This is a genomic window from Burkholderia sp. F1, from assembly GCF_050813845.1.
GTDB classification, from domain to species: Bacteria; Pseudomonadota; Gammaproteobacteria; order Burkholderiales; family Burkholderiaceae; genus Burkholderia; species Burkholderia ubonensis.
On record NZ_CP172421.1, the window covers coordinates 1,901,307 to 2,126,892 of the forward strand.

Consider the following 225,586-nt stretch of genomic DNA (forward strand, 5'->3'; position numbering starts at 1 on the left):
CGGATAGCGGGCCTGGATGCGCCGCGCGGTGTCGAGCGCGCCGGCGCCGAGCACCACGATCGCGGGCGGGGTCGTCATCCTTGCCATTTTTCCCCCGGCACGACGAGCAGCGAAAAATACGGCGACGCCATCGGATCGACGGCGTCGAGCGGCACGATGCGCTGGTTCGCCATCGTCGCGCGCTCGACGTACAGCGCGCGCTTCGCGAGGCCGAGTTCGTCGAGCACGCGCCGCACCTTGTCGAAGTTGCGGCCGAGCTTCATGATCACCGCCGCGTCGGCCTGCGCGAGCCGCGTGCGCAGCTCGTCCTCCGGCAGCACGCCGGACAGCACCGACAGGCTCTGGTTGCGATACACGAGCGGCTGGCCGAGCACGGCCGTGCCGCCGAGCATCGAGCACACGCCGGGCACGACCTCGGTGTCGTAGCGCGGCGCGAGGCGGTCGTGCAGGTACATGTACGAGCCGTAGAAGAACGGATCGCCTTCGCAGATCACCGCGACGTCGCGGCCCGCGTCGAGATGCGCGGCAACGACGTCGGCGGCCGTGTCGTAGAAATCGGCGATCACGGTTTCGTAGCAGAGCGGCGGCGGCAGCGCTTCGGTCGTCACCGGGTAGACGAGCGGCAGCTGCATCTGCGCGTCGCGCAGATGCGCTTCGACGATGCCGAACGCATTGCCTTTCTTGCCCTTCGCGACGAAATACGCGACCACCGGCGCGGCCTGCAGCAGGCGCACCGCCTTCAGCGTCATCAGTTCGGGGTCGCCCGGGCCGACGCCGAGGCCGAACAGGCGTCCGCGCGCGGCCGTCATTCGACCTCCGTCGCGAGCGCGTTGACTGCGGCGGCCGCCATCGCGCTGCCGCCGCGCCTGCCGAGCAGCGCGACGTACGGCACGCAGCGGCTGTCGGCGGCGAGCAGCGCCTTCGATTCGGCCGCGCCGATGAAGCCGACCGGGAAGCCGAGAATCAGCGCGGGACGCGGCGCGCCCGCGTCGAGCATGTCGAGCAGATGGAACAGCGCGGTCGGCGCGTTGCCGATCACGACGACGCTGCCCGCGAGGTGCGGGCGCCACAGTTCGAGCGCCGCGGCCGAGCGCGTATTGCCGAGCTGCCGCGCGAGGTCGGGAACGCCGGGCTCGCCGAGCGTGCAGAGCACGCGATTGCCGGCCGGCAGCCGTGCGCGCGTGATGCCTTCCGCGACCATCTTCGCGTCGCAGAGGATCGGCGCGCCGGCAGCCAGCGCCGCGCGGCCCGCCGCGCCCGCGCCGGGGGAGAAGCGCAGATCGTCGACGACGTCGACCATCCCGCACGCGTGGATCACGCGCACCGCGAGTTTCTCGAGGTCGGCCGGGATGCGCGACAAGTCGGCCTCGGCGCGGATCGTCGCGAACGACTGGCGGTAGATTTCCTGCCCGTCGCGTATGTAGTCAAGCATCGGTGGTGTCCTGGCTTTGCCGCGGGTTGCCCAGTCGGGCCGCGGCTTGGTCGATCGTCAAGTGGCGCGCGAGCGGGGCGCCGAGGCCCGCTGCGTCGTCGCGCCGGTAAAGGTCGTAGCGCGCCGGCGCGACCGCGACGAGCGTGTGCGCCGCCGGGTGCGGCAGCGCGCAGTGGCGCTCGCAGCCGGTCAGGTGCGCGTCGAGCGCATGGCCGACGCGCGCGGCGAGCGCGAGCGCGTCGTGCTTCGTGTCGGCGCGGGCTTTCGCGCAGCCGGCGCTGCCCGCGCAGGCGACGAGCTGCGCGAGCGGATGCGTCGGCTCGCACACGAGGCCGAGCGCGGCGAGCGCGTCGCGCAGCGCGGGCGCGTCGGCGGCGGCGACGCCGTGGACGAACACGCCTTGCCACGGCGTCATCGACAGCGTGCCGTCGCCGTGGGTGTCCGCGAGCGCGGCCAGCTGGTCGAGGCGCTCGGCGTCGAGACGGCCGAGCGCGAATTGCGCGCCGAAACTGCAGCGCGCGGCGTCGCGCAACGCTCGCGCGCCGAAGCGCAGCGCGGGCGCGGACGGCGTGCGCCGCCATGCGGCGAGCGCGGGATCGGCGGCAAGCGGGAACGGCAGATAAGCCTGCGCGCGTTCGAGCAGCGCGCGTTCGCCGTGCGTCGCGAGCAGCGCGCGCATGCGCGTCGCGTCGGCCGGCGCGAGATCGAGGAACGCGAGCATCAGTGCGCGCACGAGCGCAACGGCGTCGCCGGGCGCGACGTCGGCGCACGCAGGTGCATCGTCGGGGGCGACGGGCGGACAGCCGGCCAGCCCGGCCGCGACGCGCACGGCGCCGTCGCCGCGCCGCCACGCGGACAGCCAGATGTCGTGCGGATGATCGAGCGCCGCGACGGCCTCGCCGCCGTCGAGCTGGATCGAGAATTTCGGCGACAGCTCGAACCGGCGCGGCTCGCGCGCGAGCATGCCGAAGATCGGCGCGGCGAGCGCCGCGCTGTCGATGAGCGCGGCGGGGTCGCGTCCCGCGAGCGGGCTCAGCATCAGATTGCGGACGTCGTCGCTGGCGGCCAGCGCGGCGGCGTCGCCGTCGGCGTCGACGAGCGGGCCGAGGCCGGCGCCGAGCAGCGCGGCGGTCAGCGCGGCCGCTTCGCCGTCGCGGATGCCGCGCAATTGCAGGTTCGCGCGATTGGTCGCCTCGATCACGCCCGAGCCGTGCGCGCGGGCGACGGCGGCGATCGCGCGTGCCTGCCGCGCGTCGACGCGGCCGCCCGGCAGCTTGATCCGGCACAGGCCGCCGTCGGCGGCCGCGACGACGCGCACGAGCCCCGGGCAGGCCGATGGGCGCACGACGGGTAAAGCAGACGGAACGGGGACGGAATTCAACGGGGCACCGAGGCAGTGTCGCGCCGCGGCCAACGCATCGGTACACCCCGCCCGATGCCGGCTGGCACGCACGCACTTTCAAGCCGGCAGGTCTCCTGGCTGACAGGTCGACGCCCGCTCCAGGCCTTCCCGGACAAGCCAGTGGCGCGAGATGGAGGCGGGCTCGCTGCTTACAGTTGCGGGGGCAGCCACAGCGGCGCGGCATGCGCCCTGTGTTCCCTCTTCGGCCCCGAGGGGCACCGGCGAACGAACGCTGTATTATGCCTTTTTTCGCAACGCAGACATACGCACGGCGGCCCGCGGGCCGCCTGCCGCAACATGACGGAATCGAACGATGGGGAAGGGTGCATGACGGCGTGGCTGACGGTGGTGGGCATCGGCGACGACGGTTACACGGGGCTCGGGCGCGCCGCGCGCCGCGCGCTGCTCGACGCGACGCTCGTGGTCGGCGCGCCACGGCACCTCGACATGCTGCCCGCGCGGCTCGCGGCCGCGCGCGAGGCATGGCCGTCGCCGTTCGACCTCGCGGGCGTGCTCGCGCGCCGCGGGTCGCCCGTCTGCGTGCTCGCGAGCGGCGACCCGATGCTGTTCGGCGTCGGCGCGACGCTCGCCCGTCAGCTTGCGCCCGGCGAATGGCGCGTGCTGCCCGCGCCGTCGTCGCTGTCGCTGGCCGCGGCCCGTCTCGGCTGGGCGTTGCAGGACGTCGGCGCGGTGTCGCTGGTCGGCCGGCCGCTCGCGACGCTCGCCCGCCATCTGCTGCCGGGGCGGCGCCTGTTCGTGCTGAGCGCGGACGGCCGCACGCCCGCCGTCGTCGCGGCCGAGCTGAGCGCGCGCGGCTTCGGGCCGACCCGCATCAGCGTGTTCGAACATCTCGGCGGCCCGCTCGAGCGGCGCATCGACGCGCTCGCGCACGACTGGGCGGTCGACGAGACCGCGGCGCTGAATCTCGTCGCGCTCGACTGCCGCGCGGCGCCCGACGCACCGCGCCGCGCGCTGACACCCGGCCTGCCGGACGACGCGTACGGCCACGACGGGCAACTGACCAAGCGCGACATGCGCGCGCTGACGCTCGCGCGGCTCGCGCCCGCGCCGGACGAACTGCTGTGGGACGTCGGCGCAGGCTGCGGGTCGATCGGCATCGAATGGATGCGCGCGCACCCGTCGTGCCAGGCGATCGCGATCGAATCGCACGTGGAGCGGCAGCGCTTCATCGAACACAATCGCGACGCGCTCGGCGTGCCGGGCCTGCAACTCGTCGCGGGGCGCGCGCCCGATGCGCTCGCGGGGCTCGCCGCGCCCGACGCCATCTTCATCGGCGGCGGCGCGACCGTGCCGGGCGTGCTCGACGCCTGCTGGTCGGCGCTGAAGCCGGGCGGCCGGCTCGTCGCGAACGCGGTGACGCTGCAGGGCGAGATCGCGCTGGCCGCCTGGCGCGACGCGCACGGCGGCACGCTCACGCGCGTGGCGCTCGCGCACGCGGAGCCGCTCGGCCGCTTCGACACCTGGCGGCAGCCGTTGCCCGTCACGCTGTACGACGTGTGCAAGCCGGCGCAGACCCGCGCGACGACGGCGGCGTGATGCGCGACGAAACCCCCGAACAAGCCGCGCCGCTGCGCTTTGGCTACACGACCGGCAGCTGCGCGACCGCGACGTCGCTGGCCGCCGCGCGGCTGCTGCTGACCGGCGACGCGGGCGACGCGGTCGAGATCGTGCTGCCGAAGGGGCAGCGCGTCGTGATGCGCCTCGAATTCTGTCGGCTAATTAATGACGGGAACGAGGGGAGCGACGGGACCGACGGCGCGGAGGCAGGCACGATCAAGGACGCCGGCGACGATCCGGACGTCACGCACGGCGCGCTGGTGTTCGCGCGCGTCGCGCTCGCGGCGGCGCCCGGCGTGCGCTTCCATGCGGGGCCGGGCGTCGGCACCGTCACGCGCGCGGGGCTCACGCTGCCGGTCGGCGAGCCGGCGATCAATCCCGTGCCGCGCCAGATGATGACGACGCACCTGAACGCACTCGCGGCCGAACACGGCCATGCGGGCGGCTTCGACGTGACGATCGGCGTCGAGGGCGGCGAGGCGCTGGCGCTGAAGACGATGAACCCGCGCCTCGGCATCGTCGGCGGGCTGTCGATCCTCGGCACGACCGGGATCGTGCGGCCGTTCTCGTGCTCCGCGTACATCGCGTCGATCCATCAGGGCATCGACGTCGCGCGCGCGAACGGCGTCGCGCACATTGCAGCGTGCACCGGCAACGCGAGCGAGGACGCGATGCGCGCGCACTACCATCTGCCGGACATGGCGCTGATCGAGATGGGTGATTTCGCGGGCGCGGTGCTGAAGCATCTGCGGCGTGCGCCGGTCGCGCGGCTGTCGATGTGCGGCGGCTTCGGCAAGCTCAGCAAGCTGGCGGCCGGCCATCTCGACCTGCACAGCCGCCATTCGAGCATCGACCTGCCGCTGCTCGCGCAATGGGCCGCGCAAGCGGGCGCGAGCGACGCGCTGCAGGCCGCGATGCGCGCCGCGAACACGAGCCAGGAAGCGTTGAAGCTCGCGCAGGCGGACGGCGTGCCGCTCGGCGATATCGTCTGCGCGCACGCGCTCGCCGTCGCGCGCGACATCGTGCCCGGGTCGGTCGCGGTCGAGATGTTCGCGATCGACCGGCAGGGCCGTTTCGTCGGGTGCGCGCGATGAGCCCGCGCATCCTGCTGCTCGGCGGCACCGGCGACGCGTTGAAGATCGCGCGCGCGCTCGGCCCGCGCCACGTGTACAGTCTCGCGGGGCTCGGCAAGGTGCCCGGTGATCTCGCGTGCGAGGTGCGCGTCGGCGGCTTCGGCGGCGCCGCGGGGCTGGCCGCGTACCTGCGCGAAGCCGGCATCGGCCTCGTGATCGACGCGACCCATCCCTATGCCGCGCGGATCAGCGCGAACGCGGCCGCCGCCGCGCGCGACGCGGGCGTGCCGGTCTGGGCGCTGCGCCGTGCGCCGTGGCAGCCGCAGCCGGGCGACGACTGGCGGATGGTCGACGACTGGGCCGGCATCGAGGCCGCGCTGGCGCCGTTTCGCCGGCCGCTGTTCACGCTCGGCCGCGAGCCGCTCGCGCATCTCGACGAGATTCCCGTGCACCAGTTCTGGCTCGTGCGCTGCCTCGAATCGCATCCGGGCAACGCGCGCGCGCAGATCGTCGCCGCGCGCGGGCCGTTTACGCTCGACGGCGAGCGCGCGCTGTTCGCGCTCGCGGGCATCGACGTCGTCGTCAGCAAGAACAGCGGCGGCGCGGCGACCGAGGCGAAGCTCGACGTCGCGCGCGAACGCCGGCTGCCGGTCGTGATGCTGCGCCGGCCGCCGCTGCCCGACGCCGACCGCGCCTTCGACTCGGCGGCCGCGCTGCTCGACGCGCTCGATCCGGCCGCGCGCGCGTGACGCCGGATGGCGGGTCGTCCCCATGAACTGACGGAGTGTTATCGATGACGGTGTATTTCATCGGCGCGGGTCCCGGCGACCCGGAGCTGATCACGGTGAAGGGCCAGCGCCTTGTGCGTACGTGCCCGGTGATCCTGTATGCGGGGTCGCTCGTGCCCGCGGCGGTGCTCGACGGGCATCGCGCGGAGCAGGTCGTCAACACGGCGGAGCTCGACCTCGATGCGATCGTCGCGCTGCTCGCCGACGCTCACGCGAAAGGGCAGGACGTCGCGCGCGTGCACTCGGGCGACCCGTCGCTGTACGGCGCGATCGGCGAGCAGATCCGCCGATTGAAGGCGCTCGGGATTCCGTATGAAATCGTGCCGGGCGTGACGGCCGCCGCCGCGTGCGCGGCGACGCTCGGCTGCGAGCTGACGCTGCCGGGCATCGCGCAGACGGTGATCCTCACGCGCTTCGCGGGCAAGACGACGATGCCCGAAGGCGAGTCGCTCGGCTCGCTGGCCGCGCATCGCGCGACGCTCGCGGTCCATCTCGGCGTGCGGCATCTCGCGCGCATCGTCGACGAGGTGCTGCCGCATTACGGGCCGGATTGCCCGGTTGCGGTGATCTACCGCGCGAGCTGGCCGGACGAGGAACGCGTGACGGGCACGCTCGCGGATATCGTCGCGAAGGTGCAGGGCACGCGCATCGAACGCACGGCGCTGATTCTCATCGGCCGCGTGCTCGATGCGCAAGGGTTCGCCGATTCGACGCTGTACGCGAGCGCGGACTGACGCCGCTTTCCGTTGCTACCCGCCGCTGATCGGCCGCGGCCGGCTCGCGCCGGCCGCCGCTCCCGTGCCTGCGCTCACGCGCGCGCGACGCGCGGCGCAACGTGCGGCGCGAAGCCGGCCGCCAGCGCGCACAGCACGACGCACAGGCATGCCATCGCGACCCACGCGGGCGTCAGGTCCGCGAGATGCTGGCGCACGATGCCGGCCGCGAACGGGAACAGCCCCGCGATCAGGTAGCCGATGCCCTGCACGAAACCGGTCAGCGACGCCGCGTCGGCCGGCGTCGCCGCATGGTCGACCGTGACGATCAGCGACAGCGGGAACAGCGCGCCGATGCCCGCGCCCATCAGCAGCGCGACGGGCAGCGCGAGCCCCTCCGGCGCCGCGAGCATCAGCACGAGCCCGACGAACAGCGCCGCGATCGCCGCGATCAGCGCCGGCCGGCGATCGGGCATGCGGTCGATCGTTGCGGACACCGTCAGCCCGGCCACGACTTCCGCGAGCGTCACGCCGCCGAGCAGGCCGCCCGCCGCGGCCGGCGACCAGCCGAGCCGCATGTAGAACGGCGGCAGCCACGCGAGCACGAGCGTGTACGCGCCGGTCGCGATCCCGAAGAACAGCGCGAGCCGCCACGCGCGCGGGGAGCGCGACGGCCGCGCGAGCACCGGCGACGCGGTGGCGATCGGCGCGCCGTCGCGGCTCGCGAACGGCCACACGGCCGCCGCGACGACGGCCGGCAGCGTCCAGCACGCGAGCGCCGCGAGCCAGCCCCAGCGCGCGGCGGCAAGCGGCGCCGCGACGCTTGCGAGCACCGCGCCGCCCATGATCGACGTCGAGTAGACGCCCATCACGCCGCCGATGCGCGTCGCAAAGTTGGCCTTCACGAAGCCGGGCAGCAGCGCCTGCACCATCGCGATGCCGACGCCCGCGCAGCACGCGCTCGCAAGCAGCAGCCACGCATGCTGCGCGCCGACGCGCGCCGCGCACGCGAGGCCGATCAGCACGATGCCGATCCCGACGCCGCCCGCGATCCCGGGCGAGCGCTGCAGACGGCGCGCACACAGCGCGCCGAGGCCCATCAGCACGATCGGGATCGTCGTCAGCAGGCTGGCGGTGCTGTCGTCGATGCCGGTCGCGCGCTGGATCATGTCGAGCAGCGGGCCGACCGCGGCGAGCGCCGGGCGCAGGTTCAGCCCGACCAGGACGATGGCGGCAAGCCGCCATCCGGGGGAAGTGAAGCGATTCATCATGTGGCCCTCGGTGACGTGCGCGGCGTCGAGGCGGACGCCGCGCGTTTTCATGTAAATTATCTTGACGTCAAGATAAATGCTGATTTATCTCGACGTCAAGATAACTTGTTTGCCCAGGAGGGTTAATGGATCGAGCCGCGCACGCGGTCGCGCAATGGCGCGACGAACGCCCGGATCTCGACGCGTCGTCGATGCTCGTGATGGGAAGGCTGCAGGAAGCGGCGCTCGCGATCGGGCGCGATCGTCTCAATCCGCTGTTTGCGCGCTACGGGATGCAGCCGGGCGAATTCGACGTGCTTGCGACGCTGCGCCGCGGCGGCGCGCCGTTCGCGCTGACGCCGACGGCGCTGTACGACGCGCTGATGATGTCGTCGGGCGGGATGACTGCGCGCATCGACCGGCTGCAGAAGGCGGGCTGGGTCGAGCGCCGCCCGAATCCGGCCGACGGGCGCGGCACGCTCGTCGCGCTGACGGAGGCCGGCCGCGCGCTGATCGACGAGGCCGTCGTTGCGCACGTCGAGAACCAGCGCGCGATACTGGACGCGCTGTCGGGTCCGGAGCAGGCACAGCTCGCGCGGCTGCTCGGCAAGCTGCTGGCGGGATTGGGTGGCGCGGGCGGCGAGGCCGGCTAGCCGCGCTGCGCGGCCGGATGTCGATCGGCCGCATCGGCCCGCCGCGCGATGCGGCGGGCTGTCCTGTTGCCGGCGCGACGGATGCGCGACCGGCCGCGCGGATCAGGTGCGCGCCGGGATGTTGAGCCCGCGCGCCACGGCCGGGCGGGCCACGAACGCGTCGAGTGCGCGCGCGACGTGGCGGAATTCGCTGAAGCCGACCAGGTCGCCCGCTTCATAGAAGCCGATCAGGTTGCGCACCCACGGGAAGATCGCGATGTCGGCGATCGTGTAGGCGTCGCCCATCACCCACTTGCGCTCGGCCAGGTGCGCGTCGAGCACGCCGAGCAGCCGCTTCGACTCGGCGACGTAGCGGTCGCGCGGACGCTTGTCCTCGTAGTCGCGGCCGGCGAATTTGTGGAAGAAGCCGACCTGGCCGAACATCGGGCCGATGCCGCCCATCTGGAACATCACCCACTGGATCGTCTCGTAGCGGCCCGCGAGATCCTTCGGGATCAGCTGGCCCGTCTTGTCGGCGAGATAGATCAGGATCGCGCCGGATTCGAACAGCGGCAGCGGCTGGCCGTCCGGGCCGTTCGGATCGATGATCGCCGGAATCTTGTTGTTCGGGTTCAGCGACAGGAACGCGGGCGAGAGCTGGTCGTCCGTGTCGAAGCGCACGAGATGCGGCTCGTACGGCAGGCCGGTTTCCTCGAGCATGATCGACACCTTGACGCCGTTCGGCGTCGGCAGCGAGTAGAGCTGGAGGCGTTCGGGATGCTGGGCCGGCCACTTTTGCGTGATCGGGAAGGCGGACAAATCGGACATGGAGGGGTTCGCTCGTCGGGGTGGGTCATCCGCGGTCCGCCGTGGCGCCTGTCCGCGAATCCGGAACGGGCGGTTGCGCCGGCGGGCAGGGCGGCCGCGCCAAAGCGCCCACTGTAGCCGATCTGATCAATCGGTGCAGTCGGTGCTCCGGCCGGCTTGCGGAAAGCTTGCCGCTGGTTCGGGGCGACGAGCCAGGCGTCCCCGGCTAGGCGCCCCGCTCAAAAACTATGCCGCAACCCGATCATCGCTGCCGTCGTCCCGACACCCGGCGCGACCGGCTGCCCGTACACAAGCATCTGGTTCATCGTGCCGCGGTTGTTCACATGGCCGACCTGCGCATAGACCATCGTGCGCTTCGACAGGCTGTAGTCGGCCGCGAGCACGACCGACGTCGATTTGTTCGCCGAGCGATTGCGGTCTTTCAGGTAGTACACGGCCGACGTGACCTGCAACGCGGGCGTGAAGCGATAGCCGACGCCCGCCGACATCATGTCGAAATTCGCCTGGTCCGAGTGCGCGGGATTCTTGCCGTTCGCGTACGACGCGGAGACCGAGAAATCGTGAATCGTGTATTTCGCGCCGACATACACGAACCGGTTGTTGTTCACGCCGGTCGGCGTCGAGCCGGGCGCCGGGTTCGCGTCGTGGCCGTTGTAGTAAACCGCCGCGGCATTCAATCCGTCGTTCGAATACCTGAGCACGACCGATTCGCGCGTGCCGCCCTGGATCTGCCCGGCGACGCCGCCCGGCGCATATTCGAGCGCGACCGACACGCCGCCGAACGTCGGCGACTGGTAGACGAGCGCGTTGCTGTCGTACAGCGCGCCGATCGCGCCGTTGGTGCTCGTGCCGGGCCAGCCCGCCGCGGTGTTGATGCCGAGCCACGCGGTCAGGATGCTGCCGAAGAACTGCGCGTTGCGCACGTCGGTGTCGGCCATCGCGTAGATCATCGGCACGATCTGGCGGCCCGCCGTGACGCTGCCGAACGGCCCCGACACGCCGACCGACGCGACCTGGTTGAAGATCGCGACCGCGCCCGGCGTGTCGCTCAGCTGGAACCTGCCGGTGCCGCTGTCGAACGAGCCCTGCAGCTTGAAGTTGACCTTGTAGCCGCCACCAATGTCCTCGCTGCCCTTGATCCCCCAGAAGCTCGAATAGATCCCGCCGTCCTTCATCCGGACCACCTTGCCGGTGTTCGGCGCGCTCGGGCTGAACGACGCGGCCGACGTGCTCTGGTACAGCATGCCCGTGTCGATCACGCCGTACAGCGTGACGGAGGATTGCGCGTGCGCGGGCGCCGAACAGGCGGCAAGCGCGGCGAGCGCGGCCAGTTTCGTCTTCATTCAAGTCTCCGTGATCGTATTGTTCCCGGACGGGATCGAGCCTGCCCGGTGATGCACAGAGGCTACGCAACGACGCGCGGCCGCTCCCCCCCACGCGCGGGGGGCAGGGTTGCGGAGAATCGACGGGAGGAGGGTGTGCTGCTGCGGCGCGCTACGGCGCGTTTTCAAGCAGGCCGAGCACGAGCGCGCGGCGCACCGCGTGCTTGCGCGAACTGGCGTCGAGCTTGCCGAACAGGTTCTTCAGGTGCCATTTCACGGTTTCCTCGCCGACGGCGAGCGCAACCGCGACTTCCTTGTTCGACAGGTTGCGCGCGAGCAGCTCGAGGATCGCGCGCTCCTTCGGCGTGAGCACGACGCTCGGCACCGCGCGCGGCCCGGCCGCGCTGCGCGGCGCGGGCGGCACGACGCGCGGCTGCGGCAGCGCATGGCGGGCCTGGCCCGCCGGGCCCGCGCCCGCGGCCTCCTCGTCGCCGACCCGGCGCGCCCAGTCCGCGACGGCCGGATGCGCGTCGGCGAGCGTGCGCGTGAGGCCGAACACGTCCGCGAGGTTCATCGCCTCGACGAGCAGCGCGCGGCCGCCTTGGCCCGACTGCTCGAGCGCGAACGCATTGAGCGCCATGATCTCGATGCGCGCGCGGCCGACGTTCATTTCGCGGGCGAGCGCGGCCGCCTCGTCGAGCGCGGCGCATGCGTCCTCCCAGCGGCGCGCGGCCAGCGCCGCGCCCGCATGCGCGCTCGCCTGCAGCAGCACGACGGGGCGCCGCCACAGCGGCCCGTGGGTCGGGAACTCGGCCGCGGCGATCGCATCGATCCGCTCGACCAGCGCGTGGCAGGTCGCCTCGCGATAGCGCGCGGCGTGGAGCCGCACCTGCTCGGCGAGGCTCGCGACCGACAGGCGCGGCAGCCGGCGCGCGACGCCCATCGCGTCCAGCGCTTCCAGCAGGTCGATCGCGCGATGCTCGAGGCCGCGCAGCATCGCGATGCGCGCCGCGGTGCAGTAGCCGAGCAGCACCGTGTCGGGGATGCCGGCGTGCTCGAGCACGTCGAGCCGGTTCGCGAGCAGCGCGGCCGCCTGGTCGACGCGATCCGCTTCGTACGCGAGCGCCGCGCACAGCGCCGCGAACATGCAGGTCAGCGGATGACGGCGGCCGAGATCGGCTTCCGCGCGCGCCAGGGCAGGCGACAGCACGTCGTCCGCGAGTTGCACCTGCCCCTCCGACAGATAGCTGAGACCCGTGATCAGCTCGCCCCAGCGCGCGACGTAGCCGAACCCGGCCGCCTCCTGGCCGCGCCCGCCGCGCGGCGCGGCCTGCTGGAAGCGGCGCGCCTGCGCCGGCTCGCCGAGAATGATCGCGCGCGCCGACAGCCGGTTCGCGTGCATCTGCGCGAGCCAGGTCGCGGGCGGCGGCGCGAAGTCGGCCCACGGTTCGAACAGCTCGACGAACCGGTCGATCTCGTCCGCGTAATACGCGGCCGCGCTCAGGATCAGCGCGCATTCGTAACGCATCGCGGGCGGCGTGTCGGGCGCGGCGAGGATGCCCGCGATCTGGCGGCGCGCCTCGACGTGCCGCTCGCCGAGCGCGAGCGCCCACGCGACCGCGATCCGCAGCGCCGGCCGCTGGTCGAGCTCCGCGTCGGGCAGGCGCGCGAGCCAGTCGAGCACGTCGTCGATGCGGCCTTCCTTGATCGCGTCCTCCAGGCAGCGCTGCGCGAGCGCATAGGCGAGCTCGAGCTGGCCGGCCGCATACGCGTGGCGGGCCGCTTCATCCGTCATCCCGTGCGCGTCGAGCCAGCCGGCCGCGCGCGCGTGCAGCACGCTGCGCGCGGCGTCGGGGCCGGCCGCGAGGCGATCGCGCAGCGCGTCGCGCACGAGCGGATGCAGCCGGCACCAGTCGGAATCGTCCGATGCGATGAAGAGCGGCGTGTCGCGCGCCAGGCGGGCGAGGCGCGCGGACGCGCCGGCGTCGTCGAGCAGCGCGTCGCACAGCGACGGGTGCAGCCGGTCGACGACGCTCGCCTGCGTGAGGAACGCGGTGTCGTCGACGGACAGGTTCGCGAGCAGCACTTCGACGAGCCGGTCGCGGGTGCCGCCCGCTCGCGCGGCGAGCGCATCGACGGTCTGGCGGGGATCGGCCGCGCGCGCCATCGCGGCCATCGCGAGCTGCAGCCCGAGCGGCCAGCCGTCGACGCGCTCGAACAGGCGCGCGCACGCATCGGCATCGACGCGCTGCGCGAAGCGAGCGCCGACAAGCGCGATCGTCTCGTCGAGCGTGAAGCGCAGCCAGTCGGGGCCGACCAGCAGGCATTGGCCGCCGGCGAGCAGGTCGGCCGCCGCGTGGTCGAGCCCGCGCCGCGCGGCGACGATGACGCGCAGGTTCGGCGGCGCGTTGTGCAGCACGTAGGTCAGCGCGTCGAGGCCGGCGGCGGGCAGCCGCTCCGCGTCGTCGACGATCAGCAGCGCGTCGATCGACAGTTGCGCGACTTCAGCGAGCCACGCGGTCATCCCTTCCAGCGCGCGCGCCGCATCGGGCGCGCCGCGTGCGATCAGGCGGCCGAAGCCGGGCCTTGCGCAGCCGGTCCGCACGGCCTGCACGAGCCCCTGCAGCAGCCGCGGCGCGTCGTCGCGCTCGTCGGCCGACAGCCAGATGACCGCGCGGCCGAGCGCCAGGCATTCGCGGCGCCATTGTGCGAGCAGCGACGTCTTGCCGTAGCCGGCCGGCGCCTGCACCAGCGTGATCGGACGTTCGTCGAAGCCCGGCGCGGCGCGGCTCAGCCGCGCGCGGGCGAGCAGTTGCGCCGGCACGCGCGGCGCGGTGGTCTTCAGCACCAGCTCGGTGGGGGCGGTGTCGGCGCGATCGGGTGGGTGGGCCATCGGGGAGCAGGTCGGAATCCCGGCGGTGCCTTGCAGGCCAGCGTCCGGTATGGAACGTGGGGAAGGATCGGCCGAACTCCCCGCAGGCGTCAATCCCCGTCACGAGTGGGGCCGCAACGATCCCGCGCCGATAGCATGGGTTCCGGTGAATCACGAATGCGACGAGGAGAGCGCCCATGACGACTGCATCGACCGGCACGCCCGCCAGCGCGTCGCTCGCCGGATAAGCGGAGCCGCGCGATGTATCGCCATCTGCTCGTGACGGTCGACGGCGCGCCCGGCGGCATCGACGCGGTCGGCCATGCGCTGGAGCTGGCGCGGGCCGTGAGCGCGCGGGTCACGTTCGTGCTGTCCGGCGCGGCGCCGGACGCGTATTTACCCGGAGCGCGGATGCCGGAGCACGGTGCGAAAGTGGAAGCGGCCGCGCGGGCGCAGGGCGTGTCGTATGCGATCGCGCCCGCCGGCGGCACGCCGCTGCCGGACCTGGCCCGCGTGCTCGGCTGCGACCTGATCTGCGTCGCGGCGCTGCCGCACGGCGCGCCCGCCGGCGCAGGCGCGCAGCGGCGGCGCCTGTTCGCGGCAAGCGGCGTGCCGGTGCTCGTGTGCGCGGCTTCGCACTCGCCGGCCGCGGCGCGCGTGATCGCCCGCTGTCTCGACGCGCATCGCGCGGTGGCCGCGCTGCTGCATGCGTTGCTGCGGGATGCGGCGCACGTGGGCGAACCGGGGCCGGATGCCGTCGCGTGCCGCCGCGTGCTCGCGGATCTCGCCGGCCTGCAGGCGCAGCGTTTCGGCGCGGGTGCGGAAGCGCGGCTGTTCGCGACGCTGCGCGAGCGCACGGAGAGCGTCGAAGCCGAGCTGGACGAACTCGACCGCCAGCATCGCCGCGATGCGCAAGCGCTCGACGCGCTGGCCCGGATGGCCGGCGATGCGCAGCCAGGCGCCGCGTTCGACGCGGCGCTCGCCTGCTACGCACGCGGCGTGTTCGAGCAGATGGGGCGCAAGGAAGGCGTGATTTTCCCGGCGGCGCGGCGCTACCTGAGTGACGCCGACTGGGCCGAACTGGACGAGGGCCCGGCGGAGCGCGCAGCCGCGACACCGGGCGCGGACGAACCCGAGGACGCGCAGCGCGCGTCCGACTGACCTACCACGGAGAAACACATGGCACATGCAGTGCGATTCCATCAGACCGGCGGCCCGGACGTGCTGCGCTGGGAGACCGTCGAGGTCGGCGACCCGGGGCCCGGCGAAGTGCGCGTGAAGCACGCGGCGGTCGGCCTGAACTTCGCGGACACCTATTTCCGCAGCGGGCTTTATCCGGTGCCGCTGCCGTCCGGCATCGGCGTGGAGGCGGCGGGCGTGGTCGAGGCGGTCGGCGACGGCGTGACGCATGTCGCGGTCGGCGATCGCGTGACCTATACGGGCTTCATCAATACGCTGGGCGCGTACAGCACCGAGCGCCTCGTGCCGGCCGCGCCGCTCATCAGGCTGCCCGACGCGATCGCCTGCGACACCGCGGCCGCGATGACGATGCGCGGCCTCACGTCCGCGTACCTGCTGCGCCGCATCCATGCGTTCAACGCGGGCGACAGCATTCTCCTGCACGCGGCGGCCGGCGGCGTGGGCCTGATCGTGTCCCAGTGGGCGAAGCTGCTGGGGCTGACCGTGATCGGCGCGGTGTCGAGCGAAGCGAAGGCGGAAGTCGCACGGGCGCACGGCTGCGATCACGTGATCCTCTACCGGCAGGAAGACATCGCCGGCCGCGTGCGCGAGCTGACGGACGGCAAGGGCGTCGACGCCGTGTTCGACAGCGTCGGCAAGGACACCTTCGACGCGTCGCTGGATTCGCTGAAGCGCCGCGGCCTGATGGTGTGCGTGGGCACCGCGTCGGGCCCGATCCCGCCGTTCAATCCGCAACTGCTCGCGATGAAGGGATCGCTGTACCTGACGCGCCCCGCGCTCGCCGACTACATCGCCGACCCGGCCGAGAAGGCGGCGCTGGCGGGCGAGCTGTTCGACCACGTCGCCGCGGGCCGCATCCGGATCGAGATCAACCAGCGCTACGCGCTCGAGGACGCGGTGCGCGCGCATCGCGACCTCGAAGCGGGCAAGACCACGGGTTCGTCGGTATTCGACGTCTGAGGAGCCGGCCATGCGAGTCGAACCACTCACTTGCGCGATCGGTGCGGAACTGTCCGGCGTGAGCCTCGCCCACGCCGTGCACGACGACGGCCTGTTCGCCGAGATCCGCGCACTGCTGCTGAAGCACCGCGTGCTGTTCCTGCGCGACCAGGACATCACGCGCGCCGAGCACGTCGCGTTCGCGCGGCGCTTCGGCGAGCTCGAGGACCATCCGGTCGCGGGCAGCGATCCCGGGCATCCGGGCCTCGTGCGGATCTACAAGTCGCCCGACCAGCCGAACGACCGCTACGAGAACGCATGGCACAGCGATGCGAGCTGGCGCGTGTCGCCGCCGCTCGGCTGCGTGCTGCGCTGCGTCGAGTGCCCGCCGGTCGGCGGCGACACGATGTGGGCGAACATGGTGCTCGCGTACGAGAACCTGCCGGGGCACGTGAAGCGGCAGATCGACGGCTTGCGCGCGCGCCACGGTATCGAGGCGAGCTTCGGCGCGGCGATGCCGATCGACAAGCGGCTCGCGCTGAAGGCGCAGTATCCGGACGCCGAGCATCCGGTCGTGCGCACGCATCCGGAGACGGGCGAGAAGATCCTGTACGTGAACGCGTTCACGACGCACTTCACGAACTTCCACACGCCGGAGCGCGTGCGCTTCGGGCAGGACGCGAACCCCGGCGCGGGGCAGTTGCTGCACTACCTGATCAGCCAGGCCTGCATCCCCGAATACCAGGTGCGCTGGCGCTGGACGAAAGACAGCGTCGCGATCTGGGACAACCGCAGCACCCAGCATTACGCGGTGATGGATTACCCGCCGTGCGTGCGCAAGATGGAGCGCGCGGGGATCGTCGGCGACGTGCCGTTCTGAGCACGGCATCGCGACGCATTCGACACGACACACGACACACGCTGCGCGCCGCAACGACGGCGCGACGCAGATAACGATTCAATCTGGAGGACGACATGCAATTTCTCGACGATTCGCTGCACCCGGAGAACCAGGACAAGGTGGTCATCACGGTCGCGCCGTACGGCCCCGAATGGATGCCCGAGGATTTCCCGGAAGACATCCCGGTGACGATGGACGAGCACGTGCAGAAGGCGATCGACTGCTACGACGCGGGCGCGACGGTGCTGCACCTGCACGTGCGCGAGCCGGACGGCAAGGGCAGCAAGCGGCTGTCGAAATTCAACGAGCTGCTCGGCCGGTTGCGCGACGCGGTGCCGGACATGATCCTGCAGGTCGGCGGCTCGATCTCGTTCGCGCCGGAAGGCGAAGGCGCCGACGCGAAATGGCTGTCCGACGACACGCGCCATATGCTCGCCGAGCTGAGCCCGAAGCCCGACCAGGTGACGGTTGCGATCAACACCGTGCAGATGAACATCACCGAGCTGATGGATCGCCGGGACATCGCCGGCACGTCGCTGAACGAAGCCGCGTACTGGGAAGCGTATCGCGAGATGACCGTGCCGGCCGGGCCCGGCTGGGCCGACGAGCACTTGCGCCGGCTGCAGGCGGCCGGCATCCAGCCGCACTTCCAGCTCACCGGCATGCATGCGCTGGAAACGCTCGAACGGATGATCCGCCGCGGCGTGTACCGCGGCCCGCTGAACGTCACGTGGGTCGGCATCGGCGGCGGCTTCGACGGCCCGAACCCGTACAACTTCATGGAATTCGTGCGGCGCTGCCCGGACGGCGCGTGCATCACGCTCGAATCGCTGATGAAGAACGTGCTGCCGATCAACACGATCGCGATGGCGATGGGCCTGCATCCGCGCTGCGGGATCGAGGACACGATCATCGACCAGAAGGGCAACCGGATGACGTCGGTGCAGCAGGTCGAGCAGTGCGTGCGGATCGCGCGCGAGCTGGGGCGTGAAGTCGCGACCGGCAAGGAGGCGAAGGCGATCTACAGGGTCGGCGTGCAGTACGACGGCATCGACGAGACGCTCGCGCAGCTCGGGATGGCGCCGAACCGCCGGCCGGGCCAGGTGAACGTGCCGCTGCGCGCGGCCTGACGCCGCCGGCCGATCGCAGATCGCAAATTGCTGTAGCGCGGCACCCGCCCTTGCGCGCGGCGCAAGGCGGACTCCGGGAAACGGAGCGGGGCCGCGCAAACCGTGCCGTGGCGCGACAGCGCGCGGCACCGGAGGAGACACGCATGCTGATTCATCACGTCGAGCCGTCGATGCAGGACCTGGCCGCGGCCCGCCGCCGCACGCCCGCGTTCGCGTGGCTCGTGTTCGGGCTGACCGTCGGCCTGTTGCTGTCCGACTACATGTCGCGGCAGGTGCTCAATGCGGTGTTTCCGCTGCTGAAACACGCGTGGGGCCTGTCCGACACGCAGCTCGGCTCGCTGAGCGGCATCGTCGCGCTGCTGGTCGGCGTGCTGACGTTCCCGCTGTCGGTGCTCGCCGACCGCTTCGGACGCGTGCGCAGCATCGTGCTGATGGCCGCGCTGTGGAGCGTCGCGACGCTCGGCTGCGCGCTGTCGACCAATTACGCGGAAATGCTCGCGGCGCGCGGGCTCGTCGGGCTCGGCGAGGCCGCGTACGGCAGCGTCGGCGTCGCGCTGATCCTGAGCATCTTTCCCGCGCACCTGCGCGCGACGCTGACCGGCGCGTTCATGGCCGGCGGCGCGTTCGGCTCGGTGTTCGGGATGGCGCTCGGCGGCCTGGTCGGCGCGCATCTCGGCTGGCGCTGGTCGTTCGGCGTGATGGCCGCGCTCGGGCTCGTGCTGCTCGCCGCGTACCGCTGCGTCGTCACCGAACGGCGGCTCGCGGCGTGCCGGCCGGAACCATGCCGGCGCGATGGCGGTGCGCCGCGCGGGATGCGCGGCAGCCTGCGCATGCTGATGACGGGGCTGTTTGCGTCGCGCTCGGTGATCTGCGCGTATGTCGGCAGCGGGCTGCACCTGTTCGTGCCGGGCGCGATGTTCGCGTGGCTGCCGAGCTATCTGAACCGCTACTACGCGATGGCGCCCGACCGGGCCGCCGTGCTCGCGGCGGGTTTCGTGCTGCTCGCCGGCATCGGGATGGTCGGCTGCGGGATCGTCACCGACCGGCTCGGCAAGGCCGACGGCGCGCGCAAATGGCTGACCGCGATCGCCTATTGCCTGCTGACCTGCGGCAGCCTCGCGGTCGCGTTCCGGCTGCCGCCCGGGCCGCTGCAGCTCGCGCTGATCGGCGTCGGGATGCTGGTCGGCGCGGGGGCGTCCGGCGCGTCGGGTGCGATGGTCGCGAACCTCACGCCCGCCGCGATCCACGCGTCGGCGTTCGCGACGCTCACGCTCGCGAACAACCTGCTCGGCATGGCGCCCGGGCCGCTGCTGACCGGCTGGGCCGCCGATCACGTCGGGCTCGGCGCGGCGCTGCAATGGATTCCCGTCGTGCCGCTCGCGGCCGCGGCGACGTTCGCGATCGGACGCGCGAGTTATGCGGCCGATCTCGCGCATCTCGAACGCGGGCAGCGCGTGCCTGCTCATTCCTGAACCTTTGTGGAGACTGCATGACCCTGGCGAACCCGCCCACCATCCTGATCGTGCCCGGCTTGCGCGATCACGTCGAAGACCACTGGCAGACGCATCTCGAACGGCGCCTGCCGAATGCGTGCTCGGTCGCGCCGCTCGAACGGGACAAGCTGAGCCGCGCCGCGCGCGTCGCGGCGCTCGACGCGGCGCTGGCGGCGATCGACGGCCCCGCGATCCTCGTCGCGCACAGCGCGGGCGTGATGATCGCCGTGCACTGGGCGCGGCAGGCGACGCGCCCGATCCTGGGCGCGGTGCTCGCGACGCCGGCGGATCTCGATACGCCAATGCCCGCGCCATACCCGTCGATTGAAGCCGTCCGGGACAACGGCTGGCTGCCGGCTCCGCGTGAACGCCTCCCGTTTCCGAGCATCGTCGCGGCCAGCCGCAACGATCCGCTCGCGCGCTTCGAGCGCGTCGAGGCGCTGGCCGCAGGGTGGGGCAGCCGGCTCGTCGACCTCGGGGAGGTCGGGCATTTGAATCCGGCATCGGGGTATGGCGAGTGGCCCGGCGCCCTAGCGCTGATCGCCGAAGTGCAGGCGCTCGGCACGGATTGAGCGCAGGCTGGCCGCGCGTGTCGCGATACATGCGTCGCCGGCCGGTATTCGCAAGCTGTCTTCGCAGTGGGCAGACCACCTCATCGGCGCTGCCCCGACACACCGCCCACCATCCGTGTCGTCGGTTGCGACGCCCATCGCCTGTCCCGCCCCCGCCGAGCATCCCGGCGTCTGACCTAGGCGCGCTCCCATCGCCATGCCGGTTTCCGCGTCGCGCGCGCCACGCCGAACCGGTTCCACGGCGTCATTTCAAGATATGCGACGTCGTAACACTACCGGTCGCCGATCGCCAGAATCGCGCCAACCCCGTCCTGCACGCAAATTGACACATGGCGGAAGGGTTTTTGTTAGGGAAACTCCCGCCCCGTTCGCCGTGCTTTTTTGTTGACCGACATCGTATAACAAAGTCATGATTTCCTGAAAGAAAGGTCCCATCCACCCGACCGCAAGAGAGAGGAGACATGAACTCATCCAGGATCGCGCGCCGCGTCCGCCGCATCGCGTTGGCGCTGGGCTTCACGCTGTCGGCCACGGCCGCCGTCGCCGCGCCGGTATCGATCAACGTCGTCGACGTCGCGGGCAACCTGCAGCTCACGCAGAAGGCGATCGAGGCGTTCAGGGAGAAGAACCCGAACCTCGTCGCGAACGTCACGTTCACGAACGCGCCGGCGCCGCAGCTGCCGGGCAAGCTCAAGGCGATGCAGGCGGCCGGCCGCTCCGACATCGACCTCGTGCTGACCGGCACCGACGCGCTCGCGGCCGGCATCGAGCAGAACCTGTGGCTGAAGCTCCTGCCCGACAACGCGGGCGCGCTCCCCGGCGTGCTCGACAAGTACGCGCCGGGCCCGCGCAAGATGCAGGATCTCGCACAAGGGTTCGGCCTGGAAGTCACGTACATGCCGGCCGGGCCGCTGCTCGAATACAACCCGGCCAAGGTCGGCGACCCGCCGAAGACGCCCGCGCAGCTGCTCGCGTGGTGCAAGGCGCATCCGAACAAGCTGATCTACGCGCGTCCGGCGAACTCGGGCCCGGGCCGCACGTTCCTGATGGGGCTGCCGTACGTGCTCGGCGACAAGAACCCGCAGGACCCGATCAACGGCTGGGACAAGACCTGGGCGTTCCTTAAAGCATTGAACGACTGCATCCCGTACTACCCGGGCGGCACGTCGGCCGTGATGAAGGAGCTCGGCGAGGGCACGCGCGACATGACGGTGACCGTCACCGGCTGGGACCTGAACCCACGCGCGCTCGGCATCGTGCCGGCCGACTTCAAGGTCCAGGCGTTCGACAACATGACGTGGGTCAACGACGCGCACTACATGGTGATTCCGAAGGGCGTGCCGAAAGAGAAGCTCGACGTGCTGTTCAAGCTGATGAACTACCTGCTCGAACCCGCGCAGCAGGCGATGACCTACGACGACGGCTACTTCTATCCGGGCCCGTCCGTGCAGGGCGTGACGCTGGAGATGGCGCCCGCGCACAGCCAGGAGGTCGTCAGGAAATTCGGCCGCCCCGAGTACGCGAAGCTGCTGGCCGAGCGTCCGCACGTGCAGCCGCTCGGCGCGCAGGCGATGGTCGCCGCGTTCCAGAAGTGGGACCGCGAGATCGGCTCGCAGAAGTCGAAGTAGCCCGCCGCAATCCCGCATGACCTGGCGGGCGCCGCGGCGCCCGCGCCATCGGAGGCCGTCAGGAAGATCGCGATGAAGCACACTTTCGAACAGCTGCGCCTCGACGCGGTATGCCGCAGCTTCACCAATGCGCAAGGCGCGCAGGTCGCCGCGCTGAGCGGGCTCGACCTCGACATCCGGCGCGGCGAGTTCATCGCGCTGCTTGGCCCGTCCGGCTGCGGCAAGTCGACGGCGCTCAACTGCATCGCGGGCCTGCAGCCGCTCACGAGCGGCGGCATCTGGCTCGACGACGAGCGCATCGACGTGCTGCCGCCCGAGCGCCGCGGCTTCGGCATGGTGTTCCAGAACTACGCGCTGTTCCCGCACATGTCGGTGCTCGACAACGTCGGCTTCGGCCTCAAGATGCGCGGCGTGTCGAGGCAGGAAACCCGCAAGCGCGCGCAGGAGGCGCTCGAGCTCGTGCAGCTCGTCGGCCACGAGGGCAAGCTGCCCGGCCAGCTGTCGGGCGGCCAGCAGCAGCGCGTCGCGATCGCGCGCGCGATCGTGATCGAGCCGCCGCTCGTGCTGATGGACGAGCCGCTGTCGAACCTCGACACCAAGCTGCGCATCGAGATGCGCGCGGAAATCCGCCGCATCCACACGCAGCTCGAACGCGCGACGATCTACGTGACGCACGACCAGGACGAGGCGCTGTCGATGGCCGACCGGATCGTCGTGATGAAGGAGGGCGTCGTCCAGCAGGTCGCGTCGCCGAAGGAGGTCTATACGCGGCCGCACAACCTGCACGTCGCGCGCTTCATGGGCTATCGCAACGTGCTGCCGTTCACGCTCGAAGGGATGGCGGGCGAGCACGTGGCGGTCGCCGCGTCGGGCGTGCGGCTCACCGGCGTGCCGATGGCCGGCTTCGACCGCAAGGACGTCGCGGTCGCGCTGCGCCCCGACGATTTCGCGCGCGCCGGCGCAGCCGACGACAATGCGTTCGACGCGACGGTCGAGACCGTCGAGTACGGCGGCCGCGATTCGCTGATCCGCGCGGTCGCGCCGTTCGGCAAGATCTGGGCGCGCGTGGCCGGCGAATTCGGCGAAGGCGAGCGCCTGCGGCTGCGCATCGCGCCGGAGCGCACGCTCGTTTATGCAGGGGAGACGGCATGAGCACGCTCGCCGCGCCCGGCGCGCCGCGCGACGCGAAAGGCTGGCTCGTCACGCCCGCGCTCGGCTTCATCGTCGCGCTGTTCATCTATCCGTTCGCGTACGGCCTGGTGCTGTCGTTCCAGCCGACGAACGGCGGCGTGCTCGCGAACTACGCGCAGTTCTTCACCGACGCCGCGATGTGGCCGACCGTGATCGTCACGCTGAAGCTCGCGGTGCCGGCGACGCTGATCAACGTCGGCGTGTCGGTGCCGGTCGCGTTCGCGCTGCGCCGCAATTCGCCGTACCAGAAGCTCGTGACGACGCTGCTCGTGATTCCGGTCACGCTCGGCACGGTGCTCGTCGCGGACGGGATGCTCACGTACTTCGGCCCGAACGGCTGGTTCCCGCAGGCGCTGCAGGGGCTGCACCTGTACACGGACGAAGTGCGTCTCACGCACAACTACTGGGGCGTGCTGCTGTCGCTGATCGTGTCGGGCTTTCCGTTCGCGTTCCTGCTGATGCTGTCGTACGTCAGCGGCATCGACCCGACGCTCGCGCGCGCGGCCGCGACACTCGGCGCGAACCCGTGGCAGCAGTTCCGCCAGATCTACCTGCCGCTGCTGGTGCCGGGCCTGACGATGGCCGCGTGCCTGTCGTTCGTGCAGGCGTTCTCGGTGTTCCCGTCGGCGGTGCTGCTCGGCGCGCCGGCCGGGCCGACGCGCGTGATCTCGATCGCCGCGGCCGAGGCCGCGTTCGAGAGCTACGACTATTCGCTCGCGTCGGCGATCGCGATCGTGATGGGCTTCGTGCAGCTGGTGGTGGTCGCGTCGATGCTCGGCGCGCGCCGTTTCTTCTATGCGGGGCCGGTGACGGGAGGCAAGGGCTGATGGCGACCGACAATCATGCCGCGCGGACGTGGCCGTCGCAGTCCGGCCCGCACGACGCGCGACGCGACGACGGCGCGCGGCCCGTCAACACGATGAAACCGGAGAAGGCGCGCCGCAGCGTGGCCGCGCGCGCGTGGCAGGCGCTCGTCTGGGGCGTGATGACGTTTTTCCTGCTGAACGTGATGCTGCTGATCGCGACCGTCGCGGTGAACTCCGTCGCGACGCGCTGGTTCGGCACGCCGCTGCCGCAGGGCTTCACGCTGCACTGGTACGCGAAGGCGTGGGAGGACTTCCAGCTCGCGAGCGTGCTGTGGGTGACGGTCGAAGTGGTCGGCGCGGTCGTGCTGCTGTCGATCGCGCTCGGCGTGCCGGCCGCCTACGCGCTCGCGCGCGCGCAGTTTCCAGCCAAGCGCTTCGCGCTGCTGGTGTTCCTGCTGCCGCTGATGGTGCCGCCCGTCACCTACGGGATTCCGATGGCGACGGTGATGTACAAGGTCGGGCTCGCGGGCACGCTGTCCGGCGTGATCCTCGCGAACCTCGTGCCGGCGCTGCCGTTCGTGATCCTCGTGATGACGCCGTTCATCGAGCAGATCGACCCGAACCTCGAAGCGGCCGCGCGCATCTTCGGCGCGAACACGTGGCGCTATTTCCGCTACGTGCTGCTGCCGCTGCTGGTGCCGGGCATGCTCGCGGCGGGGCTGCTCGTGCTGGTGCGCACGATCGGGATGTTCGAGCTGACCTTCTTCACCGCCGGGCCGAGCACGCAGACGCTCGTCGTCGCGCTGTACTACGCGGTGTTCTCGACCGGCGTGCGCGCGCCGCAGTCGATCGACGCGATGGCGATGATCTACATGGCGATCACGCTCGTGTGGGTCGTGATCGCGCTGCAGTTCGTGAGCCCGACGCAGCTCGTGAGCCGCGTGAAGCAGGAGCGGCAGTAGCGCGCAGCGCGGCCGCGCCGTGCAATTGGTTACAAATGGATACCGCGCGCGGGGCGCGAACGTTGCAGACTACGCGGCGTAACGGCTCGCAGCCTGCGCCTCGCGGGGCGCGGGCGATGCGCGCTTCCTGTTGCTCACCGAATCACGGATCGCCATGAAGTTCCACACGCTGCTGACGCTCGGCGTCTCGACGATGCTCGTCGCCGCCTGCAACCTGTTCCACGCCGGCCCCGGCGCGCGCGACGTCGACGCGGCCGTGCGCCGCGCGCTCGAAGCCGAAAACCACGGCGGCCTCAACGCGCTGCTCGGCCAGCCGCTGCCGGTGTCGGCCGACGTCGTGTCGGTCAAGCCGGACGGCGACTGCAAGAAGCTCGGCGAGCGCACCTACACATGCAACGTCGTGTTCACGTGGCGCGACTCCGACGATGCGCCGTCGCGTGCGGAGCTGACGTTCGTGCAGGGTGCCGACGGCGCATGGCAGACGTCGGGCGTCGATGCCGCGCTCGCGACGGGCGCGGCGAAATCGCTGATCGACCGGATCGGCAAGGCGTGGCCGGGCAGCCCGGCGAGCGCCGCGTCGGCCGCGCACTGACGCGGCGGGCCGGCCGGCGCGTGTTGCCTGGTTAGTGGTGGCTGAAAAGCGCGTCGGCGCCGTGCGCCGGAATCACGCGATTGCCTGACTGGGCGGTGGCGCCGGCTTCGCTGCCGATGCCGGAGGTGGGCGCGACGCGCGCCTCGGCCGCCTGAATGTCGTCCGGATAGTGGTTGCGCGACGGCTTGTAGCCGGCCTGTTCGAGTTGCTGCAATTGCGACACGACTTCGGCGCGCGTGACCGGCTGGCCGGCGGATTGCGCAAACGAAGCGACGGGTGCCGCGAGCGCGGCGGCGACGGCGAGCAGGGAAAGGGCGGATTTCATCATCTGGGCCTCCGAAAACGGGATAGCCGGCAGGGCGAACGTGCCCGCAACCGACAGGCCCATCTTTGACGATCCGCACTTAAGCAAAGATTAACGGCGGTCACCCACGCACATCCCGTCGCGCCCTAGGGAAAACCCTTATTTGAGATATAATGTCGACCTCGAAGAAAGGTCGAATCATGCCTGAACGTTTACAAGCCCTTGAAAGAATTGCATTTTCGCTGGTCTGCATGTCCGCGGTCGTGTGTTCTGCATTCCTCGCCTACGCGCAGCATCCCGAAATCAAGGATGCGCTCCGCCAGGGCGAAGCCCTGATGCGCGAAAGCGCCAAGTACTCGGTGATCTGCTCGCCGAGCAAGGTCGATCCCTGCGCCGAAATGTCCGCGTATTGAACCGGGTCGCGTGATGCCCGCGTGCGGGTCGCCGAACCCGGCGCGCGTTGCATCAGAAGTTTCCTCTCCGGCGCCGTTCCGGGCGCCAGATCCTCCAGTCCCCGATCTCCTGAGCCTGAGCCTGTGTCGTACCGCTCAATCCGCGGTCACGACGTTGCGCGGCGCGCCGTCGACAAACGCGGCGACGTTGTCCACCAGTTGATCCGCGAGCGCCTGCACGGCTTCGTCGCTCGCCCACGCGACATGCGGGGTGAGGATGAACCCCGGATGCGACAGGATCGCCTGGAACGGATGCGCGGCCGGCAGCGGCTCCTCGCTGACCACGTCGAAGCCCGCGCCTGAAATCCGCCCCGACTGCAATGCATCGACGAGCGCCGACTCGTCGACGAGCCCGCCGCGCGCGGTGTTGATCAAGAGCGGCCGGCGCGCCATCCGCGCGAACGCGGCCGCATCGATCAGATGCCGGGTCGCGGGCGTGAGCGGGCAGTGCAGCGACAGGATGTCGCTGTCGCGCAGCAGCGTGTCGAGCGGCGCGTAGCCCGCTTGCGGATCGGCCTGGCCACCGTGCGCGGCGAACCGCACGCGCATGCCGAGCGCATGCGCGATGCCCGCCACCGCGCGCCCGAGCGCGCCGTCGCCGACGATGCCGAGCGTCGAGCCCGCCAGATCCCGGATCGGAAAATCGAAGAAGCAGAACTGGCCGCTGTCGAGCCAGCGGCCCGCGCGCACCGCGTCGCGATACGCGACGAGGCTGCGGCGCAACGCGAAGATCAGCGCGAACGTGTGTTCCGGCACGGTGCGCACCGCGTAGCCGCGGATGTTGCTCACGACGATGCCGTGCGCTGCGCACGCGGCGAGGTCGACGTTGTCGGTGCCGGTTGCGGCGATCGCGACGAGCCGCAGGCGCTTTGCGCCGGCGAGCGCTGCCGCGTCGAGCCGGACCTTGTTGACGATCACGACGTCCGCCTCGCCGATGCGATCTGCCACGTCGGCTGGCGCGGTGCGCTCGAACGCGTGCAGCGCGTGCGGAAACGGCAACGGCTTCAGCACGGTGCGCGGCGACAGCGTCGCGCGATCGAGGAAGACGATGTTCACGGGGGCATGGGGCATGGTCGGGCCTGTCGGTGTCGGTGACATGCGTCCGGAGGAAAGAGAGGACGCGGGAAGCGCACGATTGTGCGCGCCGCGCATCCGCGTGATTTGATCGTTGCGCCAGTGCGCTTTCCCGCGGGGAAAGTCGCGACCGTCCGTCCGTTCAGCACGATGGCGCATTGCGCCCCGCGAGCCTTTCCATTCCGGCAAGCCTGCTTGAGCATCGATCGATTTTCGGGCCGCGCGATCCCGGTCATGATCGCCGTCATCGACAACACGACCTCATCGGAGACAGTCATGACGAGACCGCTGGACGGCATTCGCGTGCTGGAACTCGGGCAGCTGATCGCCGGGCCGTTCGCGGGCCGGATGCTCGCCGAGTTCGGCGCGGACGTGATCAAGGTGGAGCCGCCCGGCACCGGCGACCCGCTGCGCAAATGGCGGATGCTGCACGACGGCACGTCGGTCTGGTGGGCCGCGCAATCGCGCAACAAGACGTCGCTGACGCTCGACCTGCGCACGCCGGAAGGCCAGGACGTGATCCGCCGGCTCGTCGCCGATGCCGACGTGCTGATCGAGAACTTCCGGCCCGGCACGCTCGAAGGCTGGGGGCTCGGCTGGGACGTGCTCTCGGCGATCAATCCCGGGCTGATCATGCTGCGCGTGTCGGGCTATGGACAGACCGGGCCGTATCGCGACCGGCCGGGCTTCGGCGTGATCGCCGAGGCGATGGGCGGCCTGCGGCACCTGACCGGCGAGCCGGGGCGCACGCCGGTGCGCGTCGGCGTGTCGCTCGGCGATTCGCTGTCGGGGCTGCACGGGCTGATCGGCGTGCTGCTCGCGCTGCGGCATCGCGAGCAGCAGGGCGGCAAGGGGCAGGTCGTCGACGTCGCGCTGTATGAGTCCGTGTTCAACATGATGGAAAGCCTGCTGCCCGAATACGCGGTGTTCGGCGCGGTGCGCGAGGCGGCCGGCAGCAGCCTGCCCGGCGTCGCGCCGACCAATGCGTACCGGTGCCGCGACGGCCGCTACGCGCTGATCGCGGGCAACGGCGACAGCATCTTCCGGCGGCTGATGGCGCTGGTCGGGCGGCCCGATCTCGGCAACGATCCCGCGCTCGCGCACAACGACGGCCGCGTCGCGCAGGTCGAGCGCATCGACGCGGCGATCGGTGCATGGACGGCCCTTCAGGACCGCGACGACGTGCTGGCCGCGCTGAACGAAGCGCGGATTCCGGCCGGCCGGATCTACGACGTTGCCGACATCGCGGCCGATCCGCATTACCACGCGCGCGGGATGATCGTCGACGACACGCTGCCGGACGGCACGCCGGTGCGCGTGCCGGGCATCGTGCCGAAGCTCGGCGCGACGCCCGGGCGCATCACGCGCTCGGCGCCCACGCTCGGCGAGGGCACCGACGCGGTGCTCGACTCGCTCGGCATCGATGCGACGACGCGCGACGACTGGCGCGCGCGCGGCGTGATCTGAACTTTCACCGCTTTCACGGACGACATGACGATGACAGGCAAACGGCACGCCAGGCTCTACATCAACGAAGTCGCGACGCGCGACGGTTTCCAGAACGAGACGCGCTTCGTCGACACCGACGACAAGATCGCGCTCGTCGACGCGCTGAGCGCATGCGGCTACGCGAAGATCGAGGTGACGTCGTTCACGTCGCCGAAGGCGATTCCGGCGCTGCGCGACGCGGAGGCGGTGATGCACGGCATCGCGCGCGCGCCGGGCGTCGTCTACACGGCGCTGGTGCCGAACGTGCGCGGCGCCGAGCGCGCGCTGTCGTGCCGCGTCGACGAAGTGAATCTGGTGATGTCGGTCAGCGAGACCCACAACCGGGCCAACCTGCGGATGACGCGCGAGCAGTCGTTCGCGCAGCTGCGCGACGTGATCGACGCGGTACGCGGCGCGGGCGTGGGCGTGGCGATCAACGTGTCGCTGTCGACCGCGATGGGCTGCCCGATGGAAGGCGACGTGCCGGCCGAAGCGGTGCTCGCATGGATGCAGCGCTTCGCGGATCTCGGCGTGCACGGTTTCACGCTGTGCGACACGACCGGCATGGCGTATCCGTCGCAGGTGCGCGAGCTGTGCGAACGCGCGGCCGACCGCTTCGGCGCGTTCGCGCTCACGCTGCATTTCCACAACACGCGCGGGATGGCGCTCGCGAACACGCTCGCGGCGCTCGACGCCGGCATCGTCCGATTCGACGCGTCGCTCGGCGGCCTCGGCGGCTGCCCGTACGCGCCCGGCGCGACCGGCAACGTGTGCACCGAGGAACTCGTGCACATGCTCGAACTCGATGGCTACGAGACGGGCGTCGACCTCGCGGCGACGCTCGCCGCGGCCGCGCGCCTGCCGGCGCTGCTCGGGCATGACGTGCCGAGCCAGATCCTGAAGGCCGGGCGCCGTTCGGACCTGCATCCCGCGCCCGCGTCGACGGCGGACGGCATGCCGGCGCAGCGGGCGTGCGCGTGACGCTTTCGATTTTCATCACAAGGAGAACAACATGGCGCTGATCGATCATCTCGACCACCTCGTGCTGACCTGCGTCGATCCCGACGCGACGAAGATTTTCTATGTCGACGTGCTGCAGATGCGGCTCGAGACCTTCGGCGCGGGACGCATCGCGTTCCGCTTCGGCAACCAGAAGATCAACCTGCACGTGCGCGGCGCGGAGTTCGAGCCGAAGGCGCACCTGCCGGCGCCGGGCGCGCTCGACCTGTGCTTCATCGCGTCGGTGCCGCTCGACGACGTGATCGCGCACCTGACGCGGATGAACTGGCCGATCGTCGAAGGGCCGGTCGAGCGCACCGGCGCGACGCAGAAGATTCGCTCCGTCTATGTGCGCGATCCCGACCTGAACCTGATCGAGATTTCAGAGCTGATCTGACGCGCGCTCGCGCCGTACCTGACGATCGGGCCGTCTCGCGCGCCTGATCCTCTCCGTCGGATCTTCTCCCTGCGATCCGCGCCCGGTCCCGCAGCGACCGGGCTTTCCGCACTTTCGCCGCACGGCCGGTTGACGCACAATCGGTCACGCTGCGCATCGCGCCGCCCTCCCATTCCCGGCAAACACGCAACACGACATGGTGAATCCGCTTCATTTCGACCTGCAGTCGCTGCGGGTCTTCGTGCTGGTCGCGGAGCACGGCAGCCTGACGAAGGCGGCCGAGCACGGCCAGCTCACGCTGTCCGCCGTCAGCAAGCGCATCGCGGAGCTCGAGAGCGTGACCGGCAGCGCGCTGTTCATCCGGCACGCGCGAGGCGTCGAGCTGACGCCCGCCGGCCGCGCGCTGCTCGACCATGCGGCGAAGGTCATCGACCAGGTGAACCGGATGGCGCACGAGATGAGCGATTACGTCGCGGGCGTGCGCGGTCATATCCGCGTGTGGGCGAACACGTCCGCGATCGTCCAGTTCCTGCCGGTCGATCTTGCCGGTTTTCTCACGTCCAATCCGGGCATCAAGGTCAGCCTCGAGGAGAGACTGAGCCACGAGATCGTCGACGCGCTTTCATCGGGCAAGGCCGATCTCGGCGTGTTCGCCGACAACGTGCCGGCGCCGGGCATCGAGCGCCGGCTGTACCGGCGCGACGAACTCGTGCTGCTGGTGCCGCGCGGCCACCGTTTCTCTGAGCGCGGGACGGTTCGTTTTGCCGACACGCTGGACGAGGATTACGTCGGGCTCAGCGACGGCAGCTCGCTGCTCGCGCGGATGACCGACGCGGCGTTCGCGGTCGAGCGGTCGTTGAAGTTGCGGATTCAGGTGTCGAATTTCGACGGGGTCAGCCGGATGATCGAGGCCGGGCTTGGGATCGGTATTCTGCCGCGCGACGCGGTGACGACCGAGCGAGCGGGGTCGCGGCTGTGTGTCGTGAAGCTCGATGACGCGTGGGCGACGCGCACGCTGTGGGTCGGGGTGAAGGCGGGAAGCGTGTTGACGAACGATATTGCGAAGCTGTTTGATTTTATGTCGGCGCGGTGAGAAGGCGGGCGGTGGGGCGGTCGCGCTTGGAACGTCGCCACCATACAACGTGGCACACGAGCCGGGGAGCGGGGCTGTGGCGGGTATTTGCGGGTCCGGCCGGTCGTTGTCGGGAGCGACGATGCCGGCCGGCGAATTCTGTTCGACCGCACCCGGTCATTCACGACACGATGGAAGATTTTACTGGGGAACCCGGGGCAGAGCGTCGGCGTTCGGCAAGAAGCCGACAAGGAAGGTCGACCTGATCGTTCCAACGCCTCGGTAGTGCTCAGCAAACGATTCGCAATTTCTCTGCAAGACGATTTCAAGAAGAGTTGGCTACGCGTTCGATGTGCTTTTCCGTGTGCTCCGGCCCTTACTCGAGTGTGTACCGCGCATTCGCCAATCAGGTTATGGCGAATCCTCAGGCAAGAGCCGGCTCGTCAATTATTAGGGACTTCTAGTCTCCAATTGCGATAAAGGCAAAGCTCCTGTTTTGGAGGTGGTGTTGGTCGTCGCCGGTATTGAGCTGGCAGAAGTTAACGTTGACGAATGGAATTGCAACTCCATCCATATTGCTTTGATTTGTTTGGTCGAAGTTGTTTTGAGAGGCAACGACCCCGGGGAGTTTCGAGAATCCAGGGTTGAAGGCGACTGTGTATTTGCCGTTATCGACACGCTCGACCGTGAAATCTCCGCTGCCATTGAGAACGCCCCCGTTTGCGTCGATGCTGCCCCAGACGATTCGAGTCATTATTTTCTCCAGTATGTGCGTAATGGAAAGTTCGCCATATTGATGGCGAATCGAGTCAATGCGATCGATATATTTGCTGCGTGAAAATACTTCGCCGATCCGCATTGGTGTTTCGATGGTAGGTCTTGATTTTTTGAATGTAAACCGCCAGTCAAGGTGCGTATCGATGTTGTGGTGCAATTTTGTCGATTGATGGGACTTATTTTTATGGTGATTGATCAATAAATTAATACGCCAGAGCCTTTTGTTGAGTATTTCGGATGCCGCATCGAGGCAACTCGGGCGGCTTTTCTATTTTCAATGGGGGTGGGATGCAAGATCACGAAAAGACGATTCTGGAGTTGATCATCATGGGCGGACTGATTGGTATCGCGAAGGTGTTGGTCGGCAGCGAGCAGCTGACGTTCCGGCTCGTTGCCGGCCCGGCATTGTTGGGTTCGGCGGCGTCGTACCGAAGCCGCCGCGACATCTGATGGCATGACGATCGCTGCCCCATCGCCCAGACGCGCGGTCAGCGATTTGGAGGCCGAGAACAGTCGTCTGCGTAAGGAACTGGCCAGCGCGAAACTGGCCATCGAGATCCTTCGAAAGGCAACGGCATACTTCGCGAAGGGGGCGCGATGAAGTATGCGTGGATCGATCAGCATCGCGACCGCTACAGCGCCGGCCGACTTTGCCGGGTTCCGGGTGTGTCGCGCAGCGGCTATTGCCAGTGGCGCGTACCGGAAACTGGCCGCGGCGTTCAAGATGAACGTCTCGATGAGCCGGCGTGCCAACGCGTGGGACAACGCGCCGATGGCGTGCTTCTTCAAGACATTGAAGTTCGAGAGAATCTATCAGACTCACTACGAAAGTACGTGGAAGCGAGGCAGGATCAAATCCGCGAAGAGCCCCAAAAAGGACGCTCGAACGACGCGTACCTCCGCACCGCAGAGCGCCTCCAGATCACATCTGGATTACACCGGATTGATCTCATCCTGACTCCGCCGCGTAGTCAGCGGCCCAAGCACGCGTAACGTAACGGCAACGATCCCGAGCGCGACCGAGATCACTCCAAACATCGCACCAGCACCGTACTGGGCAAGCACCGGCAGCAGAATGAACGGCAGCACCCCGCTGACGATGCGCGACAGCGCATAAGTGCTGCCGATCGCGGTCGAGCGCACGCGGGCGGGGAAGATCTCCGCCTGATAAACGTGGTACGCGTTGCTGAACACGTTCGATGCGCAGGTGGTCAACACGCCGAAGCAGACGATCAGCGCGGTGTTCCCCGAGTACGCGAAACCAAGGCCGAACACCGCGATCGACAGAATCGACCCGATCACCAGCGTGCGGCGCTCGATCCAGTTGAGCAGTGGAATCGACAGCAGCGAGCCGATCGGATAGCCGACGAACGACAGCGCGATGAACAGCGTGCTGTTGGTCACGTCGAAGCCGCGGCTCTTGACCACCGCGCCTGCGAGCGTGCCGAAGCCGTAATAACCGAAGCCCTGGAACAGGTGGAAGATCGCCAGCATCAGGTAGCGCTTGTCATACGGCTGGCGGCGCAGCAGCGCGATGCGCTCGCGCAGCGCGAGCGGCCGCTGCGGCTCCGCGGTCGTCGCGAAGCGCGCCGGCGTGCTTGCGCCGGCGCTGTCGGCGAAGCGGCGCAGCGTCGCATGGGCCTCGTCTGCGCGCCCCTGGGCCAGCAGCCAGCGCGGGCTTTCCGGCAGGCGGCGCTGGACGAACAGCACGTACACGGCGCCGAGGCTGCCGATCGCGAGAATGATGCGCCAGCCGGCCACGCCGCCGACGTGCAGCGGATTGAGCCATACCGCGAGAAAGCCGACGAGCGGCACGGCGACGTACGAAGTCGTGTACGCCCATGCGGCGAGCCGGCCGCGGCGCGCCTTCGGCAGGATTTCCGACAGGAAGCTGTCCGCGACCGGATAGATCGCGCCGACGCCGATGCCGGTCAGGAAGCGGCAGATCACGAGCATGTCGGCGTTGACCGAGAACGCTCCGATCAGCGAGAACGCGCTGTACCAGGTGAGGGTCAGCAGGAAAGCCTTGCGCCGGCCGATGCGGTCGGCCAGGCTGCCGAGGCACATCGCGCCGAAGAACATGCCGATGAACGCCGACGCGAGCAGCAGCTTGAAATCGCCGCTCTGCGGGTTCAGCCCGTATTCGTGCTGCAGCGCGGCGCCGATCGTGCTGACGAGAAAAATCTCGTACATGTCGAAGAACAGCCCGACGCCGATCACCCACACGACGAACCGGTGCAGCGCGCCGACCGGCAGGTCGTCCATGAAATCGCCCAGCGTGACGTCGCGGGCGGCGCCGCGCGCCGCGGCTGCATCGGCGGCACGGGCGGGCGACGCGGGCAGGCCGGCGTCGCCGCCCAGGTCGAGGGATTGGCTGTTCATCGCGTCTCCTGATTATCGATTTGCCGCGGCGCGGGGCCGGGCTGTTCGCGGCCGACGGGGCGGCGGCCGCGCGATCGGAGCACGTGAGCGGGCAGGCCGCCCGGTGCGGCACGCGGCGCCGGGAGGCGCCGGCGTCCGGGATGCGCCGATCGTCCGGCACATAGTGGGCGATTTCGGCGCGCACGAAAATTGAGCAAGCCTCAAGCGTCCTTTCCCGGCGAGAAAGGCTGGCGAGGGCGCCCGTCCCGTAGCCGGAGATGTCGCAGGTGACGATTGCCCGTTCGCGGCCGCGTCGTAGCCGCGCGCGAAATCGCCGTCCGGGCGCTCGATCTTGATCACGCGCGCGCCCATGTCCGCGAGGCGGCAGGTGCACAGCGGCGCCGCGAGCGCCTGCTCGATCGCGACGACGGTGAGGCCGGCGAGTGGCGGCGGGGACAGAGGGTGATCGGGTTGATTCATTCGCATCTCCAGAACAGTGCGGAACTGGGCGCAGTATCGTTCCGCACCGGTTCGGCATACACCGGGAAATTTCAAACGGACCGTTTGCCAAATCCGAATGACGGTCGCACAATCGGCGCAGATCGTTCCGGACACGGCTCATGCGTTACGAATTGACGGATCTCGCGGTTTTCCTGGCCGTCGCGGATGAGGGCAACCTCACGCGCGGCGCCGAGCGCTGCCATCTCGCGCCGTCGTCGGTGAGCCTGCGCATCAAGGGGCTGGAGGAGGCGGTCGGCGCGCCGCTGCTCGAACGGCTGGCGCGCGGCGTCGCGCCGACGCCCGCCGGGCGCATCGTGATGGAGCACGCGCGCCGCTGCCTCGCGCAGCTCGAGCAGATGAACGCGGATCTCGCGCCGTTCGCGCACGGGCTCGTCGGCCACGTGACGTGCTTCGCGAACAACAACGCGATCCATTCGCACCTGCCCGACGATCTCGGCCGCTTCTTCGCGCGCTACCCGAACGTGCGGATCTCGCTCGAGGAGCGCACGAGCCACGACATCGTCGCCGCCGTCGCCGCGGGCCGCGCCGATATCGGCGTGGTGGCGCTCGAAGCCGACCACCCGGATCTCGCGTTCCATCCGTACCGGCAGGACGAGCTCGTCGTCGTCGCACCGCACGACAGCGATCTCGCGAATCGTGCGGAGATTGCGTTCGCCGCGTGTCTCGGGCGGCCGTTCATCAGCCTGCAGACGGGCGCGGCGCTGCATACGTTCCTGATGGGGCATGCGGGTGCGCTCGGCGGGCTGCTGGACGTGCGGGTGCAGGTGTCGAGCTACGCGGCGATCGTGAAGCTCGTCGCGTCGGGCGCGGGGATCGGCATCGTCGCGCGCTCGGCGCTCGCCGACGGCACGCCTGCCAATGTCGTCGTGCTGAAGCTGTCGGAGATGTGGGCGCGCCGCGACCTGCGCGTGTGCGTGCCGCGCGTCGCGAGCACGCCGAATCCGTTTCGGGATCGGCTGCTGGAGACGTTGACGGCGCCGCAACCGGTGGCCGGAGGTGACGAGGCGGGTGACGGCGGCACGTCGAGGTGAGGGGCGCGATGCGCGCCGACCGCATGCGCGGCCGGCGTCGAACCATGCAGCTGAAAGCGCGCGCGCTCAGCCCGACGGCGTGAACGCGACGCCATGAAACACCCGCACCGGATTGCCGCGTTCCAGCGCGAAATGCTGCATGCGGCGCTGCTCGCGCGCGTGCCCGGCCTGCCGGTCGGCCTGCTCCTGCAGGCGCGCGTGGAGCAGCTGCAGCGCCAGCCGCTTGTTCGCGTGCTGGCTGCGTTCGCTTTCGACCCGGACCGACGTGCCGGTCGCGAGATGGGTCGCACGAATCGCCGAGCTGGTCTTGTTGACGTGCTGCCCGCCGGGGCCGCGCGCACGCATCGCTTCGAACTTCACCGCGCCGTCCGGCAACGGCGGCGCGTCGGCGCAGCGGGTGACGCCGACGAACCAGTTCTTGCGCGGATGACGCAGCCGGTAAGGGCTCGCGCAGATCCACTGCAGCGTGCCGGTCCAGCGGTTCGCGAGCGCGGCTGCGTCGGCCCCGTCGAGATCCAGCAGCACGGAGCGCACCGTGCCCGGGCGCTCGCCCGGTTGCACGTCCAGCACCGTCAGCGCGACGCGGCTCGCGTCGGCTTCGACCTGCAGGCGCTGCAGCGCCTTCGCCGCGGCGAGCTGGCACTCCGCCGGGCCGTGTGAGGAAGAAATCTGGAGCAGCATCAGCAACACTCCCCGGACGTCTTGTAGGTCAGCACCGGCGCGAGCCGCGCGAGCTTGCGCAGCAGGCCCGCCGCTTCGAGCGCGTCCACGACGCTGTCGATCGGCTTGTACGCCTGCGGCGCCTCCTCGTACAGCAGCTCGCGATTCTCGCAGACGACCTGGCTGCCGAGCCGCGTGCGGATCAGCTGCCACGGCGCGAAGCGTCGTTCGAGCCGGCCCTTGCAGTCGGCGCGCGACCACTTGCGCCCGGCGCCGTGCGCGAGCGAAGCGAGGGTCGCCGCGTCGTCGCGTGGCAACGGCTCGACGAGATAGCTGTAGTCGCCGCGCGAGCCCGGGATCACGACCGGCCCCGCGTCGGCGGGCGTCGCGCCCTTGCGATGCAGCCAGCCCGGCACGCCGTCGACGATGGCGCGGCTGACCAGGTTGTGGTTGACGTCGAGAATGCGCTGGCCGCTGCTGCGCCACCGCGCGAGCATGCGGCGCGCGATCAGGTCACGATTGGCGACCGCGTAGCGCAGCGCTTCGTCGTGACGCCGCAGGTAGTCCGCGCACTCGGCGCGCGTGTCGTCGAGGCCGTTGTAGCCGTGCGCGGCCATGTGCCGCTCGAGGATCGACTGGCCGAAGCCGCGCGAGCCGCTGTGCACGAGCAGCTGCAGCCGGCCGCGATCGAGGCCGAGCGCCTGCACGGCCTCGGCGTCGTACACGGTGTCGAGCTTCTGCAGTTCCGCGAAGTGATTGCCGCTGCCGATCGTGCCGAGCGACGCGGCGAACGCGTGGCCGGCCAGTCCGGCGTCGGCGATCGACGCTTGCCAGCTGTCGTCGAGACGCGCGTCGATCGAGCCGAGCTGGCCGACGAGCCGCACCGCGCTCGCGCGCCGCGCGTCGAGCGCGGTTTGCCACAGCGCCATCCCGCAGCCGATGTCGCCGCCGATCAGCGCCGGATACAGGCAGCCCGTCGAGAAGAACGCGGCGCCGACCGGATAGCCGCGCCCGGGGTGAAGGTCCGGCATGCCGGCGACGCGCCGCATGCCGGGAAGGGTGGCAGCCAGTTGCAGCTGCCGGATCGCCTCACCTTCGATCCAGGTGTCGGCGGATGCGCACAGCGTGACGCCGTGCGCCAGATATTGCAGGGAATTGCCCATGAAATAGTCCGTTCAATGCAGAAAGGGAACGGCGGGCCATGGCACGGGCAGCGCGCGCAAATGCACTGCCTGACATCGGATGTCGGGAGAACGGCAGACTGAACCGGGTCAGGACGACCCGCCGCATCGCCGGAACGACGATGCAATCGACTGCGATGCGTGAACGATGAAACGAACGGACGCGATGAACCCGAACTACGACCCGCGACGGGAGGAGAGCTGGCGTGACGTCATGTTTTTTTCTCCTTGCGGTGAGTGGGTGATCGGAATGGCGGCGACTCTAGCATGGCGTGAACGGAATTCGCAAGAGGGCGGTGTTGCATGTTGGCACGAATGCGACAGCGGTGGTTCCGGTCGGCCGCATTTCCGTTCCATGCGGCATTGCGCATGCAGGCAGGATTCCTGAGCATTTGCGATGCGGCATCCGGTTCGCCGCAATCGCTTGACAATGTCGAACGCCTTTCGTAGCATCCGCCTGCTTTGCCCCTCAACCCTCATCGAACCGGTGATCCAAGTGCCCGTAGTCATTCGTCAATTCGCCTGATACGCCGACGACTGTCGTCCTGGTCGCGCGCCGTCCTGCCCGTTTCCGTCATTCGCTCACGCGAGCCGGAGACGCATCGCGCAGGTCCGCGTCCGGGAACGCACCGCACACCGCAACGCTTTTCATATCGTTCGTTCACGTCGTCGGCTCTTCCCACCTTGCTGGAGAAAGACCATGACGCTGGATTTCCGCGCCTACGCGCAATCGCTCGACCTCGCCCGTTATCCCCGCACGCCGCATCTCGAAGGCTCGCGGTTGCAGGACGGAGACGAGGGCGACGCCCACATTCCGTATCGCGCCCTCGCGGGCACTCATATCGTCGTCGAGGAGAAACTCGACGGCGCGAACACGGGCATCAGTTTCAGCGCTGCCGGTGAACTGCTGCTGCAGTCGCGCGGCCACTACCTGGCCGGCGGCGGCCGCGAACGCCAGTTCAGCTTCGTGAAGGCGTGGGCGTCCGCGCACGCGGACTGGCTGCTCGAACGGCTTGGCGATCGCTACGTGATGTACGGCGAGACGATGAGCAAGAAGCACGCGGTCTTCTACGACGCGCTGCCGCATCACTTCTTCGAATTCGACGTGCTGGACCGCGTCACCGGCCGGTTCCTGTCGACGCCGGCCCGCCGCGCGTTGCTCGCGGGCGGCCCGGTGCTGTCGGTGCCGGTCCTGTACGAAGGAATCGCGCCGACCAGGCTGGCGGACCTGAAGGCGCTGCTCAAGCCGTCGCTCGCGAAGACGCCGGACTGGCGGCGGGCGTTCGAGCAGACCGTGCACCGTCAGGGCCTCGATCTCGCACGCGCGTGGCGGCAATGCGACAAGTCGGACCTGTCGGAAGGGCTCTACGTGAAGATCGAAGCCGGCGACGCGACGACCGGACGCCTGAAATGGGTCCGCCGCGACTTCGTGCAGGCGATCATCGAATCGGACCGTCATCACTCGGAGCAGCCGTTCATCCCGAACCTGCTGGCGCCCGGCGTGGACCTGTATGCGCCGCAGCCGGCCGTCACGTGGGCGACGCTCGGCGCGCCGGACAACGCGGCCAGCCGCTGATGAATGCCGCGGGGCGCAGGAAAGCAATACGACACATCCGCGCCGCCGCTCGAAAGAGGAACGAATATGAAATACGAACAGTTGCAGGCGCTGGTGCCTGCGCCCGGCCAAGCGCCGGATTATCAAGCGTGCCTGGCGGCCTTTCCGGCGCTCGAGCATGCGAAGACGACGCCGCAGGAGCCGGCGCATCACGGCGAAGGCGACGTCTGGACGCATACGACGATGGTCGTGGACGCGCTGCTCGCGCTGCCGGAATATCAGGCCGCGTCACGTGCCGATCAGGAAATCGTGTTCCTGGCTGCGCTGCTGCACGACATCGCGAAGTACAGCACGACGACGATCGATCCCGAAACCGGCGCGATCGGCCATCCCGGGCATTCGCGCAAGGGCGCGATCGACGCGCGGATCGCGTTGTGGGACGCGGGCGTGCCGTTCGACACCCGCGAGGCGATCTGCCGCCTCATCGGCGTCCACCAGGTGCCGTTCTTCGCGATCCGCGGGGCGCGCCGGGGATCGCCCGAATTCCTCGCGCGCGAGCTGTCGTGGCAGGTGAGCCTTCCGCTGCTGTGCCTGCTCGCGGAGGCCGACATGCGCGGCCGCATCTGCGACGACGCGCCCCGCGTGCTCGACGACATCGAGCTGTTCCGGGAGCTTGCGAGGGAGGAGGGCTGCTACGGCCGGCCGCGCGCGTTTGCCGATGCGCACACGGCGGTCAGCTACTTCCGCGGCGCGGACGTGCATCCGGACTACCCGTTGTTCCAGGCTCCCGGCTCGAAGGTCATCGTCATGTCGGGGCTGCCGGCGTCGGGCAAGAACACGTGGGTCGCGCAACACCACCCGGACCTGCCGGTCGTTTCGTTCGACGATGCGCGCGAGGCGCTCGGATTGCGCCACGGCCAGAACGAGGGGCGCGTCGCGCATCGCGCGATCGACAGCGCGAAGGCGCTGCTGCGCGACGGCAGGCCGTTCGTCTGGAACGCGACGAATCTTTCCGCGCTGATGCGCAAGAAGACGCTGGACCTGCTGTTCGCGTACCACGCGGAAGTCACGCTCGTCTATCTGGAGCAGCCGCGCGCGACGCTGCTGCGCCGCAACGCCCGGCGCGACACGTCGCTGTCGAACCGGACGCTCGAAGGGATGCTGCTGCGCTGGGATCTGCCGTTGCCGACCGAAGCGCACGCGGTGATCTACGGCTGCTGACGCGACGACGGCCACGCGTCGCAAGAGGGCGCCACAGCGCGTTGGTGCGGATGGCGCGAGCCGGGGGCAGGCCGTCTCGCGCGCATCGACTGGCATCAATGACCGCGATAGAGCGCGTTGTGGCTGTCGGGAATCGCGGGGCGGCCGGATTCGGTTGCGGCGCGGGCGTCGCTCCCGAAATCCGTCGTGGCAGGTTCCGGCGCTTCGGTTGCGCTGCTTTGAGCGACCGGCTGCGCGTTGACTCGCCGAAGCGCAGACTGAACATCGTCCGGATAGGGCGTTTGGGCCAGGGTCGGGTGGTATCCGACGGCCGCGAGGCGAGCGAGTTCCGCCTTGACCTCGGCGCGAGACAACGCGTGATCGGCCTGCTGGGCGAACGAGAGGACGGGCGCGGCAAGAGCCAGCGCGGCGACAGTCGAGAAGACGAACGATTTCATGATGGGCACCTGTGCCGGTTGAATCAGGGGCAATGACATCGACGTCGATGTCGCTGCGAGTGATGCCAATATAGGATTCCCGTCGCCGCGGAAAAACCGGCTCTGCGTGAATTGAAATTTGATCTTTATTCAAGAGTCGGGCGCCGCCGGCTACGCGCCAACAACGACAACCCTGTCGGGCATATGAGACCTTCGGCGACTCAAGTTTGTCGAATCCGGTCTTGGACACCCCGGTGCGGCCTACGTAGACTCGGCTCACGTTGTGTCACGCCTGGAGAAATTCATGAGTCTCAAAGACAAGCTGTCCGCCGGCAATGCGTTGGGTTTCGGCGCAGCGCCGCTCGGCAACATGTTCCGCAACATTCCCGACGAGGAAGCCGCGGCCACCATCGAAGCCGCATGGCAGCACGGCATTCGCCTGTTCGACACGGCGCCGTCATACGGCGCAGGTCTTGCCGAGCTGCGCCTCGGCGAAGCGCTGGCCGGCCATTCGCGCGACGACTATGTGATCAGCACGAAAGTCGGCCGGCTCGTCCTCGACGAGCTCGAAGACGCGAAGCTGCGCGATTACGGCGAGAAAAGCGGGATTTTCGAGCATGGCCGGCCCAATCGCCTCGTCAGCGACTACTCGGCCGACGCGACGCTGCGCTCGATCGAAGACAGCCTGAAGCGCCTTCGTACCGACCGACTCGACATCGTCTGGGTGCATGACGTCGCGCAGGACATCTACGGCGACGAATGGCTCGCGCAGTTCGAGATCGCGCGCAAAGGCGCGTTCCGCGTGCTGACGCGGCTGCGCGAGGAAGGGGTGATCAAGGCATGGGGCCTCGGCGTGAATCGCGTCGAGCCGTGCGAACTGACCCTGGATCTCGCCGAGGCGAAGCCGGACGGTTTCCTGCTGGCGGGACGCTACACGCTGCTCGACCACGAGCGCGCGCTGCAACGCCTGATGCCGGCGGCCGCGGCCAACGAAGTCGGGATCGTCGTTGGTGGTCCTTACAGTTCCGGCGTGCTCGCAGGCGGCACGCATTTCGAATATCAGAAGGCCCCGCCCGAGATCCTGGCCAAGGTCGAACGGATCAAGGCGATCGCCGAGCGTCATGGCGTGCCGATCAAGGCGGCCGCGCTGCAATTCGTGCTCGCGCATCCGGCGACCGCGGCAGTCATTCCGGGCGCGAGCCGTCCGGAGCGGATCGCGGAAGACCAGGCGGCGCTGAAGGCGGACATTCCGGCCGACTTCTGGCACGAGATGCGCGAGCAGGGCCTCGTCGCGGCCGATGCGCCGCTGCCGATCGACCGTTAAGCCCGGCGCGATGAAACCGCACCGGCATCCGCAAGCATTGCGATGCCGGTGCCGTCAATCCGCGCTCGCGTCCCCGGTCGACTCGCGCCGGACGAGCCGGATCGGCAACACGTCGCGTGACGGCGGCCCCGGCCGTGGGGCGCCAGAGTAAGTGCGACTGACGCCACAGTTGTGCGGCTGGGCGACGGAGTTGGTGCGACTGGCCTACGTTGTTACGAATGCTCGTCCCGACGACTGTCCTGGTGCCGGTATGACAGCGAATTGGGAGCGTCAGCCTGGGGTCGATGTCCGCACTTCCGTGCATCGGGTTGGCGCCTGAGCAAACCCACCCCGCATCATCGGTCCGGATACGGCCATGAAGAGTCGTTCGCCTCCCCCGGAGGTCGGCCGATCAAACGTCGGTTCCTCTCCAGAATGCGGTCGTTCGATTGGTATCCAACGCAAAGCGAATTCCGTTTTAGGTTGCACGCTGCGCTCGATTACCACCGAAGGTACCTGGGGAGATGTTCGTGACGCTGCGCGGCGAGCCGTACCTCATGTGGCGTGCGGTCGAACGAACCTGGCGCCGAACTCGACATCCTGCTCCACTGCGCGTCAAACCACGTGTGCACGAGCAAGCGGCGCCACGACCTGATACAACCCGCCGTGATTAAAATCGGTCGCTTGTAATATTTCCTTCTTGTCCTAGTATTGAAGCGACACACAGCGGGGCATTGTCATGAAGAATCGGCGCGAAATTCCGGAAGCCAAGAGCGAAAGGACGCGCCGCAAGATTGTCAGCGCGGCCGCAGCGGCTTATCGCGAACGCGGCATCAACGGCGTCGGCGTGCGTGACATCATGCAGCGCGCTGGCCTGACGCAAGGCGGGTTCTATTTCCACTTCTCCGACAAGGACGCGCTGCTCGCAGAAGCCAGTCGCGACGGGTTCGAAGCCACGACCGGGTGGTTCCTCGAGCATGTAAGCGCCGCTGCACCGGAAGAGCGGTTGCAGACGTTCATCGACGCGTACCTCAGCCCCTGGCATCGCGATCATCCCGAAGCGGGCTGCATGATGGCTGCGCTGGCAAGCGAGGTCGCGCGTCGAGACCGGAAGACCCGTCAGGATTTCACCGCGAGCGCGACCCGGATGATTGACCGGATTGCACCCTACCTGCCAGGCCAGAGCGCCAGCGAGCAATTGCAGAAAGCGGGCTTGATGCTCTCCGCGATGTCTGGAGTGCTAATGGTGTCCCGCGTGCTCGTCAACCGGACCAGAAGCGACGCTTTGCTCGCGGCAGCCCGTAAATTTTTCTTCGCGAATTTTTCCCGGGACTGACCCATTCATCTGTAACGGCCTTTACTAGTTAGTAAAAAAATATGACATTCGTCATATTTCAGGTCACGCCATCATGAAATACGTCGCCGTGCAAATGTTATTCGGAGATCGCGCGAAGTTGTTCGGGCTCGTCTTTTCGCTCGCATTCGCGTCGTTTCTGCTGATGAACCAGACCTCAATCTTTGCCGGCATCATGGCGCGCACCGGCAGCCAGATCCTGGATGTCGCCGACGCCCCGGTCTGGGTCATGGACCCGAAGACGCCGTACGCCGACGAGATTGCGCCGATGACCGACAATCAGCTGTTCCGCGTGCGCGGTGTCGACGCCGTCAGCTGGGCGGTGCCCCTGTACAAAGGCTCGGCCCGTGCCAAGGCGGCCGACGGTACGTTCCGGCAGTGCGTGCTGATGGGCGTGGACGACGCGACGCTGACCGGGGCAGTGCGCAAAATCGTGCTCGGCTCGATGGAGGCGCTACGGCAGCCCGACACGATCGTGATCGACAAGGCCGGTTATGGCTTCTTCTTTCCCGGGCAGCCGTTGCAGCTTGGTCGCACGCTCGAGATGAATGACCATCGCGTGATCATCGGCGCGATTTCCGATGCCGGCGCACCCTTTACCACCTTCCCTGTCATCTACGCGCGCTACAGCCTCGCGGTTCAGCTGATCGGGCGCGAGAGCCGATATCTGTCCGTCGTGCTGGCCGCACCGAAGCCGGGCGTCAGCCCCGAGCAGCTCGCCGAGCGCATCAGCCGGGCGACCGGCCTGAGCGCCGCGACACAAGACGGCTTCTTCTGGCAGACAATGCATTACTACCTGAGAAATACCGGCATACCGGTCAACTTCGGCATCACGATCAGCATTGCGCTCATCGTGGGCACGGTCGTCGCCGGCCAGACGTTTTACATTTTCACGATCGAAAATCTGCGCCAATTCGGAGCGCTCAAGGCGATCGGCGTGTCCAACCGGCGCCTGGTCGGGCTGATCGTCCTGCAGGCACTGATTGTGGCGGCCATCGGGTACGGGCTGGGCCTGGGGTTGTGTGCGGCGTTTTTCGAAGTGACCCTGCACCAGACCGCGACGCGCGGAATCATTCTGATGTGGCAGAGCGCAGTGGGCGTCGGTGTGGTCATCTTCGTGGTCGTCATCCTCGCGAGCCTGCTCAGCATCCGCAAGGTGTTGCTGCTCGAGCCTGCCATCGTGTTCCGGGCCTGAATCCATGAGTACGCCAGAATACGCGGTGCGTTGTCGCCAGATCGAGAAGGTGTTTGGAACCGGCGAGACCGCCGTGCGTGCGCTGCGCGGCGTCGACTGGGATGTTCCGCTTGGCGAGATCAGCATGCTGGTCGGACAGAGTGGCTGCGGCAAGACCACGCTGCTGATGGTCCTCACGGGACTACTTGACGCGACTGCCGGCACCGTGGAGATCCTCGGTGAAGCGTTGCATGCGCTGCGCGGGGCGCGGGCAAATTCGTTCAGGCTGCAAAACATCGGCTTCATATTTCAGCAGTACAACCTGCTGCCGGCGTTGACCGCCGCGGAGAACGCCGCGGTGCCGCTCTTCGCTGCAGGGGTGCCGCGCCGTGCCGCCACAGCGCGCGGCCGTGCATTGCTGGAGAAGCTTGGGCTCGGTGCGCGCGCCGACGCGATGCCGGTCGAGCTGTCGGGCGGTCAGTTGCAGCGTGTCGCCATCGCGCGGGCGCTGATCAACGAACCGCGCGTGATCGTGTGCGACGAGCCCACCGCGTCACTCGACGCCGAATCCGGCCACGCCGTCATGGAGCTGCTGCACGGCGTGGCGATCTCCCCCGACCGGGCCGTGGTGATCGTCACCCACGACAACCGCATTTTCGAGTTCGCACACTCGATCACCTATATGGAGGACGGTCGCATCGTGCGCCGCGCTAACGGCAACGGGACCACCGGCGTCCGGCCGCCAGGAATTCCCGACTCGATGCAGTAAAGCCCGTCAGGAGCTCGCCATGTCCCTGCGCATACCCAGCCTGAAAATGATTCTTTCCAGTGTGGCGATCGTGTCGTTCGTCTGCGGCGGCGTTCTGGTGGCAAAGAACATTCAGGGAAAACAGCACACCTCGCCACCGGCCGCGCCCCCGGCAAGCAGCTTCGCGCGCTCGATCGGCGCCGAGGGCCTGGTCGAACCGAAGTCTGAGGACATCGGCGTGGCGCCAGTCGTGCCCGGACAAGTGATCGCGGTACGGGTCAGGGCGCAGCAGCATGTTCGAGCCGGAGACGTGCTATGGGAGCAGGACAGCCGCGAGCTTGCCGCGCAAATCGCGGTGCGCGAGGCAGAGGTGACCAACGCGCGGGCCGCGATGGCGGTCGGCGAAGCGGCACTGGCGGATGCACGCGTCCAGCTGACGTTGATCGAAAGCGTCAGCGACCGCCGCGCGATACGCGAGGAGGACCTGCAGCGCCGCCGAATCGCAGTGGATGCCGCCAAGGCACAGCTTGCGGCAAGCCGCGCCGCGCTGGCGCGCGCCACGGCGGCGCTGGCCGAGACCCACAGCGACCTCACGCGGCGGGTGGTGGTTGCGCCGATCAACGGTCAGATTCTCAAGGTCAACATTCGTCCCGGCGAATACGCGACAGTGCCAGCCCCGTCTCCGCTTGTGGTCATGGGGGACACATCGACCATGCATGTGCGCGTCGACGTGGCCGAAGAGGACGCGCCCCGTTTCGCGCCGGACCGGAGCGCCTATGCGTCGCCGCGTGGCGACGCCACCCGCCGCATCCCGCTGGAATTCGTCCGGCTCGAGCCGCGCCTGATACCGAAACGCAACCTGTCTGGCGATACCGCCGAGCGGATTGACACGCGAGTGCTGCAGGTGATTTACCGCATCGTCGGCACCGAGATCGTCTACGACGGCGAACTGATGGACGTGTATATCGATGCGCCGGCGATGCCGATCCGTCCGACGGGCACCGGCACCTCCACGGCGTCCGCGGGGGACCGCGCCTTTAATTGACCAGGGGAGCGCGCCGTGACTTCGCCAAGGCTAGTAGCCGTTTTCGCGCTGCTTGCGCTCTGTGGTTGCGTCAGCATGCCGAAGAATGAATCCGTTGCTGCCGCGACGTCGCGCTTGCCGTCCGCATGGCGTGCGTCGAACGCCAGCGACGATACTGTCGCCCTCGCGCAGTGGTGGGACAACTTCGCGGACGCGCCACTGCGCGCGCTCCTCGACAAGGCGCTGGTGCACAACTACGATCTGAAAGCCGCCATCGAGCGCACACGAGAGGCGCGCGCGCAAAGCACCATCGCCCGCAGCAACCTGTTTCCCGAACTGGACGTCGGCGCAAACGCGAGCCGACAACGATCGCACCTGCCCCCGCCCGTAGGGATCGCGTCCGATGCGGGTGGTGGCGTGAGTGGAACTTGGGTCGTCGACATCTTTGGCGGTAACCAGCTCGCCGCGCTCGCCGCGACCGCGCAGGCCGAAGCGACGGATGAGGCGCGGCGCGATTTCGAGGTCGCGCTGATGGCGAACGTCGCAACTGCTTATATGCAGTTGCGCGGATTGCAACGCCAGCGCGCAATCCTCGACGAAAACATCTCGGTGCGTGCAGACACACTGCATTTGACGCAAGTGCGCTATCGGGCCGGCCTGGCCACGGACCTCGACGTGGCCCGGGCGCAAACACAGCTTCAGCAGGCCCAGGCCGCAGTGCCCGGGGTGCAGCAGCAGATCGACGATCATCTGGGCACGCTGGCCGTGCTCAGCGGGGACCCGCCGGAATCGATCGAACGCACGCTGCTCGACGCGGGGGCGATCCCGCCGGTGTCGCCCCCGCTGCCGCGCAGCGCGCCGGGCGATGTACTGGAACGACGCCCGGATCTGCGCGGGGCCGCGCGCCGTATCGACGCGGCCGCAGCCAGTCTGGGCTCCGCGAAAGCCGATCTGCTGCCCAAATTCACGCTGTCCTTCGGCGGGTCGATCGATCGCCTTACCTATCGCGGCATGCCGCCGGTAACGGACCACCTGTTCAATCTCGGGCTGGGGATATTTTGGCCGCTTTTCAACGCAGGGCGCATTCACGCGAACATCGCCGCACACGGCGCAGCACTGCGCGAGGCGGAATACGCGTTCGATCAGGCGCTGCTCAATGCGTTGCAGGACGTCGAATCAGCCTACACCGATGTGCGTGCGCAACGGGAGCGCGGTGTGCGCCTGACGCTTGCTGTCGACTCGGCGCGGCGTTCGTCAACGCTCGCGCAGGCCTTGTACGAGGCAGGCGAGGCAGACTTTCTGTCCGTCCTCGACGCCCACACCCAACTGCTCGACACGCAGCGCGACCTGGTTCAGGCCCAGACCGACGCCGCAGTGAGCGCCGTTTCGCTCTATCGCGCGCTCGGTGGTGGCTGGCAAGATCCGCCTGAACAGCCGGCGGGGCTATGAATGCCCGGATGACCGCTCGACACTCAGACGCCGTCATTGAGTTCTAGTTGTGTCGAATGGCCGAAGTGGGTGGCGGATTCAACCGGCCGACCCTGAAAAGAACCGGGAGCAGGTCTTGGCGTAGCTTTCTAATCGAGGTCTTGTCACATAAGGCGAAAAGACCTATGCATCATTGGAGTGGCGTTTGCAGGTACGTCGGTGGGTTGGGTGCTCATGTGACGGGCAAAGTTGCTTTGGCAGTCCGAGCGTACCAGCGCCCCGGATGCGCCTCGGCGAAGCTCACCGATTGGCCGGTTGCTTGTGTCGGAAACCCTTCGATCAACCGCGAAGGCATCCTCTGTCGCCAGTCGGCGAAACATACTTTCGTTCACTCGACTGGCGCAATGCTCATAAGGTTCACTGGCGGTCCGGCAAGCCTTGCGCCGAACTCATGAAATTGACGCTGATTCGCGCCTCCTCGATGGCTGGGTCCTTGGGCACACAGTGCACCCAGTCCTGTTGGGATCGCCCTCCCATCACCACAAGGTCGCCAGCAGAGGGTTTAAAGGCAATGGAACGACCGCCTTTTATCGGCTTGATCAGGAACCGGCGGGTAGTCCCGAGCGTCAAGACGGGTACGATGCAGTCCAGCTTCCGACAGGAGCGATGGTCGCGGTGCCAACCGGTACTGTCCTGCCCGTTGCGATAGAGGTTCATCCATAAGCCGTCGTAAGCCACGCCGTAGTGACTTGAGAGCGCGTGAACGGCTTGTAGGAGGGTTTGCTCCGGCACGTCGCCAATATTTTGATAGACCGCTGTCATGCGTGGCTCGCGAACAACTTTATTGAATATTCGTCGATCGTGCTCGCACCACGGAACATTGTTGCGCAACTGCTCATAGAGCACGGAAGCTCCCGAAATCCAGCCGGGCACGACTTCCACCCAGGAATGAGCGTCGAGAGCGAAACGTCTTGCCGTTCGAAAAGACGCATCGATTGTGAAATGGGCGTTGCTGCTTCCAAACAACTCACTCTGAGCATGCATCGGATTCGGTGTGTGAGAGTATTCATCGTGCAAATCGACCATTCGGTGGATACGAACGGCTGCCATACAGCCCCCGGCGCCTCGGGACGATTTTTCCATGCTGTTGCCCGGTGCGATACGGTGCGCCTGACAGCAAGCGCGCCGCATCGCATCCACACGCGGAGCTTTTAGCCGAAGCTTGCCGCTGGCAGCGATCCTTTCTCGACGAGCGATTGCATCGCATTCTCAAAACCGGACCAGGCGGCTGTCGCTAGAAACCCGCCCACACTGACACGCCGCACGCCGAGTTTCTCGAAGTCTGCGGCTTGCATGTTGGGGCTGACGAGGATTACGTTGACAGGCTTGGGTGCGACCGCCTTCACGATGGCCTCGATATCCTCCGGCTTGGAGGTGCCGGGTGCGTAAAGCACGTCCGCACCCGCCTGCGAATACGCCTTAAGGCGTTTCACAGTGGCATCGATATCGGTATTGCCGAGCAGGAAGCCTTCGGTGCGCCCGACCAGCATGATGGAGGGATCAACGGCATTGATCGCTTCACGTGCGGCCTTGAGTCGCTCGACAGCAACCGGAATGTCGTAGAGCTCATTGCCCTTGCGATCCTCGATGGACAGGGCGGCGATGCCGGTCTCGGCGGCCCTGCGTACATTGCGGCCGACACCGGCGACATCATCCGCGAAGCCCGCCTCGAAGTCGGCGTTGACCGGCAGGCGGGTGGCGGCGACGAGATCGCGCAGATTGGCGATCGTCTCGTCAACACTTGCCGTCAGGTCACCCTTGCCGAGCAAAAGCGACAAACCGTGGCTGGTCGACGCTATGGCCTTGAATCCGGCCCTTTCGAGCGCCTTTGCCTCTCCGGCAGTGGAGGCGTTCGGCAATACGAAGAAACTGTCATGCAGCTCGCGAAAGGCCGCACGCTTGGCGGTAGAGTCGGTCATGTCTTTCTCCCGTGGTTGACTACGGAAGGAAGGCTAAGGCGACTGGCATCGCCCGGCACTCCGTTTCTTGCTCTCCAAAACGAATCAGTGCCGCTGACTGCTGCTGGCCCCGACCCGGCTGGAGTTGACCCTGTAGTTCCGGACACAGCGTCACACTAAGGTTGCTGAATCCATCGAGCGCCGGAACTCGCGAGTCGAGCGGTATTTCAGCGCCCTATGGGGATGCTTCTCGTTGTAATGCTCGAGCGCGCCGGCAACGACTGGGCCAGCAGCATCGACCTGGGCGAGTCAGGATTGTGGTCGTCCCGCTTGGACCGGGTTCCGAACAGGACGTTGCTGGTCATCAGGCCTCTCGCACCGGACCAGCAATCCGCCTCCGCAGCCTTGTGGGACCTTGTCCCGCTATTGGGGCGGCCTTACTGCCATTCACCGGGATGACAGATCACCCAACCCGGATGGTAGCTATCCATGTCCGTATGACCCCAGCACCAGCCGTGCTGGCGAATGGTCTTCATCAACTGTTCGCGTTGTGCGCAGGCGCTCCCCGGAGCATATTGCCCGTCAGGCAATAGTCTCGGTGCCGGGCCGTTCCGGCATTTGTCATCGACCACTTCTTCCTGATGCATCAGTGCCTGGACGGCGGGTGGAATGGTGCGGGCTAACGTGGCCTTGTATTCGATGCAGGCTGGCGCCTTAGTATCGTTGGACTTGCGGGCACATTTGGACTGGAGTTTGTCGATGTTTCTCGATACTTCCGGCGGGTACGTCTCGGCGTGCGCTGTAGCAATACATCCAGCCAGCAACAGGCAGGCGGCGGCAAGTGATCTGATCAAAATCATTTCGCGTAGGACACGGTGCGTTCGGTAGCTCAGGAACTGGCGAATTATGGCATGTGCGCGTTTCAACGACCCGGCCGGCAATGGCGTTGAATTGAACTTCGCATAATGTGAACCATTCCCGGTGAGGCAATAAGCTACCGCGCCGCTCGTCGATTGACCGCTTGGGAGAAGTCTGAAGGGCCGTTCCGGGTCGCCTACGGCCCATCGCGTCCGGCGAATTGCTACCACTTTGGCGCGAGAGTAGGCCAGTCGCACGAACTCTGACGCACCCGCCCGGGCACCTGTGGCGCGACTGCATCCCAGTCGTTGATTTTCAGCGTGCACCGTTGCAATTGCCCTGGCCCCCTACGCATGCTGGGTTCGTGGAAAAATGGCGGCCGCCCGGGCTTGACGGAGCGGCGCGCCGGGCGGGAAGCCCGTCGTGAAGGCAAAGCGCCATTCGAAAAGCGAACGCGGCGGATGGGCCGCGTCGCTCGTCGGGAGGGCTCGGCGGGGGGCGCCGAGCCGCACGTTACCGGATCGCGACCGGGTTGATGTTGACCTGCGTCGAACCGATGTACAGCGGCTGGCCCAGCACGAACAGGAATTCCCATGCCTTGTCGCGCACGAGCGCGCGGCTGTCGATCAGCTCCAGGTTGTAGATGCCGCGCTTCGCGAGCATGTACTGGTTGATCGGGAATTCCTCCCGGGTGCCCGGGTTCGGATAGACCTCGGACGCCCAGGTGTCGCCGCCGAACGCGACGATGCCCTGGTCGGCCAGCCACTTCGCGGCTTCCATGCCGATGCCCGGCTCCACTTCCAGGAACTGCTTGTTGTCCTTGCCGATCAGCTCCAGCCAGCCGGTGTTGAACAGCACCACGTCGCCCTTGCGCAGGGTCACGCCTTCCTGCTTCAGCACGGCCTTGATGTCGGCCACGGTGAACTCGGTGCCGCCCGGGACGATCGGCTTGCCGTAGTACGCGGTCATGTCGAGCACCACGCCGCGCGTGACGATCGGCGGCACCTTCTCGACGCCGAGCTTCTTCACGCCGTCGACGGTGACGAAGTCGGCCGCCTTGTTGCCGTTGTAGTAGACGTTGTCGATGCCGATGTGGCCGATGCCGTTGAGCTGCGTGCCGACGCCGGTCCATGCGTTGACGAGTTCGTCGTTGAACGTGAACTTGTTCGGGCCGAGGCTCTTGCCGGCCTGCTGGCCGACCTGCACGTTGTACAGGCGGAAGCTGCGGTGGCGGAACGCCGGCAGGTTCTTGTCCACCGGCACGGCCAGCGGGTAGGTCTTGCCGGCCTTCACGAGGCCGACGGCCTGCTTGATGACGTCGGGCGTCAGCAGGTTGGCCGCGCCGATCTCGTCGTTCGGGCCGTAGACGGACGGATACCAGTCCGCCGCATGCGCCGCCTGCGACGCGGCGAACGGCAGCAGCGCGGCGAGCGCGAGTTTCGCGAGGGTCTTCTTCATCTTCGTTGGTCTCGTGTTTCGTTCAGGCCGCGGCTTCGGCCAGCGTCGGGTAGTCGGTCAGGCCGCGCGCATCGCCGCCGAACAGCGTGGTGCGGTCGTGCGGCGCGAGCTCGGCGCCGACGCGCAGGCGTTCGGGCAGGTCGGGGTTCGCGACGAACGGGCGGCCGAACGCGATCAGGTCGGCCCAGCCGGCGGCGATCGCTTCGCGAGCGCGTTCCGCGGTGTACTTGCCCGCATAGATCAGCACGCCGGGGTAGGCGGCGCGCAGCTTCTGCTTGAAATCGACCGGCATCAGCGGCGCATCGTCCCAGTCTGCTTCCGCGATATGCAGGTAGCCGACGCCGAGATCGGCGAGCAGCTTCGCGGCGGCGAGATACGTCGTTTCCGGATCGTCGTCGACGCAGCCGTTCAGCGTGGTCAGCGGCGCGAGGCGGATGCCGACGCGCGATGCGTCGCCCGTGCCCTCGATCAGCGCCTGCGCGACTTCGCCGAGGAAGCGCAGCCGGTTCTCGAGCGAGCCGCCGTATTCGTCCGTGCGCGTGTTGGCGTTCGAGTCGATGAACTGGTTGACGAGATAGCCGTTCGCGCCGTGCAGCTCGACGCCGTCGAAGCCGGCGTCGATCGCATTGCGGGCGGCGGCGCGATACTGGTCGACGATTTCGCGGATTTCCTCAACCGACAGCGCGCGCGGCTCGGAGGCCTGCACAAAGCCGGGCGTGCTGCCGTCCTCGCCCGCGATGAACACGTTCACGCCCGTCGCCTGCAGCGGCGACGACGACACCGGCTGCCGGCCGCCGAGCAGGCTCGTGTGGCTCAGCCGGCCGACGTGCCAGAGCTGCGCGAAGATGCGGCCGTCGGCGGCGTGCACGGCGTCGGTCACCTTGCGCCAGCCGGCGACGTGCTCGGGCGTATGAATGCCGGGCGTCCACGCGTAGCCCTTGCCGCGCGGCTCGATGTAGGTGCCTTCGCCGACGATGAGGCCGGCGCTCGCGCGCTGCGCGTAGTACGCGGCCATCAGGTCGTTGGCGACGTCGCCGGGCTGGCTCGCGCGCGAGCGGGTCATCGGCGGCATCACGATGCGGTTCGGCAGCGTCAGCGCGCCGAGTCGCAGCGGTTGAAACAAGGGATCCTGGGTCATGATGGGTGTCCTGTCAGGCCCGCGGCCTGCGGGCCGCGGACGGGTCTGGGAAAGTGCCGGGGCGATCAGTCCCACTTCGGCGCGAGGCCGGCGGGGTCGACTTCGCGGCCGTTGCGCTCGAGCGCGGCGATCTGCGCCATGTCTTCGTCGGTCAGGCGCAGCGTCTGCGCGAGCAGGTTGCTTGCGAGGTTCTCGCGCTTCGTCGACGACGGGATCACCGAGTAGCCGAGCTGCAGCGCCCACGCGAGCGCGACCTGGGCCGGCGTGGCCTGGTGTTTCTGCGCGATCGCGCCGATCACCGCGTTGCCGAGCACCTTGCCGTACGCGAGCGTCATGTACGACGTGACGTGGATGTCTTCGCGCTGCAGGAACTCGACCAGCTTGCGGTTCTGCAGGTACGGGCTCAGCTCGATCTGGTTGGTCGCGATCTCGCCCTTGCCGACGGCGGCGATCGCCTGCTTCGTCAGTTCGATGTTGAAGTTCGAGATGCCGATCTGGCGCGTCAGGCCCTTCGCCTTCGCGTCGGCGAGCGCGGTCATGAATTCCTCGATCGACACGCCGTTGCCGGGCGCCGGCCAGTGGATCAGCGTCAGGTCGACGTAGTCGGTGCGCAGCTTCTCGAGGCTTTCCTGAAGGCTCGGCACCAGCTTGTCCTTCGCATAGTTGTCGACCCAGATCTTCGTCGTCAGGAACAGCGCGTCGCGGCGCACGCCGGAAGTGGCGATCGCTTCGCCCACTTGCGCTTCGTTGCCGTAGATCTGCGCGGTGTCGATCGTGCGGTAGCCGAGCTCGAGGCCGTTGCGGACCGAATCGATGACGACCTGGTCTTGCAGGCGGAACGTGCCGAGGCCGAAAGCGGGAATCTTGCTCATGATGTGCTCCTTGGAGTGAAAGTGGACCGGGTTGATCTGACAGGCATTCTGGCGCCTGGCACTGATGAAATAAACGCCTCTAGAGGACAAAAATATTTGATTTAAAGTCAAATATGGATCATGCGACGGGCGCGTCCGCCGATGCGTGGAACGCCGGCAGGACTTCCGCGGCGATCTCGGCCAGCGTCTCGTCGAGCGGGCGGCGGTTGCGGCGCAAGTGCAGGCCGATGTGCTGCACGCCCGCGTCGCGCATCGCCGCCAGCTCCTCGCTCAGCGCGAGGTGTCCCGCGCGCGCGCCGAAGCGATGGCGCTGCAGCGGCTCGTGCGGATCGTCGGCGAGGTCGAGATGGATGAAGCTCGTGTACGGCTTGTCGCCCGCCACCGCGCGCCACGCGGCGACGCGGTGCCGGTGGTCGGCCGGCGTGCCCGGATACGCGAGGCAGCCGTCCAGGTGCGCGCCGATCCAGGCCGGCGTCTGCTGCGCCAGGCCCGCGACGAACAGTGGAATCGGCGTGCGCGCGGTAGGCAGCACGTCGAGGCCGGGCGGCAGATGCCCGCGCGCGCCGTCGCGCAACAGCGCGATCTGGTCGCGGAAGTTCGCGCCGCGCGCTTCGAAGTCGCGGCCGAACAGCGGGTATTCGACCGGCCGGTCGCCGCTCGCGACGCCGAGCAGCAGGCGGCCGCCGCTCAGCTCCTGGATCGTCGCGGCCGACTTCAGCGTCAGCAGCGGCTCGCGCAGCGGCAGCACGACGGCCGCCGTGCCGAGCAGGATGTCGCGCGTGATGCCGGCCAGGTAGCCGAGATACGAAAACACCTCGAACACCTGCGCGGCGTCGCCGAATGCGGGGTCATACACCGGCACGTCGCGCACCCAGAGCGCGCGAAAGCCGAGCGTGTCCGCGAGCTGCGCGAGGTCCGCGTGGATCTCCAGGTCGGGCACGCCGGGGCGTCGCCCGTCGTGCTGGCGCTTCGCGTCGCCCGCGGGCGACCAGTCGTTGTCGAGCGGCAGCTCGATGCCGATGCTGAAGCCGCCGCGCGCCAGTTTGCCGAGGGGAGTGGACATGGTCGGGAAGATCCGTTTCAGAGCGCGCGCAGGCTGCCCTCGAGCCGATAGAAGTCGAGCGACGGCGCGGTGAAGAACGAGCGCGACGTGCCGGCCGCGAAGTCGTCGATGTGCACGACGGTCGCGCGGTCGGCTTCCTGCCACGAGATCGCGTAGATCTCGCCGGCGACGTGCTGCCACGTATAGGCGACTTCGCCCTTCGCGCCGGTGAAGTCGCCTTCGGTGATTTCGTAGCGCATGTGGACGCCGTCGTCGGCGTACGCATTGATCGCGGTGAGCCCCGCGTAGCGGACTTCGAAGGTCTTGCCGGCAAACGGCGGAAGTTGGGTCGGTGCGTTCATGGTGGTGATCTCCGGTGGGTAGCGAAAGGGTTCAGTGGGCGAGTTCGGCGGATTCGGCGGGCTCGGCGGGCTCGGCGGGCTCGGCGGTGCGCTCGGGCAGGCCGGCGCGCTGGTCGAGGCGGCCGCTCAGCGCCGTGAGCGCGAACGCGCCGAGCGTGACGACCGCGGCGATCCACGGCGTATGGCCGAGGCCGACGTGCGCGACGATCAGGCCGCCGAGCGACGAGCCGCCCGCGACGCCCAGGTTGAAGGCGGCGATGTTGAAGCCCGACGCGACGTCGGTGGCGTCCGGCGCGAAATGGCGCGCCTGCTTGACGACGTAGACCTGCAGGCCCGGCACGTTGCCGAATGCGACCGCGCCCCAGGCGAGCATCGTCAGCACCGCGAGCCACTTGACGTGAACCGTGAAGGTCAGCGCGAGCAGCACGACGGCGAGCAGCAGGAAGATCCGCTTGAGCGCCTTGACGGGGCCGACGCGATCCGCGAGCTTGCCGCCCCACACGTTGCCGAACGCGACCGACACGCCGTAGCCGACGAGCACGAGGCTGACCTGCGACGGCGTGAAGCCGGCGATCTGCTCCAGCAGCGGGGCCATGTACGTGAACGCGATGAGCGAGCCGCCGTAGCCGACCGCCGTCATCGCGAACACGAGCAGGAGGCGCGGCTGCGCCAGCACGCGGAACTGCCTGGCGAGCGGCGCGGGTTCCGTTTGCGGCAGGCCGCGCGGCACGAACGCGACCGCGCCGAGGAACGCGACGAGGCCGAACAGCGCGACGACCAGGAACGTCGCGCGCCAGCCGACGTGCTGGCCGATGAAGGTGCCGAGCGGAATGCCGGCGACGAACGCGACGGTCATCCCGCTGAACATCGTCGCGATCGCGCTCGCGGCCTTGTCTTTCGGCACGAGCGTCGTCGCGATGATCGAGCCGACCGAGAAGAACACGCCGTGCGCGAGGCCCGTGAGGATGCGCGCGACGATCAGCGATTCGTAGCCGGGTGCTTGCCACGCGACGAGGTTGCCGACGGTGAACAGCGCCATCAGCCCGGCGAGCAGCGTCTTGCGCGGCACGCGGCCCGTCAGCGCGGTGAGCAGCGGCGCGCCGATCGCGACGCTGAGTGCATAGAGGCTGACGAGCAGGCCCGCGGAGGGCACGCTGACGCCGAGATCGGCGGCGATCGTCGGGATCAGCCCGACGATCACGAATTCGGTCGTGCCGATGGCGAATGCGCTGATCGTCAGCGCGAGCAAGGCAAGGGGCATGATGGGCGCTCCGGGTTCCAGTAAGGATGGAGCGCAGTGTGCCGAGTTTATTTTTGCGGAAAAACTGGTCGATTCGCCAAATTGTTTTGATTTGAAGTCAAGAATCGAAGTGGGCGGCGCGGGGGCGGATCCCTCGGCGGAATTGTCCCTCCCGGTTCAAAAGAGTTTTCGTGATGCGCCTCTTTCCCGCGTATCGCCGCGCGCCGATACTGGCCGGCCGTCGACAGCTCACCCGCGTCGACGATGGAGCGAAATATGAAGATATTCATTACGGGCGTCACGGGCTATATCGGCGGATCGATCGCCGCGCGACTGGTCGCGGACGGCCATGCGGTCTCGGGCCTCGTGCGCGATGACGACAAGGCGCTGGCGCTGGAGGCGGTCGGCGTCGCGCCGATCATCGGCACGCTGGATGACGCGACGCTGCTGTATTCGACCGCGCGCAGCGTCGATGGCGTCATCAATGCGGCGAGCAGCGATCACGGCGGCGCCGTCGACGCGCTGATCGCCGGGCTGAGCGGCTCGGGCAAGACGTTGCTGCATACGAGCGGAACCAGCGTCATCGCGGACGACGCGCAAGGCGAGCACGGCGCGGGCACGGTATTCGACGAGTCCACGCCGTTCGTGACGCCGCCGGAAAAGGCCGAGCGCCGCGCGATCGACCAGCGGGTACGCTCGGCGGCGAAGCTCGCCGTGCGTTCGGCGGTCATTTGCAACAGCATGATCTATGGCGTCGGGCGCGGGATGCGGCGCGACAGCGCGCAGATTCCGCTGCTGGCCGCCAAGGCGCTGGAATCCGGTGCGGTCCGCGTGATCGGCAAGGGCCTGAACCGCTGGTCGAACGTCCACATCGACGACGTCGTCGAGCTTTACGTGCGCGCGCTGGCGGCCGCGCCGGGCGGCTCGTTCTATTTCGCGGAGAACGGCGAAGCGTCGCTGCACGAGATCGGTACGGCGCTTGCGGAGCGGCTCGGCATGCCGCCCGTCGTGCCGTGGGATATCGCCGACGCGGCCGAAGCGCTCGGCCATTCGCGCGCGCATTTCTCGCTGGCGTCGAACAGCCGCGTCAACGCGGATCGCGCACGGCAGGAGCTGGTGTGGACGCCGCGCCACGCGTCGGTCATCGACTGGATCCGCGACGAGATGCCCGTTCGGGCCTGAGTCCCTTTCGTCTGACGTTGCGCGGCCCGGCGCTCTTGAAACGAAATCAAAAATGATTCGCGCTGGCTCACGCTTATCAAAGCGGTGCCGCGGCTCTATCGTCTGGACTCCGCAAACCCCGCAGAAGATTCCCCATGAAGACCACCCTCGACGAGATGCTCGCGTTCGTGACCATCGCGGATACCGGCTCGCTGACCGGCGCGGCCGACAAGCTCCATCAGCCGACCTCGGTGATGAGCCGGATCCTCCGGCGCCTGGAGGAGAAGCTCGATACGACGCTGATCCGGCGCACGACGCGCCGACTGGAGTTGACCGAGGAGGGCAAGGTCTTTCTCGAGCGCGCACGCGACATCATCGCGTCGGTAGAGCTGGCCGAGGAGCAGATCATCAGCCAGCGGGAGACGCCGGCGGGCCGCCTCAGGATCAACGCGGCGATGCCGTTCATGCAGCATGTGATCGCGCCGCTGATTTCCGGCTTCCGTGAAGCCTACCCCGGGATCGAGGTCGAGCTGCATACGAGCGATGAAATCATCGATCTGCTCGAGCACCGCACCGACGTCGCGATACGGATCGGCGATCTGCGCGACTCGACACTGCACGCCCGAAAGCTCTGCAGCAGCCGGTTGCGCGTTCTCGCGAGCCCAGCCTATCTCGAGAAGGCCGGCGTACCGAAGCGCGTGGCCGATCTGGCCAACCATACGCTGCTGGGTTTCGCGCAGCCGGAGGCGTTGAACAACTGGCCGCTGCGCACCGCGGACGGCGGCGATGCGTACCGGATTCGCCCCGCGCTGCAGGCGTCGAGCGGAGAGACGTTGCTGACCCTCGCGGTCAACGGCGCGGGCATCGTGTGTCTCGCGGACTACATGACGAGCACGCATCGCGACAACGGCAGCCTGGTCGAGCTGCTCGTCGACGACACCATCGAATTTCGTCAGCCGATTCACGCGGTCTACTATCGCAACACGACACTGTCGCTGCGCATTTCCAGCTTTCTCGACTATGTCAGCACGCAGATGAAGCATGGCGGTGATATATGATCGCTTTTTCTGTGTATTGGAAATGCCGCCATGCAAGTGCTGGTCGATGCTGACGCTTGTCCCGTCGTGATCAAGGACATGTTGTTTCGGGCTGCGCGTCGTGCCGAAGTCCAAGTGACCCTGGTCGCGAACCAGTATTTGCGCACGCCGCCATCGCCCTTTATCAAGGCGCTTCAGGTACCGGCGGGCTTCGATGCCGCCGATGCCCGCATCGTCGAGCTGGTCACTGCCGGCGACCTCGTGATTACTGCGGACATACCGCTTGCCGCCGCCGTCCTCGACAAGGGCGCTCATGCGCTTGACCCGCGCGGAAGCTGGTTCAGCCGCGAGAATATCGAGGAACGCCTGTCGACGCGCGCGATGCTGGACCAGCTTCGCAGCACGGGCATCGATACGGGCGGGCCGGCGCCCTATAGCGCGCGGGACAGCAAGGCGTTCGCGGGACAACTCGACCGGTTCCTCGCACGTCGCGGCACGCTGCCCGGCGGAGCCGCGTGATATCCGTCGGGTGCCGAATGATTCGAAGATAAAACGGCGACCGACGTGTTCCTCTATTCGGGCCCTTGACCTTGAGGTTGAGTTCAACCTTAAAGTGCTTGCTGACCGCAGGGAGTCAGCAGGCTTCGGGTGTTGCCTGCCACGGTCGATCATCGAGGAGGGGCAGCGAACATGGACAGGCGGTTTGCACTGGTCGAATTCGGGCCGCACAAGGTCGACGTGCCTGAAGGCGGGTACGACGACCGATTCCGGATGAATCCGAACCTGGACGAGGTGGCGCGGGATCCCGCCGCGGAAAACATCGATCTTTTCCGTCGGATGCCGAAACGTCTGGTGGCTTCGAGGGCGGGCCCGACGTGGGCGCCGAACTTCTACTGCCGTTCCAGCAACATCCAGCTGTTGTTCCTTGCGCCGCTCGAACCACGCCCGCTCCAAAGGAATCGTCCATGACCACGCCGACCCATGATCTCGTCGTATTTGGCGCCACCAGCTTTGTCGGGCAAATCCTGACCCGCTACCTGTCCGAACACCTGTCGGGCGACGGCGAGACGCTGCGCTGGGCCATCGCCGGCCGATCGGAAACGAAGCTCAGGCAGGTCAGGGATTCGCTGGGCGCGGCGGGGCAGTCGTTGCCGATCATCGTCGCCGACGCGGCCGACGAAGCGCAGCTGCAAGCGCTATGTGCACAAACGCGGGTGGTCGTGTCCACCGTCGGACCCTATGCGCTTTACGGGGAGCCGCTGGTCCGGACGTGCGCGGAAAGCGGCACGGACTACTGCGACCTCACCGGCGAGACCCAGTGGATCAAGCGGATGATCGAGAAGTACGAGCCCGCGGCCCGGCAATCGGGGGCGCGCATCGTCCATTGCTGCGGCTTCGATTCGGTTCCGTCGGACATGGGCGTCTTTTTCCTGCAGCAACAGGCAAGGCGGCAGTGGGGCGTGCCGGCCGAGCAGGTGAAGATGCGTGTCAGAACGCTGAAGGGAGGGGCGTCGGGCGGAACGGTGGCGAGCGTGATCAACGTCGTTCGGGAAGCCGCGGCCGATCCTGCGTTGCGCAGGGCGCTGCTCGATCCTTATTCGCTGTGCCCGAAAGGCCATGGATTCACGGTGCGGCAGCACGCCGTCAGATCGGCCGAATTCGATCGCGACTGCGATGGGTGGATCGCCCCGTTCGTGATGGCGGCCGTCAACGAGCGTGTCGTGCATCGCTCCAACGCACTTGCGGGCAACGCCTATGGCAGCCGGTTCACCTATGACGAAGCCGTCATGACAGGCACGGGCCTCAAGGGCCGCCTGGCCGCCCTGACGATGGTGGCCGGCCTGGGCGCGTTCATGGCGGGCGTCGTCGTCAAGCCGGTGCGCAGCCTGATGGAGCGGTTCCTGCTGCCGAAGCCCGGCGAGGGGCCGAGCGTCGAGGCCCAGCTGGCTGGCCGCTACGATTTGCGTTTCTTCGGCCGCACCGGCGACGGGCAGACCTTGCGCGTGAAAGTCACCGGAGATCGCGATCCGGGTTACGGCTCCACGGGCAAGATGCTGGGCCAGGCAGCGATCAGTCTCGCGCTGGATTGCTGCCGGGACGGCGCGAAGACGGCGCGCGGCGGCGGCTTCTGGACGCCCGCCACGATGTTCGACGAGCGCTTTGTCGAGCGTCTGGTTCGTCATGCGGGGCTGCGTTTCGAGCGGATTTGAGCGCGCGTTGCATCCGCAAGGAAGCCGGGCGCGCGGTGGCAATGCGGTTCGTTGCTCGATGCTACGCTTGCCGACGCATCCCATAACCTTTACTGGCAAGCCGGGTCGGTGCACGCGTACTGGCAACGGCCGGTCTGCTGATTTCCGCGGTCGGCTATCTGGCGATGTTGCCGGCACTTGCCGCGCAGTCGCGCTGGGGCTCGCGTTGCCCATGTTGCTGGCAGGCAGCGGCATCGCCCTCACGATACCGACCATCACCGATGCGATGCTTGCCGCGGTATGCAGCGCGCAGTCGGGTATCGCATCGGGATTGATGAATGCCGCCCGCCAGGTCGGCGGCGTGATGGGCGTCGCGTTGTTCGGCTTCTTCGTCCGGCACACCGAGACGACGTCATTTGTTCACGGCATGGAGCAGGCGTTGGTCGTCTCGGTCCTGCTTCTGGCTATCGGCGCCGCAACGGCCTGGCGAAACCTGAACACCGCAACGGCCGTCAATCCGCGATGAACCGCTTTACTGACCGAGCGCGCTCATCAGCCTGACCTGGCTCAACTGCTCGTCGGTCTGCGCCTGCGCGAGCGACTCCTCGGCCGCCAGCAGCGAGCGCTGCACTTCCAGCGTGTCGATGAACGCCGACTCGCCGCTGCGCCATGAGCGGTTGATCTGCGTGTACGCGCCGCGCGTGCTCGATACCGCACGCTCGAGGCTTTCCACCCGGCTCCGGTTCCGCGCGGTCGCCGCGACCGACGTCTCGACGTCGTTCACCGCGGCGAGCACGGTCGCGCGATAGGCGTCGACCGCCAGGTCCGCCTGCGAACGACGCAGCGCGACGACGCTGCGCCGCCGGCCGCCGTCGAACAGCGGCGCGCCCGCGCTGGCGCCCGCCATCCACGCGAGCGACCGGGCGAGCGTCGCGCCCGAGAAGCCGTCGACCGCCGCGCCGATGATGCCGATCAGCCGGAGGTGCGGCTTGAGGTCGGCCTCGGCCACGCCGATCCGCGCATAGGCCGCGACGACGCGTGCCTCGGCGGCGCGCACGTCGGGCCGCCGGCGCAACAGGTTGGCGGGCGTGCCGATGCCGGATGCGGCGGACGTCCACACCGGCGCGGGGGCGGGCGGGTCGAGCCGCGCATAGACGTCCTGCGGCGTCGACGCGGTGATGATCGACAGCCGGTGAATCGCGGTCTGGCGCTGCAGTTGCAGCGCGGGCAGCTCGGCCAGCGTCGTCTCGGTCTGCGCGGCCGCGCGGTCGACGTCGGCGACCGGCACGACGCCCGCATCGAACATCCGGCGCGTCGATTGCTCGGTGCCGCGCTGGCTCAGCGCATTGGCTTCGACCAGCGCGATCCGCTGCTCGAGCCCGCGCACCGTCACATAGGTCCGCACGGTTTCGTCGATCGTCGCGATCCGCACCGCCTGCGCGTCGTTTTGCGCCGACGCGATGTCCGCGTCGGCCGCGGACACGCCCTGGCGGATGCGGCCAAAGATGTCGACTTCCCACGCGAGGCTCGCATTGAGCCCGAACGCGTTGCCGGTCACCGGCGTATTGGTCGGGAACGCTTGCGACGCGGACAGCCGCTGGCGGCCCGCATCCGCGTCCAGGTCGAGCGACGGAAACCACTGCGACGCCGCGCCGATCCGGACCGCGCGCGCCGCGTCGATGCGCGCGACCGCCGCCTTCAGGTCCAGGTTGTTCGCGAGCGCCGTGTCGACCAGCCGGTCGAGAATCGGGTCATGAAAGCCATGCCACCATGCGGCGAGATCGGGAATCGGGCCGCTTGGCGCGAGATCCTCGTTCGCATAGGTCGCGGCAAGCGGCGGCGGCGACACGTTGGCGACCGGCGCGCTCGTGCACGCGGTCAGGATGGCTGCCGCGCAGAGCGCGGCAACGAGACGGATGAACTTCATTGCGACACCTCCTCGGCGACCACCGCGACGCCGCCCTTGCGCATCGCGAGCCGGCGGACCAGCACATAGAACACGGGCGTAAACAACAGGCCGAAGACGGTCACGCCGATCATCCCGAAGAACACGGCCGCGCCGACCGCCTGGCGCATCTCCGCGCCGGCGCCTTCGGAGACGACGAGCGGCAGCACGCCGAGAATGAACGCGAGCGACGTCATCACGATCGGCCGCAGGCGCTGCACGCACGCTTCGACGACGGCCTCGACGAGCGCCTTGCCTTCGGCCTCCAGCTGCCGCGCGACCTCGACGATCAGGATCGCGTTCTTCGCGGCCAGCCCGACCAGCACGATGAAGCCGATCTGCGTGAGGATGTTCACGTCCTGGCCGAGCGCCCTGACGCCGAGCGACGCGGCCAGCAGGCACATCGGCACGATCAGCAGGATCGACGCGGGCAGGCTCCAGCTGCCGTACTGCGCGGCCAGCACCAGGTAGACGAGCAGCACGCACAGCGGGAACACGAGCAGCCCCGTATTGCCGGCGGTGGTCTGCTGGTACGACAGATCGGTCCATTCGAACGCGATGCCGGGCGGCAGCACCTGCTTCGCAAGCGTCTCCATCGTCTTGATCGCGTAGCCGGAGCCGAGGCCCGGTTCCGTGTCGCCGTTGATTTCCGTCGCCGGATACAGGTTGTAGCGCGGCGCGCGGTCGACGCCGAGCGAATCCGCGATGCGCGTCACGCTGCCGATCGGCACCATGTCGCCGTTCGCGTTGCGCACCTTCAGCCGCGCGAGGTCGGCGGCCGTCACCCGGAACGGCAGGTCGGCCTGCGCGGTCACGCGGTAGGTGCGCCCGACGATGTTGAAGTCGTTGATATAGGTCGACCCGAAATACGTCTCGACCGCATCGTTGATCTCCCGGCTCGGCACGCCGAGCATCTCGGCCTTCTCGCGGTCGAGGTCGACGTGTACCTGCGGGCTGGTCGCGGAGTAGGGCGTGTAGACGCCGACCATCCCCGGGGCCTGGTTGGCGGCCGCGACGAGATCCTGCGTCGCTTTCGCGAGCGCGGCGGTGCCGAGCCCACCCCGGTCCTCGAGGCGCATCGCGAAGCCGCCCGTGCTGCCGAGACCCTGCACCGGGGGCGGCATCGCGACGACGATCGATGCTTCGGTGACGACGGAGAGGCGCTTGCGCATCTCGTCCGCGATCTTGTCGATCGTCAGGCCCAGCGCCTTGCGTTCCGGCCAGGGCTTGAACACCGGGAACAGGCCCGCGCTGTTCGCGGAATTCGTGCCGGTCGCGGCGTTGACGCCGGAGAACACCGGCACGCGCGCGACGCCCGGCACGGACAGCGCGATGTCCTCGATCCTGCGGGCGACCGCGCTGGTGCGTTCCAGCGTCGAGCCGTCGGGCATCCGGACCAGCACGACCAGATAGCCGCGATCCTGCGCGGGGATGAAGCCCTTCGGGCTCGACACGAGCAGATAGCCGGTTGCGGCGATCAGCACGACGTACAGCGCGGTCATCGCCGGGATGACCCGGACGATCTTGCGCACCAGCGCCCCATAGGCGCCGGACAGGCGCAGGAACACCCGGTTGAATGCGTTCGCGAAGCGCTGCGCGACGCGCATGACCGGGCCCAGCAGCGCCGCCGCGCGCGATCCCGATGGATGGGCATCGTGTGCATCTCCGTGCGCTTTCAGCATCATCGCGGACAGCGCGGGCGCGAGCGTCACCGACGTGAAGAACGAAATCGCGGTGGACACGGCGATCGTCACGCCGAACTGGCGGAAGAACTGGCCGGAGATGCCGGGAATGAACGACGTCGGCACGAACACCGCGCACAGCACGAGCGTGATCGCGAACAGCGCGCCGCCGACTTCCTTCATCGTCACGAGCGTCGCGTCGCGCGGGCGGGCGCCTGATGCGAGATGCCGCTCGACGTTCTCGACCACGACGATCGCGTTGTCGACGACGATCCCCACCGCGAGCACGAGCCCGAACAGCGTCAGGTTGTTGATCGAGTAGCCGAGCATCGCCATCACCGCGAACGTGCCGACCAGCGACACGGGGATCGACAGGATCGGGATGATCGACGGCCGCCAGCCCTGCAGGAACAGCAGCACGACGAATACGACGAGCACGACCGCCTCGTAGATGGTCTTCACCAGCTCGTGGATGCTGTCGCCGATGAACGCGGTCGGGTTGTAGCCGATGTTGTAGACGATGCCCTTCGGGAAGTCCTTGCTCAGTTCCGCCATCTTCTTCTCGACCGCGTCCATCGTCGCGACCGCGTTCGCGCCGGGTTGCTGCAGCACCTGCAGCGCGATCGTCGGATGGCGCAGCATGTAGCTGTCGGTCGAGTACGCGAGCGCGCCGACTTCGATGCGCGCGACGTCCTTCAGGCGCACGAGGCGCCCGTCCTGCCCCTGCTTGACGACGATGTTGCTGAAATCCTCCGGACGCTTGAGCCGCCCCTCGAAGATCAGGTTCGGCTGGAACGCCTGGTTCGTGATCGGTGCCTGCGCGACCACGCCGCCCGCGAGCTGCGTGTTCTGCGAACGGACCGCGGCGACGAGGTCGCTCGGGCTCAGGTTGAACGACGCGATGCGCTCGGGATCGAGCCAGATGCGCATCGAGTATTCGCGAGCGCCGAGCGGGTTGATGTCGCCGACGCCGTGGATGCGCTTGAGCGCGTCCGCGACGTTGCGGATCGCGTAGTTCGACACGTAGAGCGGGTCGTAGCTCTGGTCCGGCGAATAGATGAAGATCGTGCCGAGCTGCGTCGGCGACGACTTGCGGACCGACACGCCGCTGCGCTGCACCGGCTCGGGCAGGCGCGGCGTCGCGAGCGCGACGCGGTTCTGCACGAGCACCTGCGCCTTGTCGACGTCGGTGCCGGGCTTGAACGTCACGGTAAGGTTCAGGCTGCCGTCGGACGTCGCCTGGCTGTACATGTAGATCATGTCCTCGACGCCGTTGACTTCGAGCTCGATCGGCGTCGACACGGTCTCGGCCACGGTTTCGGCCGACGCGCCCGGGTAGTTGGCCGTGATCACGACGGTCGGCGGCGCGATCTCCGGATACTCTGACACGGCGAGCGAGAAGTAGGCGAGCGCGCCGGCGATGGTCAGCACGATGGACAGCACGATCGCGAGGACCGGCTGCCGGACGGACAGGCTGCCCAGGTTCATTGCAGGTTCTCCCTGACGCCGGTCGCCGCGATCGCCGCGTCGACACGGCGCGCCACCGGCTTGACCTTGTCGCCGGGCCGCACGCGCTCGAAGCCGTCGACGATCACCTTGTCGCCGGCTTTCAGGCCGGACGCGATTTCGCGCAGGTTGCCGAACAGGCGTCCGGGCACGACCGGGCGCACGGACACGACGCCGAGGGCATCGACGAAATACAGCACGCGCCGCGTCGCGTCCGTCGCGACCGCTGCGTCCGGCACCAGCAACGCGGGGTGCGCGACCTTGCTCGACAGGTAGACGCGGCCGAACTGGCCGGGATTCAGGCGCCCGTCCGGATTGGCGACGCGGGCGCGCTGCCGCAGCGTGCCGGTCGAGTTGTCGAGGCGGTTGTCGACGAAATCCATCGTGCCGGTCAGCGACGGCCGCGCGTCGCCCGGCAGCGCGATCGACACCTGCCGCGACGACGCGCTGCCGCTGCCGCCACTTTTCGCGGCCTCGCGCGTATAGCGCAGGTAGCTTTCCTCGTCGACGTCGAAATAGATGTCGATCGGATCCTGCGACACGATCGTCGTCAGCACCGTCGCGTCGCTGTCGCCGCCTTTCACGAGGTTCCCCTCGCTGACGCGCTTGCGGCTGATCCGGCCGGACATCGGCGCGACGATGCGCGTGAACGACAGGTCGAGCTGCGCACGCTCGAGCGCGCCCCGGGCGCTCGTCACTTCGGCCTGCGCGCTTTGCACGGCCTGCCGGCGCTGGTCGTAGAGGCTCTGCGCGATGGTGTCGGTCTTGATCAGCACGCTGGCCCGCTCGAAGTCCTGCCGGCTCAGCTTCAGTTGCGACTGCGCGCGCTCGAGCGCGCCTTGCGCGGCCGTGACCGCGGCCTGGTACGGGCGGGGATCGATGACGAAGAGCAGGTCGCCTTTCCTGACGGACGCGCCGTCCTGAAACGCGACCTTCTCGAGATAGCCGCTCACGCGCGGGCGCACGTCGACGGTGTCGACGGCCTCGAAGCGCCCGGTATAGACGTCGACGTCGTTGACGTCGCGCGCGACGGGCTGGCTGACGACGACGCTTGGCAGCGCCGCCGCCGTCTTGTCGTCCGAATGGCAGCCGGACAGCGCCAGCATCGCGGCCAGCGGGACGGCAAGCAGTGCATTGCGCTTGAATCCTGGGAACCTGTACATGTTGATGCCACGTGTGAGTGTGTCGGCAATCGCCGGATGGTGCGCAGTATCGTTGCCCGTGCGCGGCGGATAAACGGACGCAGCGGCATAAGAACTTGTACTGCGCAGTCACGAATCGCGCCGCGCGGCGGCAAAGTGCGCGCCTGCTTCGAGGAGAGGGGAGCGAAGTGCGAGGACAGGTACGACGAGACGCGGCCCGAACGCCCTTTCAGGCGATTCGGGCTGGTTTTTCAGAAGGGTGGAGCGGATGCCCGACGCGCGAAGCGATCCCGGGCGGCAGGTGCGGCGACGTTCGGGCGCGGGCCGATGGGCCGGCGCCCGACGACGTCATTTGCCCGGGAACTCGACGCCGTTCGCGGTGACCAGGATTTCCCGGAAGATGCCGACCAGCGGCCGCAGGTTGACCTTGTGCCATGCGGCCCACAGGGGCGTGCGGTAGCAGAACCACGGCAGTTCGCGCACCACGACGCCTTCCGGCACTTGCTCGCGAAGACTCTGCTGGATCATCGTCATGCCGAGTCCGGCCGCGACGAGCCCCAGCGCCGCAAGGGGCTCGGTCGCCTCGACGGTAATGTTCGGGGAAAAGCCCGCCTTCGCGCAGGCCGCCACGAACGCGCCGTGACGCGGCGCGCTTTCTTCCTGCGTGACGCCGATCCAGGGTTGCGCTGCGAGGTCGTCCGCCGACAGCGTCCGCTTCCTGGCCAGCGGGTGCTCGTCGGGCATCGCCAGCAGCATCGGATCGTTCAGCACCAGCGCCGATTCCAGCTCCGCGTCGTCGGCGGCAGGGGGCTCGCTCACGAGCGCGATGTCGAGGCTGCGTTCGCGCAAGCCTTCGAGCTGCGCGGTGGAATGATAGTTGTACAGCGCGATGTGCACGGCGGGACGATCCGCGCGCAGCGCCTTCAGCGCGCGGGGCAGCACGCCCGAGTGCATCGACGTTTCCAGGTAGCCGATGCACAAGCCGCCTTCGTCGCCTTTGCCCAGCCGCCGCGCGAGCGATTCCAGCCGGTTCGCGTGCGTCAGGAACGCGCGCGCCTCGCTCAGGAACGTGCGGCCGTCCCGCGTTAGCCGGATGCGTTGCTGGGTGCGTTCGAACAGCGTCAGGCCGAGCTTTTCCTCGAACTGGGCGATCTGGCGGCTGAGCGGCGACTGCGAAATGTGCAGACGTTCCGCGGCGCGGCCGACGTGTTCTTCCTCCGCCACCGCGATGAAGTACTGGAGCTGGCGCATGTCGAGCATATAAGACCTTGTGTGACTCAAGTTTGTCGAATTATGTCTTGGACAGCCATAACTGCGCAACCTAGACTGGGCCCACTTTCCCTAACACATGGAGAAATTCATGAGTCTCAAAGGCAAACTTCCGGCTGGCGCGGTCCTGGGCTTCGGCGCTGCACCGCTCGGCAACATGTTCCGCAACATTCCCGAAGACGAAGCGCTGGCGACGGTTGAAGCAGCGTGGCAACAGGGCGTGCGTTATTTCGACACGGCGCCGTTCTACGGCGCCGGCCTGTCTGAAATGCGCGTCGGCGAAGCGCTGGCCAGCCATCCGCGCGACGCATTCGTGCTCAGCACGAAGGTCGGCCGGGTGATCCTCGACGAAATCGAGGACGTCACGGCGCGCGATCTCGGCGAGAAGGGCGGGCTGTTCGAATTTGGCCGCCCGAACCGCATCGTCAACGACTACTCGGCCGACGCGACGCTGCGCTCGATCGAGGACAGCCTGAAGCGCCTTCGCACCGATCGCCTGGACATCGTCTGGATCCACGACATCGCGCAGGACTTCTACGGCGACGAATGGCTCGCGCAGTTCGAAGTCGCGCGCAAAGGCGCGTTCCGCGTGCTGAGCCGGCTGCGTGAAGAGGGCGTGATCAAGGCGTGGGGCCTCGGCGTCAACCGCGTCGAGCCGTGCGAACTGACCCTCGATCTGTCCGAGGCACAGCCGGACGGTTTCCTGCTGGCGGGCCGCTATTCGCTGCTCGATCACGAGCGTGCGCTGCAGCGCCTGATGCCGGCAGCGGCCGCCCAGGGCGTCGATATCGTCGTCGGCGGTCCGTACAGCTCGGGCGTGCTCGCGGGCGGCGCGCACTTCGAATACCAGAAGGCTTCGCCGGAGATCCTGGCCAAGGTCGAACGGATCAAGGCAATCGCCGCGCGCCACAACGTGAGCGTGAAGGCCGCTGCGCTGCAGTTCTCGCTCGCGCATCCCGCGTCCGTCGCGGTCATTCCGGGCGCGAGCCGTCCGGAGCGGATCGCGGAAGACCAGGCCGCGCTGAAGGAAGTCATTCCGGCCGACTTCTGGCGCGAAATGCGTGAACAAGGTCTCGTCGCGGCCAATGCGCCGCTGCCGGCCGATCGTTGAACCGGGGGTGACGAAATGGCACAGGCATACGCAAGCATCGACATCCCGGCTTCGGCCGACGAGGTCTGGAAGCTGATCGGCGGGTTCGGGGCGCTTCCCGACTGGCTGTCGTACATCCCGAGCAGCGAACTGAGCGAAGGCGGGCGCGTGCGCCGGCTGGCCAATCCGGCCGGCGCGACGATCGTCGAGCGCCTGATCGCGTTCGACGAAGCGGAGCGGAGCTACAGCTACGCGATCCTCGAGGCGCCGTTCCCGGTCGTGAACTATCGCTCCACGCTGCGCGTGCGCGAGAACGGCGGCCCGAACGCGTCGAAAGTCGAATGGTCCGGCACGTTCACGCCGAACGGCTCGACGGACGAGGAAGCCAGCAAGCTGTTTCGCGGCATCTATGAAGACGGCCTGAGCGAACTCGCGAAGCGGTTCTCGGCAACCGTGTAACGATGCGTCGGCCGGGCGGTCGCCCGCCTTCGACGCGCCGCTCGGGCATGGCGCCACGCGTGCCATGCCCGAGCGGCGTTTTTCGTGAGGCAGGCCGGACGCTCGCGGCCGCATACGGCCTGTCGTCCCGGTTTGCATCGAACGGCGGCGATTGCCGGATGCTGCGCGTGATCGCCGGGACGCGGCGTTCCCGCCGGCCACTACGCGGCGACTTGCTGGCTCAGGTTCAACAGCACGACGCCAGCCGCAAGCCGCCCGAAATGAATCGCTTTGTATCCGCTGGCGGCACGGATACATCGCGATACGGGGTGATCTGCAGCGTGCGCTATAACGCAAGGCATGACCTTGATATGGAGCGTCACATGCAACACGCGCAACACGGGCAACACGCCGCCTGGCACAAAGGGTCCTGCCATTGCGGGGCCGTGAAGTTCGAAGTCCGCACCGCCGTCACGCCGGCGGCTCGCTGCAACTGCAGCCTGTGCCGCCGCAAGGGCGCGCTGATGAGCCCGATGTTCGACGGTCACGCGCTCCGGATCCTGGCAGGCCGGGACGCGCTGACGGTCTATCAGTTCAACACGCGCGTCGCGAAACACTACTTCTGCAAGCACTGCGGCATCTATCCGTTCCATCAGACGCGCAAGGACCCCGCGTGCTGGCGCGTCAACCTCGGCTGCCTCGACGGCGTCGATGCGTACGCGCTCGACGCCACCGTCTCCGACGGCGCCAGCCTGTCCGTGGTGGAGGACGCATGAAGCGCTGGCTGACGATCCTCCTGTTCGCCGCGGGCGGATTCGCGACCGAACTCGTTCATCCGCTGCAGTGCTCGCTGCTGACGGAAAGCCGGCTGCGGGCCGGCAGGAAAACGGACCGGCACGGCGACCAGCGACGGTGAGCGCCGGGACGCAACCGGCATCGTCGACATCGTTGCGCAACAGCCGGCCGCGGCATGCGCCGCGCGCCGCCCATCCCGATTGCTTCCGATAAGATCGCACGCGATATATAATGCGGACACTCGCGCGCGATCTTTGCCAAGGAGGCAGCTCATGAAACCGACCCAAGCAGCGCCCAAGCTGTCCGACTTCCTGTGCTTCGCCGTCTATTCGGCGAACCTGGCCTTCGGCAAGGCCTACAAGCCCATTCTCGAGGAGCTTGGCCTCACGTACACGCAATACATCACGATCATTGCGCTGTGGGAGGAGGACAACCAGACGGTCGGCAGCCTCGGCGAAAAGCTGTTCCTCGAATCCAATACGCTCACGCCGATCCTGAAGAAGCTCGAAGCGATGGGCTACCTGCAGCGTCAGCGCGATCCCGCCGACGAGCGCCAGGTGCTCGTCAGCCTGACGAAGGGCGGCCGGCGCCTGCGCGAGAAGGGGCTGGGCATGGATCTCGTCGAGGCGACCGGGCTGAAGCCCGACGAGTTCGCCAAGATGCAGAAGGCGATCGTGACGCTGCGCAATAACCTGATCCGCTCGACCGAGGAGCAGGAACAGGCGTGACGACGGGCGGGTAGACGGAAGCCGGAAATGCTTCCGTTTTATTTCAAAATATAAAGCGCATGCGATTTGATCGCATGCGCTTTTTGATGAAAATGTAACGGCGTTGGTGCGGTCGATTCCGGCCGCTTGCCCATTCAATGACCGAAGTAGATCGAACGCTCGGCGCTGCGGATCACGCTGTGGCGACCGGCCTGCGTGGCGGCGTCGGCGTTGCCGCCGTAGCCGGACGCCGACGTGTCGCCTGCGACCGCGTCGTTCGCGTGAATGCGCGTCAGGGCCGCCTTCAGGTCGTCCGGATAGTGCGGGTCGTTGGCGCGGCCGGGCTGGTAGCCCGCTTTCTGCAATTCGACCAGCTCCGCCCGCACTTGCGCGCGGGTGACGGCCGCACCGGACGGCGAAGTTTCGACGCCGGCGAACGCGGGCGCGGTGAAGGCGGCTGAAGCGGTGACGAGCAGGGCAGCGATCAGAGGGGTTTTCATCGTTGACCTCGACAAAAGATGTTCAATGGTTGGGGCGCCGATTCCGGACCGGCAGGCCGCGAGCATCGGTTCATTCACGGACAGGCTCAGACCAGGTTGATGGCGACGTCGATGTTGCCGCGCGTCGCTTTCGAATACGGGCAGGTCTGGTGCGCGGCATCGACGATGCGTTGCGCGGCGTCGCGCTCGAGGCCGGGCACGCTGACGTTCAGCCGCGCCTGAAGGAAATACGCGTTGCCGGACGTGCCCAGATCCACTTCGGCGTCGACCGCGAGATCCGCCGGCAGCGTGATCTTCGATGCGCGCGCCGCGAGCTGCATCGCGCCGATGAAACACGCCGACCAGCCCGCGGCGAACAGCTGCTCCGGATTGGTGCCGCTGCCCGCGCTGCCCGGCGACGAAAGCTGGAGATCCAGCCGGCCGTCGGAACTGCGCACCGCGCCGTCGCGGCCGCCGGACGAGGTATGGGTTTTCCCGGTGTACAGCACTTTTTCGATCTTGCTCATCTTGAACTCCTGAGGTGGTGAAGCGGGTGTCTGCTCATGCGATTCAATCGCATGCGATGCATTCTGCGGTTGGCGTTTCACGATGTCAAGCGGTATCGATTAAATCGTGTGCGATGTATTTGAATGTATCCGAAGCGACGCGGGGACATATCGCCGGAACGTCCGGTGGCATTTCCCCGCGGCGGGTGCGTTACGCCGCGGGGCGGCGGGGCTCAGGCCGGCAGAATCTGCGCGATCACGACGAGCGCGACGGCCGCGTCGGCCGGCAACTGGCTGTGCGAGAACGCCGAGCGCGCATGTCCGGCCTTGTCGCCGAGCACGGCGGCGAACAGGTCCGATGCGCCGTCGATCACCGCGGGCTGGCCATGGAACCCGTCGGCCGAGCTGACATGGCCCTCGACACGCACGATGTGATGCAGCCGGTCGAATCCGCCCAGATGCCCGTCGATCTGCGCGAGCACGTTCAGCGCGGCCAGTTGGGCCGCCCGCTTGCCTTCGTCGACGGTCAGCTGCTCGCCGACCCGTCCCGTATAGGCCATCTTGCCGCCGGCGAGCGGCACCTGGCCGGAAACGAACAGCAGGTTGCCGGCTTCGCTGACCGCCGTGTAGCTGCCCAGCGGTTGTGGCGGCTCGGGCAGGGCGAGGCCGAGCTCGGCGAGCTTGCGTTCGACAATCATGTCGTTCTCCTTTTCCGTGAATTTCCGTGAAGTGATGGCCATGAAGCGGTCTGCCGCATGTCCGGATTCCTGTCGGTCACTCTAGTCACGCGGGCGGCGCCGGTAAATGTCGTCGGCGCAAATGATCCGGAACGTCGTGTAACGAATGCGGCGCGATGCGTGATGCCCGCGTGCGTATTCGGGTCGCTGGTTTCCCGCACGAGATTCGTGCACACTCATCCGATCGGCGTCGCCGCCGTCGCGCCGGAAACCGCAGGAAACGCGCATGCAACGAAAATTCGACGACCTGCTGCTTGGCAGCATCGAGCTGTTCTGTCTCGCGGCGGAGCTCGGCAGCTTCACGCTGGCGGCAACCGCCGCGAGCGTCACGCCGGCCGCGGTGAGCCGGTCGGTGGCCCGGCTCGAGGAACGCCTCGGCGTGCGCCTCTTCGTGCGGACGACGCGGCAGATCCGGCTGACCGACTCGGGGCGGCGCTACTTCGAGCAATGCCGGCAGGCGCTGTCGCAGCTCGTCGACGCGGAACGCGAAGCGACCGGCCAGCAGGCCACGCCCGCCGGCGTGCTGAGGATCAGCATGCCGACGCCCTATGGCCACTACCGGGTCTTGCCGCTGCTGCCCGCGTTTCGCGAACGGTATCCGGACGTGCAGGTCGAGGCGCACCTGAGCAACCGGAACATCGACTTCGCGGAAGAGGGCTTCGATCTCGCGATTCGCGGCAGCGCGCCCGCCGATTCGAGCCTGATCGCGCGCAAGCTGGAGGATGCGGAACTCGTCGCGGTCGCGACGCCCGGCTACCTGAAGCGCGCGGGCGTGCCGAAGTCCGTCGACGACCTGCGCGCGCACGACTGCATCCAGTTCGAGCTGCCGAGCAGCGGCCGCAACATTCCGTGGCTGTTTCACGACGCGGCCGGAAACGCGCTCGACGTCATGACGACCGGCGGCTACGGCACCTCGGGCGACGTGCTCGCCGGCGTGACGCTCGCGCGCCACGGCGCGGGGCTGTTCCAGACCTACCGCTTCATCGTCGACCAGGACCTTCGCGACGGCGGCCTCGTCGAGGTGCTGCCCGACCGCGGCGGCCGTTCGCGGCCGTTCATCCTGCTCTATCCGCACGGCCGCTACCTGTCGTCGCGCGTCAGGGTGTTCGTCGACTACCTCGTCGAGCAGCTTGCGCGCGCGCCGCGCAAGCGGACGCGCTAGGCGAAGCGCCCGCATGGGGTGCTTCGGCACACTCAATGCCCGGCGCTCTGGCCGCCGTCGACGTGCAGGATCTCGCCCGTCACGAACGGCGCGGCGTCGAGATAGAGGATCGCGTCGACGATGTCGCTCATCTCGCCCATGCGGCCGACCGGGTGCAGCGACGCGAGCGTCGCATGCGTATCGAGCGCGTGCATCGGCGACTTGATGATGCCCGGCGACACGGCATTCACGCGAATCCCGGCCTTCGCATATTCGATCGCGAGCGATTTCGTCGCCGCGTTCAGGCCGCCCTTCGTCAGCGACGCAAGCACCGACGGCACGTTGCTGTTCGCGTGATCCACGAGGCTCGTCGTGATGCTGACCACATGGCCGCCGCCGTTGCGCTGCATCGCTTCGATCGCGCGCTGCGTGATGTGGAAGAAGCCGTTCAGGTTGACGTTGCTGATCGCCGCGTAGTCGTCGGCCGTGTACTGCGTGAAGGGCTTCGCGATGAAGACGCCCGCGTTGTTGACGAGCGTGTCGAGCCGGCCGAAACGTTCGATCGCGGCGTCGACCGCGCGCCGCGCGGTGTCCGGATCGCCGATGTCGCCGGCGACGGTGACGAGATCCGGATCGTTCGACGGTGCGATCGAACGGGACGTGGCGACGACGCGATGGCCGCGCGCACGGAAGGCGTCGACGGTTGCCGCGCCGATGCCTTGCGACGCGCCGGTGACGATGATGACTTTGGATGCGCTCATGATTTGCCTCGATGTGTGCTGGGTCTCGGCCGTGTTGCCGACCGGATCGACGGAGCCGATGGACAGGACTCTAGGCGCATCCGGTCCGACTTCGAACACCCACCGTGGACCAACAGTCTTGCGTCGAGGTAACAAATCGACGCGGGGGCCGGCGCATGCCGCCGCCGGCCCCCGCATCGCCGATAGCGCGTCAGCGCACCGTGGCGGCGGATTGCCCGAACAGGATGCTGCGCGATTGCTCGTCGACGACGGGCGTCACGTTGATTTCCTCCGCGCGCTCGTACGCGCGGATCGTCGCCGGCCGCGCGCCGATCCGCTCGAACCACCGCGCCAGATGCGGAAAATCGCCGAGGCGCTGGCGCTGGCGCTCGTGCGGCACGATCCACGGGTAGCACGCGATGTCGGCGATCGAATAGTCGCCCGCGATATAGTCGCGACCGTCCGCCAGCTGCTTGTCGAGCACGCCGTACAGCCGCGACGTCTCCTTCACGTAGCGATCGATCGCATACGGCAGCGGTTCGGGCGCGTACTGTGCGAAATGATGGTTTTGCCCGGCCATCGGCCCGAGCCCGCCCATCTGCCAGAACAGCCACTGCAGCACGAGATTGCGGCCGCGCAGGTCCTGCGGGATGAAGCGGCGGGTCTTGTCCGCGAGGTACAGCAGGATCGCGCCCGATTCGAAGATCGACAGCGGCTCGCCGCCGTCGGCCGGCGCCCGGTCGACGAGCGCGGGAATCCGGTTGTTCGGCGCGATGCGCAGGAAGTCGGGCGCGAACTGCTCGCCGCGGCCGATGTTCACCGGGACGATCCGGTACGGCAGCCCGGCTTCCTCGAGCAACATCGTCACCTTGTGCCCGTTGGGCGTCGTCCAGTAGTAGAGGTCGAGCATGTCACGCTCCCGTCGCGGCGCCGGCCTCGAGCCGTGCGTTCTGCGGGAACATCGCGCGGCGGGCTTCGTCGTCCATCTCGATCTTGAACGCGTGGCGCGCCTTCAGCGCGTCGGCGCGCTGCGCGGCCGGCCGCGCATTGATTTCGTCGACCAGGCGCTTCACGTTCGGCAGCTGCGCCCAGGCGGTTTCGCCGAGCACGAACGGCACCGCGCGCGCCCAGCCCCACACCGCCATGTCGACCAGCGTGTACGTGTCGCCGAGCATGTAGCGCGACGTCGCGAGTCGCTCGTCGACGATGCGCCAGTGCCGCCACGCCTCGAAGTCGTAACGGTTGATCGCGTACGCGTCCGGCTCCGGCGCGTGGTGCTTGAAATGCACCGCCTGTCCCGCGTACGGGCCGATGCCGGTCGCGACGAACAGCAGCCACGACAGCATCGCGCCGCGCGCGGCCGGCGTGTCGTCGGGGAGGAACCGGCCGGTCTTTTCCGCGAGGTACAGCAGGATCGCGTTGCTGTCGAACACCGTGGCGTCGCCGTCGACGATCGCGGGCGTCTTCGCGTTCGGGTTGATCGCCCTGAACGCGGCCGAGTGCTGCTCGCCCTTGCGCGTATCGACCGGCACCAGCTCGTACGGCAGCCCGGCTTCTTCAAGGAACAGCGCGACCTTGGCGGGATTCGGAGAAGGGTGGTAGTGGAACTCGATCATCGGCGTGATTCCTTCGTTGAAATGGGGTTGAACCGAGGACCCCAATCTACCGGAATCGCCGGGATGGTGAGTTACAATAAGTCCGAAAATCGCCACCAATCGTCCCATGCCAGATCGACTCTCCAATCTCATCAGCCGCTTCGACCTGCAAGCGCGCGTGTTCCCCGACCACAGCACGTGCGGCGTCGACGATGCCGGCAGCCACGACGGGGCCGGCCATCTGCACCTGTTGCGCGCCGGGCGGATCGTCGTGACCGGGCGCGCGATCGGACGCCAGGTGATCGACGCGCCGAGCATGCTGTTCCTGCCGCGGCCCCAGTCCTGCCGGGTCGACATGGGGGCGCACACCCCGGCCGATCTCGTGTCCGCGAGCATCGCCTTCGGGTCTCGCGACGAGAATCCGCTGCTGAGCAGCATGCCCGACCTGCTGGTCACGCCGCTGAACTGCATGCCGTCGCTCGACGCGGTCCAGCAACTGCTGTTCGCCGAAGCGCTCGAGCCCGCCTGCGGCCATCACGCGATGGTCAACCGGCTCGTCGAAGTGCTGGTGGTCCAGATGCTCCGCCATGCGATGCGCAAGCAGCTCGTCGACACCGGCTCGCTCGCCGGCCTGTCCGATCCGCGGCTCGGCAAGGCGCTTACCGCGCTCCATTCGGACCCGTCGCGCAGCTGGACGCTCGAGGACATGGCCGGGACGGCCGGCATGTCCCGGTCGCGGTTTGCCGCGCATTTCGCGGACATCGTCGGCGTGCCGCCGGGCGAATACCTGCTGCAGTGGCGGATCGGGCTCGCGAAGTCACTGCTGCGCCGCGGCCGGCCGGTCAAGCTGGTTGCCGCCGAAGTCGGCTATGGCAGCGCCAGCGCGCTCGCGCGGGCGTTTGCGCAGGGCGTCGGGCTGACGCCGACGCAGTGGCTCGCGCAGCAGCGCGGGCAGGTCGACGACCAACGGTTATCGAGGCACGACACGAAGTAGTCACGCACGTTTTCGTGGCTTCCAGTTTCGCTTCACAATGTGACCGTTAAGATAAGAAAACTTATCCTGACTGTCTCGACAAAATGCAAACCGGGTGCATTCGGAATTCATTTTTGGTCGTATTCCGGGATCCCTGCGCGGGGCAGGGCGGGGGACGACGCCGACGCGCGCGGCGAAAGCGTCAGGAATGCGAGTAGCCAAAAGACGGGCGAGGGCAGCGCATGGTCCAGGCAGCCGCCTGGCGCGGCTTTCTCGCCCGGCCGGCGCGCGCGCCGAATGCGAGTTGTTGGGGGCGGGCGTCCGCTTATATTCTGGCGTCCTCGGGCGGTAACGGCATTGGGCCACCGCCCCTGTACGAGAGATTGAACATGACAGACGTCACCCGAACCATGAAGCTCAATCACCTGAGCTTCCCCTCCGCCGACACGCTCGCGACCGCCAGGTTCTTCGAGCGGTATCTGGGTTTCACGATCGCGGGAAGCTGGCAACAGTCCTACATCCTCAAGCGCGCCGGCTTCGACGTGGTGATCGATCACGCCGGCGACGCCGCGCCCGCCTGGCCGAAGGCGTTCCATGCCGGGTTCGAGCTGCCGAGCCTCGATGCCGTCCGCGCGCTGTATGAGCGCTTCAAGGAAGAGGGCGTCGAGATGGAAACGGAGATCTTCAACAACGGACGCGGTTCGCGCTTCTTCTGCCGTGCGCCGGGCGGCGTGATGTTCGAATTGAACACGCGCTCGGACGCCGCACCGGAATACCGCGGCACGTTCGACGACTGAAGTCCGTTCGTTCACCGGTCGATCCCGAACCTTGGTGATCAGTTCTACTGCCGATTTCACGCGGCGGCGCGCAATGGCGCGATTGACACTGCCGCCCTGCGCCCGTTACAGTCGCGTCGCGGGGCGGTGGGTCAAGCACACCCCCGGAGCAGGCAACGCATGTTCCAGGACTACGGGGCTACCCCGTGGATGAGATCGACTCCCCGATGCGTCGCAAGAGCCGCGATTGCGCGTTGCGCAAGACAGCTCTCGCAGCACCAGGCACGTTGGCTCATCGTCCCGCCCATCCATACTCATGCGTTCATCCGTATACGACACCGTGCACACGATCGCCGACGCGATGCTGGCCGGGCCGCCGGACCCTGGCGGCGTGGCCACGCGCATGGCGGCCGTGCTCGGCGATGCGCCGCCGTGGTTGCACGACGTCGCGCGCGCCGCGGTCGCGCGCTTCGGCGCGCGCTGGGCCGCCGTCGAGGCCGGCGAACTGGCGCGGCTCATCGCCGAAGCGCCGGGATTTGTCGCGGCGTGGCGCAGCGACAGTCCGCCCGCGATCGTCCGCCTCCTGCCGCGCCCCGCGGTGCAGCGGCCGTTGCCGCCGGCGCTCGGCGCGCTCGACCTGCCGCAGTGGTCGACGCCCGGCGAGCTCGCCGGCTGGCTCGGCATCGCCGTGCCCGACCTCGAATGGCTGGCGGACCGGTGGCGCGTTGCCGCGCGCGGCAGCGAGACGGCGCTGCATCACTACACGTACCACGCGTTCGACAAGCGCGGCGGCGGATGCCGCCTGATCGAGATTCCAAAGGGCCGCCTGCGCGAAGCGCAACGCAGCATCCTGCACGGGCTGCTCGATCGCGTTCCGCCGCACGATGCCGCGCACGGCTTCCGCAAGGGGCGCGGCATCGTGTCGTTCGCCGCGCCGCACGCGGATCGCGCAGTCGTGATCCGGTTCGACCTGGCCGACTTCTTCGCGTCGGTCAGCGCGGCGAAAGTCCATGCGCTGTTCGATACGCTCGGCTATCCGGTCGAAGTCGCCAGGGCGCTGACCGCGCTTTGCACCAACCGCGTGCCGTCGGCGCGGCTCTTTGCGCCCGACCTGCGCGACCGGCTCGACTGGTCCGGCCGCCAGCGCTACCGCAACCGGCACCTCCCGCAGGGCGCACCGACGTCGCCCGCGCTGGCCAACCTGTGCGCGTTCCGGCTCGACACGCGGCTTGCCGCGCTCGCGCGCTCGCTCGACGCGACCTACACGCGTTATGCCGACGATCTCGCATTCTCCGGCGGCGCCGTGTTGACGCGCGCGACGGAATGGATGACGGTCCGGGTCGCCGCGATTGCGCTCGAGGAGGGCTTCGCGCTGCAGCTGCGCAAGACGCGGGTGATGCGGCGCGGCGTGCGGCAGCGGCTTGCGGGCGTGGTCGTCAACCGGCACCCGAATCTCGCGCGCGACGAATTCGACACGCTGAAGGCAATACTGACCAACTGTGTGCGGCACGGGCCGGCGTCGCAGAACCGCGCAGCGCATCCGGATTTCCGCGGCTATCTCGCCGGGCGCGTCGCGCACGCGACGATGCTGAACGCGGCGCGCGGGATGAAGCTGCAGGCGATCTTCGACGGGATCGTGTGGGACGCTGGCGGTATCGGCGCCTGAGTTGTTCCGGCCTGACGGCCGCCACCTGGAATCCGTCGACAACGGAACAGGAAACTAGCGGTAGCGACTCGAACGCGCCTTGGCGCTGTTCCCGGTAGCGGCTTGGCGCATCGTGTATCTGATGCGCATGGGTCACGAACGCGTCGGCGAGTCCGGCGCGAAAGCCCGCGGTATGAAAGCGCGGCCGCTGCTGGCGAAAGCGTGACTCGCCGAGCGCCGTGAGGCGTTCCTGTCCGGCACATTGCGCTCATTGAACTGACACGCCGATCACATCGTCGGCATGCGCCGGCCGCCCGGCTTCGACCTGCGGCGCGAAAACCATAGAACCGTCTTTCCATATTGAATGGTAATTGGAATCCGATTATTAGCGGCTTATTCATGTCCTTGACATCCTTATATCGCTAATCTATGTTTCATCAGACGTCGAGCGCCAGGCCAGATGATCGTTTTAGAGCCCGAATCAATCGCATTTGCCATCCCGCGACAGCAGATGATCCAATAACCGTCGCCCCACCCACAGCCGGCAGCCGCCGATAGAACGTGCTCGCCGATAAGACGGAGACTGACAATGTCGAAAATGGAGGAGATGTTCGCAAGCGGCAATGCCATTGCCAAAAAAAGCGATCGAGATCCCGGCAAAAAAGCCACCGACGCGGCAGCCCTGCGTGCGATTGCCCAGGCAGCGATCGAGGTCGAGCTGTTCACGATACCGCTTTACATGGGAAGCCTGTATTCGATTTACGGCATGCACCCGATCACGGGGCAGAATCTCGATTTCTACAAAGGGCGGCTCTGGCCCGGCGCCCATCCGGTGCGCGATCCGGAAACGAACGAAGAGAAGGCTTTCAATATTCTTTTCTCCGTCTTTATCGACGAGATGCTGCATTTGCAGCTCGCCTCGAACATGGCGACTGCGGTCAGCGATCCGAACGCGCCGCCGCAATTCAGCAAGTGCTCGCTCGTCGACCCCGATACGCACGCTTGGAAGTGCTACGGCCAGGACAAGACGAGCATTCCCAACATCGTCGACCTGGCGCATACGAGGAGCTACCAGGGACGCACGGAACGGGGGCTGGCCGCCAGCGTGAACCTCGGGGAGTTGAACGAAGAGGCGCTGTGGCTCTTTTGCGCGATCGAGCGCGACGATGCCGCTGCCCAGGAAGACATCCTTCCGCAGTATGAAGACCGGTATTTTCCCGTCGCGCCGTTCGACGATATCCGCAAGCCGGACGGCACGCGGGGACCGTGGCAGATTGGCGATGCCCTCCCCGCATTCGGCTCGATCGGCTGGATGTATCAGTGCTACAGCAATTACGTGAACTTGACCTATTCGGACAAGACGACCCTATGGGACGAAGTCTTCAATCCTAATGGGCAGCAAAACGACTTGTTCAACAATTTCGGCGGCCCGGGCCACCCGATGCGCGAATTCATGGGCTTCGAGACGACCATTGCGCTCACGTACAAAGATATCGCCAAGGCGCAGATGCTGAACATGATGAGCGCCATCACCGATCAGGGCGAGGGCAGCGTGTTGAAGGCGCGCTGGGAAAGGAAGGTGGGCGCGGCGCTTGCCGCGCTCGGTGGCGAGCTCGACGCGGCTTTCGAATCGCACGATTACGACAAACTGTGCACCATGCTGGGCGAAGCGCTCGGCACCGGCCAACTGAATCACGAGCTGATGCCCGCCGTCGTCGAATTGGCGGCGCTGCGGCCGCAAGGCCTCCAGGATGCGCGCCAGCACAGCGAAAACCGCAAGCGCGAACTGTTCGAACGCGTGTCCGGGATCGACCTCCGGAAGGTGAAGAAGGCGTACCGCCCGTCACCCGAGGCGCTCGAGTCCGACTATCCAAGCTTCAACGACAAGGGGGAGCTTCAGCCGTCGGCCGACGCCGCCGCTCGCACGGAGCACGATCGGCGGGATCACTTCGAGCGCTTCAACACCGACATTCGCAAGCTTCTGAAACGGAACGTCTTAAACAACGGCGTGAAGACCTGGGGCGATTGGTGGAAGGAAAGGAAGGCGGCAGGCAGGGGCTGGGAGGCCGCCGATTTGCACGTGAATGGCTACGAGCCGCCGCTGAACGATCCGATTCCGTCCTGCGAGGCGGTCGCGGACGCACTCAACACGCTCGCCCAATCGCCGGGCGACTATCAGAAGACCTTGACCCAGGCCTCCGTCGGCGCCATCGCCGGTGTGCTGACGGTACTCGACGACTTCTGGAGTGCCGGCGCCCAGGCATCGAAGCGGGTGTTGTTTCCTTTCCCGTCGATGGTGGGATCGGGCGACCGCATGGCGATCTGCTGGGCCGTCTTCGGAGCAGCGCCCGATCTGAGCACCGGCTTGGAGCCGCTCGAGCCGAAGACGCTTTATCACGCATGCCAAGGGCTCGATCTCAACATCAAGGACGGCGAGCCGAATAGCTGCGCGCAGGTCGGCGTGTTCCACAGTTGCCGCGGCTCAAATCAATGCAACGCGCAGGGCGGCTGCGGCTTCGTGCAGCTAGCCTCGGGCGGCGGCAATTGCGGCAGTAGCACCGCATTGCAGATGCGCACCTTCGCGAACGGCTGCAATCCGATACCGATCTATAGCGCACCCGGCGATAACCGCTGCCACAGCTTTGGCGGCTGTGCGGTGCCGATTTCGGCATCGCAGCGCTTCCCGCGCAAAGGCAAGATGGCGCTCTTCGACTACAAGTTGATCGGCGGAATGCAGCCGTATTGGGAAGCCGTGCCGCTCAACATGACGATCGAGTTCGACAAAGGCGACCGCGTGGATAAGATCGCCTACATGGCCTACAGTCAAGTGATGGCGGCGAAGAAAATGGCGGTGCCGTCCGAACCCGACCCGACGCCGCTGCGCATCGCGATGCCGCCGTCGACATGAGTTCGCCGGCCGCGTCGCTCGAGGCGGCGAGCGCGCGGGCTCGCCGCCTCGGCCTGCCCAACCTCGGTGACGGGATCGGGCTGCGCCACGTTCATTTCCCGCACCTGATGGCTACGGCGCCGTCAGACTGGGGCGCCGACTGGTTCGAGATCATCAGCGAGAACTTCATCGATCATCACGGGTACGCCGCCCATGTGCTCGAATGGGTGGCGGCGCACCGGCCGGTGGTCATGCACGGCGTGTCGCTGTCGATCGGCAGTGTCGCGCCGCTCGATCGCGCGTATTTGCGCCAGTTGAGGGCGCTCGCGGAGCGCATTCGTCCGGCCTGGATTTCCGATCACTTGTGCTGGACCGGCGTCAACGGCCGAAACACGCACGACCTGCTGCCGATGCCGCTGACTCGCCAAAGTCTCGCACACGTGGCCGATCGCGTCCGGGCAGTACAGGACTACCTGGGGCGAGCGTTGATCCTGGAAAACCCCAGCACGTATTTGACCTTCCAGGCCTCGGAGATGCCCGAATCGGAGTTTCTCGGCCTGCTTGCCGAGGAGACCGGCTGCGGGTTGCTGCTCGACGTCAATAACGTCTACGTCAGCGCCACCAATCACGGCTTCGACCCGGTCGCCTACATCGAGCAGCTGCCCGCCGACAATATCGTGCAAGTGCATCTCGCCGGCCCGAGCGATTGCGGCACACATCTGATCGATACGCATGACCAGCCCGTGCCCGCCGAGGTGTGGCCGCTTTACGCGCTCGCGCACGAGCGTACCGGCGGCGTGGCGACGCTCCTCGAATGGGACGCGCGGATTCCGCCCTTTGCCGAGTTGGTCGACGAGCTCGGCAAAGCGAAAGCGGTGCGCGCGGGCACGATGCCTGATGCGGGCGTCGTGCGCACCGTGGCCGAAGGCGCGTTGTCGACGCCGGTCGAATTTCAATTGAGCCGCTCACCGTGACCGCTCGCGATCTCGCTACGCTACAGCACTGGATGCAGGACATCGTCACGGGCGAGGCCTGGACGCTCGAGGACGCGCTCGGAGAAGCGAGCCGGCACGGCATCGATTGCGACACGGCCATCGTGGGAGCCGGCGCGCTGAGCGCGAGGCAGCGCCTGGAAATTTACGTCCTCAGCTATCGCTTGCGTCTCATCGAGTGTCTGCGCGCCGAGTTTCCGGTGCTGCGACGTTTTGTCGGCGACCAGGTGTTTGATCTTTTTGCGGGTGCCTATCTCGGCACGCGGCCGCCCTCTTCTTATACGCTGTTCGATCTCGGGGCCGGTTTCCCCGACTTTCTGGAAGCCACGCGCCCGCAGCCAACCGACGGACGCGGCACGCTCGACGCGTTGCCGGCCAGCCTAGCGCGGCTGGAGCGCGCGTTCGCGGAGTCCGAGCGGGCGGCCGGCGTCGAGGCGAGCACCGGCTCGCTCGGGCCGTATGGGATGGTCATGTCCGTCGCGCGGCCTCTGTTCATCCCCGCGTCGCTGCGGCTCTTGCGGCTCGATTTCGATTTCTCCGGTCTCGTTGCCGCGATGGCGGCCGGCAAGCCGCACGAGATACCCTTGGCGAGCGATACGCTCGTCGCCGTGGCGCGCAGCCACTATCGCGTTCGAATGCACAAGCTCGAAGCCTGGTCGTTCGCTTTCCTGAGCCGGCTCGGAACCGAGGGACGCCACGTGCGGGAAACTGTGCCCGACGTCGCAAGCCAGGTGGGACGCACCGAGGACGAGATCGAGGCGCACTTGCTGGCGTGGCTGCCATTCGCGTTCGACGCGGGACTCGTCGCCGCCGTCTAGCTGTAGGTACTCGCATTTGAAACCAGCCGTGCTTGCAATCAACGCGACTTCCTGCTTGAGATCACTGCAACTGACCGGAGGCGTGTGCTCGGATTATCTGCAACTGACGGTACTCAGATCGGCAGCCCGGCCGCCAGCATCTTGCCGCTGCCGACGACGCCGCACACGGCAATGAGCCGTCCCTCGACGATCGCCCCCTTGATGTCCTTCATCAACTGCTGGTGGTGCGCGGTCTCGAAATAGCCCGCCTGATTCAGCGGTACCGTCAGTCCATAGTGCTGCATCACTTCAGCTCGTATGTTCTTCTCCTGACTTGCCGTGCCGGAAATAGTCGCGAAAGCGCGCGAGGACGATGCGTCGGACCAGGGTCTCGAGGTGCAGGGTGAAGGGGAAGAAATGCTGCGCCTCTTCGAGCAGATGCCGGATGAATTCCTTCTCTTGGAAGGTCTTCGCGACACGTTTCCGTGCGCCAAGGGACGGTAGGGTGGAATGCAAGCAAGGCCTCTTTCAATTACAAGCACCTACAACTAGCGGGTATCGCTCGTGCGCCCGCTGGCGATACCCAATCGCTCCTCGAGATAGCATCCCAAAGCCCGCTGCATCTCCCGACGCAGCGATGCGCGCTCGCGCTGGTCGACCAGTCGGATTCCCTGAATCGTCGCGCGTATCATCAACGAAGCGGCCATGGAAACCGCCGAAAGCTCACGCGCCTTGATGGACAAGGCATACGACGACAACAGGGTGCCGATGATTGCCGACAATCGATCGATCGCGTGCCTGTGCGGCATCAGCGCCGGCACTTCGGACAGTATCGCCCACACGGGGCGCCGCTCCACATAATCAAGAATGATCGAAACGAGGCGTCGCGCCAGTTCCTTGGGGGTATTGGGCAAATTCGCCTTGCACTGCTCGAGCTGCCCGGAAACTTCATCCATGTATCGAAGCAGTAACGCGAGGCCGATGTTCTCCTTGCTCGGAAAGAACTGATAGAGCGATCCAACCGATGCGCCGGCATGGTGTGCGATCCCGCTCATCGTTGTCCGGTCGTACCCGTCCGTCTCGAAGAGATGTTCGGCCGAGTGCAGCAGGTCTGCCACGCGACGCTCGCCGCGCTCTTGCGTAGGGGTCTTCGACGACCTTGACAAAATGTGAGTGTCATTCATATTATGATTCGGAATTGTGAGTGTGATTCGCATTTTGCGTGATTAAGGTCAACCCGTAATCGCGGTGTTTTTGCGATTGTGTGAATGCCCGGCGTATTGTCCGTCGACTTGAAGCCGTGTTCAACGGCTTCGTCATCCGGCGTAGCGCGGCGTCACGCTTTCGATCGGCCAACCGATTGGCCGAAGTGTCGTCTGCTCCGTCCGAAGTTCCTCTCACAGGAGTTGCAGCATGTCCGATGTCAACCACGCGGTACCATCCCCGGTTCAGTGCGCGCAAGACGCGATCGAATACGGGATCGATGCTTGGCAACGCAGTGTATTGCTGCTGGACGTGCTGCGCGAGCGTGGCAACATCTATCTCGATCATGCCCGGTCCGGCAAGCCGCCTGTTCTGGCGTTCGAATACGAAGTCATCGTCGACGGCCGCACGTTACCCCAGCCGGCAAATTACGCACTGGCGCGCATCATCCCTCCGGGCGGATCACCCGAGACCGATCCGAAGAAACGACCGTTCATCGTCATCGATCCCCGCGCCGGTCATGGACCGGGCATCGGCGGCTTCAAAATGGACAGCGAGATCGGCATCGCATTGAAGCAGGGGCACCCGTGCTATTTCGTCTTCTTCTTTCCCCACCCGGAACCGAGCCAGACGATCGAATCGGTCACGCGCGCGGAGATCGCATTTCTCGAATGCGTGGCGCAGCGGCACCCCGACGCCGAGGACAAGCCGTTCCTGATCGGCAACTGCCAAGGCGGATGGGCAGCGCTGATCCTTGCCGCCGCCGCTCCCGAACGGGCGGGCCCCCTGCTGCTCGCGGGCTCGCCGGTGTCCTACTGGGCCGGCGTGGCCGGCAAGAATCCAATGCGCTACACGGGCGGGCTGCTCGGCGGGACATGGCTCGCGTCGTTTGCCGGCGACTGCGGGAATGGAACCTTCGACGGCGCCAACCTGGTCAATAACTTCGAGCAGATGAATCCGTCCAATACGTATTGGACGAAGCTCTACAACGTCTACGCGAATATCGACACCGAGCCGGCCCGTTTCCTGGAATTCGAGCGCTGGTGGGGCGGCCATTTCCTGATGAACAAGGAGGAAATGGAATGGATCACGCAGAACCTCTTTGTCGGCAATCGCCTGTCCGCAGGCGAGGTGGTATCGGCTGACGGCAGGACGCGCATCGATCTGCGCAACATCCGTTCGCCGATCGTCGTCTTCGCATCGTGGGGCGACAACATCACGCCTCCGCAGCAGGCGCTTTACTGGATTCCGGACCTGTACGACAGCGTCGACGCGATCCGCTGCAACGAGCAGACAATCGTCTATTGCCTGAACGACAGGATCGGGCATCTGGGTATTTTCGTGTCGGCCGGCGTCGCGAAGAAGGAGCATGCCGAACTCATCAGCGCGCTCGACCTGATCGATGTGCTGCCTCCCGGCTTGTACGAGGCGGTGATCGAGGATACGCAGCCCGACCTGCCAGGTCTCGAGTTTGTCGCGGGGCGCTATCTGATTCGTTTCGAGGCCCGGGAAATCAGCGACATTCTTGCGCTCGGCGACGGGCGCGACGGGGAGCACGCGTTCGAAGTCGTCAAGCGCGTCGCCGAAATCAACCAGGGCGCTTACGACAAGTTTGTTTCGCCGTGGGTGAAGGCCGCATCGAATCCGTGGACCGCGGCGTGGGCACGGCTGATGAACCCGGCGCGCGTCGAGCGATGGGCGATTTCGAATCTGAATCCGTGGGCGTTGCCCCTCAAGTTGACGGCGGATGCGGTACGAACCTGGCGGCAGGCGGCATCGCCCGTGAACCCGCTGTCCGAAAGCGAAAACCACGTATCTCAGGCGATCGTGCGCGGTCTGGAAGACTATCAGGCATGGCGCGACGGCGCCGTCGAGATACTGTTCAGGACGATCTACGAGTCACCGTGGCTCGCATCCCTGGTCGGTCTGAAGGAGGGGTCCGTCCAGCGACGCACGAACGAAACGGAGAGTTGGTTTGAAGAGGAATTCAAGCGGCTCAAGCGACGTGAACTTGAAACGTGGTTCGAGAATGGCACGCTGCTCGACGGCGCGATGCGCCTGATCATCTATTGTGGGCGCGACCTTCGTGTCGTGGATGAGCGCCCGTTCAATGCGATGCGCGAGCTGATGCGCGAATCCGGGCTCGACGCGCAGATTCGACTCTCCGACCTCAAGCAAGTGACCAAACGCCAGACCTTTCTGGTGCTGCTGGACGAGGAGCGCGCGCTGGCCGGACTTCCCAAACTGCTGGTGCGCGAATCCGACCGCCGTCGCGCGCTCGACGTCGCCCATGTGCTGGCGGCCACCCTTGGCGAGATCGCGCCGGAGGAACGGGCCCGTTTTGCCCGTGTCGCCGAGGTGCTCGGATTGGAGCCGCGCGCGCGCCGCGCGACGAAGTCGACGGAATCTGCGTGAGGGACTGCCATGGAACACAAGCGTGAAAAATACGAGCGCCTGATCGCGTTCGCGAAGACGTTGCCGGCTACGCCGACTGCTGTCGTTCATCCGTGCGACCCGAGCGCGCTGAGTGCCGCGGTCGAAGCGGCAAGGCTCGGCCTGATCGCGCCGATTCTGGTCGGGCCGTCGGCGAAGATCGTTTCAATCGCGGAAGAGGGCGGACTCGACATTTCGAGCCTGCCGCTCGTCGATGCACCGCATAGTCATGCGGCGGCTGACGCCGCAGTGCGTCTCGTCCGGGAAGGGCGGGCGCAGGCGCTGATGAAAGGGTCGCTGCATACGGACGAACTGATGGGCGCGGTCGTCGCACGCGAGACCGGCTTGCGTACGGAACGCCGCGTCAGCCACTGCTTCGTGATGGATGTGCCGGGCCACGACGATCCGCTGATCATCACGGACGCGGCTGTCAACATCGCGCCAACGCTCGAAGAAAAGGCCGATATCGTGCGAAACGCGATCGATCTCGCCCACGCATTGCGATTTCCCGTCGCACGCGTCGCGATCCTGTCCGCGATGGAAACGGTCAACCCGAAGGTACCGTCGACGCTCGACGCCGCAGCATTGTGCAAGATGGCGGATCGCCAGCAAATCGTGGGGGGCGTGCTCGACGGCCCGCTCGCGCTGGACAATGCGATCAACATCGACGCTGCCGAACTCAAGCACATCGACTCGCCCGTCGCCGGACGCGCGAACGTCCTTGTCGTGCCGGATCTCGAAGCAGGCAACATGCTCGCGAAAAGCCTGTCGTTTCTCGCGGGCGCGGACGCGGCCGGGATCGTACTCGGCGCGCGCGTGCCGGTGATCCTCACAAGCCGGGCCGATTCGGTGGTCACCCGGCTTGCGTCCTGTGCGGTTGCATCGATGGTCGCGCTGTGGCGGAACGTCTCGTCGCGCGTCGTCGCACACTGAGCCGGGGAGCCATGGACGTCATTCTGGTCATCAACGCGGGTTCATCCAGCGTCAAGTTCTCGGCCTTCGCGGTGTCAGGCGGCGCGCTTGATCCAGTTTGCCACGGAAATTTCGAGGAAATCCATACCGATCCACGTCTTCACGTTATCGATGCGCATGGCGCTGCGCTCGAGGAAAAGCACTGGCCCCAGGATACGCGGCTCGGCCACGAAGGCGCGATCGGCTTCCTGTTCGACTGGCTGCGCAGCCACTCCAGCGGCCACACGCCGATCGGCGTCGGACATCGTGTCGTTCATGGGGGGAGCCTGTATGCAAAGCCGGTGCGTATCGACGGTGAAGTCATTGCCAACCTGGAGGCGCTGGTGCCGCTGGCCCCGTTGCATCAGCCGCACAATCTGACCGCGTTGAAGTTCGTCGCGCAGCGGCGTGCCGATCTTCCGCAGGTCGCATGCTTCGATACCGCCTTCCATCATGGGCAGCCCGCCATTGCGACGCAGTTTGCGCTGCCGCGCGAGATCACGCTGCAAGGCGTGCGGCGCTACGGCTTTCATGGTTTGTCGTACGAGTACATCGCGTCCGTGCTCGCACGCTACGACGAAAAGGCCGCGCACGGCAAAACCGTTGTCATGCATCTCGGCAACGGCGCGAGCATGGCCGCATTGTCGAGCGGGAAGAGCATCGCGAGCACGATGGGATTCACCGCGCTCGAAGGGCTGCCGATGGGCACGCGCTCCGGCACCGTCGACCCCGGCGTGCTCGTCTGGCTGATGGATCATCACCACATGGACGCTCGCGCGATCGAGACGCTGCTGTACAAGCAGTCGGGGCTGCTCGGCGTGTCCGGCATCTCCAGCGACATGCGCGCGCTGCTCGACAGCGAAGATCCGGCGGCGGCGAACGCGATCGAACTGTTTTGCTACCGGATCTCGCGCGAACTCGGATCGCTGGCGGCCGCGCTCGGTGGTCTGGACAGCATCGTCTTCACGGCCGGAATCGGCGAGCACGCGGCCGCCGTGCGCGAGCGTGTCTGTCGTGCCGCGGCATGGCTTGGCGTGTCGCTCGATCCGGCCGCGAATGCGCGCCACGGACCACGTATCAGCACGCCCGACAGCACGGTCTCGGCGTGGGTCATCCCGACCGATGAAGAATGGATGATCGCATCGCATACCCTTGAACTGCTGGGAGCCTGAATGGAGAAGATCCCGAACTTGCCGCTCGAGGGGCGCAAGGCGCTGATCCTCGGCATCGCGAACGAGCATTCGATCGCATATGGATGCGCGCGGGCATTTCGCGAGCTGGGTGCGGAGCTGGCGATCACCTACGCGAATGACAAGGCCCGTCCGTATGTCGAGCCGCTCGCGCGTGAACTCGGAGCGGCACTCGTGATGCCGCTCGACGTGTCGACGCCGGGTGAAATGGACGCATTGTTCGACGCGATTCGCCGTACGTGGGGTCGACTCGATACTGCGGTTCATTCGATTGCATTTGCGCCCAAGGCAGATCTCCAGGGCGGCTTGATCAACAGCTCGGCGGAAGGGTTCGCAACGGCCATGGATGTGTCGTGCCACTCGTTCATTCGGATGGCGCGACTCGCCGTACCGTTGATGGATCAGGGCGGAACGCTGTTCGCGATGAGCTATCTGGGTGCCTCCAGGGTCGTGCCGAACTACGATCTGATGGGGCCGGTCAAGGCGGCGCTTGAGGCGACATGCCGATATCTCGCGCACGAGCTTGGTCCGCGCGGCATTCGCGTTCATCCGATTTCGCCGGGGCCGCTCAAGACGCGCGCCGCGTCGGGACTCAAGGATTTCGATTTGCTGCTCAATGAAGCGGTTGAGCGGGCGCCGCTTGGCGAACTGGTCGACATCATGGATGTCGGTTTCAGTTGCGCCTATCTCGCCACGCCGTATGCGCGGCGTATTACTGGAAACACCATGTTCATCGACGGCGGCGTCAGCATCATGGGCTAGGGCGTGAACACGCCCTAGGCGCCGGGTGCGGCGATCCTGGATACCCTCGAGCACATCGCTTGATTTCCTTGTAAAGAGAATACCGACATGAGATTGCTGATTGGAAACTTGCCGCCCGGTACCGGCGATGACGACCTGCGTGCATTCGTGCATAAGTACATACAGGTCGAAATCGGCGGTATGACACATGTTGACGTTGATGGCCCGAATCCGAGCGTACTGCTGGAAATCCACGGCGCGGAGCATGCGCTGCTGGAAGAGATGCAGCGCCGTCTGCATCATGTGTACTGGAACGGATGCATGCTGTCCGCACACGTGATGCTGTTTTCCGGATGAGTACGGCCTGCGTGGCGTAAAGATTGATTTCTTGCTCAACGAGGGCATTGCGTACATCTCGCATGCTCTATGTCACGAGTGCACCTGGATACATGGCCGGCTCGGTCGCTGAGACGCTTCCCGGATCGCGGCCGCGTCCACAGCATCATTCTTGACTTGATGAACGACGGAAAGACCAGTCAGGAAGTATTTGATTTGATTGATTATTGTTTTTATGGGTCGAGCGCCGAGCCTTGTCGCGCCTGGATCTGTCTACCCCGGTAAAACGCATGAAAATCAAGGGGACCCCGGAAACGATGACAGAAACGTGAACGCGGGCATTCAGCAAATCGTTCTTGACTAATCACGGCCCGCAGCCTAGCTTGAATTTCGAAACCGAATGCCGCGCGCTCGCGGCCGACGGCATCGATCGAATCCGGCTTCGCTTCACCTCGGGGGAGCGCATCATGCGTGCGATGGTCACAGCGTCGGGGAAGACCGTGGCGTCCGTTCGGTCACGCACCCCCGTTCAGTCCGATGACGGCCAAAATTTAGTTTGCATACCTGATCGACTACCTGCTTCGCCGCCACCCCGCTGAGCTTCACTTCTTCCTTTCGATTTCGCAACGATCCGCCAGCCGGCGCCGTTCGTCCGCCACCGGCCGATCAAACGGTTAGCTCGCAGTACGGCGTCCGCGGCATGAAACGCGCTGCTCGCCGGCTTTGAATGGAGGCGCGCCATGCCTGTTGCAGTCACCTATCCAGGCGTCTATGTGCAGGAAATCTCGAGCGGCGTGCGAACGATCGTCGGCGTCGCGACGTCGATTGCCGCGTTCGTTGATTTTTTCTCGACGGGTCCGATGAACCGGGCCGTGCTGATCGAGAGCTTTGCCGATTTCGAGCGTCAGTTCGGCGGGCTCGATACGCGCGGCGAAGCCAGTTACGCGATTCAGCAGTTCTTCCTGAACGGCGGCACGCAGGCGTATGTTGTGCGCGTGTCGTCGACGACGCCCGGAAACGCAGCGACCGCCGCCGCCATCGCGATGGCGGCGGCGCCGACCGACACCGATGACGTGCTGACCGCGACCGCGGCAAGCGCAGGCGCGAGCGGCAATTTCCTGCGCATCGACGTCGATTACGGCGCGGTGGATCCGTCGACGCAATTCAACCTGACCGTCACTCAGCTCAATCCCGACGGCAGTCCGGCCGCGAAGGAAACGTTTCGCAACCTGATCGTCGGGACCGGCAAGCCGAACGACGCGGTGGCGACCGTCAACGCGGCGTCGCAGCTCGTGCGCCTCGCAACGTCGGCGAGCGGGCAGGGCAAGCGTCCCGCATGCACCGGCACCGTGAGCAACGCGATCGGCGACGTCGGCGCGCTCGGTCTCGCGAAGACCGATGCCGTCGACGTGACCTTGAGCGGCAAGGCGATCGGCACGACGGACGCGCTCGGCGATCCGCCGCCCGCGACGATCGACGGCGTCGCGCAGAAACTGCAGAGCCTGTTGCGCGGGCTGAAAAACGGTAGCGACACGCCGCTCGCGAATGCGACGGTCGGCGTGGTCCGCCTATCGCCGACCCAGCAATATCTGGTCGTGAAGGCTGGCACGTCGGGCGCCGCCGACACGGTCGGCCTGTCGAACAGCGCCGACGGCCTCGCAAAGAAACTCGGCTTCGTCGCCACCGGCCAGAACGTCCAGCAATATGCGCTCGGCGCGGCGTCGGCGTCGCACGATCAGTTTCTGCCCGTCGATCCCAAGTCCACGACGACGCCGCCCGCGCGTGCGCAGCAGGCGGGCAGCGACGGCAAGGTCGATCTGTCGGGCGACGCGGCCGGTTTCGCCGGTGGCCTGATCGGCGACGCAGCCGCGAAGACCGGCATGCAGGCGCTCGTCGACGTCGATCTGTTCAACATCCTGTGCGTGCCGTCGACGATGAACCTGCCGGACGATCAGGCCGCCGCGGTCGCGACGGCGGCGATCGATCTTTGTACGAGGCGGCGCGCGATGTATCTGCTCGACACGCCTCAAGCCGATGCGAATCGCGACGCCGTGCCCGCGATCATGCAGTGGCTTGACGCGAACTCGGGGCTCAGAAGCCGCAACGCGGCACTGTATTTTCCACGCATCGACATCCCCGATCCTGTCAACGGCTATCGCGCGCGCCGGGTCGCGCCGAGCGGCACCGTCGCGGGTCTGTGGGCGCGCACCGACGCCTCGCGCGGCGTCTGGAAGGCGCCCGCCGGCACGGAGGCGAGCCTGGCGGGCGTGCGCAAGCTCGAATACACGCTGACCGATCCGGAAAACGGCGTGCTCAATCCGCTCGCGATCAACTGCCTGCGCACGTTCCCTGTCTACGGCCAGGTGCTCTGGGGCGCACGCACGCTGAAAGGCGCCGATCAAATCGCCGACGAATACGCGTATATACCGGTGAGACGGCTCGCGCTCTTCATCGAGGAGAGCCTGTATCGCGGCACGCAATGGGTCGTGTTCGAGCCGAACGACACGCCGTTGTGGGCGCAAATCCGCCTGAACGTCGGCGCGTTCATGCAGACGCTGTTCCGGCAGGGTGCGTTCCAAGGCGCGACGCCGCAGCAGGCGTACTTCGTCCAGTGCGACGCGACGACGAATCCGCAGGCGACGATCAATCAGGGCATTGTCAACATCGTCGTCGGATTCGCGCCGTTGAAGCCGGCCGAGTTCGTCGTGGTCACGATCCAGCAGATCGCCGGGCAACTGGCGAGCTGACGGATCGTCGGGTTCACGAACAGGCGTGCCGATGAGCCGGGACGAGTCGAATCGAACGGGAGACCATCGTGGCTGAATTCACCGTCAATGCGCAGCGCTTCGATCCGTACAAGAACTTCAAATTCCGCGTGAAGTGGGACGGCCGGTATGTCGCCGGCGTCAGCAAGGTCGGCATGCTCAAGCGGACGACCGAGGTCGTCAAGCATCGCGAGGGTGGCGATCCGTCGAGCAGCCGCAAGTCGCCGGGCCGCACCGAATACGAGGCGATCACGCTCGAACGCGGCGTCACCCACGATCCCGAGTTCGAAGCGTGGGCGGGCAAGGTCTGGAGCGTCAATCACGGGCTCGGTGCCGAAGTGTCGCTGAAGGATTTTCGCAAGGACATCCTGATCGAGCTGTACAACGAAGCGGGACAGCTAGCGATCGCGTACAAGGTGTATCGCTGCTGGGTGTCCGAATACCAGGCGCTGCCCGATCTCGACGCAAACGCGAACGCGGTCGCGATCCAGCACATCAAGCTCGAAAACGAAGGATGGGAGCGCGATATCTCGGTATCGGAACCGACCGAGCCGAGCTTTACGCCGCCTTCGGTCGGTTAGGTCCGCCAAGCGCGTGGAGTGGACCAAAGGCCGCGAGTCGAGGGCTGATATCCGAGGGCAGGGAGCCGAAAGGCTGACGGCGGCGAAGCGCACGTCGGGAGCGCGCATCATCGGGGGAACGTCATGGGGCAGGCGATGTTCGATCGGATGGCGATGTCAATGGCGGGGACGGCGGGCGATGACGTGAGTGGCGCGAGCGTGCCGGCACCCGCTCCGGCCGACATGCTGGCCGCGTGGGAGCGCGGCGCCACGCTCGACGCCGTCGAGCGCGGCTTGATCCTGCTTTCTCTCGCGTGCCCCGGCTGGCCCGCCGATGCGTTGCTCGCGGCCAGCATCGGCGAACGTGACCGGCGGTTGCTTGCGCTGCGCGCCGCGATGTTCGGCGCGCATCTGTCGGCGCTCGCGTCGTGCGACGCGTGCGGCGAGCCGCTCGAACTCGACGTGCCGATCGGCGATCTGCTGGCCGCGTCGGCGCAGACCGCCGGCGATGCGCCGACGGCGTTGACGTGGCAGGACGACGACGGCATCGAATGGCGGCTGCGCGTGCCCGACAGCGGCGATCTGCGCGCGGCGGCACACGCCGGCGACGGCATCGCGGCCACGCACGCGCTGATGCGGCGCTGCATCGTGTCGGCGCGGCTCGGCGGCGAGTGCATCGAGATTCGCGCGCTGCCCGACGACATGCTCGACGACGCAGCGCAGCATATCGAGGTGGCCGATCCGTACGCCGATCTGCGGCTCGCGTCGACCTGCTCCGCGTGCGGCGCGCACTGGCAAGCGCCGCTCGACATCGCGTCGTATTTGTGGGCCGAGCTCGACGCGTGGGCCGCGCGAATGGTGTGGGAGATCCATACGCTCGCGTCCGTATACGGCTGGCGCGAAAGCGACGTGCTTTCGCTTGGACCGGCGCGCCGTGCCGCTTACCTGAATCTGGTGCTCGGATGAACATGAACGGCTACTTCGCCACGCTGGTGTCACGCGCACGCGGCGACGCCGCCCCGGCCCGGCTCAGGCCGCGCGTGCCGTCGTGGTTCGAGGCGAGGGCCGATGCCACGTTCGACGCGGCGCGGCGGTCGTCCTCATGGGACAATGCGGCCGGCGTTTCGCGCCGCTGGCCCGATGCCGATGCGCACGGCGATGAGCAATCGGCAATCGATCCGTTCGCGCCGAATGGCGACGCACGCCTGCTTCGCAGCGCTCCCGCGGCTCCTCTGGCGGAAACACGCGGCGGATCGGCGCACGCCGGTCATCCGCCGGCGTCACCGCAGCCCGGTCGCGCGGCAAGCGTCTCCGTTTCGATGCCGTTTTCGGCGGACGGGCTCACGCGCCGCGCACACGACGCGGTCGACATCGACGCCGAAACCGGCACCGGCAGCCGCGCGGCATCGCCACCGTCTGTCCGGACGCCGAAACCTCGTCGCGACACCGGCAGCCACGATCCCGCCGGCGCGGCTCGCGCAGCAGGGATTGCCACGCCATCTCGCATGGCGTCCGTCCCGACGCCCACCGGCCGCGCAAGCGGCGTCGTCGTGCCGCGGCCTTCCGCGATCGAACCGATCCGCCCGGCGTCGAACCCGCGCTGGCCCGCGACGCGTCCGGCGCGCGGCGCGCCCGACGACCGCGGCGCCGCGCGCGAAGAGACCACCGTCGTCATCAGTATCGGACGCATCGACGTGCGCGCCAGCCCGGCGCCGCCCGAGACACGCGCGCGCGAAACGCCGGGCGGCCCACGCGCGATGACGCTTGACGAATATCTGCGCAGCCGTACCGAGCGGGACCGATGACGCCGCCGCGTTCCCGGTACCCCAGGCTGCGCCTGAACCCACTCGCCACTCCGAACGAACCGACGGCCTCGCCCACGCCCACACGCCCGCCATGAGCAACTCGAACGCGATCGCTGCCGTCACCGCCACGCTGCAATCGATCCTGCAGCAGGGCACGACGTCGGAGCCGGGACTGAACGACACGACCGTGACGATCCTGCCGCTCGACAAGGCGCGCGGCAGCAACACGAACAACCAGTTGAACCTGTTTCTCTACATGGTCGTGCGCAACGCGGCATGGGTGAACGCGGACATCCCGCGGCAAGTCAGGCCCGGCGAGGTCGCGATCCCGCCGCTGCCTCTCAACCTGTACTACCTGATTACCGCGTTCGGCGCGAACGACGACGCGACGCAGCCGTCGGGCCACGCGCTGCTCGGCCGGGCGATGAGCGTGCTGCACGACCACCCGGTGCTGAGCGCGGCCGACATCGCGGCGGCCACTGCCGCGCTGCCGCCGAGCGATCTCGACAAGCAGATCGAGCACGTGCGCCTGACGTTTCATCCGCTGACGATCGACGAACTGTCAAAGCTGTGGACCGGATTCGCGATGCAATACCGGCTGTCGGCCGCGTATGAGGTTGGCGTCGCGCTGATCGAGAGCGCGCGGCCGACCCGCGCCGGCCTGCCGACGCTCACGCGCGGGCCACAGGATCAGGGCGTCGCATCGCAGCCGGACCTCACGCCGCCCGTGCCGACGCTCGTCGCGCTCGCGTTGCCCGACGGGCAGCCCGCCGTGCGGCTGGGCGGCACGATCGCGTTGAGCGGTGTGCATCTCGACGGCGTGAGCGTCGGCGTGCGGTTCTCGCATCCGCTGTGGAGTGCGCCGGTGGACGTGCCGCCCGCCACGGGCGTCACGGCAACGTCGCTTGCCGTGACGATTCCCGCGCAGCCCGCTGCGTGGCCCGCGGGTTTCTATGCAGTCAGCGTGCTCGTGCAGCGTCCCGGCGAGACGTTCAAGCGCGAGACGAACCAGTTGACGTTCGCGCTCGCGCCGTCGCTTGCGCTCGGGCCCGCGACCGCGCCGGCGGGCGACATCGTTTATACGGCCACTGTGTCGCCGCAAGTGTGGCCGAGCCAGCGCGCGTCGCTCATGCTCGGCGCGACCGAGATCGTCGCCGATCCGCATCCGTCGCAGACCGGCACGCTGACGTTTCTTGCGGCCGGGCTCGCGGCGGACGATTATTGGGTGCGTCTGCGCGTCGACGGCGTCGACAGTCTGCTCGTCGATCGCAGCAAGACGCCGCCCGCGTTCGATCCCTCGCAAAAGGTGAGCGTACTATGACCGAGAGCGAATGGCTCGATGCGAACGCGCGGTATTTGAGCGACGCGATCGCCTGGGTGCGCGAGCGATTGGCGGCGCATGCGCGGCGGCGGGAGCAAGCGGCGCAGCCGGCGTCGATCGAGGAGTCGGGGGGGACGCGAGCGCAAGCAACGGTGCCGGCATCGCCGTCGACATCGGCGGTTGCGTCACCCACCGCCGTACCGACACCCGCGCCTCCTCAAACATCGACGCCGCCACGCGAACATCGCGGTATTTTCGGATTTCTGCACCGAGGCGGCGCCGACCGCGCATCCGCATCACCCGTCGTATCCGCGCCTGCCGGATCGCCGGGCGCGCCGTCCGAGGCATCCCAATCCGCCGAGCAGTCGAATGCACATCCGTCGATGCCTTCGTCGAGTGAATCGCCCGGCGCATTTTCTGCGGCGGCTCCCGAGTTCGACAGAAGCGGTGAGCGTCGAACGCCGCCGCCCGCGCTGCAACTGATCCGGCAGCGCTTCGGCCTCACAGGGTTCGAGCGCGACGTCCTGCTGCTCTGCACGGCGATGGAGCTCGACACGTCGATCGCCGGACTGTGCGCGCAAGCGCAGGGCGACCGCGCGCTCGCGTATCCGACCTTTGCGCTCGCGCTGCGCCTGTTCGACGACGGCGCATGGGACGCGCTCGCGCCCGATCGTCCGCTGCGGTACTGGCGGCTCGTCGAGATCGGCGCGTCGGGCGGCTCGCTGATCTCGAGCCCGCTTGCCGCCGACGAGCGGATCGTCAACTTCATCAAGGGCGTCACGTGCTTCGACGACCGGCTCGCGCCGCTCGTGATGCCGCTGCCTTGGCCCGAGCCCGCCGCGTCGAATGATGGCGACGGCAGCGCGTCCGAAGCCTCGGACGCCGCCGATATCGCGACTACCGATGACGACGCGCTGCTGCCCGCGTCGCAGCGCGCGGCGGTCGACACGATCGTCGCGGCGGTGAACGGCGGCGCGAACGCGCCCGGCCGCGCGGACAGCGTCGACGCCGCCGCGCTGCCCGCGATCTGGCTGCTCGGCGGCGACACGGCGAGCAAACGTCTGATCGCCGCGGCCGCGGCCCGCGCGCTCGGCCGCCACGCGTACCGGCTCGACGGCTCGATGCTGCCGTCGGCGGCGAGCGAACTCGACGCACTGGCACGGCTGTGGCGGCGCGAAAGCCTGCTGCTGCCGGTCGCGCTCTATGTCGAGGCCGAGCACGGCGACGGCGTGCAGGCCGTCGTCGATCCGCTGTTGAACCGCCTCGACGGCCTCGTCTTCGTCGCCACCCGGCATCTGTGGCCGGGCGGCGCGCACACGCCGCTCGCGGTCGAAGTCGGACGTCCGAACGCCAGCGAGCAGAAAGCGTGCTGGCGTGCGGCGTCGCCCGCGATCGGAGAGTCGCTCGCCGATACGTTGTCGGAACAGTTCGATCTGAATCCGCCCGCGATTCGCGAACTCGCGCAACGCGAAACGTCGGCGCACGCATCGCAGGCCACCGCCCCGAACACGCCGCCGCTCGACATGCGTCTGTGGGACGCGGCGCGCGCGCTGACGCGGCCGGGCCTCGATCTGCTCGCGCGGCGGCTCGTGTCGAATGCGACCTGGGACGACATCGTGCTGCCCGCCGCGCAAAACGAATTGCTGCGCCAGATCGCGGACCAGGTTCGCCATCGCGGCACCGTCTACCGCGATTGGGGATTCGCCGCGCGGATGAGCCGGGGCCTTGGCATCAGCGTGCTGTTCGCCGGCGCGACCGGCACCGGCAAGACGATGGCGGCCGAGGTGCTCGCGAACCATCTGCGTCTCGATCTGTTCCGCATCGATCTGTCGGCGGTCGTCAGCAAGTACATCGGCGAGACCGAAGCGAACCTGCGGCGCCTGTTCGACGCGGCGGAGGGCGGCGGCGCGATCCTGTTCTTCGACGAAGCCGACGCGCTGTTCGGCAAGCGGACCGAAGTGAAGGACAGCCACGACCGCTACGCGAACATCGAGATCAATTACCTGCTGCAACGGATGGAGTCGTACGTCGGGCTCGCGATTCTCGCGACGAACATGAAGGCCGCGCTCGATCAGGCGTTCCTGCGCCGGCTGCGCTTCATCGTCGACTTTCAGTTTCCGGGCACGGCCGAGCGCGAGCAGATGTGGCGCCGCGCGTTTCCGGCCGAGACGCCCGTGGCCGGGCTCGATTACGCGCGCCTCGCGCGGCTCAACCTGACGGGCGGCCATATCGCGGTGATCGCCGTGAACGCGGCGTTCCAGGCCGCGCGGGCCGGCTCGCCCGTCACGATGCCGATCGTGTTCAACGCGGCACGCATCGAATTTCGCAAGCTCGATCGGCCTGTCAACGAGACCGATTTCCGCTGGTCGGGAGCGGTCATATGAAAATCGTCGTGCGCATCGAGCGGCTGGTGCTGGACGGGCTCGCGAGCGAGCCCGGGCATCCCGCCCGCTTGCGCGCCGCGCTGGAGAGCGAGCTCGCGCGGCTTGTCGGCGAGGCGCGCGCGGCCGGCTGGCGGGCAGGCCCGGCGCCCGTGCTGCGCGCGCCGGGCCTGCGCCACGCGCGCGGCGATGCGCCGGAGACGATCGGACGGCGGATCGCGGCATGCGTGGCCGCGTCGTTGCGCGAGAACGGCCGGGGGCGGCGATGAGTACGCGCACGCTCGCGGCGATAGCGGGGCTTGCACGCAACGTCGCGTCGGCGCAGCGCAGTGCGCGCCCGGCGCGGATCGTATCCGCGCCGCTGCGCGCGCTTCCTCTCGGCGAAGCCGTCGCGCTCGCATTGCGCGGCGGCGGCCGGCCGCTCGATCCGTCGATGCGGCGTTTTCTTGAACTGCGCGTCGGCGCGTCGGGTCCGGCCCCGGCCGCGAGTGCGACCGGCCTCGACGCGACCAGCGCGATTGGCGAGGGCGGCGCGGCGCCCATGCCGCTGCATCGCTTCACGGCCGCGCCGGCGGCGCACGGCCTCCCGCGCGATCCCGACGCGTCGCGGCGCTTGCCGGCCTTCTCGATCGCCCGCACGGACGATCCGCTCGAACGGGATGCGGATCGCGCGGCTGACCGCGCGCTGCAGGCGCCTGACGTCTTCGCCGCGCACGCGCCGGCGTTCGCGGCGGATTTCAGCCGCGTGCGCGTCCACACCGGCCCGGCGGCGACAGCCGCGGCCCGCGCGTTGCGCGCCCGGGCTTTCGCGTTCGGCGATGACATCGCGTTCGACGACGGCGCCTACCGGCCGGACACGCCGGGCGGCCTGTGGCTGCTCGCGCACGAGGTCGCGCACGTCGCGCAGCGCGCGAAGGGGCTGTTGTTCCGCAAGGCGTCGGCCGATCCGCTTTTGCCGACGAACGCGGCCGACAGCGAGATCGACGACAAGGATCTGCCGTTGCCGACCGACGACGATCCGCAACCCGGCGTCGTCGCGGCCGCTGCGCCCGCATCGCCCGCGTTATCCGCGCCGCCCGGGACATTCCCACGAGCCGCCGGTCAAGCCGTGCCGGCATCGGCCGGCCCCGCGAAACAGCCGGGCGCGGCGCTTGCGCCCGCCCCGCAGCCCGACGCCACCAGCGACAAAGTCGCCGGCAAAACCGGCGACAAGCCCGCTGGCCCGAAAACGCCGGGCGACTTGCCCACCGGCGACCTCGCGTTGATCGACGACGAACTGGCCGAGCACGAACGCTGGGGCGCGGCGGCGGCGAAGGTGGGCACGGCGGGCTCGAAGGAGCGGGCCGCGTTCATCGCGGAACAGGCGGGCGAAGGTGCGGCGAAGGCGTTTGAGGAGGGTGCCGTCGAGGGCGCGAAGACGGCGATCAAGATCAAGGTTGCCGAGAAGGTGATCGAGAAGGCGGCCGTGACCCTCGCGGTCCGGCTCGGCGCGCAGGCGGCGAAGTTCACGCCGCTGCCGGGCATCGGCGCGGTGATCGGCGGCGTGATGGCGGGCTACGATCTCGCGAAGCGCGACTGGGGGGCAACAGGCAAGGCGATCGCGAACTTCGGCAAGGGCGCGGACATCTACGAGCAGCTCGCGAACTCGATCGAGGCGATCAGCAACGTGATCGAAGTGGCGACGGCGGTCGCGAACGTGATCGCCGGGGTGCTCGGCGGGATCACAGTGATCATGTGGGCCGCGGCGGTGGCGACCGCCGGCGCGGTGTCGCCAATTGCCGCCACGCTGACGGCAATCTCGCTCGCGATCGGCGGCGGCACGATGGTGCTCGACGGAATCAACGCGATCGTCCTCAAGGAATTGATCACGATGTTCCGCGCGCTGCACGCGTTCGCGAGTGACGCCGATCCGCGCGACGTCGTCAAGCAGGGCGAGGCGATCCAGACCGCGGCGGGCGGGGCGGCGGGCTTCGCGGGCGGCATGCTCGGCGCGAAGGCGGCCGAGAAGGGGGCGCATCTGGCGACGCCGAAGCCGCCGGCGAAACTGCCCGGGCATCCGAATCCGCCTGCCGCGAGCGGCGAGGGGCCGCTCGTCAAGGCGGAACCGCCAGCGGCGAAGGCGGGCGGCGAGCCGTCGCAGGCAAGCGGGAAGCCGGCGGGCGCGGGCGGTATCGGTGAAAAGCTGCCGGCGGCGGATGTGCCCGTCGCGGCCAAACCTGTCGAGGTGTCGCCTTCCGGAATACAGTCGGCCGGAGAAGTCCGGCCCGTCGAGATGCCGGCCGCGAAACCGGCTGAAATGCCTGCCGCGGCAGGCGCGGATATTCCCGCAGCAAAAGCGCCGCCGCAAGCGGAAGCCGCAGCACCCGCCAAGCCCGCCGAGATCGAGATCAAGGCCACGCCGGAAAAGACGGCGACCGCGCAGGAAAAGGCGGCTTCGCCTCCGGAAGCGAAGCCCGTGCAGGAGTCGCCCGCACCGTCCTCGGAAATGAAACCGCCGCAGGAAGCCGCGCAGCCGTCCAAGCCGGAGGCCGCGCCGGATGCGGCCGCGCAGTTGAAGGCGAGCCCGGCGGCCGGGATCGCCAAAAAGGTCAAGGCGGCGAAGACAAAAAAGGCCAAGCAGGCAGCAATGGCGACGACGGCGGAGAATGCCGGATCGGCGGGCGCATCGGTGGAGCCGTCGAAGCCGACGGTCAAGCCGGCCAAGTCGTCGAAGGCGAAGGGAAAATCGAAGGCGCCGGCGAAAGAAGCTGCGCCGCCATCGAAAGAAACCGCCCCGTCGTCGAAGGAACCCGCGTCTTCAGCACCGGAAACGCCCGTCGCGGGCGGCGCCAACGAGCCGCCCACGTCGAAAGAGACGTCGTCCAAACCGAGCAACGATCCGCTGGACGTCGCGGAATTCGAAGTGCGCCAGGCTGCGTTCGAGGCCGGTAAGAAAATGCAGACCGGCGAAGTGAAGGCCACGCGCGACGGCAAGGAATTGCCGCCGCCCAAGGGTGAAGTGCTCGATCAACTGTCCGCGAACACCGAGGAAGCGAAGGAGCTGCGTCTCAAGTACGCAACGAAGCAGGGTAACGAGGCGGGCAAGATATTGCTCAAGAACGTCAAGGAACACTCGGAAGCGGCAAGTGCGGGCGCCAAGGACGGGCACTTCGGCGAAGCAAGCCGCCGTCTCGTTCCGGAGGCCGGGTTTCACGAAGGCAAGATCATTTCGGTGGGCGTCGAACCCGGGGGGCAGCCGAAGGACGCACGCACCTCCGATCTGAACATCGCCAAGAAGCCGGTCTCGCCGAAGGAGTGGGAAGGCCTGAAGGGCCAGGGCGGGGCCGATGCGTTCGAGCACGCGCTCGACATGAAGCTGGGAGGCGGCAAGGTCGCCAAGAAACAGGAATTCAAGAAGCAATCGGGCGGGCTCGACGTCAAGGAGATGACACCTTTCTCGAAGATCAAGCGGCGCAAGAGCGGCAGGAAAAAATCCGGCGCGGGAGCGCCTGTGTACGAAACCGACAAGGTTTTCGCTGACATCAACACCGAACTCAATGCCGCTCCGCCTGGCGCCGAACCGCCGAAAGCGGTGGAGCCGGCGGTGGAGAAACCGGCCGCCGTCGCGCCGGAACCGGGCGCCGAGCCGGCCGGCGGCAAACCCGCCGCGATGGCGGCGGCCGGGCCCGGCACGCCGGTTGAGGCACCCGCAAAAACGCCCGACGTGACGGCTCCCGAAACGGTCGCACCGCCGTCCGGAGGCGGCGCCAAAGCTAAAGCCAAGACCAAGACCCCAACTAAAGCGAAAACCAAAGGGAAAGCCAAAACCGGAGCCCCAACCGAGGTCGAAACAAAAGCCGCGGCTGAAGCTAAAGCCGGCGCCGAAGGCGAAGGCCAATCCGGCAGCGTTTCCGCCAAACCGGAACCGGCAAGCAACCAGAGCGAACCCCATCCGGCACCCGAGAACCTCGCAAACCTTCCGCCAGGAGAAAAGGCAACCGCCGATGAAAAGGCGGCCCCTGATCCAGAAAGAAAGATCCCGCCGAAGCCCAAGGCTCCGCGGAAGAAAAAGGGCGGGCCGCCCGCGGGCTCCGTGCCCGCTCCGGCGTCGGCCGAGCCCGGGCCGAAAGGGGGATCGGGCGGCGGCGCGGCGGCGGGGGCCGAATTTTCCGCCGAAGCGGCATCGAAGGCGGCGGCCGACAAGCCGGCTGGCGAGCCAGCGAGCCTCGCGCCGCTGTCGCCGAAGGCGTCGAAGCCTGTCGCGGGCGCGGCTGAACTGGCTTCGCCGCAATCGCCGGCTCCGGATTCGACTCCGGCGATTGCGGCGCCGGCGCCAGCACTGGCCTCCGAACCGGCTGCCACTCAATCGCCCGTGTCGGCTGCTGAAACCGCAATCGGCAAATCGGCGGCGGGCGCCGCTCCGGCTCCGGACGCCGGTGGCGTTGCGCCGAAGTCTTCCGCGTCACAGTTGCCCAATGCCGCGCCATCGTCCTCGGCGAGCCCGGCAGGCAAGGCCGCGGGGGCATCGCCGCCGGCGACCTCGGACCAGTCGGCTGCGCCGCCGGCAACGGCCGCGATCGAGGCGGCCCCGGTACCTGCAACGCCCGCCACCGCAGGCAAGGACAGCAGCGCGGCAAGCGCCGCGCCGCCGGCCGGCGGCAAGGCCGAGTCCGCGTCGGCGTCACCGCCTCAAAGCTCGCCGGGGTCATCAGGATCACCGGGATCATCAGGCGCCGCACCGTCGCTGGCGAAACCGGCTGCGCAATCTGGCACACCCTCCGCGGCCGTCGAAAGCGCCGACGCGACCGAAGCCGCCGAACCGATCGTCGCACGCGTCAACCCGGCCTACCAGCCTCCGCCCGCCACGCCCGACGATCTCGTCAGCCTGCGCAACCAGATCATCGATACGCTTGCCGCGCGTGCGCAGGCCGAGCAGTTCGCGCAATTGATGGGCAAGCAGAAGACGCATCACGAAAAAAACGAGCAGCCGCTCGCGGACATGAAGCAGGGCACGGACGAGGCGATCACCGCGACCGACGCGCATCAGAAGGCGATCGCCGAGCGCGACGACGCGAACAAGCGCAAGGGCGAACAGGAGGGCAAGGCGCGCGGCAAGATCGACGACTACGCGACGCGCGCCGGGCAGTTGCTGTCGCTGAAGCTGCCGCTCAAGGGCCTGGCGCGCTTCACGGGTCTCGCGCGCTCGCTGCCGGACAAGCCGGGTGCCGTGCTGAGGCTGAAGAACGGCGTGCTGAAAATGAACGGCGACGCGACCCGGTTCCTCGGCCAGCTCGATCAGATGGACCAGACGATGAACGACCAGAAGACTCAGCAGGTCGAGCGGGAAAAGGGCGTCAAGGCCGACGCCGACACGATCAGGCAGACGGGCGATCAGGCCGACAAGTCGTCGAAGGATCTGCAGGACGCGAAAGAGACGACCGACGATTTCGACAAGAACAACCAGGCGCGCAAGGAGGATGCGTCGAATCAGCAGAAGGGCGCGCAGCAGACGTCGAACAGCCTGTCGGCGCAGGCGAAGCAAAAGGAAACGCAGGCGGTCAGTCTCGCCGCCGCGATGCAGTTCTGGGCGAGTGGCCATGCGAAGGCGCGTGCCGATGCGGTCGAACAGACGCGCAAGCGCCTCGCCGACATGGGCTACCGGATCACGGAGGTGCGCGAACGATGAACACGCCCGATCGCACCGGCACGCTGCTCGACGCCGCGCTCGCGCGGTTGCGTCGGGGCGACCTCGCGGGCGCGGCGGAAGCGCTCGAACAGGCCGCAGGCGCCACGGCCGCGAGCCCGGCCTCTCCCGACGCGATCGATCGCGCGCGCAGCCTGCAACTGGCGGCATCGCTGCGCAGCGCGCTGGGGCAGTCCGAGGCCGCGCGGGCGCTTGCCGACCAGGCGGCGGCCGCATTGCCGGGCGATGTTCCAACCGAAATCGCCGCGCTCGTCAGGCAGGCCGAGGCCGACGAAGCGGCGGGCCGCTGGCGCGACGCGGCACGGCGTTACGGCATGGCGCTCGACGAGGCGCGGCAAACGCCGCTTGGCGCGGATGCGTCCGTCCCGCCCCCGTCTGACACGCCCCTGCCTGGCGCGCCCCAGTCCGACGCAACCCGATCGATCGCGCTCTTGCGGGCGCGCGCCGCGTGCCTGATCGCGGAGGGCGCATACGCCGAAGCCGCGGCCGACTTCGACGCCGCGTGCGCGCTGGCCACGCCTCGCATTGCCGCTTTCCTGCGCACCGAGCATGCGCGCCTGCTGGCCGATGCCGGCGCGTTCGACGCGGCGCGCGCGGCGCTGCCGCCGCCCGATCCGAACGACGCGCAACTGGCGGCCGAGATCGGCGTCGAGCACGCGCGGCTCGAACGCGCGGCCGGGCACTGGAGCGCGGCCCGGCTCGCGGCGGGCGCGGCGCGCGCGCACGCGCTCGAAGCGGCGGCGCCGGTGCCGTATTTCGCGGCGAGCGTCGAACTGGCCGAAATACACGACGCACTCGGCGAGCGCACCGACGCATACACCTCGCTCGCCACCGCATGGGCGACGCTGTCGGACCTGCTGGGCGCCGGCGTCGCCCGAAGCTGGGTCGAGCCGTGTCTGCTCGCGCTGAGGATGCGCTGGGGCGAAGCGGGCTTCGAGCAGGCGAAGCGTACGCATGACGACCGGCGTCGCGCGCAACGCGGCGAGGCGAAGCGATGAGCGCGCACTGCCGTATCGGCACAATCGCCGCATCGAAAGCGGCGCCTCGGGCGAATTCGGCGATCCGGCCGTCGCGGTCGTTGTCGTTGTCGCGACCGCCGTCGGGCCGCATGCACGGGCAGGCGCACAGTCCCGCGTCCGCTCGCGCCGGCGGCCGGCCGCTCGATGCCGCCACGCGCGCGTACATGGAGCCGCGCTTCGGCCACGATTTCGGCCGCGTGCGCGTGCATACCGACGCGCGTGCGACCCAGGCGAGCGGCGCGCATGCGCTGACCACCGGCGAGCACATCGCGTTCGCGCCCGGCCGCTACGCGCCCGATACGCCGGCCGGGCGGGGCCTCGTCGCGCACGAGCTCGCGCACGTCGTGCAACAGCGCCACGGCCGCGGCGATCCGAACCGGGTCAGCAGTCCCGGCGATCGCGATGAAACCGGCGCGCAGCGCGCGGTGCGCGATCTCGCCGGCGGCCGCGCGCCGATCCTCGACGCGGCGAGCGCGGGCGCCCATCGGCAGCAAGCGGGCGACGCGGCTCCGCCATCGCTGTTTGCGTCGCCATCGACGAAACCGTCGTTGTTGCCGTCCGGCCCGATCATGCCCGCGCAATCCGCGTCCGAGCTGTGGCTGGAAAGCTTCGTGAAGCAGATGTGGAGCGCGCAGTCGGGCCAGCAACAGCCGTTGCGCCTGACGCCGAACGTGCTCGACGGCCTGCGGCTGATACTCGGGACGAAAGAACTGCCCGTCAGCGCGTCCGAAACGTTCCCGACAGCCGACGCGCTGTACGCGCGGATGCGTCCGTGGCTGATCCCGGGCACGACGCCCGGCTCGACGTTGCCGAACGTGCTCGACCGGCTCGTCGCGGCCGAGAAGCCGCTCGCGTCGGGCGGCGCGCCGGCGGGCAAGCCCGCATCGCCGTCATTCCCGGCAGCCACGCCCGTGCCGGGATCGGCGGGCGCCCCGAACCCGCACAAGCTGCCGGGCCAGGGTGAAGCAAAAAGCAACAACTACGACGAAGCGGCCAAGAAAGCGCTCGAAGCCGCGTTCGAAACGTTTCGCCAGACCCGCATCGGCCGCGAACTCGAAAAATCGGTCAAGGAATACGTATTCAGCAAGCAAGGTATCCCGCTCGTCGTCTGGGTGACGGCGGCGGGCGCGATGTTCGTCGCCGCGAACGATCCGAAGCTGCCTGCGCTGCCGGACCTGCCGGTCGGCGAAGGCATCACGCTCAAGTTCGACATCGCCGCGAAGGCGTCCGAACTGCCGCCGCTGTTGCGCGATCTCGTCCACGACCGCGCCGGGCCGCCCGCCGCGCCGGGCGCGCCGGGTGCGGGCGAACGCAAGATCGGCGTGAGCGTGACGCTGACGTTCGAGGCGCTCGTCGAACTGGCGAAATCGGTCGGCCATTTCTTCGCGGAAGCGGCGACATGGATTGGCAAGGGCGTCGTTCACGCGGGCATGCTGATCGGCCGCGGCGTGTCGTCCGCGTTCGGCACGCTCATCAAGAAAGCGCCCGAGGCGCTGTTCGGCATGGCGGGCGCGGCGCTCGGCGCCGGCATCGGCGCGCTCGCGGGCGGCGGCGTGGGCGCGCTGATCGGCGCGGGCGTGGGGCTCGCGGCCGGCATCGGCGCAGGCCTCATCAAACGTTTGGTCGGAGACAAGCAGACATGAGCACGTTCCCCGGTTCTCCGCGCGTGCTGAAGGGCGGCATCGTGCTGCTCGATCCGGACAGCTTCACGGTGTTGCCGAACGGCATCGTCGTGATGCAGTACAACCCGGATACACTCACGCGCACGCTGAAGATCAAGGGCGCCGACGAGGGGGGCGACCGCTCGGAGGCGCTGCGCCTGACGGGACCGCCCGTCGAGACGTTCAAGCTCGAAGCGGAGATCGACGCGGCCGACCAGCTCGAACATCCGGACGCCAATCCGGACGCGGTGCGCTACGGCATCGCGCCGCAACTGGCCGCGCTGGAAACGCTGGTCTATCCGGCGAGCGCCACGCTGCAGCGCAACGACGCGCTCGCGCAACAAGGGACGCTCGAAATCATGCCGGTGCTCGCGCCGATGAGCCTGTTCGTCTGGAGCGCGCTGCGGATCGTGCCGGTACGGCTGACCGAATTCAGCATCGCCGAGGAGGCGTTCGATCCGCAGCTCAACCCGCTGCGCGCGAAGGTGAGCCTCGGGCTGCGCGTGTTGAGCATCGACGACCTGTTCTTCTCCGATCGCGGCGGCGGCCTGTACATGGCGTATCAGCGGCAGAAGGAAACGCTCGCGCGCCTGTACCGCTACGGCACGTTCAGCGATCTCGGCATCAGGGGGCTGCCATGAACGGAAGCGATCCGCTGCTCGATCCGGTGCAGGCGATGCTCGCCCAAACGTCGCTGAAGACGTCGCTGTTCACGCCGACGAGCCGCTACTACGGGATCGACGTCGAGACGATCGAACAGAACGGCCTCCCCGTCGCGTACGTCAAGCGGCGCTTCGTACCGCCGCCCGAGCGTCAGCAGGCGATCGACCGGCACACGGTCGCGCAGGGCGACCGGCTCGACGTGCTCGCCGCGCACTATCTCGGCGACCCGACGCTCTTCTGGCGCCTCTGCGACGCGAACCGCGCGATGCGGCCGTGGACGCTCGCCGCCGTCCCGGGCCGCGTGCTCGTCATCACGCTGCCGCCCGGCGTGACGGGAGCCGCGCTATGAACCGCGGCTTCTACCTGACGCTGATGATGGGCGGGTTTTGCGCGAACCCGGTGCCGCAGACGGTGATCGATGCGCTCGTGTCGGTGCAGGTCAGCACGACGGTCGGCAGCCAGGGCGGCTTTCAGCTCAAGTTCGCGTGGAGCAAGGCGAGCGCGCTCGCGCAGCTGCACGCGAACGGGTTTTTCGATCCGCGGCAGCGGGTGATCGTCGCGGTAACGGTCAACGGCGCGACCGAGGTGCTGATGGACGGCATCGTCACGAAGCAAGACCTGACGCCGAGCAACGTGGCGGGCAAATCGACGCTGACCGTCACCGGCCTCGATCTGACCGCGCTGATGGACTTCATCGACCTGTCGGGCATCCCGTATCCGGCGATGCCGATGTTCGTGATCGTCGAGGCGATCCTCGCGAAGTACGCGCCGCTCGGCGTCGTGCCGCTCGCGCTGCCGCCGCTCCTCGCGCTGATCCAGAACCCGATCGAGCGCTTCCTGAAGCAGGACGGCACCGATTACCGGTACGTGACGAAGCTCGCGAGCGACGTCGGCGCGGTGTTCTATCTCGATCCCGGCCCGACGCCCGGCCGGAGTCTCGCGTACTGGGGGCCGGACCTGACGAAGCTCCTGGGCGGCTCGCAGCCCGCCTTGAGCATCGATTTCGACGGCAGCACGACGCTCGATTCGCTGAACTTCTCGTACGACGGCGCGCTCGCGACGACCTACATGGTGACGATCGTCGAGCAGAATTCGCAGATTCCGATCCCGATTCCGATCCCGAGCATCGATTTGCTGAAGGCGTCGCAGGCGGCGCACGCGCCGACGCCGCTCAAGTTCACGCAGCTGAAGCCGATCGCGAACAAGGATCCGGTCGGCGCGGCGCTCGCCGCGCTCGGCAAGCTGTTCGAGCGTTTCGACGTCGCGACCGCGACCGGCCAGCTCGACGTGCTGCGCTACGGGCGCGTGTTCAAGGCGCGCCAGCTGTGCGCGGTGCGCGGCGGCGGCCAGTACTACGACGGGCTCTACTACGTGAAAAGCGTCACGCATGAAATCAAGCGCGGCCAGTACAAGCAGAGCTTCACGCTTGCGCGCGGCGGCACGGGTGCATCGGTCGACAGGGTGAGCGTATGAGCGGCAAGGAGAACCGGTATTACGGCATCTATCGCGGCACGGTGTTCGAGAACATCGATCCGATGCAGATGGGCCGCATCATGGCAATCGTGCCGGACGTCGGCGGCGCGACGCCGTCGAGCTGGGCGATGCCTTGCGTGCCGTTCGCCGGCAAGCAGATGGGCGCGTTCGTCGTGCCGCAGCGGGGCGCGGGCATCTGGATGCAGTACGAGGGCGGCGATCCGGATTCGCCCGTGTGGATCGGCGGCTGGTGGGGCAACGCGGCCGAGGTGCCCGCGCTCGCGCTGGCCGGCGTGCCGGGCGATCCGAACATCGTGCTGCAGAGCACGTTGCAGAACGCGGTCGTCATCAGCGATCTGACGGGGCCCGCCGGCGGAGTCATGCTGAGAAGCACGCTGGGCGCGACGATCATCGTCAACGACACCGGCATCTACATCCAGAACGGCAAGGGCGCGAACATCTCGCTCGTCGGCAAGCAGGTCTTCATTAACGATATCGCATTGGTGGTGACGTGAGGTGACATGATGCCAGGCTATCTCCTTCATTTCGGCGCAACCGTGACGTGCAGCCACGGTGGGCAGGCGCAACCGACGGCAAGGAACCCGCGCGTGAAGGTGCTCGGAATGGACACCGTGACGGTGGTCTCGCCCTATACCGTCGCGGGCTGTTCGTTTCCGCCGCCGCCGAACGGCAACGGTCCGTGCGCGACCGCGCAGTTTGCGAACGGCTCGACGCGCGTCACGTCGATGGGCCAGCCGCTGCTGTTGCTCGACAGCCAGGCGGTGTGCGCGCCAACCGGCACGCCGCTCATCGTCGGCGCGACGCAGACGCGCGTGACGGCGATATAGCACGGCGACGCAGCCCGCACTATCTTGCATGGGCCGGCGCAAGCGCTGAAGCGCTGACGCCGGTCGACCGCGAAGCATGGGACCTGGGTAGGCGCTGAAGCGCTAACTCAGGTCGACCGCGAAGCATGGGACCTGGGTAGGCGCTGAAGCGCTAACTCAGGTCGACCGCGAAGCATGGGACCTGGGTAGGCGCTAAAGCGCTAACTCAGGTCGACACGGGAGCAGCGCGATGAACATCGACTTTCCGTTTCGTCTCGATGCGCGGGGCCGCACCGCGACGACCGACGACGCCGACCACATCCGCGACATGATCGAGCAGTTGCTGATGACGTCGCCCGGCGAGCGCGTGAATCGTCCGGACTTCGGCAGCGGGCTCCTGCAGATGGTCTTCGCGCCGAACAGCGCCGAACTGGCGGCCGCGCTGCAGTTCACCGCGCAGGCGGCGGTGCAGCGTTATCTGGGTGACCTGATCGACTTGCAGCAACTGACGGTGACGGCGCAGGACGCGACGCTCGCGGTCGTCGTCCGCTACGTGATCCGCGCGACGCAGCAAACCGAGACGCAGACCTTCACGAGGAACGCGCCATGAACGCCGCGGCAGCGGAGTGCGCGCGCGAACGCCGCCGCGAGGACGTGCGGCGCTCGACGCTTTACGGCATCGACTTCGTCGAAGTCGGCGCGAACCAGACGACGCTCGACGTGCATTTTCTCGGCAAGGCGCCCGCCGATCTGGGCGTGCGCAATTTGCGGATCGCGGGTGGCGCGCCGGTGACGATCACCGCGATCCGGTTCGAACGCGAGCCCGATCCGGCGTTCGACGACTGGCTCGAAATCGACGTCGACCGGCCGGGCGACGGATCCGTCTATACGCTCGAGATCGTCGATCCGCCGAGCGGCGGCAAGCAGGATGACGAACCGATGGCGGGATTCGATCCGCTCTTCGCCAGCGCCGCATTCAGCTTCAAGGCGTCGTGCCCGTCGGATCTCGATTGCTGCGCGCCGCACGCATGCCCGCCCGCCGCGCTGCCCGCGCCCGACATCGACTATCTCGCGAAGGACTACGACAGCTTCAAGCGCCTGATCCTCGACCGGCTCGCGCTGACGATGCCGGACTGGCATGAAGCGCATGCGCCCGACATCGGCGTGATGCTCGTCGAACTGCTCGCGTACGCGGGCGATCAGTTGAGCTATTGCCAGGATGCCGTCGCGACCGAGGCGTACCTGAACACCGCGCGGCTGCGGATTTCGCTGCGCCGCCATGCGCGGCTCGTCGACTATGCGATGCACGAAGGCTGCAACGCGCGCGCATGGATCAGCGTGGCCGCTGAACAGGACACGCCGCTCGATCTGTCGAACGTCGCGTTCTGCACGGCGTTTCAGGGCGCGCCGGATACGCCCGTGCTGCAACTCGCGCAACTGGCCGGCTCGCCTCCCGGCGGCTTCGAGTGGTTCGAGCCGCTTTGGCCGGACCGCTCGCGGACCATCACGCTGCGCGCCGCGCACAACGCGATCCCGTTCTATACGTGGGGCGATTGCGCATGCTGCCTGCCCGCGGGCAGCACGCGGGCGACGCTGCTCGATCGCTGGCTGTCGGTCGACACCGGCGCGCCGCGATCCACTGGCGAATCGACGGAACCGGCGGCGCCCGCGGCCCGCCCTCGCGCGTTGAATGTGCAGCCGGGCGACGTGCTGATCTTCGAGGAGATGATCGGCCCGCGCACGGGCGAACCCGCCGACGCCGATCCCACCCATCGGCAGGCGGTCCGGCTCACGCGCGTGACGCCGTCGATCGATCCGTTGTACGACGCCGACGCGGGCGGCCGGCCGGTCGTCGAGATCGAATGGTGCGCGCAGGACGCGCTGCGGTTTCCGCTGTGTTTGTCAGCGGTGATGCCCGCGCCTGATTGCGCGTGTCGCGACGGCATCAGCGTCGCGCGGGGCAACGTGCTGCTCGTCGATCACGGCACGCACGCCGGCGAGACGCTCGGTCCGGTGCCGCAGGCGTCCGGCGGGGCGACTTGCGCGACCGACTGCGAGCCGGCGCGATCGATCCGTCCGCCGGCGCGCTTCGCGCCGGCGCTCGACGGTGTGCCGCTGACGTTCGCCGAGCCGCTGAAAGGCGCGTGCTGCGCGATCGACATGATCGCGCAGGACCCGCGCCGGGCGCTGCCGGAGGTCGTGTTGTGCGAAGTCGCGCCGAACGGTGCGCAGCCGCGTCCGACGCCAGGTGTCGCGACATCGGGCGATACAGCGCCGGATGAAGCACGATCCGACGCGACATCGCGGGACCCACGGAACGCCGTCATCTGGACACCCGCCGCCGACCTGCTCGACAGCGGCCCTGACGATCGCCGCTTCGTCGTCGAGATCGACGACGACGGCGTCGCGCACCTGCGTTTCGGCGACGGCACGGCCGGCCGCGCGCCCGACGCCGGCACGACGTTCGCCGCGCATTACCGGCTCGGCAACGGGCCGGCGGGCAACGTGGGCGCCGAGTCGATCCGACATCTCGTATTCCTGTCGACCGAGACCGGCACGGAGACGCTCACGCCGCGCAACCCGCTGCCCGCGACGGGCGGCGCCGCGCCCGAAACGGCGGCCGAAGTGCGGATGTTCGCGCCGCACGCGTTTCGCACGACGCTCGAACGCGCGATCACCGCCGACGACTACGCGACGCTCGCCGCCGACAATGCGCGCCGTTTCGCCGAACGCCCGGCAGCGCGCTGCGCAATGCCTGTCGTGCGGCTGCAAGGCGCGAAGGCGAGCTTGTGCTGGAACGGCAGTTGGTACGAGGCGCGCGTGGCCGTCGATCCGCAGGGTGGCGGCGCCGTCGACGACGCGCTCGCCGACGAGATGCGCACGTATCTCGCCCGCTACCGGCGCATCGGGCACGACTTGCAGATCGCCGCCCCCGACTACGTGCCGCTCGACCTGGGCCTGTCGGTCTGCGTGATGCCCGGCTATCAGCGCGCGCATGTGAAAGCGGCGCTGCTTGACGTATTGGGTGATGGCGTGCTGCCCGACGGCCGTCTCGCGATGTTCGCGCCCGACAGCCAGGCGTTCGGGCAGGGCGTTTACGTGAGCCGGATCGTCGCGGCCGCGCAGGCCGTCGCCGGCGTGACCGACGTGCGGGTCACGCGCCTGCGTGCGTACGTGCCGAACACGCCCGCGCCGACCGCCACGCCCGACGACGTGCCGCCGAACGGCGTGCTGACGCTCGGCCCGTCGCAGATCGCGCGTCTCGATGCCAGGCCGGGCGGGCGCAGGCAAGGGCGGCTCACGCTCCTGATGCGAGGTGGATCATGACGACCGCGCAGAGTCCGCGCGATGCGACGTCCGGCGGATCCGCCGGTTCCTCGGGCGTCACGGATGCCGCCGGCTGCGGGGCTGACCGCTGCGGCTGCTGTTCCGGCACAACGATCGCCGTCCCCGAGTCCGAATCGAATCCACCCGGCCTCGCCGCGCTGCGCTACCGCGCCGGCCACTACGCGACGTTCTTCGAGACGATGCTCGCGCGGCTGCCGCAGGTGACGATCGACGTGCCGTCGGCGAACGGCAGCGGCACGGACACGCTGCGCCCGCTCGCGAAGCTGACGACCCGCGATCCGTCGGATCCGGGCATCGCGCTCGTCGACGCGTGGGCGATCGTCGCCGACGTGCTGACGTTCTACCAGGAGCGCAACGCGAACGAAGGCTACCTGCCGACCGCGCGCGAACGGCGCTCGGTGTTCGAACTCGCGCGGCTCGTCGGCTACCGGCCGCGGCCCGGCGTCGCGGCGAGCGTCCGGCTCGCGTTCACCGTCGCGGCGGGGTTCTCGGGCGTGCTGCCGGCCGGCACGCGCGCGCAGAGCGTGCCGGGCGCGGGGCAGTTGCCGCAGTTCTATGAAACGTCGGCGGCGCTCGACGCGCGCGACGTATGGAACACGCTGCCGCCGCGCGTGACCCGGCCGCAGGTGATCACGCCCGCGAAAGAGACGAATTTCACGCCGGGCACGACGCTGCCGGACACGAGCAACATACTTGTGACGGGCGCGGACGTGATCGATGCCGTCTATCTCGATGGCGTATCGACGCACATCAAGCCGGGCGACGGCCTGTTCTTCGTGTTCGCGCCCGACGTAGCGTCGACGCAGCCGGCGCTGCAATATCTGCGGCTCGTCGAAGCGGTCGAGGAGCAGCCGGCGTTTTCGCGCACCGAGGCTGTGCTCGGCCTCGAGGTGCCGGCCGATCGCACCACGGTCCGCCAGTTGCTGCTGTACATCGACAAGGGCCGCCTGCTGTTTCCCGACAGCGCGCTGGCCGGCGACGTGATCGACGTCGTCGAACCGGTCGCCGCGAATCTGCTTGCCGTCGCGCTGTCGCCGGTGTCGAGCAACAACCCGACGCCGCGCCAGATCGTCGCGCCGGCAATTTCGCGGATCGCGATCCAGCGCGACATCGCGGTCAAACGCGGTTTCACGCGGCTCGCCGCGTGGCTCGACATGCTGATCCGCAGCATGCAATGGATCAGCCTCGGGACGAACACGTTCGCGTCGATCCAGCCGATCGGCGGCTCGCTGTCGACGGGCGTATCGTCGCTGAACGCGCTGCCGGCCAGCGCGCCCGCGTCTGCCCTGCAAACGCTCGGCGTCATCGCCGATGCGCTCGCGCAACCGCCGTCCGTCCAGCCGGCGAACGCGCTGCGCCTCGCGCGAACCGTCGCCGCGAGCTTCGGTCCGCAATCGGACGCCGCGACGCGCCTCATCTCGGCGCTGCGTCCGGCGGCGTCCGGCGTCTATCGCGGCTGGGCGGCCGCCGCGCTGCCGGGCGGGCGGGTCGAGGTATATGCGGCGCGCGTGAAGGCGTCGCTGTTCGCCGCGAACTGGGCGGGCGCGCCGTCGACGAATACAGGCGGCACCGTGACGACGACCTACAATCAACCGACTCTCACGAACGCATGGGGCGCGACTTTCCCGACGCTGGAGCCGCCGCCCGAACTGCCGCTCGACGCTGCCTACGACCAGATCAAGCCCGGCAGTTGGGTCGCGATCCGCCGCCCCGACATCGCGAACGCGCAAAACGGCGTGCCGGTCACGACGTTTCACGTCGTCGCCAGCGTGCGCACTGCCGCGATGGCGACCGGCAGCGCACCGCCCTCCGGCGGCAGCCTGAGCACGTCGACGAGCACCGGTTTCGCGGCGAAGGTCACGGTTCTGATGCTTGATCCGCCTTGGCTTTCCGATGCCGGCGTGACGAACTGGGACACGTTCCTCCAGTCGACCGCGCTGTTGCGCGGCACCGTCGTCTACGCGCAAACCGAGCTGATAACGCTCGCCGACGAGCCGCTCGACGTCGATATCGGCCGCGCGTCGATCGATCTCGCGGGGCTGTACGACGGACTCGAAGCGGGACGCTGGGTGATCGTGTCCGGGCAGCGCACCGACGTGAAGCACACGAGCGGCGTGACGACGAGCGAACTCGCGATGATCGCGGGCGTGCGCCAGGGGATCGAGGCGCCGGGCAGCGCGGCGTGGCCGCTTGCGACGCCGCCGTTCGAATCGATCTGGTACACGTCGGATGCCGACGTATACGGCGATCGATTGGTGGTTGGCCAGTTATCGAAATCGATTCTGGATCTGACCGATCAGCTCGATCTCGATTTCCCGGCGTTCTTTCAGAACATCGCGACGCCCGAGACGCTCAACCAGCAGTTCACCGACCAGGTGCAGCTCGCGCCCGGTTTCTACGTGAACGCGTACGTGCCGACGCTCGACGAGCGCACCGGCACGTTCGCGACGTTCGACGGTCTGCTCGTCGATCCGAATACGCACCTCCCGTATTCGGGCGGCGCGTTGCCGTGGGGCACCAACGGCGTGTTCGCATGGCGGATCGCGACGCAGCCGCCGCATACCGTGCTCGACCTGGCCACGCCGCTTGCATATTCGTACGAGCGCGGCACGGCGACCGTCTACGGCAACGTCGCCGACGCCACGCACGGGCAGAGCACCGGCGAAGTGCTCGGCAACGGCGACGCGACGGTCGATTTCCCGAGCTTCGCGCTGCACCAGTCGCCGCTCACGTATGTGAGTGCCTCGGGTGCGTCGGGGGTCGTGAGCACGCTCGCCGTGCGCGTCAACGACCTGTTGTGGCCTGAAGTCGACAATCTTTCGGATGCCAATGCATTGCAACGCTGCTACGTGACCGGCGAGGAAGACAGCGGCGTGACGACAGTGACGTTCGGCAATGGCGCGCACGGCGCGCGCCTGCCGACCGGCACCGCGAACGTGAAGGTGCGCTATCGCTACGGGCTCGGCCGCGCCGGCAACGTCGATCCCTGGTCGATCAGCCAGCTCGCGACGCATCCGCTCGGCGCGCAAGGCGTGATCAATCCGCTGCCCGCAACGGGCGGCGCGGATGCCGACCGCATCGACCAGGCCCGCGAGAACGCGCCCGCGGCCGTGATGGCGCTCGACCGGCTGGTATCGGTGCGCGACTACGCCGATTTCGCGCGCGCGTTCGCCGGCATCGGCAAGGCGTCGGCCGTCAAGCTGTCGGACGGCACGCGGGAACGGGTCCATGTGACGATCGCCGGCACGGACGACATCCCGATCGACGCGACCTCCGATCTATACGCGAATCTGCTCGCGTCGCTGCGGCAGTGTGGCGATCCGCATCTCCCGGTCGCGCTCGGCGTGCGCCGCGTGCGGCTGCTCGTGATCTCGGCGGGCGTCGCGCTCGATCCGGATTACGCGTGGGAACGCGTCGCACCCGCGCTGCGCGACGCGCTGCTCGCGCTGTTCAGCTTCGACGCGCGCGCGCTCGGCCAGGCCGCCTATCTGTCGGAGGCGATCGCGGCGGCGCAGCGCGTGCCCGGCGTCGCGTGGCTGAACGTCACCTGTTTCGACAGCGTGCCGGAGGACGTCACCGCCGCGCAACTGGCGGCGCTGGGCGGCACGCTCGGGATCAATCCGTTCGTCGCGTCGGCGCTCGCGCAGCCCGCGCCGGGCACGCCGAGCGGCCAGCGCGCGACGATCCTGCCGGCCGAACTCGTGTTCCTGACGCCCGACATCCCCGACACGCTGCTGCTCACGCAGCTCGACACATGAGGCCCCGACGATGAATCACGACCCGGACTTCCTGTACGCGCTCGTGCCCGCCATATACCGGCTGCGCGACGCCGGCGAGGGCTACCCGCTGCGGGCGCTGCTGCGCGTCGTCGCCGAGCAGGCCGACACGATCGAGCGCGACATCGATGGCCTTTACGACAATTGGTTCATCGAGACCTGCGACGACTGGGTGGTGCCCTACATCGGCGCGCTGATCGGCTATGAGCCGTTGCTGCCGACCGCACCGTCCGATGATGCGTCGGGCCGCGGATGCAACTGCGATTGCGATTGTGATTGCGCGGAAAAGGGCGGGGCGAACGGCACGTCGGGGCGCCGCGAAGTCGCGAACACGATTCGCTACCGGCGCCGCAAGGGCACGTTTGGCGTGCTCGGCGACATCGCCGCAGCCGTCGGCGACTGGCCCGCGCACGCAGTCGAGTTCTACCGGCGGCTCGCGGTCACGCAGAACATCGACTATCTGCACATGCGGCGCGGGCGTCTTGTCGATTTGCGCGAGCCGCCGGACTGGCGTGGCGCGGCGTTCGACGGTCGCGCGCGCACGATCGACGTGCGTCGCATCGATTCGACGCACACGCCAGGCGTCGACAACATCCCGGAGGTCGGCGTGTACGTCTGGCGGCTGCGCGCGTACACAGTGACCCGCGCGCCCGCGTACTGCTACGAAGAGGAAGCGCCGAACTGCTTTCTGTTCAGCGCGCTCGGCAACGATACGCCGCTTTACGCCGATCCCGCCGCGCTGGCGAGCGCGCCGCGGCTGCCGCTCCCGATCGGCCGCCGTGCGCTCGAAGACAGCGCGATCGGGTCGCGTGCCGGCGGTACGTCCGGCATGACGAGCGCGCCGGGGCACGAGAGCGACGAAACCGGTTCATCCTCGGCCGATGAGCTGACGGACACGCTACGCGCGATCCCGACGTTCTATGGTCCCGACGCGAGCATCATGATCTGGACCAGCCCGCCGCCTCAACCCGGCAACGCGAGCCGTCTCGTGCCGAACGATTCGACTGACTGGCTCCCGGTCGACGCAAGCCGCATCGTCGCGGCCGATCTGAGCGACTGGCACTATCGCCCGCTGCCCGGATTCGTCGCGCTCGATCCCGAACTCGGGCGCATCGTGTTCCCGCCGGGCGAATTGCGCAAGCAGGCCGTCCGCGTGTCGTACGCGTACGCGTTCAGCGCGGACCTCGGCGGCGGCGAATACGCGCGCAGGATCGACGATCCGCCGCAAGCCGCCAAGTACACGGTCGGGCAGGGCGGCGATTTCGCCCGTCTTGCCGACGCGCTCGCGCAATGGCGCGCCGACGCACCCGCCGCGGCGATCGTCGAAATCGTCGACAGCGGCGTCTACGTCGAACCGGTCGCGATCGCGCTTGCGGCCGGCCAGAGCCTGCAATTGCGTGCCGCGAACCGTCGCCGGCCGGTGCTGCGCCTGCTCGACTGGCAGACGTCCGCGCCCGACGCGCTCGACATCGGCGGCGAGGGCCCGAGCTGGTTCACGCTCGACGGCGTGATCGTCACCGGGCGCGGCGTGCAAGCGGGCGGCAACGTATCCGGCGTGACGATCCGGCACAGCACGCTCGTGCCTGGCTGGGGGCTCGATTGCGACTGCACCGCGAAGCGGCCGAGCGAGCCGAGCGTCGTCGCGTCGGGCGCGCTGCGCTGCCTGCGCATCGAGCGCAGCATCGTCGGCGCAATCCGGGTGGAGCGCGACGAAGTTCACGACGATCCGCTGCGGATCGTCATCCGCGACAGCATCGTCGACGCGCTCGACAACGCGCGCGTCGCGCTGGGCGCAAGCGACGCGCCCTGCGCCGACGCATCGCTCGAGATCCGCTGCAGCACCGTCATCGGCAAAGTCCAGGCGCGCGAGATCGAACTGGCCGTCGACAGCATTTTCGATGGCACCCTCACTGCGTGCCGGCGTCAGGCAGGCTGCGTGCGCTTCTGCTACGTGCCGCCCGGCTCGCGCACGCCGCGCCGCTACGAATGCCAGCCGGACGGCGTCGAGAAGGCGGTCGGCGACCGCTATCTGGCGGGCGACCTGACGCTCGCCGAACGCGACGCGCTGCTCGCGGCCGAGCGGCTGCGCGTGTCGCCAGAATTCGCGAGCGTGCGCTACGGCACGCCGCGCTACGGCCGTCTCGCCAATAGCTGCGCGCCCGAACTGCGTACCGGCGCCGACGACGGCTCGGAAATGGGTGCACTGCATCTCTTGTACGAACCGCAGCGCACGGCGAACCTGCAGCGTCGCCTGACCGAGTTCACGCCCGCGCAGACCGACGCCGGAATCGTATTCGCAAGTTGAACGAATTGAACGGCCGTTGAGCGAACGAGTGCCCCCCGTTGCTCAAGCTGACGATGAGGAGACTGCCGTGAAAGCCGACCTGACCCGCGTAAGCTTCGATCCGCTCAAGCACTTCAGCCGCGTCGTGATGCAGCAGGGGCGCGTGCAGCTCGACGCCGACTGGAACGAGCAGGCCGAGATCTTGCTGCACACACTGCGCGCGATGGCGCTCGACGGCTTCGGTCCCGCCGCGAGCCCGAGCGGCGGCTTCGCGATCGCCGCGCTGCCGAACCGCGTCGATGACGTCGAAATCGGCGCCGGCACCTATTATGTCGACGGGATTCTGTGCGAAGCCGACGCGACGCCGGTCGCGGTCCTCGCGTGGGACGTCGCGAACAAGGCGATCACGATCGCGCGCTGGACCGTCGACGCGATGAGCTACGCGAAAGACCAGTATCTGCGCCTGTACGACGACGCGACGCCCGCGACGAAGCCCGTCGTCGCCCGGATCACGAAGATCGATTACGCGTCGCGCCAGCTGACGCTCGATACCGACATCGGCTCGCTGGAAAATGCGACTGAAGGGCGCGCGCGCCGGCTCTTCACCTATCTGACGCAGCCCGACTGGCCGACACCGACCACGCTGCCCAAGTCCCCGCCGGCCGCGCTCCAGCTTTATCTCGACGTGTGGGAGCGGCTCGTCGTGCCGCTCGAAGATCGCTCGCTCTACGAAGTCGCGCTTGCGGGCGCGGATACCGCCGCGCGCACGCGCGTCGTCTGGCAGGTGAAGACGCTGCCGCTCTCGAATAGCGTGAGCGGGAACGCGGATGCCGCACCCGCGTGCATGACCCGGCAGCAACTGGCCGACAGCCTGAGGGGAGGGCTGCCGCCGCTGCTGCGTGCGCGCACGCAGACAGGCGCGGTGGCCGCAGATCCGTGCACGGTGTCGCCGGACGCGTACTATCGCGGCGCGGAAAACCAGTTGTACCGCGTGGAGATCAACACCGGCAGCAACGATGCGTCCGGCAATCCCCCAAGCTTCAAATGGTCGAGAGACAACGCGGTTGCGATCTTTCCGGTGCTGAACGTGCAACCGGCCAGCGCGACGACGACCGTGACGCTCGGCGATCTCGGCCGCGACGATCGATTCGGCCTGGCTGTCGGCGACTACGTCGAGATTCAGGACGACGCCACCGTGCTCAACCAGACGCCGGGCCAGTTGCTGCAAGTGCAATCGATCGATCGCGGGAACTGCGTGGTCGTGCTGGCGGGCAGCCTCGCGCCGAAGGTGGGCAGCGATCCGTCGCTGCACCCGCTGCTGCGGCGTTGGGACCACCGCGCGGGCGACCCGGCGCAAGGCGGCCTCGACATCGGCCCGGACGGCGCCGCGCTCGTCAAGCCGGGCACGCTCGCGGACGGCGCCGCCGCATGGCTCGCGCTGGAGGACGGCATCCAGATCCTGTTCGACAAGATTCCCGGCACCGTGTACCGAACGGGCGACTACTGGCTGATTCCGGCGCGCGTCGCGACGGGCGACGTGCTCTGGCCGCAGGAAACCGGAACCGACTCGCAGGGCAACAGCGTGACGAATCCCACCGCCGAGCCGCCGGGTGGGATCGCGCATCACTATGCACCGCTGGCGGTGCTCACGTTGACGGACGGCGGCGGGTTGACGCTGACGCCATGCGGTGCGAGGAAGCCGTGATCAAGGATGCGACACGTATAGATGTTCGTATTGTCATAGCGGAACGTGCAGTCGCCGTTGCGAACGCTAGGAACGGTTCGGGGATCCACCGGATGCGGCCACGAAAGCGGACATTTCTCATATGGTCGCCTCCCATTTGCAAGGCGATTTTGGTCGAGGCGAGGAGGGTGGTTGCGGACTTATCTCCGGACTCGATCGCCGGACGTGCCTGCCGGCCCCGATGGATTTCGCCGCAAGGTTCCTAATCTAAATAGCGGACTCGAGGTCCGAGTAATGTCTCAGGCTTATCTTTGCGCGGTCCAACCTGTCTTGTCATCGCTCAATTCATCGCTCAATATCACCAGTGCAACCGTGGAATAAGTTTGACGCTCGTTGAACGAGTCTTCAGCTCGGCAGCGATGCCGCAGGCTGGTAGGTTCGACCGTAATTCACGTAAAAGACGCTCGCTTTGTCGCTGTAGAACGCCACTGGCTTGCCGTGCGAACCCAGATACTTCGACAGCGCCTCGAAATAGCTGAAGGTCGACTCGGTCGCCGTGAAATGCAGCATCATCAACCGGCTCGTCGCATCGTCCACGTATACCAGCAGCGTGCAGGCCGGCGCCCGATCCTCGAACCAGCGATGGTCGCTACCGTCAATCTGGATCAGTTCGCCCAGGCACGCGCGTCGTGCCCGTGGCTGGTAGACCTTCGGCGGCCGCTGCCGGCGCGGCACCCACAGCCCGGCGTCCGTCATCAGCCGTCTGACCGTTTCCTTCGCCAGCCGGATGCCGTGGCACTCATACAGCTTCTCGCAGGCCAGCGTCGGGCCGAAATCGGCATAGCGGTCACGGATGATCGTCAGCGCCCGCCGAGCCAGATCCTCATCCAGCCGCCGATTACCTGGACGCCCACGTTTGCGCGAAGCCAGTCCGGCGGCGCCAGACTCGCGGTAACGATCCACCAGACGCTGGAGCTGACGCACGGTCACGCCTAGGCGTTCGGCCGCGCGTCCGGGCTTGAGTCCCATGCCCACCACGGCCTGGATTACCTTCAGACGGTCGAGTTCTCGCATGTTCAGTGTCACCAGTGCACCTGGATACATGGCCGGCTCCGTGGTCCCGCAAGGAACCGGCAAGCATACCGAGGTCAAAACACGACATTTCTAAATGGCCAGAACGAGGTGCGGACGAAAACTTGGACTACCTGGAGGTAGTTCATGTACTCGTACGAAGACCGCGTTCGAGCGGTTCGGCTCTACATCAAGTACGGTAGGAGCGCAGCGGCAACTATTCGCGAGCTGGGATATCCTTCGCGCAAGAACTTGGCACGATGGTACCGTGCGTTCATTGAGGTTGGCGATTTGCCGGCGGGCTATCGCCGCTCCAGGCCACGATACTCCGCCGAACAGAAGCAGATCGCGGTCGAGCATTATTTGAGTCATGGCTGCAATTTTGCCGGGACCACGAGAGCACTGGGATATCCGTGTCGCGCAGTGCTGGCCGCGTGGGTCCACGAACTGCGCCCCGATATTCGGAAACGTCTTGTCAGCAATGCTCCGAATGTGCAGTCGTCCCCAGAGTTGAAGCAGTCAGCGGTCATTGAGCTGTGCACCAGAAACGGAGGTGCACGCGTGATCGCGGAAAAGATAGGCGTGAGCAGGCCGACGCTATACAACTGGAAAAATAAGTTACTAGGTCGTGAGGCTCCGGCATCCATGAAACGCCATAAGAATCTGGCATCGGCCCCTGAGCGGGCAGAACTGGAGCAGCAGCTGGAATCGCTTCGACGCGACATACGGCAGCTGCAACTCGAACACGACATCCTGAAGAAGGCCAATGAACTGTTAAAAAAAGGCCTGGGCATCGACCCGCGGCTCCTGAGCAATCGGGAGAAGACGACGCTGGTTGATGCCCTCAGACAAATCTATGCACTGCCAGAACTGCTCGCCGTATTGGGTCTTGCTCGCAGTTCCTACTTTTACCATCGCGCACGACTGCTTGTCGCTGACAAGTATGCTGGCGTGCGTCGTGTCATCACAGACATCTTCGAACTCAATTACCGTTGCTACGGCTATCGCCGGATACGCGCGGCACTCGGTAAGCGGCAGGTCTTCATATCGGAGAAAGTCGTGCGACGTTTGATGAGGCAAGAAGGCTTGGCCGCTGGCAGTGCCCGCCGGCGTCGCTACGGCTCCTATCAAGGAGAAATAGGCCCCGCGCCAGAGAACCTCGTCAATCGTGATTTCCGGGCGGCAGCGCCGAATAAAAAGTGGCTCACCGACATTACGGAATTCCAGATTCCAGCCGGCAAGGTGTACCTATCGCCTGTGATCGACTGCTTCGATGGGCTCGTTGTCAGTTGGTCGATCGGCACGCGTCCGGATGCCGAGCTTGTGAATACCATGCTCGATGCAGCGATCGAGACAGTAGCCGAGAGCAAACACCGGCCAGTGGTCCACTCCGATCGCGGTGCGCACTATCGCTGGCCCGGGTGGCTCTCACGGATGCGCGATGCCAGGCTGATTCGCTCGATGTCGCGCAAAGGTTGCTCGCCCGACAATGCGGCATGCGAAGGTTTCTTCGGCCGGCTGAAAACGGAGCTGTTCTATCCTCGGGACTGGCAGGCTACAAGCATCGAGCAGTTCATCGAGGTAGTCGACTCTTACATCCGCTGGTATAACGCAAAGCGGATTAAGATCTCGCTTGGCTCACTGAGTCCGCTCGAATACCGGGAGAGCCTCGGACTCGCGGCATAAACCAGTCCAAGATTCTAGCCGCACCCCCGAACACGACATTTCTAAAAAGCTACTACAACCCAAAATATCGCTAATTCACCTTATGTCAAATTATAGAAACACACGAAAATAGCAGCTTTGCCACTACATGCGCGGCTGGAGCGTCGTCGACAAGATTCGGCGCGCCAAGCACGACGGCACGTTTGCGGGCGTCATTGCGCGCTGGCGCGTGCTGCCGCTCGAATTGCCGCGGATGTGGCGAAGCGGTCCGATGTGGCGAGTGACGGGCGAAAACGAAGCGGCCAAGGTTTGCAGCCTTGGCCGCTTGAGGGAAACGGCACATCTCTCTTAGTATCGCTGCCATCTATAGTCTGATCGTCGACATTCCTGCTCTGGGTGTTGCACATGGGTTACGAACCGAAAGATGGCCCGAGCCGCGGCCCTTCGCATTCGAATAGGAAATTCCCAACACCGCCCAAGTACCCCGCATCATCTAAGGTCATTGGCAAACTGGTTCGTATAGCCAAGGGTGCCAACGCCGCCGATGGAGTTGCACGTCGACGATGCAGCGCCGGGTGGGCAGTCGACGTCACGGTCAAACGACCAGAAATGGACACCCACGAGCCCGTTCTGTTTCACAAACGCGGCCGTAGTGTCAGCATCCGCAGGCGTGAAGGTTTCGCCGGCCACATCGTTACCGCCAATCATCGGAGTCAGCTCGATCTGACTGTACGGTACGCCCCAGTGATCGTGCAGGTTCATGGCCGCCTGAATGGCCGACTGTCCCATCTGGCAGGTACCGTTCGCGACCACGCAGTTCCCCGGCCCCGCCGAACCGTAGTCCATCGTCATCAGGTTGATGGTGTAGTTCTTCAGGCCGTACGTCTGGATCGCCTGCATTACCCAATCACCGTAAATGTTGAAGCTGTCTGGTGCGCTTGCGCCCCATGAACTGGCCGTGACCGCTCCCGGCTGGGAAGGAGCAAGTGTCGCCAGAGTGAAGCTGAAACGCAGATTGGGATAATTCTGCTGGGCCACGACCACGCGCTGCACCAGATCGTTAATTACCTGTTGCGTCTGCCCTGCCTCGATATCGAAATCGATCCCGACGAGGTTATTTGATGCGTAACGATTGATGAAAGTCGCCATGCCGGCATCGGTACCGCACGTGAATGAACCCGCTGCGCCGCCGGTGGAAATCACATAATTCACATTGGCCGCGGTGAACAGTTGCACATTTGCGGCGGCCATCGCGCCACCATCGACGCCCGCCCAGTTCTCGCTGCCACATTCGCCGGTTGCAAACGCGAGCGTCAGCGCACGAACATTGGCTGGAAGCACCGACAGCACTGGGCTCATCTGGCCTGTGACGTTCGACGAGATGACGTTCGTGTTCCAGTTCATCGAAATCGTCGCGTCCTTGTACGGGCTATACAGGAATGCTGGAGCCACGCCGGTAGCCGAACCAGTCGAAGGCGGTGTGGTCGTGGCGGCGCCGGTGTCGAACGGTGCCCACGCTAACAGGAGAGCTGACGCGACACCCAAGGTCGATCGCCGCATGATGCCGGATGGTACTTTCTTCATTTCCCTGCCCTCTTTGAGTTGGGTGATTTATTTCATTAACGTCGTAATCAGATCCGCCTTGGGACTACCCCACCCGGTTACCAGGTCATAGCCCTTCACCGCCGAGTAGCTTCCCGACGTGCCGCTCGTAATATCGTGGAAACTTGCCGTATAGGCCGGCGTCAACGCGCCATTGACCTGGTTCTGCGCGTAAATCATCGGATTGAAGTAGCCGACGGGCGCATGTCGCGAGGCGGCGGCCTGCTGGTTGGCCAACGCGATGAAGCCGGCCCACATGGGTGCGGCAAAACTGGTCCCGCCAACTTCGTTCGCGGTACAGCCGGCCTGGTTGGCGCACACGTAGAAGGTGAAGTCGGCGTTGGCGGAGACGTCCGGTCCATTGCGGTAAGTCGTGGAGCCATGGTTGCTGGAATTGATCACGCCGCGGATCTTCTGCCAGGATGGCGTCGCAATGTGGTCGGGGGAGACGCCACCGCCGCTGTCGCTCCAGGCCGTCTCTGCCTTCCATGCGCCCGCTGCGGAGCCGGTCGTCAGATCGGTCCCGCCGACGGAAATGACGTAGGCGCTGTCCGCGGGCCATGCCTCGTTGCTTGTCGACCAGGTCGAGCTGTCGCCGGACGCGGCAAAGAACGATTGTCCCTGGGCAGCCATTTTCTCGAAGTACGGATCCAGCGTGGACGGATCGGCCGGCGTCCAGCCCCACGAGCAGCCGATCGTCATCGGCAGCGGGTTGCGGGTCGTCATCGCGCTGAGGATGGCCGTGTCGGTGGAACCCACGTACATCGTCAGACTCGCGAGTCCGGGCGCCATGCCGAGGGCCTGGGTCATGTCGAGCGTCTGCTCACCGTCATCGCACACGCTCGGGTCGCAGGACGTCGCGGTCCCGTCGGTCGAGAGCAGCGTGATCGGGACACGATTGGTCTGGCCGGCGTTGCGGAAATAGGTGTCGAGGTCGGCCAGCTCGGTTCCCGCGTATTCAAGCAGGCCCAGGTGTTGCCCCGCGCCCGTCAGGCTGGCGCCGCCATAGTAGGCCGCTCGCATGTCGCTTCCCAGGAACGAAGCGGACGGACCCGAACCGGTCGTGGCATGAGTGATGACGGAATCGGGGCGCAGGCCGTGTGCTTTCGCGTAGTCGCCCTTCTTGACGAACAGCGGATGCGGGATCGAATAGTTGTCGAGTCCCGAGACGTGCCAAAGCGGAACGTCCATCGAGGTTGTCGGTTCACGATCGGGGCCGAAAAAAAGCCTGCCTTCCGTTGGATGCCGGTAGTAATGCAGCCTCAGGTTGAATGCAGCTTCAATGACCGAAGCGGGTCCGCTCACCTGTACATCCATGCCGTCGCGGCTGCCGCCTGTCACCGTCAGGCCGTGCTTGACGAGATATTGCACGGTCGAATCGTAGTCCTTTTGTGTCGGACCAAATCGCGCGCTGAATTCGGCAGGCGTCAGGTAATGGCGGAAGTTTGGACTGGCCGGATTGGTGACATCCGCGACGAACGCGTCCAGGCCCTTCCGATCCCGCAGCGGGAGAACCACGTCGAGCATCATCCGCTGGTCTGCAGGGAAGTCTCTCACCGGCGCAGCCATTGCGATACTGGCACCTGCTCGGACGTGCCGGGTCAGTACGTCCGCTGCGTGGCTTGCCGCCGCACCAAGCGTGAGGAACAAGGCGAGCGAAAGTGAACAGGCATGGGAAATGCGTCCAGTTTTACGTTTGAAACATTGCCTTTCAGTGAATTTGACTTGAGTCATGGCTGCCCCTTGAATTGACAATGAGCTGCTTGAGTCGCGCGTTAATGAATTGAAGACCGGGAGTTGCGATTGGCATTTTGGATGCCAACATGGGAAGCAGATTTTTTATTATTAATGTTTTCGAAACTTCACTGGCCTGGCTGGTAATTTTTGCTTGAGACAAGCATAGACCGCCATGAATAAACATCAAGCATTATTTGAAGGATTGTGCTCGCCCGCATCATGGCCGGCCGGGGGCGTGCTTGTGCGGTTCAGTCGGCCAGGCGGATGGTTTTTATAGAGATTCTGCGATTCGGATTTCGCCTTCCGGCAAGTCTTGTTCAGAGTCGCCTGAAAGGAAAGAAAGGTTTGATATCCAGGGTGACAAACCAGCACTTCGCTCCTCTGATTGTTGTTTTTCTCGGCGATTGTTTTGAAATATAAAAATCACCTGTGAGCAACGCAAAAATCATTGACACAATCACCGATTATTTTATTCATTACCGCCCCGCAACCAACGTCCACGCCACGCTATCGCCCACCCGGCGCATCATCGGCCTCGTCCGCCTCGGCAGGAAACCGATGCTGCCCAAACCGCAGAATCAGCACGCCCACGGCAAGCAGCACGATGCCGATCGTCGTCATCAGCATGTGTTCGGGGCTGTCCGTCACGCCGCGCAGGATCAGGTCCCGCGCGAGCGACGTCATCGCGATATAGAGCGGGAAACGCACCGGCAACCGCCCCAGACGCAGGTAGCGGACGGTCATCGCGAGCACTTCCAGATACAGGAACATCAGCAGCAGGTCCGTCAACGAAACCGCGCCGGCCACGACGACCTTCCAGGCTTCCTGTCCCATCGCGAACGACGTCGCGAGACCGATCACCACGAGCCCGGCGAGTTCGGCGGCATGAAGAAAGCGGTCGAAGCGCCGGCGGATGCGGTCCGCCGCGGTGGCCAGCGGCCGAGAGGTATTCAGTGTATTCAAGGTGTTGGACAGCGTAAAAAGTGGATCGACATCCTCATTCGCCCGATCGGCGACGAAACCATCATCGATTCGTTATCCCGATCAACCTGCGCACTGCGCCCGACAGCCTGCCTTGCTCGACCGCCGCGACATAAACGCGCATCGCTGCCGACAGTTTCACCGTGACGCTCATTGCCGGATGAGCCGCGGCCCTAATCTACTTCACGCGACGCGCTGCCATCAAGAGCACAGCTGCCGCGCGTCTGTACTCCGATCCGGCGGCAATCAAGCATTCGAATAACAGATCGGCGATTCGTGTTCCAAAGTCGCACCGAAACTGCTAGATTGCTTTCGCACCGATATCCTGCGATGCGGCGGTCGCGCATGTCGCAATCGAGAACAGACGCATGTCACACTTCTCCGATATCCTTTCGCAAAGCAGCGTTTCAACAACCCGCGTATCGTATCGGCATCAATAACACCGACACCCCCCGATGCAGACAAACCTTTCCTCCCCTCAGAACGTTCATAGCCCGCCGACCCGCAACGCGATCTTCCTCGTTGCGACCATCCATCCCGGCGCCGACCACGCGGACGCGGTCCGCGCATGGTGCGGCGACATCGCCGCCCTCGTCCGTTCGGTCGGCAAGCGCGTGCCGTCCGGCAACCTGTCGTGCGTGTGCGGCTTCGGCGCCGACGCCTGGGATGCGCTGTTCGGCGCGCCGCGGCCCGCGTCGCTGCATCGGTTTCGCGAATTCGGCGCGGGGCAGCGCGTCGCCGTCTCGACGCCCGGCGACATCCTGCTGCACATCCGGGCCGACGCGATGGATCTGTGCTTCGAACTCGCGACCCAGCTGGTCGGGCGCCTCGGCGACGCGGTGAAGTTCGTCGACGAAGTCCATGGCTTCCGCAATTTCGACCAGCGCGCGATGATCGGCTTCGTCGACGGCACCGAAAACCCGGACGGGCGCGAAGCGGTCGACTTCACGGTGATCGGCGAAGAAGACCGCGAATTCGCCGGCGGCAGCTACGTGATCGTGCAGAAGTACCTGCACGACATGGCCGGATGGAATGCGCTTCCGGTCGAAACGCAGGAGCGCATCATCGGCCGCACCAAGCTGTCGGACATCGAGCTCGACGCCGCGGTCAAGCCGTCGTCGTCGCACAGTTCGCTGACGACGCTGGTCGAGAACGGCGAGGAGGTGAAGATCCTGCGCGACAACATGCCGTTCGGCCGCCCCGGCGCGGGCGAGTTCGGCACCTACTTCATCGGCTACGCGCGCTCGCCCGCCCCGATCGAACAGATGCTCGAGAACATGTTCGTCGGCCGGCCGCCCGGCAATTACGACCGGCTGCTCGATTACAGCCGCGCGGTAACGGGGTCGCTTTTCTTCGTCCCGTCGGCCGACCTGCTCGACGCGCTCGCAACGCGCGCCGCACCGGCCGCCGATGCCGGCCAGCCGGCCCCCTCCCCATCGACCGAGCCGGCTTCCGACGGCTCGCTGAAAATCGGATCGCTCAAAGGAGCCCACCTGCATGAATAACCTGCACCGCGAACTCGCCCCCATCTCCGCAGCCGCCTGGGCGCAAATCGAAGAGGAAGTGGCCCGTACCTTCAAGCGCTCGGTCGCCGGCCGGCGCGTCGTCGACGTCGAGGAGCCGGGCGGCGTCGAGCTGTCGGGCGTCGGCACGGGCCACCTGCACAACATCGCCGCGCCGCGCGAGCACGTCGGCGCGAAGCTGCGCGAGGTCAAGGCGCTGGTCGAGTTCACCGTGCCGTTCGAACTGCGGCGCGACGCGATCGACGCCGTCGAGCGCGGCGCGCGCGACGCCGACTGGCAGCCGGCGAAGGAAGCCGCGCAGCGTCTCGCATTCGTCGAGGACAGCGCAATCTTCGACGGCTATCCGGCCGCGGGCATCGTCGGAATCCGCGAGGCGACGTCCAACCGCAAGATCGCGCTGCCGAACGACGTCGGCGCGTACCCGGGCGCGATCGGCGACGCGCTGGAGGCGCTGCGGCTCGCGGGCGTCGACGGCCCCTATTCCGTGCTGCTCGGCGCGGACGCATACACGGCGCTCGCCGAAGCGCGCGAGCACGGCTATCCGGTCATCGATCACATCAAGCGGATCGTCAGCGGCGAGATCGTCTGGGCGCCCGCGCTCAGCGGCGGCTGCGTGCTGTCGACGCGCGGTGGTGACTTCGCCCTGCATCTCGGCGAAGACGTGTCGATCGGCTACAGCAGCCACAACGACGAAGTCGTGCATCTGTACTTGCGCGAGACGTTCACGTTCCTGATGCTGACAAGCGAAGCATCGGTGGCGGTGGAGCCGCAGCAGGCGGCTGCGTGACGATCGACAGATCCCGCGACAGCGGCTCGGCATGAGCGTCTGACGCCAACGTAACCCCTCCCGCCCCGCGGTGTCCGGCGTTTAGCCACGGGCATCGCGGGCGCATCCCGGGCCGTGCGGTTGCCCGAGCATCCCCCCTTCTCCACGCGGATGCCGGGTCGCCCCCGGACTCGCGCCCCATCCCCCAAACGCATTCGCACGACGAAACAACGCACGACCGCTCGCGTCTGCGATAAACCCAGATTCGTCTGTACTCCCTTTCAGCGCGGCAGCAGCTCGCACAAGGGTGCAATTCACGCGCCACGACGCCGCCAACTGTGTCTTGGATGGCATCCGTCGATCCGTTATTTTTTGACGCAATCAACATGATGCGGTGGGCTCCTCGAAGCACCGCGCTGCACCGCATCGGACATTGCCCATCGACCTCTTTCACGGACAGGAGCCACCCCACAATGCCCGCCCTTTGCGATATCTGCCATGCCCGGCCTGCCGTCGCGCGCGCGACCGTGATGCAGGATGGCGAACGCAAGTCGATTTCGATCTGCGACTATCACTTCCGTCAGCTGATGCGGCATCAGAGCATGTCGAATCCGTTCGACTCGCTGCTGGGCGGTGGCGGCCTGCCGCCGATGTTCGGCGGCGCAGGCGACGAACCGCTGTCCGCCGAGATCCCGCGCGAATCGGTCGACCCGACCGACGCATTCAGCGAACAGACCCTCGAACTGCTGCAGCGCGCGGCGGAGAAAGCGCACGAGTTGCGCCGCAACGAGCTCGACACCGAGCATCTGCTGTACGTGCTCGCGGACACCGACGTGTGCGCCGCGCTGCTGAAGGAACTGAAGCTGTCGCCGCAGGACATCAAGGGCTACATCGACGAGCACGCGCAAACCGGCAATGCCGATCCCGACGCGTCGCTCGACCGGATGTCGATCTCGCCGCGCGTGAAGAAAGCCGTGCAGTTCGCGTTCCAGGCGTCGCGCGATCTCGGCCACTCGTATATCGGGCCCGAGCATCTGCTGATCGGTCTCGCGGCCGTCCCGGACAGCATCGCGGGCGCGCTGCTGAAGAAATACGGCGTGACGCCCGAAGCGCTGCGCCAGAAGGTCGTGAAGGTCGTCGGCAAAGGCGCCGAGGACGGCCGCGTCGACACGCCGACCGGCACCCCGAACCTCGACAGGTTCGGCCGCGACCTCACCGCGCTCGCCCGCCAGGGCAAGCTCGACCCCGTGCTCGGCCGCGCGCAGGAAATCGAAAGCACGATCGAGGTGCTCGCGCGGCGCAAGAAGAACAATCCGGTGCTGATCGGCGAGCCGGGCGTCGGCAAGACGGCGATCGTCGAAGGCCTTGCGCAGCGGATCGTCAACGGCGACGTGCCGGAGGTGCTGCGCGGCAAGCGGCTCGTCGAAGTCAACATCAACTCGATGGTCGCGGGCGCGAAATATCGCGGCGAATTCGAGGAACGCGCGAAGCAGCTGATCGACGAAGTCACCGCGAAGCAGGACGAGCTGATCCTGTTCATCGACGAACTTCATACGATCGTCGGCGCGGGGCAAGGCGGCGGCGAAGGCGGCCTCGACATCGCGAACGTGCTGAAGCCGGCGCTCGCGCGCGGCGAGCTGAGCCTGATCGGCGCGACCACGCTCAACGAATACCAGAAGTACATCGAGAAGGATGCGGCGCTGGAGCGGCGCTTCCAGCCGGTGCTCGTGCCCGAGCCGAGCGTCGAGCAGACGATCGTGATCCTGCGCGGCCTGCGCGACAAGCTCGAAGCGCATCATCAGGTCACGTTCGCGGACGACGCGTTCGTCGCGGCCGCCGAATTCGCCGACCGCTACATCACGTCGCGCTTCCTGCCCGACAAGGCGATCGACCTGATCGACCAGGCGGCGGCCCGCGTGCGGATCGGCGCGACGTCGCGGCCGGCGGAGATCCAGGAGCTGGAAGCGGAGATCGCGCAGCTCAAGCGCGAGCAGGACTATGCGTCGTCGCGCAAGCGCTTCGACGAGGCGAAGGACTTCGAGGCGCGCATCGGCGACAAGCAGACGCAGCTCGACGCGCGCATGGAGGCGTGGCAACGCAAGACCGGCTCGGAGACGCTCGAAGTGACGGTCGCGGCGGTCGCGGAAGTCGTGTCGCGCCTGACCGGCATTCCGGTCACGGAACTCACGCAGGAAGAACGCCAGAAGCTGCTGCAGATGGAGGAGCGGCTGCGCGAGCGCGTGGTCGGCCAGAGCGACGCGGTGGTCGCGGTCAGCGACGCGGTGCGGTTGTCGCGCGCGGGCCTCGGCCACACGCACCGTCCGATCGCGACGTTCCTGTTCCTCGGGCCGACCGGCGTCGGCAAGACCGAGCTCGCGAAGGCGCTCGCCGAGACCGTGTTCGGCGACGAGCAGGCGATCATCCGCATCGACATGTCCGAATACATGGAGCGGCACGCGGTCGCCCGGCTGATCGGCGCCCCGCCCGGCTACGTCGGCTACGACGAAGGCGGCCAGCTGACCGAGCGCGTGCGGCGGCGCCCGTACAGCGTGATCCTGCTCGACGAGATCGAGAAGGCGCACCCGGACGTCTACAACGTGCTGCTGCAGGTGTTCGACGACGGCCGCCTCACCGACGGCAAGGGCCGCGTGGTCGACTTCAGCAACACGATCCTGATCGCGACCAGCAACCTCGGCGCCGCGATCATCATGGACAACCTGACGCAGCCGGAAGCCGCGCGCAAGACCGACAAGGCGATCCGCGACGAGCTGATGCAGGTGCTCAAGGGGCATTTCCGTCCGGAATTCCTGAACCGGATCGACGAGATCATCGTGTTCCATGCGCTCTCGAAGGAGAACATCCGCGCGATCGTGCAGATCCAGCTCGATCGCGTCGTGCGCACCGCGGCCGCGCAGGACATCGCGCTCGCGATCGGCGCTTCGCTCGTCGATCACCTGTCCGACGTCGGCTACCAGCCGGAATTCGGCGCGCGCGAGCTGAAGCGCCAGATTCGCCAGATCATCGAGACGCGGCTCGCGAAGGAGATCCTCGGCGACACGCTGAAATCGGGCGACCGCGTCGAGATCGACTACGACAAGGACAGCGGCGACGTGAAATTCAACAAGCTGCCGGCGGCCGACCAGAAGGAAGTCCGCTAGCGCGGCCGCACGCGAATCGAACGGCGCGCGCCCCCGCACGCGCCGCTGGCGCCGCCCCGCCCTCGCGCGGCGGCGCCGAACCCGGCCGCCACGCGGCCTAACCCGAGCCGCGATCCGGCCTGCCCGGAACGGCTCACGGAGCATTCACATGACAAATCGACGCGAAGTGCCAGGTATCAGGAAGTACGACGGGCCCGCCGGCGGTTGGGGCGCGCTTCGCGCCACGGCCGACGCCGTACGGACCCAGATGGACGCCATCGAGGCGCCGATCATCCTGATGCGGACCAACCAGCCCGACGGCTTCGATTGCCCGGGCTGCGCCTGGCCCGACAAGGAGCACAAGTCCACGTTCCAGTTCTGCGAGAACGGCGCGAAGGCCGTCACGTGGGAAGCGACGAACAAGCGCGTGACGCCCGAGTTCTTCGCGGCGAACACCGTGTCGTCGCTCTTGCGCATGTCGGACTACGAGCTGGAGAACATGGGCCGGCTCACCCATCCGCTCGTCTACGATCGCGCGACCGACACGTTCCGCGCGGTCGAATGGGACGCCGCGTTCGCGCGCATCGGCGAGGTGCTGCGCGGCCTGCCGCCCGAGCAGGTCGAGTTCTATACGTCCGGCCGCGCATCGAACGAGGCCGCGTATCTGTACCAGCTGTTCGCGCGCGAGCTCGGCACCAACAACTTCCCCGACTGCTCGAACATGTGCCACGAGCCGACCAGCGTCGGCCTGCCGCAATCGATCGGGATCGGCAAGGGCACGGTGTCGCTGGAGGACTTCGACAAGTGCGAGCTGATCATCTCGATCGGCCACAATCCCGGCACCAACCACCCGCGGATGATGGGCACGCTGCACGAGTGCTCGCGGCGCCACGTGCCGATCATCGTGTTCAATCCGCTGCGCGAGCGCGCGCTCGAACGCTTCGCGGACCCGCAGGACATGATCGAGATGGCGTCGTTCGGCTCGACCCGGATCGCGTCGACGTACTTCCAGGTCGACGCGGGCGGCGACGCGGCCGCGCTCAAGGGGATCATGAAGGCGCTGTTCGCGCTGGAGGCCGAACAGGGCAACGTGCTGGACCACGCGTTCATCGCTGAGCATACCGAAGGGTTCGACGCGTTCGCGGCGGACCTGGAAGCGACGCCGTGGGACGACATCGAGCGGGCCAGCGGCCTCAGCCAGGCGCAGCTCGAACAGGTGGCGCTCGCGTATGCGAAATCGAACGCGACGATCGTCACGTACGGGATGGGCGTCACCCAGCACAACAAGGGCACGGCCAACGTGCGCCTGATCGCCGACCTGCTGCTGCTGCGCGGCAACTTCGGCAAGCCCGGCGCGGGCATCTGCCCGCTGCGCGGCCACTCGAACGTGCAGGGCAACCGCACCGTCGGCATCACCGAAAAGCCGTCCGCGGAGTTCCTGAAGAAGCTCGAGGAAGTGTTCGGCTTCACCCCGCCGCAGCACCACGGGCACGATGCGGTCCAGACGATGCAGTCGATGATCGACGGCACGTCCAAGGCGCTGCTGTGCCTCGGCGGCAATTTCGCGGTGGCGCTGCCCGATCCGGAGCAGTCGTTCCCCGCGATGGGCAAGCTCGACCTGAGCGTCCACGTCGGCACCAAGCTCAACCGCTCGCACCTGCTGGTCGCGAAGGAAACCTACGTGTTCCCGTGCCTCGGCCGCACCGAACTGGACGTCCAGGCGAGCGGCCCGCAATCGGTGACGGTCGAGGATTCGATGTCGATGGTGCATGCGTCGGCCGGCAAGCTGAAGCCCGCGTCCGAGCAGCTGCGCTCCGAGCCGGCGATCGTCGCGGGGATCGCGCACGCGACGCTGCCCGACAGCAAGGTACAGTGGCTCGACGCGATCGCCGACTACGACCGCATCCGCGACATGATCGACCGGACGATTCCGGGCTTCGAGGCGTTCAACGAACGCATCCGCACGCCGGGCGGCTTCCGCATGCCGCTGCCGCCGACCGAGCGCGTGTGGCCGACGCCGACCGGCAAGGCGATGTTCTCGGTGTACAAGGGCGTGAAGGAGGACGCGGACGTGCTCGGCGCCGAGCAGGTGCTGCGGCTGATCACGCTGCGCAGCCATGACCAGTACAACACGACGATCTACGGGCTGGACGACCGCTATCGCGGCGTGTTCGGGCGTCGCGACGTGCTGTTCATGAACCCGGCGGACTTCGCGAAGTACGGGCTCGAGCACGGCGACCTGGTCGACATCGAGACGGTCACGCCGTCGGGCCGGACGCGACGCCTCGAGAAGATCACCGCGATCGAGTACGACATCGCGCCGGGGTCGGTCGGCGCGTACTATCCGGAAGCGAACGTGCTGGTGCCGCTCGACTACATCGACAAGGAAAGCGGCACGCCGTCGTACAAGTCGGTGCCGGTTCGCGTGACGCGCTCGGCAACCGTCTGACGACGGACGGCTCGCGGCAAGGGTTCATGCCGCGAGCCGCGGATACGAAAATGGCGCGTCGTGCTGACGCGCCATTTTTTTGCTTGCAGGCGGCCATCGCCGCGCGTCAGGTCAGCTGGTAGGCATCCGTCGGCGCGACCTCCTTCGGCAGCTCGGCGCCGCACAGCTCGAGCACCGACCGCTCGATCGTTCGCGCCATCGCGTCGAGCGCCAGCGCGTTCGGCGCCGTGCTGAACGGCTCGGCGACCTCGTTGGCGATCGCCTCCAGCGCGATCAGCGTATAGGAGATGAACACGCAGATCAGCGGCGTGAAGAATTCCGTCGAATCGACGAGACCGAACGGCAGCAGCACGCAATACGCATAGACGGTGCGGTGCAGCAGCACGCTGTACGCGAACGGGATCGGCGTCGATGCGATCCGCTCGCAGCCGCCGACCGCGTTGCCGAGCCGGTTGATCTGCTCGTCGACCATCCAGAGCGTCGTGCCGGCATCCGGCGCGCGCGCCAGCATCCGCGTCAGGTTGCCGCGAATCTCGTCGAGCATCGCGACCGGCTTGTAGCATTTGGGGGCGAGCGCGTCGTTATGCGCGCGCCCGAGGATGCGCGTCAGGTCTTCGGCCGGATCGGTGTGGCGCAGCTGATGCTTCAATGCGTAGACGAATGCGATCAGCAGGTCGACCGTCTGGTTGCGCAACGCGTCGTCGACGTGGTCGGGCAGATAGCGCCGCATCTGCGACGTCAGCGTGCGCGACGCGATCAGCATGTCGCCCCACAGGTGCCGTGCTTCCTTGAAGCGCTCGAAGCTCGCGTTGTTGCGGAATGCGAGGAAGATCGCCAGCGCGAGCCCGAACAGCGTGAACGGCGCCGTGTTGAGCGGAATCTTCTCGCCGAAGATGCGGCCGTTCGTGAAGACCGCCAGCGTGCTGACGATCGCCATGAAAACCAGCTGCGGAATGATCGATTGCAATACCGAGCCGTTCCACACGAACAGCATCTGCAACCAGTTTTGTCTCGGTCTGACGATCATGATGTGTCTCTGCCGATCGCGGCGCAGCCGCGTTGCCCTTGCATAACGAAACCGGCCCCGCTGGGCGGGGCCGGATTGCTGGTGCCGCGTAACCCGGCCGCTTCTGCACGGGTCACGCCCAAACGCCTGCGCCCGCCGGCGTCAGTGGTAGCCGTCCCCTTCCCGCACCTTGCCGCGGAACACGCGGTATTGCAGCGCGTTGTAGACGAGGATGATCGGCAGCACGATCACCGTGCCGACCAGCGCGAACAGCTGGCTCGAATGACTCGACGACGCGTCCCAGATCGTCAGCGACGGCGGCACGATGTTCGGCCAGATGCTGATGATGAGGCCCGTGTAGCCGAGGAAGCACAGCGCGAGCGTCAGCAGGAACGGCGTCGCCTCGTGCTGCCGCCGCACCGTGTGGAAGATCCCCCACACGCAGACGAGCACCAGCACCGGCACCGGCAGGAACCACACCAGGTCGCCGCTGCCGAACCAGCGATGCGCGACGGCCGGCAGGCCGATCACGGTCCACAGGCTGACGACGGCCATCGCGCCGAGCAGCACGCCCGTCAGCGGCTTCATCAGCACGCGCATCTTGCGCTGCAGCTCGCCGTCGACCTTCAGGATCAGCCAGCCGCAGCCGAGCGCCGCATAGGTCGCGAGCACGCCGAGGCCGCAGAACAGGCTGAACGGCGACAGCCAGTCGAACGGGCCGCCGACGAACGTGCCGTTGGCGATCTTGATGCCCTGCAGCAGCGAACCGAGCACGACGCCCTGGCAGAACGCCGCGAGCGCGGAGCCGCCGATGAACGCGAGATCCCACAGATGCTGGGTGCGAGTCGCCTTCGCGCGCAACTCGAATGCCGCGCCGCGAAAGATCAGCCCGACGACCATCAGGATCAGCGGCAGGTAGTTCGCCGGCAACAGCGTCGAGTACACGACCGGGAACGCGCCGTACAGCCCCGCCCCGCCGAGCACCAGGAACGTCTCGTTGCCGTCCCACACCGGCGCGACGGTGTCGAGCATCACCTGCCGCTCGGCTTTCGCGTCGAAGAACGGAAACAGCAGGCCGATGCCGAGATCGAAGCCGTCCAGCACCACGTAGATGAACACGCCGAGCCCGATGATCGCGGCCCATACGACAGGAAGATCGATGTGCATGGCTTACTCCGCTTCGGTCACGTTGAGCGGCGTGGACAGCGCGCTCTTGCGCAGCCCCGGATGCCGGTGCAGTTCGATGTACCCGGCGTGCGCGGCCGGCCCGTGCTTCATCAGTTTCAACATGTAGTAGACACCCGTTCCGAATACGAGGAAATACACCACCACGAAGATCAGCAGCGACACGCCGACCTGCTGCGCGCTGAGCGGTGCGACCGAATCCGCGGTCCGCAGCACGCCGTAGACCGTCCACGGCTGCCGGCCGACCTCGGTCGTGATCCAGCCGGCGAGCAGCGCGACGATGCCCGACGGCCCCATGCACAACACGAACCACTGGAACCAGCGCGTTTCATAGAGGCGGCCGCCCTTTCTGAGCAGCAGGCCGAGCAGCGCGGTGAGCAGCATCAGCATGCCGAGGCCGGCCATGATCCGGAACGTCCAGAAGATGATCGTCGAGTTCGGGCGGTCCTGCGGCGCAAACTCCTTCAGCCCGCGAATCTCGCCGCTCCAGCTGTGCGTGAGGATCAGGCTGCCGAGGTGCGGCACCTGCACCGCATAGCGCGTGACTTCCGCCTTCATGTCGGGCAGGCCGAACAGGTTGAGCGCGGTGCCGCCCTTCTCGGTTTCCCACAGCCCTTCGATCGCCGCGATCTTCGCCGGCTGGTATTCGCGCGTGTTGAGGCCGTGCGCGTCGCCGACGACGATCTGCACCGGCGCGAGCAGCAGCAGCATCCACAGCGCCATCGAGAAGGTGCGCTTGACCGGCTCGTCGCGGCGGCCGCGCAGCAGATGCCACGCACCGCAGGCCGCGACGATGAAGCCCGCGACGATGAACGCCGCGATCGTCATGTGCACGAGGCGGTACGGGAACGACGGATTGAACACCACCTTCATCCAGTCGACCGGGACGACGATGCCGTCCCGGATCGCGTAGCCCTGCGGCGTCTGCATGAAGCTGTTCGACGACAGAATCCAGAACGTCGAGATCAGCGTGCCGACCGCGACCATCAGCGTCGCGAAGAAGTGCGCGCGCGGGCTCACGCGGTTCCAGCCGAACAGCATCACGCCGAGGAAGCCGGCTTCGAGGAAGAATGCCGTCAATACCTCATACGTCAGCAGCGGCCCGGTGATGTTGCCGGCGATCCGGGAAAACCCGCTCCAGTTGGTGCCGAACTCGTAGGCCATCACGACGCCGGACACGACGCCCATGCCGAACCCGACCGCGAAGATCTTCGACCAGAACTGGAACATCGATTTGTATGCGGCGTCGCCCGTGGCCAGCCAGCGCCACTCGAGCACGGCGAGAAAGCTCGCCATGCCGATGCTGATCGCGGGGAACACGATATGAAAGGACACCGTGAACGCGAACTGCAGGCGCGCCAGGTGGAATGCATCGAAGATTTCCATGATCGTTGTGTGCTCGTGGTTGTGAAGACGTCCGCCCGAAGCAGGAAATCCCCGCGAGGCTCGACGGCCGCCCCTGCGGCCGGCCCGGCGATCGAGTGTGAATCGCATCGCACCGACATTGAAGCGAGATGACGATATCGCGTTTCGAATACCGCTCGCAATCAATCGCTCGCCCTTGCCAACTGTGCTCGTTGCCCCCTTCGCGAGGTGTGCATGTAAAACCTGGTCGCCCCGCATCGCGCCCGCCATCTGTACTGCTTTTTCGGTCGCCGGGCTGTGCACGCGCGCCGCGGCCGAACGCCCGTAAGCTTGCAGCGGATTCGGGTTCCCGGCGCTCGGCGCACAGATGCGACGGCCGTCGCGGGTCCCGTCACCCGTCGGCGCGCCGATCGTTCGGCCGCCTGTCGAAATACAGAGGATCTTTCATGCAGCCATGCGCCCTTCCATTCGAGCCGGTCGGCAGCGTCGCGTGTGACGTGACACGCCATCGTCGCGGCGACGTTGCGCAGGTCGTCGACCGCGTCGTCGAGGAGTGCCCGGTCGCCCTCGTGTTCAACGATATTTCGCATGCCGTGATGATGGCGACGCCGATCGACCTCGACGTGTTCGGCCTCGGCTTCGCGCTCAGCGAAGGCATCGTCGAGCGCGCGTCGGACGTCTTCGACATCGAGAGCGAGTGCACGGCAAGCGGCGCCGTGGTGCGCCTCACCGTGTCCCAGCAGGCGTTCATGGCGCTGAAGGCCCGGCGGCGCGCGCTGGCCGGCCGCACCGGCTGCGGCGTGTGCGGCATCGAGAGCATCGAGCAGCTGGACCTGCATCCGTCACGGATCCGTCACGCGGGCGCCGCGGCCGGCATCGGCGCCGACGCGCTCGAGCGCGCGTCGCGCGCGCTGCCTGCGCACCAGCTGCTGATGCGCGACACCGGCGGGATTCACGCGGCCGCATGGTGCAGCCGCGACGGCGCGGTCGTCGACGTCTTCGAGGACGTCGGGCGGCACAACGCGCTCGACAAGCTGATCGGCCAGCTCGCGCTGCGCCGCACGGACACGCGCGACGGCTTCGTGTTCCTGTCGAGCCGCGCCAGCTACGAGCTCGTCCGCAAGGCCGCGCGCCTCGACATCCCGATGGTCGCGACGATCTCCGCGCCGACCTCGCTCGCGATCGACGTCGCGCGCGAGGCCGGCATCCGCCTGCTCGGCTTCTGCCGCGGCGACGGCTTCGTCGAATACACCGCCCCGGCCGATTCGCCGGCAGCCCCTGAACTGACGCCACGATGACCCGACCGATCGACTTCGATACCGCCCAGCAGCAGTTCGCGCACGCGTTCGCGCCTCCGCTCGCCGCGACGTCCGTGCCGACCGCCGACGCGGCAGGCCGCGTGCTGGCCGCGCCGCTCGTCGCCGTGCTCGACCAGCCGAGCGCCGACCAGAGCGCGATGGACGGCTACGCGGTGCGTCACGCCGAACTCGCGAGCGGCACGCCCTTGCCCGTCGCGCAGCGCTGCTATGCGGGCGATGCGCCGTTGCCGCTCGCGCCGCGCACCGCGGCGCGCATCTTCACCGGCAGCCTGATTCCACCCGGCGCGGATACCGTCGTCATGCAGGAGGATGCGCAGGAGCAGGACGGACACGTGACGTTCGATGGTGATGCGCGTTACGGCACGCACATCCGCCGCCGCGGCGAGGAATTGCAGGCGGGCCGCGTGCTGATTCCCGCCGGCGTCCGGCTGCGGCCCGCGCATGTCGGGATGATCGCCGCGCAGGGCATCGGTTGCGTCGACGTTCATCCGGCGCTGCGCATCGGCATCCTGACGACGGGCGACGAGCTCGTCGCGTGCGGCCAGCCCCGGCTGCCGCAGCAGATCTACAACAGCAACGCGCCGATGCTGGCCGCGCTGGTCGCGGGCGCCGGCGCGATCGTCGCGGCGAGCGCGCATACGCGCGACACGGCGGACGCGATCGACCGCGCGCTGCGCGACCTGCATGCGCGCTGCGACCTGATCGTGTGCGTCGGCGGCGCGTCCGTCGGCGACCGGGATCTCGTGCGACCCGCGCTGACCGCGCTCGGCGCGTCGTTCGTGCTGTCCGGCGTCCGCATGAAGCCCGGCAAGCCCGTCGCGCTCGCGCGGCTCGACGGCAAGCCGGTGGTGCTGCTGCCCGGCAATCCGGGCGCCGCGCTGACGGCTTTCGCGCTGCTCGTCACGCCGCTGATCCGCTGCCTGCAGGGGCGCGACGAGCGCCTGCCGCTCGCGCCGTCGCTGCCGATCGACGCCGACATCGAAGCGGACGACGCGCGCGACCGCTTCATCCGGGTGCGATGCGGCGTTGCATCGAACGGCCAGCCGGTGCTCGATACGCTGCGGCAGCAAGGCGCCGGCACGCTGTGCTCGCTCGCGGACGCGGGCGGCATCGCCCGGCTGCCGGCCGGCCGCGCGATCGCGCGCGGCGACGCGGTGCCGTACTACGATTTCGCGCAGTGGCTCGCATGACGGCCGCAGCACGCCTCTTCATGCTGCGGCGCGGCGGCGAACTGTATTCCTGCGATTCGGCCGGGATTGTGTCTCTGCGCGGCCATTGCGGCGGACTATCCTCCGGCTTGGCGCCTGTCACGGCCGCCGCGGCGTCGCTTCGACGCGTCGCGCGGGCCGCCGGCGGCCCGTTTCCTCTCATCCTGCGCAGGCCAACGGACAGATCGTGAACGTCATCGACTCCGTCACGCCGACCCTCACCGCGCCGAGTCGCGGCGCGGCGGCGAGCGACCCACCCGGCACCGTCGACACGCTCGCCCGCCCGCTGCGCGACTTGCGGCTGTCCGTCATCGATCAGTGCAATTTCCGCTGCACGTACTGCATGCCGCGCGAAAGCTTCGATGCCGGCTACGCGTTCATGCCATCGTCGGAGCGCCTGTCGTTCGCTCAGCTGACCCGCATCGCGCGCGCGTTCGTCGCGCTCGGCGTCGAGAAGATCCGCCTGACCGGCGGCGAGCCGCTGCTGCGGCGCGGGATCGAAACGCTGATCGAGTCGCTTGCGGCGCTGACGACCGTCGACGGCAAGCCGGTCGAGATCGCACTGACGACGAACGGGTCGCTCCTCGCCGCGAAGGCGCGCGCGCTGCGCGACGCGGGCCTCGGGCGCGTGACCGTGAGCCTCGATGCGATCGACGACGCGGTGTTCCGCAAGATGAGCGACGTCGACATGCCGGTGTCGCGCATCCTGGCCGGCATCGAGGCCGCGCAGGCGGCCGGGCTCGCGCCCGTCAAGGTCAATTCGGTGATCGAGCGCGGCGTCAACGACGACCAGCTGCTGCCGCTCGTGCGCGCGTTCCGGCACACCGGCGTCGCCGTGCGCTTCATCGAATACATGGACGTCGGCGGCGCGCAATTCTGGGCGACCGACAAGGTCGTCACGACCGCGCAGATGCGCGGGATCATCGAATCGGCGTATCCGCTGCTCGCGGACGCCGCCGACGACGACGCGCACGTCGGCACCGCGCTGCGCTATCGGCACGCCGATGGCGCGGGCGAAGTCGGTTTCATAGCAAGCGTCTCGCATCCGTTCTGCGGCACGTGCTCGCGCGCACGCGTGTCGGCCGACGGCCAGCTGTACACCTGCCTGTTCGCGACGCACGGCACGGACCTGCGGCCGTGGCTCGGCGACGCGGCGCCGCTCGATCAGCTCGTCACCGCGATCCGCGGCCGCTGGCTGCGCCGCGACGACCGCTACTCGGAGCTGCGCGCCGCGCACCGCGCCCGGCGGACCGGCAAGACCTACCCGACGGTACGCATGTCGCTCGTCGGCGGCTGATGGACAGCTGACCGGTGCCGCGCGATGCGAGACGAACCGCCCCCTGGAGAACAGTCATGACGTCACTCATCGATCCGCAAGCCGAGCCAGACGACCCGGCACGTTCCGACCGCCATCCCGGCGACGAGCCCGCCGGGCCGCCCCCGCATTCGCCGCCCGCGATCTCCGGCGGCATCGAGGTCCGGGTCCAGTACGAACCGATCGACGTCGATGCGGAGATCGCGCCGATCATCCGCAACCCGCGGGTCGGCGCGGTCGTGAATTTCCTCGGCGTCGTGCGTCAGTCGGGCGACGTCGACGAAGTCGTCGCGCTCGACATCGAGCACTACCCGGGCATGACCGAACGGTCGCTGTGGAGCATCGTCGAGGAAGCGTCCGCGCGCTGGCCGCTCGAGGCGGTCAGGATCGTCCACCGGATCGGCCGGATCGCGCTCGGCCATCCGGTCGTGCTGGTGGTCGTGGCCGCGCCGCACCGGGCGGCGGCCTTCGACGCGTGCGAATTCATGATGGATTTCCTGAAGACCCATGCGCCGTTCTGGAAGAAGGAAATCCGCCACGACGGCGTGGCCGAATGGGTCGAGGCCAAGACGCACGACGATCACGCAATGAAGCGCTGGGGCTGACCCGCCCGCCGCACCCTTCCTTCCCGGCAACGACCCATCATGAGACTGACGATCAAATATTTCGCGAGCATTCGCGAACAACTCCGCATCGACGAGGAAACCCTGGAGATCGACGCGCCCGAGCTCACCGTGGACGCATTGCGCGGCACGCTCGCCGCGCGCGACGAACGCAGCGCGCAGGCGCTGCGCGACGAGCGGCCGGTGCGCACCGCAGTCAACCATGAGATGGTGACCGGCTCATTCGTGTTGCGCGAGGACTGTGAAATCGCGTTCTTCCCGCCCGTCACCGGAGGCTGACGGCCGGCGCGGCGAACCCGCCGCGCCGTGCGCTCCGCTCAGCGCGCGCAGAGCGCCGCCAGCTTGCCGACCGTGATGACCGCCTGCTCGATCTGGCTCGACCACGGGCTGCTGTAGTTCAGCCGGATGAAGTTCTTGTAGTTGTCCGAGATCGAGAACATGTAGCCGGGGCCGATGGTGATCCCCTGCTCCAGCGCAAGCTGGTACAGCCGCATCGCGTCCACCTTCGCGGGCAGCTCGACCCACAGCACGTAGCCGCCCGCCGGGCTCGAGATGCGCGTGCCTTCGGGGAAGAACCGCGACACGATCGCCCGCATCAGGTTCGCCTGCTGCGCATACGCCTTGCGGACCCGCCGCAGGTGATGCTCGTAGCCGTCGCGTTCGAGGAATTCCGCGATCGCGAGCTGCGGCAGCAGCGGCGTCGTCAGCGTGTTCAGGAATTTCAGCTTCTCGACCTGATCGCGGTAGCGGCCCGGCAGCGCCCAGCCGATCCGGTACGCGGCCGTCAGGCTCTTCGAGAACGACGAGCAGTGCAGCACGAGCCCCTTCTTGTCGAACGATTTCAGCGTGCTCGGATGCGTGTCGCCGAAGTACAGCTCGTTGTACACGCCGTTCTCGATGATCGGCAGCTCCGCCTTTGCCGCGAATTCGACCAGTTCGCGCTTGCGCTCGTCCGGCATCTGGAAGCCGAGCGGATTCTGGAAGTTCGGCATCACCATGCACGCGGCGATCGGCTGCGACTTCATGATCGCCGCGAGCGCGCCGATGTCGATGCCGTATTCCGGATGCGTCGACACCTCGATCGCCTTCATCCCCATCCGCTCGATCGCGTGCAGCATCGCATAGAAGGTCGGCGACTCGACCGCGATCACGTCGCCGGGCTTCGCGACCGCCTGCAGGCACAGGTTGATCGCTTCCGTCGCGCCGACCGTGACGATGATCTCGTTCGGGTCGACCGACATGCCGTTCTCCAGGTAGCGCCGCGCGATCTGCCGCACGAGACGCGGGCTGCCGGGCGGCAGCCCGTCCGTCACCCCCCACAGCGACTTGTCGCGGCCGGCCGCATACGCGTAGCGGTTCAGCTTCTCGAACGGAAACAGGCCGGGATCGGGATACGGCGAGCCGAGCGGCACCGCGTTGTCGGCGTCGATCGAGCGCAGCGTCGACAGCACGAGCCGGCTGACGTCGACCGACGACGAGATCGCGATCGGCTTCGACGGGCGCAGCTCGTGCACCTGCCCGTTGCCGTCGTCGCGCCGCAGGTTCACGAAATAGCCGGACTGCGGGCGGCTCTCCAGCAGGCCGCGGCTTTCGAGCAGCAGGTACGCGTGCAGGACCGTCGTGATGCTGAGCCGGTGCTGCTGGCTCGCCTGCCGCACCGACGGGATCCGGTCGCCGTGCCGGTACACGCCCTGGCGGACCAGGCGCTCGATGTCGTCCGCGAGCTTCTCGTACAGTTTCATCGTGCGCCTCCCGCCGGTGCGCAACCCGGGTCGTGATGCGTCGCGCGCTTTCCGTTCGATCTTGCCTTTTCCATCGCTTGACTCTCTTGTGGGGGCATCCGCAGCGCTCCAAACGTCGGGAGCCGCAGATGCTGTGCTTTTGATGATGGAAGAGTAAAAGGAGAACAGTCGCTCGCGAGCACACACATTCATCGTGCGCGCAAGAGTACAGTTTTGCCAATCAGGGTTACTGTGTGTGAACTGTATGTCTTACGAATTCGCGACGGGAGCCGGCGAGCGGCGCTGTGATCCTTGTTTCGCCGGCGGCACGTCCGCTCGGACGCATCATCGCGATGCCGAGACAGCGGCGGCGGAACAAAGACAGGAAGAGGAGTCCGAATCGAGAAAAGGCGGGAAGCACGAACGGTTCCCGGCCGGAGGCTCAGGGGTGCAGTCGATCCGGCGCGCGTTCACGCGCGCGCACCCGCCCGTCAGGCGCGCGACCTGAATCGATGCATCGTGTCGCGCCCGTCGTCGGCCGCCATGACGGCCGACGACGATCGCCCGCGCCGGCTGCCGCTCAAGACACCATGCCCTGCATCCGGTGCGAGAAATGCGCGCGCTCGGCGGTTTCCATCAGGGACAGGAACTCGTCCTGCGTCATGTGGATCAGCGCTTCGTGGTCGCCGGCCTCGAAATAGACTTCCGGCTGCAACGCCAGATTTTCCTCGAGGAACGTCTGCATGCCGTAGGCCATGCAGACCGGCGGCAGCGCGCCCGCATCGCAGTCCTTGAACAGCTCGCGCAACTCGAGCTCCTTCGCGAGCACGAGATGCCGGCCGGTCTTCGCCCAAAGATCGGACAAGCGCACCGCGTGCGTCGTCGGCAGCACGGCCGCGACGTAGCCGTCGTCGTCTTCGAGCAGCACGGTTTTCGCGAGGCGATCGCCGGGGATATGCGCGGCGGCGGCGGTCTCCATGCTCGTATGGCTATAGGGGTGGTACACGACTTCGTACCGCGAGGACTTCTGGCGCAGGCAGTCCTGCAGGGTCGCAGACATGGACATGGCACACCTCGTCTGAACGAATCGGGCGAACGGCGTTCGCACCGGATTCGTTCAGCATAGGTCGCAATCGCACGAATGGAAAATCCCGTTGCACCTCGTCGTCACGCCGGCTCCAGACCCTTCTCGCGCAGCCATGCGCGGTTGAACAGCCGCGCGCGATAGATGTCGCCGCGATCGCACAGCAGCGTCACGATCGTGTGTCCCGGCCCCATCCGGCGTGCGAGCCAGACCGCCGCCGCGACGTTGATGCCGCTCGATCCGCCGACGTACAGCCCCTCCTCGCGCAGCAGCCGGTAGACCATCGTCACGCACTGCACGTCGTCGATGCGCACCGCGTCGTCGATCGGCGCGCCGGCGAGATTCGCGGTGATGCGCGTCGAGCCGATGCCTTCGGTGATCGAGCTGCCTTCCGCCTTGATCTCGCCCGTTTTCACGTGGCTGTAGAGGCCGCTGCCGTGCGGGTCGGCGAGCACGATCCGGATCTCCGGGTCCTGCTCCTTCAGGTAGCGGCTCACGCCGGCCAGCGTGCCGCCCGTGCCGGTCGCGCACACGAACGCATCGACCGTGCCCGCCGTGTCGCGCCAGATTTCCGGCCCGGTCGTCTCGTAGTGCGCCTGCCGGTTGACGAGGTTGTCGAACTGGTTGGCCCACACCGCGTTGTCGAGCTCGTCCGCGAGCCGGCCGGCAATCTTCTGATAATTGTTCGGGTCGCGGTACGGCACCGCCGGCACCGGCCGCACCTCCGCGCCGAGCGTGCGCAGGATCTCCATCTTCTCCGGCGATTGCGTTTCCGGTATCACGATCACGCAGCGATAGCCGCGCGCCGCGCAGATGTGCGCGAGACCGATGCCGGTGTTGCCCGCCGTCCCTTCGACGACGGTGCCGCCCGGCGTCAGCACGCCGCGCTGCTCGGCGTCGCGGATGATGTAGAGCGCCGCGCGGTCCTTCACGGAACCGCCCGGGTTCATGAATTCCGCCTTGCCCAGGATCTCGCAGCCGGTCTCCGCGCTGAGCTTCGCCAGCCGGATCAGCGGCGTGCGCCCCACGCAGTCGACGAAACCTTGTCGCACGTCCATGTCCGCCTCCGTCGCGCGCCCAACCCGCACACAACGAAGGATAGGACGCCGCGCCGCCGCCCGCTTTCGCCGCCGGCGATCGCGTACTAAGCTTGGAGAGCCCATCCGCGACGCCCGCGCCGCATCGCCCCAGACGAGGTCCGCCATGCTGCAATTGCACACCGTGACCGTCCACAAGCCCGAGACGATGAACTTCATTCTCGGCCAGACGCATTTCATCAAGTCCGTCGAGGACATCCACGAGGCGCTCGTCGGCACCGTGCCCGGCATCCGCTTCGGCCTCGCGTTCTGCGAGGCGTCGGGCAAGCGGCTCGTGCGGCGCTCCGGCACCGATCCGGACCTGGTCGAGCTCGCGTCCCGCAACGCCACCGCGATCGGCGCCGGTCACGCCTTCATCGTGCTGCTCGGCGACGGCTTCTACCCGGTCAACGTGCTGAACGCAATCAAGGCCGTGCCGGAGGTCTGCCGGATCTATTGCGCGACCGCGAACCCGACCGAGGTGATCGTCGCGGAAACCGCGCAGGGCCGCGGCATCATCGGCGTCGTCGACGGCTTTGCGCCGCTCGGCGTCGAAAACGACGACGACGTGCGCTGGCGCAAGGAGCTGCTGCGCACCATCGGATACAAGGCGTAGGCGGGATTCGCCGCGGGTCTGCTTCGGGCCCGCACGGGCGCTCGGGCGTCCCCTCCGCTCCTGCGAGCGCTGCTGACCTGGCCGAGCGATGACGCGTCAGGATTCGGCGGCGGTCGAAAACTTGACCGTTAGTTGCGATTTAGCGAGATGCACGGCGCGCATTCCGGCATCGCGCGACAACCGTGCGCGTGTCCTATACTTGCCCGCAGATTGAAACGCGGCCGCGCCGGCGCAACGGCGGCGTCCGTGGCCGATTCTTCCGGGAGCGACGCATGCATTACCAGTTGATCTACGAACTCGTCGACGACTACCTGTCGCGGCGCGAGCCCTTCCGTGCCGAGCATCTCGCGCTCGCGCACGCCGCCACCGAGCGCGGCGAACTGGTGCTCGCGGGCGCGTTCTCGGACCCGGCCGACCAGGCCGTGCTCGTCTTCGAGGGAGACTCGGCCGAAGTGGCCGAATCGTTCGCGCGCGCCGATCCTTACGTGCAGAACGGCCTCGTCAAGTCGTGGCGCGTGCGTCCGTGGCGCGTCGTGGTCGGCAAGCACGCGCCGCGCTAGCGCGGGCTACAGCCACCCTGCCCGCCTGAAGCGCCACCACAACGCGAAATCGGCCACGGCCATCACGCCGATGCAGCCGTAGAAGCCATAGGTCCAGTGCAGCTCGGGAATGTTGTTGAAGTTCATCCCGTAGATGCCGGCGATCATCGTCGGAATCGCGAACAGCGCGGCGAACGAGCCGAGCCGCTTGGTCACCTCGCTCTCCGCGAGCGAGATCATCCCGAGATTGACCTGGACCGCCGTCACGACCATCTCGCGCCGCCCCTCGATCGTCCTCACGATCCGCTGCAGGTGGTCGTACACGTCGCGGAAGTAATGCTCCATCCCGCTGCAGACCTGCGGGATGCGCCCGCCCGTCAGCTTCGCGAGCGGCTCGAGCAGCGGCGCCGTGTGCTGGTGCAGCATCACGAGCCGGCGCTTCAGCGAATACAGGTCCTCGATGATCGCGCGTGACGCCGCCGGCGTCGCCTTCGCGAAGATGCGGTCCTCGAGCGCCTCGAGTTCGTTGCCGAGCGTTTCGAGGACCGGGAAATAGCGGTCGACGACCTGGTCCATCAGCGCGTAGAACACGAACGCCGAGCCTTCCTGCAGCAGATGCGGCTCGCGCTCGCAGCGCGTGCGCACCGCGCGGAAATCCTGCTCGGTGTGATTGCGGATCGACAGCACGTAGTTCGGCCCGACGAACACGTTCAGCTCGCCGACGCCGAATTCGCCGTCCTTGTCGAACTCGACCGTGTGCAGCACCGCGAACAGCGAGTCGCCGTATTCCTCGATCTTCGGCCGCTGATGGCCCTTGCGGGCATCCTCGAGCGCAAGCTCGTGCAGCCCGAATTCCTCGCCCATCAGTTCGATCTCTTCCGGCGTCGGGTCTTTCAACGCGACCCACACGAAGCATTCGGGCTTCGATACGTATTCGCTGATGACGTCGATGTCGATGTCGGCCAGCTTGCGGCCGTCCTGGTATGCAGCGCAGTTGATCAGCATGGTGTCCATCATGTTGCGGTTTCGCCCGGCAGTTTACCGGTTTGTCGCAGGTCCGGTCCCGCTTCGGCGCGGCTTGCGCCGCGCGCCGTTATTGGTCATGATCGGGCTGCGTGCGCCGCAGCATGCGCGGGTGCGCACCCACACGCCCGCCCGCGGCCCGGCCGCGCGGCTTCATCACCTCAGCGTCAAGGAGACAGACCCATGTGGTATTTCTCGTGGATACTCGGCATCGGCGTTGCGCTCGGCTTCGGCATCATCAACGCGATGTGGCTGGAAGCGGAAGTCTATCCGCGCGACCCGAAGCTCAACGGCGCCAAGCGGCCCGGATCGGGGAGCACGCCCTCGTGACGCATCTGGTGTTCTTCTGCGGCCACGCCGGCACCGGCAAGACCACGCTCGCGAAACGGCTCATCGGGCCGCTGATGCGCGCAACCGGCGAGGCCTTCTGCCTGCTCGACAAGGACACGCTGTACGGCCGCTACAGTTCGGCGGCGATGGGCGCCCTCACCCACGACCCGAACGACCGCGACAGCCCGCTCTACCTGAAGCATCTGCGCGATCCCGAATACCAGGGCCTGCTCGACACCGCGCGCGAGAACCTCGCGCTCGGTATCGGCGCGCTCGTCGTCGGCCCGCTGTCGCGCGAGGTGCGCGACCGGCGCATCTTCGACCGCGCATGGCTCGGCATCGGCCCCGAGGTCACGCTGACGGTCGTCTGGGTCTATACGTCGGAAGACGTCGCGCACCAGCGGATCGTCGCGCGCGGCAACCCGAACGACGCGTACAAGCTCACGCACTGGGACGAATACCGGCAGCGCCGCTTCGTGCCGACCGGCGCCGAATGCGACGGGCTCGTGATGTTCGACAACACCACGGCGACCGATGCGGACGTCGCTGCATTGCTGGCGCGGATCGTTCCGCCGCCGCAGGCTCCGCGCGTCCCGCCGCTGCCCGCCTGAACGCTTCCGCCGCATGAAAAAAAACGCCGGGCGGCGCATGGCGCCCCCGGCGTCGTGCGCCGACGTCAGGCCATTCAGGCCAGCGCGTGCACGCGCTCCATCGTGCCGCCGTCGTACAGCTTGCCGAAGCGGTTCGCGAGGAACGCCTTCAGCGACACCTTCTCCTGCGGGATGAAGCCGTGCTGCGGCAGCTTCTTCTCGCGGAACAGGTCCAGCACCGCGCACATCGCGCCGGCCGTCGTGATCTGGATCGCGCTCATATGCATCCCGCACACGTCCTTCGCGAAGATCTTGCGCGTGAACACGTCCTGCACCAGCTGGCCGTCCTTCACGCCCGTCACCGTGACGAACACGAGCACGACGTCCTGCTTGGTCGACGGCACCGCGCGGCGCATGATCGACTTCAGCGTGTCGCGGTCGGTCGACAGGCGCAGGTCCTCGAGCAGGAACTGCACGAGGTCGCGGTGGCCCGGGTAGCGCACCGACTTGTAGTCGAGCGTCTCGACCTTGCCCGACAGCGTCTCGCACAGCGTGCCGAGGCCGCCCGACGTGTTGAACGCTTCGTATTCGGTGCCGTCGAGCGAGAAGTGCTCGAGGCCTTCGAGCGGCTGCACCCACTGCTTGCGGCCGTCGCGGATCGCCTCGCACGGCTGGCAGTATTCGTTGATCAGGCCGTCGACGCTCCACGTCAGATTGTACTTCAGCGCGTTGGTCGGATACTCGGGCAAGGCGCCTACGCGCATCTTCACGTCGCGCACCTCGGTGAAGCCGTTCACGAGCTCGTGCGCGGCGATGCCGATGAAGCCCGGCGCGAGGCCGCACTGCGGCATGAACGCGCGATCGGAACCGTCGGCCAGCTCGCGGATCGCGTGCGTCGCGCGCACGTCCTCGGTCAGGTCGAAGTAATGGACGCCCGCGGCCTTCGCGGCGGCCGCGACGTTGACCGCGAGGTAGTACGGCAGCGCGTTGACGAGCGCATCGAAGCCCTTGACCGCTTCGCGGATCGCATTCGCGTCGGCCGAATCGACACGCTGCGTCGCGATGCCTTCGCGCGACAGCTTCGCGAGCGCATCCGCGTCGCGATCGAACGCGACGACTTCGTAGTCGCCGGTTTCACGCAGCATGTGAGCAATGGTGTGGCCGATCAGACCTGCGCCGACGATGGCGATTTTCATGCGCTTATCTCCTGATGATGGGTTGTGTTGTGTACGGCGTTGAGCCATGCACACAGTCTAGGGATGAGCAAAATCAGTTCCAAGACGAAGAATGATGCGAAACGGCGGGTATGTTCGACGTTATGACGTCACATTTCGTCGATTCGTCGAAACACGCCGTTTCAGTCCCGCCGGCCGCGCTATGGGTCGCCTAAGTTTCCCGCGTCAGACTGCTTGCCGATCACCCGACTCCAAGGAGGCTTCGGCATGCAAACCCCATCCGTCCATCGCGCGCCGCACTGGCTGAACAAGGTGCCCGACGTCGCGCTGTCGTTCTGGATCATCAAGATCATGTCGACCACGGTCGGCGAAACCGGCGCGGACTTTCTCGCGGTCAACGCGGGCCTTGGCCAGGCCGTCACTCGCATCGCGATGGCGTCGCTGCTCGCGATCGCGCTGTGGCTGCAATTGCGCACGCGCCGCTACGTGCCGTGGGTCTACTGGCTCACGGTCGTGCTGGTCAGCATCGTCGGCACGCAGATCACCGACCTGCTCACCGACGGGCTGGGCGTCAGCCTGTATGCGAGCACCGCCGCGTTCGCGGTCGCACTCGCCGCGATCTTCTTCGTCTGGCATCGCGTCGAGGGCACGCTGTCGATCGACACGATCGTCACGCCGCGACGCGAGCTGTTCTATTGGGCGGCGATCCTCTGCACGTTCGCGCTCGGCACCGCCGCGGGCGATCTCGCGACCGAGGCGCTCGGCCTCGGCTTCACGGTCGGCGCGCTGTGCTTCGGCGCACTGATCGCGGCCGTGTTCGCGACGTGGCGGCTCGGCGCCAACGCGGTCCTCGCGTTCTGGATCGCGTACATCCTCACGCGGCCGTTCGGCGCGTCGCTCGGCGACCTGCTCACGCAGGCCCGCACGTACGGCGGGCTCGGCATCGGCGCCGCGTGGACGAGCCTGCTGTTCCTGACCGTGATCGTGCTGCTCGTCGCCGCCGCGCAGTTTGGCCTCGGCCAGCGCACGCCGGCCGACGCCGCCGACTGAATCCCAACCGTTTCCGTTCATCGACTCGAGGACACATCATGCGCATTCCGGATTCCATTTCCCGTCTCGCCCTCGCCGCGGCCGCGGCGGCCGCGCTGAGCGTCGCCGCCGGCTGCTCGAAGCATCAGGACGCGAATGCGTCGACCCCGGCGCCCGCGCCCGCCGCTTCGTCATCCGCCGTCGCCGGCGCAACGAAGCTCGGCGACCTGTCGGCGTTCCGCACGATCGCCGCCGACGTGAACGCGCGGGTCGGCAAGGGCGACCTGCCCGGCGCGAAAACCCGCATCAAGGATCTCGAGATCGCGTGGGACTCGGCCGAGGCCGGCCTGAAGCCGCGCGCCGCCGACGACTGGCACGTGGTCGACAAGGCGATCGACCGCGCGCTCGCCGCGCTGCGCGCCGATCATCCGACCCAGGCCGATTCGGCCGCCGCGATGAAGGACCTGCTCGCGACCTTCGACCGGTTCGGCGGCAAGTGACCCCCACCCGGTGCGCGCGGCGCGTGACGCGCGGCCGGGAATCGCATACGCTGGCGGCGTTTGCGCAGCATGGAGAGCACGCATGCGAATACTGCTGGTCGAAGACGACCCGATGATCGGCGACGCGGTCCATGCCGCGCTGAAGGACGCGTCGTATGCGACCGATTGGGTGACGGACGGCGCGCGCGCGTTGACCGCGTTCGCGGCGCAGCATTACGACCTGGTCCTGCTCGATCTCGGCCTGCCCGGCCGCGACGGCCTCGACGTGCTGGCCGGCATCCGCGCGCAGGACGCCACCGCGCCGCTGATCGTCGTCACCGCGCGCGACGGTCTCGACGACCGCCTGCGCGGCCTCGACGGCGGCGCCGACGACTACATCGTGAAACCGTTCGAAATGGCCGAGCTGCTCGCGCGGATCCGCGTCGCGATCCGGCGCCAGGCCGGCTCGGCCGCGCCGGTGCTAAGCAATGGCATCGTGTCGCTCGACCCGGCGACGCGCGAAGCCGCCGTCGACGGACGTGCGCCGGTGCAGCTGTCGAATCGCGAGTTCTCGCTGCTGCGCGCGCTGCTGGTGCGCCCGGGCGCGATCCTGTCGCGGCGCGAGCTCGAGGACCGCCTTTACGGCTGGGGAGAGGAAGTCGAGAGCAATGCGGTCGAATTCCTGATTCACTCGCTGCGCCGCAAGCTCGGCAGCACCGTCATCAAGAACGTCAGGGGCGTGGGATGGATGGTTTCAAGAAGCGCCTGAGCGAGTCGATCCGGTTTCGCCTGTCGGCGGCGCTGTCGGTCGCGATCCTGGTCGTCGCGACGGTCGCGGCCGCATTCGCGTTCTCGTCGGCGTTCGACGAAGCCCACGAACTGCAGGACGACGTGCTGCGCGAAGTCGCGACGCTGCTCGACCGTCAGCGCGCGCCGTCGCCCCCCGCCGCCGGCGCCGGGCACGCGCGCGAAAGCGACGAGCTGTCGCGCGTGATCGTGCAGCCGCTCGGCGGCGATGCGCCGCCGGCCGCCGTCGGCGAGCCGCGGCTCGCATTGCCGGCCACGCTCGCCGACGGGCTGCATACGCTCGAGGCCGGCGGCAAGCCGTATCGCGTGATGGTCCACACGCTCGCGAACGGCGAGCGCATCGCGGTCGCGCAGGAAGCCGGCATGCGCGACGACGTCGCGCGCGAAAGCGCGTGGCGCACCGCGCTGCCGCTCCTGATCCTCGTGCCGATCCTGCTGCTGCTCGTCGCCGATCTCGTGCGCAAGCTGTTCCTCCCGGTCGCGGCGCTGTCGGCCGGCATCGATGCGCGCGACGAGCACGACCTGCGGCCGGTGCCGGCCGGGCATGTGCCGGTCGAGGTGCGGCCGTTCGTCGTCGCAATCAACCGGATGCTGGGACGCGTCGCGCAGTCGGTCGACGCGCAGCGCCGCTTCGTCGCCGATGCCGCGCACGAATTGCGCTCGCCGCTCACGGCCATGTCGCTGCAGGCCGAGCGGCTCGCCGCCACCGACCTGCCGGCCGATGCGCGCGCCCGCCTCGCGGCGTTGCGCGGCGGGCTCGATCGCAGCCGCAACCTGATCGAGCAGCTGCTTGCGCTCGCACGGGTGCAGAGCGCACCGGCAACGGCGCACGGCCCCGTGTCCGTGCAGGCGGTCTATCGCCGCGTGCTGGAAGACCTGATTCCGCTCGCGGAAGCGAAGGCGCTCGACATCGGCGTCGAGGAAGGCCCTGACGCCCGCGCATGCGTCGACGAATTCGAGCTGGCGTCGCTGGTCAAGAACCTCGTGGACAACGCGATCCGCTATACGCCGCGCGGCGGCCGCGTCGACCTGTCGACGCAGGCGACGGCGTCGCACGTGGTCCTGACGGTCACGGATACCGGGCCGGGCATTGCGCCGCACGAGCGCGAGCGCGTATTCGATCCTTTCTACCGGGTGCCCGGCAACGAACAGATCGGCTCGGGGCTCGGCCTGTCGATCGTGAAGACGATCGCCGACCGGATGGGCGCGGGCGTCACGCTCGCGTATGCGGACGAACGGCAATGCCGCGGGCTGCGCGTCGAGCTGCGGATTCCACACGACCGGCCGCCGCGCGCGGCGCCGGCCGAGGTCCGACACGACAGGCCGCCCGCGGCCGGCATCACGCCGCCGGACGACGAGCGCCGAACCCGCTGACCGCGCGCATCACCCGCCGATCGTGCCGCGGTCGATCTTGCGCGACAGGATGATCGACGTCGTCGTGCGCTCGACGCCTTCGAGCGCGCCGATCTGGTCGAGCAGGTCGTTGAGCCGCTCCGGCGAATCGGCGCGCAGCCACGCGACGTAGTCGTATTCGCCGCTCACCGCGCACAGCAGCTGCACTTCGGGCATCCGGTCGAGCTTCTTCAGCACGTCCTTGCCGTACTTCGGCGCGAGGATGATGCCGACATACGCGTAGATGCTCGCGTCGAGCACGTCCTGCCCGAGCCGCACGCTGTAGCCCGCGATCACGTTGGTCCGCTCGAGCCGCGCGATGCGCGCGACGACCGTCGTGCGCGCGACGTCGAGCTGGCGCGCGAGATCCGCGACGCTCGCGCGCGCATCGGCTTGCAGCAGCGCGACGAGTTGCCGGTCGAGGTCGTCGAGTTGGTCGAGGCGAGGTGGACGCATGAGGCTTGAGGCACGCGCGCGAAGCGCGTTCGGATGGGAAGGTGACGGGATGATAGCGCCGAACGCACGCACGCCCAACCGGCGCGTGCATCGGCGACGGCGGACGGCCCCGCCGGACGGTTACGCGACGATATCGATTCGTATCGGATGTAAGCAAGTGTCGCATTGGCTGCCGCACGCCGTGCGGCGTGCTACTAATACGCTGCGACGCGAGACGCGCGTGCGCCGCAGAAGCGCCCGCGCCCGTTCGCACGACACTACCCGGAGAGCCACCATGAAGAAAATTTCGCTCACCCTCGCTGCGCTCATGCTTGCGACCGGCGCGTTCGCGCAGACGCAGACGCAACCGCAGGCGCCCGCGCAGCCGGCCGCCGCCCGCCACGAGACGCGCCTCGAGGAACGCATCACGTACCTGCACAACCAGCTGAAGATCACGCCCGCGCAGGAGCCGCAGTGGAAGACCTTCGCCGACACGATGCGCGCGAACGGCGAAACGATGGCCCGCCTGTACCGTCAGCGGATGGAAAGCCGCAACGCATCCGCGATCGACGACATGAAGCAGTACGCGGAACTTGCGCAGGCCAACGCCGACGGCGCGAAGAAGCTGGCCGACGCGTTCGGGCCGCTGTACGCGAGCTTCCCGGCCGACCAGAAGGCGCTGGCCGACACGACGTTCCGCAGCGGGCTGCACCACGGCGGCGAGCCGCGCGGCAAGGCCAAGGCGGCGCCCGGCGCGGCCGCGAGCGCCCCCGCGAAGCCCTGACGCGTCACGCGCAGCCGGCCCGCCCGCGGCGGGCCGGACGGCTGCGCGGCTTCCGCCGGCGAACGGCGCCGATTTCACAGCGCGCCGATTTCGGGATAAGCTCCAGGCTTTTCCCGCATTTCTTCGCCATGCTAGAACTCAAGCAACTCGATCTCGGCACCGATCCGCAGGCCCGGCGCGTCGTCAAGGACGAGACCGTCGCGGTCGCCTTCGCGGCCGGGGACGGCGAACTGATGAGCCTCGAAGGCCCGAACCGCTACGTGGCCGGCGACGCGCTGATCACCGGCTCGACCGGCGACCGCTGGGTCGTGTCGCGCGCGCGCTTCGACGCGAAATACCTGCCGGCCGATCCGGCGCTCGCGCACGGCGAGCCCGGCGCTTACAGGAACCGGCCGGCGGTGGTCCTCGCGAAGCGCATGGACGAGCCGTTCACGATCGCGCGTTCCGCGAACGGTGACACGCTGCGCGGCGTCGCGGGCGACTGGGTGATGCAGTATGCGCCCGGCGACTATGGCGTCGTGCAGGCGCAGCGCTTCGCGCAGGTCTACCGCGACGCCGGCTGACGGCTCGGGGCGCCGGCGACGACGCTGCGCTCAAGCAAACTCTTCGTCGAGCGCGATCTCCGCGTCGCGCGACACCGCTTCGCCCGCCGCATGGCGCTCTTCGAGCGAACCCAGCATCGCTTCCACATACGCATGCAGCACCGCGTGGCTGCGCGCGCGCTGCATCGGCCTCATCGCCAGATAGCGCGCGAGCGCGGCCGGTGCGATGCGCACGTCGAGCGTCATCCGTTTCGGCGTCGCGCCGAAGCGCATCGCGAGCCAGTGCACGGACAGGAAGCGGCCGCGTTCGTCGCGGCTCTCGACGAAACGGGTCTGCTCCGGGAACAGCTCGCAGATCACGCGCGCGAATGCATTGAATTCCGCGCTTTCGCATTCGATCAGATAGTCATCCATCTCACGCCTCCCGTCAGGCCGCCGCGCGCGACGGCCGGCAGAGCTTCACCAGCACGCCGATCAGCAGCGCGGCCAGCACGAAATGCCACGCTTCGGTCCACGCCGCAGGCAGGATGCGGACCTGATAGAGCATCCCCGGCACGTACGCGAGCGCGTGCAGCGCGATCGCGAGCGGCAGCACGCCGCGCCACCCGGCGCGCATGCCCCGCCACATCAGCATCGACAGCGCGACCTGCAGCGCGAACGCCGCGACGCGCTCGAGCAGCAGCATCGCGATCGACGGCGCCGACAGCGTCGCCAGCATCACGTGCAGACGCAGCACGGCATCGCCCGGCAGCCCCGCGAGCTGCGCGTCGAGCTGGCCGTGATTCGCGAGCCATGCGAGGTAGATCCACTGCCCCCAGACGAGCACGCCGATGAACCACGCTTCCGCGCCGCCATGACCGAGCCCGTAGCCGATCGCGCGGCCGTCGCCGGCCGTCGCGCCGTAGCGGCGGCTCAGGAAGCGCATCCCGAGATAGCGCCCGACCTCCTCGAACACGCCGGCCGTGAGCGCGCCGTACGCGACGAACGCGAGCGGCTGCGTCAGCCAGCCGCCGGCGGACGCCTGGCTCAGCACGACCCCATGAAACGCGCGTTCGACGACCATCGCGAACAGCGTGAACGCGGCGACGCCGACGATCGCGTCGCGCCTGTCGAGCGACAGCGGCTTGCGCAAGATGCGGTAAAGGACGAGCGGCAGCAGTGCGAGGATCAGCGTGGCGGCGATCAGCAGCGCCAGCGTGATGGGGGAGACAGTCATGTGAATCCTTGTTCGGGGCAGCGCACCTGACGCGCTGCGTGCCCCGAATGATACTCAGCTTGCGGTCGACGCGCGCGCGATCAGCTCGCCGGGCAGCAGCGCGACGCGCACGTCGCCCGCCGCGCCGTCGATCCGCTCGTGGACGAATTCGACCGCCTTGTAGCCGATCTCGTAGGTCGGCTGACGAATCGTCGTGATGCCGATCAGCTCCGCCCACTCCGGATCGTCGATCGACACCAGCGCCGCCTGTGTCTGCCACGCGGAGCCGAAGCGCGCGCGCAGATGCCGGGCGATCGCGAGCGCGACCGGCGCGTTCGCCGCGAACAGCGCCGCGCGCGTGCCCCGCCGTGCGGCCGCGTCGATCCGCGCATCGAGCTCGACGAGCGCGGCGGCGACGGCCTCGGGCGCATTCAGGTCGAGCACGACCGTCTGGGGCACGGGCCGGCCGTGCGCGGCGAGCGTCGCGCGGAATGCCGCCTCGCGCAGGCGCCGCGAGCTGACCTGCTCGAACGGCTGCACGACGAAGTGGATCGAGTCGAAACCGCGCTCGATCAGGTGCCGCACGCCCATCTCGATCGCGTCGCCGTTGTCGAGGCCGATCAGGTCGGCCTCGAAGCCCTCGACCGTCCGGTCGACCAGCACCGCCGGAATCCCGCCGCCGCGCAGCGGGCGCAGCACGTCCTCCTCGGCGCCGAGCGCGTTGACGATCAGCCCTTCGACGCGGTACGTGGTGAGCAGCTGCAGGAAGCGGCGCTCCATCTCGACCTCGTTCGCCGCGTGGCAGATGAGCGGCATGTAGCCGAGCGCGTGGCACGCGGCCTCGACGCCCAGCAGCACCTCGACGGTATAGGGATTGGTCAGGTCGGCCGCGAGCATGCCGAGCAGCCGGTTGCGGCCGCGCTTGAGGCCGCGCGCCATCTGGTTCGGCCGGTAGTTCAGCCGCGCGATGGCCGCCTCGATCCGCTGGCGCAGATCCGCGGACAGCACATGGGTCTCGCCGTTCAGATAGCGCGAGACGCTGGTCTTGCCGGTACCAGCCTCGCGGGCGACATCGCTGATCGTCGCGGGACGCTGGCTGGTGGGGTGCGATTCGGTCACTGTCGTGCCTCGCGACGTGCGATCCGCTCCGCGACGTACGCGGGCGGATGTTTGTTGTTGGATAGGTAAGCCAACTGACGGACTCTCGTGTCGGTCAGCCGCGCCGGACCCGGCGCGGATACGGGTCGCCCGAAGCCGCTTGCAACGGCGCCGGCTTCGAAGCGACAAGCGGGCGATCATAACGCAGCCGATGGGGCGACTCCAAGTCCATCGACTCTAATCCCACGACGCGAACAGCGCCCGGCGCGCGCGGGTGGCCCCTCCTCCGGGGCGCGCTCAGCCGGCGCGCGCGTGGGTCAGCGCGTCCGGATTGACCAGATTGACGCGCAGCGTGCCCGCCAGCGCGCCGACCAGGTTTTCCGCCGCGCAGCGCGCCATCGCGTGCCGCGTTTCGTGGGTCGCCGATCCGATGTGCGGCAGCGCGACGACGTTCTTCATCCGCAGCAGCGGCGAGTCGGCCGCGAGCGGCTCCCGCTCGAACACGTCGAGGCCCGCGCCGCGGATCGTGCCCGCGCGCAGCGCGTCGATCAGCGCCGCCTCGTCGACGACCGGCCCGCGCGACGCGTTGATCAGGATCGCGCCGCGCTTCATCTTCGCGAACTCGGCCGCGCCGATCAGGTGGCGCGTCTCGTCCGACAGCGGCACCTGCAGGCACACGAAATCGGACTCGGCGAGCAGTTCGTCGAGCGTCGCGCGGCGCGCGCCGTACTGCGACTCGGCGTCCGGCTGCGCGGAGCGGTTCGTGTACAGCACCCGCATCCGGAAGCCGAGCGCCGCGCGGCGCGCGACCGCCGCGCCGATCCGCCCGAGCCCGACGATCCCGATCGTCTTGCCCTGCACGTCGGTGCCGTACAGGTCCGGGCCGATGCTGTGCTGCCAGTGGCCGGCCTGCACCCACTCCGCCAGCTCGACGACGCGCCGGGCCGACGCGAGGATCAGCGAGAACACCGTGTCGGCGGTCGACTCGGTCAGCACGTCCGGCGTGTGCGCGAGCACGATGCCGCGCCGGGTCAGGTCCGCGACGTCGAAGTTGTCGTAGCCGACCGAGATCGTCGACCAGGCCTTCAGCCGCGGCGCGCGCTCGAGCATCGGCGGCGGGATCTTCAGGCTCGCGCCGATCGCGCCGTCCGCGTCGCCGAGCGCCGCGGCGAGCGCGTCGGCGCCGTCGACCTGGACGACTTCGGCATGCTCGCGCAGGTACGCGAGGACGTCATCGGGCAGCGGCTTGTAGGCGACGATACGAGGCTTCATTGAGGCATTTTTCCTTGCAGCGGCGCGCCGAGCGGCTGCGCATCGCGCGCCTGGGGTTTGACGGACAGCGTGAGGATCACCGCGACGACCAGCGCGGCGCTCATGAACGCGTACGACGCGACGGGCGAGCCGGTCGCGCCGTTCAGGTAGCCGACGAAATAGGAGCCGACGAACGAACCGAGCGCGCCCATGCTGTTGATCAGCGCCATCGCACCGCCCGCGACGTTCTTCGGCAGCAGTTCCGGCACGATCGCGAAGAACGGGCCGTACGGCGCGTACATCGCGGCGCCGGCGACGACGAGCAGCGCATACGAGAACCAGAAGTGCGTCGAGCCGAGCGCGTACGATGCGGCGAACGCGGCCGCGCCGATCAGCAGGAACGGCCACACGAAGCCGCGGCGCGAGCCGAGCTTGTCGGACGCCCACGACGCCGCGAGCATCGCGATCGTCGCCGCCAGGTACGGCAGCGCGGACAGCCAGCCCGTTGCAACCATCCCGAGCTCGGAACCGTTCTTGACGATCGACGGCAGCCACAGCACGAAGCCGTACACGCCGATGCTCCAGCAGAAGTACTGCGCGCACAGCTTGATCACGGCCGGCGAGCGGAACGCCTCGCCGTAGTTGCGCATCGGCTTGATCGCCGCCTGCTCGGCCGCGAGCGCCGCGTCGAGGTCGCGCTTTTCCTGGTCGGAGAGCCAGGTCGATTGCGCGGGCTTGTCCTGCACGAGGAACCACCAGCACACGGCCCAGATGATCGCCGGCACGCCTTCGGCGATGAACATGTGGCGCCAGCCGAATTCGTGGACGAGATAGCCCGACAGGACCGACATCCACAGCACCGTGACCGGGTTGCCGAGGATCAGGAACGTGTTCGCGCGCGAGCGTTCGCTCTTCGTGAACCAGTTGCTGATGTAGATCAGCATCGCCGGCATCACGGCCGCCTCGACGACGCCGAGCGCGAAGCGGATCGCCATCAGCGACGGGATGTTGCTGACGACGCCCGTGAGCGCCGCGCATGCGCCCCACAGCACGAGGCTCCAGAACACGAGCTTCTTGACGCTGCGGCGTTCCGCGTAGATCGCGCCCGGGATCTGGAAGAAGAAGTAGCCGAGGAAGAACAGCGCGCCGATCAGCGACGACAGGCCCTTGCTGATGCCGAGATCCTGGTTGATGCCGGCCGCCGCCGCGAACCCGTAGTTCGCACGGTCGAGATAGGCGAGGCTGTAGGTGATGAAGATGATCGGCATGATCATCCACCAGCGTCGAGCGGCGAGATTGGCAGTCATGGGCGTGTCTCCTGTGTCGACCGGAGTCGGCGCCTCGGCGCTTGCTCCGGTCCCATGCAAGGCTGTGCGGAACGCACGAAATAGGTTCGCGATTGTGCCGTGCGCGGCATCTTATTGCGCGACGAAGGTTTCCTCTAAGCGATCGGCCGGATTGCTGACGTTTTCGACACAGTCGAGCTGCTCGCGGGTCGGCAGGCCCTCCGAGTCGCCGATCACCTGGATCGCCAGCGCGCCGATCCGGTTGCCGCGCGCGACTGCCTGCTCGACGCTGCGGCCTTCGAGCAGCGCGCTCACGACGCCAACCGCGAAGCCGTCGCCCGCGCCGACCGTGTCGACGACGTTCTCGACGCGCACGCCGTCGACCGTGCCTTCGCGGCCATCGGCGGTCAGATAGTACGCGCCTTGCGCGCCCAGCTTGATCACGACGCCGCGCGCGCCCTGTGCGAGGTAGAAGCGCGCGATGTCGGCCGGCGCATCGCGCCCGGTCAGCTGCCGCCCTTCCGCAAGGCCCGGCAGCACCCAGTCGGCGAGCGCCGCGAGCGCGTTCAGCGTGTTCGCCATCGCTTCGGCGGACGGCCACAGCGTCGGGCGCAGGTTCGGATCGAACGAGATCGTCTTGCCGGCCGCGCGCATCTCTCGGGCCAGCTGGAACGCGAGCGCGCACGACGTCGCGGAAATCGCCGGCGCCACGCCCGTCAGGTGCAGGTGGCGCGCGCCGAGCACGTAGTCGGCCACGTAGTCCTCGCACGACAGGTGGCTCGCCGCCGAACCCTTGCGGAAATACTCGACGGTCGGATCGCTGCCGTCGTCGTTGCGCGACTTCAGCTGGAAGCCGGTCGGGTAGCGGTCGTCGACCGTCACGCACGATGCGTCGATGCGTTCGCGCGCGAGCGTGTCGAGCACGTAGCCGCCGAACGAATCGCGCCCGACCCGGCTCACGTAGCCCACGCGGAAACCGAGGCGGGACAGGCCGATCGCGACGTTCAGGTCGGCGCCCGCGATCCGCTTCGTGAATTGCGACGCGTGCGCAAGGTGGCCGGTCTCGGCGGCGACGAACATCGCCATCGCTTCGCCGTAGGTGACGACATCGAGTTGCTGGTGCATCAGTGAATTCCTCCGGATCCTTCGCGCCTTCTGGCGCGCTTCAAGCGGCTTCGAGCCACGCGACGCGCTGGCGCGCGTCGCGCCCCAAGTCGGCGGCGTCGAGCGGAAACTCGATGCCGCGCGGCGCGTGCTGCGGCAGCGCCGCCAGCACGGCGGTGACGAGCGGGTCGCGCGGCGCCGGCGCGACCGCGAAACGGCGCGCGCCCTCGCCTTCGACGGCCTTGCAGTGAATGTATTCGACATGCGGCGCGAGCGCTTGCGCGCAGTCAAGCGGCGCTTCGCCCGGCCATTGCCAGTTGCCGATGTCGAAGGTCATGCCGAGCGCGCGCGGCGCGCCGGCCGCGTCGAGCGCGGCGAACAGGTCACGGAACTGCGCGAGCGAGCCGCCGACCGGCAACTGGCCGTTCTCGACGACGAGCCGGGCGCGCGCATTCCGCGACAGCGCGACGATGTCGGCCGCCTGCGCGTTGCCGGCAAAGCCGCCGAGCTGGAATTTCACGAAGCGCGCGCCGAGCGCGTCGGCTTCGGCGAGCGTATCGCGCAGCGCGTCGGCGTCGAGCGCGCCTGCGTGGGTGTACAGGTTGGCGGGCGTCGAATAGACCGACCACAAGCCGTGCGCCGCGACCTGCGCGCCGAGCGCGGCCAGCGCGTCATGCGCTGCGTCCGCGTCGGACGCGAACAGCTCGCGCCGCACCTCGAACCCGGCCGCGCCTGCCTGCGCGGCGGTCGCGACGAATGCCCGGTGGCCCTCCTGTCGCACCCGGTCCATGCCGAATGCGCTCGCCACGATCACGATGTCTGCCATGTTGCCCTTTATCACCGGAATGGAACCGGTTCCATTTGCGTGAGACGGATGGTGCGCCTCGTGCGGGGGGGCACGCCATAGAGGAAATCCCTAGGAATTGCCCCCGGCGCGCATCACATGCCGTTTTGCGCAAGGCTCAGCGCCAGGAACTGCGCCGCGACCCGCGACGGCGCGCCGCCGTGCGGCACGAGGATCGAGAAATGACGCGTGAGCGGCGCGGGCGCGAACGAGCGCATCACGAGCGCGGCATCGTCATGCCGCAGCGACATCGCGGACACGAAGCCGACGCCCATTCCCGCCCGCACCGCCTCCTTCACGGCCTCGACGCCGGCGATCTCGAGCGCGACGCGCATCGGCGCGCCCGAGTGTGCGAATGCGCGCTCGACGAGCTGCCGCACGCCCGAGCCCTCCTCGCGCAGCACCAGCGGATGCGCGGCCAGCGCGTCGAGCGTCGCGCCGCCCGCGTGCGCGGGCCCCGCCAGCGGATGCCCGGCGGGCACGATCGCGACGATCTCGTCCTCGTGCCACGCATGCACGGCCGTGCCGGGCGGCAGCGCCTCGCCCGGCGGGCCTTCGATCAGCGCGATGTCGAGCGACGGCAGCGCGGCGACCACTTCGGACGTGTTGCCGCTCATCGTCTGGATCGCAACGCGCGGCGCGGTCGGCTGGAACGCGGCGATCAGGTACGGCAGCAGGTAGCTCGCGGGCGTCGTGCTCGCGCCGATCCGCAGCGTGCCGGCGTCGAGCCCGCGCACCGCGTCGCGAAACGCGCGCGCCTGCGCGAACGTGTCGCGCAGCGCGCTCGCGTACTGCGCGAGCTGCTCCCCGGCCGGCGTCAGCCGGATGCCGCGCCCGTCGCGCTGGTACAGCGGCTCGCCGAACTCGTCCTGCAGCAGGCGCAACTGGCCGGACACCGCCGGCTGCGACAGATGCAGCGCCAGCGCGGCGCGGCTGATGTTCAGGTGCTCGGCGACGGCCGCGAACGTTATCAGTTGATCCGGGGTCATGGAGATGAATTATCGGTTTTCCGGATAGTTTATGTCACAAATCACAATTTTTCATATCGATATAACCAAACTAGGATTAGGGCATTGAAATGACGATCCGATCCGGGTTCCATCATGTCTACGGCTCACCCATCCCATCTGAATCACGCCGCGCCGTCGATGCGCGGCCAGTTGAACGGCATCCTGTTCGTCGCGCTGTTTGCCGCGGCCGTGACGAGCCTGTCCGAATTGCCCGCGATCGCCGGGCTCGGCCTCTCCCCGCTGATCGTCGGCATCGTCGCAGGCGCCTTGTACGGCAATGCGCTGCGCGACGGCATGCCGGCCAGCTGGGCGGCCGGCGTCAACTTCTCGGCGCGCAAGCTGCTGCGCATCGCGGTCGCGTTCTTCGGGCTGCGCGTGAGCCTGCAGGAAATCGCGCAGGTCGGCCTGCCGGGCCTGACCGTGTCGGTGCTGGTCGTCGTCAGCACGCTCGCGATCGGCACCTGGGCCGGCATGAAGCTGATGAAGCTCGACCGCGATTCCGCGCTGCTGACCGCCGCCGGCAGCGCGATCTGCGGCGCGGCCGCCGTGCTCGCGTTCGAATCGACGCTGCAGTCGAAGCCGCACCAGAGCGCGATGGCGGTCGGCAGCGTCGTGCTGTTCGGCACGCTGTCGATGTTCGTGTACCCGCTCGCGTATCACGCCGGGCTGCTGAACCTCGACGCGGCCGGCCTCGGCCTCTTCTTCGGCGGCACGATCCACGAGGTCGCGCAGGTGGTCGGCGCGGCCAGCGACGTCAGCCCGCAGGTCGCGCACATCGCGACGATCGTCAAGATGACCCGCGTGATGCTGCTCGTGCCGGTGCTGCTCGCGCTCGGCTGGTGGCTCGCCCGCTCGGCGAACGCATCGGCCGACGGCGCGCACGGCAAGCGCAGGATCGCGGTGCCGTGGTTCGCGCTCGGCTTCCTCGGCTTCGTGATCGTCAATTCGCTGAACGTGCTGCCGGCCGACGTCACCCACACGCTCAACGTGCTCGACACGTTCGCGCTGACGATGGCGATGACCGCCCTCGGCATCGAGACCCGCGTGTCGCAGATTCGCGAAGCCGGCCCCCGCGCGTTGACGACCGGCCTGATCCTGTACGTGTGGCTGATCGCCGGCGGCTACGGCATCACCTGGGCGGTCCAGCACTGGCTTGGCTGAGCTGCACGCCCGCTCCGCGTCGCGCGCCGCGCCCGCCGGGAAGGTCCCGCGGGCGCGGCGCAGTGCTATGCTTCGCGTCGTTTTCCACGGTCCTCGCTCAGTCGTGCTTTCCTTCCTGCTGAAGCTGCGCACCCGCGCCCAAACGCTGTTCCGCCTGTCGGACGCCCATACGATGCTGATCTGGTCGGTGATCGTCGGGGTCGGCGGCGCGTTCGCGACGATCGCGTTCCGTGAAGGCATCGAGGTGGTGCAGCGCGTGGTCTCGGGCAGCAGCGGCAGCTTCGTCCAGATGGCGAAACGCTTGCCGTGGTACGTGCGCTTCTGGCTCCCCGCCGCGGGCGGCTTCCTCGCCGGCTGCGTGCTGCTGCTCGCGACCCGCGGTGACGCGAAAACGCGCAAGACCGACTATATGGAGGCAGTCGCGCTCGGCACCGGCGTCGTGCCGGTCCGGCAGAGCCTGTGGCGCAGCGTGTCGTCGCTGCTGACGATCGGCACCGGCGGCTCGATCGGCCGCGAAGGCCCGATGGTGCAGCTCGCCGCGCTCGCCGCGTCGCTCGTCGGCCGCTTCGCGCACTTCGACCCGCCGCGGCTGCGCCTGCTCGTCGCGTGCGGCGCGGCGGCCGGCATCACGTCCGCGTACAACGCGCCGATCGCCGGCGCGTTCTTCGTGTCGGAGATCGTGCTCGGCGCGATCGCGATGGAGAGCTTCGGCCCGATGGTGGTCGCATCGGTCGTCGCGAACATCGTGATGCGCGAATTCGCCGGCTACCGGCCGCCGTACGAGATGCCGGTGTTCCCGGCCGTCGCCGGCCCCGAGGTGCTGCCGTTCGTCGTGCTCGGCCTGCTGTGCGGGGTGCTGGCGCCGCAGTTCCTGCACCTGCTCGACGCATCGAAGAACCAGTTCAAGCGGCTGCCCGTGCCGCTGCCGGTGCGGCTCGCACTCGGCGGCCTGATCGTCGGCGTGATCTCGGTGTGGATTCCGGACGTCTGGGGCAACGGCTACAGCGTCGTGAACCAGATCCTGCATTCGCCGTGGACCTGGCAGGCGCTCGTCGCGGTGCTGGTGTTCAAGGTGCTCGCGACGGCGGCCACCGCCGGCTCCGGCGCGATCGGCGGGGTCTTCACGCCGACGCTGTTCGTCGGCGCGGTGCTCGGCTCGCTGTTCGGGCTCGGCATGCAGGCGCTGTGGCCGGGGCACACGTCCGCGTCCTTCGCGTACGCGATGGTCGGGATGGGCGCGTTCATGGCAGGCGCTACGCAGGCGCCGCTGATGGCGATCCTGATGATCTTCGAGATGACGCTCAGCTATCAGGTCGTGCTGCCGCTGATGGTGTCATGCGTCGTCGCGTATTTCGTCGCGCGCGCGACCGGCACGACGTCGATGTACGAGATCACGCTGCGCCACCACCAGGACGCGCAGGAGCGCCTGCGGATCCGGACGACGCAGATGCGCGAGCTGATCCAGCCCGCGCAGACGGTCGTGCCGTTGACCGCGAGCGTCGCCGACATGACGCGCGTGTTCCTCGAATACCCGGTGAAATACCTGTACGTGACCGACGACGCCGGGCGCTTTCGCGGCGCGGTCGCGCTGAAGGACATCACGAGCGACCTGCTCGACAAGCGCGACACGGCCGACAAGACGGCCGCGCACTATGCGCACACGCCGTTTCCGCTCCTCACGCCCGACATGCCGCTCGGCACCGCGCTGGAACTGTTCATGGGCTTCCAGGGCGAGCGGCTGCCGGTGATCGAGAGCGCGGCGGAGCCGACGCTCGCGGGCGTCGTCTACAAGACGTCGCTGCTCGACGCGTACCGGCGGATGACGGGCGAGCGCTGAGCGCGGGCGGCGGCGATTCGCCTCCCACCGCTTCCGCTCGGCCATGCCCGACGCCGCCCGCGGCGTCTCGAATTAGTGCTCCCTGTCCGCAACCCTACGACCAACCGACACGGCAAATACGGCAACATTCGATTCATCAATTTCGCTCAACTAAATAGAGCAATACACCCAGCCAACGGATAAAAACTTTCCTAACATCAATCCGAATCGCCGTTACAAAATCGCCAAATCAAAACCATAAATCATTAATCATTTAAGTCCATGCAACATTCAATAATGCGACCACACGCTACGAGGCAACCATGGAAATCCCGCGAGAGCACGACGGGCTCCCCTCCGTCTATGTCATCCCCGGACAGGGCGACACGCCAGCCGGGGCGTTGCGAAACCTGTACGGCCTGAGCCGCCTCTCGCGCGCGTATATCGACGAAACGCTCGATCACATCGAAGCAGCGCTTCTCGACAATCAATTCGCTTTCGATCCCTGTCTAATTCGAAATGTTCTACTGGAAGAAAAATCAATCGATTCCATTCCGGTCGGCATTCCGCAATTGGCGTCATTTACCACGGCGATATGCGTGCACCGAATCATGGAATGGCAGCAGATTCGGCCGGTCGCCGTCATCGCCCAGAGCCTGGGTGAAATTGCCGCGCTGGTGTGTGCCGGCGTATGGCGCATCCCGGACGGGGTTCGTGCGGTGCTCGCGCTGAACACTGCATTTCGGCCGCTCGAAGGCCACGGCGGCATGGTCATGGTCTCGGCTTCCGAAGCCGATACGCTGCACCTGCTGGACCAGGTCGGGCGCGACGACCTGGTGCTGGCGTGCGTCAACGGGCCGCGGCAGACAGTCGTCAGCGGCCCCAATGCCGCACTCGACGCGCTGATGGCGAAATCGCACGGCCGCGACGGGATCAAGCTGCATCGGCTGCCGATTCCGTACCCGGCCCACCATCCGGCCCTCCAAGCGGCGGCCGACCAGTTCATGGCGGACATCGCGACGCTGCCGCGCGACAGATTTCGGATTCCCGTGTACTCGGCGGTCGCGCGCAGGCGCTATGCGGACGACGACGATCTGGCCCGCGGGCTCGCCGACTGCTTCATCAAGCCGTACCACATGCCGGCCACGCTCGATCGACTCCGGTCCGATCTCGCGCATCGCTATATCGACCTCGGGATGAGCGGCGGCATGAGCCGCTGCATCAAGGCCATCCTGCCGGACGCGCACGTCTACGCGCCGACGCGCACCACCGGCCCGGCCCTCGTCCAGCCCACCCGAATGGAGCGCCTGCAATGAATGCCGATCCGTCCATCCGAAGCACGACTTCGTCGCTCGCCGACGCCATCCGCCGCGTCCTGGCGGGCCCGACCGAAGACGCCCACCATCGGCTGCTGGCCGCGATCCTGTCCGATCCGCGGTTCGACCGGCCGATCGGCGCGACCGCGGCCGACCGCCATCGGTCGACCTACGATCGGCTCGTCGAATTGACGACGCGGCTTCCGGCCGAAGCCGGCGAGCTTGCCGACCCGTCGCTGCTTGCGGTGATCGCGGAATGGACGGCCGTGAGCGATCCGTCGCTGTGCATCGCGACGCTGATTCACTACGGACTGTGCATCGGCTCGCTGGTCGAGCTCGGCAAGGGCAACGACCATGCGCGGCAAACGAGCGTCGCGCTCGCGCAAGGCCGCAAGGTCGGCGCGTTCATGATCACGGAGATCGGCGGCGGCAACAGCCAGCTCGCGGCGCGCACCGAGGCCCGCTTCGATCCGGTCGGCCGCGCCTTCGTATTGCACACGCCGGACGACGGCGCGCTGAAATTCACCAACGTCGGCATCAACGACCTCGACAAGATCGGGATCGTCTGCGCCCGCCTGATCGTCGCGGACCAGGATTGCGGGGTGTTCGCGTTCATCGTCGAGCTCAGCACATCGCGGGGTCCGCTGCCGGGCGTCGCGTTGTCCGCGCCGGCCGAAATTCCGCTCGTGCCGTTCGACTACGGCCTCGCGGGATTCGACCACGTCCGGCTCCCGTTCGATGCGTGGCTCGCCGATGGCGCGTCGATCGATGCCGAAGGCCGCTTCCACGATCCGCTCGGCACGCCCGACGAACGGCTGGTGCGCACGCTGACGGCGCCGGAGAACGTGTGGGCGATGGGCGCCGTTGCCCTGGCTGCGGTCTCCCGTGCCAGCGCCGCGCAGGCGCTGTGCTATTCGGCACACCGCTCCAGCATGGCGCGCGTGGCTCCCGAAGTCTCGCTGCTGCGCTACAGCACACAGCAGCGCGGCCTGTTCCGTGCGCTGGCGACGTGCTTCGTGATGACCTGTTTCGCGAACCAGGCCGCGCGAGAATGGAGCGAGGCGGTTCGCCACCGCGCCGGCCCCGACCGATGCGCCGCGACCTTCATGATGTGGGCCCCGTGGAGTTCGACCAACCGCAAGCTTGCGCTCGTCAAGGCGCTCACCGCATGGGCGACCGAAGAGGTCGCGGCGGAATGCCGTCTGCGCTGCGGTGTCGCGGGCGACCTCACCGTCAACCGCTACCTCGAGTATCAAGGTCTCGGCCACGTCTTCAACGATGCGGGCGGCAACAACTTCCTGATCCTGCTGGATACCGCGCGCACGCTCGCGTCGGGCACCGCCGCCGCGCCTGATGACGAAGCGCCGACACACGACGAAAGCCTGCCCGAAGCGGCCGGCGCGGCACGCGAAGCGCTGCGCGCCCGCGAGCGCCGGCTGATCGCCGCATTGGCCCGCGACGTCGCCGACCGGAGCGCGCAGGGGCTCGATTCGCTCGACGTGTGGAATCCGCTGCTCCCGGCGGCCCGGGACGCCGCGGAGGCATACGGGCTGAACCTCGCGATCGGAGCCGCGATTTCGGCGACAGGCGCCGTGCAGCACGGTCGGGTGCGAGCGATCCTGGAGAATCTGGTTGCGCTGTTCATTCTCGACCGGATCGATCGACACGCGGCGTGGCTGATGAGTGAGGCGCTCATCGACGCCGGGCGCTATTGCGCGCTCGACGGGGCGATCGCGCGGCTATGCGAGCGGCTGCTTCCTGACGTCGAGACCCTCATTGACGCCTTCGGCCATCCGCATGCGGTGATCCGGTCGCCAATCACGGACCCGGCGCGGGATTACGCGACATCGCTGGCCCGGACGCTGAAGCTGCGACCGCGCGATCGTCGGGCTTGACTCGCAAGACGGTGACTCAGTCCGGCGCGCGCCCCAGCACCGCCCACGAGAAGAACCCCGCGAGCACGGCCTCGGCCGCCTCGGCCGACACCTGCTGCGGATCGGCCGTGTAGTACGACTGCACGCCGTCGCACAGGCTCATCAGCCCCAACGCGAGCGTCTCGGCCGGCAGCCGCAGCGGCGTGCCCGAATGCTCCGAGAACGCGCGGATGATGTCGGCCATCTGTGTGCGCGATTCCTGCAGGAACTGGTTGAAGCGCACGCGGAACTTCGCGTCGCGCGCCGCCTGCAGCTTCGCCTCGACCCAGAGCAGGTGGCACCGGTCGTCGATATGCATCCGCCGGTAGTAGGCGAGCGCGGTCGCCTCCATCTGCTCGCGCGTGCCGCCGCCCTCGAAGATCTGCCGCAAATCCTGCTGAACCGACGCGTGATCCCGCTCGAGCAGCTCGAACAACAACTCCGCCTTGCCGCGGAAATTCGAGTAGAACGCGCCCCGCGTATAGCCGGCGGCCGCGGCGATGTCCTCGACACTCGCGGCGACGAAACCTTTCTTCAGAAAAATCGACTGCGCAGCACTCAGCAGGCGCTCTCGCGTCTGGTCCTTGCTCTGCTCCCGGGTCAAGCGCATTGGTTGTTTCATGGCGCGAAGTCTAGCACCAATCGGCTTTCAGATTCATCTTTGCATTCAGATACACCACTGTATTAGAATCCGCAACAGTATCCAAAAGATCTTGTCCGCGCGCATCGTGGCGCGCCGCTCGGGGCAAGCGCTCGCCGCTTGCCGGTTTCGCTCCGCTCTTACCGCCTCTGGGGGTTTCGTGAATCGCTCCGGTTCTCGTGCTGCGCTGCTGATCGGCGCCGCGCTCGTCCTTGCCGCCTGTCACCCGAAAGAATCCGCACCACCCGCACCCCGCCCCGTCGTCGCCCAGCCGGCCCGCGCCGACGGCGTCGCGGTGTCGCGCACGCTGCCCGGCGAGATCCAGCCGCGCTACGCGACGCCGCTGTCGTTCCGCATCGCCGGCAAGATCGTCGAGCGCAAGGTGCGGCTCGGCGACACCGTGAAGGCCGGCCAGGTCGTGGCGCTCCTCGATCCGTCGGACGTCGAGAAGAACGCCGCGAGCGCGCAGGCGCAGCTCGACGCCGCGTCGCACCGCCTCGCGTACGCGAAGCAGCAGCTCGACCGCGACCGCGCGCAGGCCCGCGAGAACCTGATCGCGACCGCGCAGCTCGAGCAGACCGAGGACGCCTACACGTCGGCGCTCGCGCAGCGCGACCAGGCGCAGCAGCAGCTCGCGCTCGCGAAGAACCAGCTGCGCTACGCGACGCTCGTCGCCGACCACGCGGGCGCCATCACCGCCGAACAGGCCGACACGGGCCAGAACGTGTCCGCCGGGCAGCCCGTCTACCAGCTTGCGTGGGCGGGCGACGTCGACGTCGTCAGCGACGTGCCGGAAGCGGCGCTCGCCTCGCTCGCGCCGGGCCATGCGGCGAGCGTCACGCTGCCGTCGCTGCCGGGCCGGCAGTTCGCCGCGAAGGTGCGCGAGGTCGCGCCGGCCGCCGATCCGCAAAGCCGCACCTACCGCGTGAAGCTGTCGCTCGAACGGCCCGATCCGGTGATCCGCCTCGGCATGACGGCCGACGTCGCGTTCGACGGCCTGACGGCCGGCCGCGACGCCGGGACCATCACGCTGCCCGCGACCGCGCTGTTCCACGACGGCCAGCATCCGGCCGTGTGGGTCGTGCGCGCGAAGGACGACACGCTGGAGCTGCGCCGCGTCGACGTCGCGCGCTTCAACGAGCGCACCGTGACCGTGTCGCACGGGCTGCAGCCGGGCGAGCGCGTCGTGCTGCAGGGCGTGCACACGGTCAGCGCGGGCGAGAAGGTCCGCGCGATCGCGCCGCTGCATCCGGAGGACTTCGCGTCATGAGCACGTTTCGCGAAGAAAGCCGCTTCAACCTGTCCGCGTGGGCGTTGCGCCACCAGGCGCTGGTCGTCTACCTGATCGTGCTTGCGACGGTCGCGGGCGTCCTCGCGTACACGCGCCTCGCCCAGTCCGAAGACCCGCCGTTCACGTTCCGCGTGATGGTGATCCGCACGTTCTGGCCGGGCGCGACCGCGCGCCAGGTGCAGGAACAGGTCACCGACCGGATCGGCCGCAAGCTGCAGGAAACCCCGGCGATCGACTTCCTGCGCAGCTATTCGCGCCCCGGCGAATCGCTGATCTTCTTCACGATGAAGGACTCGGCGCCCGTGAAGGACGTGCCGGAAACCTGGTACCAGATCCGCAAGAAGGTCGGCGACATCGGCTACACGCTGCCGCCCGGCGTGCAGGGCCCGTTCTTCAACGACGAGTTCGGCGACGTCTACACCAACATCTACACGCTCGAGGGCGACGGCTTCTCGCCCGCGCAGCTGCACGACTACGCGGACCAGCTGCGCACGGTGCTGCTGCGCGTGCCGGGCGTCGCCAAGGTCGACTATTTCGGCGATCCGGACCAGCGGATCTTCATCGAGGTCAACAACGCGCAGCTCACGCGCGTCGGCATTTCGCCGCAGCAGCTCGGCCAGGCGCTCAACGCGCAGAACAGCGTGGCGTCGGCCGGCGTCCTGACGACCGCCGACGACCGCGTGTTCATACGGCCGAGCGGCCAGTACGACAACGTCGCCGCGCTCGCCGACACGCTCTTGCGCATCAACGGCCGCACGTTCCGCCTCGGCGACCTCGCGACGGTGAGGCGCGGCTACGACGATCCGCCTGTCACGCAGATGCGCAGCGCCGATGCAGGCGCGGCCGGCAAAGGCGTCGCCGGCAAGGCCGTGCTCGGCATCGGCATCACGATGCAGCCGGGTGGCGACGTGATCCGGCTCGGCAAGGCGCTCGACGCGACGTCGAAGGACCTGCGTGCTCAACTGCCCGCCGGCCTCAAGCTGACCGAGGTGTCGAGCATGCCGGATGCGGTGTCGCGCTCGGTCGACGACTTCCTCGAGGCGGTCGCCGAAGCGGTCGCGATCGTGCTGGTCGTGAGCCTCGTGTCGCTCGGGCTGCGCACCGGGATGGTCGTCGTGATCTCGATCCCGGTCGTGCTCGCGGTCACCGCCCTCTTCATGTACCTGTTCGACATCGGCCTGCACAAGGTGTCGCTCGGCACGCTGGTGCTCGCGCTCGGCCTGCTCGTCGACGACGCGATCATCGCGGTCGAGATGATGGCCGTGAAGCTCGAGCAGGGCTACAGCCGCATGCGCGCCGCCGCGTTCGCGTACACCAGCACCGCGTTCCCGATGCTGACGGGCACGCTCGTCACGGTGTCCGGCTTCCTGCCGATCGCGCTCGCGAAGTCGAGCACCGGCGAATACACCCGCTCGATCTTCGAGGTGTCGGCGATCGCGCTGATCGCGTCGTGGTTCGCGGCCGTCGTGCTGATCCCGCTGCTCGGCTTCCACATGCTGCCGGAGCGCAAGCGGCACGCGCACGAAGCGCACCTGCCCGACGATCACGAGCACGACATCTACGACACGCGCTTCTATACGCGGCTGCGCGGCTGGATCGACTGGTGCATCGAGCGGCGCTTCGTCGTGCTGGCGATCACGGGCGCCCTCTTCGTCGTGTCGCTGCTGGGCTTCTCGCTCGTGCCGCAGCAGTTCTTCCCGAGCTCCGACCGGCCCGAGCTGCTCGTCGACCTGCGCCTGCCCGAAGGTGCGTCGTTCGCGGCGACGCTGCGCGAAACCGAGCGCCTCGAGCAGACGATCGCCGGGCGCCCGGAGATCGACCACGCGGTCAATTTCGTCGGCAGCGGCGCGCCGCGCTTCTACCTGCCGCTCGACCAGCAGCTGCAACTGCCGAACTTCGCGCAGTTCGTGATCACCGCGAAATCGGTCGAGGATCGCGAAAAGCTCGCGCGCTGGCTCGAAACCACGCTGCGCGACCGGTTTCCGGCGGTGCGCTGGCGGCTGTCGCGGCTCGAGAACGGGCCGCCGGTCGGCTATCCGGTGCAGTTCCGCGTCAGCGGCGACACCATCGCGACCGTGCGCGGCATCGCCGAGAAGGTCGCGGCGACGGTGCGCGGCGACGCGCGCACGGTGAACGTGCAGTTCGACTGGGACGAGCCGGCCGAGCGCTCGGTGCGCTTCGAGCTCGACCAGAAGAAGGCGCGCGAGTTGAACGTCACGTCGCAGGACGTATCGAGCTTCCTCGCGATGACGCTGTCGGGCACGACCGTCACGCAATACCGCGAGCGCGACAAGCTGATCGCGGTCGACCTGCGCGCGCCGCAGTCCGACCGCGTCGATCCGGCGAAGCTCGCGGGCCTCGCGCTGCCGACGCCGAACGGCCCCGTGCCGCTCGGCTCGCTCGGCCGCTTCACGCCGTCGCTCGAATACGGCGTGATCTGGGAGCGCGACCGCCAGCCGACCATCACCGTGCAGTCGGACGTGCGCGCAGGCGCCCAAGGCATCGACGTCACGCACGCGATCGACGGCAAGCTGAATGCGCTGCGCGCGCAGCTGCCGGTCGGCTACCGGATCGACATCGGCGGCTCGGTCGAGGAAAGCGCGAAGGCGCAGAAGTCGATCAACGCGCAAATGCCGCTGATGGCGATCGCCGTATTCACGCTGCTGATGATCCAGCTGCAGAGCTTCTCGCGCGTGCTGATGGTCGTGCTGACCGCGCCGCTCGGGCTGATCGGCGTGGTGGCGACGCTGCTGCTGTTCGGCCAGCCGTTCGGCTTCGTCGCGATGCTCGGCGTGATCGCGATGTTCGGGATCATCATGCGCAACTCGGTGATCCTCGTCGACCAGATCGAGCAGGACATCGCGGCCGGCCACGGGCGCTTCGACGCGATCGTCGGCGCGACCGTGCGGCGCTTCCGGCCGATCACGCTGACGGCCGCCGCCGCGGTGCTCGCGCTGATCCCGCTGTTGCGCTCGAACTTCTTCGGGCCGATGGCGACCGCGCTGATGGGCGGCATCACGAGCGCAACCGTGCTGACGCTGTTCTACCTGCCGGCGCTGTACGCCGCGTGGTTCCGCGTGAAGAGCGACGAGCGCGACCCGCGGGGCGGCCCTCCGCATGGCGGCCACGCTTCTGGCGACGCCGCGCCGTCGGGAGCCTGATCATGGAACTGTCGATGAATCTGATGACGAACACCGCGCGCGCACTCGCGGCCGCGGGCCTCGCCGGCGCGCTCGCGGGCTGCGCGTGGTTCGCGCCGAGCGGCGAGCCGCCGGCGATGCCGTCCCCCGCGCACTACGGCGCGACGCCGCAAGCGGAGCGGACGGTCGCGGCGCAAGGCGTCGCGCAGCATTTCGAAGTCGGCGCGCAGCCGGTGCCCGACTGGTGGAAGCAGTACCGCTCCGACGCGCTGAACGCGCTCGTCGACGAAGGGCTGCGCAACAGCCCGACGCTCAGCGCCGCCGCGCACACGCTGAACGCCGCGCGCGAGCAGCTGCGCGCGCAGATCGGCAGCTCGATGCTGCCGTCGATCGACGCGGGCGGCCAGGCCGCGCGCCAGCGCGCGCTCGGCGTGCCGATTCCCGCGCTCGGCGCGCCGACCCTGCTGTACGACACGTTCGTCGGCCAGCTCCAGGCGCGCTACACGATCGACCTGTTCGGCGCGTCGCGCTTCGCGAACCGGGCGCTGGCGAAGCGCGTCGACGTCAGCGCGTTCCAGCTCGAATCCGCGCGCCGCGCGCTCGCCGCGAACATCGTCACCGCATCGGTCACGAGCTCGGTGCTCGGCGCGCAGATCGACACGACCGAACGGCTCGTCGCGCTCGCCGACGCGCAGGCGCGCGACGCGGAACGGCGCTACGCGCTCGGCGCCGCGTCGCGCAGCGATGCGCTCAACGCGCGGCTGAGCGCGGAGACGGTCGCGGCCGGCCTGCCCGCGTTGCGCCAGCAGCGCGACTCGGCGCGCCATGCGCTCGCGGTGCTGGTCGGGCGCACGCCGGACCAGCCGCCCGCGGACCTCGCGCTCGCCGACCTGCATCTGCCCGCGCAGGTGCCGGTCGTGGTGCCGTCCGACCTGCTGCGGAGCCGGCCCGACATCCGCGCGGCCGACGCGGCGCTGCAGGCCGCCGCGGCCGAAGTCGGCGTCGCGACCGCGCAGCTGTTCCCGCAGCTGTCGCTGTCGGCGTCGATGGGGCAAGGCGGCTTCAACTGGCCGGCGATGCTGTCCGGCGCGGGCGCGATCTGGAGCATCGGCGCGTCGCTCAGCCAGCCGATCTTCCACGGCGGCGCGCTGCTCGCGCAGCGCCGCGCGGCGAAGGAAAGCTACGAGGCCGCCGTCGACCAGTACAAGCAGACCGTGCTCACCGCGTTCCAGGACGTCGCCGACTCGCTCGCGGCGCTCGAGCACGACGCGCAGGCGCTCGACGCGTCGGGCCGCGCCGCGCTCGCCGCGCGCGGCGCGTACGACGACGCGGCCGCGCGCGTGCGGCTCGGCGCGCTGCCGCCGTCGGCGTCGCGCGCGAGCGAGCTGCAGTACCGCAACGCGCGGCTCGACGAAATCCGCGCGACGGGCGCGCGGCTCGCGGACACCGCGCGGCTGTACCAGGCGATGGGCACGCCGCCCGTCGGTACAGCGGCCGGCCAGCAAGCCCGCGCCGCCACGCCTGACGCCCCGGACGCCCCGCCCTCGCCGCAATGAGCCGGCCCGGGCGTCGGGCGCCGCGGCCGACGCCCGCTCTTCCGCTTGACCCTCACGTAGCGTAACGTTCGAGACTCCAGGGTGCGCACCAAACGGAGGAACGAATGCGACTGAAAGTGGGAGAACTGGCGAGACGCAGCGGGCTGACCGTCCGCACGCTTCATCACTATCACGCGATCGGTTTGCTGACGCCTTCGGCGCGCGCCGACAACGGCTACCGGCTGTACGACCGCGACGACATCGCCCGGCTCCACCAGATCCAGGCCCTGCGTCGCTTCGGACTGTCGCTCGCCGAAATCGGCGACTACCTGAACCAGCCCGGCGGCCCGCTCGTCGACCTCGTCGCGAAGCAGATCACGCTGCTCGACCGTCAGATCGAACAGAGCGCGCAGTTGCGCGAGCGGCTCGTGCGCCTGCACGCGCAGCTCGCCGACGGCACGGAGCCGGAACTGACCGATTGGCTGACCACCCTGGAGTTGATGACCGTGTACGACACTTATTTTTCCGAGGACGAACTCGCGCGCATGCCGATGTACCGCAAGAGCCAGACCGGCGACGCGGAATGGATCGCGCTGGTCGGCGACGTGCGCGTGCTGCACGACGCGGGCGTGCCGCCCGAGGACGAACGCGTGCGCTCGCTCGCCGACCGCTGGATGACGCTGCTCGTGCGCGATACGAACAACGACCCGCGGCTGCTGGCGAAACTGAACCTGATGCACGAACGCGAGCCGTCGCTGCAGGCGCAGATCGGCATTTCGACTGCGTTGCGCGACTACGTGCTGCGCGCGATTGCCGAAACGAAGATGCAGATCTTCGAGAAGTATCTCGCGCCGGACGAGATTCGCTTCATGCGCGCGCATTACGGCGAGCGTGCGATGGAATGGCCGCAGCTGATGGCCGACGCGCGCGATGTGATCGACGCGGGCGCACAACCCGATTCGCCCGAGGCCCGCGTGCTCGCGCAGCGCTGGCTCGACCTGTTCCGCAGCTATGCGGGCGACGATCCGGCCACGCACGCGAAATTCCGCCACGCGATGATGAACGAGCCGGTGCTGACGAAGGACGCGTGGGTCGACGAGACGCTGCTCGGCTTCATGCGCGAGGCGATGGCGCAGTTGAATCCGCAGCATTGAGCGAGGCTCGGCCGGGTCGCATGCGCACGGCGTGCGGCCCGGCCGCCTGACGGGCCGGGCCGGACCGGACGCGCGCGATTACGGATAGGCGCGCACGCTGACGCCGCGCCAGTGCCTCGTCATGTAGCGGAGAAACGCGGGATGCGCCTTCAGGTCCGCGTTCGGCACGGGCGGCGCGCCGCCGTCCATCACCTTGCCGTTCAACGTGATGGTTTCCTCGCCGCGCAGCACGTACTTGCGGCCGTCGTCGATCAGGAAGTACTTGACCTGATCGGGGCTCACGTCGCCGCGGCAGCCGATCTTGTACGCGAACAGGAACTGCTTGCGTCCGTTGCCGAGCAGGTCGAGCATTTCGACCGATGACGGAACGACGTCGAGAATCTTGTCCAGATCGCAATCCGTCACGTCGTCGCGAACCTTCCAGTCCGGCTGTCCGTTCAGCGTCCCGACGATCCTCAGCTGCGCGCCGTCCGGCCGCGGGGTCTCCGTGAACGTGACCGCGTGCGCACCGGCCGTGTCGGCCCACGTGTAGTCGGTTGCGTGAACGACGTGGCTGAACAGCATGGCGGCGATCGCGGGCCACGCGTGGCGGAAGCTTGTTTTCATGGTGATGGCGAACCTCGGAATGGACGCGCCATTATCCCGAAAGGCGCACGCCGCTGCCATGCGACGCGCGCCGCTCACCAGTTGCAGCCGGCATCGCGCACCGTATCGAGCGCGAGCGCCGGAATCGCGAACAGCCCCATCCCCGAATACGCATTGCGGCAGTCGGCGCGGCGCGCCTCCGACATCCCGCGCGCGAGCGTCGCGTCCACCGTCGCCCGCCGCGACACGCCCGCGCCGGACGAAGCCCCCAACCCGCCGATGGCCGCGGCAGCCGGGCTGCGCCCGACCGTTCGCGGCGCGCCGATCGCATCCAGGTCGCGCCGCCAGTCGATGCCGGGCGCCGGCGCGTCGGCCGGACGGCTTTCGCCGGCGCTCACGGCGTCCGCTTGCGGCATTCGAGTCGCCGACGTGGCCGAACGCGTCGGCACGCGTGTGGGCAGACCCGCACGACGATCGCGCAACGGGCGCGCACCGCCGGACCCGGCCGCATCCGTCCCGCCGCGAACCGGCGCGATCGTCGCCGGCTCGCGCCGCGGCTGCGCCGGCGCCCTCGACGGAATCAGCTTGACGCTCAGCGCCCGCCTTGCCGGCTCCACGGCCGGCAGTCTCGCGGCGCGCTCGGCCATCGACGCCGACCGCAGCGCCAGCCAGCCGAGCAGATGGAGCGACGCCACGACGACGAACGCCAGCGCACCGACGCCCAGCCGCTGCCGCCGCGCATTGACCTTGCCGACCGCCATGCTTCCCGTCATGCCCGAGCCGCGCGTTTGCGCGACGGGTCAGTCCGCGCCGGCGACATCGTCGTCGCTGAATGCGAGCAGATCGCCCGGCTGGCAATCGAGATGGCGGCAGATCGCCTCGAGCGTCGCGAAGCGAATCCCCTTGACCTTCCCCTGCTTGAGCAGCGACAGGTTCTGTTCGGTGATGCCGACGGCCGCCGCGAGGTCCTTCGAGCGGACCTTGCGGGTCGCGAGCATCACGTCGAGCTTGACGATGATCGGCATCGCGCGCCTCACACGAATTGCCGGTGCTCGGCGTCGAGCGCGCTCGCCTGCCGCAGGATGTGCGCAATCACGAGGATGCAGGCCGCGGTAAACAGCGCGACGACATACGGCATGCCGATGCTGATCGACACGATATGGCGTCCGGCCGGCTCGCGCATCGTCGCCCACATGCTCAGGAGCGGCTCGCACACGATGCTCAGCAGGACCCACAGACCGACCGCGCGCCCCATCTTGCCGAGGTGCCGGGCGGCGTCCGCCGAGAAATAGTCGCCGCCCGCGTAGGTGCGAAACAGCAGGCGCAGATGCTGCAAGCCGCTCGCCAGCGCAACGAGCGGCACGCTCGACAGCACGATGCCGCCCGCCTTCTGCCACCACGGAAACGCGGCGACGTCGACGCCGAGCCCGGCGATCAGCGAATCCGTCAGGCCGAAGCCGAAGCCGGCGCCGGACGGTGTCGCGTTCAGCGACGGCGCCACCCAGCATGCGGCGTTGAGCAGCATCATCGCGACGATGAACCAGAGCGTGACGGCAGCCATCCGCTGGCTGGCGCGGGCAATGCGATCGGCAGGCATGCGAATTCCTCGAGGTAGGGAGAACATGCCCGGATTCTAAGCGAACAATTATCGCAAAACAATCATTAATGATTGTATTAATTTGAATACTTACTGCAAGGCATGCATGTACTGCGATGCAATGCCGTCACGCGTCCCGCGTCGCGAGCCCGAGCGCGCGCAACCGCCGGTACAACGTGCGCTCGCTCAGCCCGACGCGTTCGGCGAGCGCGCGGCGCGTGCCGCGGAACGTGCGCGCGATGCGCGCGAGCTCGTCGTCGGACGGTGCGCGCGACGCGTCCGGCAGCCGCGACGCCTCGTCCGCGAACGCGAACGCGACTTCGTCCGGCAGGTGCTCGACGCGGATCGTGCCGTCGTCCGCGAACAGGCATGCGCGTTCGAGCACGTTGCGCAACTCGCGGATGTTGCCGGGCCATGCATAGGCGTCGAGGCATGCGCGCGCGGCGTCGGTCAGCGAGAACGGCGCGGCGAGCGCGTCGCCCGCCCCGGCGCGCGCGTTCGCGATCCGCCGCAGGATCGACGCGGCCAGCAGCGCGACGTCGCCGTGCCGCTCGCGCAACGCCGGCAGGTGAATCGGAAACGCGTTGATCCGGTAATAGAGATCCTGCCGGAACCGGCCGTCGTCGATCATCGCGCGCAGCGGCTTGTGGGTGGCGGCGACCAGCCGGAAATCCGCGCGCAGCGTCTCGACGCCGCCGACGCGCCGGAACGTGCCCGACTCGATCAGCCGCAGCAGCTTCACCTGCATCGGCAGCGGCACGTCGCCGATCTCGTCGAGAAACAGCGTGCCGCCCTGCGCGGTTTCGACGAGGCCCGGCTTGCGCGCCGCCGCGCCCGTAAACGCGCCCTTCTCGTAGCCGAACAGTTCGCTTTCGAACAGCGTCTCGGCGATCCCCGAGCAATCGACGACGACGAACGGCCCCATCGCCCGCGCGCTCGCCTCGTGCAGCGCCCGCGCGAACAGCTCCTTGCCGGTGCCCGACTCGCCGAGCAGCAGCACCGGCAGCAGCGACGGCGCGACGCGCTGCAGCGCGCCGAGCGCCGCGTTGAACGCGTCCGAGCCGCCGACGAGCCCTTCCGCGCTCGGCTGCGCGGACGCGCTCTTCAGCGTCGTCAGCCGCTCGACGTACGCGATCACGTCGCCCGCCGCATCGAAGATCGGGCGCAGCTCGACGTCGACGTGCTCGGGGCCGCGCGGCGTGTGATGGACGTGCAGCACGCGGTCGGCGCCGCGCGACTCGAGCGCCTGCTTCATCGGGCAGTGCTCGCCCGCCTGGTCGCACGGCACGTCGTAGTGATGCGACACGCGGTAGCAATGCCGGCCCACGTGCTCGACGCCCGCGACGCCGAACTGCCGCCGGTACGCGCCGTTCGCCGCAAGGATCCGGTAGTCCGGATCGACCACGATCATCGGCTGCGGATCCTGTTCCAGGTAGGACACGAGCGCGCCCACGTCGGGCGCGGCGCCGCGCGGTTGTGCGGAAACGATCGGGATGATGTCGTGCTGGCTCATGGTCGGGTTCGGCAGGGTCTGTCATGCGAACTGCCAATTCTGCCACGACACTGCCGAAACTGGCAGCATGCGCGCGCCGGCCGGCTGCGCGCGGTGCCGCCCGCCGCGTGCCCGCCTGCAAAAACCCGCAATGAATCAAGCCCCTGGCGCGTCCCACGGCACATCGCGGCCACCTGGCACGGTTTTTGTACTACCGGACAGCGATTGCAGAACCTGAATGAGGACGATCCCGTGAGCAACCTGCCCGTCATGTCGGTCGAAGGCTTCTTCGACCCGGCGACCAGCACCATCAGTTACCTGCTGCTCGATACGACGAGCCGCGAATGCGCGCTGATCGACAGCGTGCTCGACTACGACCCGAAGTCGGGACGCACGCGCACCGCCAGCGCCGACCGGCTGCTCGCGCGCGTTGCGGAACTCGGCGCGACGGTGCGCTGGCTGCTGGAGACGCACGTGCACGCCGACCACCTGTCGGCGGCGCCGTACCTGAAGGCGCGCGTCGGCGGCGCGATCGCGATCGGCGCGCAAGTGCGGCGCGTGCAGCACGTGTTCGGCCGGCTGTTCAATGCGGGCGCCGACTTCGCGAGCGACGGCAGCCAGTTCGACCGGCTGCTCGACGACGGCGACGTGCTGCCGCTCGGCGCGCTGTCGATCCGCGCGCTGCACACGCCCGGCCACACGCCGGCGTGCATGACCTACTGCGTCGACGGCGGCGACGAACGCGCCGCGTTCGTCGGCGACACGCTGTTCATGCCCGACTACGGCACCGCGCGCTGCGACTTCCCCGGAGGCGACGCGCGCACGCTGTACCGGTCGATCGCGCGCGTGCTCGGCCTGCCCGCCGACACGCGCCTCTACATGTGCCACGACTACCCGCCCGGCGGCCGCGACGTGCAGTACGTGAGCACCGTCGCCGAGCAGCGGCGCGCGAACGTGCACGTGCGCGACGGCGTGACCGAGGACGACTTCGCCGCGATGCGCACCGCGCGCGACGCGACGCTCGACATGCCGGTGCTGATACTGCCGTCGGTGCAGGTCAACATGCGCGCCGGCCACCTGCCCGAACCCGAAGACAACGGCGTGCGCTACCTGAAGATCCCGCTCGACGCGATCTGAGCGCCCCGCCGCCGCCCCAACCGAAGGACCCACAAGATGACCATCCGCAAGCTGACCGACACGCTGTCGGTCTCGCCCCAGATCACGGCGGCCGACCTGCCCGCGCTGCACGCCGCGGGCTTCCGCGCGATCGTCTGCAACCGCCCGGACGGCGAAGGCCCGGACCAGCCGACCGTCGCCGAAATTCGCGCGGCCGCCGCGCCGCTCGGCATCGCCGTGCACGACCTGCCGGTCGATTCCGGCAAGGTCACCGACGATCAGGCCGCGCGCTTCGGCGCGCTCGTCGCGTCGCTCCGTGCGCCGGTGCTCGCTTACTGCCGCACCGGCACGCGCTCGGCGACGCTGTGGGCGCTGTCGCAGGCGGGCCTGCAGCCGCTGAACGACATCGTCGCGACGGCCGCCGCCGCCGGCTACGACCTGAGCGGGCTCGCGTCGCGCCTGGCAGCGCGCGGCACGCGCGCGGCGCCGCCCGTCGACGCGCAGCACGACATCGTGATCGTCGGCGCGGGCGCGGCCGGCCTCGCGGTCGCATCGAGCCTGCTCGCGCGCGACCGGTCGCTCGACATCGTCGTGATCGATCCGGCCGACGTCCATTACTACCAGCCCGGCTGGACGATGGTCGGCGCGGGCGTGTTCCGGCCGGAGACGACCGCGCGCCGGATGTCCGCCGTGCTGCCGCGTGGCGTGCGCTGGATCCAGGCGGCCGTGGCCGGCTTCGAGCCGGACGCGCATGCGGTCGTGCTCGACGGCTGCCGACGGATCGGCTACCGGCAGCTCGTCGTCTGCCCCGGCCTCAAGCTCGACTGGCACGCGATCGACGGCCTCGCCGACACGCTCGGCCGCAACGGCGTCACGTCGAACTACCGCTACGATCTCGCGCCGTACACGTGGCAGCTGGTGCGCGACTTCAAGGGCGGCCGCGCGCTGTTCACGCAGCCGCCGATGCCGATCAAGTGCGCGGGCGCGCCGCAGAAGGCGATGTATCTCGCGTGCGACCACTGGCGGCGCACCGGCCGGCTCGGCGCGGCGAACGTCGAGTTCCTCAATGCGGGCGCCGCGCTGTTCGGCGTCGCCGACTACGTGCCCGCGCTGATGGAATACGTGAAGCGCTACGACATCGGGCTGTCGTTCGGCCACAACCTCGTCGCGATCGACGGGCCGGCGCGCCAGGCGACGTTCCGGCGCACGCTGCCCGACGGCGGCGCGGAAACCGTCGTGCGCGAGTTCGACATGATCCACGTGGTGCCGCCGCAGAAGGCGCCCGATTTCGTGCGCGCGAGCCCGCTCGCCGACGCGGCCGGCTGGATCGACGTCGATCCGGCGACGCTCGCGCACAAGCGCTTTCCGGACGTGTTCGCGCTCGGCGACGCCACCAACACGACCAACGCGAAAACCGCCGCCGCCGCACGCAAGCAGGCGCCCGTCGTCGCGCACAACGTGCTCGCGGCGCTCGGCAAGGCGCGCGGCGACGCGGCCTACGACGGCTACGGCTCGTGCCCGCTGACCGTCGAGCGCGGCCGGATCGTGCTCGCCGAATTCCTGTACGGCGGCAAGGTCGCGCCGACCTTCCCCGCGTGGCTGATCGACGGCCGGCGTCCGTCGCGGCTCGCATGGCTGCTGAAGGAGCGGCTGCTGCCGCCGCTCTACTGGAAGGCGATGCTCAAGGGCCGCGAATGGCTCGCGAAGCCGACGATCGCCGACTGATCACGCCCGACCGGATGACATCATGCTGATCTCTCTCGTGCTGGGCGGCATCGTCGGCGCCGTGCTCGGGCTCACGGGCGCGGGCGGCGGCATTCTCGCCGTGCCCGCGCTCGTCGTCGGGATGGGCTGGCCGATGCAGCAGGCGACCCCGGTCGCGCTCGTCGCGGTTGCCGGCAGCGCCGCGCTCGGCGCACTCGAAGGCTTTCGCCGCGGCCTCGTGCGCTATCGCGCGGCGTTCCTGATGGCCGCGGCCGGCGTGCCGCTCACGACGCTCGGCGTGCGGCTCGCGCACGTGCTGCCGCAACGCGTGCTGCTCGCGCTGTTCGCGGCGACGATGCTGGTCGTCGCGGGCCGGCTGCTGCGGCAGGCGCTGCGCACGCCAAACGGCGCCGCGCAGGCTTCGCCGCTGTGCGTCGGCCGCGTGAACCCCGACACCGGCCGGCTCGTCTGGTCGTGGCCGGCCGGCCTCGCGCTCGCGTCCACCGGCGCGGTGACCGGCCTGATGACGGGCCTGCTCGGCGTCGGCGGCGGCTTCGTGATCGTGCCGATGCTGCGCAAGTTCACCGACGTGTCGATGCACGGGATCGTCGCGACGTCGCTGATGGTGATCGCGCTGGTCGGCACGGGTGGCGTGTTCGCGACGCTCGCCGCCGGCACGCACGCGCCGCTCGACGTGACGCTGTGGTTCACCGCGACCACCGCGCTCGGGATGGCGGCCGGCCGCGGCGTGTCGCGCTTCCTGTCCGCGCGCCATGTGCAGGTCGGGTTTGCGGCCGCGCTCGTATGCGTCGCGCTCGGGCTGCTTGTGAAGGCGGTGTTTGGTGGGTGAGGCGGGGGGCGACGTCCGTCAAAGATTTCTGTTTGGCGATCGCTCACGGCTTCCGACCGGAACCGGCGGCATCGCGAACGTCGCGGTGCCGCCTCATTGTCCGTAGAAATGACAACCTCCCGGCGGACATATCAGCCTTATCCGATCTAATACTTGGTCGCGTCGACCTTTACCTCGATCTTCGTATATTCCGGTCCTAGCAATTGCATACGTTCAGTTTGCCCGCGTTCGTCTGTCATCCCGACATAATGGGCGGCGCTCGTGGTGATTCGGTAGCAAACGTGCGCGAGTGGCTTCGAGGAAGACCCAAGAAACAACGCTTTATCTTCGGTGTGCGCCGTCCATCTCTGCGTCGTGACAATGCGAGCCGTTGCCGGCTCGCGCTTGTCCGCACACGTGAAACGATTACCGTCCGGTAGGGGACCGGGCGTAGCCGCAGTGACTGCATAGCTGACAACACCTTGCAAACCTGGTGTATTGCACAGGCTCTGACAACCTTCCGGCGGGCATTTCGGGACAAATTCAACGCCAACTTGATGCACGTCGTCGGGGTCAGGCTTGCCGCCCTTCCCCTGAATAATTCGTTCTTGAACCCACACGTCTTGAGGATTCGTTCCCAGTCGAACAAGGAAGGACTTCATCGCCTCACCGCGCAACTTTGCCAACTCTTTCGGATTGCGCTCCCACGCGAAAGCGGCTGCATCTATCGTTGCTGATGCCCCTTCACGTGTCCACTCTCTCGCAGTCAGGAAGTGCCTGACTATGCTCAATCGATCGCTGTTGCCGACTTCGACAGAATTCAATGGCAACTGCATATTGTCCAGTTCCAGCACCTTACATGCATATGCCTGTGACGAGCAGAGCGTAATCGCGAGGGGAAGTAATGTAGACCGTTTCATTTTTTTGGCCCCGTTAACGAGCCAAAACGAACCACGCGATGCTGTCTGCATTGCTAATAGCCTGTTCAGGATGTTCTTTCGCCAATCGTCCGCAAGCCCAACGGCCATACGCGCCCGGATAGTCCTCGGAACCAAACGTATCTATAAAATGCGAACACTCGTGAACTATCGTAAGTTGCTTCGAAGATAAATTGCTCGCAGAGCGATCGGGCAGCGAGCAGAAATTGATATTAATCGCAATCGTATGTGTCGCGGTATCCGGGCGACAAACGTGCGCCACTTCTGCGTCGAGATCCTTCATATTTGGCAAGCAGCCAGTGGCCAAATCTGCATCAGAGCCGGGGCGCACGAAATTCTTAGCAGTCAGGTTCGACATGACCGTCACGAGCGCTCCGAGACCCGTAGTCAACCGGGTTCTGATTGTGCTGTCGGACGAACCGAACCACTCGGCAACCCGAGCCTGTATATCTGGTGTCCAACGAGCCAGTTCGGTTATTCTCTGCTTGGCAATAACAACAGCCTCGTCTCTCAACCTTAGAACAAGTTTCCTGAATTCTGCGTCGGTCATGTTAGGGCAGATAGGCGGACCGTTCAGTGACAGCGGAACTACAACCTTCGACCCGGTGACCGTGTTCGATTCACCGTTTGCGACGTGAATCCACTCACCGTTGCCTTGCGCATTTGCATTGTCTTTTTCCATATTTTATAGTCATCCGAATGAATTTCGATGTTTAATGCTTCCCGGCTCGTCGTAGCAATTCGTTGGGTATGCCCGTCTGCGTCGGTAACCCCCGTAAAGCTGCCGCCCGCTGCCGTTCCGATTCGATAGCGAAAATCCGCCAACAGTCTGCCGGTATTGACGTCGACCAGGTGAAACTGCTCATCAAATGCTTCATCAGTCAGTAGCAAGCTTACATTTCGCGGAAGCCCGATCTGCGTTTCCGTCTGTACGCTGCCTCCGTCCGAATAGAAGAACGTCGTGGAAAGCGCGGCACGGACACAGCACCCACCCCCAATCCTTGACCATGGCTTTTCCATCATCCAGCCATGTATCGGCACCGCCTCGTATCGGAAAAAGCTCTTTACAGTTCCCACACGTCGCTTCGTCCCCGTCTCGGGCTAGCCGCCGGCCCTGTTCGTCAAATTGCGTTGACGAGCGGCTCATTACATTTCCGCCGGTCGTCGTGCGGTCGCCTTTAACGACAAGTTGCTCAAACATGATCGTGATAGATGTGAAGTTGAAGGTCTTCCGCGCCTGTCGTGTTGACGCGCTGCGTGTGGCCCATCGCATCCGTAACGCCGCTGAACACTCTTCCGGACGCAGTACGGATACGGTATTGCACGCGCGCCAAGGGGCTGCCGGTAGTGGCATCGCACAGAACAAACTGTTCATCGTGTTCGGCTTGAATCGCCAACGCCGAACGCAGGGCACCTTGACCCGTCAGCGCCGCCCCTTGCTCGGCCGTGAAAATCATTCTCATGTTGCGCTCGGCGTAGAAAACCGGCGGCGGGTTGCAACCGCATACGTTAATGTCGCCGCTCAACGCCCATTGCTTGCCGTTCGGGCCGGTGCCGGGCCAGCGCGGCCCTTTCGGCGCGATGAACCCTTCCTGCTTGCAGGCCGTGCAGTAGGTTTTCATGTAGAGCGTGGCGATATGTACCCTCGGCGGCGGGTTCGCGCAGGTCACGGAGCGAAGACCTTCGGTGATGACCGCACTGCCGGCGCGGTCGCCTTGGGCGAGAAAATATCGGATCATGCCGTCGCCCCTTTAGCCGGTCACGGTCGCCAGTTTCACCACCGTGAACGTGTCGGCGAAGCCCCGGCCTTCACGTTCCGGGCTATCGGTGATCGCGTCGCCGTTGTCTAGTTCGCTCCCGACGAAAGCTAGCGGTGCGAAGTCGGGGTAATCCACGATGCCCAAGCCGCTGATGATTCGGGCGGTCGAGCCGTCCGCATAGTGGACAACGTTTCCCACGACAGCAGACTTGCCGAGTGAGTCGCCCATCTCCCACGTGCCGGTCGCTTCGTGCAGCACGCCGCCCCGAGCGGTCGTCGCCCCTTTCACGGCCAGCCGGTAGCGCGGGCGTGAAGGCGGCGGCACATAGGCCGGGTCGAACAAACCGGGAATCGGCTTGTCGTCGCTTACCCGGATGCCGGCTCCGTCTTGCAACGTTTGCGTGATGACGTCGCCGTTGCTCAGTCGCGAGCCGACCAGCGCGAACGGCTTGCCCTCCGACGTGGCAGCAAATCCCGCCCCGTCGATGATGACGGCTTCGCTGCCGTCGTCGTATTGGACGATGTCGCCGACGCGCGCCAGCGTCAGCCCGCGATAACTCGTCTTGCCCGCGACTTCGGCGACCCACCCGCCGCGCTCGGTACGTGAGCCTATGGTTGCAAAAAGATGAGTCAGCGTGTTTGCCTCTTGTTCATTCGTCATCCTGAATCCCTCTCCGGTTGAGCGGGCAGAATGTGCCCTATGCAAACCTAACGGCAACCCGACAGGGGAATCAATCGTCCACGTACGAAAATGTGCCAACGATTTCCAGGTATCCGAACGAATATCACGAAAAACCAGGCGGGCAAAACAGTGGCGGGGATGATAGTCGGTTATTCGGAGGCTCGGTGTCGGCCGGATGCCCATACCAGCATGCTAGGCTCGCCGTCACGCGCCATCGCCCGGCGCGCCAAGACCAACAACGAGAAACGAGCCAGGCCATGCCCATCAGCAGACGAGGAGGCGCAGCGCTTGCCGCTGCTGTTCACACCGCTCACCTCGATCGCGGCGTCCGCGTGCACGGCGACCTTGACGCTCGCCAGCCTGTCGCCGTCGTCACGCTGGCCAGCGCGTTCGCGCCGCTCGACGTGACGCTGTGGTTCACCACGACCACCGCGCTCGGGATGGCGGCCGGCCGCGGCGTGTCGCGCTTCCTGTCCGCGCGCCATGTGCAGGTCGGGTTCGCGGCCGCGCTCGGGCTGCTTGCGAAGGCGGTGTTTGGCGGGTGAGCGGCGAAACACGACTTTTGACAGTTCGACACAGTTGTCGGCGCGCGTGACATTGCGTCGCGCTGTTCGCGAACGCGTTCATCTCCAGATTCGGGCCGCCGCGGCGGCGGTCTTCCGCTATCGCAAAAACGCAAGCATGGTCATACTTGCCGCGACGCGCCCGCGCCCTCGCACGGCATGCGCGTCGGCTGCCCATGTCTCATGCCATCCAACAACAAGCCAGGAATCCGGCCATGCTCATTCCTCCCGTCAGTCGCGCGGCATTCGCCGCATTGATGTTCGCCCCGCTCACCGCAATCGCGGCATCCGCCTACACGGCAACCCTGACCCTAGCCAGTCTCTCGCCGTCCGTCGGCGGAACCGACAAGGCGACGCTGCAACTCGCCAACACCGGCACGGCGCCCGCCGCCGCCGGCCTCACCATCGACATGCCCGCCGGCTTCACGGCGGACGGCTTGACGAGCGCGTGCGGCGGCACGCTCACCGCCAGCGACGCCGCGGTCACGCTCTCCGGCGCGACGGTGCCGGCCGGCGGCGCCTGCACGTTCGCGTTCACGACCCATGTGCCGGCCGTCGCGTATCTGCCGCCCGCTGGCGCGCGCAGCTTCAGCATCACGGCGAGCACCGCGCCGGGCCTCGCGACGCTGTCGGCCAGCACCGCGCCGACGCTCAAGGGCTTCCTCGGCGCGACGCCGGGGCTCTACAGCAATACGTGGTTCCCGTCGACGGTGCACAGCGTCGCGATCCTCGACCTGCTCATCACGCCGCAGACCGACCCCGGCCCGAACTCGAACGTGTTCTGGTCGAACCAGGTCAATTCGCTGCACGGCTACACCGGCCTGCAGTCGACCGAACTGGTATCGGCCACCGAAGGCGTCGGCAAGCAATTCCTGTTCAGCCTGTGGGGCGCGACCGCCGCGAAGCCCGGCACCCCCGCGAGCGCCGGCATCGGCGCGGGCAGCTACTGCACGGTCAGCGGCTCGGCGACGGACGGCAGCGCGGGCGCGCAGTGCCGCTACCGCTACGAGTGGCAGGCAGGCCACACGTACCGGTTCCGCATCACGCCGGACGCGAGCCAGGGCCCCGGCTGGTTCAAGAGCAACGTGACCGACGTGACGAACGGCGCGACCGGCGACAGCTTCGACATCGGCAGCATCTACGTCGGCACGACGCAGACGCAGGTGCCGGTCTCGTCGATCAGCCAGTGGGTCGAGTACTTCGACTGGAATTCGAGCCGCACGAGCTGCGCGTCGGTCGCCTATACGAACGCGCGGTTCAGCGTGCGCGCGTACGACGCGCTCGGCAATGCGGTGACGGTGCCGGCCCCGTCGGTCACGGTCAACAAGACCTGCCCCGCGAGCTACGCGAACGCGTCCGCGTCGAACGGCGTCGCGACGCTGATCGGCGGCCCGCAGCAGTCGGCGGCCAGTCTCGTCAAGGCGAACGGTGCATGCCTGACGGCCACGAGCGGCCTGCGCGACGGTAGCCCCGCGGCGCTCGGCGCCTGCCCGACGCTCGCGTCGGTGCGCGCATCGGGCGGCACGCACTTCAATCCGCAGCTGTGGGTGTTCGCCGGCGACGGCACGCTGCAGACCAAGTCCAGCTACTGCCTGACCGCGCCGGCGCCGGGCGCGGCCAACGGCGCGCTGCTGCGCACCTGTGTGCCCGGCGAAGCGGACCAGCAATGGCACGTGACGGCAGGCCCGCAGCCGGGCGCCGCGCAGCTCGTGTCGCTGCCGTCGGGCCGCTGCCTCGCGCCGGCCGGCAGCGCGCTCGGCCTCCAGCCCTGCACGGCCGCCACCGCCGTCTGGGCGACGCCGGGCAAGAGCTTCGCATACTGACCCGACCGGTGCGCCTCGCGACGGCGCAATAGAAAACGCCCGGCCCGACTCGTCGTCGGCACCGGGCGTTTTGCGTGGCGTCGGGCGAAGCGGCGTCAGGCCATCGCCGCCGCTGCCGCCGTCATCCGGCGCCGCTCCTGGCGCAGCATCACGAAGTTCGCGATCACGACACCGGCCGTCACCGCGAAGATGAGCAGCGTCGCGAGCGCGTTCATCTCCGGATTCAGGCCGAGCCGCACGCGCGAGAACACGACGAGCGGCAGCGTCGTCGAGCCGGGGCCCGACAGGAACGCCGACAGCACGAGGTCGTCGATCGACAGCGTGAACGACAGCAGCCAGCCGGCGATCAGCGCCTGCGAGATCAGCGGCAGCGTAACCGCGAAGAACACCTTGAGCGGCGTCGCGCCGAGATCGAGCGCCGCCTCCTCGAGCGACGGGTCCAGCTCGCGCACGCGCGACTGCACGATGATCGCGACGTACGAGATGCACAACATCACGTGGCCGAGCCAGATCGTGAAGATGCCGCGCTCGGCCGGCCAGCCGATCCACTTGCCGAGCTCGATGAACAGCAGCAGCAGCGAGATCCCCTGGATCACCTCCGGAATCACGAGCGGCGCGTTGATCATCCCGCTGAACAACGCGAAGCCGCGGAAGCGCCCCATCCGCGCGAGCACGAAGCCCGCCCACGTGCCGATCACGACCGACGCGGTGGCGGTCATCAGGCCGATCTTCAGCGACAGCCACGCGGCGCTCAGCAGCTCGTCGTCGTCGACGAGCGCCGAGTACCAGCGGAACGAGAAGCCGGACCAGACCGTGACGAGCTTCGACTCGTTGAACGAATAGACGATCAGGCTGACGATCGGGATGTACAGGAACGCGAAACCGGCAAAGAGCGCCGCGAACTGCAGGTAACGATTCGGCTTCATTGACGGCGGCCCTCCTGCTCCTTCGCCTGGAAGCGCTGGAACAGCGCCATCGGCACGAGCAGCAGCAGCACCATCGCGCACGTGACGGCGGACGCCATCGGCCAGTCGGCGTTATTGAAGAACTCGTTCCACATCACGCGGCCGATCATCAGCGTGTTCGCGCCGCCGAGCAGCTCCGGAATCACGTATTCGCCGACCGCCGGGATGAACACCAGCAGGCAGCCCGCGATGATCCCGTTCTTCGACAGCGGCAGCGTGATCTGCACGAACGCCTTCCACGGCTTCGCACCGAGGTCGTACGCGGCTTCGAGCAGGCGCAGGTCCATCTTCACGAGGTGCGCATAGAGCGGCATCACGAGGAACGGCAGGTACGAATACACCATCCCGATGTAGACCGCGTAGTTCGTGCGATACAGCTCGATCGGCGTATGAATCAGGCCGATCGCCATCAGGAAGTTGTTCAGGAGCCCGTTGTTCTTCAGGATGCCGATCCACGCATACACGCGGATCAGGAACGACGTCCAGAACGGCAGCATCACGCCCATCATCAGGATGTTGCGGGTCGCCGGGTTCGAGCGCGCGATGTAGTACGCCATCGGATAGCCGAGCAGCAGGCACAGCAGCGTCGTGATCGCGGCGACCAGCACCGAGTTCACGTAGGTCGCGAAGTACAGGCTGTCGGTCAGCAGGAACGCGTAGTGCGACAGGTTCAGCGCGATGTGCACGACGCCGTCGGTGTACGTCGCGAGCTCCGAGTACGGCGGGATGCCGAGCTGCAGCTCCGCGAAGCTGATCTTGACGACCAGCACGAACGGCACGAGGAAGAACAGCACGAGCCACGTGAACGGGCCGGCCACGACCGCGGTGCGCCCGGTCAGGCTGAAGCGCTTCACCGGCCAGTTGAGCAGGGACTTGAGCGCGATCATGAGGTCAGCACCACGCCCGCCGATGCGCTCCAGCGCACGTAGATCTCGTCGCCGAGCGCCGGCGTCTCGAGCTCCGAGATCGCGAGGCTCGAGACGTTCGCGATCACGGTCTTGCCGCCGTCGAGCTTCACGTGATACAGCGAATACCCGCCCATGTACGCGACGTTCGAGATCCGGCCGCGCGCCCAGTTGAACGCGCCTTCGGGCGGCTTGCGCGTCAGCGCGATGCGCTCCGGGCGCACCGACACCGTGACCGGCATGCCGAGCGGGCCGGTGATGCCGTGGTTCACGTACAGCCGGCACGGCAGGCCCGGCGACTCGATGAACACGTGGTCGGGCTCGTCCTCGACGGTGATGCCGTCGAACAGGTTGGTCGAGCCGATGAACTCGGCCGAGAAGCGGGTGTTCGGATACTCGTAGACCTCGTTCGGCGAGCCGATCTGGACGATCTGGCCTTCGCTCATCACCGCGAGCCGGTTCGCCATCGTCATCGCCTCTTCCTGGTCGTGCGTGACCATGATGCAGGTGACGCCGACCTTGTTGAGGATGTTGACGAGCTCGATCTGCGTGCGCTGGCGGATCTGCTTGTCGAGCGCCGACATCGGCTCGTCGAGCAGCAGCAGCTTCGGCCGCTTGACGAGCGAGCGCGCGAGCGCGACGCGCTGCTGCTGGCCGCCCGACAGCTGGTGCGGCTTGCGCTTCGCGAACTTGCCCATCTGCACGAGCTCGAGCGCCGCATGCACGCGCTCCTTCAGCTCGGCCTTCGGCACGCCTTCCTGCTTCAGGCCGAACGCGACGTTCGCTTCGACCGTCATGTGCGGGAACAGCGCATACGACTGGAACATCATGTTCACGGGCCGCTTGTACGGCGGCATCTGCGCGAGGTCCTCGCCGTCGATCAGGATCTTGCCCGACGTGACCGTCTCGAGGCCGGCGAGCATCCGCAACAGCGTCGACTTGCCGCAGCCCGAGCTGCCGAGCAGCGCGAACAGCTCGCCTTTGCGCACCGTCAGGTTGACGCTGCGCACCGCTTCGGTCTCGCCGAATTTCTTGACGACGTCGATGATCTGGACAAAGTTCTCGGCGCGCGAACCGGCACCGGACGAGGTAACGAAGGACGGCACGCTCGCAACCGGCGCACTCGACTGGCTATTCATGATGTGCTGCTTCTCTCCTGCGTTTGACGAACAAAGCCCCCGGGGGCACCAGGGGCTTCATGACTGCATGTGCGACTCCGGCTCGCTTTGCGTCAGCGACCCGATTTCAGCTCGGTCCACAGACGCGTCTGCAGACGCTGAATCTCCGGCGGCAGCGGCTTGAGCAGGAACAGCGTCTTCACGACGTCGGCCGGCGGGTAGACGGCCGGATCGTTCGCGACGTCAGGCCGCACGTACTTGCGCGCCTCGGCGTTCGCGCTCGGGTAGTACACCGCGTTCGTGATCGCCGCGTGAACCTTCGGGTCCTCGATGTAGTTGATCCATTCCAGCGCGGCTTCCTTGTTCTTCGCATCCTTCGGGATCGCCATCACGTCGAACCAGACCGGCGCGCCGCCCTTCGGGATGTAGTACTCGACCTTGTACGGCTTCTTCGCTTCCATCGCGCGATGCTTCGCGATCACGACGTCGCCCGACCAGCCGAACGCGAAGCAGAGGTCGCCGCCGACCAGGTCGTTGATGTAGCCCGACGAGTTGAACTGCGTGATGTACGGGCGGATCTTCTTCAGCACGTCCATCGCGGCCTTGTAGTCGGCCGGGTTCGTGCTCATCGGATCCTTGCCGATGTAGTGCAGCGTCGCCGCGAACATCTGGTCGGGCGCGTCGAGCACCGACACGCCGCACGCCTTCAGCTTCGAGATGTTTTCCGGCTTGAACAGGATGTCCCAGTTGTCGAGCGGCACCTTGCCGAGGAGCTGCTGGGCCTTGTTCACGTTGTACGCGAGGCCGGTCGTGCCGTATGCCCAGGGCACCGCGAACTTGTTGCCCGGGTCCGCGCCCGCGACGAGCGCCATCAGTTGCGGATCGAGATGCTTGAGGTTCGGCAGCTTCGACTTGTCGAGCGGCGTGAAGATGCCGGCCGCGATCTGCTTGCCCGCGTAGTTGCTGGTCGGCACGACGATGTCGTAGCCCGAGCTGCCGGTCAGCAGCTTCGCCTGCAGCGTGTCGTCGCTGTCGTAGTTGTCGTAGCGGACCTTGACGCCCGTCTGCTTCTCGAAGTTCGGGATCGTGTCCTTCGCAATGTAGTCCGACCAGTTGTAGACATTGAGCTGCGTATCCTTCGCCGCTGCCGCCGATGCGCCCACGCACAGCGCAAGCGCTGCGAACCGGCCCGCCACCTTTGCTTTCATCCCGTTCTCCCATCCGGCCGGACGCGTGCCCGGCTGTCGTCTGCCTCGCCATGACGGCGCGTGGAAATTCGCGCTGTCCCTTGAAAACCCCGAAAGCTACCATTATTCGACGCCCGTCACAAAAAAATCATGCCGGTGTCGCGCAAACGGAACAGATTCCTGTCGCAAACCGGCCTCCCGGCGCGCGCAGCGGGGTAATCCAGAGGAAATTCTATCGGGTAATTTCCGCCTGTCCATCCTGAAAATGGACGGGCGAAGGCGACCGGCAGCGCGTGCGCCGCATGATCGTCCGGCAGGCGGCCTCGCCCGGCGTCGCGCCAGGCGCCGGGAGCGGCGGCGCCCGATGCATTAAAATGCCCGCTGACGTTTTCACCGCACGAACCTTCCGATGGCCTCGAATCTTCACGACCTGCCCGACAGCCCCTGCATCGGCGTCTGCTCGACACTCTTCGACGAAGTCTGCAAGGGCTGCGGCCGCACGGCGGCCGAAGTCTCGAACTGGGTCTTCCTGAGCGACGACGAAAAGCGCGCGGTGTGGGAGCGCATTTCGCGCGAAGGCACCGCGATGCGCTTCCAGTACGACAAGCTCTGACGCGACGGCGCGCTCCGGTTGCGTTCCGGGTTCCTGCCGCTGTGCGCCGACTCGCACAAAAAAAAAGCGGCACGCATACCGCCGTGCCGCCAACCCCAACTCTGTTCTATTGCGTCTGTTGCGTCTGTTGCGTCTGCTGCGCGATCAGAACTTCATCCCGACGCCCACGCCGACGATCAGCGGATCGATGTGCAGCGTGCCGATCGACTTGTCGCCGAGCGTCGCATCGGTGCTCATCCAGATTTTCTTCACGTCGACGTTGACGAACACCTTCTTCGTCACCTGCACGTCGATGCCGAACTGCAGCGCAGGGCCGAAGCTGCTCTTGTCGATCGACACGCCCTGCCCGCCGACGTTGAGCCCGTTGTTGTAGAAGTACGTGTAGTTCAGGCCCGCGCCGACATACGGACGCACCTTGCCGGCATGGTTGAAGTGGTACTGCAGCAGCAGCGTCGGCGGCAGCACGTTCACGCCGCCGAGGTTGCCGAGGTTCGACGTCATCTGGTGCCGCGACGTGCCGAGAATCAGTTCGACGCCCAGGTAGTCGCGAATCATGTACGTGAAATCGAGCTCCGGCACGATCGCGTTCTTCACGCCGACGTTGATCGCGCCCAGCGTGTCGCTGCCGCGCTCGTTCGGCTGAATGCTGATCGCGCGCAGGCGGGCCAGAAAATCGCCCTGGTAAATGCCATCGCCCTGCGATGCTGCGTGCGACACCGACGGCATCGCAGCAAGACTCGCAGCGCATGCCGCGGCAGTAACAAAATTTCGAATCGTTTTATGCATCTGTATGGACCCCCAAAGAACGGAATCCATTCTGCCGGCAGGGTCTTGAGTACGTCTTGATGTTCGTCAAGCCAGCGTAAACGCTGGACGGATTGTCGCAGGCTCGCCCGCGCTGCCCGTGAGCAGCAGGTCGAGCAGATCGCGCACGCTGCGGATCGCACGGCCGAACGGCAACGCCTCGCGGCCGCGGAAGAACAGCCCGTTCGCGACGTCGCCGCGCAACGCGGCCGCGAGGCGCGTATCGATGCAGAAATGCCCGAACTTCTCGATGCCGTCGCGCAGCCCGCACACGCTCAGGCATTCGAGCGCGGTCGGACAGCGCAGCTTCAGCGCGCCGAGCTTCTCGCGGATGCGCGTCTCGTTGCGCAGATAGCGCTCGAGCCACGGCGTCTTCACCGCGCGCGCCGGCAGGCCCGTCACGCTGACGAACTCGACGATGTCGTCGGGGCTCGCGTCGGCGAGCACGCGCTTGAAATTCGGATGGGCGTCGCCCTCCTCGGTGACCGCGAACGGCGTGCCGATCTGCACGCCGTTCGCGCCGGCGGCAAGCGCGTCACGCACTGCGTCGTGACTGTTGATCCCGCCGGCGACGATCAGCGGAATTCGTTCGCGCTCAAGGCCGAGCGACGCGATCACCTGCGTGGTCTCGTCGAGCACGCGCACGAAATCGAAGCGCGCGTCATGCATGTCGTCGAGCTGCGTGACGCCGAGATGGCCGCCCGCGTGCGCGGGATGCTCGATCACGATCGCGTCCGGCAGCCGGCCCTTCTTCATCCACTTCTTCAGCACGAGCGCGATGCCGCGACTGTCCGACAGGATCGGAACCAGCGCGATGTCGCGGCCGTGCGTCAGGTCCGGCAGGTCGAGCGGCAGGCCCGCGCCCATCACGATCGCGTCCGCGCCCTCGTCGCAAGCGACGCGCACGTAGTCCGCATGCGCGCTGACTGCCTTCATCACGTTGACGGCGATCATCCCGCGCCCTTCGCCATAGGTTTTCGCGAGACGGATCTCGCGCGCGAGCGCCTCGAGATTCGCGGCCTCAAGCGTGGCGCGGTCCGGTTGCGCGCGGCAGCGCGCGAGCAGGTCCGCATGGTGATGCCGCAGGTCGATGCTCGCAATCGTGCCGAGCGCGCCTTCGCGCGCGACGCTGCCGGCGAGGCGATGCGCGGAGACGCCGACGCCCATGCCGCCTTGGACGATCGGCAGCAGCGAACGGCCGCGAATCACGAGCGGCGGGAAGGAAGTGCGTGCGGACATCGGGTACCTCGTCGATCCATCGGAACTGCGATGATCGACGAATCGCCAACGCGCACCTTGAGCCGCGTCAAGAAAAAACGGCACGCGTGGTGCGTGCCGTTTCAGAAATCGCGCGTCGGGCCGTTCAGGCGGGCTTCGCCGCCTTCAACTGCATCGACTTGTATTCGAGGTATTCCTCGAGTCCGTAGACGCCGTTCTCGCGCCCGTGGCCCGACTGCTTGAAGCCGCCGAACGGCGCGGCCATGTTCCACGTGCCGCCATTGATGTCGACCTGCCCGGTGCGCAGGCGCCGCGCGACGCGCAGCGCGCGCTCGTCGCTGCCCGCCCACACCGCGCCGCCGAGGCCGTACGGCGAGTCGTTCGCGATGCGGACCGCTTCTTCCTCGTCGCGATAGGTGATGATCGACAGCACGGGCCCGAAGATCTCCTCCTGCGCGATCGTCGATTTCGGATCGACGCGGCCGAACACGGTCGGCTTCACGAAGAAGCCCTTCTCGATGCCGTCCGGCAGGCCGACGCCGCCCGTCACGAGCTCGGCGCCTTCGTCGATGCCGCGCTGGATGTACGACTGCACGCGCTGCTGCTGCGCGGCCGACGCGAGCGCGCCGAGGCGCGTCGCCTCCTGCCGCGGGTCGCCGGCGACATACGCTTCGGCCGCGGCCTTCGCCAGCGCGCGTGCCTCGTCGTAACGCGCTTGCGGCACGAGCATCCGCGTGTGCGCCGAACAGGTCTGCCCTGCGTTCAGGTAGCACGCGTTGACCGTGCCCTTCACCGCCGCCGCGAAGTCGGCGTCGTCGAGGATCACCGACGCCGACTTGCCGCCCAGCTCGAGCGCGACGCGCTTGACGCTCGCGGCGGCCAGCTCGGCCACGCGCTTGCCCGCGCGCGTCGAGCCGGTGAACGACACCATGTCGACGTCGGGGTCGGTCGCGAGCACTTCGCCGACGACGGGCCCGTAGCCGCACACGAGGTTGAATACGCCGGCCGGCAGCCCGGCGGCATCGATCGCCTCGGCGAGCATGAACGCGTTGAGCGGCGCGACTTCGGACGGCTTGAGGACCACCGTGCAGCCGGCCGCGAGCGCCGGCGCGACCTTCAGCGTGATCTGGTTGAGCGGGTAGTTCCACGGCGTGATCGCCGCGACGACGCCGACCGGCTCGCGCACGACGAGCGAATTGCCCACTTGCGCGTCGAACTCGAACGACTCCGCGAGCTTCGCATACGCGTTCCAGTTGTAGATCGGCCCGCCGACCTGGATCGCGCGCGACAGCTTGATCGGCATCCCGACTTCGCCCGTGATCGACTGCGCCAGCTCCTCGCTGCGCGCCTGCAGATGCTCGGCGATCTTGCGCAGGTACGCGGCGCGGGTCGCGGGCGGGGTCGCGGCCCAGCCGTCGAACGCGGCGCGCGCGGCGCGGATCGCCGCCTGCGCGTCGGCCGGCTGCCCTTCCGGAATCCGGCCGATCACGGCCTCGGTGCCCGAATCGATCACGTCGATCGTGCCGGCGCCCGCCGGTTGGCGCCAGGCGCCGTCGATATAGAACTGGTCGTAGGTTTTCATCGCGTTCCGTCTCCTTGGAAGCGGACATTCTAGCGATTGTCGCGCTCGCCGGCCGGCGCGCCGGCATCGCGGCCTTGCTTTCGATTGACAGCTATTGGAAAGGTACTTAGCCTCTGGCGCCTCATTCATCATAAGAAAGGAGAGTGCCTTGAGCATCCTGACCAAAATCGAGGGTGGCTATCTTCAGGTGCTGCGCGTGATCGTGCTGCTGTTCGCGACCGCAGTGCTGGCCGGCGGCGTCGTGTTCGGCGTGATCGGCATCGACGCGCAGCTGTCGAAGGCGCCGAAGATCGATTCCAACGTCCAGATCGACCCGGCGTCGTTTGCATGGGAATCCGGCGCGCAGCCGCAGTCGAAGGCGCCGAGCGACGCCCCGGCCGCAAAGACCGGGAACGGCTCGCCTGCCGCGCGCCTGTCGGCGCAACTGAGCAACGTCGTGCAAAAGCACGGCCGCGCAGCCGTATCGCCCAACTATACGGTCGAACCCGACGTGTACGAATCGTCGTTCGAGCAGGTCCTCGAACGCGACGACCCGCTGCCCGTCACCTACTTCGAGCAGCAGGCCGGGTATCTCGACAAGGTGCTGTCGCGCCCGGACGTCGCGGCCGGCGTCAAGCAGAAGGTCGCCGCGCACAACGACGAAGCCGCGCGCGAGGAAGCGTACAACGAGGTCGTGTCGTCGATCATGCAGGACTTCGGCGAACGCTACGGTGCGAAACGAACCGCGATCGAAAACGCGAAGAAGGCAGCCGACGAGGCCGCAGTCGAGAACGCCCAGACCGCGCGCTTTGCCGGCGCCGCCGCGCTGATCGCGCTGTACTCGTTCGTCTCGCTCGCCGTGCTGATCATCCTGATCCGGGTCGAGCGCAGCATCCGCTCGATTGCGGTCGAGACGCGCACGACGCGATAAGTCCGTAGGTGCGGGCCGCCGCGGGTCCGATGCAGGACCCGCGCCTCGGCGGCCGCTGCGCCCCCCGCCCCGTTCCCGGGCGTCCGACTCGCCCGGCCGTGGCGCCCGGCGTCGCACCGCCTTCGTCACTGCCGCCTCCGCATCCGCATCCGCCCGGGTGCGCGGCATGGTCCGCATCGTGCTATGTTTTTAGTATCGGCACCGGTGCCTTGCGCCCGGCCGCCACCCGGAATCGACGCTTTTCGTGAGCGCTGCCATGACCGACGCCCGTTCCACCCTCGGCTCGCACGACCGCCTGGAGCTCCTCTGCTGGCTCACCTGCGGCAATCTCGGCGCGTACTACCTCAATGAGGCATGGCCGGATTCCGCGTTCCAGGTACAGGCCGCACACCGCTGGCTCGACCGCCACCACCGCGTGGCCGACTGGCTGGCGATCGCGAAGCTGTCCGCGCTCGCGCAGGACATCGCGAAACGCCATGCCGGCTTCGTCGACGCGGCCTGGGCGCGCGACGCGGTCGAGGAGATCGTCGACACCGACGACCTGAACTATCAGGCGCGGCTCGTGCAATGGGTGTACGACGACTGCTGCAAGGCGCTCGCGGACCAGCGGCTGGCGGACTGACGACCAGGCGGACATGCGGCGCACGGATCGATGCTCGGGCGCCGCGGCGGCGGCCCAACCCAACTTCGAACTTGCAAGGATGATCGCGTGACGCGCGCATACCGACTTCTGCTGACCGCCGGCGCCTTCGCCGTGCTTGCCGCCCCGGCGGCCCCGCTCGCGGCGGCGCCCGCCCCCGCATGCCCGTCGCCATCGTTCGACCGGTACCCGGCCCGCGCCGTGCGCGCGCCGCACGTGCTGCCCGACGCCCCCCGGCTGCGCAGCAAGGAAGCCCGTCTCTACCGCACCGTCATTCGGGACGAATTCACGGAACCCGCCAATTTTGCCGGTCACTACCGCGTCGTCGTCTGGGGTTGCGGGACGGACTGCCGGAATTTCGCGATCGTCGACAAGTACACGGGAACGACCTACACGATGCCCGGCGTGCAGGAGATCTCGGGGGTCATGGGCAATGGCGACGAGCGGCTCGATTTCCGGGCCGGCAGCACGTTGCTGATCGTTTCCGGCTGCTTCAGCGACGACTGCGACCACGGCAACGCGAAGGCGGCCAGGTTCTTTTACGAATGGACCGGCACGCGGCTGCGCCTGGCCGGCACGTGCCCGCTGGCCATCGAGCCGGCCGAGTGATCGCGGCCTGCCGGTTCGCCGGTCGGCGCGACGGTCAGTCGGGCAATCAAGCATGGTCAGGTGCTCAACGCTGCAGCACGATCTCGACCCGCCGGTTGCTCGCACGTCCTTCGGCCGTCGCATTGGTGGCGACCGGATCGGCGTCGCCGCGCCCGGTCGCGGCAAACGCATCGGCCCGCAACCCGTGATCGCGGAGATAGGCGGCAACGGAATCCGCGCGTCGTTGCGAGAGCTGGAGATTGGCAGCGGCGGCGCCGACCGAGTCCGTATGGCCCGTGACGGCCACCCTGGAGAAGCGAGTGCCGGTCTGCCGGCTCAGCAGCGTGTCGAGCGTCGCGCGCGCGGCCGGAGTCAGCGTCGCTTCGCCCGACGCGAAGAATGCGTCGCCCGTCAGAGCCACTTTCTCGGCCGCAGCGGGCGCCTCCGCAGCGGGTGCCGGCGCTCCGCCGGCTGCGTCGCATTGGAACACCAGCGTTCGGGGCTCGGCGCCATCGCGGTACGGCCTGGCCGAATCGACCACGCGCACGGGCTCGTCGCCGCACATGCGCTTCGCCACCTTCATGCAGGTCGCCTGGCTTGAAACGATGCCGTGACAATCGACCCGGTAAGTGCGGATGCCGCCCCTCGGCTGCAGCTCGGATGCGCTGAACGTCGGCCCGGACGCGCTGGAGCAAGCCGCGAGGGGCAACACGGAAAGAATGAGTGCGACGCGAATATTCTTCACTGTAGTACTCCGGAAAATGCTTGTTGCAAAAGCGAACGCCGCACGGCCATGCAGGCGGGTTCGCGCGTATCGTCTTCGAGCCGGCGCATGCCGCCGTCACTTCCACTGATACAGCATGCCCGCCCCGACGACTCGCTGGCTGCCGCTGAAACCGCCATTCAGCGTCGCCTTCAGGTTCTCGGTAATGCGGGCCTGCACGCCGACGGCCATCGCCTTCTGGCCTGCGAACGTCGCGGTGCCGACGCCCATCGCGAAATTCGAGTCGCGATCCATGTGCGGGATCGACGCCATCGCGGCGGTCGCGGCGATCCCCTCCCGCGCCATCGCGTCGGTCTGCTGGATCTGCTGCTGCATCTGGTTGACCTGGTTGCCGAGCGTATTGACCGACGTCGACAGCGCCGTGGATACCGCGTTCAACTGGTTGACGTTGACCGCGTCGGTTCCTTGCGTCCCCGCGGCCACGTTGACGACCTGGCGCGCCGCCTTGTCGGAGCCGACCGCGACGACGCCGGAGCGGCCGCCGTCATCGCTGCCCGTGCCGATCGCCACCGAATGCATGCCCGACGACGTCGCGCCGACGCCCATCGCGGTCGAACCGCTGCCGCTCGCCTGCGAGCCGTTGCCCACGGCCGTGCTGCTGGAGCCCGACGCCACCGCGCCCGGGCCGCCGGCAGACGAATTCGAACCGGTGGGCGATGGCGGCGTGCTGCCGGTGGAAGGCGCGGACGTGAACGATCCGCCGTCGCCGCTCCTCTGCTGGTTGATCAACGTGGTCAGTCTGGTAGTGACGGCATCCAGTTGCGACACGTTGACCGCGTCGGTCCCCGCCCGTCCGGCAGCCAGGCCCGTGATCTGCCGATTGCCGACGTTGACCTCGCCCGCCGACGACTGCGGGCTGCTCAGCCCGTATGCGATGTAGTTGTTCAATGCGCCCACCGTCGTCAGTGATCCGGCGCCGAGCGCGACGCTGTTCGCGAACGTCGCGCTTGCGCCGGCCCCCAGCGCCAACGCATTGATCGCGCTGCCCTGCGCGCCCGACCCGAGCGCCACGCTGCCGGCATTCAGCGCGCGCGCATTCGCGCCCTGCGCGATCGACTGCGCGCCGCCGGCCGCCGCGCCGCTGCCGAGCGCGATCGCATCCGCCTGGGCGGAGCTCGCGCTCTGCCCGATCGCCACGCCGCCGGGCGCCGTCGAATCGACGATCGCGCCGTTCCCGATGCCCACGCCGTTATCGCCGTTCACGACGGTCGTCGGACCGACCGCGACCGATTCCGCGCCCACTGCCAGCGAGTCGGTCCGCGCGGAGTTCGCGTGGAAGTACTTCTGTCCGCTCACCGCGAACGACGACAGCGCGCCGGCCAGTTGCCGCACCGTGACCGCGTCCTGCGCCTGCGTGCCGTCCGCGACGTTGGTCAGCTGCCGATAGGTGTTGCCGCTCGTGCTACCGAACGACACCGCGCCGAGCAAGGTCTGGTCCGACGTGTTGAACGGAATCGCCCGGCTGCCGATCGTCACCGAGCCGACGCCGGACAACACCGCACGATCCGATACCGAACCCGCGCCGATCGCGACGCCGCCGGCGATCGACGCATTCGACTGCGCGCCCAGCGCAACTGCGTTCGCCGACTGCGCCTGCGCGCCGCTGCCGGCCGCGAGGCTGCTCGCGCCGGCCGAAATCGCCAGCGGGCCGATCGCGACGCTGTCAGTGCCCGTCGCCTGGCTGTCGGCCGCGGTGGAGTTCGCATGGAAGTACTTGATGCCCTGCGAGTTGATGCGGTTGATCACGCCGCCGACATTGTTGACCGTGCTCGTCGTGCCGTTCGCGTTGTACGTGGTGTACGACGGCGCGGACACCGCGCCGGTCGCCGGATCGTACGTGGATCCGCCACCCAGCGCGGCGGCCGCGCTGTTGCCGAGGTTATTCGTGGTCGCCGTGACGGTGCTCAGGCCGGTCGACGTGGAGGTCGACAACGATGTAACCGTGCTGATGGTCGAGCTGAGACTGGTCGACAGCGAGCCGATGCCGGTCGACGTCGCCGTGGACAGGGACGCGATCGAACTGTTCGCCGACGACAGGCTGGACGACGTGGAAGTCGACAGCGACGCCACCGTGCTGTTGGTCGAGCTGAGACTGGTCGACAGGGAGCCGATGCCGCTCGAAGTCGATGTCGACAACGACGCAAGCGAGCTGTTGGTCGAGCTCAACCCGGTCGACAGCGATCCAATGGAGCTCGTATTCGTGCTCAATCCCGTCGAAAGCGACGTGATGCTCGTCGACGTCGACGTGGACAGCGCGGTCAGCGCCTGGTTCGTTGCAGCCAGCTGCGAGCCATTGATCGCATCCGTGCTGCCGCCGCTGATTCGACCGGCCGCGACGTTGGTGACCTGACGCTCGCCGTTCGTCGTACCGACGCTCACGACGCTGGCAGGATTGATCCCCGCGAACGGGTATGTCGTGCCGCCGAGCGTCACGTTTGCAGTCGGGTTGGGCGCCGCGGTAACCGAGCCGGAACCCAGCGCCACGTCATTCGCATTGTGCGCGACCGCGCTCGAACCGAACGCGATCGCGCCGTCGGCCGCGGCGGTCGACGCGCTTCCCAGCGCCACCGAACCCAGCCCTTGCGCGAGGTTCGAATTGCCGATGGCCACCGCCCCCGTGCCGTTCGCCGAGTTGCTCGATCCCAGCGCGACGGCCCCCGTTCCGCTCGCGCCGCCCGGATCGCCGATCGCCACTGCGCCATTGCCGTTCGCGGTCTGCCCTTCGCCGAGCGCCACCGCGCCGGTTCCGCCCAGCACCTGCGAGTTGTGGCCGCCGGCGATGGCGCCCGTGCCCGCCGCCGCGGCCACCGTGCTGCTGTCGCCGAATGCGACGGTCGATGCGGCGAGCGCGGCCGAGCTCAAGCCCAATGCCGCACTCCCGTATCCCCCGGCCTTTGCGTTGATGCCTACGGCTGTCGAATTGTCGGCGGAAGCCGTGGCGCCCGCACCCAGCGCCGTCGCGGAAATACCGCTCGACTTCGCCAGATTGCCGAGCGCGATGCCGAAGAGCCGCGACGAAGTTGCCTGCGTGCCGAACGCGATTGCACTCTCGCCCGTGGCGAGCGCCGCGTTGCCGAGCGCCGCCGCATTCTGCATGTTCGCCGTGCTGTTATATCCGAGCGCCAGCGCCTGAGCGCCCGAAGCCAGCGTTCCGGAACCTGGCGTGCCGGAAACGCCGCCCGTGCCGATCGCCACCGCGCCGCTGCCGGACGCCCCGCTGTTCACGCCGATTGCCACCCCCGACGGCCCGTCGACGCGCGCGCCGGAGCCCAATGCGATGCCGGCGTCCGCGCCCGCGTTCGTGATCGCACGATAGCCGATCGCGATCGAATAGCCGGCCGCGGCTGTCGATTGCGTGCCCAACGCGGTGGCGTGATCGCCGGACGCAATCGCCACGGCGCCCAGTGCAGTCGCAAGCCCGCCTGTCGCGAGTGCGCTATTTCCCAGCGCCGTCGTGGATTGGCCGGTCGCGGTCGCTCCGCTGCCCATCGCAATGGCCCCCACATTGCTCGCAGTGGCCTGGTTGCCTATCGCCGCCGAATAGGTTCCGGAGGCAGTCGACGAAATCCCGACTGCGGTATCTCCGATGCCAACCGCGACGGATCCGCTGCCGGCGTTGTATTGCGCATGCGCATCCGGAACGGCAAGGCCCAGCCCGACAAGCATCATCGCCGCAGCGGCGTCTTTCACGCGCTGGTCCCGAAGCCCCGCGTCTCCCCCGGCTTTACCCTTGCCGCGCACCCTGCTGGTTTCCGACGCAGCCACAAAGGCACCCAATGCCTTGTTCCATACGGTTCGATAGATCCTGTTCATCATTCCCCTCGTGACGAATAACCGCAAATGAAATATGGATAACTAACTTTGTTGCGACCGCTTCAACGTGCTTCCGGATCGTGCGTGCGACTTCACCGCGTCACGAAGCAAACGGCCGGCACAACGCGGCCGCCTGCGCTCCACCACGCATCCGGCAAACGTTTGCAAAAAAGGCCGGCCAGAGCGTCGCGTGACGGCCGGAAACGGCCTCTCCTACATCACTCGCCGCGATGAACGAGCGCGTACGAAGCCGCCCCGGGCGTCAGGACGTCCGAAACAGATATTCAGAAACCGGCGAATTTGACACGGCACCCGTGGCGGCCCACCTGCTTCGGTCGCCACCGGGCAATTGCTCAGGGAGGATCGTGGCGTCGGGCGACGCCTGCGACGGCAAGCTGCCTGATTGAATGGTCATTCCGATGAGTCTCCGGCTCGATCGGCCCTCGATCCGTTTCTGTGGCGCTCGGATTGCTCATGATTCCTGTGCCTTTTCCCGTAGAGTGTTTGCGCGAGACGTTTCGGTATTTCTTATAGGATTTAGAACAAGCTCATAAATCACTCGTCGACCAGAGAAATTCTGGGGAGCCGCGTCATATTTGTCCATCAAGCCCCACGACTCGCTGTCCCATTTTTATCCATTTAACATCCCAAAATCCGCAGCGCCGCAAGTCCGGCGGCGCACCGCATCCACTCCCTAAGAGTCTCGCCCGTTTCCCGTACGAGCTTTCACTCCACCGTAACGTTCAACGACGTGGCGACAACAAACGACGAATCCATTGCTTCGCTATTGCTAACAATGGATCCGTCTTCATTTAATTTTTATGCCGCATGCACGATTGCTTATTGAATAAAAGCAGTCAAATCACTGTCAGAAAATGAATGAACCGGAACGACCTCGCCCTCATCCTCGGGCCGTCACCACTGGTATCCGCCGCTGACCACGGCGCCGTACGTTCCTCGCGTGTTGGTCGACACGGCAGCCTTGTAGACCCAGCGGTTGGTCCCCGTGACGTGCGATACCCCGAGCGCCTGTCCCGACTGGCCGCGGTACACGCTGCCCGCGACGGCCACCATGCTCATCCCGGGCTGCGTCGGCTGCGGCAGGCCGGCCACCGCCATCGCCGACGCCACGCCGCCGTCGGAATCGCGGCGAATCGAGTCGATCCGGTTGTTGACGCTCTGGATCTGGCCGTCGGTGTAGCTGTTTGCCTGGCTCACGCCCTGGCTCACCGTATCGTTCAACTGCTGGACGTTCACGCCATCGGTCGGTGCGGTCCCTGCGGCGACGTTGATCAGTTGCCGCGGCTGAGTCGCGCTGCCGATCGACACCACGTTGCTGCGGCCCTGGTCCGTCGAATTCGCGCCCAGCGCGACGGAATTCGTTCCGCTTGCCATCGCATGCGCGCCCAATGCCGTACTGTTGTTGCCCGACGCGGTCGCGCCACTGCCGGTCGCGACGCTGTTCGTACCGGATGCCGTCGACCCGGCGCCCACCGCGACGCTGTTGGCTCCGCTCGCCGTGCCGGCCGTCGCCTGGATCGAGCCTGTCAGCGATGCCACCTGCTGATTCACCGCCGACAGGCCGGTCGACAGCGACCCGACCTTCTGGCTCATCGACGACAGGCCGGTCGACAATGTGTCCACCTGCCTGGCGACCGCATACAGCTGACTGCCGTTGATGGCGTCCGTGCTGCTGCCGGATACCTGGCCGGCAGCCACGTTCGTGATCTGCCGCTCGCTCCCCGCCGCCCCGACGCTGACCACGCTCGCCGGATTCGCGCCGGCGAATCCGGCGAGCGTCGTATTGCCGACCGTCGCGCGCGACACGGGATTCGCTGCCGCGGTCACCGAGCCGGCGCCGAGCGCCACATCGCCCGCGTTGGTGGCCGTGGTGCCCTCGCCGAGCGCAACCGAGTTGAAGCCGCTTGCATTCGACGTCCAGCCCACCGCCACGCCGTTCTGGCCATTGGCCGTCGCATTCTGGCCCAATGCCACGGAGCCGGAGACCGTGGCCTGCGCACCGGTGCCGATCGCGATCACGCCCTCCCCGCTGGCCGTCGCCTGCCCGCCGATCGCGATCGTGTTCTGCCCCGACGCCCGCGCCTGCGCGCCAAGCGCAGTCGCATTGCCGCCATTCGCAACCGAAGCGCCGCCCAACGACACGGCGTTCGCACCGGTCGCAACGGAATTGCTGCCGACCGACGTGGCATTCCTGCCGGTCGCCGATACCGTGTCGCCGATCGACAGCGCCGCGCCGCCACTGGCCGTCGACACCAGGCCGTACGCCTGGTTCTGGCTCGTGCCGTCGGCACCGGTCGATACGCCCGCCGATCCACCCGTACTGGCCGGCGGCGCCGATGCAGCGCCGCCGAGCGTGACGGTCGTGGTCGGCGTCTCGCTGCCGAAGGCAAAGTTGTCGGCATGCGCCTGCGCCATCGGCAACAGCATCAGCGCCGCCAGCACGGCCAGCGAGGACTTCGAACGACGCGGCAGCAGCCCGTGCCGCCCCTTCGCATGCGTTCTCCCCGCCGGAACCTCGGCCCCCATCCGTCGATTCCCGACGAGCCGATCACGGTTTTCGTTCATCTATTCCTCTTCTCGATTGTTCAGTGACTGACAGACCACACGCCCAGATGCGACACGACGCGCGCTCGACGACTGCCGTTCGCCGGCTTTCGGCCCTCGGATACCAGCTCTTGGCGATACAGCCCGCGCAACGTCGAAGCGCATTGTGGTCAGCGCCGTCCATGCACGCCTTTTCCGGAGTGCCCAAACCTTTTGCTCGAGAGGAAATTTTTGAGATTCCGCAGATCAATGCGATCTGATATTCTGCGCGGCGGCCGGCGATACCGTGTCGCGCGTCGTCACCGGGGTGCCGCATGCGCCGCTGCAGCGCAGCGATTCGGGCCAGGCAGAACAATCGTGAGAAGTCGGAAAATCAGACCGGTCGTATAGAACGCGAATTGACACAGCGACCGAAACACCATCGAAAGCTCGATGCCGGATCGCAACCCGCAACGCCTGCACGAATCCACCATGCTGCCCCGACCCTCCGCACTTGCCGACGCGCACATTCTTGTCGTCGACGACCAGCCGGACCAGCTTCACCTGTTGATCAACATCCTGCGCCATGCCGGCTGCCGGATCAGCGTTGCGTTCGATGGATCACAGGCGTATCAGCGGGCGCTGGCGATCTCGCCCGACCTGATCCTGATGGACGTCCGGATGCCGCGCATGGATGGCTTTGCGGCCTGCCGGCTGCTTGCCGAAACGCCCGGCACCTGCGCGATTCCGATCATTTTCCTGACGGTGGCCGGCGACCTCCACGAGCGCCTCGAGGGGCTGGAGATCGGCGGCGTCGACTACGTGCTGAAGCCATTCGAGCCTGCCGAGGTCCTCGCGCGGATTCGCGTCCACCTCGGCCGCGCGAAAGGCGGCCGGCATGCCGAAGCCGATCCGACTGCCTCCGATCCCACCGGCAACAACGCCATCGTTCGCGCGGCCATTCGACATCTTTCGCAAAGACTGAGCGACCCGCCCACGGTCGAACAGCTCGCCCGCCTGGTCGGCACCCATGAAAAGCGGCTGTCGCGCGCGTTCCGGGACAACCTCGGCCAGACCGTATTCGAGTATCTGCGCAACGAACGCCTGCGCATTGCTCAAGGCCTGCTGGGCAGCACGCCGTTGAGCATCGCCCGGATTGCCGAAGAAATAGGCTTTTCGAGCGCCGCGAATTTCGCCACGGCGTTTCGCGAGCGATTTGGCGTCACGCCGTCGACCTACCGGGACGAATGTCGCTTGCAGGAGCCGGCCGGCATCCTGGAGCCCGATCTTGATCTCGGGTAACGCCGCGACGACGACCGTCATGGGGCGCCAGTTGTTCTTGCTGTTCCTGTTCCTGTGTCTGTGCGGGTGGGCGTCGTGCGCCTTTGCCGTGCTGCCCGATGCGTCCGCCCAACCGATCCCGCCGCGTCCGTCGCCGGACCGGATTCAGGTATTCGAAGACGTTTCGGGCCGGATGCGGCTGGACGACATACTCGCGCTGCCGACCGAACGCCCGGGCGGGTTTCGTTCCGTCCGGCAGGACGGATTGAAGCCCGGCTTCTCGCGTTCGGCGTGGTGGCTGCGCGTGACAGTGACCAACCGCAGCTCGACGGAATCGTCGCTCGTCCTCGCACTCATGGAACCGCGCCTCGTGCACGTGGACTTCCATATCGAAAAGGACGGCCGTTGGACGCCTGACGGCATCGATTCCACCGCGGCGCCGGCAGCGCGGCCATCGGTATCCCGCAATCCATTGGCGCGATTCACCCTCGGTCCCGGCGAGCAGGCCGTCCTCCTGATTCGCGCGACAGGCGACACTGCGCTCTCGCTCGAGCCGAAGCTGTATGCGTCGGCGGAGTACGACGCGCTCGAGAAGCGTGCGGCGCTTTGGGGCGGCGGCCTGATCGGCGGCGTCCTGGCGCTCGGATGGTGCGCGTTGCTGATCGCCTGTTTCTCGCGAAGCGTCTCGTTCCTCGTGCTCGCGGCCGTCTGTTTCATGACGGCATTGTATGAAGCCGCCGTGCGCGGCTATACGAAAGTCTATCTATGGCCGCACGCAATCGAATGGAGCGCCCGCAGCGTTTCGGTGTTCGGCTGCGTCAGCGTGCTGCTGTTCATCGTCTTCATCCTGCGTATCGCCCACGGCGAGCGAACCATGCTCCCCGCGCGCCGCGTGCTGTTCGGCTTCGCGGTACTGGAGTGCGCCACGGCGGCAGGCGCCGCGTTCGGGAACCTGTCCGTTTTCGCGCAGGTCAGCCTGGCCGTCAACGGGGTGTTCGGCATTGTCGAAGTGGGCGTTGCCGCCGTGCTCTCGCGTCAGGCAACGCCTACTGCGCGAATCATGCTGATCACGGTGGGCTTCGGGTTGTTCAACTTTGCGTTGCACCTGGTCGAGACGCTCGGATTCCTGCCGGCCGGCCTTGCATGGCTGAATGCCGACATCCGTCCGAACCCTGTCATCGCCGTCATTGGATTGGCCAACCATCTCGTCGTGCTCGCCGCATGGATCAACCATGTCGGCAAACAGCGGCAGGACGCGCGGACGGAACTGGCCGACTGGCAACGCAGCGAGCACGAACGGCTGCGGCACGAGGTTGCGCAGCGCACGGCGGCATTGAACGCGGCATTGCTCGACGCGGAAGAGAAAAACCAGCAGAAGATCGAAACACTGGGCTATGTCAGTCATGACCTTCGTGCGCCGCTTGCGACGATTGCCGGCTACGCCGGACTGCTGCTGGACGCGGCCGATTCAAAGCAGGCGAACCTGATCCGCGCGATCGAGCGCAGCGTGAGCTATCAACTCGGCCTGATCGACGAGCTGATCGGGTATGCGAAAGCCGAGCTGCAGCCGCTGGACATCGCCCCGGCGCCAACGGACCTGCTCGCGCTGCTGAACGACATCGCCGAATACGCGATCGCACTCTGTGCGCAACTGAACAACCGGTTCCACTATCAGGCGCTGACATCATTGCCGCGCCGGGTGGCGATCGATGGCCGCCGGCTGCAGCAGGTGCTGCTCAACCTGCTGTCCAACGCGTCCAAATTCACCCGTGACGGCGTCGTCATGATGACCGTGCGAGCGCGCCGGCAGGACGGCCGCTGGTTGATCGGATTCGAAGTCGCGGATACCGGCATCGGGATCGGCATCGAGCAACAGTCGAGCCTTTTTTCGGCCTTTCGCCAGATGCAGTCGATGAACGGCACCACGGGCCTCGGGCTGTTCATTGCGCAGCGCATCGTCACCACGATGGGCGGCGACCTGCGCGTGTCGAGCGCGCCTGCTCGCGGCACCTCGTTTTCGTTCGAGATCGTCGTTGCAACTGCGGAGGCTGCCGCTGCGGCGTCATCGAACGTCATCCCCTATTCGTCCTTCGGTTCCGCCGACATGCGCTTGCGACGCGATCGCCCGCCGGCGATTGCGGTTCCGCCCGAAAGCGACCGCCGGGAACTGGCGGTTCTCGCGAAAGACGGACGCCTGACCGACATCGAGCGATGGATCGACAGCACGAGCCGTGTTCACCCCGCGGCCACGGCGTTTCTGACCGAGGTCCGGCTCAGTCTCGACGCACTGGATTTCTCGGGCATCGAAGCGCTCGCGCTGGCGCCTCACGATCGGCCGGTACATTGAAAAACCCAAGAATTCCGTAAATGAGCGCGAGCGTATACTCGCAGTTTGCGCGGGGCCGTTCACAGAGCCCGTTTTGCAAGATTGAAATGGCGCGAAGAAATTAGGCAAGTCGCGACTACCGCGTTTCTCCGTTATTAATGGAGAGTGCGGCCCCGCCCTCTGGATACAACAAAAAGCCCGCCGGGTTGCAAACCGGGCGGGCCTCTTGGGTACAACTGGGTACATCAGGTCGGGTACATCGGGCAGACCTTTACGCCTGCCCCTGGCTCGCGAGGAAATCCTCGTAGTTGCCGCCGAAGTCGGTCAGCGTGCCATGCGTGGTCACTTCGATGATCCGGTTCGCGAGGCCGCTGACGAATTCACGGTCATGCGACACGAAGATCAGCGTGCCTTCGAACTTCTCGAGCGCGATCTGCAGCGACTCGATCGATTCCATGTCCATGTGGTTGGTCGGCTCGTCCATCAGCAGCACGTTGTGGCGGCCGAGCATCAGCTTGCCCCAGATCATGCGGCCCTTCTCGCCGCCCGACAGCACCTTCACCGACTTCTTGATGTCGTCCGCCGAGAACAGCAGGCGGCCGAGCGTGCCGCGCACCATCGTCTCGTCGTCGCCGTCCTTGCGGTACTGGTCGATCCAGTCCATCAGCGTGACGTCGTTCGGGAACTCTTCGTACGTGTCCTGCGGCATGTAGCCGACGTTCGCGTTCTCGGCCCACTTCACCGTGCCGTGCTCGAGCGTCAGGTTGCCGAGCAGCGAACGCAACAGCGTCGTCTTGCCCGCGCCGTTCTCGCCGATGATCGCGATCCGCTCGCCCGGCTGCACCGACAGGTTGAAGTTCTGGAAGATCGTGCGCTCGTACTTCTTCGTGATCTCGTCCGCGACGACCGCGACGTTGTGCAGCTTCTTCTCGTACTCGAAGCGGATGAACGGGTTCTGGCGCGACGACGGCTTGAATTCCTCGATCTTGATCTTGTCGATCTGCTTCGCACGGCTCGTCGCCTGGCGGGCCTTCGACTTGTTCGCCGAGAAGCGGCGCACGAAGTCCTGCAGCTCGGCCACGCGCTCCTTCGCGCGCGCGTTCGCGGCAGCCTGGCGCTCGCGAGCCTGCGCGGACGCGAGCATGTAGTCGTCATAGTTGCCCGGCCAGACCTTCAGCGTGCCGTAGTCCATGTCGGCCATGTGCGTGCACACCGAGTTCAGGAAGTGACGATCGTGCGAGATGATGATCATCGTCGAGTTGTACTCGTTGAGCGTGTCTTCGAGCCAACGGATCGAGTTGATGTCGAGGTTGTTGGTCGGTTCGTCGAGCAGCAGCACGTCCGGCTTCGAGAACAGCGCCTGAGCGAGCAGCACGCGCAGCTTCCAGCCCGGCGCGACATCGCTCATCGTCCCGGCGTGGAACTTCTCGTCGATGCCGATGCCGAGCAGCAGCGCGCCCGCGCGCGCCTCGGCGTCGTAGCCGCCGTACTCGGCGAACTTGGCCTCGAGCTCGGCCGCGTGCATGTAGTCGTCGTCGGTCGCGTCCGGGTTCGCGTAGATCGCGTCGCGTTCGGTCATCGCGGCCCACATCTCGGTGTGGCCCATCATCACGACGTCGAGCACGCGCACGTCCTCGTATGCGAACTGGTCCTGGCGCAGCTTGCCGAGGCGGACGTTCGGCTCGAGCGCGACGTTGCCGCCGCTCGCGTCGAGGTCGCCGCCGAGGATCTTCATGAACGTCGACTTGCCGCAGCCGTTCGCGCCGATCAGGCCATAGCGATTGCCCTCGCCGAATTTGACCGAGATGTTCTCGAACAGGGGCTTCGGCCCGAATTGCATCGTGATATTGGCAGTAGAAAGCACGGCAGATCCCGTTAGGAGGTAATCGACGGAAAACCGGGTATTTTAGCAGGAGTCGGTGAATCGCTGGGTCACACCGAGTTCGGCTGCCGGATAAACGGGGGCGTATCGCAATTTCCGCGGGGGGCGGCAGCCGGCGTCGAAGGCATCCCGACCGCCGTGCGCTCCCGTCATTTGCCGACCTTCGCCGATACCTTCGTCGGCGTCTTCAACTGCGCGAACAGTTCGCTGCACGGCACGTCCTTGTTGTTGCTCGGCGCGATCAGCGGGATCAGCGCGGCCAGCGGGTTGATCAGCCCGAGGCCGACCATCGCGCCGGCGCGCAGCGCGAGCGCGCCCGCATCGACGCCGACGTCCGGATTCCTGAACGTGCCCTTCACGTACAGCGGCGAGCGCAGCGAGAAAATCCGGAAGCCCTTCGTGTGCGGGTGGACCTTCAGGTCCAGCGACTCGTCGCGCAGGCTGATCGGACCGTCGACATTGATCAGCGCGTCGTCGGTGTCGAGCGCGAACACCTTCGTGTCGAGCACGCCGTTGGTCGCCTGGAAATCGACCGCCGCACAGTTGATCTTCACGTCGCGATTGCCGAACATCTTCTCGTAGACGACGTTCGCGACATTCAATCCGGCCGCTTCCATCAGCAACCGGCTGATCGCGCCGTTGGTCACGATCGCCTTCACCTCGCCGTTCGACGTCGCGGCGAGCGCGGCCGGCGAGTTGCCGGTCGCGGACAACGACGCATCGCCGTTGATCTCGCCGAGCGCCGACTGCATCACCTTCTGCGTCGGGAACAGCTGCTTGAGCTTCAGGTGCCGCGCGGCGACCGTGAAGCGGCCCTTGAGCGGCGCGCTGCTGCCGTCGAGATGCGCGGTCGTCGCGAGCGAGCCCCCCGCGACGCCGAACTTCAGCGGCTCGAACGACAGCACGCCGTCCTGCATCACGACATGCGTGTACAGGTCGGTGATCGGCAGGTCCGTGCTCTTGATCAGCTTGCGGCCGGTGAACTTGACGTCCGCATCGAGCGCGCGCCAGCGGTCGGTGCGGAACGCCTCGACCGGCAGCACGCGGCCCGCCGGCTGGCGCGTCGTGTCGCCGCGCTGCGCCTTGCTCGCGGCGGTGTCCGCGCCGATCACCGGCGCGAGATCGGAGAAGCGCAACAGGTTCGACACCAGCTCGCCCGACAGCTGCGGACGCGGCTCGCGTTGCGCATAGGCGAGCGTGCCGCCCAAGTCGCTGCCGCCGACCCGGCCGTTGAAGTTCTCGTAGCGGAACGTGCTCGCGTGCGACTTGAAATTGCCGATCAGGCGCCCTTCGGTCGCATACGGCGGCGTGTCCGGCAGCGTGATGCCGGTCAGCGCATACAGGTGCGACATCGTCGTGCCCTGCAGCCACAGGCGCAGGTCGAGCGCGGCCAGCTGGCGCGGATCGGTCAGCGTGCCGACGATCGCGAGGCGCGTGTCGCCCGCCTTCACGTCGGCCTGCAGCGGGAACGGCCGCGACGCGTCCTCGAGCGCGAGCACGCCGCCAAGCTTGCCGGTGCCGCTGATCGGCACGTCCTTGTAGCGGCCGTTGACCTTCACGCCGAATGCGTACGCGGGGCCGGCCGCCCTGGCGCTCGCACCGGAAGCCGACGCGGCCGACGATGCCTGCGTCGCGGACGAAGCAGCCGGCGCGGAGGACACGGCCGCCGCGCTCGCCGCCTGCGCAGCAGACGCGCCCGGCGCCGCCTCGGCGCTCGCCTTCGCGCTCAACTGCGCAGCGCCATGCTTGCCGACGCGCTGCGCCGACGCCGCACGCGACGTTTCCTCCTGCTCCTTCATCACGTCACCGAGCGGAATCGGCTGGCCGAGCGTGTCGATCGCGATCGTCAGGTCGGCCTTCGTGATCGCGTCGCGATACGCGACCATGCCCTTCGCGAAGCCGAAGCTGTCGAGCCGCACCTTCCACGGCGACGGCTGGTTCGACTGCTTGAACTGGAAGGTCCACGTATTGCGGCCGTCGGCGAGCCGTTCGAGATCCACCGCGGGATTGACGACGTCGATCGACGGGATGACGATTTCATGCGCAAGCAGCGGCAGGATCGCGAGATCGAAGTGCGCGGCGTCGAGCGTGACGAACTTCGGCGCCTTCGCCCAGTCGGGGTTGCCGATTTCGATCCGTGTCGCGGAGAGGCTCGGCCACGGCACCCACGCGCGCCAGCCGGTTTCGCCGTCGGGGCGGCGCCAGTCGACCTTGAGGTCGCCGTTGATCGCGAATGGGCGGCCGAGCGCCGCACTCGCCTGTTCGTTGACCCACGGTTTCACGTGGTTCCAGTCGAACGTGAAGACAAACACGCCGGCCGCCGCGATCACGACCGCGACGATGCCGACGATCCATGCAGCCGATTTGCCGATGGCTCGGGTAAGCGTCATGGCGGTTCCGTTGTTGTTCTCGATGCCTGTCGCGCCATGCCGGGCCGCTTGCGTGTTGCGTGGACAAACGGCGCACGACACCCGCGCGAGCTTTTCGCTGGGTATTATGACGCACGCTTCCGCGCCGCTTCGGCGCATTAACGCTTTTTTTCATTTGTGACATGACAGCCACCGGCCTCATCGACGCGCGGGGTGTGACCCGGCGGGACGCCAAGAGCGGCAAGACCCTGCTTGCCCCTACCGACTTCAGCCTGCCAGCAGGGATGCGCGTTGCGGTCACCGGCCCATCGGGGTCGGGAAAGAGCGTGCTGCTGCGTGCGCTCGCGCTGCTCGATCCGCTCGACGGCGGCCGCGTGCTGTGGCGCGGCAAGCCGATCCGCCGCAGTGCGATTCCGCGCTATCGGCGCAGCGTCGCGTATCTGCGCCAGCGTCCCGCGCAGACGGACGGCACGGTCGAATCGCAACTGCGCTATCCGTATTCGCTCGCGGTCTATCGCGACGTGGCGTTCGATCGCGCGCGTGCAGAACAGCTCGCCGCGCGCGCGGGCCGCGGCGCCGACTTCCTCGACAAGCGCGCGAGCGAGCTGTCGGGTGGCGAGGCGCAGATCGCGGCGCTGCTGCGCGTGCTGCAGCTCGATCCCGACGTGCTGCTGCTCGACGAGCCGACCTCCGCGCTCGACCCGGACTCGACGCGCGCGATCGAGGCGCTCGTCGGCGCGTGGTTCGACGCGGCGCCCGACGCACGCGCCTACATGTGGATCTCGCACGATCCCGCGCAGGCCGCGCGGATCGGCACGTTGCGGGTGACGATGCAGGCGGGCGTGCTGAGCGCCGCGCAAGCCGCGGAGGTCCAACGATGAATTCGGTCCTGCAGGATCTGAGCCTCGTCGACGTCGGCATCGCGGCGGCGCTCGTTGCGGTCAACGGCGCGATCTCGGCCGCGCTGTCGCTCGGGCTCGGCCGCAAGCTCGCGCTCGCCGCGGTGCGCACCGTCGTGCAGCTGCTCGCGATCGGCTATGTGCTCGGCTGGGTGTTCGGCCACGCGCACTGGTACGTCGTACTGCCGCTCACCGCGCTGATGACGCTGATCGCCGGCTTCGCGGGCGCCGGCCGCGGCAAGCGCACCTATCGCGGGCAGCGCGTCGACAGCATCCTGTCGATCTGGGCCAGCAGCTGGATCGTCGCCGCGATCGGCCTGTTCGTCGTGATCCGCATTCATCCGTGGTACGCGCCGCAGTATGCGATCCCGATCCTCGGGATGATCCTCGGCAACACGCTGACCGGCGTGTCGCTCGGCGTCGAGCGGATGACCGAGGAGCTCACCGCGCGCCGCGACCGCGTGGAAACGGCGCTCGCGCTCGGCGCGACGCGCTGGGAAGCCGCGCAGGACGCAGCACGCCAGGCCGTGCGCGCCGGCATGCTGCCGACGCTCAACCAGATGGCCGTCGTCGGCGTCGTCAGCCTGCCGGGCATGATGACCGGCCAGGTGCTGGCCGGCCAGTCGCCGCTGCAGGCCGTGCGCTATCAGATCGTGATCATGTTCCTGATCGCCGCGGCTTCCGCGCTCGGCACGGTCGGCGCGGTGCTGCTGACCTATCGGCGGCTGTTCTCCGCCGATCATCGCTTCCTCGCCGCGCGGCTCGAAGAACGCGCGCATTGACACGCATCGGCGCGCAGCGCCGGCCCGCCTCGCCCGGGAAGCGTGCCGCTAACGCGCGCGCCGCTTGCCGAGCGCCTGCCGCAGCGCGTCGAGCACGTCGGCGTCGGGCGCCAGCCCGTCGACCGACGCGACGAGCCGCACCGCGCGCGGCGTCGTCACGTAGGCCTGCGCGCCGACATAGCCGCCGCTGCCGGCCGAGCGCGTCGTCACGACGAGCGCCTGCGGCGCCCGCGCACCGAGGTCGGCCGTGAACGCGTCGGCGATCGTGCCGTCGCGCGGATGCAGCACGCCTGTCACGTAGTCGTCGGTGTCGAAGCCGGGCGCGGCGTGCGCGGTCGAATACACGCGCACCGCGTAGCTGCCGGTCGAGCACGGCTCGAGCGCGCCGCTCGACACGACGGCCGTCTGTTGCCGCGACGGCAACGCGACCTTCTTCACGAAGCTGCAGTCGTCGGCCGCATGCGCCGGCGCGGCGACGAGCGCAGCGGCGGCGAGCAGCGCGCGCATTCGGTCCTTCATCGGGATTCCAATCGGAGACTGTGGGTAATGCCGGGGAGGATAACGTGACGTCCGCGTGACGTCACGCCGGCGGTCACCGGCGCAGCGTCGCGTGACCGTTTCGTGTCACGCCGCGCTGCGCCCGCGCACCGTTCAGCGCTTGATCGACACCGCCACCTTCGTGCCGTCGCTCATCGTGACGGTTTTCGATCCGCCGTTGGACGAGATCGTCAGCCACTTCACCTGGCTCACCGACACGACGTTCGGGCACAGCAGCGACTTGCCGCCGACCGTCACGCTGCGCGTGCCTTTCGGCGCGGCTGCCTGGAAGCTCATCTGCACGTTCGCCATCCCCTTCGCGTCGATCGACGGCGCGAGCCGGACCTGCGTCTGCCGGACCATCGCGCCATTCGCATCGCGCGGCATGTTGGCGGAATTCGGGCATTCGTCCGGCATCGCGACCGCGCCGTCGGGTGGCACCGATTTCCAGTTGAAGTCGTCCGTCTCGCCCGAGCGGATCTTGCGCGTCTCCTGCGTGTTGCCGAACGTCTTCGAATCGACCTTGACGGTGTACTCGAGCTGCCCGGTACCGCCGCCCTTCAGGCTGCCCTTGACCGGCGGCGCCGCGAACACGCTGGCGCTGACGCACGCCGCCGCGATCGCGACCGACACACTGCGTTGGCTCATGCTGACCTCCTTGTTTTGCGGCGCTGGCGCGCGCCGCGCGGTTTTCGATGCATGATGCGCTGCCAGTCTACCGCCAAGCGGCCCGTCATGCGCCACGATCGCATCGGGTGTTACCCCGCTTGCGTTCGCCGCGCGTGCCGTGCGTCCGATGCCGCGCTCAGAAGCCGCTCAGCACCAGCTTGCCGATCGCGCGCCCCGCCTCCAGCAGCCGATGCGCGCGCCGCACGTTGTCCGCGTTGATCGCGCCCAGGTGCTCGCCCAGCGTCGTGCGCAGCACGCCGTCGTCGACGAGCCGCGCGACCTCGGTCAGCAGCTTGTGCTGCTCGATCATGTCCGGTGTCTCGAACATCGCGCGCGTGAACATGAATTCCCAGTGAAACGCGGCGCTCTTCGCCTTCAGCAGCTCGACCGGAATCGGCTTCGCATTCTCGACGATCGTGCAGATGCCGCCCTGCGGCCGGACCACCTCGGCCGCCGCCGGGAAGTGCCGGTCGGTGTCGTTGAAGATCAGCACGTAGTCGACCTGCGGGTAGCCCGCGTCGCGCAGCTGCGCGGGCAGGTCGCCGAAGTGGTCGACGGCCTGGTCGGCGCCGAGCGCGCGCACCCACTGCACCGATTCTGGCCGCGACGCGGTCGCGATCACGCGCAGCTTGCCGAGCGTCTTCGCGAGCTGGATCGCGATCGAGCCGACCCCGCCCGCGCCGCCGATGATCAGCACCGACTTGCCCGCGTCCGCGCCCTGCGGCGACACGCGCAGCCGGTCGAACAGCGCTTCCCACGCGGTCAGCGCGGTGAGCGGCAGCGCGGCGGCCGCCGCGAAGTCGAGCGTGCGCGGCTTCAGCGCGGCGATGCGCTCGTCGACCGCGTGGTATTCGCTGTTCGCGCCCGGCCGCGTGATGCTGCCCGCGTAGAACACCTCGTCGCCCGGCCGGAACAGCGTCACGTCCGCGCCGACCGCGACGACCGTGCCGGCGGCGTCCCAGCCGAGCACGCGCGGCGCGGCTTCGACTTGCGGCTTCGGCGCGCGCACCTTGGTGTCGACCGGGTTCACGGAAATCGCCTCGACCTTCACGAGCAGGTCGCGCGGGCCCGGCACGGGCTGCGGCAGCTCGACGTCGAGCAACGCCTGCGGATCGTCGATCGGCAGGTAACGGGTCAGTCCAACGGCTTTCATCATGCGGCTCCTTGCAGGGGGGCGATCGGGCCGCGACGGCGGCCCTGTGACACCGCATCGTAGGCCGCGCGATCCTTCGCGAAAACCGCTATATTTCCTGAAACATTTTCTTGATTTTCCGAAGAATGAATTCCGACCCGACATCGGCCCCGACGTCAACCCCGATTCCCGGCCCCGACAAGCCGCTCGACCTGCTCGACGTCGGCCTGTTCGTGCGCGCGGCGCTGCTCGCGAACGTGACCGCCGCCGGCCGCGAATTCGGCGTGTCCGCCGCGGTCGCGAGTGCGCGCATCGCGCAGCTCGAACGCCAGCTCGGCGCCCGCCTGCTGCATCGCACCACGCGCCGCATCAGCCTCACGCAGGACGGCGAGGTCTTCATGGCGCGCGCCGAGGCGCTGCTCGCCGCCGCCGACGCCGCGCGCGCGTCGGTCGGCCACGGCCGCACCGAGCCATACGGGCGCCTGAAGGTGTCGATGTCGTCGTCGTTCGGCCGCCAGCACGTCGCGCCGGTGATCCCTTCCTTCCTGCGCCGCTACCCGTCGGTGTCGCTCGACCTGCGGCTGTCCGACGAGATCGTCGACCTGGTCGACGAAGGCATCGACGTCGCGATCCGGCTCGGCGCGCTGAAGGATTCGACGCTGGTCGCGCGCAAGCTCGCCGCGAACCGCCGCGTCGTGTGCTGCTCGCCCGCCTATCTTGCCGAGCACGGCGCGCCGCGCCATCCGGCCGATCTCGCGCAGCACGAATGCGTGATCCTCGGCGACCAGCGCGACTGGTCGTTCGTCACGCCGCAGGGACCGCTCACGGTGCGCGTCGGCGGCCGGCTCGTCGCGAGCAACGGCGAGGCGATCCGCGAAGCGCTCGTCGATGGTTTCGGAATCGCGATCAAGTCGACCTGGGACGTCGCGCCCCAATTGGCGCGCGGCGCGCTCGTCACCGTGCTCGACGACTATCCGCTCGCCGACGAGGTCGCGATCTGGGCTGTCTACCCGAGCCGCGCGCACGTGCCGCTGAAGACGCTCGCGTTCATTGCGTTTCTCGCCGGGCATTTCGGCGATCCGCCTTACTGGGATCGGGCGGATGCGCGATAGGCGGCGCGCGGGGCCGGTGCGTGCCGGCTCCGGGCGCGCGCGTGAATGAGCGCTACGGTCCGCTAGCGATCGCCGCGCGCCGCCGTCCGGCACCCGGGCCGCACCGACCGGCTACAATATTGCGTTTGCGGCGCAGCCGCCCGCCGCCGGCATCCGGCGGCCCGGCCAGGCGTCCGCAGGTGGCCACGGTCGCCCACGCATTCCATTCGCATTCCAACCCATCCGTCATGATTCAGAATCTCGTCATCCAGAGCGTCGCGCCGTTGTCGGACGCGCATCACAAACCGTTGCTCGCGCTGGCGCGCGGCGCCCGCGTCGTGCAGGTCGACGAGCACGCGCTGCGCATCGAGGACGCCAATCCGGCGCAGCGGCCCGACATCGACGTGTACTGCGGCACACACGCG

The 225,586-nt window shown here is 67.7% G+C and carries 200 protein-coding genes, 8 pseudogenes and 1 riboswitch (2 of these 209 only partly in view); of the genes and pseudogenes, 122 read left to right on the top strand and 86 right to left on the bottom strand.

The features are described from left to right. The 4 genes in view from cobJ to cobG are tightly spaced (each overlapping or abutting the next) and all read right to left on the bottom strand, a layout consistent with a single transcriptional unit that may run on beyond the window. On the bottom strand, positions 1-78 hold the 5' end (the start) of the coding sequence (gene cobJ, locus ACFIMZ_RS09030) for a precorrin-3B C(17)-methyltransferase (protein WP_431822320.1). The gene continues 1,626 nt to the left of window position 1, outside the view; 78 of the gene's 1,704 nt are visible here — the first part of the coding sequence; its start codon is at positions 76-78; the stop codon falls past the left edge of the window. Beyond that, positions 75-809 (bottom strand): precorrin-2 C(20)-methyltransferase, encoded by a 735-nt coding sequence (locus ACFIMZ_RS09035; RefSeq protein ID WP_431822321.1) that lies wholly within the window; start codon positions 807-809, stop codon positions 75-77. Before ACFIMZ_RS09035 ends, cobJ begins: the two co-directional genes overlap by 4 nt. Continuing rightward, positions 806-1,432 carry a precorrin-8X methylmutase gene (locus ACFIMZ_RS09040; protein WP_431822322.1) on the bottom strand — a complete coding sequence of 209 codons (627 nt, stop codon included), beginning with the start codon at positions 1,430-1,432 and terminating at the stop codon, positions 806-808. Before ACFIMZ_RS09040 ends, ACFIMZ_RS09035 begins: the two co-directional genes overlap by 4 nt. After that, the gene (gene cobG / locus ACFIMZ_RS09045; protein WP_431822460.1) at positions 1,425-2,777 is read right to left on the bottom strand and encodes a precorrin-3B synthase; all 1,353 of its coding nucleotides are present in this window, start codon (positions 2,775-2,777) and stop codon (positions 1,425-1,427) included. The genes ACFIMZ_RS09040 and cobG overlap by 8 nt, the downstream gene beginning before the upstream one ends. A 104-nt stretch (positions 2,778-2,881) precedes the next feature. After that, positions 2,882-3,072, bottom strand: a riboswitch (cobalamin riboswitch). Positions 3,073-3,161: 89 nt separating this feature from the next. Here cobG and cbiE point away from each other — a divergent pair. From cbiE to cobM, 4 genes are read left to right on the top strand one after another with little or no spacing between them, the layout of a single operon-like run. Then, on the top strand, positions 3,162-4,391 hold the full coding sequence (gene cbiE / locus ACFIMZ_RS09050) for a precorrin-6y C5,15-methyltransferase (decarboxylating) subunit CbiE (protein WP_431822323.1): 1,230 nt from the start codon (positions 3,162-3,164) through the stop codon (positions 4,389-4,391). Then, the gene (locus ACFIMZ_RS09055; RefSeq protein WP_431822324.1) at positions 4,391-5,506 is read left to right on the top strand and encodes a cobalt-precorrin-5B (C(1))-methyltransferase; all 1,116 of its coding nucleotides are present in this window, start codon (positions 4,391-4,393) and stop codon (positions 5,504-5,506) included. Before cbiE ends, ACFIMZ_RS09055 begins: the two co-directional genes overlap by 1 nt. Continuing rightward, positions 5,503-6,234: a cobalt-precorrin-6A reductase gene (locus ACFIMZ_RS09060; RefSeq protein ID WP_431822325.1), complete on the top strand. Its 732-nt coding sequence runs from the start codon at positions 5,503-5,505 to the stop codon at positions 6,232-6,234. Before ACFIMZ_RS09055 ends, ACFIMZ_RS09060 begins: the two co-directional genes overlap by 4 nt. Before the next feature lie 44 nt (positions 6,235-6,278). After that, positions 6,279-7,007, top strand: a complete 729-nt coding sequence (gene cobM / locus ACFIMZ_RS09065; protein WP_071755842.1) for a precorrin-4 C(11)-methyltransferase — start codon at positions 6,279-6,281, stop codon at positions 7,005-7,007. Between the two features lie 74 nt (positions 7,008-7,081). Here cobM and ACFIMZ_RS09070 read toward each other — a convergent pair whose 3' ends face one another. Next, on the bottom strand, positions 7,082-8,254 hold the full coding sequence (locus tag ACFIMZ_RS09070) for an MFS transporter (protein ID WP_431822461.1): 1,173 nt from the start codon (positions 8,252-8,254) through the stop codon (positions 7,082-7,084). A gap of 128 nt (positions 8,255-8,382) precedes the next feature. Here ACFIMZ_RS09070 and ACFIMZ_RS09075 point away from each other — a divergent pair, with 128 nt between their 5' ends. Continuing rightward, positions 8,383-8,889 (top strand): MarR family winged helix-turn-helix transcriptional regulator, encoded by a 507-nt coding sequence (locus ACFIMZ_RS09075; protein WP_431822326.1) that lies wholly within the window; start codon positions 8,383-8,385, stop codon positions 8,887-8,889. A 102-nt stretch (positions 8,890-8,991) separates the two neighbouring features. On the opposite strand, the gene ACFIMZ_RS09080 is transcribed toward ACFIMZ_RS09075, so the two are convergent. The 3 genes from ACFIMZ_RS09080 to ACFIMZ_RS09090 form a co-directional block, all read right to left on the bottom strand. Next, positions 8,992-9,696, bottom strand: coding sequence for a glutathione S-transferase N-terminal domain-containing protein (locus tag ACFIMZ_RS09080; RefSeq protein WP_431822327.1), 705 nt, complete (start codon positions 9,694-9,696; stop codon positions 8,992-8,994). Positions 9,697-9,914: 218 nt separating this feature from the next. Next, positions 9,915-11,039 carry a porin gene (locus ACFIMZ_RS09085; protein WP_431822328.1) on the bottom strand — a complete coding sequence of 375 codons (1,125 nt, stop codon included), beginning with the start codon at positions 11,037-11,039 and terminating at the stop codon, positions 9,915-9,917. A gap of 151 nt (positions 11,040-11,190) precedes the next feature. Continuing rightward, positions 11,191-13,911 carry a LuxR C-terminal-related transcriptional regulator gene (locus ACFIMZ_RS09090; RefSeq protein ID WP_431822329.1) on the bottom strand — a complete coding sequence of 907 codons (2,721 nt, stop codon included), beginning with the start codon at positions 13,909-13,911 and terminating at the stop codon, positions 11,191-11,193. Between the two features lie 240 nt (positions 13,912-14,151). Here ACFIMZ_RS09090 and ACFIMZ_RS09095 point away from each other — a divergent pair, with 240 nt between their 5' ends. The 11 genes from ACFIMZ_RS09095 to ACFIMZ_RS09145 all read left to right on the top strand — a co-directional run bounded on the left by ACFIMZ_RS09095 (position 14,152) and on the right by ACFIMZ_RS09145 (position 25,304). Then, positions 14,152-15,051 carry a hemerythrin domain-containing protein gene (locus tag ACFIMZ_RS09095; protein WP_431822330.1) on the top strand — a complete coding sequence of 300 codons (900 nt, stop codon included), beginning with the start codon at positions 14,152-14,154 and terminating at the stop codon, positions 15,049-15,051. Positions 15,052-15,069: 18 nt separating this feature from the next. Further along, the gene (locus ACFIMZ_RS09100; protein ID WP_431822331.1) at positions 15,070-16,050 is read left to right on the top strand and encodes a quinone oxidoreductase family protein; all 981 of its coding nucleotides are present in this window, start codon (positions 15,070-15,072) and stop codon (positions 16,048-16,050) included. Positions 16,051-16,060: 10 nt separating this feature from the next. Continuing rightward, positions 16,061-16,909, top strand: a complete 849-nt coding sequence (locus ACFIMZ_RS09105; RefSeq protein ID WP_431822332.1) for a TauD/TfdA dioxygenase family protein — start codon at positions 16,061-16,063, stop codon at positions 16,907-16,909. Between the two features lie 95 nt (positions 16,910-17,004). Continuing rightward, entirely contained in the window at positions 17,005-18,060 is a 1,056-nt protein-coding gene (locus ACFIMZ_RS09110; protein WP_431822333.1) for a 3-keto-5-aminohexanoate cleavage protein, read from the top strand. 143 nt (positions 18,061-18,203) lie between these two features. After that, a complete protein-coding gene (locus ACFIMZ_RS09115) occupies positions 18,204-19,532 on the top strand; it encodes an MFS transporter (RefSeq protein ID WP_431822334.1) in 1,329 nt (442 codons plus the stop codon). A gap of 17 nt (positions 19,533-19,549) precedes the next feature. Further along, positions 19,550-20,125 carry an RBBP9/YdeN family alpha/beta hydrolase gene (locus ACFIMZ_RS09120; protein WP_431822335.1) on the top strand — a complete coding sequence of 192 codons (576 nt, stop codon included), beginning with the start codon at positions 19,550-19,552 and terminating at the stop codon, positions 20,123-20,125. A 461-nt stretch (positions 20,126-20,586) separates the two neighbouring features. Beyond that, on the top strand, positions 20,587-21,753 hold the full coding sequence (locus tag ACFIMZ_RS09125; RefSeq protein ID WP_431822336.1) for an ABC transporter substrate-binding protein: 1,167 nt from the start codon (positions 20,587-20,589) through the stop codon (positions 21,751-21,753). 72 nt (positions 21,754-21,825) lie between these two features. Next, on the top strand, positions 21,826-22,905 hold the full coding sequence (locus tag ACFIMZ_RS09130; RefSeq protein ID WP_431822337.1) for an ABC transporter ATP-binding protein: 1,080 nt from the start codon (positions 21,826-21,828) through the stop codon (positions 22,903-22,905). Continuing rightward, positions 22,902-23,771 carry an ABC transporter permease gene (locus ACFIMZ_RS09135; RefSeq protein ID WP_431822338.1) on the top strand — a complete coding sequence of 290 codons (870 nt, stop codon included), beginning with the start codon at positions 22,902-22,904 and terminating at the stop codon, positions 23,769-23,771. Before ACFIMZ_RS09130 ends, ACFIMZ_RS09135 begins: the two co-directional genes overlap by 4 nt. Next, positions 23,771-24,712, top strand: a complete 942-nt coding sequence (locus tag ACFIMZ_RS09140) for an ABC transporter permease (protein ID WP_431822339.1) — start codon at positions 23,771-23,773, stop codon at positions 24,710-24,712. The genes ACFIMZ_RS09135 and ACFIMZ_RS09140 overlap by 1 nt, the downstream gene beginning before the upstream one ends. A 154-nt stretch (positions 24,713-24,866) precedes the next feature. Further along, a complete protein-coding gene (locus tag ACFIMZ_RS09145; RefSeq protein WP_431822340.1) occupies positions 24,867-25,304 on the top strand; it encodes a hypothetical protein in 438 nt (145 codons plus the stop codon). A gap of 31 nt (positions 25,305-25,335) precedes the next feature. On the opposite strand, the gene ACFIMZ_RS09150 is transcribed toward ACFIMZ_RS09145, so the two are convergent. Then, positions 25,336-25,629: a DUF4148 domain-containing protein gene (locus tag ACFIMZ_RS09150; RefSeq protein ID WP_431822462.1), complete on the bottom strand. Its 294-nt coding sequence runs from the start codon at positions 25,627-25,629 to the stop codon at positions 25,336-25,338. A gap of 179 nt (positions 25,630-25,808) precedes the next feature. On the opposite strand from ACFIMZ_RS09150, the gene ACFIMZ_RS09155 reads away from it, so the two are divergent. Further along, positions 25,809-26,021, top strand: a complete 213-nt coding sequence (locus tag ACFIMZ_RS09155) for a hypothetical protein (RefSeq protein ID WP_431822463.1) — start codon at positions 25,809-25,811, stop codon at positions 26,019-26,021. A gap of 135 nt (positions 26,022-26,156) precedes the next feature. On the opposite strand, the gene ACFIMZ_RS09160 is transcribed toward ACFIMZ_RS09155, so the two are convergent. Continuing rightward, on the bottom strand, positions 26,157-27,131 hold the full coding sequence (locus tag ACFIMZ_RS09160; protein WP_431822341.1) for a D-2-hydroxyacid dehydrogenase: 975 nt from the start codon (positions 27,129-27,131) through the stop codon (positions 26,157-26,159). Between the two features lie 279 nt (positions 27,132-27,410). Here ACFIMZ_RS09160 and ACFIMZ_RS09165 point away from each other — a divergent pair, with 279 nt between their 5' ends. The 4 genes from ACFIMZ_RS09165 to ACFIMZ_RS09180 all read left to right on the top strand — a co-directional run bounded on the left by ACFIMZ_RS09165 (position 27,411) and on the right by ACFIMZ_RS09180 (position 31,111). Next, positions 27,411-28,601 carry a CaiB/BaiF CoA transferase family protein gene (locus ACFIMZ_RS09165; RefSeq protein ID WP_431822342.1) on the top strand — a complete coding sequence of 397 codons (1,191 nt, stop codon included), beginning with the start codon at positions 27,411-27,413 and terminating at the stop codon, positions 28,599-28,601. A gap of 24 nt (positions 28,602-28,625) precedes the next feature. Continuing rightward, positions 28,626-29,603 (top strand): hydroxymethylglutaryl-CoA lyase, encoded by a 978-nt coding sequence (locus ACFIMZ_RS09170; protein ID WP_431822343.1) that lies wholly within the window; start codon positions 28,626-28,628, stop codon positions 29,601-29,603. A 31-nt stretch (positions 29,604-29,634) separates the two neighbouring features. Next, positions 29,635-30,018: a VOC family protein gene (locus ACFIMZ_RS09175; RefSeq protein WP_431822344.1), complete on the top strand. Its 384-nt coding sequence runs from the start codon at positions 29,635-29,637 to the stop codon at positions 30,016-30,018. A 196-nt stretch (positions 30,019-30,214) separates the two neighbouring features. Beyond that, on the top strand, positions 30,215-31,111 hold the full coding sequence (locus ACFIMZ_RS09180; RefSeq protein WP_431822345.1) for a LysR family transcriptional regulator: 897 nt from the start codon (positions 30,215-30,217) through the stop codon (positions 31,109-31,111). 439 nt (positions 31,112-31,550) lie between these two features. On the opposite strand, the gene ACFIMZ_RS09185 is transcribed toward ACFIMZ_RS09180, so the two are convergent. Continuing rightward, the gene (locus ACFIMZ_RS09185; RefSeq protein WP_431822346.1) at positions 31,551-31,949 is read right to left on the bottom strand and encodes a hypothetical protein; all 399 of its coding nucleotides are present in this window, start codon (positions 31,947-31,949) and stop codon (positions 31,551-31,553) included. Between the two features lie 155 nt (positions 31,950-32,104). On the opposite strand from ACFIMZ_RS09185, the gene ACFIMZ_RS09190 reads away from it, so the two are divergent. Further along, the gene (locus tag ACFIMZ_RS09190; RefSeq protein WP_431822347.1) at positions 32,105-32,317 is read left to right on the top strand and encodes a hypothetical protein; all 213 of its coding nucleotides are present in this window, start codon (positions 32,105-32,107) and stop codon (positions 32,315-32,317) included. A 16-nt stretch (positions 32,318-32,333) separates the two neighbouring features. After that, positions 32,334-32,581: pseudogene (locus ACFIMZ_RS09195) on the top strand (IS3-like element ISBvi3 family transposase); the annotation flags it as partial. Positions 32,582-32,800: 219 nt separating this feature from the next. Here ACFIMZ_RS09195 and ACFIMZ_RS09200 read toward each other — a convergent pair. Further along, the gene (locus tag ACFIMZ_RS09200) at positions 32,801-34,249 is read right to left on the bottom strand and encodes an MFS transporter (RefSeq protein WP_431822348.1); all 1,449 of its coding nucleotides are present in this window, start codon (positions 34,247-34,249) and stop codon (positions 32,801-32,803) included. A gap of 258 nt (positions 34,250-34,507) precedes the next feature. Continuing rightward, positions 34,508-34,708 (bottom strand): annotated as a pseudogene (locus ACFIMZ_RS09205) (CoA transferase); the annotation flags it as partial. A 140-nt stretch (positions 34,709-34,848) separates the two neighbouring features. Here ACFIMZ_RS09205 and ACFIMZ_RS09210 point away from each other — a divergent pair. After that, positions 34,849-35,781 (top strand): LysR family transcriptional regulator, encoded by a 933-nt coding sequence (locus ACFIMZ_RS09210; RefSeq protein ID WP_431822349.1) that lies wholly within the window; start codon positions 34,849-34,851, stop codon positions 35,779-35,781. 66 nt (positions 35,782-35,847) lie between these two features. Here ACFIMZ_RS09210 and prfH read toward each other — a convergent pair whose 3' ends face one another. Next, complete coding sequence (gene prfH, locus ACFIMZ_RS09215; protein ID WP_431822350.1) at positions 35,848-36,462, bottom strand: peptide chain release factor H; 615 nt, start codon at positions 36,460-36,462, stop codon at positions 35,848-35,850. Then, positions 36,462-37,604: an RNA ligase RtcB family protein gene (locus tag ACFIMZ_RS09220; protein WP_431822351.1), complete on the bottom strand. Its 1,143-nt coding sequence runs from the start codon at positions 37,602-37,604 to the stop codon at positions 36,462-36,464. Before ACFIMZ_RS09220 ends, prfH begins: the two co-directional genes overlap by 1 nt. Before the next feature lie 718 nt (positions 37,605-38,322). Between ACFIMZ_RS09220 and ACFIMZ_RS09225 the strand changes: the two genes are divergently transcribed. Together ACFIMZ_RS09225 and ACFIMZ_RS09230 are read left to right on the top strand one after the other, a co-directional pair. Continuing rightward, a complete protein-coding gene (locus ACFIMZ_RS09225; RefSeq protein WP_431822352.1) occupies positions 38,323-39,198 on the top strand; it encodes an RNA ligase family protein in 876 nt (291 codons plus the stop codon). 66 nt (positions 39,199-39,264) lie between these two features. Then, positions 39,265-40,398, top strand: a complete 1,134-nt coding sequence (locus ACFIMZ_RS09230; protein ID WP_431822353.1) for an AAA family ATPase — start codon at positions 39,265-39,267, stop codon at positions 40,396-40,398. A gap of 95 nt (positions 40,399-40,493) precedes the next feature. Here the strand turns inward: ACFIMZ_RS09230 and ACFIMZ_RS09235 are convergent, their stop codons facing one another. Then, entirely contained in the window at positions 40,494-40,835 is a 342-nt protein-coding gene (locus tag ACFIMZ_RS09235) for a DUF4148 domain-containing protein (protein ID WP_431822354.1), read from the bottom strand. Positions 40,836-41,118: 283 nt separating this feature from the next. Between ACFIMZ_RS09235 and ACFIMZ_RS09240 the strand changes: the two genes are divergently transcribed. The 7 genes and pseudogenes from ACFIMZ_RS09240 (at position 41,119) to ACFIMZ_RS09270 (ending at position 47,866) form a co-directional block, all read left to right on the top strand. Then, the gene (locus tag ACFIMZ_RS09240) at positions 41,119-42,138 is read left to right on the top strand and encodes an aldo/keto reductase (RefSeq protein ID WP_431822355.1); all 1,020 of its coding nucleotides are present in this window, start codon (positions 41,119-41,121) and stop codon (positions 42,136-42,138) included. Positions 42,139-42,638: 500 nt separating this feature from the next. Further along, positions 42,639-42,723, top strand: a pseudogene (locus tag ACFIMZ_RS09245) (IS6 family transposase); the annotation flags it as partial. Between the two features lie 133 nt (positions 42,724-42,856). After that, a complete protein-coding gene (locus ACFIMZ_RS09250; RefSeq protein ID WP_431822356.1) occupies positions 42,857-43,453 on the top strand; it encodes a TetR/AcrR family transcriptional regulator in 597 nt (198 codons plus the stop codon). 73 nt (positions 43,454-43,526) lie between these two features. Further along, entirely contained in the window at positions 43,527-44,666 is a 1,140-nt protein-coding gene (locus tag ACFIMZ_RS09255) for an ABC transporter permease (protein WP_431822357.1), read from the top strand. A 4-nt stretch (positions 44,667-44,670) separates the two neighbouring features. After that, positions 44,671-45,414 (top strand): ABC transporter ATP-binding protein, encoded by a 744-nt coding sequence (locus tag ACFIMZ_RS09260; protein ID WP_431822358.1) that lies wholly within the window; start codon positions 44,671-44,673, stop codon positions 45,412-45,414. Positions 45,415-45,433: 19 nt separating this feature from the next. Then, the gene (locus ACFIMZ_RS09265) at positions 45,434-46,438 is read left to right on the top strand and encodes an efflux RND transporter periplasmic adaptor subunit (RefSeq protein WP_431822359.1); all 1,005 of its coding nucleotides are present in this window, start codon (positions 45,434-45,436) and stop codon (positions 46,436-46,438) included. Between the two features lie 75 nt (positions 46,439-46,513). Further along, positions 46,514-47,866: an efflux transporter outer membrane subunit gene (locus ACFIMZ_RS09270; protein WP_431822360.1), complete on the top strand. Its 1,353-nt coding sequence runs from the start codon at positions 46,514-46,516 to the stop codon at positions 47,864-47,866. A gap of 396 nt (positions 47,867-48,262) precedes the next feature. Here ACFIMZ_RS09270 and ACFIMZ_RS09275 read toward each other — a convergent pair whose 3' ends face one another. The 9 genes from ACFIMZ_RS09275 to ACFIMZ_RS09315 form a co-directional block, all read right to left on the bottom strand. After that, a complete protein-coding gene (locus tag ACFIMZ_RS09275) occupies positions 48,263-48,955 on the bottom strand; it encodes an alpha-ketoglutarate-dependent dioxygenase AlkB (RefSeq protein ID WP_431822361.1) in 693 nt (230 codons plus the stop codon). A gap of 101 nt (positions 48,956-49,056) precedes the next feature. Beyond that, positions 49,057-49,824: an isocitrate lyase/PEP mutase family protein gene (locus tag ACFIMZ_RS09280; protein WP_431822362.1), complete on the bottom strand. Its 768-nt coding sequence runs from the start codon at positions 49,822-49,824 to the stop codon at positions 49,057-49,059. Positions 49,825-50,240: 416 nt separating this feature from the next. After that, positions 50,241-50,663, bottom strand: coding sequence for a hypothetical protein (locus ACFIMZ_RS09285; RefSeq protein ID WP_431822363.1), 423 nt, complete (start codon positions 50,661-50,663; stop codon positions 50,241-50,243). A 511-nt stretch (positions 50,664-51,174) separates the two neighbouring features. Further along, positions 51,175-52,119 carry a cyclase family protein gene (locus tag ACFIMZ_RS09290; protein ID WP_431822364.1) on the bottom strand — a complete coding sequence of 315 codons (945 nt, stop codon included), beginning with the start codon at positions 52,117-52,119 and terminating at the stop codon, positions 51,175-51,177. Positions 52,120-52,141: 22 nt separating this feature from the next. After that, complete coding sequence (locus ACFIMZ_RS09295) at positions 52,142-53,257, bottom strand: alkene reductase (RefSeq protein ID WP_431822365.1); 1,116 nt, start codon at positions 53,255-53,257, stop codon at positions 52,142-52,144. A gap of 65 nt (positions 53,258-53,322) precedes the next feature. Then, a complete protein-coding gene (dkgB, locus tag ACFIMZ_RS09300) occupies positions 53,323-54,129 on the bottom strand; it encodes a 2,5-didehydrogluconate reductase DkgB (protein WP_431822366.1) in 807 nt (268 codons plus the stop codon). A gap of 118 nt (positions 54,130-54,247) precedes the next feature. Beyond that, positions 54,248-55,192, bottom strand: a complete 945-nt coding sequence (locus ACFIMZ_RS09305) for a TIGR03571 family LLM class oxidoreductase (RefSeq protein WP_431822367.1) — start codon at positions 55,190-55,192, stop codon at positions 54,248-54,250. 17 nt (positions 55,193-55,209) lie between these two features. Then, positions 55,210-55,533 carry a MoaF-related domain-containing protein gene (locus ACFIMZ_RS09310; protein ID WP_431822368.1) on the bottom strand — a complete coding sequence of 108 codons (324 nt, stop codon included), beginning with the start codon at positions 55,531-55,533 and terminating at the stop codon, positions 55,210-55,212. Positions 55,534-55,564: 31 nt separating this feature from the next. After that, the gene (locus ACFIMZ_RS09315) at positions 55,565-56,794 is read right to left on the bottom strand and encodes an MFS transporter (protein ID WP_431822369.1); all 1,230 of its coding nucleotides are present in this window, start codon (positions 56,792-56,794) and stop codon (positions 55,565-55,567) included. Between the two features lie 255 nt (positions 56,795-57,049). Between ACFIMZ_RS09315 and ACFIMZ_RS09320 the strand changes: the two genes are divergently transcribed. The 6 genes and pseudogenes from ACFIMZ_RS09320 to ACFIMZ_RS09345 all read left to right on the top strand — a co-directional run bounded on the left by ACFIMZ_RS09320 (position 57,050) and on the right by ACFIMZ_RS09345 (position 61,686). Next, entirely contained in the window at positions 57,050-57,955 is a 906-nt protein-coding gene (locus tag ACFIMZ_RS09320) for an NAD-dependent epimerase/dehydratase family protein (protein ID WP_431822370.1), read from the top strand. A 134-nt stretch (positions 57,956-58,089) separates the two neighbouring features. Continuing rightward, complete coding sequence (locus tag ACFIMZ_RS09325; protein WP_431822371.1) at positions 58,090-58,992, top strand: LysR substrate-binding domain-containing protein; 903 nt, start codon at positions 58,090-58,092, stop codon at positions 58,990-58,992. A gap of 30 nt (positions 58,993-59,022) precedes the next feature. Continuing rightward, a complete protein-coding gene (locus ACFIMZ_RS09330; protein ID WP_431822372.1) occupies positions 59,023-59,490 on the top strand; it encodes a YaiI/YqxD family protein in 468 nt (155 codons plus the stop codon). 171 nt (positions 59,491-59,661) lie between these two features. After that, positions 59,662-59,910: pseudogene (locus tag ACFIMZ_RS09335) on the top strand (acetoacetate decarboxylase); the annotation flags it as partial. Between the two features lie 26 nt (positions 59,911-59,936). Further along, positions 59,937-61,181 (top strand): saccharopine dehydrogenase family protein, encoded by a 1,245-nt coding sequence (locus tag ACFIMZ_RS09340; RefSeq protein ID WP_431822373.1) that lies wholly within the window; start codon positions 59,937-59,939, stop codon positions 61,179-61,181. A 211-nt stretch (positions 61,182-61,392) separates the two neighbouring features. Then, positions 61,393-61,686 (top strand): hypothetical protein, encoded by a 294-nt coding sequence (locus ACFIMZ_RS09345; RefSeq protein ID WP_431822374.1) that lies wholly within the window; start codon positions 61,393-61,395, stop codon positions 61,684-61,686. A gap of 6 nt (positions 61,687-61,692) precedes the next feature. Here ACFIMZ_RS09345 and ACFIMZ_RS09350 read toward each other — a convergent pair whose 3' ends face one another. The 4 genes from ACFIMZ_RS09350 to ACFIMZ_RS09365 form a co-directional block, all read right to left on the bottom strand. Then, positions 61,693-63,087: an efflux transporter outer membrane subunit gene (locus ACFIMZ_RS09350; protein ID WP_431822375.1), complete on the bottom strand. Its 1,395-nt coding sequence runs from the start codon at positions 63,085-63,087 to the stop codon at positions 61,693-61,695. Then, complete coding sequence (locus ACFIMZ_RS09355) at positions 63,084-66,275, bottom strand: efflux RND transporter permease subunit (protein WP_431822376.1); 3,192 nt, start codon at positions 66,273-66,275, stop codon at positions 63,084-63,086. The genes ACFIMZ_RS09350 and ACFIMZ_RS09355 overlap by 4 nt, the downstream gene beginning before the upstream one ends. Further along, positions 66,272-67,456, bottom strand: coding sequence for an efflux RND transporter periplasmic adaptor subunit (locus ACFIMZ_RS09360; RefSeq protein ID WP_431822377.1), 1,185 nt, complete (start codon positions 67,454-67,456; stop codon positions 66,272-66,274). The genes ACFIMZ_RS09355 and ACFIMZ_RS09360 overlap by 4 nt, the downstream gene beginning before the upstream one ends. A 327-nt stretch (positions 67,457-67,783) precedes the next feature. Beyond that, positions 67,784-68,695 (bottom strand): LysR substrate-binding domain-containing protein, encoded by a 912-nt coding sequence (locus ACFIMZ_RS09365; protein WP_431822378.1) that lies wholly within the window; start codon positions 68,693-68,695, stop codon positions 67,784-67,786. Between the two features lie 100 nt (positions 68,696-68,795). Here ACFIMZ_RS09365 and ACFIMZ_RS09370 point away from each other — a divergent pair, with 100 nt between their 5' ends. The 5 genes from ACFIMZ_RS09370 (at position 68,796) to ACFIMZ_RS09390 (ending at position 71,755) form a co-directional block, all read left to right on the top strand. Further along, entirely contained in the window at positions 68,796-69,815 is a 1,020-nt protein-coding gene (locus tag ACFIMZ_RS09370; RefSeq protein WP_431822379.1) for an aldo/keto reductase, read from the top strand. Positions 69,816-69,830: 15 nt separating this feature from the next. After that, positions 69,831-70,253, top strand: coding sequence for an SRPBCC family protein (locus ACFIMZ_RS09375; RefSeq protein ID WP_431822380.1), 423 nt, complete (start codon positions 69,831-69,833; stop codon positions 70,251-70,253). 362 nt (positions 70,254-70,615) lie between these two features. Further along, entirely contained in the window at positions 70,616-71,008 is a 393-nt protein-coding gene (locus ACFIMZ_RS09380; RefSeq protein WP_431822464.1) for a GFA family protein, read from the top strand. Beyond that, entirely contained in the window at positions 71,005-71,148 is a 144-nt protein-coding gene (locus ACFIMZ_RS09385) for a hypothetical protein (RefSeq protein ID WP_431822381.1), read from the top strand. Before ACFIMZ_RS09380 ends, ACFIMZ_RS09385 begins: the two co-directional genes overlap by 4 nt. Before the next feature lie 151 nt (positions 71,149-71,299). Next, positions 71,300-71,755, top strand: coding sequence for a MarR family winged helix-turn-helix transcriptional regulator (locus ACFIMZ_RS09390; RefSeq protein WP_431822382.1), 456 nt, complete (start codon positions 71,300-71,302; stop codon positions 71,753-71,755). A gap of 134 nt (positions 71,756-71,889) precedes the next feature. Here ACFIMZ_RS09390 and ACFIMZ_RS09395 read toward each other — a convergent pair whose 3' ends face one another. The 3 genes from ACFIMZ_RS09395 to ACFIMZ_RS09405 all read right to left on the bottom strand — a co-directional run bounded on the left by ACFIMZ_RS09395 (position 71,890) and on the right by ACFIMZ_RS09405 (position 73,417). Next, entirely contained in the window at positions 71,890-72,234 is a 345-nt protein-coding gene (locus ACFIMZ_RS09395; RefSeq protein ID WP_431822465.1) for a DUF4148 domain-containing protein, read from the bottom strand. Positions 72,235-72,320: 86 nt separating this feature from the next. Continuing rightward, complete coding sequence (locus tag ACFIMZ_RS09400; RefSeq protein WP_431822383.1) at positions 72,321-72,740, bottom strand: organic hydroperoxide resistance protein; 420 nt, start codon at positions 72,738-72,740, stop codon at positions 72,321-72,323. A 212-nt stretch (positions 72,741-72,952) separates the two neighbouring features. After that, positions 72,953-73,417 carry a RidA family protein gene (locus ACFIMZ_RS09405; protein WP_431822384.1) on the bottom strand — a complete coding sequence of 155 codons (465 nt, stop codon included), beginning with the start codon at positions 73,415-73,417 and terminating at the stop codon, positions 72,953-72,955. Between the two features lie 265 nt (positions 73,418-73,682). Here ACFIMZ_RS09405 and ACFIMZ_RS09410 point away from each other — a divergent pair, with 265 nt between their 5' ends. Next, positions 73,683-74,618 (top strand): LysR substrate-binding domain-containing protein, encoded by a 936-nt coding sequence (locus tag ACFIMZ_RS09410; protein WP_431822385.1) that lies wholly within the window; start codon positions 73,683-73,685, stop codon positions 74,616-74,618. Between the two features lie 32 nt (positions 74,619-74,650). Here the strand turns inward: ACFIMZ_RS09410 and ACFIMZ_RS09415 are convergent, their stop codons facing one another. The 3 genes from ACFIMZ_RS09415 to ACFIMZ_RS09425 form a co-directional block, all read right to left on the bottom strand. Beyond that, positions 74,651-75,358 (bottom strand): SDR family NAD(P)-dependent oxidoreductase, encoded by a 708-nt coding sequence (locus ACFIMZ_RS09415; RefSeq protein ID WP_431822386.1) that lies wholly within the window; start codon positions 75,356-75,358, stop codon positions 74,651-74,653. Between the two features lie 190 nt (positions 75,359-75,548). Further along, complete coding sequence (locus ACFIMZ_RS09420) at positions 75,549-76,247, bottom strand: glutathione S-transferase N-terminal domain-containing protein (protein ID WP_431822387.1); 699 nt, start codon at positions 76,245-76,247, stop codon at positions 75,549-75,551. 1 nt (position 76,248) lies between these two features. Beyond that, the gene (locus ACFIMZ_RS09425) at positions 76,249-76,953 is read right to left on the bottom strand and encodes a glutathione S-transferase family protein (RefSeq protein ID WP_431822388.1); all 705 of its coding nucleotides are present in this window, start codon (positions 76,951-76,953) and stop codon (positions 76,249-76,251) included. A 106-nt stretch (positions 76,954-77,059) separates the two neighbouring features. On the opposite strand from ACFIMZ_RS09425, the gene ACFIMZ_RS09430 reads away from it, so the two are divergent. From ACFIMZ_RS09430 to ACFIMZ_RS09460, 7 genes are all read left to right on the top strand, one after another. Beyond that, positions 77,060-77,926, top strand: coding sequence for a cupin domain-containing protein (locus tag ACFIMZ_RS09430; protein WP_431822389.1), 867 nt, complete (start codon positions 77,060-77,062; stop codon positions 77,924-77,926). Between the two features lie 368 nt (positions 77,927-78,294). Next, positions 78,295-78,702: a VOC family protein gene (locus ACFIMZ_RS09435; RefSeq protein WP_431822390.1), complete on the top strand. Its 408-nt coding sequence runs from the start codon at positions 78,295-78,297 to the stop codon at positions 78,700-78,702. 295 nt (positions 78,703-78,997) lie between these two features. Further along, entirely contained in the window at positions 78,998-80,347 is a 1,350-nt protein-coding gene (locus ACFIMZ_RS09440) for a reverse transcriptase family protein (protein WP_431822391.1), read from the top strand. A gap of 79 nt (positions 80,348-80,426) precedes the next feature. Continuing rightward, complete coding sequence (locus ACFIMZ_RS09445) at positions 80,427-80,552, top strand: hypothetical protein (RefSeq protein ID WP_431822392.1); 126 nt, start codon at positions 80,427-80,429, stop codon at positions 80,550-80,552. A 363-nt stretch (positions 80,553-80,915) separates the two neighbouring features. Further along, positions 80,916-83,234 (top strand): ferritin-like domain-containing protein, encoded by a 2,319-nt coding sequence (locus tag ACFIMZ_RS09450; RefSeq protein ID WP_431822393.1) that lies wholly within the window; start codon positions 80,916-80,918, stop codon positions 83,232-83,234. Continuing rightward, positions 83,231-84,187, top strand: coding sequence for an MNIO family bufferin maturase (bufB, locus tag ACFIMZ_RS09455; protein ID WP_431822394.1), 957 nt, complete (start codon positions 83,231-83,233; stop codon positions 84,185-84,187). The genes ACFIMZ_RS09450 and bufB overlap by 4 nt, the downstream gene beginning before the upstream one ends. A 32-nt stretch (positions 84,188-84,219) precedes the next feature. Further along, on the top strand, positions 84,220-85,023 hold the full coding sequence (locus ACFIMZ_RS09460; RefSeq protein ID WP_431822395.1) for an HvfC/BufC family peptide modification chaperone: 804 nt from the start codon (positions 84,220-84,222) through the stop codon (positions 85,021-85,023). A gap of 113 nt (positions 85,024-85,136) precedes the next feature. Here ACFIMZ_RS09460 and ACFIMZ_RS09465 read toward each other — a convergent pair whose 3' ends face one another. The 3 genes from ACFIMZ_RS09465 to ACFIMZ_RS09475 are packed head-to-tail and all read right to left on the bottom strand — an operon-like array spanning position 85,137 to position 86,120. After that, positions 85,137-85,307 (bottom strand): hypothetical protein, encoded by a 171-nt coding sequence (locus ACFIMZ_RS09465; RefSeq protein ID WP_431822396.1) that lies wholly within the window; start codon positions 85,305-85,307, stop codon positions 85,137-85,139. A 4-nt stretch (positions 85,308-85,311) separates the two neighbouring features. After that, the gene (locus ACFIMZ_RS09470; RefSeq protein WP_431822397.1) at positions 85,312-85,518 is read right to left on the bottom strand and encodes a hypothetical protein; all 207 of its coding nucleotides are present in this window, start codon (positions 85,516-85,518) and stop codon (positions 85,312-85,314) included. Positions 85,519-85,550: 32 nt separating this feature from the next. Beyond that, positions 85,551-86,120: a TetR/AcrR family transcriptional regulator gene (locus ACFIMZ_RS09475; RefSeq protein WP_431822398.1), complete on the bottom strand. Its 570-nt coding sequence runs from the start codon at positions 86,118-86,120 to the stop codon at positions 85,551-85,553. 295 nt (positions 86,121-86,415) lie between these two features. On the opposite strand from ACFIMZ_RS09475, the gene ACFIMZ_RS09480 reads away from it, so the two are divergent. The 13 genes and pseudogenes from ACFIMZ_RS09480 to ACFIMZ_RS09540 all read left to right on the top strand — a co-directional run. Continuing rightward, entirely contained in the window at positions 86,416-88,620 is a 2,205-nt protein-coding gene (locus tag ACFIMZ_RS09480) for a TerB family tellurite resistance protein (protein WP_431822399.1), read from the top strand. 9 nt (positions 88,621-88,629) lie between these two features. Next, positions 88,630-89,571 carry a phosphate acetyltransferase gene (locus ACFIMZ_RS09485; RefSeq protein WP_431822400.1) on the top strand — a complete coding sequence of 314 codons (942 nt, stop codon included), beginning with the start codon at positions 88,630-88,632 and terminating at the stop codon, positions 89,569-89,571. Positions 89,572-89,582: 11 nt separating this feature from the next. Then, positions 89,583-90,761: an acetate/propionate family kinase gene (locus ACFIMZ_RS09490; protein ID WP_431822466.1), complete on the top strand. Its 1,179-nt coding sequence runs from the start codon at positions 89,583-89,585 to the stop codon at positions 90,759-90,761. Next, positions 90,762-91,541 carry an enoyl-ACP reductase FabI gene (gene fabI, locus ACFIMZ_RS09495; RefSeq protein WP_059965182.1) on the top strand — a complete coding sequence of 260 codons (780 nt, stop codon included), beginning with the start codon at positions 90,762-90,764 and terminating at the stop codon, positions 91,539-91,541. It abuts the gene before it with no gap. 87 nt (positions 91,542-91,628) lie between these two features. Further along, complete coding sequence (locus ACFIMZ_RS09500; RefSeq protein WP_431822401.1) at positions 91,629-91,877, top strand: RNA-binding protein; 249 nt, start codon at positions 91,629-91,631, stop codon at positions 91,875-91,877. Positions 91,878-92,596: 719 nt separating this feature from the next. Then, a complete protein-coding gene (locus ACFIMZ_RS09505; protein WP_431822402.1) occupies positions 92,597-94,603 on the top strand; it encodes a phage tail sheath family protein in 2,007 nt (668 codons plus the stop codon). A 68-nt stretch (positions 94,604-94,671) separates the two neighbouring features. Beyond that, a complete protein-coding gene (locus ACFIMZ_RS09510) occupies positions 94,672-95,202 on the top strand; it encodes a phage tail protein (RefSeq protein ID WP_059766627.1) in 531 nt (176 codons plus the stop codon). A 198-nt stretch (positions 95,203-95,400) separates the two neighbouring features. Continuing rightward, on the top strand, positions 95,401-96,147 hold the full coding sequence (locus tag ACFIMZ_RS09515) for a hypothetical protein (protein WP_431822403.1): 747 nt from the start codon (positions 95,401-95,403) through the stop codon (positions 96,145-96,147). 2 nt (positions 96,148-96,149) lie between these two features. Next, a complete protein-coding gene (locus tag ACFIMZ_RS09520) occupies positions 96,150-96,986 on the top strand; it encodes a hypothetical protein (protein WP_431822404.1) in 837 nt (278 codons plus the stop codon). A 91-nt stretch (positions 96,987-97,077) separates the two neighbouring features. Next, the gene (locus ACFIMZ_RS09525) at positions 97,078-98,307 is read left to right on the top strand and encodes a DUF4255 domain-containing protein (protein ID WP_431822405.1); all 1,230 of its coding nucleotides are present in this window, start codon (positions 97,078-97,080) and stop codon (positions 98,305-98,307) included. After that, entirely contained in the window at positions 98,304-100,691 is a 2,388-nt protein-coding gene (locus ACFIMZ_RS09530) for an ATP-binding protein (protein ID WP_431822406.1), read from the top strand. The genes ACFIMZ_RS09525 and ACFIMZ_RS09530 overlap by 4 nt, the downstream gene beginning before the upstream one ends. Further along, positions 100,688-100,957 (top strand): hypothetical protein, encoded by a 270-nt coding sequence (locus ACFIMZ_RS09535; protein ID WP_431822407.1) that lies wholly within the window; start codon positions 100,688-100,690, stop codon positions 100,955-100,957. The genes ACFIMZ_RS09530 and ACFIMZ_RS09535 overlap by 4 nt, the downstream gene beginning before the upstream one ends. A gap of 272 nt (positions 100,958-101,229) precedes the next feature. After that, positions 101,230-101,544 (top strand): annotated as a pseudogene (locus tag ACFIMZ_RS09540) (eCIS core domain-containing protein); the annotation flags it as partial. A 245-nt stretch (positions 101,545-101,789) separates the two neighbouring features. Here the strand turns inward: ACFIMZ_RS09540 and ACFIMZ_RS09545 are convergent. Next, a complete protein-coding gene (locus ACFIMZ_RS09545) occupies positions 101,790-102,212 on the bottom strand; it encodes a hypothetical protein (RefSeq protein WP_431822537.1) in 423 nt (140 codons plus the stop codon). A gap of 7 nt (positions 102,213-102,219) precedes the next feature. On the opposite strand from ACFIMZ_RS09545, the gene ACFIMZ_RS09550 reads away from it, so the two are divergent. From ACFIMZ_RS09550 to ACFIMZ_RS09610, 13 genes are all read left to right on the top strand, one after another. Next, the gene (locus tag ACFIMZ_RS09550; protein ID WP_431822538.1) at positions 102,220-106,353 is read left to right on the top strand and encodes a hypothetical protein; all 4,134 of its coding nucleotides are present in this window, start codon (positions 102,220-102,222) and stop codon (positions 106,351-106,353) included. Next, the gene (locus ACFIMZ_RS09555) at positions 106,350-107,369 is read left to right on the top strand and encodes a hypothetical protein (protein ID WP_431819294.1); all 1,020 of its coding nucleotides are present in this window, start codon (positions 106,350-106,352) and stop codon (positions 107,367-107,369) included. Before ACFIMZ_RS09550 ends, ACFIMZ_RS09555 begins: the two co-directional genes overlap by 4 nt. 86 nt (positions 107,370-107,455) lie before the next feature. Continuing rightward, on the top strand, positions 107,456-109,033 hold the full coding sequence (locus ACFIMZ_RS09560; RefSeq protein WP_431819295.1) for a DUF4157 domain-containing protein: 1,578 nt from the start codon (positions 107,456-107,458) through the stop codon (positions 109,031-109,033). Beyond that, the gene (locus ACFIMZ_RS09565) at positions 109,030-109,692 is read left to right on the top strand and encodes a hypothetical protein (RefSeq protein ID WP_431819296.1); all 663 of its coding nucleotides are present in this window, start codon (positions 109,030-109,032) and stop codon (positions 109,690-109,692) included. The genes ACFIMZ_RS09560 and ACFIMZ_RS09565 overlap by 4 nt, the downstream gene beginning before the upstream one ends. Continuing rightward, entirely contained in the window at positions 109,689-110,063 is a 375-nt protein-coding gene (locus ACFIMZ_RS09570; RefSeq protein ID WP_431819297.1) for a LysM domain-containing protein, read from the top strand. Before ACFIMZ_RS09565 ends, ACFIMZ_RS09570 begins: the two co-directional genes overlap by 4 nt. Next, positions 110,060-111,187, top strand: coding sequence for a hypothetical protein (locus ACFIMZ_RS09575; RefSeq protein WP_431819298.1), 1,128 nt, complete (start codon positions 110,060-110,062; stop codon positions 111,185-111,187). The genes ACFIMZ_RS09570 and ACFIMZ_RS09575 overlap by 4 nt, the downstream gene beginning before the upstream one ends. Next, positions 111,184-111,702: a phage baseplate assembly protein V gene (locus ACFIMZ_RS09580; RefSeq protein WP_431819299.1), complete on the top strand. Its 519-nt coding sequence runs from the start codon at positions 111,184-111,186 to the stop codon at positions 111,700-111,702. The genes ACFIMZ_RS09575 and ACFIMZ_RS09580 overlap by 4 nt, the downstream gene beginning before the upstream one ends. 93 nt (positions 111,703-111,795) lie before the next feature. Further along, the gene (locus tag ACFIMZ_RS09585) at positions 111,796-112,035 is read left to right on the top strand and encodes a hypothetical protein (RefSeq protein WP_431819300.1); all 240 of its coding nucleotides are present in this window, start codon (positions 111,796-111,798) and stop codon (positions 112,033-112,035) included. A gap of 229 nt (positions 112,036-112,264) precedes the next feature. Then, positions 112,265-112,624, top strand: coding sequence for a GPW/gp25 family protein (locus ACFIMZ_RS09590; RefSeq protein ID WP_431819301.1), 360 nt, complete (start codon positions 112,265-112,267; stop codon positions 112,622-112,624). After that, positions 112,621-115,341, top strand: coding sequence for a putative baseplate assembly protein (locus ACFIMZ_RS09595; RefSeq protein ID WP_431819302.1), 2,721 nt, complete (start codon positions 112,621-112,623; stop codon positions 115,339-115,341). Before ACFIMZ_RS09590 ends, ACFIMZ_RS09595 begins: the two co-directional genes overlap by 4 nt. Next, positions 115,338-119,120, top strand: a complete 3,783-nt coding sequence (locus ACFIMZ_RS09600; RefSeq protein WP_431819303.1) for a putative baseplate assembly protein — start codon at positions 115,338-115,340, stop codon at positions 119,118-119,120. The genes ACFIMZ_RS09595 and ACFIMZ_RS09600 overlap by 4 nt, the downstream gene beginning before the upstream one ends. A 10-nt stretch (positions 119,121-119,130) precedes the next feature. Further along, the gene (locus tag ACFIMZ_RS09605; protein ID WP_431819304.1) at positions 119,131-121,443 is read left to right on the top strand and encodes a hypothetical protein; all 2,313 of its coding nucleotides are present in this window, start codon (positions 119,131-119,133) and stop codon (positions 121,441-121,443) included. A gap of 67 nt (positions 121,444-121,510) precedes the next feature. Next, a complete protein-coding gene (locus tag ACFIMZ_RS09610; RefSeq protein WP_431819305.1) occupies positions 121,511-123,127 on the top strand; it encodes a DUF6519 domain-containing protein in 1,617 nt (538 codons plus the stop codon). 426 nt (positions 123,128-123,553) lie between these two features. Here ACFIMZ_RS09610 and ACFIMZ_RS09615 read toward each other — a convergent pair. Continuing rightward, positions 123,554-124,210, bottom strand: a pseudogene (locus ACFIMZ_RS09615) (ISNCY family transposase); the annotation flags it as partial. Between the two features lie 114 nt (positions 124,211-124,324). On the opposite strand from ACFIMZ_RS09615, the gene ACFIMZ_RS09620 reads away from it, so the two are divergent. Both ACFIMZ_RS09620 and ACFIMZ_RS09625 read left to right on the top strand, forming a co-directional pair. Next, positions 124,325-125,863 (top strand): IS3 family transposase, encoded by a 1,539-nt coding sequence (locus tag ACFIMZ_RS09620; RefSeq protein ID WP_431819306.1) that lies wholly within the window; start codon positions 124,325-124,327, stop codon positions 125,861-125,863. A gap of 127 nt (positions 125,864-125,990) precedes the next feature. Then, entirely contained in the window at positions 125,991-126,194 is a 204-nt protein-coding gene (locus ACFIMZ_RS09625; protein ID WP_431819307.1) for a hypothetical protein, read from the top strand. Between the two features lie 137 nt (positions 126,195-126,331). Here ACFIMZ_RS09625 and ACFIMZ_RS09630 read toward each other — a convergent pair whose 3' ends face one another. From ACFIMZ_RS09630 to ACFIMZ_RS09640, 3 genes are all read right to left on the bottom strand, one after another. Then, the gene (locus tag ACFIMZ_RS09630) at positions 126,332-127,426 is read right to left on the bottom strand and encodes a glycosyl hydrolase (protein ID WP_431819308.1); all 1,095 of its coding nucleotides are present in this window, start codon (positions 127,424-127,426) and stop codon (positions 126,332-126,334) included. 27 nt (positions 127,427-127,453) lie between these two features. Continuing rightward, positions 127,454-129,178, bottom strand: a complete 1,725-nt coding sequence (locus ACFIMZ_RS09635) for a S53 family peptidase (protein ID WP_431819309.1) — start codon at positions 129,176-129,178, stop codon at positions 127,454-127,456. 510 nt (positions 129,179-129,688) lie between these two features. Continuing rightward, entirely contained in the window at positions 129,689-130,135 is a 447-nt protein-coding gene (locus ACFIMZ_RS09640; protein ID WP_431822467.1) for a phosphate-starvation-inducible protein PsiE, read from the bottom strand. A 482-nt stretch (positions 130,136-130,617) separates the two neighbouring features. Here ACFIMZ_RS09640 and ACFIMZ_RS09645 point away from each other — a divergent pair, with 482 nt between their 5' ends. From ACFIMZ_RS09645 to ACFIMZ_RS09660, 4 genes and pseudogenes are all read left to right on the top strand, one after another. Further along, a complete protein-coding gene (locus ACFIMZ_RS09645; RefSeq protein WP_431819310.1) occupies positions 130,618-131,667 on the top strand; it encodes a Dyp-type peroxidase in 1,050 nt (349 codons plus the stop codon). Beyond that, positions 131,660-132,472, top strand: a complete 813-nt coding sequence (locus tag ACFIMZ_RS09650; protein WP_431819311.1) for a family 1 encapsulin nanocompartment shell protein — start codon at positions 131,660-131,662, stop codon at positions 132,470-132,472. Before ACFIMZ_RS09645 ends, ACFIMZ_RS09650 begins: the two co-directional genes overlap by 8 nt. Before the next feature lie 452 nt (positions 132,473-132,924). Continuing rightward, a pseudogene (locus ACFIMZ_RS09655) lies at positions 132,925-135,606 on the top strand (AAA family ATPase); the annotation flags it as partial. A 151-nt stretch (positions 135,607-135,757) separates the two neighbouring features. After that, positions 135,758-138,037, top strand: coding sequence for an FdhF/YdeP family oxidoreductase (locus ACFIMZ_RS09660; RefSeq protein WP_431819312.1), 2,280 nt, complete (start codon positions 135,758-135,760; stop codon positions 138,035-138,037). 106 nt (positions 138,038-138,143) lie between these two features. Here ACFIMZ_RS09660 and ACFIMZ_RS09665 read toward each other — a convergent pair whose 3' ends face one another. The 3 genes from ACFIMZ_RS09665 to ACFIMZ_RS09675 form a co-directional block, all read right to left on the bottom strand. After that, positions 138,144-139,064: a bestrophin family protein gene (locus ACFIMZ_RS09665; protein ID WP_431819313.1), complete on the bottom strand. Its 921-nt coding sequence runs from the start codon at positions 139,062-139,064 to the stop codon at positions 138,144-138,146. A 141-nt stretch (positions 139,065-139,205) separates the two neighbouring features. Continuing rightward, entirely contained in the window at positions 139,206-140,210 is a 1,005-nt protein-coding gene (gene cydB / locus ACFIMZ_RS09670) for a cytochrome d ubiquinol oxidase subunit II (RefSeq protein WP_431819314.1), read from the bottom strand. 3 nt (positions 140,211-140,213) lie between these two features. Next, a complete protein-coding gene (locus ACFIMZ_RS09675) occupies positions 140,214-141,614 on the bottom strand; it encodes a cytochrome ubiquinol oxidase subunit I (RefSeq protein WP_431819315.1) in 1,401 nt (466 codons plus the stop codon). Between the two features lie 425 nt (positions 141,615-142,039). Between ACFIMZ_RS09675 and fdhD the strand changes: the two genes are divergently transcribed. The 5 genes from fdhD to moaD all read left to right on the top strand — a co-directional run bounded on the left by fdhD (position 142,040) and on the right by moaD (position 146,337). Further along, positions 142,040-142,891, top strand: coding sequence for a formate dehydrogenase accessory sulfurtransferase FdhD (gene fdhD, locus ACFIMZ_RS09680; protein ID WP_431819316.1), 852 nt, complete (start codon positions 142,040-142,042; stop codon positions 142,889-142,891). Continuing rightward, positions 142,888-144,102 carry a molybdopterin molybdotransferase MoeA gene (locus ACFIMZ_RS09685; protein WP_431819317.1) on the top strand — a complete coding sequence of 405 codons (1,215 nt, stop codon included), beginning with the start codon at positions 142,888-142,890 and terminating at the stop codon, positions 144,100-144,102. The genes fdhD and ACFIMZ_RS09685 overlap by 4 nt, the downstream gene beginning before the upstream one ends. Before the next feature lie 205 nt (positions 144,103-144,307). Further along, positions 144,308-145,417: a GTP 3',8-cyclase MoaA gene (moaA, locus tag ACFIMZ_RS09690; protein WP_431819318.1), complete on the top strand. Its 1,110-nt coding sequence runs from the start codon at positions 144,308-144,310 to the stop codon at positions 145,415-145,417. 56 nt (positions 145,418-145,473) lie between these two features. Further along, positions 145,474-146,040 carry a molybdenum cofactor biosynthesis protein MoaE gene (locus ACFIMZ_RS09695; RefSeq protein WP_431819319.1) on the top strand — a complete coding sequence of 189 codons (567 nt, stop codon included), beginning with the start codon at positions 145,474-145,476 and terminating at the stop codon, positions 146,038-146,040. A 39-nt stretch (positions 146,041-146,079) separates the two neighbouring features. Beyond that, positions 146,080-146,337, top strand: a complete 258-nt coding sequence (moaD, locus tag ACFIMZ_RS09700; protein ID WP_010092341.1) for a molybdopterin converting factor subunit 1 — start codon at positions 146,080-146,082, stop codon at positions 146,335-146,337. 38 nt (positions 146,338-146,375) lie between these two features. Here the strand turns inward: moaD and ACFIMZ_RS09705 are convergent, their stop codons facing one another. The 3 genes from ACFIMZ_RS09705 to ACFIMZ_RS09715 all read right to left on the bottom strand — a co-directional run bounded on the left by ACFIMZ_RS09705 (position 146,376) and on the right by ACFIMZ_RS09715 (position 149,921). After that, complete coding sequence (locus ACFIMZ_RS09705; protein WP_431819320.1) at positions 146,376-147,800, bottom strand: PLP-dependent aminotransferase family protein; 1,425 nt, start codon at positions 147,798-147,800, stop codon at positions 146,376-146,378. Positions 147,801-148,359: 559 nt separating this feature from the next. After that, positions 148,360-148,845, bottom strand: a complete 486-nt coding sequence (locus tag ACFIMZ_RS09710) for an aminoacyl-tRNA deacylase (RefSeq protein WP_431819321.1) — start codon at positions 148,843-148,845, stop codon at positions 148,360-148,362. A gap of 101 nt (positions 148,846-148,946) precedes the next feature. Next, the gene (locus tag ACFIMZ_RS09715; protein WP_059716155.1) at positions 148,947-149,921 is read right to left on the bottom strand and encodes a cysteine synthase A; all 975 of its coding nucleotides are present in this window, start codon (positions 149,919-149,921) and stop codon (positions 148,947-148,949) included. Positions 149,922-150,066: 145 nt separating this feature from the next. On the opposite strand from ACFIMZ_RS09715, the gene ACFIMZ_RS09720 reads away from it, so the two are divergent. Together ACFIMZ_RS09720 and ACFIMZ_RS09725 are read left to right on the top strand one after the other, a co-directional pair. Next, on the top strand, positions 150,067-150,555 hold the full coding sequence (locus ACFIMZ_RS09720; RefSeq protein WP_431819322.1) for an adenosine-specific kinase: 489 nt from the start codon (positions 150,067-150,069) through the stop codon (positions 150,553-150,555). Positions 150,556-150,827: 272 nt separating this feature from the next. Beyond that, positions 150,828-151,115 (top strand): YciI-like protein, encoded by a 288-nt coding sequence (locus tag ACFIMZ_RS09725; protein WP_059760979.1) that lies wholly within the window; start codon positions 150,828-150,830, stop codon positions 151,113-151,115. A 6-nt stretch (positions 151,116-151,121) separates the two neighbouring features. Here the strand turns inward: ACFIMZ_RS09725 and corA are convergent, their stop codons facing one another. Continuing rightward, on the bottom strand, positions 151,122-152,099 hold the full coding sequence (gene corA / locus ACFIMZ_RS09730) for a magnesium/cobalt transporter CorA (RefSeq protein ID WP_431822468.1): 978 nt from the start codon (positions 152,097-152,099) through the stop codon (positions 151,122-151,124). 201 nt (positions 152,100-152,300) lie between these two features. On the opposite strand from corA, the gene cydX reads away from it, so the two are divergent. Beyond that, a complete protein-coding gene (cydX, locus tag ACFIMZ_RS09735; protein WP_431819323.1) occupies positions 152,301-152,447 on the top strand; it encodes a cytochrome bd-I oxidase subunit CydX in 147 nt (48 codons plus the stop codon). After that, entirely contained in the window at positions 152,444-153,058 is a 615-nt protein-coding gene (locus ACFIMZ_RS09740; protein WP_431819324.1) for an AAA family ATPase, read from the top strand. Before cydX ends, ACFIMZ_RS09740 begins: the two co-directional genes overlap by 4 nt. Positions 153,059-153,132: 74 nt before the next feature. On the opposite strand, the gene ACFIMZ_RS09745 is transcribed toward ACFIMZ_RS09740, so the two are convergent. Then, a complete protein-coding gene (locus ACFIMZ_RS09745; RefSeq protein ID WP_431819325.1) occupies positions 153,133-154,233 on the bottom strand; it encodes a saccharopine dehydrogenase C-terminal domain-containing protein in 1,101 nt (366 codons plus the stop codon). A gap of 246 nt (positions 154,234-154,479) precedes the next feature. Between ACFIMZ_RS09745 and ACFIMZ_RS09750 the strand changes: the two genes are divergently transcribed. The 4 genes from ACFIMZ_RS09750 (at position 154,480) to ACFIMZ_RS09765 (ending at position 157,901) form a co-directional block, all read left to right on the top strand. Further along, the gene (locus ACFIMZ_RS09750) at positions 154,480-155,262 is read left to right on the top strand and encodes a COG4705 family protein (RefSeq protein ID WP_431819326.1); all 783 of its coding nucleotides are present in this window, start codon (positions 154,480-154,482) and stop codon (positions 155,260-155,262) included. A gap of 38 nt (positions 155,263-155,300) precedes the next feature. Continuing rightward, positions 155,301-155,741, top strand: coding sequence for a hypothetical protein (locus ACFIMZ_RS09755; protein ID WP_431819327.1), 441 nt, complete (start codon positions 155,301-155,303; stop codon positions 155,739-155,741). A gap of 82 nt (positions 155,742-155,823) precedes the next feature. Beyond that, positions 155,824-156,489, top strand: coding sequence for a response regulator transcription factor (locus ACFIMZ_RS09760; protein WP_431819328.1), 666 nt, complete (start codon positions 155,824-155,826; stop codon positions 156,487-156,489). Beyond that, on the top strand, positions 156,465-157,901 hold the full coding sequence (locus ACFIMZ_RS09765; protein ID WP_431819329.1) for a sensor histidine kinase: 1,437 nt from the start codon (positions 156,465-156,467) through the stop codon (positions 157,899-157,901). Before ACFIMZ_RS09760 ends, ACFIMZ_RS09765 begins: the two co-directional genes overlap by 25 nt. Positions 157,902-157,910: 9 nt before the next feature. Here the strand turns inward: ACFIMZ_RS09765 and ACFIMZ_RS09770 are convergent, their stop codons facing one another. Further along, the gene (locus ACFIMZ_RS09770; protein ID WP_042584089.1) at positions 157,911-158,375 is read right to left on the bottom strand and encodes an Lrp/AsnC family transcriptional regulator; all 465 of its coding nucleotides are present in this window, start codon (positions 158,373-158,375) and stop codon (positions 157,911-157,913) included. 274 nt (positions 158,376-158,649) lie between these two features. Here ACFIMZ_RS09770 and ACFIMZ_RS09775 point away from each other — a divergent pair, with 274 nt between their 5' ends. Beyond that, positions 158,650-159,138 (top strand): Spy/CpxP family protein refolding chaperone, encoded by a 489-nt coding sequence (locus ACFIMZ_RS09775; protein WP_431819330.1) that lies wholly within the window; start codon positions 158,650-158,652, stop codon positions 159,136-159,138. 128 nt (positions 159,139-159,266) lie between these two features. Then, a complete protein-coding gene (locus ACFIMZ_RS09780) occupies positions 159,267-159,701 on the top strand; it encodes a PGDYG domain-containing protein (RefSeq protein WP_042584091.1) in 435 nt (144 codons plus the stop codon). Between the two features lie 30 nt (positions 159,702-159,731). On the opposite strand, the gene ACFIMZ_RS09785 is transcribed toward ACFIMZ_RS09780, so the two are convergent. The 8 genes from ACFIMZ_RS09785 to ACFIMZ_RS09820 all read right to left on the bottom strand — a co-directional run bounded on the left by ACFIMZ_RS09785 (position 159,732) and on the right by ACFIMZ_RS09820 (position 167,447). Then, on the bottom strand, positions 159,732-160,094 hold the full coding sequence (locus tag ACFIMZ_RS09785) for a DUF3022 domain-containing protein (protein ID WP_431819331.1): 363 nt from the start codon (positions 160,092-160,094) through the stop codon (positions 159,732-159,734). A gap of 13 nt (positions 160,095-160,107) precedes the next feature. Continuing rightward, entirely contained in the window at positions 160,108-160,896 is a 789-nt protein-coding gene (locus tag ACFIMZ_RS09790) for a YhfC family intramembrane metalloprotease (protein WP_431819332.1), read from the bottom strand. A gap of 54 nt (positions 160,897-160,950) precedes the next feature. Next, complete coding sequence (locus ACFIMZ_RS09795) at positions 160,951-161,994, bottom strand: LacI family DNA-binding transcriptional regulator (protein ID WP_431819333.1); 1,044 nt, start codon at positions 161,992-161,994, stop codon at positions 160,951-160,953. 276 nt (positions 161,995-162,270) lie between these two features. Next, positions 162,271-163,245, bottom strand: coding sequence for an NAD(P)-dependent oxidoreductase (locus ACFIMZ_RS09800; protein WP_431819334.1), 975 nt, complete (start codon positions 163,243-163,245; stop codon positions 162,271-162,273). After that, on the bottom strand, positions 163,242-164,531 hold the full coding sequence (locus tag ACFIMZ_RS09805; protein WP_431819335.1) for an MFS transporter: 1,290 nt from the start codon (positions 164,529-164,531) through the stop codon (positions 163,242-163,244). Before ACFIMZ_RS09805 ends, ACFIMZ_RS09800 begins: the two co-directional genes overlap by 4 nt. Positions 164,532-164,642: 111 nt before the next feature. Continuing rightward, positions 164,643-165,635, bottom strand: a complete 993-nt coding sequence (locus ACFIMZ_RS09810; RefSeq protein ID WP_431819336.1) for a sugar kinase — start codon at positions 165,633-165,635, stop codon at positions 164,643-164,645. Positions 165,636-165,675: 40 nt separating this feature from the next. Next, entirely contained in the window at positions 165,676-166,440 is a 765-nt protein-coding gene (locus ACFIMZ_RS09815; RefSeq protein ID WP_431819337.1) for a sugar phosphate isomerase/epimerase family protein, read from the bottom strand. Between the two features lie 113 nt (positions 166,441-166,553). After that, entirely contained in the window at positions 166,554-167,447 is an 894-nt protein-coding gene (locus ACFIMZ_RS09820; protein ID WP_431819338.1) for a LysR family transcriptional regulator, read from the bottom strand. A gap of 159 nt (positions 167,448-167,606) precedes the next feature. Here ACFIMZ_RS09820 and ACFIMZ_RS09825 point away from each other — a divergent pair, with 159 nt between their 5' ends. From ACFIMZ_RS09825 to ACFIMZ_RS09840, 4 genes are all read left to right on the top strand, one after another. After that, positions 167,607-168,629 carry a YeiH family protein gene (locus tag ACFIMZ_RS09825; protein ID WP_431822469.1) on the top strand — a complete coding sequence of 341 codons (1,023 nt, stop codon included), beginning with the start codon at positions 167,607-167,609 and terminating at the stop codon, positions 168,627-168,629. Between the two features lie 103 nt (positions 168,630-168,732). Next, a complete protein-coding gene (locus tag ACFIMZ_RS09830; protein ID WP_431819339.1) occupies positions 168,733-170,466 on the top strand; it encodes a ClcB-like voltage-gated chloride channel protein in 1,734 nt (577 codons plus the stop codon). A gap of 302 nt (positions 170,467-170,768) precedes the next feature. Then, positions 170,769-171,761 (top strand): acyltransferase domain-containing protein, encoded by a 993-nt coding sequence (locus tag ACFIMZ_RS09835; protein WP_431819340.1) that lies wholly within the window; start codon positions 170,769-170,771, stop codon positions 171,759-171,761. Then, positions 171,758-173,656: an acyl-CoA dehydrogenase gene (locus ACFIMZ_RS09840; protein ID WP_431819341.1), complete on the top strand. Its 1,899-nt coding sequence runs from the start codon at positions 171,758-171,760 to the stop codon at positions 173,654-173,656. The genes ACFIMZ_RS09835 and ACFIMZ_RS09840 overlap by 4 nt, the downstream gene beginning before the upstream one ends. A 16-nt stretch (positions 173,657-173,672) precedes the next feature. Here ACFIMZ_RS09840 and ACFIMZ_RS09845 read toward each other — a convergent pair whose 3' ends face one another. Next, on the bottom strand, positions 173,673-174,296 hold the full coding sequence (locus tag ACFIMZ_RS09845; protein ID WP_431819342.1) for a TetR/AcrR family transcriptional regulator: 624 nt from the start codon (positions 174,294-174,296) through the stop codon (positions 173,673-173,675). Between the two features lie 178 nt (positions 174,297-174,474). Here ACFIMZ_RS09845 and ACFIMZ_RS09850 point away from each other — a divergent pair, with 178 nt between their 5' ends. The 4 genes from ACFIMZ_RS09850 (at position 174,475) to ACFIMZ_RS09865 (ending at position 181,434) form a co-directional block, all read left to right on the top strand. Continuing rightward, positions 174,475-175,584 (top strand): efflux RND transporter periplasmic adaptor subunit, encoded by a 1,110-nt coding sequence (locus ACFIMZ_RS09850; RefSeq protein WP_431819343.1) that lies wholly within the window; start codon positions 174,475-174,477, stop codon positions 175,582-175,584. Continuing rightward, positions 175,581-178,766, top strand: coding sequence for an efflux RND transporter permease subunit (locus ACFIMZ_RS09855; protein ID WP_431819344.1), 3,186 nt, complete (start codon positions 175,581-175,583; stop codon positions 178,764-178,766). Before ACFIMZ_RS09850 ends, ACFIMZ_RS09855 begins: the two co-directional genes overlap by 4 nt. A gap of 2 nt (positions 178,767-178,768) precedes the next feature. After that, a complete protein-coding gene (locus ACFIMZ_RS09860) occupies positions 178,769-180,301 on the top strand; it encodes an efflux transporter outer membrane subunit (protein WP_431819345.1) in 1,533 nt (510 codons plus the stop codon). Between the two features lie 104 nt (positions 180,302-180,405). Then, positions 180,406-181,434 (top strand): MerR family transcriptional regulator, encoded by a 1,029-nt coding sequence (locus ACFIMZ_RS09865; RefSeq protein WP_431819346.1) that lies wholly within the window; start codon positions 180,406-180,408, stop codon positions 181,432-181,434. A gap of 78 nt (positions 181,435-181,512) precedes the next feature. On the opposite strand, the gene ACFIMZ_RS09870 is transcribed toward ACFIMZ_RS09865, so the two are convergent. The 5 genes from ACFIMZ_RS09870 to ACFIMZ_RS09890 form a co-directional block, all read right to left on the bottom strand. Further along, complete coding sequence (locus ACFIMZ_RS09870) at positions 181,513-182,040, bottom strand: M949_RS01915 family surface polysaccharide biosynthesis protein (RefSeq protein ID WP_431819347.1); 528 nt, start codon at positions 182,038-182,040, stop codon at positions 181,513-181,515. 74 nt (positions 182,041-182,114) lie between these two features. Beyond that, complete coding sequence (locus ACFIMZ_RS09875; RefSeq protein ID WP_431819348.1) at positions 182,115-182,792, bottom strand: hypothetical protein; 678 nt, start codon at positions 182,790-182,792, stop codon at positions 182,115-182,117. A gap of 27 nt (positions 182,793-182,819) precedes the next feature. Then, positions 182,820-183,044, bottom strand: a complete 225-nt coding sequence (locus ACFIMZ_RS09880; protein WP_431819349.1) for a helix-turn-helix domain-containing protein — start codon at positions 183,042-183,044, stop codon at positions 182,820-182,822. Between the two features lie 8 nt (positions 183,045-183,052). Further along, positions 183,053-183,616, bottom strand: coding sequence for a DUF2975 domain-containing protein (locus ACFIMZ_RS09885; RefSeq protein ID WP_431819350.1), 564 nt, complete (start codon positions 183,614-183,616; stop codon positions 183,053-183,055). A gap of 127 nt (positions 183,617-183,743) precedes the next feature. Then, positions 183,744-185,027, bottom strand: coding sequence for a sigma-54 interaction domain-containing protein (locus ACFIMZ_RS09890; protein WP_431822470.1), 1,284 nt, complete (start codon positions 185,025-185,027; stop codon positions 183,744-183,746). A 351-nt stretch (positions 185,028-185,378) separates the two neighbouring features. Here ACFIMZ_RS09890 and ACFIMZ_RS09895 point away from each other — a divergent pair, with 351 nt between their 5' ends. From ACFIMZ_RS09895 to ACFIMZ_RS09905, 3 genes are read left to right on the top strand one after another with little or no spacing between them, the layout of a single operon-like run. Further along, complete coding sequence (locus ACFIMZ_RS09895) at positions 185,379-186,245, top strand: MBL fold metallo-hydrolase (RefSeq protein WP_431822471.1); 867 nt, start codon at positions 185,379-185,381, stop codon at positions 186,243-186,245. A 36-nt stretch (positions 186,246-186,281) separates the two neighbouring features. Then, complete coding sequence (locus ACFIMZ_RS09900) at positions 186,282-187,949, top strand: TIGR01244 family sulfur transferase (protein ID WP_431819351.1); 1,668 nt, start codon at positions 186,282-186,284, stop codon at positions 187,947-187,949. A gap of 22 nt (positions 187,950-187,971) precedes the next feature. Beyond that, entirely contained in the window at positions 187,972-188,778 is an 807-nt protein-coding gene (locus ACFIMZ_RS09905) for a sulfite exporter TauE/SafE family protein (RefSeq protein WP_431819352.1), read from the top strand. 146 nt (positions 188,779-188,924) lie between these two features. Here the strand turns inward: ACFIMZ_RS09905 and ACFIMZ_RS09910 are convergent, their stop codons facing one another. The 5 genes from ACFIMZ_RS09910 to ACFIMZ_RS09930 form a co-directional block, all read right to left on the bottom strand. After that, positions 188,925-189,611 carry a hypothetical protein gene (locus ACFIMZ_RS09910; RefSeq protein ID WP_431819353.1) on the bottom strand — a complete coding sequence of 229 codons (687 nt, stop codon included), beginning with the start codon at positions 189,609-189,611 and terminating at the stop codon, positions 188,925-188,927. A 79-nt stretch (positions 189,612-189,690) separates the two neighbouring features. After that, complete coding sequence (locus ACFIMZ_RS09915) at positions 189,691-190,377, bottom strand: M35 family metallo-endopeptidase (protein ID WP_431819354.1); 687 nt, start codon at positions 190,375-190,377, stop codon at positions 189,691-189,693. 195 nt (positions 190,378-190,572) lie between these two features. After that, positions 190,573-190,968, bottom strand: a complete 396-nt coding sequence (locus ACFIMZ_RS09920) for a PAAR domain-containing protein (RefSeq protein WP_431819355.1) — start codon at positions 190,966-190,968, stop codon at positions 190,573-190,575. Further along, positions 190,889-191,434, bottom strand: a complete 546-nt coding sequence (locus tag ACFIMZ_RS09925; RefSeq protein ID WP_431819356.1) for a hypothetical protein — start codon at positions 191,432-191,434, stop codon at positions 190,889-190,891. Before ACFIMZ_RS09925 ends, ACFIMZ_RS09920 begins: the two co-directional genes overlap by 80 nt. Before the next feature lie 12 nt (positions 191,435-191,446). Beyond that, entirely contained in the window at positions 191,447-192,115 is a 669-nt protein-coding gene (locus ACFIMZ_RS09930; protein WP_431819357.1) for a PAAR domain-containing protein, read from the bottom strand. 401 nt (positions 192,116-192,516) lie between these two features. Here ACFIMZ_RS09930 and ACFIMZ_RS09935 point away from each other — a divergent pair. Together ACFIMZ_RS09935 and ACFIMZ_RS09940 are read left to right on the top strand one after the other, a co-directional pair. Beyond that, positions 192,517-192,681, top strand: a pseudogene (locus tag ACFIMZ_RS09935) (sulfite exporter TauE/SafE family protein); the annotation flags it as partial. A gap of 233 nt (positions 192,682-192,914) precedes the next feature. Further along, positions 192,915-194,522: a DUF3472 domain-containing protein gene (locus tag ACFIMZ_RS09940; RefSeq protein ID WP_431819358.1), complete on the top strand. Its 1,608-nt coding sequence runs from the start codon at positions 192,915-192,917 to the stop codon at positions 194,520-194,522. Between the two features lie 95 nt (positions 194,523-194,617). On the opposite strand, the gene ACFIMZ_RS09945 is transcribed toward ACFIMZ_RS09940, so the two are convergent. The 4 genes from ACFIMZ_RS09945 to ACFIMZ_RS09960 all read right to left on the bottom strand — a co-directional run bounded on the left by ACFIMZ_RS09945 (position 194,618) and on the right by ACFIMZ_RS09960 (position 198,718). Further along, the gene (locus tag ACFIMZ_RS09945; protein ID WP_431819359.1) at positions 194,618-195,448 is read right to left on the bottom strand and encodes an ABC transporter permease subunit; all 831 of its coding nucleotides are present in this window, start codon (positions 195,446-195,448) and stop codon (positions 194,618-194,620) included. Next, positions 195,445-196,374, bottom strand: a complete 930-nt coding sequence (locus ACFIMZ_RS09950) for an ABC transporter permease subunit (protein WP_431819360.1) — start codon at positions 196,372-196,374, stop codon at positions 195,445-195,447. Before ACFIMZ_RS09950 ends, ACFIMZ_RS09945 begins: the two co-directional genes overlap by 4 nt. Further along, positions 196,371-197,531 (bottom strand): ABC transporter ATP-binding protein, encoded by a 1,161-nt coding sequence (locus tag ACFIMZ_RS09955; protein WP_431819361.1) that lies wholly within the window; start codon positions 197,529-197,531, stop codon positions 196,371-196,373. Before ACFIMZ_RS09955 ends, ACFIMZ_RS09950 begins: the two co-directional genes overlap by 4 nt. Before the next feature lie 92 nt (positions 197,532-197,623). Continuing rightward, complete coding sequence (locus tag ACFIMZ_RS09960; protein ID WP_431819362.1) at positions 197,624-198,718, bottom strand: polyamine ABC transporter substrate-binding protein; 1,095 nt, start codon at positions 198,716-198,718, stop codon at positions 197,624-197,626. A 388-nt stretch (positions 198,719-199,106) separates the two neighbouring features. Between ACFIMZ_RS09960 and ACFIMZ_RS09965 the strand changes: the two genes are divergently transcribed. Continuing rightward, positions 199,107-199,310 (top strand): DUF1289 domain-containing protein, encoded by a 204-nt coding sequence (locus ACFIMZ_RS09965; RefSeq protein WP_010095552.1) that lies wholly within the window; start codon positions 199,107-199,109, stop codon positions 199,308-199,310. A 144-nt stretch (positions 199,311-199,454) separates the two neighbouring features. Here ACFIMZ_RS09965 and ACFIMZ_RS09970 read toward each other — a convergent pair whose 3' ends face one another. From ACFIMZ_RS09970 to ACFIMZ_RS09980, 3 genes are all read right to left on the bottom strand, one after another. After that, entirely contained in the window at positions 199,455-200,096 is a 642-nt protein-coding gene (locus ACFIMZ_RS09970) for an OmpW/AlkL family protein (protein WP_431819363.1), read from the bottom strand. A gap of 66 nt (positions 200,097-200,162) precedes the next feature. After that, positions 200,163-201,353: an NAD(P)H-dependent flavin oxidoreductase gene (locus ACFIMZ_RS09975; protein WP_431819364.1), complete on the bottom strand. Its 1,191-nt coding sequence runs from the start codon at positions 201,351-201,353 to the stop codon at positions 200,163-200,165. Positions 201,354-201,477: 124 nt separating this feature from the next. After that, a complete protein-coding gene (locus tag ACFIMZ_RS09980; protein WP_431819365.1) occupies positions 201,478-202,914 on the bottom strand; it encodes an aldehyde dehydrogenase family protein in 1,437 nt (478 codons plus the stop codon). Between the two features lie 148 nt (positions 202,915-203,062). On the opposite strand from ACFIMZ_RS09980, the gene ACFIMZ_RS09985 reads away from it, so the two are divergent. The 3 genes from ACFIMZ_RS09985 to ACFIMZ_RS09995 all read left to right on the top strand — a co-directional run bounded on the left by ACFIMZ_RS09985 (position 203,063) and on the right by ACFIMZ_RS09995 (position 205,073). Beyond that, on the top strand, positions 203,063-203,824 hold the full coding sequence (locus tag ACFIMZ_RS09985; protein WP_431819366.1) for a hypothetical protein: 762 nt from the start codon (positions 203,063-203,065) through the stop codon (positions 203,822-203,824). 256 nt (positions 203,825-204,080) lie between these two features. Further along, positions 204,081-204,446, top strand: a complete 366-nt coding sequence (locus ACFIMZ_RS09990; RefSeq protein WP_431819367.1) for a hypothetical protein — start codon at positions 204,081-204,083, stop codon at positions 204,444-204,446. An 87-nt stretch (positions 204,447-204,533) separates the two neighbouring features. Continuing rightward, positions 204,534-205,073 carry a hypothetical protein gene (locus ACFIMZ_RS09995; protein WP_431819368.1) on the top strand — a complete coding sequence of 180 codons (540 nt, stop codon included), beginning with the start codon at positions 204,534-204,536 and terminating at the stop codon, positions 205,071-205,073. Positions 205,074-205,137: 64 nt separating this feature from the next. Here the strand turns inward: ACFIMZ_RS09995 and ACFIMZ_RS10000 are convergent, their stop codons facing one another. From ACFIMZ_RS10000 to ACFIMZ_RS10010, 3 genes are all read right to left on the bottom strand, one after another. Next, positions 205,138-205,797, bottom strand: a complete 660-nt coding sequence (locus ACFIMZ_RS10000; RefSeq protein WP_431819369.1) for an OmpA family protein — start codon at positions 205,795-205,797, stop codon at positions 205,138-205,140. A 96-nt stretch (positions 205,798-205,893) separates the two neighbouring features. Next, on the bottom strand, positions 205,894-209,649 hold the full coding sequence (locus ACFIMZ_RS10005; protein WP_431819370.1) for a YadA-like family protein: 3,756 nt from the start codon (positions 209,647-209,649) through the stop codon (positions 205,894-205,896). A 915-nt stretch (positions 209,650-210,564) separates the two neighbouring features. Next, positions 210,565-212,235: a YadA family autotransporter adhesin gene (locus tag ACFIMZ_RS10010; protein WP_431819371.1), complete on the bottom strand. Its 1,671-nt coding sequence runs from the start codon at positions 212,233-212,235 to the stop codon at positions 210,565-210,567. 450 nt (positions 212,236-212,685) lie between these two features. Here ACFIMZ_RS10010 and ACFIMZ_RS10015 point away from each other — a divergent pair, with 450 nt between their 5' ends. Further along, positions 212,686-213,495, top strand: a complete 810-nt coding sequence (locus tag ACFIMZ_RS10015) for a response regulator transcription factor (RefSeq protein WP_431822472.1) — start codon at positions 212,686-212,688, stop codon at positions 213,493-213,495. Beyond that, entirely contained in the window at positions 213,482-215,821 is a 2,340-nt protein-coding gene (locus ACFIMZ_RS10020) for a sensor histidine kinase (RefSeq protein WP_431819372.1), read from the top strand. The genes ACFIMZ_RS10015 and ACFIMZ_RS10020 overlap by 14 nt, the downstream gene beginning before the upstream one ends. Before the next feature lie 250 nt (positions 215,822-216,071). Here the strand turns inward: ACFIMZ_RS10020 and ACFIMZ_RS10025 are convergent, their stop codons facing one another. Continuing rightward, positions 216,072-217,664 carry an ABC-F family ATPase gene (locus ACFIMZ_RS10025; protein WP_431819373.1) on the bottom strand — a complete coding sequence of 531 codons (1,593 nt, stop codon included), beginning with the start codon at positions 217,662-217,664 and terminating at the stop codon, positions 216,072-216,074. Between the two features lie 167 nt (positions 217,665-217,831). Beyond that, a complete protein-coding gene (locus ACFIMZ_RS10030) occupies positions 217,832-220,072 on the bottom strand; it encodes an AsmA family protein (RefSeq protein ID WP_431819374.1) in 2,241 nt (746 codons plus the stop codon). A gap of 161 nt (positions 220,073-220,233) precedes the next feature. Here ACFIMZ_RS10030 and ACFIMZ_RS10035 point away from each other — a divergent pair, with 161 nt between their 5' ends. Next, positions 220,234-220,932 carry an ABC transporter ATP-binding protein gene (locus ACFIMZ_RS10035; protein ID WP_431819375.1) on the top strand — a complete coding sequence of 233 codons (699 nt, stop codon included), beginning with the start codon at positions 220,234-220,236 and terminating at the stop codon, positions 220,930-220,932. Beyond that, on the top strand, positions 220,929-221,732 hold the full coding sequence (locus tag ACFIMZ_RS10040; RefSeq protein WP_431819376.1) for an ABC transporter permease: 804 nt from the start codon (positions 220,929-220,931) through the stop codon (positions 221,730-221,732). The genes ACFIMZ_RS10035 and ACFIMZ_RS10040 overlap by 4 nt, the downstream gene beginning before the upstream one ends. Positions 221,733-221,780: 48 nt before the next feature. Here ACFIMZ_RS10040 and ACFIMZ_RS10045 read toward each other — a convergent pair whose 3' ends face one another. The 3 genes from ACFIMZ_RS10045 to ACFIMZ_RS10055 all read right to left on the bottom strand — a co-directional run bounded on the left by ACFIMZ_RS10045 (position 221,781) and on the right by ACFIMZ_RS10055 (position 224,091). Beyond that, positions 221,781-222,251 carry a PliI family lysozyme inhibitor of I-type lysozyme gene (locus ACFIMZ_RS10045; RefSeq protein WP_431819377.1) on the bottom strand — a complete coding sequence of 157 codons (471 nt, stop codon included), beginning with the start codon at positions 222,249-222,251 and terminating at the stop codon, positions 221,781-221,783. Positions 222,252-222,383: 132 nt separating this feature from the next. Then, the gene (locus ACFIMZ_RS10050; protein ID WP_431819378.1) at positions 222,384-222,917 is read right to left on the bottom strand and encodes a DUF6013 family protein; all 534 of its coding nucleotides are present in this window, start codon (positions 222,915-222,917) and stop codon (positions 222,384-222,386) included. Between the two features lie 157 nt (positions 222,918-223,074). Continuing rightward, positions 223,075-224,091 carry a zinc-binding alcohol dehydrogenase family protein gene (locus ACFIMZ_RS10055; protein WP_431822473.1) on the bottom strand — a complete coding sequence of 339 codons (1,017 nt, stop codon included), beginning with the start codon at positions 224,089-224,091 and terminating at the stop codon, positions 223,075-223,077. 125 nt (positions 224,092-224,216) lie between these two features. Here ACFIMZ_RS10055 and ACFIMZ_RS10060 point away from each other — a divergent pair, with 125 nt between their 5' ends. Further along, complete coding sequence (locus tag ACFIMZ_RS10060; protein WP_431819379.1) at positions 224,217-225,182, top strand: LysR family transcriptional regulator; 966 nt, start codon at positions 224,217-224,219, stop codon at positions 225,180-225,182. Positions 225,183-225,409: 227 nt separating this feature from the next. Beyond that, positions 225,410-225,586, top strand: partial view of a phosphoserine phosphatase SerB gene (gene serB, locus ACFIMZ_RS10065; RefSeq protein WP_431819380.1) — the 5' end (the start) only. The gene runs 669 nt beyond the window's last position; only the first 177 of its 846 coding nucleotides appear in the window; the start codon lies at positions 225,410-225,412; its stop codon lies beyond the right edge, outside the window.

What these genes read in the sequence shown, in the direction of transcription:
- ACFIMZ_RS09270 (WP_431822360.1), top strand. Translation starts at nt 46,514, where the DNA reads ATGCCGAAGAATGAATCCGTTGCTGCCGCGACGTCGCGCTTGCCGTCC.
- ACFIMZ_RS09060 (WP_431822325.1), top strand. Translation starts at nt 5,503, where the DNA reads ATGAGCCCGCGCATCCTGCTGCTCGGCGGCACCGGCGACGCGTTGAAG.
- ACFIMZ_RS09940 (WP_431819358.1), top strand. Translation starts at nt 192,915, where the DNA reads ATGCTCATTCCTCCCGTCAGTCGCGCGGCATTCGCCGCATTGATGTTC.
- ACFIMZ_RS09165 (WP_431822342.1), top strand. Translation starts at nt 27,411, where the DNA reads ATGACGAGACCGCTGGACGGCATTCGCGTGCTGGAACTCGGGCAGCTG.
- ACFIMZ_RS09775 (WP_431819330.1), top strand. Translation starts at nt 158,650, where the DNA reads ATGAAGAAAATTTCGCTCACCCTCGCTGCGCTCATGCTTGCGACCGGC.
- ACFIMZ_RS09500 (WP_431822401.1), top strand. Translation starts at nt 91,629, where the DNA reads ATGAGATTGCTGATTGGAAACTTGCCGCCCGGTACCGGCGATGACGAC.
- corA (WP_431822468.1), bottom strand. Translation starts at nt 152,099, where the DNA reads ATGCTGATCAACTGCGCTGCATACCAGGACGGCCGCAAGCTGGCCGAC.
- ACFIMZ_RS09370 (WP_431822379.1), top strand. Translation starts at nt 68,796, where the DNA reads ATGAGTCTCAAAGGCAAACTTCCGGCTGGCGCGGTCCTGGGCTTCGGC.
- ACFIMZ_RS09835 (WP_431819340.1), top strand. Translation starts at nt 170,769, where the DNA reads ATGGAAATCCCGCGAGAGCACGACGGGCTCCCCTCCGTCTATGTCATC.
- ACFIMZ_RS09395 (WP_431822465.1), bottom strand. Translation starts at nt 72,234, where the DNA reads ATGAAAACCCCTCTGATCGCTGCCCTGCTCGTCACCGCTTCAGCCGCC.
- ACFIMZ_RS10005 (WP_431819370.1), bottom strand. Translation starts at nt 209,649, where the DNA reads ATGAACAGGATCTATCGAACCGTATGGAACAAGGCATTGGGTGCCTTT.
- ACFIMZ_RS09920 (WP_431819355.1), bottom strand. Translation starts at nt 190,968, where the DNA reads ATGCGATGGGCCACACGCAGCGCGTCAACACGACAGGCGCGGAAGACC.
- ACFIMZ_RS09080 (WP_431822327.1), bottom strand. Translation starts at nt 9,696, where the DNA reads ATGTCCGATTTGTCCGCCTTCCCGATCACGCAAAAGTGGCCGGCCCAG.
- ACFIMZ_RS09250 (WP_431822356.1), top strand. Translation starts at nt 42,857, where the DNA reads ATGAAGAATCGGCGCGAAATTCCGGAAGCCAAGAGCGAAAGGACGCGC.
- ACFIMZ_RS10045 (WP_431819377.1), bottom strand. Translation starts at nt 222,251, where the DNA reads ATGAAGGACCGAATGCGCGCGCTGCTCGCCGCCGCTGCGCTCGTCGCC.
- ACFIMZ_RS09805 (WP_431819335.1), bottom strand. Translation starts at nt 164,531, where the DNA reads ATGACTGCCAATCTCGCCGCTCGACGCTGGTGGATGATCATGCCGATC.
- cydX (WP_431819323.1), top strand. Translation starts at nt 152,301, where the DNA reads ATGTGGTATTTCTCGTGGATACTCGGCATCGGCGTTGCGCTCGGCTTC.
- ACFIMZ_RS09105 (WP_431822332.1), top strand. Translation starts at nt 16,061, where the DNA reads ATGCGAGTCGAACCACTCACTTGCGCGATCGGTGCGGAACTGTCCGGC.
- ACFIMZ_RS09650 (WP_431819311.1), top strand. Translation starts at nt 131,660, where the DNA reads ATGAATAACCTGCACCGCGAACTCGCCCCCATCTCCGCAGCCGCCTGG.
- ACFIMZ_RS09895 (WP_431822471.1), top strand. Translation starts at nt 185,379, where the DNA reads ATGTCGGTCGAAGGCTTCTTCGACCCGGCGACCAGCACCATCAGTTAC.
- ACFIMZ_RS09135 (WP_431822338.1), top strand. Translation starts at nt 22,902, where the DNA reads ATGAGCACGCTCGCCGCGCCCGGCGCGCCGCGCGACGCGAAAGGCTGG.
- ACFIMZ_RS09440 (WP_431822391.1), top strand. Translation starts at nt 78,998, where the DNA reads ATGCGTTCATCCGTATACGACACCGTGCACACGATCGCCGACGCGATG.
- ACFIMZ_RS09490 (WP_431822466.1), top strand. Translation starts at nt 89,583, where the DNA reads ATGGACGTCATTCTGGTCATCAACGCGGGTTCATCCAGCGTCAAGTTC.
- ACFIMZ_RS09950 (WP_431819360.1), bottom strand. Translation starts at nt 196,374, where the DNA reads ATGATCGCGCTCAAGTCCCTGCTCAACTGGCCGGTGAAGCGCTTCAGC.
- ACFIMZ_RS09945 (WP_431819359.1), bottom strand. Translation starts at nt 195,448, where the DNA reads ATGAAGCCGAATCGTTACCTGCAGTTCGCGGCGCTCTTTGCCGGTTTC.
- ACFIMZ_RS09975 (WP_431819364.1), bottom strand. Translation starts at nt 201,353, where the DNA reads ATGTCCGCACGCACTTCCTTCCCGCCGCTCGTGATTCGCGGCCGTTCG.
- cobM (WP_071755842.1), top strand. Translation starts at nt 6,279, where the DNA reads ATGACGGTGTATTTCATCGGCGCGGGTCCCGGCGACCCGGAGCTGATC.
- ACFIMZ_RS09630 (WP_431819308.1), bottom strand. Translation starts at nt 127,426, where the DNA reads ATGAAGAAAGTACCATCCGGCATCATGCGGCGATCGACCTTGGGTGTC.
- ACFIMZ_RS09320 (WP_431822370.1), top strand. Translation starts at nt 57,050, where the DNA reads ATGAAGATATTCATTACGGGCGTCACGGGCTATATCGGCGGATCGATC.
- ACFIMZ_RS09360 (WP_431822377.1), bottom strand. Translation starts at nt 67,456, where the DNA reads ATGTACAGGTTCCCAGGATTCAAGCGCAATGCACTGCTTGCCGTCCCG.
- ACFIMZ_RS09260 (WP_431822358.1), top strand. Translation starts at nt 44,671, where the DNA reads ATGAGTACGCCAGAATACGCGGTGCGTTGTCGCCAGATCGAGAAGGTG.
- ACFIMZ_RS09405 (WP_431822384.1), bottom strand. Translation starts at nt 73,417, where the DNA reads ATGATTGTCGAACGCAAGCTCGCCGAGCTCGGCCTCGCCCTGCCCGAG.
- ACFIMZ_RS09715 (WP_059716155.1), bottom strand. Translation starts at nt 149,921, where the DNA reads ATGGACGTGCGACAAGGTTTCGTCGACTGCGTGGGGCGCACGCCGCTG.
- ACFIMZ_RS09315 (WP_431822369.1), bottom strand. Translation starts at nt 56,794, where the DNA reads ATGCCCCTTGCCTTGCTCGCGCTGACGATCAGCGCATTCGCCATCGGC.
- ACFIMZ_RS09265 (WP_431822359.1), top strand. Translation starts at nt 45,434, where the DNA reads ATGTCCCTGCGCATACCCAGCCTGAAAATGATTCTTTCCAGTGTGGCG.
- ACFIMZ_RS09125 (WP_431822336.1), top strand. Translation starts at nt 20,587, where the DNA reads ATGAACTCATCCAGGATCGCGCGCCGCGTCCGCCGCATCGCGTTGGCG.
- ACFIMZ_RS09595 (WP_431819302.1), top strand. Translation starts at nt 112,621, where the DNA reads ATGAACGCCGCGGCAGCGGAGTGCGCGCGCGAACGCCGCCGCGAGGAC.
- ACFIMZ_RS09810 (WP_431819336.1), bottom strand. Translation starts at nt 165,635, where the DNA reads ATGCACCAGCAACTCGATGTCGTCACCTACGGCGAAGCGATGGCGATG.
- ACFIMZ_RS09705 (WP_431819320.1), bottom strand. Translation starts at nt 147,800, where the DNA reads ATGAAACTGTACGAGAAGCTCGCGGACGACATCGAGCGCCTGGTCCGC.
- ACFIMZ_RS09480 (WP_431822399.1), top strand. Translation starts at nt 86,416, where the DNA reads ATGTCCGATGTCAACCACGCGGTACCATCCCCGGTTCAGTGCGCGCAA.
- ACFIMZ_RS09180 (WP_431822345.1), top strand. Translation starts at nt 30,215, where the DNA reads ATGGTGAATCCGCTTCATTTCGACCTGCAGTCGCTGCGGGTCTTCGTG.
- ACFIMZ_RS09425 (WP_431822388.1), bottom strand. Translation starts at nt 76,953, where the DNA reads ATGATCGAGTTCCACTACCACCCTTCTCCGAATCCCGCCAAGGTCGCG.
- ACFIMZ_RS09785 (WP_431819331.1), bottom strand. Translation starts at nt 160,094, where the DNA reads ATGGATGACTATCTGATCGAATGCGAAAGCGCGGAATTCAATGCATTC.
- ACFIMZ_RS09625 (WP_431819307.1), top strand. Translation starts at nt 125,991, where the DNA reads ATGCGCGGCTGGAGCGTCGTCGACAAGATTCGGCGCGCCAAGCACGAC.
- ACFIMZ_RS09590 (WP_431819301.1), top strand. Translation starts at nt 112,265, where the DNA reads ATGAACATCGACTTTCCGTTTCGTCTCGATGCGCGGGGCCGCACCGCG.
- ACFIMZ_RS09745 (WP_431819325.1), bottom strand. Translation starts at nt 154,233, where the DNA reads ATGAAAATCGCCATCGTCGGCGCAGGTCTGATCGGCCACACCATTGCT.
- ACFIMZ_RS09280 (WP_431822362.1), bottom strand. Translation starts at nt 49,824, where the DNA reads ATGACCGACTCTACCGCCAAGCGTGCGGCCTTTCGCGAGCTGCATGAC.
- fabI (WP_059965182.1), top strand. Translation starts at nt 90,762, where the DNA reads ATGGAGAAGATCCCGAACTTGCCGCTCGAGGGGCGCAAGGCGCTGATC.
- ACFIMZ_RS09070 (WP_431822461.1), bottom strand. Translation starts at nt 8,254, where the DNA reads ATGAATCGCTTCACTTCCCCCGGATGGCGGCTTGCCGCCATCGTCCTG.
- cydB (WP_431819314.1), bottom strand. Translation starts at nt 140,210, where the DNA reads ATGCACATCGATCTTCCTGTCGTATGGGCCGCGATCATCGGGCTCGGC.
- ACFIMZ_RS10035 (WP_431819375.1), top strand. Translation starts at nt 220,234, where the DNA reads ATGACAGCCACCGGCCTCATCGACGCGCGGGGTGTGACCCGGCGGGAC.
- ACFIMZ_RS09155 (WP_431822463.1), top strand. Translation starts at nt 25,809, where the DNA reads ATGCCTGAACGTTTACAAGCCCTTGAAAGAATTGCATTTTCGCTGGTC.
- ACFIMZ_RS09210 (WP_431822349.1), top strand. Translation starts at nt 34,849, where the DNA reads ATGCGTTACGAATTGACGGATCTCGCGGTTTTCCTGGCCGTCGCGGAT.
- ACFIMZ_RS09225 (WP_431822352.1), top strand. Translation starts at nt 38,323, where the DNA reads ATGACGCTGGATTTCCGCGCCTACGCGCAATCGCTCGACCTCGCCCGT.
- ACFIMZ_RS09570 (WP_431819297.1), top strand. Translation starts at nt 109,689, where the DNA reads ATGAACGGAAGCGATCCGCTGCTCGATCCGGTGCAGGCGATGCTCGCC.
- ACFIMZ_RS09115 (WP_431822334.1), top strand. Translation starts at nt 18,204, where the DNA reads ATGCTGATTCATCACGTCGAGCCGTCGATGCAGGACCTGGCCGCGGCC.
- fdhD (WP_431819316.1), top strand. Translation starts at nt 142,040, where the DNA reads ATGCAGCCATGCGCCCTTCCATTCGAGCCGGTCGGCAGCGTCGCGTGT.
- ACFIMZ_RS09525 (WP_431822405.1), top strand. Translation starts at nt 97,078, where the DNA reads ATGAGCAACTCGAACGCGATCGCTGCCGTCACCGCCACGCTGCAATCG.
- ACFIMZ_RS09955 (WP_431819361.1), bottom strand. Translation starts at nt 197,531, where the DNA reads ATGAATAGCCAGTCGAGTGCGCCGGTTGCGAGCGTGCCGTCCTTCGTT.
- ACFIMZ_RS09110 (WP_431822333.1), top strand. Translation starts at nt 17,005, where the DNA reads ATGCAATTTCTCGACGATTCGCTGCACCCGGAGAACCAGGACAAGGTG.
- ACFIMZ_RS09915 (WP_431819354.1), bottom strand. Translation starts at nt 190,377, where the DNA reads ATGGAAAAAGACAATGCAAATGCGCAAGGCAACGGTGAGTGGATTCAC.
- ACFIMZ_RS09140 (WP_431822339.1), top strand. Translation starts at nt 23,771, where the DNA reads ATGGCGACCGACAATCATGCCGCGCGGACGTGGCCGTCGCAGTCCGGC.
- ACFIMZ_RS09400 (WP_431822383.1), bottom strand. Translation starts at nt 72,740, where the DNA reads ATGAGCAAGATCGAAAAAGTGCTGTACACCGGGAAAACCCATACCTCG.
- ACFIMZ_RS09820 (WP_431819338.1), bottom strand. Translation starts at nt 167,447, where the DNA reads ATGACCCCGGATCAACTGATAACGTTCGCGGCCGTCGCCGAGCACCTG.
- ACFIMZ_RS09230 (WP_431822353.1), top strand. Translation starts at nt 39,265, where the DNA reads ATGAAATACGAACAGTTGCAGGCGCTGGTGCCTGCGCCCGGCCAAGCG.
- ACFIMZ_RS09790 (WP_431819332.1), bottom strand. Translation starts at nt 160,896, where the DNA reads ATGACTGTCTCCCCCATCACGCTGGCGCTGCTGATCGCCGCCACGCTG.
- ACFIMZ_RS09285 (WP_431822363.1), bottom strand. Translation starts at nt 50,663, where the DNA reads ATGATTTTGATCAGATCACTTGCCGCCGCCTGCCTGTTGCTGGCTGGA.
- ACFIMZ_RS09990 (WP_431819367.1), top strand. Translation starts at nt 204,081, where the DNA reads ATGACCGACGCCCGTTCCACCCTCGGCTCGCACGACCGCCTGGAGCTC.
- ACFIMZ_RS09580 (WP_431819299.1), top strand. Translation starts at nt 111,184, where the DNA reads ATGAGCGGCAAGGAGAACCGGTATTACGGCATCTATCGCGGCACGGTG.
- ACFIMZ_RS09750 (WP_431819326.1), top strand. Translation starts at nt 154,480, where the DNA reads ATGCAAACCCCATCCGTCCATCGCGCGCCGCACTGGCTGAACAAGGTG.
- ACFIMZ_RS09635 (WP_431819309.1), bottom strand. Translation starts at nt 129,178, where the DNA reads ATGACTCAAGTCAAATTCACTGAAAGGCAATGTTTCAAACGTAAAACT.
- ACFIMZ_RS09660 (WP_431819312.1), top strand. Translation starts at nt 135,758, where the DNA reads ATGACAAATCGACGCGAAGTGCCAGGTATCAGGAAGTACGACGGGCCC.
- ACFIMZ_RS09780 (WP_042584091.1), top strand. Translation starts at nt 159,267, where the DNA reads ATGCTAGAACTCAAGCAACTCGATCTCGGCACCGATCCGCAGGCCCGG.
- ACFIMZ_RS09600 (WP_431819303.1), top strand. Translation starts at nt 115,338, where the DNA reads ATGACGACCGCGCAGAGTCCGCGCGATGCGACGTCCGGCGGATCCGCC.
- ACFIMZ_RS09755 (WP_431819327.1), top strand. Translation starts at nt 155,301, where the DNA reads ATGCGCATTCCGGATTCCATTTCCCGTCTCGCCCTCGCCGCGGCCGCG.
- ACFIMZ_RS09815 (WP_431819337.1), bottom strand. Translation starts at nt 166,440, where the DNA reads ATGGCAGACATCGTGATCGTGGCGAGCGCATTCGGCATGGACCGGGTG.
- ACFIMZ_RS09965 (WP_010095552.1), top strand. Translation starts at nt 199,107, where the DNA reads ATGGCCTCGAATCTTCACGACCTGCCCGACAGCCCCTGCATCGGCGTC.
- ACFIMZ_RS09860 (WP_431819345.1), top strand. Translation starts at nt 178,769, where the DNA reads ATGGAACTGTCGATGAATCTGATGACGAACACCGCGCGCGCACTCGCG.
- ACFIMZ_RS09530 (WP_431822406.1), top strand. Translation starts at nt 98,304, where the DNA reads ATGACCGAGAGCGAATGGCTCGATGCGAACGCGCGGTATTTGAGCGAC.
- ACFIMZ_RS09710 (WP_431819321.1), bottom strand. Translation starts at nt 148,845, where the DNA reads ATGTCCATGTCTGCGACCCTGCAGGACTGCCTGCGCCAGAAGTCCTCG.
- ACFIMZ_RS09800 (WP_431819334.1), bottom strand. Translation starts at nt 163,245, where the DNA reads ATGAAGCCTCGTATCGTCGCCTACAAGCCGCTGCCCGATGACGTCCTC.
- ACFIMZ_RS09970 (WP_431819363.1), bottom strand. Translation starts at nt 200,096, where the DNA reads ATGCATAAAACGATTCGAAATTTTGTTACTGCCGCGGCATGCGCTGCG.
- ACFIMZ_RS09040 (WP_431822322.1), bottom strand. Translation starts at nt 1,432, where the DNA reads ATGCTTGACTACATACGCGACGGGCAGGAAATCTACCGCCAGTCGTTC.
- ACFIMZ_RS09960 (WP_431819362.1), bottom strand. Translation starts at nt 198,718, where the DNA reads ATGAAAGCAAAGGTGGCGGGCCGGTTCGCAGCGCTTGCGCTGTGCGTG.
- ACFIMZ_RS09160 (WP_431822341.1), bottom strand. Translation starts at nt 27,131, where the DNA reads ATGCCCCATGCCCCCGTGAACATCGTCTTCCTCGATCGCGCGACGCTG.
- cbiE (WP_431822323.1), top strand. Translation starts at nt 3,162, where the DNA reads ATGACGGCGTGGCTGACGGTGGTGGGCATCGGCGACGACGGTTACACG.
- prfH (WP_431822350.1), bottom strand. Translation starts at nt 36,462, where the DNA reads ATGCTGCTCCAGATTTCTTCCTCACACGGCCCGGCGGAGTGCCAGCTC.
- ACFIMZ_RS09420 (WP_431822387.1), bottom strand. Translation starts at nt 76,247, where the DNA reads ATGCTCGACCTCTACTACTGGACGACGCCCAACGGGCACAAGGTGACG.
- ACFIMZ_RS09150 (WP_431822462.1), bottom strand. Translation starts at nt 25,629, where the DNA reads ATGAAATCCGCCCTTTCCCTGCTCGCCGTCGCCGCCGCGCTCGCGGCA.
- moaD (WP_010092341.1), top strand. Translation starts at nt 146,080, where the DNA reads ATGAGACTGACGATCAAATATTTCGCGAGCATTCGCGAACAACTCCGC.
- dkgB (WP_431822366.1), bottom strand. Translation starts at nt 54,129, where the DNA reads ATGAGCAAGATTCCCGCTTTCGGCCTCGGCACGTTCCGCCTGCAAGAC.
- ACFIMZ_RS09840 (WP_431819341.1), top strand. Translation starts at nt 171,758, where the DNA reads ATGAATGCCGATCCGTCCATCCGAAGCACGACTTCGTCGCTCGCCGAC.
- ACFIMZ_RS09845 (WP_431819342.1), bottom strand. Translation starts at nt 174,296, where the DNA reads ATGAAACAACCAATGCGCTTGACCCGGGAGCAGAGCAAGGACCAGACG.
- ACFIMZ_RS09645 (WP_431819310.1), top strand. Translation starts at nt 130,618, where the DNA reads ATGCAGACAAACCTTTCCTCCCCTCAGAACGTTCATAGCCCGCCGACC.
- ACFIMZ_RS09605 (WP_431819304.1), top strand. Translation starts at nt 119,131, where the DNA reads ATGAATCACGACCCGGACTTCCTGTACGCGCTCGTGCCCGCCATATAC.
- ACFIMZ_RS09290 (WP_431822364.1), bottom strand. Translation starts at nt 52,119, where the DNA reads ATGAAGAAGACCCTCGCGAAACTCGCGCTCGCCGCGCTGCTGCCGTTC.
- ACFIMZ_RS10060 (WP_431819379.1), top strand. Translation starts at nt 224,217, where the DNA reads ATGAATTCCGACCCGACATCGGCCCCGACGTCAACCCCGATTCCCGGC.
- ACFIMZ_RS09390 (WP_431822382.1), top strand. Translation starts at nt 71,300, where the DNA reads ATGAAACCGACCCAAGCAGCGCCCAAGCTGTCCGACTTCCTGTGCTTC.
- ACFIMZ_RS10040 (WP_431819376.1), top strand. Translation starts at nt 220,929, where the DNA reads ATGAATTCGGTCCTGCAGGATCTGAGCCTCGTCGACGTCGGCATCGCG.
- ACFIMZ_RS09035 (WP_431822321.1), bottom strand. Translation starts at nt 809, where the DNA reads ATGACGGCCGCGCGCGGACGCCTGTTCGGCCTCGGCGTCGGCCCGGGC.
- ACFIMZ_RS09170 (WP_431822343.1), top strand. Translation starts at nt 28,626, where the DNA reads ATGACGATGACAGGCAAACGGCACGCCAGGCTCTACATCAACGAAGTC.
- ACFIMZ_RS09505 (WP_431822402.1), top strand. Translation starts at nt 92,597, where the DNA reads ATGCCTGTTGCAGTCACCTATCCAGGCGTCTATGTGCAGGAAATCTCG.
- ACFIMZ_RS09365 (WP_431822378.1), bottom strand. Translation starts at nt 68,695, where the DNA reads ATGCTCGACATGCGCCAGCTCCAGTACTTCATCGCGGTGGCGGAGGAA.
- ACFIMZ_RS09330 (WP_431822372.1), top strand. Translation starts at nt 59,023, where the DNA reads ATGCAAGTGCTGGTCGATGCTGACGCTTGTCCCGTCGTGATCAAGGAC.
- ACFIMZ_RS09130 (WP_431822337.1), top strand. Translation starts at nt 21,826, where the DNA reads ATGAAGCACACTTTCGAACAGCTGCGCCTCGACGCGGTATGCCGCAGC.
- ACFIMZ_RS09685 (WP_431819317.1), top strand. Translation starts at nt 142,888, where the DNA reads ATGACCCGACCGATCGACTTCGATACCGCCCAGCAGCAGTTCGCGCAC.
- ACFIMZ_RS09055 (WP_431822324.1), top strand. Translation starts at nt 4,391, where the DNA reads ATGCGCGACGAAACCCCCGAACAAGCCGCGCCGCTGCGCTTTGGCTAC.
- ACFIMZ_RS09765 (WP_431819329.1), top strand. Translation starts at nt 156,465, where the DNA reads ATGGATGGTTTCAAGAAGCGCCTGAGCGAGTCGATCCGGTTTCGCCTG.
- ACFIMZ_RS09095 (WP_431822330.1), top strand. Translation starts at nt 14,152, where the DNA reads ATGTATCGCCATCTGCTCGTGACGGTCGACGGCGCGCCCGGCGGCATC.
- ACFIMZ_RS09085 (WP_431822328.1), bottom strand. Translation starts at nt 11,039, where the DNA reads ATGAAGACGAAACTGGCCGCGCTCGCCGCGCTTGCCGCCTGTTCGGCG.
- ACFIMZ_RS10015 (WP_431822472.1), top strand. Translation starts at nt 212,686, where the DNA reads ATGCTGCCCCGACCCTCCGCACTTGCCGACGCGCACATTCTTGTCGTC.
- ACFIMZ_RS09565 (WP_431819296.1), top strand. Translation starts at nt 109,030, where the DNA reads ATGAGCACGTTCCCCGGTTCTCCGCGCGTGCTGAAGGGCGGCATCGTG.
- ACFIMZ_RS09450 (WP_431822393.1), top strand. Translation starts at nt 80,916, where the DNA reads ATGTCGAAAATGGAGGAGATGTTCGCAAGCGGCAATGCCATTGCCAAA.
- ACFIMZ_RS09485 (WP_431822400.1), top strand. Translation starts at nt 88,630, where the DNA reads ATGGAACACAAGCGTGAAAAATACGAGCGCCTGATCGCGTTCGCGAAG.
- ACFIMZ_RS09665 (WP_431819313.1), bottom strand. Translation starts at nt 139,064, where the DNA reads ATGATCGTCAGACCGAGACAAAACTGGTTGCAGATGCTGTTCGTGTGG.
- ACFIMZ_RS09720 (WP_431819322.1), top strand. Translation starts at nt 150,067, where the DNA reads ATGCTGCAATTGCACACCGTGACCGTCCACAAGCCCGAGACGATGAAC.
- ACFIMZ_RS09885 (WP_431819350.1), bottom strand. Translation starts at nt 183,616, where the DNA reads ATGCCTGCCGATCGCATTGCCCGCGCCAGCCAGCGGATGGCTGCCGTC.
- ACFIMZ_RS09295 (WP_431822365.1), bottom strand. Translation starts at nt 53,257, where the DNA reads ATGACCCAGGATCCCTTGTTTCAACCGCTGCGACTCGGCGCGCTGACG.
- ACFIMZ_RS09275 (WP_431822361.1), bottom strand. Translation starts at nt 48,955, where the DNA reads ATGGCAGCCGTTCGTATCCACCGAATGGTCGATTTGCACGATGAATAC.
- ACFIMZ_RS09900 (WP_431819351.1), top strand. Translation starts at nt 186,282, where the DNA reads ATGACCATCCGCAAGCTGACCGACACGCTGTCGGTCTCGCCCCAGATC.
- ACFIMZ_RS09575 (WP_431819298.1), top strand. Translation starts at nt 110,060, where the DNA reads ATGAACCGCGGCTTCTACCTGACGCTGATGATGGGCGGGTTTTGCGCG.
- ACFIMZ_RS09460 (WP_431822395.1), top strand. Translation starts at nt 84,220, where the DNA reads ATGCAGGACATCGTCACGGGCGAGGCCTGGACGCTCGAGGACGCGCTC.
- ACFIMZ_RS09345 (WP_431822374.1), top strand. Translation starts at nt 61,393, where the DNA reads ATGTTGCTGGCAGGCAGCGGCATCGCCCTCACGATACCGACCATCACC.
- ACFIMZ_RS09310 (WP_431822368.1), bottom strand. Translation starts at nt 55,533, where the DNA reads ATGAACGCACCGACCCAACTTCCGCCGTTTGCCGGCAAGACCTTCGAA.
- ACFIMZ_RS09340 (WP_431822373.1), top strand. Translation starts at nt 59,937, where the DNA reads ATGACCACGCCGACCCATGATCTCGTCGTATTTGGCGCCACCAGCTTT.
- ACFIMZ_RS09695 (WP_431819319.1), top strand. Translation starts at nt 145,474, where the DNA reads ATGACGTCACTCATCGATCCGCAAGCCGAGCCAGACGACCCGGCACGT.
- ACFIMZ_RS09190 (WP_431822347.1), top strand. Translation starts at nt 32,105, where the DNA reads ATGCCGCATCGAGGCAACTCGGGCGGCTTTTCTATTTTCAATGGGGGT.
- ACFIMZ_RS09770 (WP_042584089.1), bottom strand. Translation starts at nt 158,375, where the DNA reads ATGCGTCCACCTCGCCTCGACCAACTCGACGACCTCGACCGGCAACTC.
- ACFIMZ_RS09825 (WP_431822469.1), top strand. Translation starts at nt 167,607, where the DNA reads ATGCGCGGCCAGTTGAACGGCATCCTGTTCGTCGCGCTGTTTGCCGCG.
- ACFIMZ_RS09925 (WP_431819356.1), bottom strand. Translation starts at nt 191,434, where the DNA reads ATGATCCGATATTTTCTCGCCCAAGGCGACCGCGCCGGCAGTGCGGTC.
- ACFIMZ_RS09075 (WP_431822326.1), top strand. Translation starts at nt 8,383, where the DNA reads ATGGATCGAGCCGCGCACGCGGTCGCGCAATGGCGCGACGAACGCCCG.
- ACFIMZ_RS09760 (WP_431819328.1), top strand. Translation starts at nt 155,824, where the DNA reads ATGCGAATACTGCTGGTCGAAGACGACCCGATGATCGGCGACGCGGTC.
- ACFIMZ_RS09930 (WP_431819357.1), bottom strand. Translation starts at nt 192,115, where the DNA reads ATGACGAATGAACAAGAGGCAAACACGCTGACTCATCTTTTTGCAACC.
- ACFIMZ_RS09355 (WP_431822376.1), bottom strand. Translation starts at nt 66,275, where the DNA reads ATGAACCTGGGCAGCCTGTCCGTCCGGCAGCCGGTCCTCGCGATCGTG.
- ACFIMZ_RS09120 (WP_431822335.1), top strand. Translation starts at nt 19,550, where the DNA reads ATGACCCTGGCGAACCCGCCCACCATCCTGATCGTGCCCGGCTTGCGC.
- ACFIMZ_RS09255 (WP_431822357.1), top strand. Translation starts at nt 43,527, where the DNA reads ATGAAATACGTCGCCGTGCAAATGTTATTCGGAGATCGCGCGAAGTTG.
- ACFIMZ_RS09090 (WP_431822329.1), bottom strand. Translation starts at nt 13,911, where the DNA reads ATGGCCCACCCACCCGATCGCGCCGACACCGCCCCCACCGAGCTGGTG.
- ACFIMZ_RS09325 (WP_431822371.1), top strand. Translation starts at nt 58,090, where the DNA reads ATGAAGACCACCCTCGACGAGATGCTCGCGTTCGTGACCATCGCGGAT.
- ACFIMZ_RS09620 (WP_431819306.1), top strand. Translation starts at nt 124,325, where the DNA reads ATGTACTCGTACGAAGACCGCGTTCGAGCGGTTCGGCTCTACATCAAG.
- ACFIMZ_RS09200 (WP_431822348.1), bottom strand. Translation starts at nt 34,249, where the DNA reads ATGAACAGCCAATCCCTCGACCTGGGCGGCGACGCCGGCCTGCCCGCG.
- ACFIMZ_RS09430 (WP_431822389.1), top strand. Translation starts at nt 77,060, where the DNA reads ATGCCAGATCGACTCTCCAATCTCATCAGCCGCTTCGACCTGCAAGCG.
- ACFIMZ_RS09380 (WP_431822464.1), top strand. Translation starts at nt 70,616, where the DNA reads ATGCAACACGCGCAACACGGGCAACACGCCGCCTGGCACAAAGGGTCC.
- ACFIMZ_RS09905 (WP_431819352.1), top strand. Translation starts at nt 187,972, where the DNA reads ATGCTGATCTCTCTCGTGCTGGGCGGCATCGTCGGCGCCGTGCTCGGG.
- ACFIMZ_RS09675 (WP_431819315.1), bottom strand. Translation starts at nt 141,614, where the DNA reads ATGGAAATCTTCGATGCATTCCACCTGGCGCGCCTGCAGTTCGCGTTC.
- ACFIMZ_RS10055 (WP_431822473.1), bottom strand. Translation starts at nt 224,091, where the DNA reads ATGAAAGCCGTTGGACTGACCCGTTACCTGCCGATCGACGATCCGCAG.
- ACFIMZ_RS09870 (WP_431819347.1), bottom strand. Translation starts at nt 182,040, where the DNA reads ATGAAAACAAGCTTCCGCCACGCGTGGCCCGCGATCGCCGCCATGCTG.
- ACFIMZ_RS09385 (WP_431822381.1), top strand. Translation starts at nt 71,005, where the DNA reads ATGAAGCGCTGGCTGACGATCCTCCTGTTCGCCGCGGGCGGATTCGCG.
- ACFIMZ_RS09185 (WP_431822346.1), bottom strand. Translation starts at nt 31,949, where the DNA reads ATGCGGATCGGCGAAGTATTTTCACGCAGCAAATATATCGATCGCATT.
- ACFIMZ_RS09980 (WP_431819365.1), bottom strand. Translation starts at nt 202,914, where the DNA reads ATGAAAACCTACGACCAGTTCTATATCGACGGCGCCTGGCGCCAACCG.
- ACFIMZ_RS09235 (WP_431822354.1), bottom strand. Translation starts at nt 40,835, where the DNA reads ATGAAATCGTTCGTCTTCTCGACTGTCGCCGCGCTGGCTCTTGCCGCG.
- ACFIMZ_RS09305 (WP_431822367.1), bottom strand. Translation starts at nt 55,192, where the DNA reads ATGTCCACTCCCCTCGGCAAACTGGCGCGCGGCGGCTTCAGCATCGGC.
- ACFIMZ_RS10050 (WP_431819378.1), bottom strand. Translation starts at nt 222,917, where the DNA reads ATGAGCCAACGCAGTGTGTCGGTCGCGATCGCGGCGGCGTGCGTCAGC.
- bufB (WP_431822394.1), top strand. Translation starts at nt 83,231, where the DNA reads ATGAGTTCGCCGGCCGCGTCGCTCGAGGCGGCGAGCGCGCGGGCTCGC.
- ACFIMZ_RS10030 (WP_431819374.1), bottom strand. Translation starts at nt 220,072, where the DNA reads ATGACGCTTACCCGAGCCATCGGCAAATCGGCTGCATGGATCGTCGGC.
- ACFIMZ_RS09175 (WP_431822344.1), top strand. Translation starts at nt 29,635, where the DNA reads ATGGCGCTGATCGATCATCTCGACCACCTCGTGCTGACCTGCGTCGAT.
- ACFIMZ_RS09350 (WP_431822375.1), bottom strand. Translation starts at nt 63,087, where the DNA reads ATGAAGTTCATCCGTCTCGTTGCCGCGCTCTGCGCGGCAGCCATCCTG.
- ACFIMZ_RS09415 (WP_431822386.1), bottom strand. Translation starts at nt 75,358, where the DNA reads ATGAGCGCATCCAAAGTCATCATCGTCACCGGCGCGTCGCAAGGCATC.
- ACFIMZ_RS09145 (WP_431822340.1), top strand. Translation starts at nt 24,867, where the DNA reads ATGAAGTTCCACACGCTGCTGACGCTCGGCGTCTCGACGATGCTCGTC.
- ACFIMZ_RS09890 (WP_431822470.1), bottom strand. Translation starts at nt 185,027, where the DNA reads ATGATCGTGGTCGATCCGGACTACCGGATCCTTGCGGCGAACGGCGCG.
- ACFIMZ_RS09555 (WP_431819294.1), top strand. Translation starts at nt 106,350, where the DNA reads ATGAACACGCCCGATCGCACCGGCACGCTGCTCGACGCCGCGCTCGCG.
- ACFIMZ_RS09535 (WP_431822407.1), top strand. Translation starts at nt 100,688, where the DNA reads ATGAAAATCGTCGTGCGCATCGAGCGGCTGGTGCTGGACGGGCTCGCG.
- ACFIMZ_RS09375 (WP_431822380.1), top strand. Translation starts at nt 69,831, where the DNA reads ATGGCACAGGCATACGCAAGCATCGACATCCCGGCTTCGGCCGACGAG.
- ACFIMZ_RS09465 (WP_431822396.1), bottom strand. Translation starts at nt 85,307, where the DNA reads ATGCAGCACTATGGACTGACGGTACCGCTGAATCAGGCGGGCTATTTC.
- ACFIMZ_RS09435 (WP_431822390.1), top strand. Translation starts at nt 78,295, where the DNA reads ATGACAGACGTCACCCGAACCATGAAGCTCAATCACCTGAGCTTCCCC.
- ACFIMZ_RS09880 (WP_431819349.1), bottom strand. Translation starts at nt 183,044, where the DNA reads ATGCCGATCATCGTCAAGCTCGACGTGATGCTCGCGACCCGCAAGGTC.
- ACFIMZ_RS09410 (WP_431822385.1), top strand. Translation starts at nt 73,683, where the DNA reads ATGCAACGAAAATTCGACGACCTGCTGCTTGGCAGCATCGAGCTGTTC.
- ACFIMZ_RS09545 (WP_431822537.1), bottom strand. Translation starts at nt 102,212, where the DNA reads ATGCCCGGCAGCGGCGTGAACTTCGCCGCCTGCGCGCCGAGCCGGACC.
- ACFIMZ_RS10010 (WP_431819371.1), bottom strand. Translation starts at nt 212,235, where the DNA reads ATGAACGAAAACCGTGATCGGCTCGTCGGGAATCGACGGATGGGGGCC.
- ACFIMZ_RS09220 (WP_431822351.1), bottom strand. Translation starts at nt 37,604, where the DNA reads ATGGGCAATTCCCTGCAATATCTGGCGCACGGCGTCACGCTGTGCGCA.
- ACFIMZ_RS09855 (WP_431819344.1), top strand. Translation starts at nt 175,581, where the DNA reads ATGAGCACGTTTCGCGAAGAAAGCCGCTTCAACCTGTCCGCGTGGGCG.
- ACFIMZ_RS09520 (WP_431822404.1), top strand. Translation starts at nt 96,150, where the DNA reads ATGAACGGCTACTTCGCCACGCTGGTGTCACGCGCACGCGGCGACGCC.
- ACFIMZ_RS09725 (WP_059760979.1), top strand. Translation starts at nt 150,828, where the DNA reads ATGCATTACCAGTTGATCTACGAACTCGTCGACGACTACCTGTCGCGG.
- ACFIMZ_RS09865 (WP_431819346.1), top strand. Translation starts at nt 180,406, where the DNA reads ATGCGACTGAAAGTGGGAGAACTGGCGAGACGCAGCGGGCTGACCGTC.
- ACFIMZ_RS09875 (WP_431819348.1), bottom strand. Translation starts at nt 182,792, where the DNA reads ATGACGGGAAGCATGGCGGTCGGCAAGGTCAATGCGCGGCGGCAGCGG.
- ACFIMZ_RS09240 (WP_431822355.1), top strand. Translation starts at nt 41,119, where the DNA reads ATGAGTCTCAAAGACAAGCTGTCCGCCGGCAATGCGTTGGGTTTCGGC.
- ACFIMZ_RS09100 (WP_431822331.1), top strand. Translation starts at nt 15,070, where the DNA reads ATGGCACATGCAGTGCGATTCCATCAGACCGGCGGCCCGGACGTGCTG.